230 protein-coding genes, 3 tRNA genes, 1 other RNA gene and 1 pseudogene (2 of these 235 only partly in view) are annotated in these 221,049 nt (G+C 63.1%); 114 read left to right on the top strand and 121 right to left on the bottom strand.

The features are described 5' to 3' along the window. Positions 1-849, bottom strand: the 5' portion of a protein-coding gene (locus BLU15_RS14775; protein WP_210187444.1) for a serine hydrolase. It extends 540 nt beyond the left edge of the window; 849 of the gene's 1,389 nt are visible here — the first part of the coding sequence; the start codon lies at positions 847-849; its stop codon lies beyond the left edge, outside the window. Between the two features lie 140 nt (positions 850-989). Further along, complete coding sequence (locus BLU15_RS14780) at positions 990-1,889, bottom strand: LysR family transcriptional regulator (protein ID WP_090296140.1); 900 nt, start codon at positions 1,887-1,889, stop codon at positions 990-992. A gap of 133 nt (positions 1,890-2,022) precedes the next feature. Between BLU15_RS14780 and BLU15_RS14785 the strand changes: the two genes are divergently transcribed. The 3 genes from BLU15_RS14785 to BLU15_RS14795 all read left to right on the top strand — a co-directional run bounded on the left by BLU15_RS14785 (position 2,023) and on the right by BLU15_RS14795 (position 4,511). Then, positions 2,023-2,772, top strand: a complete 750-nt coding sequence (locus BLU15_RS14785; protein ID WP_089043338.1) for an SDR family oxidoreductase — start codon at positions 2,023-2,025, stop codon at positions 2,770-2,772. Between the two features lie 204 nt (positions 2,773-2,976). Continuing rightward, positions 2,977-3,612: a DUF1326 domain-containing protein gene (locus BLU15_RS14790; RefSeq protein WP_034804927.1), complete on the top strand. Its 636-nt coding sequence runs from the start codon at positions 2,977-2,979 to the stop codon at positions 3,610-3,612. A gap of 5 nt (positions 3,613-3,617) precedes the next feature. Next, positions 3,618-4,511, top strand: a complete 894-nt coding sequence (locus BLU15_RS14795; RefSeq protein ID WP_090296142.1) for a DUF2182 domain-containing protein — start codon at positions 3,618-3,620, stop codon at positions 4,509-4,511. Positions 4,512-4,574: 63 nt separating this feature from the next. Here BLU15_RS14795 and dnaJ read toward each other — a convergent pair whose 3' ends face one another. The 4 genes from dnaJ to BLU15_RS14815 form a co-directional block, all read right to left on the bottom strand. Continuing rightward, positions 4,575-5,705 (bottom strand): molecular chaperone DnaJ, encoded by a 1,131-nt coding sequence (dnaJ, locus tag BLU15_RS14800; protein ID WP_034804924.1) that lies wholly within the window; start codon positions 5,703-5,705, stop codon positions 4,575-4,577. 251 nt (positions 5,706-5,956) lie between these two features. Then, positions 5,957-7,879: a molecular chaperone DnaK gene (dnaK, locus tag BLU15_RS14805; RefSeq protein WP_034804922.1), complete on the bottom strand. Its 1,923-nt coding sequence runs from the start codon at positions 7,877-7,879 to the stop codon at positions 5,957-5,959. A 261-nt stretch (positions 7,880-8,140) separates the two neighbouring features. Further along, a complete protein-coding gene (locus BLU15_RS14810) occupies positions 8,141-10,411 on the bottom strand; it encodes a transglycosylase domain-containing protein (protein ID WP_060580539.1) in 2,271 nt (756 codons plus the stop codon). A gap of 236 nt (positions 10,412-10,647) precedes the next feature. Then, the gene (locus tag BLU15_RS14815) at positions 10,648-10,998 is read right to left on the bottom strand and encodes a hypothetical protein (protein ID WP_090296145.1); all 351 of its coding nucleotides are present in this window, start codon (positions 10,996-10,998) and stop codon (positions 10,648-10,650) included. A gap of 570 nt (positions 10,999-11,568) precedes the next feature. Here BLU15_RS14815 and BLU15_RS14820 point away from each other — a divergent pair. Then, entirely contained in the window at positions 11,569-12,057 is a 489-nt protein-coding gene (locus BLU15_RS14820; protein ID WP_090296146.1) for a hypothetical protein, read from the top strand. Positions 12,058-12,084: 27 nt separating this feature from the next. Here the strand turns inward: BLU15_RS14820 and BLU15_RS14825 are convergent, their stop codons facing one another. The 3 genes from BLU15_RS14825 to BLU15_RS14835 all read right to left on the bottom strand — a co-directional run bounded on the left by BLU15_RS14825 (position 12,085) and on the right by BLU15_RS14835 (position 15,585). Then, on the bottom strand, positions 12,085-13,044 hold the full coding sequence (locus tag BLU15_RS14825) for a lysylphosphatidylglycerol synthase transmembrane domain-containing protein (protein ID WP_090296148.1): 960 nt from the start codon (positions 13,042-13,044) through the stop codon (positions 12,085-12,087). Between the two features lie 474 nt (positions 13,045-13,518). Next, positions 13,519-14,910 carry a M20/M25/M40 family metallo-hydrolase gene (locus BLU15_RS14830; RefSeq protein ID WP_090296151.1) on the bottom strand — a complete coding sequence of 464 codons (1,392 nt, stop codon included), beginning with the start codon at positions 14,908-14,910 and terminating at the stop codon, positions 13,519-13,521. 231 nt (positions 14,911-15,141) lie between these two features. Continuing rightward, positions 15,142-15,585, bottom strand: coding sequence for a MarR family winged helix-turn-helix transcriptional regulator (locus BLU15_RS14835; RefSeq protein ID WP_060519455.1), 444 nt, complete (start codon positions 15,583-15,585; stop codon positions 15,142-15,144). A gap of 511 nt (positions 15,586-16,096) precedes the next feature. Between BLU15_RS14835 and polA the strand changes: the two genes are divergently transcribed. Together polA and purU are read left to right on the top strand one after the other, a co-directional pair. After that, positions 16,097-19,105, top strand: a complete 3,009-nt coding sequence (gene polA / locus BLU15_RS14840; protein WP_034805279.1) for a DNA polymerase I — start codon at positions 16,097-16,099, stop codon at positions 19,103-19,105. A 236-nt stretch (positions 19,106-19,341) separates the two neighbouring features. Beyond that, positions 19,342-20,196 (top strand): formyltetrahydrofolate deformylase, encoded by an 855-nt coding sequence (purU, locus tag BLU15_RS14845; RefSeq protein ID WP_051659688.1) that lies wholly within the window; start codon positions 19,342-19,344, stop codon positions 20,194-20,196. Between the two features lie 57 nt (positions 20,197-20,253). Here the strand turns inward: purU and BLU15_RS14850 are convergent, their stop codons facing one another. From BLU15_RS14850 to BLU15_RS14890, 9 genes are all read right to left on the bottom strand, one after another. Next, positions 20,254-20,898, bottom strand: a complete 645-nt coding sequence (locus BLU15_RS14850; RefSeq protein WP_034804901.1) for a TetR family transcriptional regulator — start codon at positions 20,896-20,898, stop codon at positions 20,254-20,256. A 51-nt stretch (positions 20,899-20,949) separates the two neighbouring features. Beyond that, positions 20,950-24,090 carry an efflux RND transporter permease subunit gene (locus BLU15_RS14855; protein WP_034804897.1) on the bottom strand — a complete coding sequence of 1,047 codons (3,141 nt, stop codon included), beginning with the start codon at positions 24,088-24,090 and terminating at the stop codon, positions 20,950-20,952. A gap of 9 nt (positions 24,091-24,099) precedes the next feature. Then, complete coding sequence (locus BLU15_RS14860; RefSeq protein ID WP_034804880.1) at positions 24,100-25,323, bottom strand: efflux RND transporter periplasmic adaptor subunit; 1,224 nt, start codon at positions 25,321-25,323, stop codon at positions 24,100-24,102. A 256-nt stretch (positions 25,324-25,579) separates the two neighbouring features. Further along, complete coding sequence (locus tag BLU15_RS14865) at positions 25,580-26,581, bottom strand: ABC transporter ATP-binding protein (RefSeq protein WP_090296153.1); 1,002 nt, start codon at positions 26,579-26,581, stop codon at positions 25,580-25,582. Positions 26,582-26,594: 13 nt separating this feature from the next. Then, entirely contained in the window at positions 26,595-27,659 is a 1,065-nt protein-coding gene (locus BLU15_RS14870; protein WP_060519458.1) for a Gfo/Idh/MocA family protein, read from the bottom strand. Then, positions 27,656-28,495 (bottom strand): carbohydrate ABC transporter permease, encoded by an 840-nt coding sequence (locus BLU15_RS14875; RefSeq protein WP_060609508.1) that lies wholly within the window; start codon positions 28,493-28,495, stop codon positions 27,656-27,658. The genes BLU15_RS14870 and BLU15_RS14875 overlap by 4 nt, the downstream gene beginning before the upstream one ends. An 11-nt stretch (positions 28,496-28,506) precedes the next feature. Continuing rightward, positions 28,507-29,457: a carbohydrate ABC transporter permease gene (locus BLU15_RS14880; RefSeq protein WP_034804869.1), complete on the bottom strand. Its 951-nt coding sequence runs from the start codon at positions 29,455-29,457 to the stop codon at positions 28,507-28,509. A 342-nt stretch (positions 29,458-29,799) separates the two neighbouring features. Then, positions 29,800-31,059, bottom strand: coding sequence for an ABC transporter substrate-binding protein (locus BLU15_RS14885; RefSeq protein ID WP_034804866.1), 1,260 nt, complete (start codon positions 31,057-31,059; stop codon positions 29,800-29,802). Between the two features lie 57 nt (positions 31,060-31,116). Beyond that, positions 31,117-32,013 (bottom strand): N-acetylmuramic acid 6-phosphate etherase, encoded by an 897-nt coding sequence (locus tag BLU15_RS14890; protein WP_090296155.1) that lies wholly within the window; start codon positions 32,011-32,013, stop codon positions 31,117-31,119. 198 nt (positions 32,014-32,211) lie between these two features. On the opposite strand from BLU15_RS14890, the gene BLU15_RS14895 reads away from it, so the two are divergent. Genes BLU15_RS14895 through nagA form a run of 4 tightly spaced genes read left to right on the top strand, consistent with a single transcriptional unit; the run spans position 32,212 to position 36,070 of the window. Then, positions 32,212-33,096: a glucosamine kinase nucleotide-binding domain-containing protein gene (locus tag BLU15_RS14895; RefSeq protein WP_090296157.1), complete on the top strand. Its 885-nt coding sequence runs from the start codon at positions 32,212-32,214 to the stop codon at positions 33,094-33,096. Then, positions 33,093-33,857, top strand: coding sequence for a GntR family transcriptional regulator (locus BLU15_RS14900; RefSeq protein ID WP_034804855.1), 765 nt, complete (start codon positions 33,093-33,095; stop codon positions 33,855-33,857). The genes BLU15_RS14895 and BLU15_RS14900 overlap by 4 nt, the downstream gene beginning before the upstream one ends. Before the next feature lie 33 nt (positions 33,858-33,890). Beyond that, positions 33,891-34,913, top strand: coding sequence for an SIS domain-containing protein (locus tag BLU15_RS14905; RefSeq protein WP_034804852.1), 1,023 nt, complete (start codon positions 33,891-33,893; stop codon positions 34,911-34,913). Beyond that, positions 34,910-36,070 (top strand): N-acetylglucosamine-6-phosphate deacetylase, encoded by a 1,161-nt coding sequence (gene nagA, locus BLU15_RS14910; protein ID WP_090296160.1) that lies wholly within the window; start codon positions 34,910-34,912, stop codon positions 36,068-36,070. The genes BLU15_RS14905 and nagA overlap by 4 nt, the downstream gene beginning before the upstream one ends. A gap of 86 nt (positions 36,071-36,156) precedes the next feature. Here the strand turns inward: nagA and BLU15_RS14915 are convergent, their stop codons facing one another. The 3 genes from BLU15_RS14915 to BLU15_RS14925 are packed head-to-tail and all read right to left on the bottom strand — an operon-like array spanning position 36,157 to position 39,157. Next, complete coding sequence (locus BLU15_RS14915) at positions 36,157-36,891, bottom strand: copper homeostasis protein CutC (RefSeq protein WP_090296162.1); 735 nt, start codon at positions 36,889-36,891, stop codon at positions 36,157-36,159. Beyond that, positions 36,888-37,799: an ROK family protein gene (locus BLU15_RS14920; protein WP_090296165.1), complete on the bottom strand. Its 912-nt coding sequence runs from the start codon at positions 37,797-37,799 to the stop codon at positions 36,888-36,890. Before BLU15_RS14920 ends, BLU15_RS14915 begins: the two co-directional genes overlap by 4 nt. Next, entirely contained in the window at positions 37,796-39,157 is a 1,362-nt protein-coding gene (locus BLU15_RS14925) for an amidase (RefSeq protein WP_034804840.1), read from the bottom strand. The genes BLU15_RS14920 and BLU15_RS14925 overlap by 4 nt, the downstream gene beginning before the upstream one ends. Before the next feature lie 194 nt (positions 39,158-39,351). Here BLU15_RS14925 and BLU15_RS14930 point away from each other — a divergent pair, with 194 nt between their 5' ends. After that, positions 39,352-40,083 carry a sulfate transporter family protein gene (locus BLU15_RS14930; RefSeq protein WP_090296405.1) on the top strand — a complete coding sequence of 244 codons (732 nt, stop codon included), beginning with the start codon at positions 39,352-39,354 and terminating at the stop codon, positions 40,081-40,083. 75 nt (positions 40,084-40,158) lie between these two features. Then, positions 40,159-40,368 (top strand): SlyX family protein, encoded by a 210-nt coding sequence (locus BLU15_RS14935; protein ID WP_034804834.1) that lies wholly within the window; start codon positions 40,159-40,161, stop codon positions 40,366-40,368. An 84-nt stretch (positions 40,369-40,452) separates the two neighbouring features. On the opposite strand, the gene BLU15_RS14940 is transcribed toward BLU15_RS14935, so the two are convergent. The 3 genes from BLU15_RS14940 to BLU15_RS14950 form a co-directional block, all read right to left on the bottom strand. Next, the gene (locus BLU15_RS14940) at positions 40,453-41,445 is read right to left on the bottom strand and encodes a BMP family lipoprotein (protein ID WP_034804831.1); all 993 of its coding nucleotides are present in this window, start codon (positions 41,443-41,445) and stop codon (positions 40,453-40,455) included. Between the two features lie 305 nt (positions 41,446-41,750). Continuing rightward, entirely contained in the window at positions 41,751-42,404 is a 654-nt protein-coding gene (gene msrA, locus BLU15_RS14945; protein WP_090296166.1) for a peptide-methionine (S)-S-oxide reductase MsrA, read from the bottom strand. Between the two features lie 39 nt (positions 42,405-42,443). Next, on the bottom strand, positions 42,444-42,761 hold the full coding sequence (locus tag BLU15_RS14950; RefSeq protein WP_090296169.1) for a hypothetical protein: 318 nt from the start codon (positions 42,759-42,761) through the stop codon (positions 42,444-42,446). A gap of 382 nt (positions 42,762-43,143) precedes the next feature. Here BLU15_RS14950 and BLU15_RS14955 point away from each other — a divergent pair. From BLU15_RS14955 to BLU15_RS14985, 7 genes are all read left to right on the top strand, one after another. Then, positions 43,144-43,233: transfer RNA gene (locus BLU15_RS14955), tRNA-Ser, on the top strand. Positions 43,234-43,414: 181 nt separating this feature from the next. Continuing rightward, positions 43,415-43,729 carry an ArsR/SmtB family transcription factor gene (locus BLU15_RS14960; RefSeq protein ID WP_034804822.1) on the top strand — a complete coding sequence of 105 codons (315 nt, stop codon included), beginning with the start codon at positions 43,415-43,417 and terminating at the stop codon, positions 43,727-43,729. Continuing rightward, positions 43,726-44,082, top strand: coding sequence for an SRPBCC family protein (locus BLU15_RS14965; RefSeq protein ID WP_090296171.1), 357 nt, complete (start codon positions 43,726-43,728; stop codon positions 44,080-44,082). The genes BLU15_RS14960 and BLU15_RS14965 overlap by 4 nt, the downstream gene beginning before the upstream one ends. Positions 44,083-44,126: 44 nt before the next feature. Continuing rightward, positions 44,127-44,759, top strand: a complete 633-nt coding sequence (locus tag BLU15_RS14970; protein WP_034804815.1) for an ATP-dependent Clp protease proteolytic subunit — start codon at positions 44,127-44,129, stop codon at positions 44,757-44,759. Between the two features lie 190 nt (positions 44,760-44,949). Beyond that, positions 44,950-45,255, top strand: coding sequence for a putative quinol monooxygenase (locus tag BLU15_RS14975; RefSeq protein WP_060580552.1), 306 nt, complete (start codon positions 44,950-44,952; stop codon positions 45,253-45,255). Between the two features lie 103 nt (positions 45,256-45,358). Beyond that, positions 45,359-46,231: a sigma-70 family RNA polymerase sigma factor gene (locus BLU15_RS14980; RefSeq protein ID WP_090296174.1), complete on the top strand. Its 873-nt coding sequence runs from the start codon at positions 45,359-45,361 to the stop codon at positions 46,229-46,231. 182 nt (positions 46,232-46,413) lie between these two features. Beyond that, positions 46,414-47,052 carry a class I SAM-dependent methyltransferase gene (locus BLU15_RS14985; RefSeq protein ID WP_090296177.1) on the top strand — a complete coding sequence of 213 codons (639 nt, stop codon included), beginning with the start codon at positions 46,414-46,416 and terminating at the stop codon, positions 47,050-47,052. 102 nt (positions 47,053-47,154) lie between these two features. On the opposite strand, the gene BLU15_RS14990 is transcribed toward BLU15_RS14985, so the two are convergent. Then, entirely contained in the window at positions 47,155-47,553 is a 399-nt protein-coding gene (locus tag BLU15_RS14990; RefSeq protein ID WP_060519483.1) for a DoxX family protein, read from the bottom strand. 351 nt (positions 47,554-47,904) lie between these two features. On the opposite strand from BLU15_RS14990, the gene BLU15_RS15000 reads away from it, so the two are divergent. The 3 genes from BLU15_RS15000 to BLU15_RS15010 are packed head-to-tail and all read left to right on the top strand — an operon-like array spanning position 47,905 to position 49,352. Then, the gene (locus tag BLU15_RS15000; protein ID WP_090296182.1) at positions 47,905-48,237 is read left to right on the top strand and encodes an ArsR/SmtB family transcription factor; all 333 of its coding nucleotides are present in this window, start codon (positions 47,905-47,907) and stop codon (positions 48,235-48,237) included. A gap of 2 nt (positions 48,238-48,239) precedes the next feature. Further along, entirely contained in the window at positions 48,240-48,716 is a 477-nt protein-coding gene (locus BLU15_RS15005; RefSeq protein ID WP_090296408.1) for an SRPBCC family protein, read from the top strand. 12 nt (positions 48,717-48,728) lie between these two features. Next, positions 48,729-49,352: a dihydrofolate reductase family protein gene (locus BLU15_RS15010; protein WP_090296185.1), complete on the top strand. Its 624-nt coding sequence runs from the start codon at positions 48,729-48,731 to the stop codon at positions 49,350-49,352. A gap of 117 nt (positions 49,353-49,469) precedes the next feature. Here the strand turns inward: BLU15_RS15010 and BLU15_RS15020 are convergent, their stop codons facing one another. From BLU15_RS15020 to BLU15_RS15035, 4 genes are all read right to left on the bottom strand, one after another. Continuing rightward, the gene (locus tag BLU15_RS15020) at positions 49,470-50,399 is read right to left on the bottom strand and encodes a hypothetical protein (protein ID WP_060519497.1); all 930 of its coding nucleotides are present in this window, start codon (positions 50,397-50,399) and stop codon (positions 49,470-49,472) included. A gap of 39 nt (positions 50,400-50,438) precedes the next feature. Beyond that, positions 50,439-51,245, bottom strand: coding sequence for a MerR family transcriptional regulator (locus tag BLU15_RS15025; RefSeq protein WP_090296191.1), 807 nt, complete (start codon positions 51,243-51,245; stop codon positions 50,439-50,441). A 104-nt stretch (positions 51,246-51,349) separates the two neighbouring features. Continuing rightward, positions 51,350-52,546, bottom strand: a complete 1,197-nt coding sequence (cml, locus tag BLU15_RS15030) for a CmlA/FloR family chloramphenicol efflux MFS transporter (protein WP_090296193.1) — start codon at positions 52,544-52,546, stop codon at positions 51,350-51,352. A 242-nt stretch (positions 52,547-52,788) separates the two neighbouring features. Further along, positions 52,789-53,070 carry a BON domain-containing protein gene (locus BLU15_RS15035; RefSeq protein ID WP_029742346.1) on the bottom strand — a complete coding sequence of 94 codons (282 nt, stop codon included), beginning with the start codon at positions 53,068-53,070 and terminating at the stop codon, positions 52,789-52,791. 241 nt (positions 53,071-53,311) lie between these two features. On the opposite strand from BLU15_RS15035, the gene BLU15_RS15040 reads away from it, so the two are divergent. Continuing rightward, positions 53,312-54,256, top strand: coding sequence for an AEC family transporter (locus BLU15_RS15040; protein WP_060609576.1), 945 nt, complete (start codon positions 53,312-53,314; stop codon positions 54,254-54,256). Between the two features lie 146 nt (positions 54,257-54,402). Here the strand turns inward: BLU15_RS15040 and BLU15_RS15045 are convergent, their stop codons facing one another. Further along, positions 54,403-55,086, bottom strand: coding sequence for a c-type cytochrome (locus BLU15_RS15045; protein ID WP_029742348.1), 684 nt, complete (start codon positions 55,084-55,086; stop codon positions 54,403-54,405). A 156-nt stretch (positions 55,087-55,242) separates the two neighbouring features. Between BLU15_RS15045 and BLU15_RS15050 the strand changes: the two genes are divergently transcribed. From BLU15_RS15050 to BLU15_RS15060, 3 genes are all read left to right on the top strand, one after another. Further along, positions 55,243-55,998 (top strand): 3-deoxy-manno-octulosonate cytidylyltransferase, encoded by a 756-nt coding sequence (locus BLU15_RS15050; RefSeq protein ID WP_090296196.1) that lies wholly within the window; start codon positions 55,243-55,245, stop codon positions 55,996-55,998. 26 nt (positions 55,999-56,024) lie between these two features. Next, positions 56,025-56,879 (top strand): prephenate dehydratase, encoded by an 855-nt coding sequence (locus BLU15_RS15055; RefSeq protein WP_029742350.1) that lies wholly within the window; start codon positions 56,025-56,027, stop codon positions 56,877-56,879. A gap of 423 nt (positions 56,880-57,302) precedes the next feature. Next, positions 57,303-57,440, top strand: coding sequence for a DUF1127 domain-containing protein (locus BLU15_RS15060; protein WP_064817013.1), 138 nt, complete (start codon positions 57,303-57,305; stop codon positions 57,438-57,440). 64 nt (positions 57,441-57,504) lie between these two features. Here BLU15_RS15060 and BLU15_RS15065 read toward each other — a convergent pair whose 3' ends face one another. From BLU15_RS15065 to BLU15_RS15080, 4 genes are all read right to left on the bottom strand, one after another. Next, positions 57,505-57,873, bottom strand: a complete 369-nt coding sequence (locus tag BLU15_RS15065; protein WP_034804768.1) for a VOC family protein — start codon at positions 57,871-57,873, stop codon at positions 57,505-57,507. Between the two features lie 80 nt (positions 57,874-57,953). Next, the gene (locus tag BLU15_RS15070; RefSeq protein WP_090296198.1) at positions 57,954-58,661 is read right to left on the bottom strand and encodes a helix-turn-helix transcriptional regulator; all 708 of its coding nucleotides are present in this window, start codon (positions 58,659-58,661) and stop codon (positions 57,954-57,956) included. Between the two features lie 25 nt (positions 58,662-58,686). After that, positions 58,687-59,667 (bottom strand): NAD(+) diphosphatase, encoded by a 981-nt coding sequence (gene nudC / locus BLU15_RS15075; RefSeq protein WP_034804765.1) that lies wholly within the window; start codon positions 59,665-59,667, stop codon positions 58,687-58,689. A gap of 2 nt (positions 59,668-59,669) precedes the next feature. Beyond that, the gene (locus BLU15_RS15080; protein WP_162731791.1) at positions 59,670-60,122 is read right to left on the bottom strand and encodes an HIT domain-containing protein; all 453 of its coding nucleotides are present in this window, start codon (positions 60,120-60,122) and stop codon (positions 59,670-59,672) included. Positions 60,123-60,186: 64 nt separating this feature from the next. On the opposite strand from BLU15_RS15080, the gene ffs reads away from it, so the two are divergent. The 5 genes from ffs to BLU15_RS15105 all read left to right on the top strand — a co-directional run bounded on the left by ffs (position 60,187) and on the right by BLU15_RS15105 (position 64,610). Then, positions 60,187-60,284: signal recognition particle sRNA small type (gene ffs, locus BLU15_RS15085), an RNA gene on the top strand. A gap of 45 nt (positions 60,285-60,329) precedes the next feature. Beyond that, on the top strand, positions 60,330-62,198 hold the full coding sequence (locus tag BLU15_RS15090; protein WP_090296201.1) for a DNA polymerase III subunit gamma/tau: 1,869 nt from the start codon (positions 60,330-60,332) through the stop codon (positions 62,196-62,198). Positions 62,199-62,237: 39 nt separating this feature from the next. Next, the gene (locus BLU15_RS15095) at positions 62,238-62,561 is read left to right on the top strand and encodes a YbaB/EbfC family nucleoid-associated protein (protein WP_029742357.1); all 324 of its coding nucleotides are present in this window, start codon (positions 62,238-62,240) and stop codon (positions 62,559-62,561) included. A gap of 162 nt (positions 62,562-62,723) precedes the next feature. Continuing rightward, positions 62,724-63,329 (top strand): recombination mediator RecR, encoded by a 606-nt coding sequence (recR, locus tag BLU15_RS15100; protein WP_029742358.1) that lies wholly within the window; start codon positions 62,724-62,726, stop codon positions 63,327-63,329. A 42-nt stretch (positions 63,330-63,371) separates the two neighbouring features. After that, a complete protein-coding gene (locus BLU15_RS15105) occupies positions 63,372-64,610 on the top strand; it encodes a lytic murein transglycosylase (RefSeq protein WP_090296204.1) in 1,239 nt (412 codons plus the stop codon). A gap of 109 nt (positions 64,611-64,719) precedes the next feature. On the opposite strand, the gene BLU15_RS15110 is transcribed toward BLU15_RS15105, so the two are convergent. Next, on the bottom strand, positions 64,720-66,354 hold the full coding sequence (locus BLU15_RS15110; RefSeq protein WP_029742360.1) for an MFS transporter: 1,635 nt from the start codon (positions 66,352-66,354) through the stop codon (positions 64,720-64,722). A gap of 273 nt (positions 66,355-66,627) precedes the next feature. On the opposite strand from BLU15_RS15110, the gene rimP reads away from it, so the two are divergent. The 12 genes from rimP to BLU15_RS15170 all read left to right on the top strand — a co-directional run bounded on the left by rimP (position 66,628) and on the right by BLU15_RS15170 (position 80,747). After that, positions 66,628-67,248, top strand: coding sequence for a ribosome maturation factor RimP (gene rimP, locus BLU15_RS15115; protein WP_029742361.1), 621 nt, complete (start codon positions 66,628-66,630; stop codon positions 67,246-67,248). A gap of 46 nt (positions 67,249-67,294) precedes the next feature. Next, positions 67,295-68,914, top strand: coding sequence for a transcription termination factor NusA (gene nusA / locus BLU15_RS15120; protein WP_029742362.1), 1,620 nt, complete (start codon positions 67,295-67,297; stop codon positions 68,912-68,914). A gap of 5 nt (positions 68,915-68,919) precedes the next feature. Beyond that, a complete protein-coding gene (locus BLU15_RS15125; RefSeq protein ID WP_090296207.1) occupies positions 68,920-69,627 on the top strand; it encodes an RNA-binding protein in 708 nt (235 codons plus the stop codon). Between the two features lie 105 nt (positions 69,628-69,732). Beyond that, positions 69,733-72,444 (top strand): translation initiation factor IF-2, encoded by a 2,712-nt coding sequence (gene infB / locus BLU15_RS15130; RefSeq protein WP_034804758.1) that lies wholly within the window; start codon positions 69,733-69,735, stop codon positions 72,442-72,444. Next, on the top strand, positions 72,444-72,797 hold the full coding sequence (locus BLU15_RS15135; RefSeq protein WP_143034215.1) for a hypothetical protein: 354 nt from the start codon (positions 72,444-72,446) through the stop codon (positions 72,795-72,797). Before infB ends, BLU15_RS15135 begins: the two co-directional genes overlap by 1 nt. A 177-nt stretch (positions 72,798-72,974) precedes the next feature. Beyond that, positions 72,975-73,382, top strand: a complete 408-nt coding sequence (gene rbfA, locus BLU15_RS15140) for a 30S ribosome-binding factor RbfA (RefSeq protein WP_029742366.1) — start codon at positions 72,975-72,977, stop codon at positions 73,380-73,382. Positions 73,383-73,390: 8 nt separating this feature from the next. Then, the gene (gene truB / locus BLU15_RS15145) at positions 73,391-74,326 is read left to right on the top strand and encodes a tRNA pseudouridine(55) synthase TruB (RefSeq protein WP_090296212.1); all 936 of its coding nucleotides are present in this window, start codon (positions 73,391-73,393) and stop codon (positions 74,324-74,326) included. Between the two features lie 183 nt (positions 74,327-74,509). Continuing rightward, positions 74,510-76,222: a sensor histidine kinase gene (locus BLU15_RS15150; RefSeq protein ID WP_162731790.1), complete on the top strand. Its 1,713-nt coding sequence runs from the start codon at positions 74,510-74,512 to the stop codon at positions 76,220-76,222. Between the two features lie 270 nt (positions 76,223-76,492). After that, positions 76,493-76,762 carry a 30S ribosomal protein S15 gene (rpsO, locus tag BLU15_RS15155; RefSeq protein WP_029742369.1) on the top strand — a complete coding sequence of 90 codons (270 nt, stop codon included), beginning with the start codon at positions 76,493-76,495 and terminating at the stop codon, positions 76,760-76,762. A 354-nt stretch (positions 76,763-77,116) separates the two neighbouring features. After that, the gene (pnp, locus tag BLU15_RS15160; RefSeq protein ID WP_029742370.1) at positions 77,117-79,270 is read left to right on the top strand and encodes a polyribonucleotide nucleotidyltransferase; all 2,154 of its coding nucleotides are present in this window, start codon (positions 77,117-77,119) and stop codon (positions 79,268-79,270) included. Positions 79,271-79,351: 81 nt separating this feature from the next. Next, positions 79,352-80,368: a class I SAM-dependent methyltransferase gene (locus tag BLU15_RS15165; RefSeq protein ID WP_060580570.1), complete on the top strand. Its 1,017-nt coding sequence runs from the start codon at positions 79,352-79,354 to the stop codon at positions 80,366-80,368. A gap of 157 nt (positions 80,369-80,525) precedes the next feature. Then, positions 80,526-80,747 (top strand): hypothetical protein, encoded by a 222-nt coding sequence (locus BLU15_RS15170; RefSeq protein WP_029742372.1) that lies wholly within the window; start codon positions 80,526-80,528, stop codon positions 80,745-80,747. A gap of 36 nt (positions 80,748-80,783) precedes the next feature. On the opposite strand, the gene BLU15_RS15175 is transcribed toward BLU15_RS15170, so the two are convergent. Beyond that, positions 80,784-81,983 (bottom strand): MFS transporter, encoded by a 1,200-nt coding sequence (locus BLU15_RS15175; RefSeq protein ID WP_090296413.1) that lies wholly within the window; start codon positions 81,981-81,983, stop codon positions 80,784-80,786. A 13-nt stretch (positions 81,984-81,996) separates the two neighbouring features. Continuing rightward, on the bottom strand, positions 81,997-82,248 hold the full coding sequence (locus BLU15_RS39985; protein ID WP_060519868.1) for a DUF1127 domain-containing protein: 252 nt from the start codon (positions 82,246-82,248) through the stop codon (positions 81,997-81,999). 139 nt (positions 82,249-82,387) lie between these two features. Here BLU15_RS39985 and BLU15_RS15185 point away from each other — a divergent pair, with 139 nt between their 5' ends. Then, positions 82,388-83,893 (top strand): winged helix-turn-helix domain-containing tetratricopeptide repeat protein, encoded by a 1,506-nt coding sequence (locus BLU15_RS15185; protein WP_060519517.1) that lies wholly within the window; start codon positions 82,388-82,390, stop codon positions 83,891-83,893. Positions 83,894-84,006: 113 nt separating this feature from the next. Here the strand turns inward: BLU15_RS15185 and fabI are convergent, their stop codons facing one another. Genes fabI through fabA form a run of 3 tightly spaced genes read right to left on the bottom strand, consistent with a single transcriptional unit; the run spans position 84,007 to position 86,604 of the window. Next, entirely contained in the window at positions 84,007-84,813 is an 807-nt protein-coding gene (fabI, locus tag BLU15_RS15190) for an enoyl-ACP reductase FabI (protein WP_029742377.1), read from the bottom strand. 4 nt (positions 84,814-84,817) lie between these two features. Continuing rightward, positions 84,818-86,041, bottom strand: a complete 1,224-nt coding sequence (fabB, locus tag BLU15_RS15195) for a beta-ketoacyl-ACP synthase I (protein WP_029742378.1) — start codon at positions 86,039-86,041, stop codon at positions 84,818-84,820. A 47-nt stretch (positions 86,042-86,088) separates the two neighbouring features. Beyond that, positions 86,089-86,604 (bottom strand): 3-hydroxyacyl-[acyl-carrier-protein] dehydratase FabA, encoded by a 516-nt coding sequence (fabA, locus tag BLU15_RS15200; protein ID WP_029742379.1) that lies wholly within the window; start codon positions 86,602-86,604, stop codon positions 86,089-86,091. A 321-nt stretch (positions 86,605-86,925) separates the two neighbouring features. Here fabA and irrA point away from each other — a divergent pair, with 321 nt between their 5' ends. Further along, positions 86,926-87,348, top strand: a complete 423-nt coding sequence (gene irrA, locus BLU15_RS15205; protein WP_029742380.1) for an iron response transcriptional regulator IrrA — start codon at positions 86,926-86,928, stop codon at positions 87,346-87,348. Positions 87,349-87,393: 45 nt separating this feature from the next. On the opposite strand, the gene BLU15_RS15210 is transcribed toward irrA, so the two are convergent. The 3 genes from BLU15_RS15210 to BLU15_RS15220 all read right to left on the bottom strand — a co-directional run bounded on the left by BLU15_RS15210 (position 87,394) and on the right by BLU15_RS15220 (position 89,452). Next, the gene (locus BLU15_RS15210) at positions 87,394-87,819 is read right to left on the bottom strand and encodes a plastocyanin/azurin family copper-binding protein (RefSeq protein ID WP_034804743.1); all 426 of its coding nucleotides are present in this window, start codon (positions 87,817-87,819) and stop codon (positions 87,394-87,396) included. A gap of 104 nt (positions 87,820-87,923) precedes the next feature. Beyond that, on the bottom strand, positions 87,924-88,559 hold the full coding sequence (locus BLU15_RS15215; RefSeq protein ID WP_029742382.1) for a trimeric intracellular cation channel family protein: 636 nt from the start codon (positions 88,557-88,559) through the stop codon (positions 87,924-87,926). Positions 88,560-88,666: 107 nt separating this feature from the next. Next, complete coding sequence (locus BLU15_RS15220) at positions 88,667-89,452, bottom strand: YdcF family protein (protein ID WP_090296217.1); 786 nt, start codon at positions 89,450-89,452, stop codon at positions 88,667-88,669. On the opposite strand from BLU15_RS15220, the gene BLU15_RS38935 reads away from it, so the two are divergent. Next, entirely contained in the window at positions 89,421-89,951 is a 531-nt protein-coding gene (locus BLU15_RS38935) for a hypothetical protein (RefSeq protein WP_134885618.1), read from the top strand. The genes BLU15_RS15220 and BLU15_RS38935 overlap by 32 nt on opposite strands. A gap of 32 nt (positions 89,952-89,983) precedes the next feature. On the opposite strand, the gene BLU15_RS15230 is transcribed toward BLU15_RS38935, so the two are convergent. Together BLU15_RS15230 and BLU15_RS15235 are read right to left on the bottom strand one after the other, a co-directional pair. Next, positions 89,984-90,059, bottom strand: a tRNA-Ala gene (locus BLU15_RS15230). A 200-nt stretch (positions 90,060-90,259) separates the two neighbouring features. Next, complete coding sequence (locus BLU15_RS15235; RefSeq protein ID WP_029742385.1) at positions 90,260-90,652, bottom strand: TIGR02300 family protein; 393 nt, start codon at positions 90,650-90,652, stop codon at positions 90,260-90,262. Positions 90,653-90,949: 297 nt separating this feature from the next. Between BLU15_RS15235 and aroA the strand changes: the two genes are divergently transcribed. From aroA to rpsA, 4 genes are all read left to right on the top strand, one after another. Next, positions 90,950-92,296 (top strand): 3-phosphoshikimate 1-carboxyvinyltransferase, encoded by a 1,347-nt coding sequence (aroA, locus tag BLU15_RS15240; RefSeq protein WP_090296221.1) that lies wholly within the window; start codon positions 90,950-90,952, stop codon positions 92,294-92,296. Positions 92,297-92,319: 23 nt separating this feature from the next. Then, positions 92,320-93,126, top strand: a complete 807-nt coding sequence (locus BLU15_RS15245) for a hypothetical protein (protein WP_090296222.1) — start codon at positions 92,320-92,322, stop codon at positions 93,124-93,126. After that, positions 93,123-93,761: a (d)CMP kinase gene (gene cmk / locus BLU15_RS15250; protein ID WP_090296225.1), complete on the top strand. Its 639-nt coding sequence runs from the start codon at positions 93,123-93,125 to the stop codon at positions 93,759-93,761. Before BLU15_RS15245 ends, cmk begins: the two co-directional genes overlap by 4 nt. Positions 93,762-93,910: 149 nt before the next feature. Further along, positions 93,911-95,635 carry a 30S ribosomal protein S1 gene (gene rpsA / locus BLU15_RS15255; RefSeq protein ID WP_082005877.1) on the top strand — a complete coding sequence of 575 codons (1,725 nt, stop codon included), beginning with the start codon at positions 93,911-93,913 and terminating at the stop codon, positions 95,633-95,635. A 136-nt stretch (positions 95,636-95,771) separates the two neighbouring features. On the opposite strand, the gene BLU15_RS15260 is transcribed toward rpsA, so the two are convergent. Further along, a complete protein-coding gene (locus BLU15_RS15260; RefSeq protein WP_090296227.1) occupies positions 95,772-97,364 on the bottom strand; it encodes a hypothetical protein in 1,593 nt (530 codons plus the stop codon). Between the two features lie 339 nt (positions 97,365-97,703). Between BLU15_RS15260 and BLU15_RS15265 the strand changes: the two genes are divergently transcribed. Further along, positions 97,704-98,045: a DUF6665 family protein gene (locus BLU15_RS15265; RefSeq protein WP_029742391.1), complete on the top strand. Its 342-nt coding sequence runs from the start codon at positions 97,704-97,706 to the stop codon at positions 98,043-98,045. Here the strand turns inward: BLU15_RS15265 and BLU15_RS15270 are convergent. Together BLU15_RS15270 and BLU15_RS15275 are read right to left on the bottom strand one after the other, a co-directional pair. After that, positions 98,034-98,789, bottom strand: coding sequence for a hypothetical protein (locus BLU15_RS15270; protein ID WP_034804720.1), 756 nt, complete (start codon positions 98,787-98,789; stop codon positions 98,034-98,036). The two genes, BLU15_RS15265 and BLU15_RS15270, sit on opposite strands and share 12 nt — an antisense overlap. Before the next feature lie 233 nt (positions 98,790-99,022). Beyond that, positions 99,023-99,550 (bottom strand): BA14K family protein, encoded by a 528-nt coding sequence (locus BLU15_RS15275; protein WP_089043344.1) that lies wholly within the window; start codon positions 99,548-99,550, stop codon positions 99,023-99,025. A 223-nt stretch (positions 99,551-99,773) separates the two neighbouring features. Between BLU15_RS15275 and BLU15_RS15280 the strand changes: the two genes are divergently transcribed. From BLU15_RS15280 to BLU15_RS15290, 3 genes are all read left to right on the top strand, one after another. Then, complete coding sequence (locus BLU15_RS15280) at positions 99,774-101,201, top strand: phosphomannomutase (RefSeq protein ID WP_176960295.1); 1,428 nt, start codon at positions 99,774-99,776, stop codon at positions 101,199-101,201. Between the two features lie 77 nt (positions 101,202-101,278). Then, positions 101,279-101,365, top strand: a tRNA-Leu gene (locus BLU15_RS15285). A gap of 278 nt (positions 101,366-101,643) precedes the next feature. Next, the gene (locus BLU15_RS15290; RefSeq protein ID WP_029742396.1) at positions 101,644-102,591 is read left to right on the top strand and encodes an adenylate/guanylate cyclase domain-containing protein; all 948 of its coding nucleotides are present in this window, start codon (positions 101,644-101,646) and stop codon (positions 102,589-102,591) included. Positions 102,592-102,594: 3 nt separating this feature from the next. On the opposite strand, the gene BLU15_RS15295 is transcribed toward BLU15_RS15290, so the two are convergent. From BLU15_RS15295 to BLU15_RS15305, 3 genes are all read right to left on the bottom strand, one after another. After that, positions 102,595-104,601 carry an adenylate/guanylate cyclase domain-containing protein gene (locus tag BLU15_RS15295; RefSeq protein ID WP_090296231.1) on the bottom strand — a complete coding sequence of 669 codons (2,007 nt, stop codon included), beginning with the start codon at positions 104,599-104,601 and terminating at the stop codon, positions 102,595-102,597. 149 nt (positions 104,602-104,750) lie between these two features. After that, entirely contained in the window at positions 104,751-105,779 is a 1,029-nt protein-coding gene (locus tag BLU15_RS15300; RefSeq protein ID WP_090296233.1) for a hydroxyacid dehydrogenase, read from the bottom strand. A gap of 209 nt (positions 105,780-105,988) precedes the next feature. Next, positions 105,989-106,300 carry a hypothetical protein gene (locus BLU15_RS15305; RefSeq protein ID WP_090296236.1) on the bottom strand — a complete coding sequence of 104 codons (312 nt, stop codon included), beginning with the start codon at positions 106,298-106,300 and terminating at the stop codon, positions 105,989-105,991. 107 nt (positions 106,301-106,407) lie between these two features. On the opposite strand from BLU15_RS15305, the gene BLU15_RS15310 reads away from it, so the two are divergent. Next, complete coding sequence (locus tag BLU15_RS15310; protein ID WP_090296238.1) at positions 106,408-107,034, top strand: ribonuclease D; 627 nt, start codon at positions 106,408-106,410, stop codon at positions 107,032-107,034. Between the two features lie 14 nt (positions 107,035-107,048). Here the strand turns inward: BLU15_RS15310 and BLU15_RS15315 are convergent, their stop codons facing one another. Continuing rightward, positions 107,049-107,393 (bottom strand): YqaA family protein, encoded by a 345-nt coding sequence (locus BLU15_RS15315; protein WP_090296415.1) that lies wholly within the window; start codon positions 107,391-107,393, stop codon positions 107,049-107,051. A gap of 83 nt (positions 107,394-107,476) precedes the next feature. Further along, positions 107,477-107,758: an Rdx family protein gene (locus tag BLU15_RS15320; RefSeq protein WP_090296241.1), complete on the bottom strand. Its 282-nt coding sequence runs from the start codon at positions 107,756-107,758 to the stop codon at positions 107,477-107,479. Between the two features lie 214 nt (positions 107,759-107,972). Between BLU15_RS15320 and BLU15_RS15325 the strand changes: the two genes are divergently transcribed. Further along, complete coding sequence (locus tag BLU15_RS15325; protein ID WP_029742404.1) at positions 107,973-108,428, top strand: DoxX family protein; 456 nt, start codon at positions 107,973-107,975, stop codon at positions 108,426-108,428. 95 nt (positions 108,429-108,523) lie between these two features. On the opposite strand, the gene rnk is transcribed toward BLU15_RS15325, so the two are convergent. Continuing rightward, on the bottom strand, positions 108,524-108,928 hold the full coding sequence (gene rnk / locus BLU15_RS15330; RefSeq protein ID WP_090296243.1) for a nucleoside diphosphate kinase regulator: 405 nt from the start codon (positions 108,926-108,928) through the stop codon (positions 108,524-108,526). 354 nt (positions 108,929-109,282) lie between these two features. Between rnk and BLU15_RS15335 the strand changes: the two genes are divergently transcribed. The 4 genes from BLU15_RS15335 to BLU15_RS15350 are packed head-to-tail and all read left to right on the top strand — an operon-like array spanning position 109,283 to position 111,612. Continuing rightward, positions 109,283-110,038, top strand: a complete 756-nt coding sequence (locus BLU15_RS15335) for a type 1 glutamine amidotransferase (RefSeq protein WP_090296418.1) — start codon at positions 109,283-109,285, stop codon at positions 110,036-110,038. Continuing rightward, the gene (locus tag BLU15_RS15340; RefSeq protein WP_090296246.1) at positions 110,035-110,514 is read left to right on the top strand and encodes a GFA family protein; all 480 of its coding nucleotides are present in this window, start codon (positions 110,035-110,037) and stop codon (positions 110,512-110,514) included. Before BLU15_RS15335 ends, BLU15_RS15340 begins: the two co-directional genes overlap by 4 nt. After that, positions 110,511-111,074 (top strand): sugar O-acetyltransferase, encoded by a 564-nt coding sequence (locus tag BLU15_RS15345; protein WP_060580583.1) that lies wholly within the window; start codon positions 110,511-110,513, stop codon positions 111,072-111,074. The genes BLU15_RS15340 and BLU15_RS15345 overlap by 4 nt, the downstream gene beginning before the upstream one ends. Before the next feature lie 25 nt (positions 111,075-111,099). Further along, positions 111,100-111,612: a GNAT family N-acetyltransferase gene (locus BLU15_RS15350; RefSeq protein WP_234824394.1), complete on the top strand. Its 513-nt coding sequence runs from the start codon at positions 111,100-111,102 to the stop codon at positions 111,610-111,612. 191 nt (positions 111,613-111,803) lie between these two features. Here BLU15_RS15350 and BLU15_RS15355 read toward each other — a convergent pair whose 3' ends face one another. Next, a complete protein-coding gene (locus BLU15_RS15355) occupies positions 111,804-112,418 on the bottom strand; it encodes a TetR/AcrR family transcriptional regulator (RefSeq protein WP_060608511.1) in 615 nt (204 codons plus the stop codon). Positions 112,419-112,548: 130 nt separating this feature from the next. Between BLU15_RS15355 and BLU15_RS15360 the strand changes: the two genes are divergently transcribed. Continuing rightward, positions 112,549-114,015 (top strand): MFS transporter, encoded by a 1,467-nt coding sequence (locus tag BLU15_RS15360; RefSeq protein WP_090296248.1) that lies wholly within the window; start codon positions 112,549-112,551, stop codon positions 114,013-114,015. Between the two features lie 176 nt (positions 114,016-114,191). Here the strand turns inward: BLU15_RS15360 and lepA are convergent, their stop codons facing one another. Next, positions 114,192-116,018, bottom strand: coding sequence for a translation elongation factor 4 (gene lepA, locus BLU15_RS15365; RefSeq protein ID WP_370689543.1), 1,827 nt, complete (start codon positions 116,016-116,018; stop codon positions 114,192-114,194). 70 nt (positions 116,019-116,088) lie between these two features. Next, on the bottom strand, positions 116,089-117,330 hold the full coding sequence (locus tag BLU15_RS15370; protein WP_029742415.1) for an MFS transporter: 1,242 nt from the start codon (positions 117,328-117,330) through the stop codon (positions 116,089-116,091). A 218-nt stretch (positions 117,331-117,548) separates the two neighbouring features. Between BLU15_RS15370 and BLU15_RS15375 the strand changes: the two genes are divergently transcribed. The 4 genes from BLU15_RS15375 (at position 117,549) to BLU15_RS15390 (ending at position 120,393) form a co-directional block, all read left to right on the top strand. After that, positions 117,549-118,127 carry a helix-turn-helix domain-containing protein gene (locus BLU15_RS15375; RefSeq protein WP_162731789.1) on the top strand — a complete coding sequence of 193 codons (579 nt, stop codon included), beginning with the start codon at positions 117,549-117,551 and terminating at the stop codon, positions 118,125-118,127. Positions 118,128-118,129: 2 nt separating this feature from the next. Further along, positions 118,130-118,657: a GNAT family N-acetyltransferase gene (locus BLU15_RS15380; protein ID WP_090296253.1), complete on the top strand. Its 528-nt coding sequence runs from the start codon at positions 118,130-118,132 to the stop codon at positions 118,655-118,657. Positions 118,658-118,920: 263 nt separating this feature from the next. Further along, positions 118,921-119,946 (top strand): histone deacetylase family protein, encoded by a 1,026-nt coding sequence (locus BLU15_RS15385; protein WP_090296256.1) that lies wholly within the window; start codon positions 118,921-118,923, stop codon positions 119,944-119,946. Positions 119,947-120,045: 99 nt separating this feature from the next. Continuing rightward, entirely contained in the window at positions 120,046-120,393 is a 348-nt protein-coding gene (locus tag BLU15_RS15390) for a hypothetical protein (protein WP_029742419.1), read from the top strand. Between the two features lie 112 nt (positions 120,394-120,505). Here the strand turns inward: BLU15_RS15390 and BLU15_RS15395 are convergent, their stop codons facing one another. Next, a complete protein-coding gene (locus BLU15_RS15395; protein WP_060608499.1) occupies positions 120,506-121,144 on the bottom strand; it encodes an exopolysaccharide biosynthesis protein in 639 nt (212 codons plus the stop codon). 203 nt (positions 121,145-121,347) lie between these two features. Here BLU15_RS15395 and BLU15_RS15400 point away from each other — a divergent pair, with 203 nt between their 5' ends. Then, positions 121,348-122,010 carry a YiaD family glycine zipper/OmpA-like lipoprotein gene (locus BLU15_RS15400; protein ID WP_029742421.1) on the top strand — a complete coding sequence of 221 codons (663 nt, stop codon included), beginning with the start codon at positions 121,348-121,350 and terminating at the stop codon, positions 122,008-122,010. Positions 122,011-122,082: 72 nt separating this feature from the next. On the opposite strand, the gene BLU15_RS15405 is transcribed toward BLU15_RS15400, so the two are convergent. The 6 genes from BLU15_RS15405 to epmA all read right to left on the bottom strand — a co-directional run bounded on the left by BLU15_RS15405 (position 122,083) and on the right by epmA (position 128,099). Further along, complete coding sequence (locus BLU15_RS15405) at positions 122,083-122,898, bottom strand: class I SAM-dependent methyltransferase (RefSeq protein WP_089043119.1); 816 nt, start codon at positions 122,896-122,898, stop codon at positions 122,083-122,085. A gap of 85 nt (positions 122,899-122,983) precedes the next feature. Next, a complete protein-coding gene (locus tag BLU15_RS15410; protein ID WP_090296260.1) occupies positions 122,984-124,411 on the bottom strand; it encodes an MFS transporter in 1,428 nt (475 codons plus the stop codon). A 90-nt stretch (positions 124,412-124,501) separates the two neighbouring features. Further along, positions 124,502-125,395, bottom strand: a complete 894-nt coding sequence (gene sigJ / locus BLU15_RS15415; protein WP_090296262.1) for an RNA polymerase sigma factor SigJ — start codon at positions 125,393-125,395, stop codon at positions 124,502-124,504. A gap of 1 nt (position 125,396) precedes the next feature. Next, positions 125,397-125,828 (bottom strand): carboxymuconolactone decarboxylase family protein, encoded by a 432-nt coding sequence (locus BLU15_RS15420; RefSeq protein ID WP_034804671.1) that lies wholly within the window; start codon positions 125,826-125,828, stop codon positions 125,397-125,399. A 169-nt stretch (positions 125,829-125,997) separates the two neighbouring features. After that, on the bottom strand, positions 125,998-127,050 hold the full coding sequence (locus BLU15_RS15425; protein WP_090296265.1) for a lysine-2,3-aminomutase-like protein: 1,053 nt from the start codon (positions 127,048-127,050) through the stop codon (positions 125,998-126,000). Continuing rightward, on the bottom strand, positions 127,047-128,099 hold the full coding sequence (epmA, locus tag BLU15_RS15430; protein WP_090296268.1) for an EF-P lysine aminoacylase EpmA: 1,053 nt from the start codon (positions 128,097-128,099) through the stop codon (positions 127,047-127,049). The genes BLU15_RS15425 and epmA overlap by 4 nt, the downstream gene beginning before the upstream one ends. A gap of 160 nt (positions 128,100-128,259) precedes the next feature. Here epmA and efp point away from each other — a divergent pair, with 160 nt between their 5' ends. Then, a complete protein-coding gene (gene efp / locus BLU15_RS15435; RefSeq protein ID WP_029742428.1) occupies positions 128,260-128,829 on the top strand; it encodes an elongation factor P in 570 nt (189 codons plus the stop codon). Between the two features lie 160 nt (positions 128,830-128,989). Then, the gene (locus BLU15_RS15440; RefSeq protein ID WP_029742429.1) at positions 128,990-130,231 is read left to right on the top strand and encodes an SAM-dependent methyltransferase; all 1,242 of its coding nucleotides are present in this window, start codon (positions 128,990-128,992) and stop codon (positions 130,229-130,231) included. Here BLU15_RS15440 and BLU15_RS15445 read toward each other — a convergent pair. Beyond that, the gene (locus BLU15_RS15445; protein WP_060519573.1) at positions 130,221-131,051 is read right to left on the bottom strand and encodes a C40 family peptidase; all 831 of its coding nucleotides are present in this window, start codon (positions 131,049-131,051) and stop codon (positions 130,221-130,223) included. The two genes, BLU15_RS15440 and BLU15_RS15445, sit on opposite strands and share 11 nt — an antisense overlap. Before the next feature lie 165 nt (positions 131,052-131,216). Here BLU15_RS15445 and mbfA point away from each other — a divergent pair, with 165 nt between their 5' ends. After that, entirely contained in the window at positions 131,217-132,200 is a 984-nt protein-coding gene (gene mbfA, locus BLU15_RS15450; protein WP_029742431.1) for an iron exporter MbfA, read from the top strand. A gap of 73 nt (positions 132,201-132,273) precedes the next feature. On the opposite strand, the gene BLU15_RS15455 is transcribed toward mbfA, so the two are convergent. Both BLU15_RS15455 and BLU15_RS15460 read right to left on the bottom strand, forming a co-directional pair. Beyond that, positions 132,274-132,894, bottom strand: a complete 621-nt coding sequence (locus BLU15_RS15455; protein ID WP_029742432.1) for a transglutaminase-like cysteine peptidase — start codon at positions 132,892-132,894, stop codon at positions 132,274-132,276. Positions 132,895-133,183: 289 nt separating this feature from the next. Continuing rightward, positions 133,184-133,987, bottom strand: a complete 804-nt coding sequence (locus tag BLU15_RS15460; protein ID WP_090296269.1) for an alpha/beta hydrolase — start codon at positions 133,985-133,987, stop codon at positions 133,184-133,186. A 220-nt stretch (positions 133,988-134,207) separates the two neighbouring features. On the opposite strand from BLU15_RS15460, the gene infC reads away from it, so the two are divergent. Continuing rightward, on the top strand, positions 134,208-134,744 hold the full coding sequence (infC, locus tag BLU15_RS15465; RefSeq protein ID WP_034804663.1) for a translation initiation factor IF-3: 537 nt from the start codon (positions 134,208-134,210) through the stop codon (positions 134,742-134,744). Positions 134,745-134,918: 174 nt separating this feature from the next. Here the strand turns inward: infC and BLU15_RS15470 are convergent, their stop codons facing one another. Then, positions 134,919-135,239 carry a hypothetical protein gene (locus BLU15_RS15470; RefSeq protein WP_090296272.1) on the bottom strand — a complete coding sequence of 107 codons (321 nt, stop codon included), beginning with the start codon at positions 135,237-135,239 and terminating at the stop codon, positions 134,919-134,921. A gap of 15 nt (positions 135,240-135,254) precedes the next feature. Here BLU15_RS15470 and BLU15_RS15475 point away from each other — a divergent pair, with 15 nt between their 5' ends. The 9 genes from BLU15_RS15475 to pheT all read left to right on the top strand — a co-directional run bounded on the left by BLU15_RS15475 (position 135,255) and on the right by pheT (position 143,620). Further along, positions 135,255-135,443, top strand: a complete 189-nt coding sequence (locus BLU15_RS15475; protein ID WP_029742436.1) for a hypothetical protein — start codon at positions 135,255-135,257, stop codon at positions 135,441-135,443. 280 nt (positions 135,444-135,723) lie between these two features. Then, positions 135,724-136,197: a PepSY domain-containing protein gene (locus BLU15_RS15480; RefSeq protein WP_060580595.1), complete on the top strand. Its 474-nt coding sequence runs from the start codon at positions 135,724-135,726 to the stop codon at positions 136,195-136,197. A gap of 9 nt (positions 136,198-136,206) precedes the next feature. After that, positions 136,207-136,872 carry a response regulator transcription factor gene (locus BLU15_RS15485; RefSeq protein WP_029742438.1) on the top strand — a complete coding sequence of 222 codons (666 nt, stop codon included), beginning with the start codon at positions 136,207-136,209 and terminating at the stop codon, positions 136,870-136,872. Next, positions 136,869-138,236 (top strand): sensor histidine kinase, encoded by a 1,368-nt coding sequence (locus tag BLU15_RS15490; protein WP_060580596.1) that lies wholly within the window; start codon positions 136,869-136,871, stop codon positions 138,234-138,236. The genes BLU15_RS15485 and BLU15_RS15490 overlap by 4 nt, the downstream gene beginning before the upstream one ends. A 222-nt stretch (positions 138,237-138,458) precedes the next feature. Next, on the top strand, positions 138,459-138,662 hold the full coding sequence (gene rpmI, locus BLU15_RS15495) for a 50S ribosomal protein L35 (protein WP_025425550.1): 204 nt from the start codon (positions 138,459-138,461) through the stop codon (positions 138,660-138,662). Between the two features lie 39 nt (positions 138,663-138,701). Beyond that, positions 138,702-139,106 carry a 50S ribosomal protein L20 gene (gene rplT, locus BLU15_RS15500; protein ID WP_029742440.1) on the top strand — a complete coding sequence of 135 codons (405 nt, stop codon included), beginning with the start codon at positions 138,702-138,704 and terminating at the stop codon, positions 139,104-139,106. Between the two features lie 145 nt (positions 139,107-139,251). Continuing rightward, on the top strand, positions 139,252-140,025 hold the full coding sequence (locus tag BLU15_RS15505) for a BUD32 family EKC/KEOPS complex subunit (RefSeq protein WP_049810925.1): 774 nt from the start codon (positions 139,252-139,254) through the stop codon (positions 140,023-140,025). A gap of 52 nt (positions 140,026-140,077) precedes the next feature. Next, positions 140,078-141,160, top strand: coding sequence for a phenylalanine--tRNA ligase subunit alpha (pheS, locus tag BLU15_RS15510; RefSeq protein WP_029742442.1), 1,083 nt, complete (start codon positions 140,078-140,080; stop codon positions 141,158-141,160). Positions 141,161-141,193: 33 nt separating this feature from the next. Continuing rightward, complete coding sequence (gene pheT / locus BLU15_RS15515) at positions 141,194-143,620, top strand: phenylalanine--tRNA ligase subunit beta (protein WP_090296274.1); 2,427 nt, start codon at positions 141,194-141,196, stop codon at positions 143,618-143,620. 61 nt (positions 143,621-143,681) lie between these two features. Here pheT and BLU15_RS15520 read toward each other — a convergent pair whose 3' ends face one another. From BLU15_RS15520 to BLU15_RS15530, 3 genes are all read right to left on the bottom strand, one after another. After that, positions 143,682-144,080: a VOC family protein gene (locus BLU15_RS15520; RefSeq protein WP_089043130.1), complete on the bottom strand. Its 399-nt coding sequence runs from the start codon at positions 144,078-144,080 to the stop codon at positions 143,682-143,684. Beyond that, on the bottom strand, positions 144,077-144,439 hold the full coding sequence (locus BLU15_RS15525; RefSeq protein WP_034804642.1) for a nuclear transport factor 2 family protein: 363 nt from the start codon (positions 144,437-144,439) through the stop codon (positions 144,077-144,079). The genes BLU15_RS15520 and BLU15_RS15525 overlap by 4 nt, the downstream gene beginning before the upstream one ends. Positions 144,440-144,537: 98 nt before the next feature. Next, positions 144,538-145,533 carry an aldo/keto reductase gene (locus BLU15_RS15530; RefSeq protein WP_034804639.1) on the bottom strand — a complete coding sequence of 332 codons (996 nt, stop codon included), beginning with the start codon at positions 145,531-145,533 and terminating at the stop codon, positions 144,538-144,540. 249 nt (positions 145,534-145,782) lie between these two features. Here BLU15_RS15530 and BLU15_RS15535 point away from each other — a divergent pair, with 249 nt between their 5' ends. Beyond that, positions 145,783-146,673 carry a LysR family transcriptional regulator gene (locus tag BLU15_RS15535; RefSeq protein WP_034804636.1) on the top strand — a complete coding sequence of 297 codons (891 nt, stop codon included), beginning with the start codon at positions 145,783-145,785 and terminating at the stop codon, positions 146,671-146,673. A 78-nt stretch (positions 146,674-146,751) separates the two neighbouring features. Further along, the gene (locus BLU15_RS15540) at positions 146,752-147,387 is read left to right on the top strand and encodes a hypothetical protein (RefSeq protein ID WP_034804634.1); all 636 of its coding nucleotides are present in this window, start codon (positions 146,752-146,754) and stop codon (positions 147,385-147,387) included. On the opposite strand, the gene BLU15_RS15545 is transcribed toward BLU15_RS15540, so the two are convergent. Both BLU15_RS15545 and BLU15_RS15550 read right to left on the bottom strand, forming a co-directional pair. Then, positions 147,339-147,812 (bottom strand): GNAT family N-acetyltransferase, encoded by a 474-nt coding sequence (locus BLU15_RS15545; protein ID WP_090296277.1) that lies wholly within the window; start codon positions 147,810-147,812, stop codon positions 147,339-147,341. The genes BLU15_RS15540 and BLU15_RS15545 overlap by 49 nt on opposite strands. Before the next feature lie 19 nt (positions 147,813-147,831). After that, positions 147,832-148,782, bottom strand: a complete 951-nt coding sequence (locus BLU15_RS15550; RefSeq protein WP_029742451.1) for an aldo/keto reductase — start codon at positions 148,780-148,782, stop codon at positions 147,832-147,834. Between the two features lie 199 nt (positions 148,783-148,981). Here BLU15_RS15550 and BLU15_RS15555 point away from each other — a divergent pair, with 199 nt between their 5' ends. Beyond that, positions 148,982-149,968 (top strand): Gfo/Idh/MocA family protein, encoded by a 987-nt coding sequence (locus tag BLU15_RS15555; RefSeq protein ID WP_029742452.1) that lies wholly within the window; start codon positions 148,982-148,984, stop codon positions 149,966-149,968. A gap of 66 nt (positions 149,969-150,034) precedes the next feature. Here the strand turns inward: BLU15_RS15555 and BLU15_RS15560 are convergent, their stop codons facing one another. Further along, positions 150,035-150,490: a hypothetical protein gene (locus BLU15_RS15560; protein WP_051659679.1), complete on the bottom strand. Its 456-nt coding sequence runs from the start codon at positions 150,488-150,490 to the stop codon at positions 150,035-150,037. 77 nt (positions 150,491-150,567) lie between these two features. On the opposite strand from BLU15_RS15560, the gene BLU15_RS15565 reads away from it, so the two are divergent. Continuing rightward, positions 150,568-151,347: a helix-turn-helix domain-containing protein gene (locus tag BLU15_RS15565; protein ID WP_090296279.1), complete on the top strand. Its 780-nt coding sequence runs from the start codon at positions 150,568-150,570 to the stop codon at positions 151,345-151,347. A 4-nt stretch (positions 151,348-151,351) separates the two neighbouring features. Here BLU15_RS15565 and BLU15_RS15570 read toward each other — a convergent pair whose 3' ends face one another. Genes BLU15_RS15570 through BLU15_RS15585 form a run of 4 tightly spaced genes read right to left on the bottom strand, consistent with a single transcriptional unit; the run spans position 151,352 to position 153,716 of the window. Next, positions 151,352-151,561, bottom strand: a complete 210-nt coding sequence (locus BLU15_RS15570) for a hypothetical protein (protein WP_090296281.1) — start codon at positions 151,559-151,561, stop codon at positions 151,352-151,354. Between the two features lie 17 nt (positions 151,562-151,578). Next, complete coding sequence (locus tag BLU15_RS15575) at positions 151,579-151,947, bottom strand: DMT family transporter (RefSeq protein WP_244546751.1); 369 nt, start codon at positions 151,945-151,947, stop codon at positions 151,579-151,581. Positions 151,948-151,950: 3 nt separating this feature from the next. Next, a complete protein-coding gene (locus BLU15_RS15580; RefSeq protein ID WP_060580604.1) occupies positions 151,951-152,658 on the bottom strand; it encodes a class I SAM-dependent methyltransferase in 708 nt (235 codons plus the stop codon). Next, positions 152,655-153,716: a glycosyltransferase family 2 protein gene (locus BLU15_RS15585; protein WP_049811024.1), complete on the bottom strand. Its 1,062-nt coding sequence runs from the start codon at positions 153,714-153,716 to the stop codon at positions 152,655-152,657. Before BLU15_RS15585 ends, BLU15_RS15580 begins: the two co-directional genes overlap by 4 nt. A gap of 136 nt (positions 153,717-153,852) precedes the next feature. Between BLU15_RS15585 and BLU15_RS15590 the strand changes: the two genes are divergently transcribed. From BLU15_RS15590 to BLU15_RS15605, 4 genes are all read left to right on the top strand, one after another. Beyond that, complete coding sequence (locus tag BLU15_RS15590; RefSeq protein ID WP_090296284.1) at positions 153,853-155,673, top strand: hypothetical protein; 1,821 nt, start codon at positions 153,853-153,855, stop codon at positions 155,671-155,673. A gap of 73 nt (positions 155,674-155,746) precedes the next feature. After that, the gene (xseA, locus tag BLU15_RS15595) at positions 155,747-157,351 is read left to right on the top strand and encodes an exodeoxyribonuclease VII large subunit (protein ID WP_029742898.1); all 1,605 of its coding nucleotides are present in this window, start codon (positions 155,747-155,749) and stop codon (positions 157,349-157,351) included. Between the two features lie 66 nt (positions 157,352-157,417). Beyond that, a complete protein-coding gene (locus BLU15_RS15600) occupies positions 157,418-158,002 on the top strand; it encodes a chloramphenicol phosphotransferase CPT family protein (protein ID WP_090296286.1) in 585 nt (194 codons plus the stop codon). A 165-nt stretch (positions 158,003-158,167) separates the two neighbouring features. Beyond that, positions 158,168-158,758, top strand: coding sequence for an NAD(P)H-dependent oxidoreductase (locus BLU15_RS15605; protein ID WP_090296288.1), 591 nt, complete (start codon positions 158,168-158,170; stop codon positions 158,756-158,758). Positions 158,759-158,764: 6 nt separating this feature from the next. On the opposite strand, the gene BLU15_RS15610 is transcribed toward BLU15_RS15605, so the two are convergent. After that, the gene (locus tag BLU15_RS15610; protein ID WP_029742901.1) at positions 158,765-159,259 is read right to left on the bottom strand and encodes a MarR family winged helix-turn-helix transcriptional regulator; all 495 of its coding nucleotides are present in this window, start codon (positions 159,257-159,259) and stop codon (positions 158,765-158,767) included. Positions 159,260-159,348: 89 nt separating this feature from the next. Here BLU15_RS15610 and BLU15_RS15615 point away from each other — a divergent pair, with 89 nt between their 5' ends. The 3 genes from BLU15_RS15615 to BLU15_RS15625 all read left to right on the top strand — a co-directional run bounded on the left by BLU15_RS15615 (position 159,349) and on the right by BLU15_RS15625 (position 161,352). Further along, the gene (locus BLU15_RS15615; RefSeq protein ID WP_090296291.1) at positions 159,349-160,227 is read left to right on the top strand and encodes an EamA family transporter; all 879 of its coding nucleotides are present in this window, start codon (positions 159,349-159,351) and stop codon (positions 160,225-160,227) included. A gap of 75 nt (positions 160,228-160,302) precedes the next feature. Further along, positions 160,303-160,932, top strand: a complete 630-nt coding sequence (locus tag BLU15_RS15620; protein ID WP_090296431.1) for an RNA polymerase sigma factor — start codon at positions 160,303-160,305, stop codon at positions 160,930-160,932. 21 nt (positions 160,933-160,953) lie between these two features. Next, positions 160,954-161,352, top strand: coding sequence for a VOC family protein (locus tag BLU15_RS15625; protein WP_034804610.1), 399 nt, complete (start codon positions 160,954-160,956; stop codon positions 161,350-161,352). A 90-nt stretch (positions 161,353-161,442) separates the two neighbouring features. Here the strand turns inward: BLU15_RS15625 and BLU15_RS15630 are convergent, their stop codons facing one another. The 3 genes from BLU15_RS15630 to BLU15_RS15640 form a co-directional block, all read right to left on the bottom strand. Beyond that, positions 161,443-162,696 (bottom strand): aminopeptidase, encoded by a 1,254-nt coding sequence (locus tag BLU15_RS15630; protein WP_034804607.1) that lies wholly within the window; start codon positions 162,694-162,696, stop codon positions 161,443-161,445. 88 nt (positions 162,697-162,784) lie between these two features. After that, positions 162,785-163,663: an MBL fold metallo-hydrolase gene (locus tag BLU15_RS15635; protein WP_244546756.1), complete on the bottom strand. Its 879-nt coding sequence runs from the start codon at positions 163,661-163,663 to the stop codon at positions 162,785-162,787. A gap of 93 nt (positions 163,664-163,756) precedes the next feature. Then, positions 163,757-164,428: a glutathione S-transferase family protein gene (locus BLU15_RS15640; protein ID WP_244546752.1), complete on the bottom strand. Its 672-nt coding sequence runs from the start codon at positions 164,426-164,428 to the stop codon at positions 163,757-163,759. An 84-nt stretch (positions 164,429-164,512) separates the two neighbouring features. On the opposite strand from BLU15_RS15640, the gene BLU15_RS15645 reads away from it, so the two are divergent. Further along, on the top strand, positions 164,513-164,968 hold the full coding sequence (locus tag BLU15_RS15645; RefSeq protein ID WP_244546753.1) for a MarR family winged helix-turn-helix transcriptional regulator: 456 nt from the start codon (positions 164,513-164,515) through the stop codon (positions 164,966-164,968). A 264-nt stretch (positions 164,969-165,232) separates the two neighbouring features. On the opposite strand, the gene BLU15_RS15650 is transcribed toward BLU15_RS15645, so the two are convergent. The 5 genes from BLU15_RS15650 to tatA form a co-directional block, all read right to left on the bottom strand. Continuing rightward, complete coding sequence (locus tag BLU15_RS15650) at positions 165,233-165,820, bottom strand: dual specificity protein phosphatase family protein (protein ID WP_060519626.1); 588 nt, start codon at positions 165,818-165,820, stop codon at positions 165,233-165,235. 109 nt (positions 165,821-165,929) lie between these two features. Then, positions 165,930-166,403, bottom strand: coding sequence for a Cys-tRNA(Pro) deacylase (ybaK, locus tag BLU15_RS15655; RefSeq protein WP_090296298.1), 474 nt, complete (start codon positions 166,401-166,403; stop codon positions 165,930-165,932). A 21-nt stretch (positions 166,404-166,424) separates the two neighbouring features. Further along, positions 166,425-166,778 carry an ArsC family reductase gene (locus BLU15_RS15660; RefSeq protein WP_034804565.1) on the bottom strand — a complete coding sequence of 118 codons (354 nt, stop codon included), beginning with the start codon at positions 166,776-166,778 and terminating at the stop codon, positions 166,425-166,427. 121 nt (positions 166,779-166,899) lie between these two features. Next, entirely contained in the window at positions 166,900-167,532 is a 633-nt protein-coding gene (locus tag BLU15_RS15665; protein WP_089043143.1) for a YitT family protein, read from the bottom strand. A gap of 8 nt (positions 167,533-167,540) precedes the next feature. Beyond that, positions 167,541-168,710, bottom strand: coding sequence for a tyrosine aminotransferase (gene tatA / locus BLU15_RS15670; protein ID WP_090296300.1), 1,170 nt, complete (start codon positions 168,708-168,710; stop codon positions 167,541-167,543). Between the two features lie 15 nt (positions 168,711-168,725). Here tatA and BLU15_RS38940 point away from each other — a divergent pair, with 15 nt between their 5' ends. Beyond that, complete coding sequence (locus tag BLU15_RS38940) at positions 168,726-168,923, top strand: hypothetical protein (RefSeq protein ID WP_143034216.1); 198 nt, start codon at positions 168,726-168,728, stop codon at positions 168,921-168,923. A gap of 28 nt (positions 168,924-168,951) precedes the next feature. Next, positions 168,952-169,425, top strand: a complete 474-nt coding sequence (locus BLU15_RS15675; protein WP_089043352.1) for an Lrp/AsnC family transcriptional regulator — start codon at positions 168,952-168,954, stop codon at positions 169,423-169,425. 28 nt (positions 169,426-169,453) lie between these two features. Here BLU15_RS15675 and BLU15_RS15680 read toward each other — a convergent pair whose 3' ends face one another. Next, positions 169,454-170,512, bottom strand: a complete 1,059-nt coding sequence (locus tag BLU15_RS15680) for a M14 family metallopeptidase (RefSeq protein ID WP_060519636.1) — start codon at positions 170,510-170,512, stop codon at positions 169,454-169,456. 171 nt (positions 170,513-170,683) lie between these two features. Here BLU15_RS15680 and BLU15_RS15685 point away from each other — a divergent pair, with 171 nt between their 5' ends. Next, positions 170,684-171,310, top strand: coding sequence for a glutathione S-transferase family protein (locus BLU15_RS15685; RefSeq protein WP_090296303.1), 627 nt, complete (start codon positions 170,684-170,686; stop codon positions 171,308-171,310). Positions 171,311-171,377: 67 nt separating this feature from the next. Here the strand turns inward: BLU15_RS15685 and BLU15_RS15690 are convergent, their stop codons facing one another. From BLU15_RS15690 to BLU15_RS15715, 6 genes are all read right to left on the bottom strand, one after another. Next, positions 171,378-171,950, bottom strand: coding sequence for a 2'-5' RNA ligase family protein (locus BLU15_RS15690; RefSeq protein ID WP_090296304.1), 573 nt, complete (start codon positions 171,948-171,950; stop codon positions 171,378-171,380). A 132-nt stretch (positions 171,951-172,082) separates the two neighbouring features. Further along, entirely contained in the window at positions 172,083-172,496 is a 414-nt protein-coding gene (locus BLU15_RS15695; protein WP_090296307.1) for a GFA family protein, read from the bottom strand. Positions 172,497-172,615: 119 nt separating this feature from the next. Continuing rightward, the gene (locus BLU15_RS15700; protein WP_034804539.1) at positions 172,616-173,083 is read right to left on the bottom strand and encodes an SRPBCC family protein; all 468 of its coding nucleotides are present in this window, start codon (positions 173,081-173,083) and stop codon (positions 172,616-172,618) included. Then, positions 173,080-173,409 carry an ArsR/SmtB family transcription factor gene (locus BLU15_RS15705; protein ID WP_060519878.1) on the bottom strand — a complete coding sequence of 110 codons (330 nt, stop codon included), beginning with the start codon at positions 173,407-173,409 and terminating at the stop codon, positions 173,080-173,082. Before BLU15_RS15705 ends, BLU15_RS15700 begins: the two co-directional genes overlap by 4 nt. A 124-nt stretch (positions 173,410-173,533) precedes the next feature. Beyond that, positions 173,534-174,268, bottom strand: a complete 735-nt coding sequence (locus tag BLU15_RS15710; protein ID WP_060580615.1) for an SDR family oxidoreductase — start codon at positions 174,266-174,268, stop codon at positions 173,534-173,536. Between the two features lie 265 nt (positions 174,269-174,533). Next, on the bottom strand, positions 174,534-175,292 hold the full coding sequence (locus BLU15_RS15715) for an alpha/beta hydrolase (RefSeq protein ID WP_034804533.1): 759 nt from the start codon (positions 175,290-175,292) through the stop codon (positions 174,534-174,536). A 147-nt stretch (positions 175,293-175,439) separates the two neighbouring features. Here BLU15_RS15715 and BLU15_RS15720 point away from each other — a divergent pair, with 147 nt between their 5' ends. Beyond that, complete coding sequence (locus tag BLU15_RS15720; RefSeq protein WP_034804530.1) at positions 175,440-175,886, top strand: MarR family winged helix-turn-helix transcriptional regulator; 447 nt, start codon at positions 175,440-175,442, stop codon at positions 175,884-175,886. 101 nt (positions 175,887-175,987) lie between these two features. On the opposite strand, the gene guaA is transcribed toward BLU15_RS15720, so the two are convergent. The 4 genes from guaA to BLU15_RS15740 all read right to left on the bottom strand — a co-directional run bounded on the left by guaA (position 175,988) and on the right by BLU15_RS15740 (position 179,374). Next, positions 175,988-177,550 (bottom strand): glutamine-hydrolyzing GMP synthase, encoded by a 1,563-nt coding sequence (gene guaA / locus BLU15_RS15725; RefSeq protein WP_034804526.1) that lies wholly within the window; start codon positions 177,548-177,550, stop codon positions 175,988-175,990. 207 nt (positions 177,551-177,757) lie between these two features. Beyond that, complete coding sequence (locus BLU15_RS15730; protein ID WP_090296310.1) at positions 177,758-178,396, bottom strand: 5'-methylthioadenosine/S-adenosylhomocysteine nucleosidase; 639 nt, start codon at positions 178,394-178,396, stop codon at positions 177,758-177,760. Further along, entirely contained in the window at positions 178,393-178,845 is a 453-nt protein-coding gene (locus BLU15_RS15735; protein WP_034805179.1) for a PaaI family thioesterase, read from the bottom strand. Before BLU15_RS15735 ends, BLU15_RS15730 begins: the two co-directional genes overlap by 4 nt. Before the next feature lie 76 nt (positions 178,846-178,921). Next, on the bottom strand, positions 178,922-179,374 hold the full coding sequence (locus tag BLU15_RS15740) for a TspO/MBR family protein (protein ID WP_060580618.1): 453 nt from the start codon (positions 179,372-179,374) through the stop codon (positions 178,922-178,924). An 84-nt stretch (positions 179,375-179,458) separates the two neighbouring features. Here BLU15_RS15740 and BLU15_RS15745 point away from each other — a divergent pair, with 84 nt between their 5' ends. Then, the gene (locus tag BLU15_RS15745; protein WP_034804517.1) at positions 179,459-180,013 is read left to right on the top strand and encodes a GNAT family N-acetyltransferase; all 555 of its coding nucleotides are present in this window, start codon (positions 179,459-179,461) and stop codon (positions 180,011-180,013) included. 13 nt (positions 180,014-180,026) lie between these two features. On the opposite strand, the gene BLU15_RS15750 is transcribed toward BLU15_RS15745, so the two are convergent. The 10 genes from BLU15_RS15750 to BLU15_RS15795 all read right to left on the bottom strand — a co-directional run bounded on the left by BLU15_RS15750 (position 180,027) and on the right by BLU15_RS15795 (position 191,583). Further along, entirely contained in the window at positions 180,027-181,130 is a 1,104-nt protein-coding gene (locus BLU15_RS15750; protein ID WP_244546754.1) for a DUF1513 domain-containing protein, read from the bottom strand. A gap of 61 nt (positions 181,131-181,191) precedes the next feature. Next, a complete protein-coding gene (locus BLU15_RS15755) occupies positions 181,192-182,181 on the bottom strand; it encodes a magnesium transporter CorA family protein (RefSeq protein ID WP_060519881.1) in 990 nt (329 codons plus the stop codon). A gap of 241 nt (positions 182,182-182,422) precedes the next feature. Further along, the gene (locus tag BLU15_RS15760; protein ID WP_090296312.1) at positions 182,423-183,538 is read right to left on the bottom strand and encodes an imelysin family protein; all 1,116 of its coding nucleotides are present in this window, start codon (positions 183,536-183,538) and stop codon (positions 182,423-182,425) included. Continuing rightward, entirely contained in the window at positions 183,538-185,067 is a 1,530-nt protein-coding gene (locus tag BLU15_RS15765; RefSeq protein ID WP_060580620.1) for a di-heme oxidoreductase family protein, read from the bottom strand. The genes BLU15_RS15760 and BLU15_RS15765 overlap by 1 nt, the downstream gene beginning before the upstream one ends. A gap of 49 nt (positions 185,068-185,116) precedes the next feature. After that, positions 185,117-186,397, bottom strand: coding sequence for an imelysin family protein (locus BLU15_RS15770; protein ID WP_090296315.1), 1,281 nt, complete (start codon positions 186,395-186,397; stop codon positions 185,117-185,119). Positions 186,398-186,586: 189 nt separating this feature from the next. Then, entirely contained in the window at positions 186,587-187,873 is a 1,287-nt protein-coding gene (locus tag BLU15_RS15775; protein WP_034804507.1) for an RsmB/NOP family class I SAM-dependent RNA methyltransferase, read from the bottom strand. A 136-nt stretch (positions 187,874-188,009) separates the two neighbouring features. Beyond that, positions 188,010-188,384, bottom strand: a complete 375-nt coding sequence (locus BLU15_RS15780; RefSeq protein WP_060519659.1) for a septal ring lytic transglycosylase RlpA family protein — start codon at positions 188,382-188,384, stop codon at positions 188,010-188,012. 460 nt (positions 188,385-188,844) lie between these two features. Then, complete coding sequence (locus tag BLU15_RS15785; RefSeq protein WP_090296317.1) at positions 188,845-189,720, bottom strand: SDR family oxidoreductase; 876 nt, start codon at positions 189,718-189,720, stop codon at positions 188,845-188,847. Beyond that, on the bottom strand, positions 189,708-190,910 hold the full coding sequence (gene queG / locus BLU15_RS15790; protein WP_162731847.1) for a tRNA epoxyqueuosine(34) reductase QueG: 1,203 nt from the start codon (positions 190,908-190,910) through the stop codon (positions 189,708-189,710). Before queG ends, BLU15_RS15785 begins: the two co-directional genes overlap by 13 nt. Continuing rightward, the gene (locus BLU15_RS15795; protein ID WP_090296322.1) at positions 190,891-191,583 is read right to left on the bottom strand and encodes a glutathione S-transferase family protein; all 693 of its coding nucleotides are present in this window, start codon (positions 191,581-191,583) and stop codon (positions 190,891-190,893) included. The genes queG and BLU15_RS15795 overlap by 20 nt, the downstream gene beginning before the upstream one ends. Positions 191,584-191,744: 161 nt before the next feature. Between BLU15_RS15795 and BLU15_RS15800 the strand changes: the two genes are divergently transcribed. Next, positions 191,745-192,551 carry an undecaprenyl-diphosphate phosphatase gene (locus tag BLU15_RS15800; protein ID WP_034804497.1) on the top strand — a complete coding sequence of 269 codons (807 nt, stop codon included), beginning with the start codon at positions 191,745-191,747 and terminating at the stop codon, positions 192,549-192,551. 163 nt (positions 192,552-192,714) lie between these two features. On the opposite strand, the gene BLU15_RS15805 is transcribed toward BLU15_RS15800, so the two are convergent. The 7 genes from BLU15_RS15805 to dnaN form a co-directional block, all read right to left on the bottom strand. Further along, positions 192,715-192,876, bottom strand: a complete 162-nt coding sequence (locus BLU15_RS15805; protein ID WP_034804494.1) for a hypothetical protein — start codon at positions 192,874-192,876, stop codon at positions 192,715-192,717. A gap of 240 nt (positions 192,877-193,116) precedes the next feature. Next, on the bottom strand, positions 193,117-194,097 hold the full coding sequence (locus BLU15_RS15810; protein WP_060519663.1) for a complex I NDUFA9 subunit family protein: 981 nt from the start codon (positions 194,095-194,097) through the stop codon (positions 193,117-193,119). A gap of 120 nt (positions 194,098-194,217) precedes the next feature. Further along, positions 194,218-194,505, bottom strand: a complete 288-nt coding sequence (locus tag BLU15_RS15815; RefSeq protein WP_034804478.1) for a DUF1330 domain-containing protein — start codon at positions 194,503-194,505, stop codon at positions 194,218-194,220. Positions 194,506-194,620: 115 nt separating this feature from the next. Beyond that, the gene (pyrF, locus tag BLU15_RS15820; protein ID WP_034804475.1) at positions 194,621-195,325 is read right to left on the bottom strand and encodes an orotidine-5'-phosphate decarboxylase; all 705 of its coding nucleotides are present in this window, start codon (positions 195,323-195,325) and stop codon (positions 194,621-194,623) included. 3 nt (positions 195,326-195,328) lie between these two features. Then, positions 195,329-195,916 (bottom strand): histidine phosphatase family protein, encoded by a 588-nt coding sequence (locus tag BLU15_RS15825; protein ID WP_090296324.1) that lies wholly within the window; start codon positions 195,914-195,916, stop codon positions 195,329-195,331. 4 nt (positions 195,917-195,920) lie between these two features. Next, complete coding sequence (gene pmtA, locus BLU15_RS15830) at positions 195,921-196,523, bottom strand: phospholipid N-methyltransferase PmtA (protein ID WP_082005986.1); 603 nt, start codon at positions 196,521-196,523, stop codon at positions 195,921-195,923. A 238-nt stretch (positions 196,524-196,761) separates the two neighbouring features. Then, complete coding sequence (dnaN, locus tag BLU15_RS15835; RefSeq protein WP_034804468.1) at positions 196,762-197,880, bottom strand: DNA polymerase III subunit beta; 1,119 nt, start codon at positions 197,878-197,880, stop codon at positions 196,762-196,764. 252 nt (positions 197,881-198,132) lie between these two features. Here dnaN and rsmI point away from each other — a divergent pair, with 252 nt between their 5' ends. The 17 genes and pseudogenes from rsmI (at position 198,133) to BLU15_RS15930 (ending at position 213,493) form a co-directional block, all read left to right on the top strand. Continuing rightward, complete coding sequence (gene rsmI / locus BLU15_RS15840; protein ID WP_090296326.1) at positions 198,133-199,062, top strand: 16S rRNA (cytidine(1402)-2'-O)-methyltransferase; 930 nt, start codon at positions 198,133-198,135, stop codon at positions 199,060-199,062. Beyond that, entirely contained in the window at positions 199,052-199,420 is a 369-nt protein-coding gene (locus BLU15_RS15845; protein ID WP_090296329.1) for a YraN family protein, read from the top strand. Before rsmI ends, BLU15_RS15845 begins: the two co-directional genes overlap by 11 nt. Before the next feature lie 160 nt (positions 199,421-199,580). Continuing rightward, positions 199,581-200,879, top strand: coding sequence for an extracellular solute-binding protein (locus tag BLU15_RS15850; RefSeq protein WP_029742937.1), 1,299 nt, complete (start codon positions 199,581-199,583; stop codon positions 200,877-200,879). A gap of 5 nt (positions 200,880-200,884) precedes the next feature. Further along, a complete protein-coding gene (locus BLU15_RS15855; protein ID WP_244546755.1) occupies positions 200,885-201,889 on the top strand; it encodes an ABC transporter permease subunit in 1,005 nt (334 codons plus the stop codon). 10 nt (positions 201,890-201,899) lie between these two features. After that, positions 201,900-202,742, top strand: a complete 843-nt coding sequence (gene ugpE, locus BLU15_RS15860) for a sn-glycerol-3-phosphate ABC transporter permease UgpE (RefSeq protein ID WP_090296332.1) — start codon at positions 201,900-201,902, stop codon at positions 202,740-202,742. Between the two features lie 66 nt (positions 202,743-202,808). After that, positions 202,809-203,921: a sn-glycerol-3-phosphate import ATP-binding protein UgpC gene (locus BLU15_RS15865; RefSeq protein WP_060580627.1), complete on the top strand. Its 1,113-nt coding sequence runs from the start codon at positions 202,809-202,811 to the stop codon at positions 203,919-203,921. Next, entirely contained in the window at positions 203,918-204,907 is a 990-nt protein-coding gene (locus tag BLU15_RS15870) for an exonuclease/endonuclease/phosphatase family protein (protein WP_162731846.1), read from the top strand. The genes BLU15_RS15865 and BLU15_RS15870 overlap by 4 nt, the downstream gene beginning before the upstream one ends. A gap of 148 nt (positions 204,908-205,055) precedes the next feature. Then, complete coding sequence (gene gshB / locus BLU15_RS15875) at positions 205,056-206,018, top strand: glutathione synthase (RefSeq protein WP_090296334.1); 963 nt, start codon at positions 205,056-205,058, stop codon at positions 206,016-206,018. 200 nt (positions 206,019-206,218) lie between these two features. Beyond that, positions 206,219-206,866, top strand: a pseudogene (locus BLU15_RS15880) (magnesium chelatase domain-containing protein); the annotation flags it as partial. 94 nt (positions 206,867-206,960) lie between these two features. Continuing rightward, entirely contained in the window at positions 206,961-207,728 is a 768-nt protein-coding gene (locus tag BLU15_RS15885; RefSeq protein ID WP_090296335.1) for a TIGR04255 family protein, read from the top strand. Between the two features lie 498 nt (positions 207,729-208,226). Next, positions 208,227-208,901, top strand: coding sequence for a hypothetical protein (locus BLU15_RS15895; RefSeq protein WP_090296340.1), 675 nt, complete (start codon positions 208,227-208,229; stop codon positions 208,899-208,901). A gap of 222 nt (positions 208,902-209,123) precedes the next feature. Beyond that, positions 209,124-210,113 carry a DUF4062 domain-containing protein gene (locus BLU15_RS15900; RefSeq protein ID WP_090296343.1) on the top strand — a complete coding sequence of 330 codons (990 nt, stop codon included), beginning with the start codon at positions 209,124-209,126 and terminating at the stop codon, positions 210,111-210,113. An 82-nt stretch (positions 210,114-210,195) separates the two neighbouring features. Continuing rightward, positions 210,196-211,242, top strand: coding sequence for an HNH endonuclease (locus tag BLU15_RS38945; protein ID WP_143034217.1), 1,047 nt, complete (start codon positions 210,196-210,198; stop codon positions 211,240-211,242). A 65-nt stretch (positions 211,243-211,307) separates the two neighbouring features. Next, positions 211,308-212,231: an Ntn hydrolase family protein gene (locus tag BLU15_RS15915; RefSeq protein WP_090296351.1), complete on the top strand. Its 924-nt coding sequence runs from the start codon at positions 211,308-211,310 to the stop codon at positions 212,229-212,231. Positions 212,232-212,322: 91 nt separating this feature from the next. Beyond that, positions 212,323-212,514: a hypothetical protein gene (locus tag BLU15_RS15920; protein WP_090296354.1), complete on the top strand. Its 192-nt coding sequence runs from the start codon at positions 212,323-212,325 to the stop codon at positions 212,512-212,514. Between the two features lie 4 nt (positions 212,515-212,518). Further along, positions 212,519-213,139, top strand: a complete 621-nt coding sequence (locus tag BLU15_RS15925; protein ID WP_090296356.1) for a hypothetical protein — start codon at positions 212,519-212,521, stop codon at positions 213,137-213,139. Between the two features lie 21 nt (positions 213,140-213,160). Beyond that, the gene (locus BLU15_RS15930) at positions 213,161-213,493 is read left to right on the top strand and encodes a DUF2293 domain-containing protein (protein WP_090296359.1); all 333 of its coding nucleotides are present in this window, start codon (positions 213,161-213,163) and stop codon (positions 213,491-213,493) included. On the opposite strand, the gene BLU15_RS15935 is transcribed toward BLU15_RS15930, so the two are convergent. The 6 genes from BLU15_RS15935 to BLU15_RS15960 form a co-directional block, all read right to left on the bottom strand. Then, entirely contained in the window at positions 213,470-214,075 is a 606-nt protein-coding gene (locus tag BLU15_RS15935) for a hypothetical protein (RefSeq protein WP_143034218.1), read from the bottom strand. The two genes, BLU15_RS15930 and BLU15_RS15935, sit on opposite strands and share 24 nt — an antisense overlap. Before the next feature lie 150 nt (positions 214,076-214,225). Further along, a complete protein-coding gene (locus BLU15_RS15940) occupies positions 214,226-214,861 on the bottom strand; it encodes a recombinase family protein (RefSeq protein WP_090296364.1) in 636 nt (211 codons plus the stop codon). 134 nt (positions 214,862-214,995) lie between these two features. Continuing rightward, positions 214,996-215,367 (bottom strand): MarR family winged helix-turn-helix transcriptional regulator, encoded by a 372-nt coding sequence (locus BLU15_RS15945; RefSeq protein WP_090296366.1) that lies wholly within the window; start codon positions 215,365-215,367, stop codon positions 214,996-214,998. A gap of 256 nt (positions 215,368-215,623) precedes the next feature. Continuing rightward, positions 215,624-216,040, bottom strand: coding sequence for a hypothetical protein (locus BLU15_RS15950; RefSeq protein WP_090296369.1), 417 nt, complete (start codon positions 216,038-216,040; stop codon positions 215,624-215,626). Between the two features lie 80 nt (positions 216,041-216,120). Continuing rightward, the gene (locus BLU15_RS15955) at positions 216,121-219,963 is read right to left on the bottom strand and encodes a transglycosylase SLT domain-containing protein (protein ID WP_090296371.1); all 3,843 of its coding nucleotides are present in this window, start codon (positions 219,961-219,963) and stop codon (positions 216,121-216,123) included. 10 nt (positions 219,964-219,973) lie between these two features. Further along, a protein-coding gene (locus tag BLU15_RS15960) for a hypothetical protein (protein WP_143034219.1) crosses the window boundary here: on the bottom strand, positions 219,974-221,049 show its 3' portion. It continues 982 nt past the right edge of the window; 1,076 of the gene's 2,058 nt are visible here — the last part of the coding sequence; its start codon lies off the right edge, out of view; its stop codon occupies positions 219,974-219,976.

Consider the following 221,049-nt stretch of genomic DNA (forward strand, 5'->3'; position numbering starts at 1 on the left):
GCTGAAGGCGGGAGCGAGCGGCGATGCCGTCTTTCCCATGGCCGCCTCAAGGAAAAGCAGGAGATCGTCCACGGTCGAGCGCAGGGCGCCTGCACCCTGCAGCGCGTCGAGATCCCAATCGCTCACCGGCTCCATGGCCGCATCGTGGCCCGTTGCCCGGCGTTCGGCCCAGTCGGGCTGCTGCGTGATCGCCGTGTCCTTCATGCCGAGGGGAACGGCGATACGGCTGACGACGAGGTCTTCATAGGAGACCCCGGCCTTCAAGGCGATCGCGTGGCCGAGAAGCCCGGCGCCGAGATTGGAGTATTCATGCCCGACGCCGGGGCGGCGCTGCGGCTTGTGACTGGAGAGGAAAGCATAGAGCTTCGCCGCGTCGTAGCCGGCATAGGGATTGCTCATGTCGGCCGGCACCAGATTGCTGGGCAATCGCGGCAGGCCGGACATGTGCGTTGCGAGGTCGCCGAGCGTGATCGGCGTCTGCTTGTCCTCGGGCATGATCACGCTCTCGGGAAGAAGCGTGGCGACGGGTGTGCCAAGGCTGAGTGCGCCTTTCTCCATCGCGTCGGCCAGCAGCAGCGCGGTAAAGACCTTGGTGACCGAGCCGATCTCGAACACGGTCTGCCCGTCGACGGGGCGCGGGTCGCCTTTGGCCGGATGGCCGTGGGCGATGATGCGCCGGCCATTGGCATCGATGATACCGACGACGATGCCGATCGACTGCTGTTGCTTGTCGATCCGGTCGGCCAGGATCTCCCGAATTTCTGCGTCGGTGGGAGCGGGAAGCGGACTTGCGTGAGCGTTGGTGCCAAGCGCCATGAGGACGATCCAGTTCAGAAAGCGGTTCCGCATGAAGGATAGGAATCCAATTTTCGGTTGTCAGGGGATGCGCTGATGATGCCAGCCGGTTTCGGTCAAGCCTTGGTCAAGACTTGATCGGCGATCGGCGCGATACCGTCACCCGCAACGATTGTGCCGGGATTGCGGAGCCGTCACGGATCCCAATAGGGCGGATCGCCGAAGGCTTCCTTCAGGTGCTGGGCGATGGCTCTGAGCTTGGTGGAGGCGCGCCGGCCCTCCGGATGCGCCATGTAGATGAACTCCGGCTCCGGGCTGAGCCCAACGTCGATCTCGTTCAGTTGCCCCTCGCGCACGGCCGGACCGGCGATGAAGGCGGGCAACAGCGCGATGCCGAGCCCGGCGACGGCGGCATCGTGGAGCATGTCGCCATTGTTCATGCCAAGCGCCAGGCGCGCCCGTACGACTGTCGCACCGCCAGGACCTTCGAAACGCCAGTCGGCAGCACCCCGGTTGGTGTAGAAGATGCCGCGATGGCCCTCGAGTTCGGCGAGCGACGCGGGCGTGCCGTGCCGGTCGAGATAGTCGGGCGCGGCGACCAGCAGGCGCCGGCTTCTCGCAAGTTTCCACACGACCAGCCGTGAGTCGGCGATCGCGCCATGGCGCACGATCGCGTCGTAGCCCTCGGAGGCGGCATCGACCCGTCGGTCGTCGACGTCAAGCGTCAGCTCGATCTCCGGGTGTTGGGCCAAGAACGGATAGAGCGCCGGACCGAGATGCCTTCGGCCGAAGCTGACGGGGGCCGCGATCCGAAGCGGTCCCGTCAGCAGCCCGCGGCGTTCGGCAAGATCGCTGGCGGCCGCCTGCACTTCGCTGACAATCCGGATGGCGCGCTCGCGAAACGCGATGCCATCCTCGGTGAGCGTCAGCTTGCGTGTGGTGCGGTGGAGAAGCGTGGCGTTGAGCCCGCGCTCCAGTTCTGCCACTCTTTCGCTGACGACGGATTTCGACAGCCGTAGGCGACGTGCCGCCTCGCTGATCGAGCCGGCTTCGGCCACGGCGACAAAGGCAGCTATTCCTTCGATCTTCATCATCGTTCGGCTTTTCCGAATTCGAGTTCCACAATTGGGAGACTAATCCGAACGACAGTTTTCCGCCATATCTGTGGGCATCGAAGGACGGCCAATCGAACCGGCCTCCTTCTCAACCCAGCAAGAGGATTTCATCATGTCACGTTTGGAGAACAAGACGGCACTCATCACCGGCGGCACCAGCGGCATCGGTCTCGAAACCGCCCGCCAGTTCATTGCCGAAGGCGCACGCGTTGCCGTCACCGGCACCAATCCGAAGAACATCGCCGAAGCCCGATCCGTCCTTGGCGAGGCTGCGCTCATCATCGAGGCCGATGCCGGCAATGTCGCCGGCCAGGCGGCCGTTGCCGAAAAGATCCGTGCCGCCTTCGGCACGCTCGACATCCTGTTCATCAATGCCGGCATCGCCAAGCTGCAGCCGATCGAAGAGTGGGACGAGGCGAGCTTCGACCGGTCGATCGCCATCAACGTCAAGGGCCCGTACTTCCTGATCCAGGCACTGCTGCCCGTGTTCTCCAAGCGCGCCTCGGTCGTGCTCAACACCTCGATCAACGCCCATATCGGCATGCCGACCTCCAGCGTCTATGCGTTGACCAAGGCGGGCCTGCTGTCGCTGGCCCGCACGCTCTCCGGCGAACTCGTCGGCCGCGGCATCCGGGTCAATGCCGTCAGCCCCGGCCCAATCCGCACGCCGCTCCATGACGGCCACGCCCCGACGCCCGAACAAAACAAGCAAGTGGTTGATGCGATCGCCGCGCAGATCCCGCTTGGCCGTTTCGGCGATGCGAGCGAGATCGCCAAGGCCGTGGTCTTCCTCGCTTCGGACGAAGCCACTTTTACCGTCGGTGCCGAACTGATCGTCGATGGCGGCATGGCGACGCTCTAGGACGGACACCGATAAAGAGCTCGAAACCTGATCATCCAAGCGCCGCGGGTCCGACCGACCCGCGGCGCTGTCGTGTTCCCGCCTTTGCCCATCGCCTGCCGTTGGCATCGGCGGCGGAGAAGAGTATATTTTTCTATTCTAATAAAAGGCATCTGTTTGCGGGGAACCGCGAGACGAACACCGATCAGATCTCAGGAGGAGACGATGACGAGTGTCAGATGGATGATGAAGGGGCGTGAGTTCATTCATTGCAATTGCGCCTATGGCTGCCCCTGCCAGTTCAACGCTCTGCCGACCCAAGGCCATTGCAGCGCTGTCGGCGCCTTCGAGATCGAGGAAGGCTATCACGGCGACACGCGGCTCGATGGGCTTCGCGGCGGCCTGATCGCCGCCTGGCCGGGCGCGATCCATGAGGGCAGGGGGCAGGTGGTGCCGATCGTCGACAGCCGCGCATCGGACGAACAGCGCGGCGCGCTGCTGCGCATTATGAGTGGCGAGGATACCGAACCCGGCGCGACCTTCTTCCAGGTCTTCGCAACCACCTTCGAAACCATGCACGATCCGGTCTTTGCCGAGATCGATTTCGAGGTTGATGTTGGCGCCCGAACGGCGCGGCTGAACGTGCCGGGCTGGATCGCCGCACGCGGCGAGCCGATCCTCAATCCCGTGACCGGCGCCGCCCATCAGGCGCGCATCAATCTCCCCCATGGCTTCGAATACGACATTTGCGAAGTCGGGCGCGGATGGGCCGATACGAAAGGGCCGCTGACTTTGGCGCTTGCGGATTCGCATGCCCATTTCGCCCGGATGCATTTGACCGAAAGCGGCGTGATCCACTGACGCCGATGGGAGACACGGCGCTCGAAACCCTGCTTAGACGTGACCGCGTCATCGTCGTGGCGGCGCTGGTCACCCTGACGGCGATCAGCTGGCTCTACATCCTGTGGCTGGCGTCGGCCATGGACATGGCTGTTCCCCCGGCTCCTTCAGCCAGCATGGATATGGGCTCCGGCATGGACATGGATATGCCCATGGACATGCCGGCGGACAAGCCCATGACCATGGGGGCACAGCAGGGCGCCATGGCATCGATGGCGGGCGCGGTTGCCGCTCCCTGGTCCGCCACGACCTTCGCCTATGCCCTCGTCATGTGGGCCGTAATGATGGTCGGCATGATGGTGCCGTCGGCGACGCCGATGATCCTGCTCTATGCCCGTGTCGGCCGCAAGGCCGCCCAACAGGGCAAGCCCTTTGCCGCCACCGGTTTCTTTGCCGCCGGCTATCTGTCGGCCTGGATCCTGTTCGCGCTCGTCGCTGTTCTCGGGCAATGGCTGCTCGATCGCGCCCTGTTGCTCACGCCGGCGCTTGCAAGCGCCAGTGCGGTCCTCAGCGGCATCGTGCTGATTGCTGTCGGCCTGTTCCAGTTCACGCCGCTCAAGGATCGCTGTCTCAGTCAATGCCAGGCGCCGCTGCTTTTCATCCAGTCCCACGGCGGCTTTCGTCGGGAAGCGGGCGGCGCCTTCGGCCTCGGTGTGCGGCACGGGCTCTATTGCGTCGGCTGCTGCTGGGCGCTGATGGCGCTGCTGTTCGTCGGCGGGGTGATGAACGTGCTGTTGATCGCCGCGATCGCCATCTTCGTTCTGGCGGAGAAGGTCGTGCCCGGCGGCGGGATCCTGTCCCGCATCGCCGGGGTAGCGCTCGTTTTGGCCGGGCTGTGGCAGCTCATGGCCCTGCTCTGAAATAGAAGCGCCGCGCAACCGTTTCCGGCGCGCGGCGCTGTAGAAGTCGTCGGGCTTGAAGCCTTAGTCGCTCAGCGTATCGAAGAAATCCTTCATCCGGGCAAAGAATCCGGTCGATTCCGGATTGTTGTCCTTGGAGGAGATCTCCTCGAATTCCTGCAGCAGTTCGCGCTGGCGCTTGGTCAGCTTCTGCGGCGTTTCGATCTGGATCTGGATGTAGAGGTCGCCCGATTGCGCCGAGCGCAGCACCGGCATGCCCTTGCCCTTCAAGCGGAACTGCTTGCCGGCCTGGGTGCCCTCGGGAACCGTGACGCGCGACTTGGTGCCGTCGAGTGTCGTCACGTCGAATTTGCCGCCAAGGGCAGCCGTCGTCATCGAGATCGGCACGCTGCAATAGAGATCGGCGCCGTCGCGCTGGTAGAACTCATGCGGCCTGACCGAAAGGAAGATGTAGAGGTCGCCCGACGGTCCGCCGCGAAGGCCGGCTTCGCCTTCGCCCGAAAGGCGGATGCGCGTACCGTCCTCGATGCCGGCCGGAATGTTGACCGAGAGGGTGCGCTCTTCGGTGACCCGGCCCTGGCCGTGGCACTTGCCGCAGGGGTCGGTGATCGTCTGACCGCGCCCGCCGCAGGTGGGGCAGGTGCGTTCGATCGAGAAGAAGCCTTGAGCGGCGCGCACGCGGCCGGAGCCGTGGCAGGTGCCGCAGGTCTTGGGGCTGGTGCCCGGCTTGGCGCCGGAGCCGGTGCAGACGTCGCAGGTGATCGAGGTCGGAACGCGGATCTGCGCCGTTTTGCCGCCGAAGGCTTCCTCGAGCGAGATCTCCATGTTGTAGCGAAGATCGGCGCCGCGCTCGCGGCCGCCCGATGAGCGCCGCTGGCGCCCGCCGCCCATCATCTCGCCGAAGATGTCTTCGAAGATGTCGGAGAAACCGCCGGCACCACCGCCGCCGAAGCCGTTGCCCATGCCGCCCTGCTCGAAAGCCGCATGACCGTAGCGGTCATAGGCCGCCCGCTTCTGCGGGTCCTTGAGCATCTCGTAGGCTTCGTTGATTTCCTTGAAGGTCTTCTCCGCTGCCGCGTCGCCGGGGTTCTTGTCCGGATGATACTTCATCGCGAGCTTGCGGAAGGCGCTCTTCAGCTCCTTTTCGTCGGCGTTCTTGGCAACACCAAGCGTTTCGTAGAGATCACGTTTCATTCGTAGAAGATTATCCTGTTGGCAAGCCAGCGCGATGGCTCGGCGGCTGCCCGTTTACCTTGCCACCGATTTAGTAAACCTTGAAGCGCGATACCATAGCCCGAACGGCGGTAGATACGGTTTTTTGTCGGAAAAGGTACGTTTGCGGCAAGTCACAGTGCCGATCGCCGATATTGCAGGCCCTGACGGGCGAGACCGGCAACAAAAAAGCCCGGGCGAACCCGGGCTTTTCCGTCTGTTTGAAGGGCGACTTAGGCCGAACGCTTGCGATCGTCTTCGTCGTTGACTTCTTCGTAGTCGGCATCGACGACATCGCCGTCACGGGCAGCGTCGGCGGCGGCATCCGCATGAGCGGCTTCCGTCTGCTGCGCTTCGTAGATCGCCTGGCCGAGTTTCATGGAAACTTCCATGAGCGTGTTGGTCTTGGCCTTGATGTCTTCGGCGTCCGGCTCGGAGGCTTCGACGGCGGTCTTCAGCGCGGCAATCGCGTCGGAGATCGCCTTGCGGTCCGTTTCCGAAACCTTGTCGCCGTAATCCTTCAGCGACTTCTCGCTGGAGTGGATCAGGCTTTCGGCCTGGTTCTTGGCTTCCACGCCTTCGCGACGCTTCTTGTCGACTTCAGCGTTGGCTTCGGCGTCCTTGACCATCTTTTCGATGTCGGCGTCGGAGAGGCCGCCAGATGCCTGGATGCGGATCTGGTGTTCCTTGCCGGTGCCTTTGTCCTTGGCCGAAACCTGCACGATGCCGTTGGCATCGATGTCGAAGGTCACTTCGATCTGCGGCATGCCGCGCGGTGCCGGCGGAATGCCGACGAGGTCGAACTGGCCGAGCAGCTTGTTGTCTGCAGCCATTTCACGCTCGCCCTGGGAGACGCGGATCGTCACGGCCGACTGGTTGTCGTCGGCGGTCGAGAAGGTCTGCGACTTCTTGGTCGGGATCGTCGTGTTGCGTTCGATCAGGCGGGTGAAGACGCCACCGAGCGTTTCGATGCCGAGCGACAGCGGGGTGACGTCGAGCAGGAGAACGTCCTTGACGTCGCCCTGCAGAACGCCGGCCTGGATGGCGGCGCCCATGGCGACCACTTCATCCGGGTTCACGCCCTTGTGCGGCTCCTTGCCGAACAGCTGCTTGACGGTTTCCTGCACCTTCGGCATGCGGCTCATGCCACCGACGAGAACGACTTCGTCGATCTCGGCAGCCGAGACGCCGGCATCCTTGAGGGCTGCCTTGCACGGCGCGACGGTGCGCTGGATCAGGTCGTCGACAAGCGCTTCGAACTTGGCGCGGGTCAGCTTCATCGTCAGGTGCTTCGGACCGGAAGCGTCAGCCGTGATGAACGGCAGGTTGATTTCGGTCTGCTGCGACGAGGACAGCTCGATCTTGGCCTTTTCAGCGGCTTCCTTCAGGCGCTGAAGAGCGAGCTTGTCGTTCTTCAGGTCGATGCCCTGTTCCTTCTTGAACTCGCCGGCGAGGTACTGGACGAGACGCATGTCGAAGTCTTCGCCACCGAGGAAGGTGTCGCCGTTGGTCGACTTCACTTCGAAGACGCCGTCGCCGATTTCGAGAACCGAGATATCGAAGGTACCACCACCCAAGTCGTAAACGGCGATCGTCTTGCCGTCCTTCTTGTCGAGGCCGTAGGCGAGCGCTGCCGCGGTCGGCTCGTTGATGATGCGCAGAACTTCGAGACCGGCGATCTTGCCGGCATCCTTGGTTGCCTGGCGCTGGGCGTCGTTGAAGTAGGCCGGAACGGTGATGACGGCCTTCTCGACCTTTTCACCGAGGTAGGATTCGGCCGTTTCCTTCATCTTCTGAAGGATCATGGCGGAGATCTGCGACGGGGAGTAATCCGTGCCGTGCGCTTCGACCCAGGCGTCGCCATTGTCGGCCTTGGTAATCTTGTAAGGAACCATGTCCTTGTCTTTTTGCGTGGTCGGGTCCTGGAAGGTCCGGCCGATCAGGCGCTTGATCGCAAAAAGCGTGTTTTCCGGATTGGTGACAGCCTGGCGCTTGGCCGGCTGGCCAACGAGACGCTCGCCGTCTTCGCTGAATGCCACCATCGAGGGGGTCGTGCGCGCACCCTCGGCATTTTCGATCACCTTCGCGTCTTTACCGTCCATGACGGCGACGCAGGAGTTGGTCGTTCCCAGGTCAATACCAATAACTTTAGCCATGTCGTTCTCTCCTTGCAGCGGACTGTCGGAACCCGGTCAGGCATTCGTGAGACAGCCCCTAACGGGATGGTCTTTGGATTTCTTCGCAGCTTAGACTGCGCCGATGCGGCGTATATAAGGACCGGCGTTTCGGACTGCAAGGCATTCTGCGGGGCGTTTGGGGGCAAAAGCAAGCCCGGGATTTGTCTAGCCCGAAATGGGCCATCGGCCGCAGCCTGCCTACAGGCCGGATCCCCTGTCAAATCGAGGTTCACGGGCGGCTCAGCCGCCGGTCAGAATATCGAAAAGCGTGGTGCGGCGCGTGGCCCCGGTCGTCTGGCCGACATCGGCCGGCGGTACCATGCCGCCGTTGCCCTGATCCGCCGTCTGGCCGCCCCACGGGGCGCCGCCCTGGTCGACCGGACGCTGCCCGACCGCGACGCCGCCATCGACGCCGACGGGTGCTTCCGGGAAGGCTTCCGGGTCGCCGGACATCAGGTCGCCTGGGGGCGGCGCGGTGCCGTCGTCGAAGACCGGCTGCACGCCGGTCGTCCCGAACAGCGGCGAGGGCGAAAGCCCTTCGTGGGCCGCCATCATGAAATCGTGCCAGGCCTTGGCCGGCAGGCCGCCGCCGGTGACCTTCTTCATCGACTTGCCGTCGTCGTTGCCGAACCAGACGCCGGTCGTGAGATTCGAGGTGTAGCCGACGAACAGCGCGTCGCGGAAGGACTGCGTCGTGCCGGTCTTGCCGGCCGCTTCCCAGCCTTTCAGCTGCGCCTTCTTGCCAGTGCCCTTGGTCAGCACCCGCAGCAGCATCTGGTTCATCTCGCTGACGATCGCCGGATCGAGCACGCGCGGCGGGTTGTCGTAGGTGTTTTCGTAGAGCACCGTTCCGTCCGCCTTGGAAATGCGGCGGATCACGTGCGGCGTCGCCTTGAAGCCGCCATTCATGAAGGGGGCATAGGCCGAGGTCAGTTCGACGAGGCTCACTTCCGACGTCCCGAGCGCGATCGAGGCGTTTGCCTGCATCTCGGAATCGATACCGAGGCGGTGCGCGACCTTGACGACGTTGGAAGGGCCGACCTCCATGACCAGCTGGGCTGCGATCGTGTTCAGCGAGTTGGCGAGCGCATCGGCAAGCGTCACCTCGCCGCGATATTTCTGGTCGTAATTCTCCGGCGTCCAGTTGCCGATCCGAACCGGACCGTCATTGCGGATCGACATCGGCGTGCGGCCGATCTCCATGGCCGCGGCATAAACGAAGGGCTTGAAGGCCGAGCCCGGCTGGCGCTTGGCCTTGGAGGCGCGGTCGAACTGGCTCTCGGCATAGTCCTTGCCGCCGACGAGCGCCCGGATGGCGCCGGTGCCGTCGACCGAGACGAGGGCGGCCTGCGAGGCGTCGAGCTTCTTGCCATCGGCGTCCAGCGTCGCGGCAATCACTTCCTCGGCCTTCTTTTCGAGATTGAGGTCGATCGTCGTGTCGATGACCAGGTCTTCCTTGATCTCGCCGATCATGCCCGGAAGCTGGTCCATCACCATATCGGCGACATAATGCTCGGCGCCCGACCAGTAGCTCTTGGCCTTGGTCGGCGTCTGCGACATCGCCGTCTTGATCTCGCTGTCGGTGACGAAGCCTTCCTCGCGCATCGCGCCCAGCACGATCTGGGCGCGCTCTTCCGCCGCCTTCGGATCACGCGCCGGCGAGAGCCGCGAAGGGGCCTTGAGCAAGCCCGCGAGCAGGGCCGCCTCGCCGAGGTTCACGTCGCGTGCCGACTTGTTGAAGTAGCGCCGCGAGGCCGCTTCGACGCCATAGGCGTTGGAGCCGAAGAACACCCGGTTGAGATACATCGCCAGGATCTGGTCCTTGGAATACTTCTGCTCGAGCCAGAAGGCGAGCAAGACTTCCTGCACCTTGCGCTCCAGCGTGCGCTCCGGCGACAGGAACAGGTTCTTGGCGAGCTGCTGCGTCAGCGTCGAGCCGCCCTGGACCATGCGGCCCGTAGTGACGTTCGTCAGCATGGCGCGGGCCAGACCTAAGGGGTCGATGCCGAAATGGGAATAGAAGCGCCGGTCCTCGATGGCGATGACTGCCTGCGGGATATAGGGCGACATGTTTTCGAGCGAAAGCGCTTCGCCGCCCGTGGTGCCGCGGTTGGCGATGATGTCGCCGCTGACGGCAAGGATCTTCACGTTCGGCGGGCGATCGGGGATCGACCAGCTTTCGGCGCTCGGCATGCGCGCGCCGTAGTAGAGCACCAGGCCGCCGACGCCCATCGCGCCCCAGATGCCGAGCACGATGCACCAGTAGAACAGCGTGCGGACAAGGCCGACCAAGCCACCGCCACCGGAGCCGCGACGGCCGCCGCCGCGCTTGCCGGCTGGCTTCTTCTTGCCGCTGCTCCTGTTGGTCTGGCCGGAAGATTTGCCGCGTGGCGCCTTGCGGCTCGTGGTCACGCGGTCGCTGGCCTCTACGCGAAAATCGTCGTCGTCATCGTCCTCGTTTCCGCCGAACGAGGGCTCGATCCGCTGTCCTGACCTGCCGCTTGCTGCCATGCCGTTTGATCTATCCCTCACCGCCCAGCGGTGGCCCTTGGCGCTATCGTTGCGGCCAATCGATTTCAACGGCGGTAACGGCGTCCCACGCCCATCCGCCACGGCGACCGGGTGAACTTTAAATGCGGCAATTTAAGGGGTGGTTAAGAAAGTCGTTGTGAAAAAGCCTGATGGTTCAAAACCTTGACGCTTAGGCGCGCATGCGCCTCCAGGTCCGAGCCCGTGCTCGCCGGTTCTCACTGGATGGCGTTTCGAAGCGGAGTCTCTTCGACCGATGCCGTGGGGCTCACCGGATAGGGATCGGTGTAATCGTAGAGCCATTGGCTGAAAGGCATCCGCAGCAGCACCCGCTTGCCCAGATGGTTCATGGCCACCTCCTCGCAGTCGGCGGCCGGGTGGGCCCGACGGCCGCACATGCCGAGCGGGCTGTCGATCAGACGGAAGCCATGTCCCTGATAAACGAGGGCCGTCATCGCTTTGAGCTTGAGGGAGCCGGGCGGCAGCACCACGAGACGGAGGCTGGCAAGCCAGGTCGCAAGAATCAGGACAACGATGAGGGCGGTCGGAATCTGGAGCAGCAATTTCATTTGAGCGCCTGCAATTACTGAGTGAAAATTTATTCTTGGCTTACACGTAGATGTATGTCGAAAAAGCTGAACAAAAGGAACCTGCCATCAGTAGTTGTGGTTTCTATCAGGTTATCGGTCGCGGCGGTCCTCCGGATGCACCAACCGCGATCCGACGTCAGGGACGATGCCTTTGGCCCTGCCTTTCCTTCACGATTTTGTGCAGTGCAAAATGATGTCTTGAAATTGTTGCGGCGCATAATTATTATACGACTCATCGAAGCGCTGCACCTCCTCCCGCGGCGCCCGATGCGGATCGGCGGCACTCCTCCTCCCAGCTGCCGATCAAGTTCGAGAGCCCCGTGTACCTCCTCCCACACGGGGCTCTTTTCATTTTGCGCTTATGCCCGCGGCTTTCTGCTCATCGGCGTGACGCCGCCCACCGCCTCCCAAATTTGCTGAGGTCAAACGGATCGCCGGTGCCGCGCCGAACGGTGGCTGGCCTATGTCGTTATCGATCCACTCGCGAATCCTGCTATGGCTTCGCCTCATTGTTGTGTTCGGCTGCCCGCACGACAAAGGAGGACTGCCATGAAGCTTCGATCCACCGTCTTCGCCCTCGGCGCATTTGCAGCCCTGAATGGCGAAGCTCTGGCGCAGGACAGCGTCGCCTATGTCGATGACCGGTCCGATGGGGCCGCGCTCGTCCGCTCGCTCTACAACGCCGTCAACCGCAAGGAATATGCCCGCGCCTATGGTTATTTAGGCGAATCGAAACCCGTCGGCGGCTTCAAGGCGTTCACCCGCGGCTATGAGCGCACGGTGTCTGTCGAGATCAAGGTCGGCAAGGTGAAGACGGAGGCCGGGGCGGGCAGCATCTATTCCGCCGTTCCCGTCGCGGTGAAATCGATCGAGAAGCGGGGGCGGGTGCGGTTCTTCGCCGGCTGCTATGTCGCCCGCATCATCAATCCGTCGCTGCAGGTGCCGCCGTTTACACCCTACCAGATCGAAGCGGCGCGCCTGCACGAGGTGAAGGGGCCGCTCGAACAGGCGCTGCCCACTGTCTGCAACGCGCCCTGATATCCGTGATGGACGCGGTCTCTTCGCCTAGGGGAGGTCGCTTCCCTTCGGCGGCTGGCGCTCCGCCACGAAACGCGCCCGCTCGAACACCAGGATCACGATCAGCGCAAGCACGAACGGGATGACGAGGTAAAGCAGCCGGAAGATCGCAAGCGCCGCAAGCACGGCAGCCGGGTCCATTTCCGGCAAGGCGGCGATGAAAATCAGCTCGAGTACGCCAAGCCCGCCGGGCGCATGCGACAGAAGGGCTGCCGAAAAGGACGCAAGGAAGATCCCGAGAATGACGATATAGCCCGGATTTCCCGCTTCCGGCAGGGCGAAATAGATGATCCCGGCGGCGCCGATCAGCTCCACCGGAGCGATCACCAGCTGCCGGAAAACGATCTTCGGCTTCGGGTAGTGCAGCTGGAACCAGCGCGTGCGGAACGACGGCAGCCCGACGAGACTGCCGATGACATAGAGCCCGATGACGATGAGGATGAGCACGCCGGTTGTGAGCGACATTTCGACCGGCAGGAATTCGGCAAAACGCTCGATGATGTCGGGCCGTACCAGAAGCACGACGGCCGATAGAACCAAGGTCCCGAGAGTGAAGGTGAAGGAGCAGAAGGCGACGAGAACGCCGACTTCGCCCGGGGAAAGCCCCTTGGAACGGTAGGCGCGGTAGCGCACGACCGCGCCGGAGAACACCGAGGCGCCGAGATTGTGCGACAGCGCGTAGGTCGTGAACGAGCAGAGCGTGATGAACCAGAGCGAAATGCGGTGGCCGAGGTGGTCGAGCGCAAGTCGGTCGTAGGCCGCCAGAGCTGCATAGGCGAGGAGCGTCGAGCCGATCGCCAGAAGCCAGCTCCTCAGCGAAATAGCATTGAAGCTTGCGAGAAACTCGTCGAACGACAGGTCGCGCAACTCATGATAGAGCGCGTTCACCGAAAACAGGATCGCCAGAAGGCCGACAACGGGCCAGAAATAGGTCTGCAGCCGCTTCATGCCGGTGCCGCGATGGATGCGAGGGCGTGGCGGGGTTGTTTCAAGGACACTTCCGTTGCAGCGGCCGGAGGGTTTCTCCGAGCGGAGACGTTCAGTTTTCTGAGCCGCTTTGTCATAACGTCACGCCCGCAGCGCGACGCTTCGGTCCTTACCCTTGCCAACGATCCGATTTCCCTTTGTGATTTGTTTCACAAAAAGGAAGCACCTGAGACCCCGGAGGTCAAGGATTGACGGCCCGCCGACAACGGAGAAACCGCCGGGAAACAGTGAAGGGGAAACGGTAAAGCGTGGACATCCCGCCGATCGGGCAGCGATGCATGCGCGTCGATGGAGCGCTTGCGCGCGAGGGCTGCATCATCTCCAGCCACGCAACCAAAGCAAAGAAGCCGTGGCGAGAGCTCCGCCACGGCTTCCGGGGTCAAGTGGCTCGGGCGGGATGCGCGCACAAAATCGCGCCCCGTCCCGCACCGATCATCAGGCGGCGAGCGCGTCGAGGATACGGATCCATGAGCGGATGCCCTTGTGATAGGACTGCAGCTCGTACTTCTCGTTCGGCGAATGGATGCGGTCGTCGGAAAGACCGAAGCCGACGAGCAGCGATTCCATGCCGAGCATCTTCTGGAAGTCGCCGACGATCGGGATCGAGCCGCCCATGCCGATGATGACGGCCGGCTTCGGCCACTCGTCGGACAGGGCCACCTTCGCCGTGTTGAGCAGCGGCGATTCGTACGGAAGATGGATCGCTGGCGAACCGCCATGGGCATGGAACTCGACCGAGCAGTCGGCCGGAACCTTGGAGCGCACATAGGCGCGGAAGGCTTCGCGGATCTTTTCCGGGTTCTGGTTGCCGACCAGGCGGAAGGAAACCTTTGCCGAAGCCTCGGCCGCGATCACCGTCTTGAAGCCTTCGCCGGTATAGCCGCCGGTGATGCCGTTGACTTCCGCGGTCGGTCGCGCCCAGGTCAGTTCCAGCACCGAGCGGTTTTTTTCACCCGACGGGATCGAAAGGCCGATTTCGCCGAGGAACTTCTCTGCCGTCTGGCCGAGCGTTTCCCAGGCCGCCTTGATCTGGGCCGGGGTCTCTTCGACACCTTCGTAGAAGCCTGGCAGCGTCACGCGGCTGTTTTCGTCATGAAGGCCGGCGAGAATGGTGGTGAGGATGCGGATCGGGTTGGCGGCAGCACCACCGAAATAACCGGAATGCAGGTCGCGGTCGGCAGCCCGGACGATGACTTCTTCGCCGACGAGGCCGCGCAGGCCAGCGGAGATCGCCGGCGTATCGCGGTCCCACATGCTGGTGTCGCAGACCAGCGCATAGTCGGCCTTGAGTTCGGCGGCATTGGCTTCGAGGAAGGGCTTCAGCGACGGCGAGCCGGATTCCTCTTCGCCTTCGAACAGGATGGTGACGCGGCAGGGCAGGGCGCCATGCACGTCCTTGTAGGCGCGCACCGCCTCGACGAAGGTCAGGAGCTGGCCCTTGTCGTCAGCCGTGCCACGGCCGGTGATCACCTTGCGGCCGGGTTCGATTTCCTTGATGCCGGGCTCGAACGGATCCGTGTCCCAGAGGTTCAGCGGATCGACCGGCTGAACGTCATAGTGGCCATAGAACAGCACATGCGGCGCATCGGGCTTGGCGCCGTCATGGTGGGCGACGACCATCGGATGGCCGGGGGTGTCGCGCACCGATGCGGTGAAGCCGAGGCTGTTGAGTTCGGCCACCAGCCATTCGGCCGCCTTGCGGCATTCCGCCTTGAAGGCCGGGTCGGTCGAGATCGACTTGATCCGAACGAGGTCGAACAGCCGGTCGAGGCTCCTTGGCAGGTTGGCGTCTGCGCGTTCGAGAACGGGGGTGATGTCAGCCATCATGCATATCCTTGCTTCAAGTTTCGCCGGAACCTACTGCATGTGCCGCCAAAGCGAAATCGATTTGAGCGATTTTGGGCAGAGGTCTCAGGTGACGGTGAACGGAGAGCCCGGCGCGTCGGCAAGGTGAGCGCCGGGGCGCCCGGATCGACGCGTCTGCCCCCGCTTTAGAACGGGCGAACGCCCGCTTTAAGCCAATTTTTTTGATGGAATGATCATAAGGGGGTGGTGCGTTCAGGCGCGACTGTCGCTGCGTGCCACGCTCGCGAGCGCCATGCGCATATATTCGAGCATCAGTTCGCGTTCGAAATTCCTGAGGCCGGCAAGCAGCGACTGGTCGGCGGCAAGCGCTGCCTCCTTGGCGGCCGCCTCCATCTCCTTTGCCTTTTCGGTGAGGTAGATCTGCTGCGAGCGCTTGTCCTGCGGATGCTTGCGGCGGAGGATGAGCCCGTCGCGCTCCATGCGCGAGAGCGTGTTTGCCATCGTCGCCTGTTCGATGTCGAGGCGATCGAGCAGTTGTTTCTGCGTCAGGCCTTCCTCGGCCCAAAGCTCGAGCAGGATGGGAAACTGACCGGGCGCGAAACCAAGCTTCTGGCCGCGCTCGTGAAGCGCGCGCGAAAAGCTCTTAGCCAGCAGGCTGGCCAGGTAGGTCGCAGATTCCATACGATTGAAGGCCATGTCTATCGGTACGCCCGAACCGCCATGAAGACAAGTTACAATGCAGGCGATGGACCTTGAGACCGTCGGGTCTCACCGGGATTTGAGCGGAGGTGATCGGACGGCAGAAACAAAAAACCGTCACGGTGCGGAGGCGGCGCCGTGACGGTCTTTTGAAAACGGGACAAAGGCCCGGAGAGGGGGATAAGGCCTTTGTCCTCATCTGGTGCGGGCGGGGGACAGGCCAATCACCAGAAGACGGCATCACTCGGTGCCGTTGAGTAAGATTTGAGGATTCAAATGTGGCTTTTCAAGGATACCGGGGCTGAATCGGACATTACAAATATGTAACGTTTGCGTGAAGCCGAACGGGCGCTTGCGAAGCCTTTTGGCGCTCGATCCCAAGGCGAAATCAGTCCCTGTTTTCGCAATCCGCGGTGGCGATCGCGGCCACCGCGACCGGTGGAGAATGTAGTGTCTGGCGGGAAAACCGCAATGGACCTTTGGCTTGCCCCGCGCTATCCATTTGCCCATGAAAAACGGTGATCATCTCTTCCTCGTCGACGGCTCCGGATTCATCTTCCGGGCGTTCCACGCCATCCCGCCGCTCAACCGCAAATCCGATGGCCTTCCGGTCAACGCGGTATCGGGTTTCTGCAACATGTTGTGGAAGCTGCTCACCGATGCGCGCGACACCTCGGTCGGCGTCACGCCGACCCATTTCGCGGTCATCTTCGACTATTCGTCGAAGACCTTTCGCAACGCGCTCTACGATCAGTACAAGGCGAACCGCACGGCGCCGCCGGAAGATCTGATCCCGCAGTTCGGGCTGATCCGTCACGCGACCCGCGCCTTCAACCTGCCCTGCATCGAGAAGGAAGGCTATGAGGCCGACGACCTGATCGCCACCTACGCCCGGCTTGCAGAAGCCGCCGGCGCCGGCGTCACCATCGTATCGTCCGACAAGGACCTGATGCAGCTCGTGACTTCGAACGTGTCCATGTACGACAGCATGAAGGACAAGCAGATCTCGATCCCGGAAGTGATCGAGAAATGGGGCGTGCCGCCGGAAAAGATGATCGACCTGCAGGCGATGACCGGTGACTCCACCGACAATGTCCCGGGCATTCCCGGCATTGGCCCGAAGACGGCAGCACAGCTGCTCGAGGAGTACGGCGATCTCGAAACGCTGCTGGCCCGCGCCGGCGAGATCAAGCAGGCCAAGCGCCGCGAGAACATCATCGCCAATGCCGATCTCGCTCGTCTGTCGCGCCAGCTCGTCGAACTCAAGACCGACACGCCGCTCGACGTTCCGCTCGAAGAGCTGAGCCTCGAGCCGCAGAACGGTCCGAAGCTGATCGCCTTCCTGAAGGCGATGGAATTCACAACGCTGACGCGTCGCGTCGCCGCCGCGACCGGTACGGACGCCGATGCCGTTGAAGCAGCCTTGGTGCCGGTAGAATGGGGCGCCGAGGCGCGCGGCCCTGATCTCGACAAGGGAGATGGCGCGGAAAAGGTCAGCGAGGGCTCCTCCACCGCGGCTGCCGCCCGTGGCGAGGCCGCGCAAGCCGCCGCCGTCCTGTCGCGTGCCGGCGAAGCGAATGGCGCGGACGCGACGCCCGAGGCGCTCGCTGCGGCACGCGCTGAAATCTTCGCCAAGGCGCCGATGGATCAGAGCGCCTATGTGACGATCCGCGACATCGCCACTCTCGACCGGTGGATATCGGACGCGCGCGAAGCCGGTGTCGTCGGCTTCGACACGGAAACGACCTCGCTCGATGCAATGCAGGCCGACCTCGTCGGCTTCTCGCTGGCGATCGCCGACCACAAGGCCGACCCGACCGGCGCCTCGATCCGGGCGGCCTATGTGCCGCTGATCCACAAGACCGGCGTCGGCGACTTGCTCGGCGGCGGGCTCGCCGAAAACCAGATCCCGGTCGCAGAAGCCTTGAGCCGGCTGAAGCGCCTGCTGGAGGACCCTTCGGTCCTCAAGGTCGCCCAGAACCTGAAATACGATTACCTCGTGATGAAGCGGCACGGCATCACCGTCGAAAGCTTCGACGACACGATGCTGATGTCCTACGTCGTCGATGCCGGCAACGGCACCCATGGCATGGACTCGCTGTCTGAGCGCTGGCTGAACCACAAGCCGATCGCCTACAAGGACATCACCGGAACCGGCAAATCCTCGGTGACCTTCGACTTCGTCGATATCGACCGGGCAACCGCCTACGCGGCTGAGGATGCGGACGTCACGCTCAGGCTCTGGCATATCCTGAAGGCCCGATTGGCCGCCAAGGGGCTGATGCGCGTCTATGAGCGGCTGGAGCGGCCCCTGGTTGCCGTTCTGGCACGCATGGAAGACCGCGGCATCACCGTCGACCGCCAGATCCTCTCGCGGCTTTCGGGCGAGCTCGCCCAGGGCGCAGCCGGGCTCGAGGACGAGATCTACAAGCTCGCTGGCGAAACCTTCACCATCGGTTCGCCGAAGCAGCTCGGCGATATCCTCTTCGGCAAGATGGGCTTTGCCGGCGGCTCGAAGACCAAGACCGGGCAATGGTCGACCTCGGCACAGGTTCTGGAAGACCTGGCAGCCGAAGGCCACGAACTGCCGCGCAAGATCGTCGACTGGCGACAGCTGACCAAGCTCAAGTCCACCTATACCGATGCGCTTCCGGGCTTCGTCCATCCGGAGACGAAGCGCGTGCATACGTCCTACGCGCTTGCCGCCACGACCACCGGCCGCCTGTCGTCGTCCGATCCGAACCTGCAGAACATTCCGGTGCGCACCGCCGAAGGCCGCAAGATCCGCACCGCCTTCATCGCAACGCCCGGCCACAAGCTCGTCTCGGCCGACTACAGCCAGATCGAACTGCGCGTGCTTGCCCATGTTGCGGACATTCCGCAGCTTCGCCAGGCCTTTGCCGATGGCGTCGACATTCATGCGATGACCGCATCGGAAATGTTCGGCGTTCCGGTCGAGGGCATGCCGAGCGAAATCCGCCGGCGCGCCAAGGCGATTAACTTCGGTATCATCTACGGCATCTCGGCCTTCGGCCTTGCCAACCAGCTGTCGATCGAGCGCTCCGAAGCCAGCGACTACATCAAGCGCTATTTCGAGCGTTTCCCCGGCATCCGCGACTATATGGAAGGCACCAAGGTGTTTGCCCGCGAGCACGGCTACGTCGAGACGATCTTCGGCCGCCGCGCCCACTATCCGGACATCCGCTCGTCGATCCCATCGCATCGCGCTTTCAACGAGCGCGCCGCGATCAACGCGCCGATCCAGGGCTCGGCCGCCGACATCATCCGCCGCGCCATGGTGAAGATGGAGCCGGCGCTGGCCGAGGCGAAGCTTTCGGCCCGCATGCTGCTGCAGGTGCACGACGAACTGATCTTCGAGGTCGAGGACGCCGAGGTCGAAAACACCATTCCGGTCGTCGTCTCGGTGATGGAGAACGCCGCCATGCCGGCGCTCGACATGAAAGTGCCGCTGAAGGTCGATGCGCGCGCGGCAACCAACTGGGACGAGGCGCACTGATCTAGTCGGTGCACACCGGGTTTTTGATGGAAACCTCTCAGAAAACCTCAAAAGCCGAATGCGACGAATCTTGCAGCGCCCGGGGGCATTCCATGCTCCCGGGCGCCTTTCCATCAGGATGATAGAAAGCGTCAGCCGTCGCAGCCGGAACGATTGCCGGCGCGTTCAACTCCTCATAGGCAGCCTTTGGGAAGGGGCTCGAGCCTCATCCGAAACGGCTGCAATCGGAGGAGATCATGGCGCCGAAGACCTTCATTCTTGTCCTGTCCTGCGACGACAAACCCGGCATTGTCGCCGCCGTCACCACGGAGCTTGCCGCCCTTGGCGCAAACATCGCCGAGAGCAACCAGTTCTGGGATACCAAGACCAACAGCTTCTTCATGCGCATCGCCTTCCAGGTTGCAGCGAGCGTTCAGGCTGGTGATGTCGAGCGGGCGCTTCGCCCGGCCGTCGAGCGTTTCCAGATGCGGACCACGCTCACGGATGCTGCGGTCAAGCCGAAGATCCTGGTCCTCGTCTCCAAGTTCGACCATGCGCTCCTGCACCTGCTTTACCAGATCCGTGTCGGCTGGTTGAACGCGGAGGTCGTCGCCATCGTCTCCAACCACGAAGACAGCCGGCGTACGGCTGAAGCCGAAGGGCTCGCCTATCACTGTTGGTCGGTATCGAAGGACAACAAGGCCGAGCAGGAGGAAAGGCTTCTGCGACTGGTCCAGGAGACCGGCGCGGATCTCGTCATCCTTGCCCGCTACATGCAGGTGTTTTCCGACAATCTGTCGAAGCGCCTCTACGGCAAGGCGATCAACATCCACCATTCGTTCCTGCCGAGCTTCAAGGGCGCCAAGCCCTATCATCAGGCGCATGAGCGTGGCGTGAAGCTGATCGGGGCGACGGCGCACTACGTCACGCCGGACCTCGACGAAGGCCCGATCATCGAACAGGAAACCGAACGCGTCAGCCATGCCTTGACGGCGGAAGATTTCGTCGCCACCGGCCGCGACATCGAAAGCCGGGTGCTGGCGCGCGCCGTCAAGCTGCACCTGGAGCGGCGCGTCATGCTCAACGGTCACAAGACGGTCGTGTTCAGCTAGAGGGTTCCGGAAGGCGCTTCATGTAGCCGGTACTCACAGGGGTGCCGGCTACAGCTGTCACAGGCGGGCTACGACGGCGGTCGCGGTAACGGCCGGCGCGCGGAAGCTGGCAAAGAGCCGGCTCAGGCCCTCGCGTCCCTCGGCCGTCAGATCGAAGGTGCGGCCGAACAGCAGCCATTCCGTACAGAGGCCGAGCATCATCCAGTGCAGGGTCCGCGTCGCCGAGGCCGGGGTCCAGGTCTCGTGCATCTGCCCCTTGGCAAGCGCGCGGGAAAAAGCGAGTTCGAGCACGACATTGTGGTGCTCGTCGAGTTCCTTCTGGCGGGCGAGGACCTCGCCCAGGTCGCCGTCGTAATTGGTGCGCAGCATGATCGTCAGAATGCGCTGGCGCTGCTCGTCGGCGGCCAGAACATCCAGCCAGTCGCCCATGGCACCTTCGAGGATGGAGAGTGTATCGGCAGCTTCCGCTTCGATCTCGCGGGCGACCATGTCTTCCTGCGGCAAGGGCACAGCGTCGTGCAGCGCGAGGAACAGGTCGGTCTTGTTGGCAAAGTGCCAGTAGATGGCGCCACGGGTCACGCCGGCGGCCTTGGCTATTTCTTCGAGCGTCGTGTTCGAGACGCCCTTTTCGTAGAAGACGCGCTCGGCGGCGCTCAGGATCTTCTGTCTTGTTGCTTCTGCATCGGCCTTTGTTCGGCGCATTCATTCCTCCTCATGCGACGGCCCGCCAGAGGCGGGCCGTCCAGTCTTGTTTTATTCGGCGGGTGTCGGGTTTTCTGCGGCTGTCGGTGTGTTCTCCACCTTCTTTCGGCTGAAGAGCTTCGTGACGAACACGAAGAAGACAGGAACGAAGAAGATGGCGAGCACCGTTGCCGAGATCATCCCGCCCATGACGCCCGTGCCGATGGCGCGCTGGCTGCCGGAGCTGGCACCCGTGGCGATTGCCAGCGGCAGAACACCGAGCGTGAAGGCCAGCGACGTCATCAGGATCGGCCGGAAGCGAAGATGTGCCGCCTCCAGCGTCGCGTCGATCAGCGACTTGCCCTGCTCACGCAGTTCCTTGGCGAACTCGATGATCAGGATCGCGTTCTTGGCCGAGAGACCGATGATCGCGATCAGGCCAACCTTGAAGTAGACGTCATTCGGCATGTCGCGCATCATCACGGCGAGCACCGAACCGATGACGCCGAGCGGAACGACCATGATCACCGCCACCGGGATCGACCAGCTCTCATAGAGGGCTGCAAGGCACAGGAACACCAGAAGGCACGACAGCGCGATCAGGAGAGGCGCCTGGGTGCCGGACTGGATTTCCTGCAGCGACTGGCCGGTCCATTCGTAACCGAAGCCTGCAGGCAACTGGCCCGCCAGCCGTTGCATCTCGGCGATCGCGTCACCCGAGGAGTAGCCGTGGGCGGCTTCGCCGCTGATACGGACCGACGGGTAGCCGTTGTAGCCGATCGTCTGGGTCGACGCCTTGACCCACTCCACCGTCGCGAAGGCCGACAGGGGCACCATGCCGCCATTGGCGTTGCGGACGTTGAGGTTCAGGAGGTCGGCGGTCTGCATGCGCTGACCTTCGTCCGCCTGCACCGTTACGCGCTGCATGCGTCCGGCATTGGGGAAGTCGTTGACGTAGGACGAGCCGAGGTTGGTCGAGATCGTCGAGTTGATATCGGCGAAGGTCACACCGAAGGTGTTGGCCTTCTCGCGATCGATCGTGACGCTGACCTGAGCCGCATCGGGCATGCCCTCGAAGCGGACGCCGGAGAGCACCTTGCTCTCGGCGGCCATGCCGAGCAGCTGGTCGCGGGCCTGCGACAGCGCCGCCTGGCCGAGACCGCCACGGTCCTGCAGGCGGAACGAGAAGCCGCCGGTGGTGCCGAGGCCCTGGATCGCCGGCGGCGACAGCGCGAAGCTGATCGCATCCTTGATCTGGCTCATCGCCATCGTCGCCCGCATGGCGATCGACTGTGCGGCGTTGTCGGCGTCACGTTCCTTCCAGTCCTTCAGCGTCACGAAGGCGAGCGCTGCGTTCTGGCCGGTACCGAAGAAGGAGAAGCCGTTGATCGCGATGATGCGTTCGACTGCCGTTTCCTGGCCGAAGATCTTCTCGGCCTGCTCCACCACCTCGGTCGTGCGGTTGCCCGTTGCTTCCGACGGCAGCTGCATCATGACGATCACGAAGCCCTGGTCTTCGTCCGGAAGGAACGACGACGGCAGCTTCATGAACAGCCAGCCGAGACCGGCGAGCACCGCGACATAGACGATCATGTAGCGGCCGGTCCGGTGGACCAGGCGCTTCACGATGCCGCTATAGCCGTGCGACGTCTTGTCGAACGAGCGGTTGAACCAGCCGAAGAAGCCACGCTTGGCGTGATGATGACCCTTCGGAACCTGCTTCAGGAAGCTCGCGCAGAGCGCCGGTGTCAGCGACAAAGCGAGAAGTGCGGAGAACAGGATCGAGACGACCATCGTCAGCGAAAACTGGCGATAGATCACACCGACCGCGCCCGGGAAGAAGGCCATCGGAATGAACACCGAGGCGAGAACCAGCGTGATGCCGATGACGGCGCCGGTGATCTGCTTCATCGCCTTGCGGGTGGCTTCTTTCGGCGTTGCCCCTTCCTCGGACATGATGCGTTCGACGTTTTCGACGACGATGATCGCATCGTCGACGAGAATGCCGATCGCCAGCACCATGCCGAACATGGTCAGAACGTTGATCGAGAAGCCCATCGCCAGCATGACCGCGCAGGTGCCCAGGAGCGCCACCGGCACGACGAGCGTCGGGATAATGGTGTAGCGGATGTTCTGCAGGAACAGGAACATCACGATGAACACGAGCGCGACCGCTTCGACCAGCGTCGAAAGCACCTTCTCGATGGAAACGGCGACGAAGGGCGAAGTGTCGTAGGGAACCGAATATTCGAGGCCCTGCGGGAAGAACTTCGCCAGTTCGTCCATGCGTTCCTTGATGGCGGCCGAGGTCGACATGGCGTTGCCGCTCGGCGAAAGCTGGACGGCGATAGCCGCCGACGGCTTGCCGTTCAGGCGCGTCGAGAAGGCGTAGCTTTCGCCACCGATCTCGATGCGGGCAACGTCGCGCAGGCGGACGGAGGAGCCGTCCGGATTGGCGCGGAGCACGATCGCACCGAACTCTTCGGCGCTTTCGAGCTGACCCTTGACGACGACGGGCGCGCTGATCTGCTGGGTGATCGGGTTCGGCTGTGCGCCGATCGAGCCCGAAGCGATCTGGGCGTTCTGCGCCGTGATCGCATTGGTCACGTCCGCAGCCGTCAGGTTCAGACCCAGCATCTTGTCCGGATCGAGCCAGACGCGCATCGAGCGTTCCGTGGCAAACAGCTGCGCACGGCCGACCCCGGGCACGCGCTGAATTTCGCTAAGCACGTTGCGGCTTAGATAGTCGCCGAGACCGATCGCGTCCATCGAGCCGTCGGTCGAGGTGAGCGCCACGATCATCAGGAAGCCGGAGCCGGCTTCATCGACCTGGACACCCTGGCGCTTGACCGAATCGGGCAGGCGCGGCTCGACACGGCGAACGCGGTTCTGGATGTCGACGGCCGCCTGTCCCGGATCGGTGCCCGGTGCAAAGGTGGCGCTGATTTCGACCGAGCCGGAGGCGCTGGAGGTCGACTCGAAATAGAGCAGGCCTTCGACGCCGTTCAGCTCGTCTTCGATCAGTCGCGTGACGCTCTGATAGGTGTCTTGCGACGAGGCGCCGGGGTAGCTCGTGTTGATGGAGATCTGCGGCGGCGCGACGTCAGGATACTGCGATACCGGCAGAAGCGGAATCGCAATGACGCCGGCGACCATGATGAAGATCGCCACCACCCAGGCAAAAATAGGCCTGTCGATGAAAAAACTAGGCATCAATCAAACTCACTTTGTAGCTTCGGCAGGCTTTTCGTCGGCAGCGGCCGTCGTCTGCGCTGCTTCGGCAGTCGGCTTGGCGTCCGGGTTCCAGTCCGTCGGCTCGACAGGGGCACCGGGGCCGATCTTCTGGAAGCCTTCGACGATGACCTTTTCGCCGGCCTTGATGCCGGAGGTCACCTGCCAGCGGGTGCCGATCGTGCGGCCGAGGGTCACGTTGCGGAACTCGACCTTGTTGTCGGCGCCGACGACATAAACCTGCGACTGGCCGGCGTTGTTGCGCTGGACGGCCTGCTGCGGAACGGTGATCGCGTCCTTCTCGACGCCCTGCTGCACAAGTACGCGAACATACATGCCGGGAAGCAGGTCGTTGTCGGGGTTCGGGAATTCGCCGCGCAGGGTCACCTGGCCGGTCGTCGCGTCGACGGCGGCTTCCGAGAACAGGAGCTTGCCCTTGTGCTCATAGGTGGTGCCGTCGTCGAGCACGAGCTGGACTTCGGCTTCCTCGCCGTCGCCGTTCATCATCTGGCCGTCCTCGAGCGCCTTGCGCAGGCGGATGAGGTCGGTCGCCGACTGGGTGAAGTCGGCGTAGAGCGGGTCGAGCTGCTGGATCGTCGCGAGATTTTCCGAGCTGTTGGTGCTGACGAGCGCGCCTTCGGTGATCAGCGCACGGCCGATGCGGCCGCTGATCGGTGCCGTCACGTCGGCATATTGCAGGTCGAGCTTGGCCGCAGCGAGGCCGGCTTCGGCGATCGCGACATCGGCGTCGGCCGTCGCAAGCAGCGCAGCCGCATCTTCCAGCTGCTGCGCGGCGACGACGTTCGCCTTCTTCAGCTGCTCCTGGCGATCGGCCTTCTGCTGGGCCTGCTGGCGAATGGATTGGGCGCGCCGAAGCGTGGCCTCTGCCTTTTCGACCTGGACGCGGAAGGGGGCGGGATCGATGCGGTAGAGCACGTCACCGGCGTTGACCTTGGAGCCCTGCTGGAAGACGCGTTCGACGACAATGCCGGAAACGCGCGGACGAACCTCGGCGACACGGGTCGCGGCGATGCGGCCCGGAAGCTCGTTGGTGATCGGCAGGGTTTCGGTCTTGGTCGTGAAGACCGCGACGGCGGACGGTGGGAATGCGGCGGCGCCCTGTTGTGCTTCCTCTTTCTGGCAGCCGGAAAGAAGAATCACAGTTGCCAAGGCGGCGGCCAGTGTCGGTCGGTTCATGCGCATAGCGATGTCCATATTCGGTGACCGCAGGCGACAGGTGCATCTCGCAAGGTGCCCGTGCGGTCCGGAAGTGAAGGGGAGCGGAACCGGTATCGCTTGGGGAAAATACCGGAAAGCTAATATACAAACACAAATGTATGTTAAATCGCTTTGCAGCGCAACAGAGTCATTCAGCACGGCTATTCAAAAAATAATTCAGCCGCCACAAGGGGTTAGTCCCGTGGCGGCCGGTTTTCACGCAGCTGTGATGAGGCCTTAGCCTCAAAACGCATCAGGCGAGGACGCGGTCGTCGTCGCCGAAACGGTGCATGGCACCGACCGTCGGCGTCGCATAGACGATGTCGTCAGGCGCGTAGCGATGTTCGCCGAAGAGGCGGACGGTGATGGTGCCGACCTGCTCGGAATCGATATAGACGATGGTGTCGGCGCCGAGGTGCTCGACATGCACGACCTTGCCCTTCCAGTCGCCGCTCTCGCGTGAAAGCGCCATGTGCTCCGGGCGGATGCCGATCGTCTTGGCTTTGACATCGCCGAGCCGGGCGCCTTCGATGAAGTTCATCTGCGGCGAGCCGATGAAGCCAGCGACGAAGACGTTGGCCGGGCGATTGTAGAGATCCATCGGCGAGCCGATCTGCTCGATCTGGCCGGCGTTGAGGACGACGATCTTGTCGGCGAGCGTCATCGCCTCCACCTGGTCGTGGGTCACGTAGATCATCGTCGCCTTCAGGCTTCGATGCAGCCGGGCAATCTCAAGCCGGGTGTTGACGCGCAGCGCCGCGTCGAGGTTCGAAAGCGGCTCGTCGAACAGGAAGAGCTTCGGTTCGCGCACGATCGCGCGGCCGATCGCCACGCGCTGACGCTGGCCGCCCGAAAGCTCGGCCGGGCGACGGGCGAGGTAGGGATCGAGCGACAGCATGTTCGCAGCCTTGCCGACCTTGTCCTCGATCTCCGCCTTCGGAGCGCCGGCCTGTTTCAGGCCAAGGCCCATATTGTCCTTCACCGACAGGTGCGGATAGAGCGCGTAGGACTGGAACACCATGGCGATGCCGCGCTTGGCGGGCGGCACGTGGCCGACTTCCGTGCCGTCGATCTGCACGCTGCCGGAGGTCGCGTCCTCGAGGCCAGCGATGGTGCGCAGCAAGGTCGACTTGCCGCAGCCCGACGGGCCGACGAAGATGACGAACTCGCCGTCCTTCACCTCGAGGTCGATGCCCTTCAGCACCTCATGGCTACCGTAGGCCTTGCGGATGGATTTGAGTTGAAGCGATCCCACCTGGTTGCCCCCTTTAAAGTTTGACTGGTCTGCCGGTGCGCACGCTTTCGTCTGCGGCAAGGCAGATGCGTAGCGACTGCACGGCGTCGTTCATGTGACGGTCGAGGTCGATGTTTTCGCGAATGGCCTTCAGCACATAGGCCTGCTCGCGGTCGCAGAGTTCCTGGTGGCCGGGCTCGCCGTCCATCTTCAGGTCCTCGTCGGCTTTCAGGAAACGGCCATCGGGACCGGTTTCGGCATTGTGCAGCCGGATCACCGCGGTTTTGGTGTGCATGTCGATGTCGTCGGACTTGGCATTCTGGTCCATGACGATCGACACCGATCCCTTCGGCGACATCACGTCCTTCACGAAAAAGGCGGTTTCCGAGATCATCGGCCCCCAGCCGGCTTCGTACCAGCCGGCCGAACCATCCTCGAAGATCACCTGCAGGTGACCGTAATTGTACATGTCGGGCGCGATCTCGTCGGAGAGGCGGAGCCCCATGCCGCGCACTTCCACCGGCTTGGCGTCTGTGATCTGGCACATGACGTCGACATAGTGCACGCCGCAATCGACGATCGGCGACGTCGTCTTCATCAGCGACTTGTGCGTCTCCCAGGTCGGTCCGCTGGACTGCTGGTTCAGGTTCATGCGGAAGACATAGGGACCGCCGAGCTTGCGCGCTTCGGCGATCAGCCGGATCCACGAGGGGTGATGGCGCAGGATGTAGCCGATCACCAGCTTGCGGCCGTGCTTCTTCGCAGCCGCGACGACGCGCTCGGCGTCGGCGACGGTGGTTGCGAGCGGCTTTTCGACGAAGACGTCGGCGCCGGCCTCGAACGCCATGACCGCAAAGTCCGCATGGCTGTCCGAATAGGTGCAGATCGAGCAGAGCTCGGGCTTCAACTCGGCCAGGGCCGTCTTGAAGTCCGGATGGATTGTGTAGCCGCTCAGTTCCTCCGGCAGCGGCACCTTCGAGCGGTTGACGAGGCCGACGATCTCGAAGCCGGGATTGTTGTGATAGGCGAGCGCATGGCTGCGCCCCATGTTGCCGAGCCCCGCGACGAGGACCCGGACCGGTTTGCTGCTTGCACTCACTTGACTGCTCCTGCCGTGATGCCGCGGATCAGTTGCCGCGAGAAGATGACGTAGAGGACGAGAACCGGAAGGATGGCGAGCGACAGTGCCGCCAGAACCGCGTTCCAGTTGGTGACGAACTGGCCGATGAAGATCTGCGAGCCGAGCGTCACGGTCTTGGTGGTTTCCGCCGGCGCGAGGATCAGCGGGAACCAGAGGTCGTTCCAGATCGGGATCATCGTGAAGACCGCGACGGTTGCCATGGCCGGACGGACGAGCGGCAGAACCAGGCGGAAGAAGATCGAATACTCCGACAACCCGTCGATGCGCCCGGCGTTCTTCAAGTCATCCGAGACCGTGCGCATGAACTCCGAGAGAATGAAGATCGCGAGCGGCAGGCCTTGGGCCGTATAGACGAGGATCAGTGCCGTCAGCGTGTTGACGAGGTTGGCAGCGACCATGCCCTGCAGAATGGCGACGGTGCCGAGACGGATCGGGATCATGATGCCGATCGCGAGATAAAGGCCCATGAGCGTGTTGCCACGGAAGCGGTATTCCGACAGCGCGAAGGCGGCCATCGCCCCGAAGAGCAGCACCAGCGCGATCGAGACGATCGTGACGATGAAGCTGTTCTGGAAATAGGTGGCGAAGTCCCCCTGGCCAAGGACGGTCTGATAGCCGATCAGGCTGAAGGTCTGCGGCGTCGGGATCGTCAGCGGCGCCCGAAAGATCGCGTTGCGATCCTTGAACGAGTTGATGATCGTCAGGAACACCGGAAACAGCGAGATGAGCGTGTAGGCGATGAGCGCTGCATGCACGAAGCCGGTGCGGAGAAATGAATCGCGTGCTTTCGACATCTCCGGTCTCCTCAGAACTGGTAGCGGCGCATGCGGCGCTGAATGACGAAGAGGTAGAGCGAGACGCCGGCGAGGATGATGAGGAACATCACCGTGGCGATCGTCGCGCCCATCGAGCGGTCGCCGAGCTGCAGCTGGAAACCGAAGAAGGTGCGGTAGAGCAGTGTACCGAGAATGTCGGTCGAGCCGTCGGGACCGGCAAGCGCGCCCTGCACCGTGTAGACCAGGTCGAAGGCGTTGAAGTTGCCGACGAAGGTCAGGATCGAGATGATGCCGATGGCCGGCAGGATCAGCGGCAGCTTGATCTTCCAGAACTGGCTCCAGCCGGTGACGCCGTCGCATTCGGCAGCCTCGATCACCTCATCCGGAATGTTGAGCAGGGCGGCATAGATCAGCATCATCGGGATGCCGACATATTGCCAGACCGAGATCAGCGACACGGTGATGAGCGCCGAGCCCGGCTTGCCGAGCCAGGGGGCAAACAGTGACTTCAGGCCGACGAGGTCGAGCATGCCGGGTGCCACGCCCCAGATCGGCGACAGGATCAGCTTCCAGATGAAGCCGACGATCACGAAGGAGAGCAGCGTCGGCAGGAAGATCGCCGTGCGGTAAAAGGTGACGAAGCGCAGCTTCGGGATCGACAACATGGCGGCGAGCGCAACGCCGATCGGGTTCTGCACGCACATGTGGATGATGAAGAAGATGACGTTGTTCTTCAGCGCATTCCAGAAGTCGTGCGCCCAGCGCTCTTCGCCAAACAGCGTCTGGAAATTCGCAAGGCCGACAAAGGTCGACTGGCCGTCGACCGTGTTGAACAGCGAAAGCCTGAGCGTCTCGATCAACGGCAGGATCATCACCGCCGAATAGACCAGGAAGGCCGGCAGCAGGAAGACGAGGATGTGCCAGCGTTTCGGCCGCCTTGCGGTCGGCTGTCCCTCTTGCACTGAAAGAGCGTCACTCATGGATCCATCCGTTTCTAGAAGACCGGTCCCCAGACAATCATGATGCGCACCGGCGCCACGCGGCCGGTCGCGCCGCATGCCGTCTGCCCCTTTATCGAGGGCTCATGACGAAGGTTAAGTCTATCGCGTTCTTTTGCAAACGACTGCGTCGGTGGCCTCCCACTGTGGGAGGCCGGTGACGCTTCGGCTGGGGGAGTGCCGTGATTCGGCATGTCGCCCCGCCCGGTCCCTACGGCATCCTTAAATCCATCCGGCTAAAGGTGCTCTATGCACGTCCAGAACGTGCGGCGCTGTAGGGCCGACCCTCCCCAAGAAGGGGAGGGAACCTGTTGCGCTTACGTCTTACTTCGCCGGCTTGTACCAGGCGTCGAGGCCCTTCTGCAGCTTCTCGGCGGCAACCTCAGGCGTATCCGTGCCGTTGATCACGTTGGCCGATTCGACCCAGGTCTCATTTTCCAGGCTCGGGGTGCCGCGTGCCAGGATCTGGTAGGTCGAGCGGATCGTCGGCTTGCACTTTTCGCGCCAGGAGACGAATTCCTGGGCGAGCGGATCGGTCATCTTCACCGGGGTCGAGTTGAGGCTGAAGAAGCCCGGCAGTGCGTTGGCGTAGATGTCGGCGAACTCAGGCGAAGCAACCCAGGTCAGGAAGGTCTTGGCCTGCTCGGCATGTGCGCTCTTGGCATTGAGGCCGATACCGATGTCGTTGTGGTCCGAAATGTAGCAGGTGTCGCCAGCGTTTTTGACCGGCGGCGGGAAGGCGCCCATCTTGAACTGAGCCTGGGTGTTGAACAGGCCGATCTCCCACGAGCCGGCCGGATAGATGGCGGCACGGCCGAGGGTGAACAGGTTCTGGCTGTCCGGATAGGTCTGGGCTTCGAAGCCGTCGCCGAGATAATCCTTCCACTTGGCAAGAACGCGGTAGGGCTCGACCCACGGCTCATCGGTCAGCTTCTGCTCGCCCTTGATCAGCGCGGCGCGGCCTTCCTCACCCTTCCAGTAGTTCGGGCCGATGTTCTGGTAGCCCATGGTTGCGGCTTCCCAGAGATCCTTGGTGCCCATCGCCATCGGGATGTAGTTGCCGTCGGCCTTGATCTTGTCGAGGGCAGCGAAGAATTCCGCTTCCGTCGTCGGGATCTGGATGCCGAGCTGGTCGAAGGCGTCCTTGTTGTAGATGAAGCCGTGGATGACCGATGCCATAGGCACGCAGAAGGTGGCCTTGCCGTCATCGGTGGTCCAGGCGGACTTGGCGACCGGCGAGAAGTTTTCCATGCCCGGCAGGCTCGTCAGGTCGGCGAGGTGCTTCTTGTTGTAAAGTTCGAGCGAGACGTCGAACGGACGGCAGGTGACGAGGTCGCCTGCGGAGCCGGCGTCGAGCTTGGCGTTGAGCGCGGCATTGTATTCGGTCGGTGCCATCGGGGCGAACTTGACCTTGATGCCCGGGTTCTTGGCTTCGAAGGCCGGGATCAGCTTTTCCTGCCAGATCGCCAGGTCGTCGTTGCGCCAGCTTTCGATGGTCAGCGTCACGTCCTCGGCGTGCGCCAGCCCGGCCGTGCCGAGAATGCTCGACGCAAGCAGCAGGCCCTTGATAGTCGTACGGGTCATTCAGCTTCTCCCTCTTATGTTGCGCCGTTTTGGCGCGGTTTGAATCCCAGGCTTATGTCAGGCCGTGACGATATCGATCGCCCGGCGCAGGTTCTGTCTGGCCTCTTTCAGTGCCGCCTCCGCGACCGCAACGTCCTTCGCGCCAGAGGCGAGAAGGATTGCGACCTTGACCGAGCCGGAGGCCATGTTGATCAGCCGGCCGGCCTCGCCAGCGCCGATGCCGGTAATGTCGGTAACGATGCGGATTGCGCGGCCGTGCAGCTTGATATTGTCGGCGCGCAGGTTGACCATGTGGCCGTCGAGCACATGCCCGAGTTGAATGCCGACCAGCGTCGAGAACATGTTGAAGGCGATCTTCTGCGCGGTACCGGCGCCCATGCGCGTCGAACCGGAAACCACTTCCGGGGGCGTCTGCAGAAGGATCGAAACGTCGGCGTCCTTGAACAGCGCCGCACCAGGATTGTTGGCGACAGCGATCACCTTGGCGCCCAGCTTGCGGGCCTCGTCGGCCGCGGCGAGCGCGTAAGGGGTGGAGCCGCTGGCGGAAACGGAAACAAGGCAGTCGCCCGCGCCGATGCCGGCCTTGCGGACGTCGTTGCGGGCAAGGTCCATGTCGTCTTCATAGCCGCCCGCAAGGTCGCTCAGGCTGGCGGTGCCGCCGGCAAGCAGAACGACGATCTGGTCCTGGGGAATGCCGTAGGTGCCGGGCAGTTCGAGCGCATCGGCCATCGCCATCAGGCCGGAACTGCCAGCGCCCGCATAGGCGAGACGCCGGCCGGATGCGAGGGATTCGGCCGCGAGCGATGCGGCAGCCGCGATCGACTCGATCGCCGCGTCGACGGCCTTGGCGGCCGCCTGCTGGCCGGACGCGAGCAGCCGGAGCGCCAGCGCCGGATGCATAAGATCCAGGCCCTTGGCGTTGTCGTGGCGCTCTTCGGTCTTGGCTGACGGCATGGGTTGTATCTCCTCTTGGTCAAATTAATGCCAAAAAAATACCAATTGTCCAGCAGAATTTAAGTTTTGACGTCTTAAAAAACTAAACAGCTAAATTAGCCCTTGAATTTCAACGTATTGCAACGAAAACGAAACTGCAGACGGATTCAGGCTTGGTTATTGGTATTTTTTTGGTATCCTCAATGGGCGGAGGTGCTAATGACAAATTACCTGATCGGAATCGATGGCGGCGGAACGAGCTGTCGGGCTGCCGTGGCATCGGCGGATGGGCGCATTCTCGGGCGCGGCAAGGCGGGTGCGGCCAATATCCTGACAGACCCGGAAACCGCGCTTGCCAATATCGGTGAGGCCGCACGCGCCGCCTTTATAGAAGCGGGCCTTGATCCCCAGGGCATAACCGCTGCCAAGGCGATCGTCGGTGTCGCCGGGCACAATGTCGGCGACGCCGTGCATTATGTTAAGCGCCGCCTGCCGTTCGCCGCATCCGATATCGAATCCGATGGCTTGATTGCCCTTCAGGGCGCGCTCGGCAATCGTGACGGTGCGGTCGCCATTCTCGGTACCGGCAGCATCTATATCCTTCGCCAGGGCGAAACCGTCAGCTATGTCGGCGGCTGGGGCTTCACCATCGGCGACCATGGCAGCGGTGCACGCATCGGCCATGCGCTTCTGCAGGAAAGCCTGCTTGCCTTCGACAATATTCATGAAGCCTCGGCGGTCACCGACAGCGTCCTTGCCGAATTCAACAACGAGGCGCGCGACGTCGTCGATTTCGCCCGCCTCGCCAAGCCCGGGGAATTCGGCCGCTATGCGCCGCGTGTTTTCGAAGGCGCCGCCGCCGGCGACCCGGTTGCCGTGCGCATCCTGAAAGCCGCTGCCCTCACAGTGGACGAGGCGCTTGATGTCGTCGTTGCAAGAGGCTGCGAAAGATTGTGCCTTCTTGGCGGATTGGCGCCGCTCTATCGCCCCTGGCTTGCCGATCGGCATCAGGCCCTGCTCGTCGAGGCGGAAGCCGACGCGCTGACCGGATCGGTCGCCGTTGCCGCCCAGCGTTTCGGCACCCAGGCGAGGGCAGGCGCATGACGCATCAGCTCGCTTCCATTCTGCCGCTCGAGGGTCTGCAGTCCGGAGGGTCGGGGCCGCTCTATCTCAAGCTTCGGCAATCGCTCGAAGACGCGATCCAGTCGGGCAAGTTGAACCACGGCGACGCTCTGCCGCCCGAGCGTGATCTTGCCGACTACGCCAACATCAGCCGCGTCACCGTGCGCAAGGCGGTGGACGATCTCGTGCGCGACGGCCTGCTGGTTCGCCGCCACGGCTCCGGCACCTTCGTCGTCAAGCCGGTCTCCAAGGTGCAGCAGTCGCTCTCGCGGCTGACCTCGTTCACCGAAGACATGGCGCGCCGCGGCCTGAACACCCACGCCCGCTGGCTGGAGCGCGGCCTGTTTCACCCCTCTCCGGATGAGATGATGGCGCTCGGCCTTCCGGCCGACGCGCTGGTTGCTCGCCTCGGGCGCCTGCGCATCGCCGACGACATGCCGCTTGCCATCGAGCGCGCCAGCATTTCGGCGGAGTTCCTGCCGGACCCGCAGGCCGTCACCTCGTCGCTCTATACTGCGCTCGACAAGACCCGCTCGCGACCGGTTCGCGCCGTGCAGCGCATCTCCGCCTGCAACATCAAGGATCCGGATGCCTCGATGCTCGGCGTCGCCGTCGGTTCGGCCGGTCTTTCCATCGAACGTGTCTCCTATCTCGCATCGGGACGCGTCGTCGAATTCACCCGCTCGCTCTACCGGGGCGATGCCTATGACTTTGTCGCGGAACTGACGCTGTCGGAATCCTAAAAGCGACGGCTCCGCCAAGAAAGGGAATTGACCATGCAGACCAATATGCGCCGAGAAATCGACGAGATCCCCGAAGCCGCCCAGCGTCTGCTGGAACGCTCCGCCGACCAGCTGAAGGCCGCCGGCGCCGCACTGCGCGCCAAGGATCCGGCCTTCCTCGTCACTATCGCCCGCGGCTCCTCCGACCATGCGGCGCTGTTCCTCAAATATGCGATCGAGCTGCAAGCCGGCGTGCCCGTCGCTTCGCTCGGCCCGTCGCTCGCCTCGATCTACGGTGCCAAGCTGAAGCTCGGCGGTGCCGCGGCGATCGCGATTTCGCAGTCGGGCAAGAGCCCGGATATCGTCGCCATGGCAAAGGCTGCAACCGATGCCGGCGCGGTCTCGATCGCGCTCACCAACACGCTGCCGTCGCCGATTTCAGAGGCCTGCACCAACCCGCTCGACATCTTGGCCGGTCCGGAAATCGCCGTTGCCGCCACGAAGTCATACGTCAATTCGATCGTCGCTGGCCTTGCCGTGCTCGGCGAATGGACCGGCGACGCTGCACTTCAGCGCGCGGTCGCCGACCTGCCGAACCAGTTTGCCAAGGCCGTGAAGCTCGACTGGCAGGCCTTTGCCGACGATCTCGGCGAAGCCGAATCGCTCTATGTGCTCGGCCGCGGCCCGGCGCTCGCCATCGCCAGCGAAGCGGCGCTGAAGTTCAAGGAAACCTCCGGCATGCATGCGGAAGCCTATTCGGCGGCCGAAGTGCTGCACGGGCCGGTGGCGCTCGTCGGCGCCAAGTTCCCGGTGCTCACGCTTGCCGCACGTGATGCGGCCGAGACGTCGGTTGCCGGCATTGCCGACGGTATGGCGGAAAAGGGCGCGGTGGTTCATGCTACTTCGAACCTCGCCGTCAAGGCCAAGCGCCTGCCGTTCGTCGAGACCGGTCACCCGATCACCGACGCGCTGACGCTGATCCTGCCGTTCTACGGTTTCGTCGAGGCCTGGTCGCGTTCGCGCGGTCTCAATCCCGATGCGCCGGCAAGCCTCAAGAAGGTAACGGAGACGAGATGAGCGAGAGGAAGGCAATCACCGGCGCCCGCCTGTTCGACGGCGTCGAATGGCACGACGGCTGCGCCCTCGTCATCGAAGCTGGTCGCGTCAAGGCGATCGTGGCGTCGGCCGACATTCCCGCCGACGCCGAACGGATCGATGCCCACGGCATGCTGCTGGTGCCGGGTTTCATCGACCTGCAGGTCAACGGCGGCGGTGGTGCGCTTCTGAACGAGGAGCCGACCGTCGAAGGCATCCGGCAGATCTGCTCGGCCCATGCCAAGTTCGGCACCACGGCGCTTCTGCCGACGCTGATCACCGATACGCGCGAAATCCGAAGCGCCACCATCAAGGCCGGCCTTGAGGCAAAGGCGGCCGGTGTGCCCGGTTTCCTCGGGCTGCATCTCGAAGGCCCGCATCTTTCGGTCGCGCGCAAGGGTGCTCATGATCCGAAACTGATCCGGTCGATGGACGATGCCGATCTCGCCGAAATGCTCGATTGCGCCAAGGCGCTCGGTGTCCTGATGGTGACTGTGGCGCCGGAAAACGCCACCAGGGAGCAGGTAAAGGCGCTCGCCGATGCCGGTGCCGTCGTCAGCCTCGGCCACACGGATGTCGGCTATGAAACTGCGGTCGCCTACGCCAAGGCGGGTGCACGTACCGTCACTCACCTCTTCAATGCCATGAGCGGTCTCGGCCATCGCGAGCCGGGCGTGGTCGGTGCTGCGCTTGCCACCGGCACGCTGCATGCGGGCCTGATTGCCGACGGCTATCACGTCGAGCCGGCGTCGATGGGCGTGGCGCTGCGCGCCAAGGTGGGGCCGGGCCAGATCTTTCTCGTCACGGACGCGATGTCGCCGATCGGCACCGACATGAAGAGCTTCCAGCTCAATGGCCGCGAAATCCTGCGCGAAGGTGGCCGCTTGACGCTTGCCGACGGCACGCTTGCCGGCGCCGACATCGACATGCTGTCTTCGGTGCGCTTCGTGCACGAGAAGCTTGGCCTCCCGGTCGAGGAAGCCCTTCGCATGGCGTCCGCCTATCCGGCCGATGCCATGGGGCTTGCCACTCACAAGGGACGGCTGAAGCCCGGAGCGGACGCCGATTTCGTGTTGCTCACGCCTGAACTCGGCATGGGCTCCACCTGGATTGGCGGCGACCAGGCCTACGCAGCCTGATTGCCGCTTACGAGAAGATTTGACAAGAAGACCCGGAAAGCGCTCCGCTCTCCGGGTCTTTCCTATGAGGGAAGGAAAGGCGCCGATCAGCGCGGGCTGCGGGCCGCAAGCTTCACCTTCATCGCCCGCACCGTCTCCGGATCGGTGCGGCGCCGATCGGCGGAAACGAAGCCCATATCGACCAAGCGTGGATCCTGAGCCGGCTCACCAATCGAGCAGGAGGAGTGCACTTCGCTGACCGTGAGGTGATCGAGCAGAGCGTCGACCGTCTTCAGCGTGACGCCGGATCCCGGCATGATCGACAGCCTGGCCTTGGCAAGGCCGATGATTTCGCTAAGGCGGTCGATCGCCTGCGGCGCGCTCCTGGCCCCGCCTGAGGTGAGAATGCGCTCGAAGCCAAGGTCGACTGCGATTTCCATCGCCTCGGCGAAATCCGGGACGAGGTCGAAGGCCCGGTGCAGCGTCATGCCGAGTCCGGCTGCATGGCCGCTGAGCTTGGTGAGCATCGATGTGTCGAGCCGGCCATCGGCAAGCGAGGCGCCGAGCACGACGCCGGCCAGACCGGCATCCCGCACCGCGTCGATATCGCGGCGCATCGCGTCGAGGTCAGCGGGTGAGAAAATGAAGTCGCCGGGCCGCGGCCGGATCATCGCGTAGACGGGCACTCGTGGCGGGCCAGCCAGCGCCATAAGGCCGGGATTGGGCGTGAGGCCACCGACGGAAAGGGCGGCGCAAAGCTCGATCCGGTCGGCGCCACCTTCGATGGCCGCGTAAAGCCCGTCGGCATCGTCGACGCAGACTTCGAGTTTGATGTCGCTCATGCCTTGTCTCCTGAAAGCCCGAGCAGCGCCGCGCCAATGAGGCCGGGCTCGATCCGGCATTCGCCGCGTACAACCAACGGCCGGTCGAACCGCCGCAGAATCCGGCTACGCACCGCCTTGTCGATCTCGGCGAGCAGTTCCTCGGCATTGGAAAGGCCGCCGCCGACGGGCACGATCGTCGCACCCGTGATGTTGATGACGAGCGCCAGCGGTGAGCTGACGAGCTCGACGAGCAGGTCGACCGTGCGTTTCGCCTTGGCGTCGCCAACCTTCCAGGCCTCGATGATCTCTTGGCTCGAAAGCGTCTTGCCGTGAGCGGTCTGGTGCAGCCGTTCCAGCCCGCGGGCGCCGCCGACGGTATCGACGCAGCGCTTCTGGCCGCAGCCGCAGGCGTAGGCGGGAATCGCCATTGGTGGATCCCCGGCCTCCGACGCGATCGCCGGGCCATGGCCCCATTCGCCGGCGAATCCGCCATCGGCATTGATCAGCCGGCCGTCGATGACAAGGCCGCCGCCGACCCCGGTGCCGAGGATGGCACCAAAGACGATGCGATGACCGCGCCCTGCACCCGCTCCGGCCTCGGCCAGCGCAAAACAGTCGGCGTCATTGGCGATCTTCACCGGCAGATGCAGCGCCGCCTCGAGTTCAGCAACCAGTTCGAGCCCGTCGATGCAGGGAATGTTGGCGCATTTGATGCGCCGCGTCTCGGGATCGATCACGCCGGTGATCGAGATCGCCACGCAGTCCGGGTGTCCGCCCGCTTCGTCCAGAACCGATTCGAGCGCCTGCACGAACTGGCGGAAATTGGTAAGCGGCGTGGTTCGGCGCGGCAGCGGAAAGATCCGGTCGCGCGAATGCACGATCGCGCCTTTGATTGCAGAGCCGCCGATATCGAAACAGACGATCATGCCTCACCCCGGATGATCGCCTCGGCCGAAAGCGCCACCGAAAGCAGCCGGTCGTCCTGGTGATGCGGGGCCGCAAGCTGGAAGCCGACCGGCATTTCCGCCGCCCCGAGCCCGCAAGGAATGGAGATGCCGCAGAAATCCAGGAAGTTGCCGATCGAGGTGTTGCGCAGCGTCTTGCCGTTGATCTTGAAGAACAGCTCGTCGTCTTCGAGAAGCGGCGCGATCGGCGGGGCGACATGGGGCAGCGTCGGGTGGGCGATGAGTTCGTTCGGCTTCAGACTTTCGACCGTCTCGTGGATCAGCTGGTCGCGCGCGTCGAGGAGCGCGATGTAGTCGGGCATGGAGATCTTCTCGCCGAGCCGCGTGCGGGCGACGACGCGTGGATCCATCGCGTTGGCCTCGGGCCCGGCCAGACGCTCGCGGTGCAGCGCATAGGCCTCCGCCGTCACCAGGGCGCCGTGGCGGGCCATCAGCCCGAACACGGCCGAGAAGGATGGAAAAGCGCGGCGGCTGACGGCAACGCCCGCCTTCTCGAGCCGCTTGATCGCGTCCTCGAAGGCCTCGACGACTTCCGGCTCCGCATCGTCGAACACCACTGTTTCCGGGATCACCAGCGCGATGCTCGAGAGGTCGGCGCGGCGCACGGTCGGCGCCGTCAGCCCGTGCATGGCGGCGTCCACCCAGACGGCATCCTGTACCGTGTGGCAGAGTGGCCCGAGCGAATCGAGGCTTTCAGCCAGCGGAAAAATGCCCTTCATCGCATAGCGGCCGCGCGTCGCCTTGTAGCCGACGATGCCGGTGAAGGCTGCGGGAATGCGGACAGATCCGCCGGTGTCGGTACCGATGGCCGCCGGCACCAGTCCGGCCGCAACCGCGACCGCCGAGCCCGACGACGAGCCGCCGGGAATGCGCTCGACGTCGGTGGCCGCCGGGTTGCGCGGCGTGCCGTAGTGCGGGTTGAGGCCAAGGCCGGAGAAGGCGAATTCACTAAGGTTGGTGCGACCGACACTGACCATGCCGGCGGCGGAAACGGCGGCGACCACAGGCGCGTCGCTCGTTGCCGGCGCGTTCGTCCGAAGCACGGCCGAGCCGGCGGTCGTAACGTTGCCGGCGGTGTCGAACAGGTCCTTCCAGGCGACCGGCAGGCCGTCGAGCAGACCGAGCGAGCGCCCGGCCCTCAGACGCTTCGAGGCAGCCTCCGCATCCCGCGTCGCGCGCTCCGGCGTCAGCTCGACAAAGATGGCGTAATCGCCGTGTGCGTCGATCGCCGCATAGGTTTCCTTGGCGAGCTCCACCGGATCCAGCTTGCCGCTCTGCACCAGCACTGAAAGGCTGGCGAGTGTCTTTTGTTCTGTCATGTCATCCTCCGCGGAGCGCTGCTGCCGGCATCCCGTATGTCTACAATATCGCCGCTCCCGGCGTTTTCCATGCTTCCCTTAGACGAGGCGCATGAATCTTGCATAAAGACGGGTGCCTGCCGGGACTATCTTGTCGCCGGTAGCGCCTCTGCCTACATGCACCATCGAACCTTGGCCCATGCTGGAGAGCGATGATGATCCTGGACGCGGCGCGACTGTCGCTTGCCAATCTGTTTGCACCCGAGACCCGATCGGTCTTCTGGAAGGTGCTGGGCCTGACGATCCTTGCGCTTGTCGCCCTGTGGTTTGCGGTGCGCGAAGTGTTCATCTGGCTCGCCTTGCCCTGGATCGACACGCTGATGCCGGGCACACCCGTCTGGGCCGGCTGGCTGACCTTCGTGCTCGGCATCTTCGCAAGCCTTGGCCTGGCCCTGGCGCTCGCCCTGCTTCTTGCGCCCGTCACCGCACTGATCGCCGGCTTCTTCCTCGACGACGTCGCCGACGTCATCGAGAAGCGTGACTATCCGAACGAGCCCCCGGGACGGCCGCTGCCGCTCGGCGAGGCGGTTGCCGGCTCACTGAAGTTCCTGGGCGTCGTGATCCTCGGCAACCTCCTGGCGCTGGTGCTGCTGCTCGTTCCGGGCGTCAATCTCGTCGCCTTCTTCCTGGTCAACGGCTATCTGCTCGGCCGCGAATTCTTCGAGTTTGCGGCGATGCGCTATCGCGCGCCGGCGGAAGCGCGGCTCTTCCGGGAAAAGCACCGCTCGACCGTCTTTCTCGCCGGTCTGCTGCTCGCGGGCTTCCTGGCTGTGCCCTTCGTCAACCTTTTGACGCCGCTCTTTGCCGCCGGCCTGATGGTGCACCTGCACAAGCGTCTTTCGGCTAGGGGTCCCGGGTTCTCGCTGCGTGTGGCGGCGAAGGCATAAGGCCTTGCTTGACATAAGGCCGGCTGTGGCCAATCTGCCGGCAAACGGCGCCGCGCGCCCATGGAGTTTGCAAGAATGAGCAACACCGACGAACGGATCACCCGCCTCGAGGAGACCGTGGCCCATCAGGCCAAGACCATCGAGGAGCTTTCCGATCAGCTTGCCGAGCAATGGAAGGTGGTCGAGCAGGCGCGCGCCAAGCTCGACCGGCTGACCGAAAGGTTCCTGACGCTCGAAGAGCAGTCGCTCGACGCGCCGGCAATCACGAAGCCGCCGCATTACTGATCGCCGCGCTCACGTCAGGACAAGCAAAAAAATGGCCGCCGGTCCAATGAACCGGCGGCCTTTTTCATGACGCAAGCGCTGCTCTTAGTAAGGGCAGGACTCGTCGCTCATGTAGTCGTGGACCTGGACCTTGCCGGCAATGATTTCGGCCTTCACCTTTTCCACCGCGTCGAGCATCTCCGGCGTGATCAGCGCCTTGTTGTTGTCGTCGAGCGCGTAGCCGACGCCGTCTTCCTTGAGGCCGAGGTTGGAAATGCCGAATTCGAACTTGTCGTTCTTGGCTGCCGTGAAGGCTTCGTAGACGGCGACGTCGACGCGCTTCAGCATCGAGGTCAGGACCTTGCCCGGCTGCAGGGCGTTCTGGTTGCTATCGACGCCGATGCCGAGCTTGCCCGCATCTGCGGCTGCCTGCAGAACGCCGACACCGGTGCCGCCGGCTGCGTGGTAGACGACATCCGAGCCCTGGTCGATCTGGGACTTGGCGATTTCGCCGCCCTTGACCGGGTCGTTCCAGGCGTCCGGCGTCGTGCCGGTGTAGGCTTCCAGAACCTTGACGTCAGCGCCGGTCGACTTGGCGCCGCCAACGTAGCCACAGGCGAACTTGTGGATCAGCGGAACGTCCATGCCGCCGACGAAGCTGACGGTCTTCGACTTGGAAGCGAGACCGGCGAGAACGCCGACGAGGTAGGAGCCTTCCTGTTCCTTGAAGACGACCGACTTGACGTTCGGCTTCTCGACGACCATGTCGATGATCGCGAACTTGATATCCGGATATTCCGGCGCGATCTTCTCGAGCGAAGCCGCCCAGTTGAAGCCGGCCATGACGATCGGGCTGTTGCCGTCGCTGGCGAAGCGGCGCAGCGCCTGTTCACGCTGGGCATCGTTGGCGATTTCGAACTCGCGGTATTCGACGCCCGATTCCGTCTTGAACTTCTCGGCGCCGTTAAAGGCAGCCTCGTTGAAGGATTTGTCGAACTTGCCGCCGAGATCGTAGATGATCGCCGGCTTGATGTCGGCGGCCAGTGCCGTGGCGGACATCATCGAAAAGGCAAAAAGACCGAGAATTGTTTTTTTCATCGTGCAGCCCTGTTGTCGCTATTGATCTTATTGGGTCCTCCCGCCGGCTCCCTGACGGAAGCCTGTCTGCGGAACCCACCCCCTTCTCCTTGGGGCTAGGGTGGCGCATCCTTGCACGGTCACGGCAAAAAAACACTCAAAATTTTTCAGATGGTAAAAATTGAAGCCACGGATACCGGCACTCGTAAGGCACCGGTTCTGTTGCATTTTTTGAGATCACGATAAGGTGTCCCGGTCGGTCCGGTGCGGCCTCAGGGTTGTGGGTATCGCGACCGCGCGCGGGATGCCACCCGTGGGGTATGCGTCTAGTGGCCGATCGGGCAGCTGACGCCGGTGCCGCGCAGGCCGCAATAGCCGCTGGGGTTCTTCGCCAGATATTGCTGGTGGTAGTCCTCGGCGAAATAGAACGGTCCCGCCATGCCGATCTCGGTCGTCACCCTGCCGCCGTGATTGGCGTGCTTCAGCGCCGTCTGGAAAGTGGTGCGCGCGGCCTTGGCGTGCGCCAACTGCTCGTCGTCATAGGCATAGATCGCCGAGCGGTAGGTGGTGCCGATATCGTTGCCCTGGCGCATGCCCTGCGTCGGGTCGTGTTCCTCGAAGAAGGTCCTGAGCAGGCTCGCGAGCTTCACCTTTTCCCGATCATAGACGACCAGGACCACTTCGGCATGGCCGGTAAGCCCTGTCGTCGTTTCCTGGTAGGTCGGGTTCGGCGTCAGCCCGCCGGCATAGCCGACCGCGGTCACGTAGACGCCGGGGATGTTCCACAGCAATCGTTCGGCGCCCCAGAAGCAGCCCATGCCCAGAAGGATGCTCTTGGTGCCGTCGGGGTAGGGGCTTTTCAACGGCCGGCCGGAAACGAAATGTGTCTCGGCCGTCGGGATCGCGGCGTCACGGCCCGGCAGCGCCGTCTGCGCGTCCGGCATGATCGTTTTCTTGTTGAACATGTCGATCAGGAACATCAGCACACTCCTTTCGATGCGAAGGCCGCCTGCAATGCGTCAGGCGGCGAATCGTCCGGCCGCCGGCCGCTTCTTGTATCCGACCATCCATAGCACGAGGGCGATCAGCGCCAGCACCGCAAAGGCCGGCTGCTGCAGCAGCCAATGCAGCATCCCGTGCCAGATCGTCGGTGCGGTATCGGAACGTTGCGCAAACTGGACCCAGCTTGCCGTGTCGGCGCCAAGCGCTTCCAGGTCGTCGCCGAGCGACGTCATGACCAGTTCCGATGCTGCGACCGACTGGATCGCGTCGACGGCACCGGCAAGCACGGCGGCAAACAACGCGACGGCGCTCGCCAGCCTCAATAGAAATCGCATCGGACGGCATTCCCTTCAATTCGCTGGCTGGCGCCGGTCATCGGCTCGGCGCGTCGCCCTGCCGCATCTTCTCCGATCGCCCGTGCCTCGGACAAGGCCCGACAATGAAAATATGCGGCAATCTGGCATGCCGGAGGATGTGGCCGAGACGGGCCGGACGCATCGGACACGCCCTGACGCAAGAGATAAGCCCCTTGCCCGGAGTGCACAATGGGAACCGGGAACCCGCCCGCGTCACAAGATGTCAATAATCTGTCAGAAAGCAGTTGATCCCGGGCAAATCATCGGTATATAGACGCGCGTCCGCCGGTTATCAGCCGGCTGACGCCGAAGGGCCCCGCCCTTCCCATCCAGCCGGATTGACCATCGGCTGCTGACGGATGGACAGGTGGCCGAGTGGTTGAAGGCGCACGCCTGGAACGCGTGTATACGTGAAAGCGTATCGAGGGTTCGAATCCCTCTCTGTCCGCCATTTCCCCCTTGTTCTACTTCCATTACCAATGCGCATTAAGCGCTACCCTTGTCCTGTCTACTGGCGGGTATTGATCTGAAGCGCCGTGACAAAGTCGTTTGGTGCGCAAAGTCGCGTCCCTTCCTCCTCCTGCTGAACAGCGCACTTGTTATTGAGATAAGTCCGTGCTTATGTGTTTGGCATGATCGAGAACGAGATATTCCGAGCCCTGGCTGACCCCACGCGCCGCGCCATCTTCGAGAAGCTTGCTGATGGAAGCATGAATGCCAGCGCTTTGCGGGAAGGTATGGACATAAGCCAGCCGGCCATGTCCCAGCACATTTCGGTGTTGCGGAGTGCCGGGTTGGTGAAGGAGCAGCGGCAAGGTCGGTTCGTAAACTACGAAGTCGACCCGGACGGGCTGGCCCAAATTGCGCAGTGGCTCGCGAAATACCGTGCCTACTGGCCGGCACGCATCGAAGCTCTGAAGATCTTGCTGAAGGATATGGACCAATGAACCGCGAAATCAGCGCCCCGGACGATAACAGCCTTGAGCTGGAATACGAACTCGACGAGGCGCCGCAGAAGGTCTGGCGCGCAATCAGCATCCCGGCGTTTCGCGAGAACTGGCTACCGAAAGAGGCATTGGCCGACCCCGATGGCGCCGTCGTCGTGCCTGGAGAAGAGGTCTGCTACAGGCTGCGCGAAACCGAAGCTCCGTTTCTCGAAAGTACGGTCACATTCCGGATCGCCCCGATTGGTTCGGGCGGCACCCGGCTGCGGATCGTCCACGAACTGCCGAATGTTCGCGGCGGTCGCGTGACCAGGACGGCCGCGAACAGCAACGATACTCTCATGCTCGCCGCCTAGACCGGCGAGCTTCCCCTCAATCTCTGGATAAATGGAGTTCGCCGATGCGCGAAGCGATGCAACTCGTCCCTATGGTCGTCGAGCAGTCGAACGGTGGAGAGCGGTCGTTCGACATCTATTCCCGCCTGCTGCGCGAGCGAATCATCTTTCTCAACGGTGAGGTGAACGACACGGTCTCTGCGCTGGTCTGCGCCCAGATGCTTCTTCTCGAAGCGGAAAACCCGAAGAAGCCCATCCATCTCTATATCAATTCGCCGGGTGGCGTGGTGACCAGCGGTTTCGCCATGTACGACACCATGCGCTACATCCGGGCACCGGTGCATACACTGTGCATGGGGACCGCACGGTCGATGGGTTCGTTTCTGCTGATGGCCGGCACGCCGGGCCAACGGGCCGCCTTGCCCAATGCCAGCATCCTCGTGCACCAGCCATCGGGCGGTTTTCAGGGCCAGGCGTCCGACATGCAGATCCATGCCGAGGAGATCCTTCGCACCAAGCAGCGCATGACGCGCCTCTATGCGGAACATTGCGGACGGACCTACGAGGAGTTCGAACGCGCTATGGACCGGGACCGTTTCATGACCGCAGAAGAAGCATTGGAATGGGGCCTGATCGACACCATCCTGAAGGTTCGCGACGACGGCGAGCCGGCGGCCTCCAGCGGCTTTGCCCTCTAACGGTCTGTCACTGTTCGGCGGGCTACCGGCCGATAACGGATGGTCCGCTGCCGAGCCCCTCGAAGGCGCCCCCCTGCCAAGGGAGTATCCCCGACGTCCGAATCGCCTGGCGCTAAAAAATCGTCGCCCGCGCGATCCGTTTCGCCTCTCCGCTTCGTCTTTGGTGCATCCGCAACGAAGGAGAAGCACCATGACCACTGCACCCGTCACTCTCGTCAACGTTCTGAAGGTCGAACCCGGCAAGCAGGAGCAGTTGATCGCGCTGTTGAAGCGCAACATCGACACCGTCATCCGCACGCTCGGCGGCTGGCGGACGAGCCGGCTGATTGCTGCCAGGGATGGCACCAGCGTCATCATCTATTCGGAATGGGAGACGCCCGCGGCCGTCGAGGCGATGCGCGCCGATGTCAGGATGAAGGCCTATTTCCCACAGATCCTCGAACTGGCGAGCCTCGAATCGGTCATCGGTGAGGTGGTCCTCAGCGATCACAGCTGATGTCGAACGGCCGTCCGTTGCCGGAGCCGGTTTCGATCGGTCAGGCAGCGGACATTTTCTTCAGTCCACGCTATCGTCCGAACCGGCCCCTGGAGATATCCCCATGGAACTCGATATCATGAATACGGAAGACTTCGAGGATCGCTTGAGGGAACTCCGGCCGCGGCTGCACCGCTATTGCGCGCGCATGACCGGCTCGGCCGTGGATGGTGAGGACGTGCTGCAGGACACGCTGATCAAGGCCGTGCAGGCGCGGGCGGATGGCGTGGTGGTGGACAATCTCGAAGGCTGGCTGCTGCGCATCGCCCACAACACCAGTCTGGATTTTGTGCGCCGGCGGTCCAGGCACAAGATCGTCCCGCTGCTCGATGACATGGAAGATGCGCCGCTGCCCGAGGCGGACATCGTCGCGATCGGCTTTCAAACTTTCCTGCAACTGCCGGAACTTCAGCGCTGTGCGGTGATCCTGAAGGATGTGCTCGGCCATTCGATCGAGGAAATCGCCGCTATCGCCGAGTGTACGCCGGCGGCGGCCAAATCGGCGCTGCAGCGCGCCAGGGTGGCGCTCAGGCTCCTGACCGAACGCCCGGAGGATATGCGTCTGCCGCTGATGTCCGACGCGAACCGGCACAAACTGGCAAGTTTCGTGCGCTTCTTTCAGGGCGGCGACTTCGATGCCATCCGCGCCATGCTGGCCGACGATGTAAAACTTGAGCTGGTCAACAGGCTGAAGCTGGAGGGTCGCGAGGGCATCAGCCGCTATTTCACCCGCTATGCGCAGGAGACAAAGTGGCGTTTCGCGCTCGGCGCAATCGAAGGGCGGCCGGCCATGCTGGTTTTCGACAGTGCCGGCCCCATGGAAAAACCGGCGCATTTCGTCGTTCTCGATTGGCGTGGGGACGAGATCGCCGCGATCCGCGATTTTCTCTTCGCCCCCTATGTGCTTGAAACCGTTGATTGGGTTCGCCTGGCTTGAACTGCGAGAGAGCGGCTCTTTGCCAATTGAGGGTCCGTTCTCCGTCAAATGTTGACGGTTCTGCGCTATTCTTGGACTTTCGCTGGTATCGGCAGCCGTTGGGTTTCGGCAGGTTTCCCTGGCCGGTGTGGCACCGGCTCCGAGCATCGCGGGGGACCGGTTGCGTTCTGGGGAGAGGCAGCATGAGTTTGGCGAGCGACGCGCGCTTCTGGGACCGGACGTCGCGGCGATACGCCAAGGGAACGATCGCGGACCCGGCCGCCTATGAACACACGCTCGACCGCACCCGCGCCTTGCTTCTGCCCGATGACCGCGTGCTCGAACTCGGTTGCGGCACGGGAACGACGGCGTTTCGGCTGGCGGGCGATGTGCGCGACTACCTTGCAACCGATTTTTCGACCGAGATGATCGCCATTGCCCGGGAGAGGTACGCCGTCGACCTGGTTCCGAACCTCGCCTTTCGCAGCGCGACGGCCGAAACGCTTGCGGCCGAACGTGGGCAGTTCGATGCGGTGCTGGGCTTCAACTACCTGCATCTCGTGCGCGATCTGCCCGCCACGCTCGACAACATCCATACCCTGCTTGCCTCCAGGGGAGTGTTCATCTCCAAGACGCCCTGCGTCGGCGACATGAACCCGCTCGTCCGGCTCCTGCTGTTGCCGGCGATGCGGGCCGTCGGACTGGCGCCCTATGCGGCAACTTTCAGCGCAGCAGAGCTCAGCCGGGACATCGTCGCCGCCGGCTTCGAGCTTCTGTCGGCGGAAAATCACGCATCGGCGAGCAACGACAACCGCCCCTACATCGTCGCCCGGAAGCGCTGAGGTGTTAGACCAGAGCAGCCGCGCTGCCCTGGTCTCGATGCGTTCCAGACACGCGCTGCCGCGAGGGCTGAGTGGTCCTGCCGAGCCGCCGGTTGTCGACGTTCAACGCCTGCGCGACAGGATCGATACCAGCGCCAGGCCGCCGATCACCGAGACGTGCTCCAGCGCCACGGTCATGTCGCGGAAGGCCTCTTCGCCTTCCTTCAGCCAGAAAGGATGGGCGATCGGGATCGTCAGCACCGTGAAGACGGCGAGCGCCCCGGCGGCAAGCCAGACCCAACGGTTGAGGATGATCAGCAGAGAGGCGCCGATCTGCAGGATTAACGTCATCGAATTGAACAGCCATCCCGGCGTCAGGCCGAAGCCTTCCATGATCGCGACGTTGGCGTTGAAGTCGAAGAGCTTGGCAAGGCCGCTCGACCAGAAGACGAGCGTTAGCAGCACGCGGGCGAGAATGCCGAAGGCGCGCGAATCGAGAATGCTTGCGATAGGGCCTGACATGGATCATCCCTGCCTTGCGGTGAGAAAGGCGACCCTGCGCGCGCTCGCGATCGCCGTTGTCTGTGCGATGGCGGCCAGGCCAGCGAGCCAGCAGGCGGCGCTCGATGCTGCGCCGCCGCCGGGCTCGGCGATGCCCGCAGATGCCGTTCCAGTCCCGGGATTGTCAGTCCTTATCTGGTTTTCCAATGCCACGTCGGCCCCCATTTCCGATTGAACCGACGGGGTTTGTAGAAGCTCAACCAGGCTTGAGGTCAAGAAAACGGCCATGTGACAAATTGGCTGGCGCTGGCGGCGGTCGGGCGACGAATAGTTAGCTCTTGCACTAAGTATTGACGTGTGATACTTAGCCTTATGGAACAGTATTCAGACCGATTGGACGTGATCTTTCAGGCGCTCGCCGATCCCACCCGCCGTGCGGTGCTTGCGCGGCTCGGCGGCGGTCCGGCGAGCATCAGCGATCTCGCCAGACCCTTCGACATGGCCCTGCCGTCCTTCATGAAGCACATCCACTACCTTGAAGGCAGCGGGCTCATCCGCACGCACAAGGAGGGCAGGGTCCGCACCTGCGCCATCGAGAAGGCGCAGTTCGCCGCGGTAGAGAGCTGGCTTTCGGCGCAGCGCGCGCTCTGGGAAGGCCGCGCCGACCGGCTGGAAAAATTCGTCACTGAACACGAGGAGGAATGACCATGATCCGCTCTCCCGATCCTGAACTCGACCTGACGATGGCGCGCATCATCAAGGCGCCGCGCGCGACGGTCTGGCGCGCCTGGAGCGATCCCTCTCGGCTTGAGCAATGGTGGGTTCCTGAGCCGGCAAGATGCAAGGTGATCGACATGGATCTCAGGCCCGGCGGCAGTTTCGTGACGCGGATCAGCGAAGGCGGCGGCGCATTCCTGCCGCATATCGACGCCTGTTTCCTCGCGGTCGACGAACTCTCGCGCATCGTCTTCACCGACACGCTCGTTGCCGGTTGGCGGCCGGCGGAAAACGCCTTCATGACGGCGATCATCACCCTCAGCGACCATCCAGCCGGCACCGAATACGCTGCCCATGTAATGCATCGGAGCGGCGCGGGCCGGAAGATGCACGAGGAGATGGGTTTTCACGACGGCTGGGGAACGGTTGCCGGGCAACTGGCCCGGTTCGTCGAGCAAACTCACTGAGGAGACGATCCCATGCGCAATATCGTGCTGCAGATGATGACGACACTGAATGGCCGCCTCGACGATCCGCTTGCCTGGATGGGGACGGTGGTCGACGAACAATACCGGGCGATCGACCGTCTCTACGCCGGCTACGACACGGTTCTGGTCGGCCGCACCACCTATGAGGAGATGGTCGGCTACTGGCCGGGCGCGCTGAAGGACGAGGCGGGCGGCGAGACCAATCGGGTGATGGCAGGGCGTATGCACGACTATCGCAAGATCGTGTTCTCCCGCACCGAAGATCAGGCGATCAGCCGCTGGCACAATGCCGAGCGGGCGGTGGTTCCTGATGATGCGGCGCTCTCGCGCTACCTGACCGACCTGAAGGCTGAGCCCGGCCGGGATATCCATCTGTCCGGCGGCGCGAGCCTGGCGCAGACGGTGATCGGCCTCGGCCTCGTCGATCGCTACCACTTCTTCGTCTACCCGGTCGTATCGCCGGGCGAACCATGGTTCGCCCGGCTTCGCGACAAGAACGAGCTGCAGCTGATCGGCAGCGAGCACTACGACAACGGCGTCGTTGGGCTCCACTACGCGACGGTACGCGACGCAAAGTCGGCGCGACCGAAAAGCTTCTCGGAGCTCATTGCCTAAGAGCAATTCCAGGAAAAGTGCGAAGCGGTTTTCCGTCCGGAATTGCGCCAGCCAAGCGAGGGATTCCCAGGAAAAGTGCGAAGCGGTTTTCCGTCCGGAATTGCGCGGCTTTTGGGATCACTCCCCGGCTTGCAGGGTGGTGAACAGCCGGTCGTAGGTCGGCGCCAGAAGGCGTAGGCTTGCGGCCGCCTCGGCATCCCTGCGCAGGACCAGCGGATACTGCAGCGCGCCGATCAGCCGTGCCTGTTCGCCGGCGATGGCGGCGGATTTGGCAAGGCCTGCCCGCGCCAGGCAGGACGCCGCATCGCCGGCGCGGCGGGCACCGACACGAACGGCGAAGTGCACGAGGTGAGCCCGCAGGTTCTTGTCGCAATGGTCTTCGATCAGAGCGGCGAGCGCTTCGGCTGCGTCGGCATTGCCAAGGCTGCCCGTCGGCACCAGCCGGTCCGTGGTCATCGAGAGCCAGTGGATCGCGGCCGGCACCGAGGCGCGGATTGCCTCGACCTCGCTCACGTCGGCGACACGAGAGAATCCCCATCGCATGGTGTAGGGGTCGCCGTAGCTCAGCGTCTCGGCGCCCCAGGCCGTCATGAAATCGTGGAGCGGCAGGGAGGCGTAGGGATATCCTTGCGGGTCGTGCATCAGCACGCGCGTCTCGTCGATCGCGAGGACCACGACGTAGTGATCGGCCTCGATCGGTCCCGTCATGCCGGGCTGGTGCCTCAGATGCCCCATCTCCACCGGGCCGACCCAGACGGGACCATCCTTCAGTGCCGAGCGCAGGCGGGAAAGCGCGTCCTCGGGCTCGCCGCCGCTGCTGACCTGCGACGTCCAGCCGAGCGCCTTCAGCGCGCCGTCGAACCCGGCCTCCGGATCCCAGCCGTAGGGGTCGAAGAACGGCAGGGTACCGCCGACGATCTGCATGCCGAAGGGGCTACCGGTGGCAAGCTCAATGGTCGAGGTCGAGGGCGCGGCTTCGCCGAACATCATTGCAAATGAGTTGGCGTAGCAATAGGGGCCGGAGCCCACATAGGAAAAGTGCTGCATCGGTTGGTCCTTGAGTGATTGGAGCGTGCGGGGATTGGGTTAGCGCACGATGGGGTAGGCGACATCGAAGCGGGTACCGCCGCTGCCGGGATAGATTTCGTAAGGGCTGCCGAAGCAGCTGAGATCGTCGCTTTGCTCGAACCAGGCTTCGATCGCGTCATAGACGCGGAGCACGGCCGGAAAGGTTTCGAACGGTTCGGCCACGGCCAGGAACGCTTCGCGTCCCGCCGGCTGAAGGCGGATGCGCAGATCACCAGTGGGTTCGAGGCTGCCGTCATAGCCGATCGCCACCTCGACGAGACCCTTGCCGTCGTGATTGACCGGCTCGTGGAAATGCAGCGTCATCTGCCCATCGTCGCTCTTGCCCGATTGCGCAAGATAGCCGCGGATCTCCGCTTCGGCGCTTTCGGTGAAGGCCTCGAGCGCATCCACCGTCACATGGTGCTGGCGATAGACGATTTTCGAAGGCGCGACGTCGCGCACGGCAACGGCCCTGACCAGCGGATCGTCGCCGCCGCTCGATTGCCGGATGATTGCCTCCACCAGCTCGCGCTGATCCTCGAGTCGTTTGCTCTGCACCTCCAGCCAGGCGCGCAGCTCCGTGAGGCGAACGTCGGGCTGAAGATCTATCAGCCGTGCGATCCGGGCGATCGGCAGGCCCAGCTGCCGCAGCCGGGCAATCAGCCTGGCGCGGCTTGCCTGCGTGGCGGCGTAATAGCGGTAACCGGTCGCGGGATCGACACGGGCAGGCACCAGCAGGCCCTGCTCGGCATAGAGCCTGAGTGCTTTCGGCGACAATCGTGTGGCGGCGCCGAAGCGGCCTGCGAGGAAGTAGGAATCGGTCATGAAGGTAGTCTGGGGCCAGCCCCAGGGGCGAGGTCAAGGGGCATGCTGCCGCCTTTCCTGTCGAAGACCTCCCGGAGCAGGCGACCGCTCCGGGAGGGGCAAGGCTATCGATTTTCGCGCCGGTTGAGAGACGCCAGCGCCAGCAGCGTGATCGTCGCCATGCCGAGGCAATAGCCGACGAGCGGCCAGGCCGTATCACCGCCAAGCAGGAGAACGGCGCCGGTGCCAATAAGGCTGACGATCAGGCTCTGGATCGAGAAGTAGAGCGCGACCGCCGTCCCGGCGATGGCATCGAAGGCCTTGAGCGCTCCGTTGGCGGTGACCGAGGCGCTCATGACGATGCCGAAGGCGATCACCCACATTGGCAGCACGAAGCTCTGGAACGACGGCACCGCCGAGGCTTCGCCCGCGCCAAGCAGCAGCCCGCCGAGGATGATCAAGGCCATGCCGCGGGCCAGGCAACCGGAGGTCCCGTAGCGGGTGACGAAGCCCCTGGCGAAGCGCGTGGCGATGATCATCACGACGGCGGCGGTGGCGAATGCCAGGCTGAAGCCCAGCTGCGAATAGCCGGCGCGATCGATAAGCAGGCGTGGCGCCGTGGAGAAGAACACGAAAAACGCGCCCATCGCTGTGCTGAAGCCAAGCGTATAGGTCCAGAAGGCGCTACTTGCGAGCATGGGTCTGAAGCTCGGCTTTGACGGTGCTGCGGCGTCGGGCCGGGTTTCCGACCACTGCGGCAAGGCCTGGCCGAGTGCTGCAAGGCCAAGCATGGCAAGCGTCAGGAAGATCGCCCGCCATCCGAAAGCGCCTGATATCAGCGCGCCGGCGATCGGCCCGAGCGCCGGCACGAAGGAGAGCATGGCGCTGAAGAGGCCATAGATGGTCACACCCTCCGGACGTGCGCCATAAACGTCGCGCACGGTCGCGAAGGTCGCGACCAGTGCGGCCGAGGCGCCGGCCGCCTGGACAAGCCGCAAGGCGACGAAGACCGGTGCCGAGGTGGTTGCGGCCAGTCCCAGCGAGGCCAGCGCAAACAGCGTCGCGCCACCGAGAAGAACGGGACGGCGGCCGACGCGGTCGGACAGCGGGCCGAACAGCAGCTGACCCAGCCCCAAAAGCAGCATGTAGAGGCTGAGCGTGAGCTGGACGACTGCGGGCGACGTGCCGAGGATCGCCGGCATGTCGGGCACGACGGGCAGGTAAATGTCCATGGCGAGCGACGCCAGGATATCGAAGGGCGCCATCAGCAAAAGGGCTGCCGGCAGCGAATAGGACCAGGTGAGGGAATTACGATCGGGCATGATGAAACATCCGCGCAAATGAAAACCATTCGGCGGCGATCTGCCACTTCATCAAATCTTCTGAATGTGAGCCGACAGACGCCGCAACAACTTATTCAACCGTTGTTGCGGCTTACCTGGTTGCTGACGGGTCGGTCCTCATCTGCGGCTCCTATGGCGGCTCTCCAGCGATACCGCCAAGCCAGCCGAAATCTCATGCCGGCATGTCCTATCATCGGGATTTCCGGACGGCAACTCCTGGCTCAGCTATCAGCCTCGGCCGCGCCCGGCATCACCGCCAGCCGGTTCTCGACGCTGGTGACGCCGATCACCGATGCTGCGGCATCGCCGGCGCAGGCGATATCGGATGCCTGCGCCACATGACCGGAAAGCACCACGATCCCGCCGAGCGCCATCACCGAGATCTCGCGCGTATCGATCATCGCCGCATACTGGATGTAGCGCAGCACCTTGTCGGCGAGCGCATCGTCGATGAGATGCGGATCGTCGTCTTTGTGCGCGTAAATGGACTTCTCTGTCGGCATGGCTCGTTCCTCATGCTGTTTCGGAACGCCTGCGGCCGGGGAATGTTCCCCTCCCTGTGCCCGCTGCTCGCGCGCTTGCGGCGCGGGTGCGAACAACGTTATTGCTGGCAGGACCATTCCAGGAGCGGAAAGAGGAAAGCATCTGCGGTCTTCCGCCCGTCTCCCGCTCTACCTCATGAGAACAGACCCCGAAGAACTTGGATCGATCCGCTCCAAGGTCATCGCGATCCAGGGCCCGCGCATGTCCGACATCTTCCAGAACGTCCTGCCCATCTTCATCCTGATCCTTGCCGGCTGGTTGCTGGTGCGCCTGGGTTACCTGAAACCGGCCGTCGGCGAAGCCTTGGGCGATTTTGTCTTTCGCGTCGCCGTGCCCATCCTGCTGTTTCGCACGATTGCGGAAGCGGATTTCAAGGACGGTTCGCCCTGGCCGCTCTGGGTCGCCTATTTCTCGGGCGTCGCGGTGACCTGGACGTTGGGACACGTGGCGGCGACGCTCGTCTTCGGGCGGGATGCGCGCATGGGCGTTCTCGCTGGCGTCTCCTCCGCCTTCGCCAACACGGTCTTCATCGGCCTGCCGCTGGTGTCGCGAATCGTCGGCGAGGAGGGCATCGTTGCGATCTCGATCCTGCTTTCGGTGCATCTGCCAGTCATGATGATAGCGGGCACGCTCTTGATGGAGCGTGCGGAGCGGCGCGCCGGCGGCAAGCCGGGGCAAAGCCCGCTGCAGCTCTTGGCCGGTGTCGCCCGCAATCTGGTGCGCAACCCGCTGGTGATCGGCCTTGCCTGCGGCGCCGCCTTCCACCTTATCGGCCAGCCGCTTGGCGGTCCGGTCAAGACCGTCGTCGATCAACTGGCGTCGATGGCGGCACCCGCAGCGCTGATCTCGATCGGCATGGCGCTGGATAAATACGGCCTTGCCGGCAATCTCGGGCTCGCTTCGATGACGAGCGTCTTGAAGCTCGCCGTCATGCCCGCGGTCGTCTATGCGAGCTGCCACTTGCTCGGCCTCAACGACAACTGGACGACGGCGCTGGTGCTGACGTCGGCCGTGCCGACGGGTGTCAATGCCTGGCTGATCGCCAACCATTTCAATGTCGGCCATGGGCTGGCGTCCTCGACGATCACGCTGACGACCGCGCTCGGCGTCATCAGCGTTTCGGTCTGGGCCTATCTGCTGATGTGATTACCACTCTCTCCGGCAAACTGTTTCGCCGCAGAGGCTTGGATCCGCCTGAACGTTCCGTGCGCAACATCTCCGCCTATCCCCGAATACGAAAAGGCCCGGCGCGAGCCGGGCCTTTTGCATGGGATCGTTTCCGACCGCTGAACTTATTGAGCCGGTGCCGGCTGACCTTCGGCAGGCTTGGCTTCGGTTGCCGGCGCTTCGGCCGGCTTTGCACCTTCGGCGCCAGCAGCCGGTGCCGCTTCGCCGGCAGCCGGTGCGGCTTCGGCAGAACCGGCAGATGCGTCCGGCAGTGCTGCCGGAGCGTCGGCCTGCTCTCGCAGCCAGGCGATCAGGTTGGCGCGCTCGTCGGGCTTCTTGACGCCGGCAAAGCCCATGGCGGTGCCCGGAACGTGCTTCTTCGGTGCTTCGATGAAGTAGCTGAGGTGGTCGTAGTCCCAGACGACCTTGCCGCCTTCGGCAAACGTCTTCATGCCGGCCGAGTAGCTGAAGCCCTCATGCGAAGCGATCGGACGGTTGACGAGGCCCCAGAGGTTCGGACCGACTTTGTTTGCGCCGCCCTTGTCGGCGGTGTGACAGCTTGCGCATTTCTTGAACACGGCTTCACCGGCAGAAGCGTCGGCCTTGAGCAGCAGCGGCTTGATGTCGACTTCGACTTCCGCGGCACCACCGGCACCTGCTTCAGACGTGCCTTCTTCCGCAACGATCGTAAAGCCTTCCTTCTCGGGAGCTTCGGAATGGAAAATGCCTTCCGATGCAATGGACACGGACATCAGAACGAAGACCGTTCCCAGAAAGGCGCCCACGCCCATGTTCACATATGAATTCATCTGCAAACGCTCCCTTTGCCACCGGCGCAAACAAAAACCCGGCCTATCTTGAAATCGCGCGGAACCTATGTCTTTTGGCTCTGCGTTGCAACAGTGATTATCGGCCCCTAACTGAGACTTATTGACACTTTCGGCGGGGTTTTTGAAGGCCAGATCATGAATCGCGAAAATTCAGTTAAAGTCATCGTGCTCATTCCGGCGCGCATGGCCTCGACACGCCTACCCGGAAAGCCGCTCGCCGATATTTGCGGCCTGCCGATGATTGTTCAGGTCGCGACCCGAGCGCAGGAAGCGGACGTCGGCCGCGTCGTCGTTGCCGTTGACGACCAGCAGGTCTTTGACGTCGTGCGCGAGGCCGGCTTCGAAGCGATAATGACCCGCATCGACCACCAGTCCGGCTCCGACCGGATCTACGAAGCGCTGCAGAAGGCCGATCCGAACGGCGAAGCCGAGATCGTCATCAACGTCCAGGGTGACCTTCCGACGGTCGAACCGGCATCGATCCGCGCGGCGCTGAACCCGCTCGAAAATGCTGCCACCGATATCGCCACGCTGACGGTGGCGATCACCGAGGAGAGCGAGAAGACCAACCCGAACATCGTCAAGGTCGTCGGTTCGCCGCTTTCCGACACGCGCCTGCGTGCGCTCTATTTTACCCGCGCGACCGCGCCTCATGGCGAAGGCCCGCTCTATCATCACATCGGGCTCTATGCCTATCGACGGCAGGCGCTGGAACGCTTCGTCTCGCTTCAGCCCTCCGTGCTCGAACGCCGCGAATCGCTGGAGCAGCTGCGTGCGCTCGAAGCCGGCATGCGCATTGATGTCGAGATCGTCGATTCGGTCCCGCTTGGTGTGGACACGCCGGTGGAGCTGGAAAAGGCCCGCCGCATCCTGTCTGCCCGTACCCGCTGATATCAGAACCTGAGAAGGACGCTACCGTGACCGCCAAGACCAACAGGATTTCCTTCCAGGGCGACTATGGCGCCAATTCCGACATGGCCTGCCGCGACATGTTCCCATCGATGGAGCCGCTGCCCTGCCAGACCTTCGAGGATGCCTTCGTCGCGGTCGAGAACGGCGACGCCGATCTGGCGATGATCCCGATCGAGAACACGATCGCCGGCCGGGTCGCCGACATCCATCACCTCCTGCCGGAATCGCGGCTGCACATCGTCGGCGAATATTTCATGCCGATCCGTTTTCAGCTGATGGTGCTTCCGGGTGTCACGCGTGACGAGATCCGCACCGTGCACAGCCACATCCATGCGCTCGGCCAGTGCCGCAAGATCGTGCGCTCCAACGGCTGGAAGCCGGTCGTCGCCGGCGATACGGCGGGCGCGGCAAAGCTCGTCTCCGAAAAGGGCGACCGCTCGATGGCAGCGCTCGCGCCGCGGCTTGCCGCCGATCTCTATGGCCTCGAAATCATCGCCGAGAACGTCGAGGATACCGAGAGCAACGTCACCCGTTTCGTCGTGCTGTCCAGGGAAGAGCAGCGCATCGCCCGCACCAGCGACGAAGAGCTGATCATCACCACCTTCGTCTTCAATGTCCGCAACATCCCGGCAGCGCTCTACAAGGCCATGGGCGGTTTCGCCACCAACGGCATCAACATGACCAAGCTCGAGAGCTACCAGCTTGGCGGCCGGTTCGTGGCGACGCAGTTCTATGCGGATATCGAAGGCCACCCGGATGATGTCGGCGTGCGCCATGCCATGGACGAGCTTCGCTTCTTCTCCGAAAAGGTCCGCATCCTCGGAACCTATAACGCGCACCCGATGCGCGGCGTTCTCTGAACAGGCCGCTCCGGCGCCAAGCTGTTGAGAAAGGCCTGCGCAGGCGGGCCTCGACCGCCTCCCAAAGTGGTGAGGCGGTCGCTATCGTTAGCACGCTGCTTGGCCCCTCAGCTCCGCCTGAAGGCCGCGAATGCGCCTGATTTCTGACCAAAATGAAGCCTGCGGTTGTGGTCTTCTCGCGCCGCACATATCTGATCCTGCCATCTGGCTAAGGTTTTCAGAGCATCACGTTTAAGTCCTGAGCGTACCGTTCGCGGTGATTTTCCGAGAGAATCATTGGTTTCGCCACGCCCTACGGGGGTGAAAGTGGCAAAAATTCGTTAACCGGCTACGCGTCTGGCGCATGCCTAGTTTGCAATCGTGGCGCTACACAAATTTTAGGCAAATGCCTATTTGACGCTCGTCAAGTAAGGAGTGTTAAAGATGAAGATCCGTCAGAAGATCATGGAATATGCGAAGACCCGCCGTGCGATCCGCGAGCTGAATGCTCTCGACGATCACGCACTGAGCGACATCGGTCTGTCCCGTTCGCAGATCCAGGCCGCCGTTTACGGCCGCTAATTCCGTACCATTCGCGCATCCCGCCGCTTCAGGCTGGCGGGATGCGCGCAGCATACCCTCTCGCTCAAGAATCGTAGAGGCAGACGCGCAGCCGGTGACCATCCGGATCGAGCGCGACGAAAGTCGGACCGAAATCCATTTCGGTCAATTCCTGCGCAATCGGCAGGCCTTTCCCCTTCCAATCCTCGTAACGTGCGCGCACCGCGCTCTCGTCTTCCACCATGAAGGCCAGTTCCGACCGGCTGCCCGATGCCGCCGGCTCTGGCGCGACCGTATGTTCGGCCCAGAGCCCGAGCGTGAAGCCGCCGGGCAGCTCGAAGGACGAGAAGGTCTGGTAGGTGACGCTTGGTTCCTGCGCGAGAAGCGCGCGGTAGAAGGTCACGCTTGCGAGCGGGTCCTTGACGTAGAGAACGATGAGATTTGCCTTGGCCATGCTGTTCCTCCTTGTTGCGGAAGGTGCAGGCTAGGGCTGGCCGCTGCCAGTTTCTGTCAGCATCGGCGCACCAACACCCGTCAGGAGCCGACCGTCTCTCGCTTCGATGCCGCCATGTTCTGGCTCGCGCGCCAATCCTTCATCAGCACCTGCCGGCGGCGGGGATAGCGCGCCTCCGTCACCGTCATCTTCTGCATGCGGTCGGCGCGAAAGTGCCGGAAGTCCAGGCGCAGCTCGCACCAGGCCATGACCATGCGCACGTTCTCAAAGAAGCCGAGGGCAAAGGGCCAGACGGTGCGCTGCGTCGCGCTGCCGTCATTGTCGACGTAGTCGAGCTCCACCTTGCGCTCGTTGCGGATTGCGCGCCTAAGCGCGGCGATGTCGATGCCGTTGGTGGCCGGCGGGCTCGGGCCGACGAGCAGGGTCGAACTGTCGAGCTCGTCGCGAAGTTCGGCGGGCAGCACCGCGGCAATCTTGGCGAGCGCATTGGCGGCAGCGCCGGCGAGATCATCGTCAGTACGCTTGGAGACCCAGCGCGAGCCGAGCACCAAGGCTTCGATCTCCTCGGCGGAAAACATCATCGGTGGCAGCATGAAGCCGGGCTTGAGCACATAGCCGAGCCCCGGCTCGCCCTCGATATCAGCGCCCTGCGCCTGGAGGCTGGCGATATCGCGGTAGAGCGTTCTGAGGCTGACGCCGGATTCTTCCGCCAGTCGCTGGCCGCTCACCGGCTGGCGGTAGCGCCGGAGCACCTGCAGAAGGTCGAGCAGCCGTTCGGAGCGGGACACGGTCGATCTCCCTGTATCCGTCGCCTTATGTCCGCTCGCCCCAGGCGAGCCAGTCACGCATCAGCTGGTGCGCGATCGCGCCCTTCGGCGGCGGAATATGCGCGTCGCCGGTGTCGGCGACCCCGGTCGACCTTTCGAGCATCGCGATCGTTTCATCGCGCGTGAACCAGCGCACGTCTTCCAGCTCGTGCTCGTCGCGCTTGATGACGGTTGATTTCGCCTCCGCATAGCAGCCGATCATCAGCGTGTGCGGCATCGGCCAGGGCTGCGAGGCATGGTAGCGTACCCGGCCGATATGGATGCCGGACTCCTCGAGCGTTTCCCGCCGCACGGCGTTTTCGATCGTCTCTCCCGGCTCGACGAAGCCGGCAAGGCAAGAATACATGCCCGGCGCGAAATGCGGGCTGCGGCCGAGCAGGCAAAGATCGCGCTCAAGGTCGATCGTCATCATGATGACGACAGGGTCGGTGCGCGGGAAGACCATATGGCCGCAGGCGGTGCAGACCCGGCGATAGCCGCCGGCCTTGCCTTCCATCGGGCCTGCGCAGCGACCGCAGAAGCGGTTGTTGGCATTCCAGGTAATCAAGCTCGAGCCTTGCGCGAACTGGCCGAGCAGTTCCTCCGGCAGCATCTGCTGGCGATAGAGGGTGCGGCCGTCGGCGATCTTGAAGGGCTCGGTGATCGTCTCGTCCGTCAGGCCCGTCGGCACGGCCAGCCGGGGCTCGCCGTTGGCGAGGTAGCCGAGCAGGATCGTCTCGTCGAGAACGGGTTCGAGACCTTCAAGCTCATAAGGCGCAAACAGTGGGTCGATGATCTTCTCGTCATGCTTGACGATCAGCTTCGGTCCGGAGAAGGCCAGGAAATGCGCACCCGGGTGCTTCAGTGCCACCTGGACGCAATCGTCGGCCCGGTGCTCCGACTGGCGATCCAGATGATTCTCTGAGAAGGCGACGAGGGTGCTTGGCTCTGGATGCGGGCTGCGAAGGTCAAAGATCGATTTCGTCATGTTCAGAGGTTTTCCAGAATGCGGGCTGCGAAGGCCTGATGTTCTTTTTCGTCCCACGGCTCCGCCTTGCCGAAGCCCCAGACCGGCCCCGGCCAGTTCGGGTCGCCGTCGCTGCGGGCGATGATATGCACGTGAAGCTGCCGGACGATGTTACCCAATGCGCCGATATTGATTTTCTCGGCGCCCGTGACCTTCTTCAGCGCCGTCGCTGCCATGGTCGTCTCGAAGGTCAGCATCGTCTGGTCGAGCGGGGTGAGGTCGAAGATCTCAGAAATGCCTTCACGCTGAGGAATGAGCACGAGCCAGGGCCAGCGGCGGTCGTTCATCAGCCGCATCTGGCAAAGCCCGATCGAGGCGATCGGAATGCCGTCGCGCTCGAGCCGCTCGTCGAGGGTGAAGGTCGTCAACTGGGTCTCCTCGGCTATTGAGAATGACGGATTCGCCTTGTTTTGCATATCGATATCAGTTTTTTGACGGCTTGGCTTGCATTTGCTTTCGATATTGCCGATATGGAAGCCGGGAGGTTGGTGGTGGACGAGCCACTCGCCAACCGGGTCAGGTCCGGAAGGAAGCAGCCCCAACGAGCTCCGGCACGGGTCATCGTGCCAGCCTCCCACCTTCTCCGTCCTGTCGGGACAAGAGTTCGAACAGCGGCAGGGTCGATGAGCGACGATACGTCCATTTCATCCGTTGAGAAACCAGCCGCCTACCGTGTTCTGGCGCGCAAGTATCGCCCCAAGGATTTCTCCGACCTGATGGTCGGCCAGGAACCGATGGTGCGCACGCTCACCAACGCGTTCGAAACCGGCCGCATCGCCCAAGCCTACATGCTGACCGGGGTGCGCGGGGTCGGCAAGACCACCACCGCCCGCATTCTCGCCCGCGCGCTGAACTATAAGACACCGGATATCGATCGGCCGACCATCGACCTGCGCGTTCCCGGCGAACATTGCCAGGCGATCATGGATGGGCGTCACGTCGACGTCATCGAAATGGACGCGGCGTCACACACCGGCATCGACGATATCCGCGAGATCATCGAACAGGTGCGCTACCGCCCGGTTTCGGCCCGCTACAAAGTCTACATCATCGACGAAGTGCACATGCTCTCGACCCAGGCCTTCAACGGCCTGCTGAAGACGCTCGAAGAGCCGCCAGAGCATGTGAAATTCATCTTCGCGACCACCGAAATCCGCAAAGTGCCGATCACGGTTCTGTCGCGCTGCCAGCGCTTCGACCTGCGCCGCATCAGCGCGTCCGATCTCGTCGGCCTGTTTTCGACGATCCTCGGCAAGGAAGGCGTATCCTTCGATCCGGAAGCGCTTGCGATGGTGGCCCGCGCTGCCGAAGGCTCGGCGCGCGACGGTCTGTCGCTGCTCGACCAGGCGATTGCCCATGGCGGCGGCGCTGTGGAAGTCGAAACCGTGCGTTCGATGCTCGGCCTTGCCGACCGAGCCCGCATCGTCGACCTCTTCGAGCACGTCGTCAAAGGCGATGTCGCCGCGGCCCTCAAGGAATTCACCGCACAATACGAGGCCGGCGCCAATCCGACGGTCGTATTGACCGACCTTGCCGATTTCACCCATCTCGTCACCCGGATGAAATACGTACCGGAGGCGGTCAACGACCAGTCCTTGAGCGAGATCGAGCGCACCCGCGGCGCCGTCTTTGCCGAGAGCGTCGCGGTTACGGCGCTCTCGCGCATCTGGCAGATGCTCCTGAAGGGCATTCCGGAAGCCGAAAGCTCGTCGCGCCCGGCGGGTGCCGCCGAAATGGTGCTGATCCGCCTGGCGCATGCGGCACATCTGCCGGCGCCTGAAGAGGCCGCGCGGCGCTTGCTGGAACTTTCCGGCAATGAAGGCGGCGGCGCTCGCCCTGGCCCTTCAGGTGGCAACGGCGGCGGCGCACAGGCCCAGGCTTCCGTGTCCGTGTCGGCGCAGGCATCGCAGCCGATGCCGGTGCAGCGCCCGACGAGCAATGGTGCGACCATGCTGCGCGCCGTCCCGGACGTGGCGCCCCAGGCGGTTGCCGTTGGCCGCATCGAAGAACGCCCGGTGGCGGCGCCTGCGGCCAAGCCGCAGCCGTCGGTGCCGGTCAATTCGATCGCCGACATCGCCGATCTCTGCGCCAAGAACCGCGACATCAAGCTGAAGACGCTGGTGCGCGGCTTTCTGCGGCTCGTGCGGATCGAGCCCGGACGTCTCGACGTCAACGTCTCGGATGACGCGCCGAAGACGCTGCTTGGCGAAGTGGCCGTCAAGCTCAAGGAATGGACCGGCATCCACTGGATCGTCAGCTACAGCCGCGAGGCCGGTGAGCCGACGCTGATCGAGGCGGAACAGCGGGCGCAGGAGCAGCGCGTCAACGACGCGCGCCAGGACCCCGATGTCGCCGCCATTCTCGCCCGGTTCCCGGGCGCCAAGATCACCGACGTGCGCATTCGCGCCGTTGAAGAAGAGGCCGAGAGCCAGGCTCCGGCCACAGCCGAATCCGCCGACGGCGATATCGTCCCTGGCGACGACATCGAATAGTCCCGTCTGCGAGCAGAAACAGAAAGACAGGAGACGACGATGCGCGACATCATGGGGATGATGGGCAAGGTCAAGGAAATGCAGGCCAAGATGGAAAAGATGCAGGCGGAAATCGCCGCGCTCGAAGTCGACGGCACCTCCGGCGGTGGCCTCGTCACCGTTCGCCTCGACGGCAAGGGCACCCTCAAGAGCCTGAAGATCGATCCCTCGCTGTTCAAGGAAGACGACGTCGAGATCCTCGAAGACCTGATCGTCGCCGCCCACAAGGACGCCAAGGACAAGGCCGAAGCTGTGCAGGCGGAAAAGACCCGCGAACTGACTGCCGGCCTGCCGATCCCGCCCGGCATGAAGCTGCCCTTCTGATCGTCTCCGGGCAGTAGGTTCGGGAAGCAGGGCGGTCTGCCGCCCGCAGCATTTGCGCGCCGGCGGTGGTAGCCGCCGGGTACCGCGTCGACACCCGCCGCTTCGCGTGCGGGCGTTTCGAAGGCGATTCCGTTTCGGCGCGATATGGGCTAAAAGCGCCGCATGGCAAAACGAGTCACCGGCCCTGAAATCGAAAAACTCATCCAGCTCCTGGCGAAAGTGCCGGGGCTCGGACCGCGTTCGGCGCGCCGCGCCGCCCTGCATCTCGTCAAGAAGAAGGACCAGTTGCTGGGTCCGCTCGCCGACGCGATGGGCGAAGCGCACCGCAAGGTCCGCATCTGTTCCTGCTGCGGCAATGTCGATACGATCGATCCCTGCACCGTTTGTTCGGACGAGCGTCGCGACCACTCCGTGCTCATCGTTGTCGAGGACGTGTCCGATCTCTGGGCACTGGAACGCGCCGGCGCTATGAACGCCGCCTATCATGTGCTCGGCGGCACGCTCTCGCCGCTCGACGGCGTCGGCCCCGACGATCTCAACATCAAGGGTCTCGTCCAGCGCGTCGCCAATGGCGGCGTCCGCGAGCTGATCATCGCCGTCAATGCCACCGTCGAGGGCCAGACGACGGCGCACTACATCACCGACCAGCTCGAAGGCATGGAGGTGAAGATCACCCGGCTTGCCCATGGCGTGCCGGTCGGCGGCGAGCTCGACTACCTCGACGAAGGCACCTTGGCGGCTGCCCTTCGCGCCCGCACGTCGATCTGAGCGTCATTTCGGACGCTGCAATCCAACCGATGGGGAAGCCTTATGCTGAGACTTCTTTCACTGACGACCTTGCTGCTCTGTGGCTGGCTGGGGCTCGCGCAAGCCTCGACCAAAGCCGACGTCGAGGCGCAGTTTCGTACCTGGCTGCAGAATGATCTCTGGCCGGAGGCGAAGAAGGCCGGCATTTCCGCCGGATCCTTCAAGGCGGCCTTTTCCGACGTGAAGCTCAACTGGGACCTGCCGGATCTGGCGCCGCCCGGCTTCCCGAAGCCGAAGGAACAGAAGCAGAGCCAGGCGGAGTTTTCCTCGCCCGGAAACTACTTCTCGGAAAAGCGTCTGCAGGGGCTCGCCGCCACCGGCCGCAGCCTGGCTTCCACCCATGCGTCGACCCTGAAGAAGATCGAGCGCACCTATGGCGTGCCGGGCTCGGTGATCGTTGCCATCTGGGGCCGCGAATCCGGCTTCGGCCGCGCCAAGATCCCCTATCCGGTGGTCGATGTGCTCGCGACCAAGGCGTTTATGTCGACGCGGCCAGACCTGTTTCGCCGCGAGCTGATCGCGGCACTGCACATTCTCGACAGCGGCGATGTCGACGAGGCGGCGATGCGCGGCTCCTGGGCCGGCGCTATGGGTCAGCCGCAGTTCATGCCGTCGAGCTTCCTGCAATATGCCGTCGATTTCGATGGCGACGGCCGCCGCGACATCTGGAATTCGGTGCCAGACAGCCTGGCGTCGATCGCCAATTATCTGGTCAAGAAGGGCTGGCAGCGCGAGCGTGACTGGGGCTTCGAAGTATCGATTCCCGAAGCCGTCTCCTGTGCGCAGGAAGGGCCGGACCTCGCCCAGCCCCTGTCGAGTTGGGCGAACAAGGGGATCGTCAGGATTTCCGGCAACGCCTTTCCGTCGCACGAATTGTCCGCATCTTCGATGATGCTGGTGCCCGCTGGTCGCCATGGGCCGGAGTTTATCGTCACGCCGAATTTCTACGTGCTCAAGGAATACAACAACTCCGACCTCTACGCGCTCTTCATCGGCAACCTCGCCGACCGCATTGCGACAGGCGGCGGCGCGTTCCGCGGCACGTGGGGCGACGTCGGCAACATGCTGCGCTCGGACGTTCTGAAGATGCAGAAGGCGCTGGTTGCCAAGGGCTACGACGTCGGCAAGGTCGATGGTCTCCCCGGCTACAAGACGCGCCGTTCGCTCGGCGACTGGCAGGCAAAGAGCGGCCTTGCCGCCACCTGCTTCCCCGATGCTTCGCTGAAGGCGAAGCTGCGGTAGAGCCAATTGCAGCCGGAGGCGCTGGTGCGCCGACTGCCGAAAAGAAAAGGCCCCGTCACCGGGGCCTTTTTCGTTGCATGGTCGAGATCGGCGCGAGGGCCGGCACAAGCTAGTGCATGTCCACATTCACCTGGCGCTTGTAGCGCTCGTAATGGGTCGGCACGATCGTCTGGCGCTCGATCATCCGGTGCACGCGCGGTGGTGCTTTGCCGCTATGCAGCGCCGTCAGCCTGTCGCCGACGGCCGCGTCCGCCTGGGTGCGCCGCTGGTTGTGACGCACATATTCGACCCAGGTCGGCACGTGGTAGGTCTCCGTCCAGGTGGTCGGGTTTTCAAGGTCGCGCATCAGCGCCCAGTGTCCGGCGCCGTCACGGATGCGGATACGCCGCCGTTCCGCCATGGTGGTCAGGAACTCCGGGATGTCGTCGTCGGCGATTTCGTAGTCGATCATGATGACGATCGGGCCGCTGCGCGGTTTCAGGTCCAGTTCGAGCGGCGGCTCGTTGAAGCGGTTCAGCGGATCGAGGTTGAGCGAGGTGAATTCCGGCAAGGGCAGGCGGAAGCCGACCACGACGCCGGCGAACATCAGCAGACAGGAGCCCATCAACGCGTTGGCCGCGCCATATTGCTCGGCGGCCGTACCCCAGAGCCAGCTGCCGCCGGCAATGCCGCCGAAGGTCATGGTCTGGTAGAGCGAAAGGGCCCGGCCAACCACCCAGCGCGGCGTCGACAGCTGCACCGTGGTGTTGAACAGCGACAGCGCCAGCACCCAACAGGCGCCGGAGATGAGCAGCACGAGACAGCTCAGCCAGGCATAGGTGCTCCAGGCCGTGATCGCGGCGCTGGCGGCAAATCCGGTGAAGGCGATGCGCACGATCGCTTCGCTCGAAAGCTTCTCGCGCAGGCGGGCGGAGAGCAGCGCCCCGCCGATCGCGCCAAGGCCGAAGGCGCCGAGCATCAGACCGTAGGTGAGCGGCCCACCCTGAACGAGGTCGCGGGCGACGAGCGGCAGAAGAGCGAGGATGGCGCTTGCCGAAAGGCCGAAGAGGAAGCCGCGCAAGAGAACCTTGCCGATGTTCGGCGACATTGCGACGTAGCGCAGGCCAGCCGAAATGGCGCGCCCCAGCGTCTCGCGCGGCAACGTGCTCGTCGGCACCTCGCGACGCCAGCGCACCAGCGCAAAAAGGATGGCGAAATAGCTGAGCGTATTGGCGAAGAAGGCAGCCGCCGCACCGAGTGCCGCGACGATGGCGCCGCCGATCGCCGGGCCGACGCTTCGGGTGATGTTGAAGCCCATGCTGTTGAGCGCGACCGCTGCCGGCAGGTCTTCGCGCGGAACCATGTCGCCGACCGACGCCTGCCAGGATGGGTTGTTGAGCGCCGTGCCGCAGCCGATGAGGAAGGTGAAGAGCAGGAGCAGCCAGGGCGTGATCAGCCCGACATAGGCACAGATCGTCAAGAGCGCCGAGACGAAGAGCATGAAACACTGCGCCACCAGCATGATCCGCCGCCGGTCGAAATTGTCGGCAAGCGCGCCAGAGACAAGCGAGAAAAGCATGATCGGCAGCGAGGTCGAAGCCTGCACCAGCGCCACCATGTTCGCCGACGAGGAAATGGAGGTCATCAGCCAGGCGGCCCCGACCGATTGAATAAGGCCGCCGAAATTGGAGGCGAGGCTCGCGATCCATATCGTGCGGAAGATGTCGTGCTTGAAGGGGGCAAGCGGCGAAATACGGGTTGGCACCTCGTCTTCTCTCTTCGTTTCTTGATTGTCGTCTCGAAGCGGTTCGTCTCCTGTTATAGGCCCGACAACGCGAAGTGCCACCCGCTGAAACTGACCTTGTTGGCGAAGATGCTCGCCGGCGGTTCGTCCGGCCATTTGCGTCGGACGGCCCAATGCCTTGCAATTTGTGGCGATGGGGCGTATATGAGCCTCAAATTCTTGATCGGTAGATGAAGAGTGGGCCCGTCAGGACCCGCTCTTTTTTATTAGCCGGTCCGATGAGGAGATGATCGTTTGTCCGATACGACAACGGCTGAAAATGCAAATGAACCCCGCCTGATCACCGAAACCGGTCTCGACCAACGCGTCGCCGACATCATCGAGCCGGTGATCGTGCCGATGGGCTACCAGCTCGTGCGCGTGCGCATGTCGGGCCAGAACGGCATGACGCTGCAGATCATGGCAGAGCGCACCGACGGCACCATGACCGTCGAGGACTGCGAAGAGATCTCCAAGGCCATTTCGCCGGTGCTCGATGTGGAAGATCCGATCGACAAGGCGTATCATCTCGAAGTGTCGTCGCCGGGCATCGACCGCCCGATGGTGCGCAAGTCCGACTTCTTCCGCTGGCAGGGTCACCTGCTGAAATGCGAGACGTCGGTTCTGGTCGATGGCCGCAAGCGGTTCCGCGGCAAGATCGTTTCTGTCGATGACGACGGTTTCCGGCTTGAGCGCGACCAGGTGGCCTATGGCGAGGAGCCCGTCGTCGTGATCCCGTTCACCACGCTTTCCGAAGCGCGGCTGATCCTGACCGACGATCTGATCCGCGATGCGCTGACGGCCGACAAGAAGGCCAAGGCTGCGCGTGCCGCGAACGAGAATTTCGAAGACGAAGATTCACCTATTGAGGAATAAGTCGGGCGGAGCTTGAAAGCCCCCTGCAACCCAACGGAGACAAGACATGGCAGTCAGTGCTAACCGGCTCGAGCTTCTGCAGATCGCGGATGCTGTCGCGCGTGAAAAGGTGATCGACCGCGAGATCGTTCTGGCCGCGATGGCCGACGCGATCCAGAAGGCCGCCCGCTCGCGCTATGGGTCGGAATCGAACATCCGCGCCGACATCAACTCCAAGACTGGCGAAATCCGCCTGCAGCGTCTTCTGGAAGTGGTCGAGAAGGCTGACGACTACTCCACGCAGATCCCGCTCGAGCTTGCTCGCGATCGCAATCCGGACGCCAAGCTCGGTGACTTCATCGCCGACCCGCTGCCGCCGATGGATTTTGGCCGCATCGCCGCCCAGTCGGCCAAGCAGGTCATCGTGCAGAAGGTGCGTGAGGCCGAGCGCGACCGTCAGTTCGACGAGTTCAAGGATCGCGTCGGCGAAATCGTCAACGGCACGGTCAAGCGCGTCGAATACGGCAACGTCATCGTCGACCTCGGCCGTGGCGAAGGCATCATCCGTCGCGACGAGATGATCCCGCGCGAAAACATGCGCTACGGTGATCGCGTCCGCTCCTTCGTCTACGACGTTCGCCGCGAACAGCGCGGCCCGCAGATCTTCCTGTCGCGTACCCATCCGCAGTTCATGGTGAAGCTCTTCACCATGGAAGTGCCTGAAATTTACGACGGCATCATCCAGATCAAGTCGGTTGCCCGCGACCCGGGTTCGCGCGCCAAGATCGCGGTCGTCTCCAACGATAGCTCGATCGATCCGGTCGGCGCCTGCGTCGGTATGCGCGGTTCGCGCGTTCAGGCCGTCGTCGGCGAGTTGCAGGGCGAAAAGATCGACATCATTCCGTGGTCGCAGGATCCGGCGTCGTTCATCGTCAACGCGCTGCAGCCGGCGGAAGTCGCCAAGGTCGTTCTCGACGAAGACGCCGAGCGCATCGAAGTGGTCGTTCCCGACGAGCAGCTGTCGCTCGCCATCGGCCGACGCGGCCAGAACGTTCGCCTCGCTTCGCAGCTGACCGGCTGGGATATCGACATCCTGACCGAGCAGGAAGAGAGCGAGCGCCGCCAGAAGGAATTCACCGAGCGCACCAACCTCTTCATGGATGCGCTCGACGTCGACGAAATGGTCGGTCAGGTGCTGGCTTCGGAAGGCTTTGCCGCCGTTGAGGAGCTTGCCTATGTCGATCTCGACGAAATTGCGTCGATCGACGGTTTCGACGACGAGACCGCCAACGAAATCCAGACCCGCGCTCGCGAGTACCTGGACCGGATCGAGGCGGAAATGGATGCCAAGCGCCGCGAACTCGGCGTTGCCGACGAACTGCGCTCAATCGACGGCCTGACGAGCCAGATGCTCGTTGCGCTGGGCGAAGAAGGCATCAAGACGGTCGAGGACTTTGCTGGTTGCGCCGCTGACGATCTCGTCGGCTGGAGCGAACGCAAGGACGGCGAGACCAAGCGTTTCGAAGGCACCTTCTCGAAGTTCGACGTCTCGCGCGCCGAAGCCGAAGCCATGATCGTTCAGGCCCGCCTCGCAGCCGGCTGGATCACGCAAGAGGACCTGGCAAGCGAAGAGGTCGAAGGTGAAGAGCCGATCGACGTTGCCGAAGGCGCCGAGCAGGACGCTTAAGGACGATGATCGCCTCTGATCATGCCGACAGCCTGCCTTCGGACGCCCTGCCCACGGATGGGGGGCCGAAGGATCGCAGCGGCGGCACGCGGACCTGCATCGTCACTCGTGAAAGCGGTTCGCCAGACGAGTTGATCCGCTTCGTGGCTGGGCCAGACGGTCGCGTCGTTCCCGATCTGAAGCGTCAGCTTCCGGGGCGCGGCTGCTGGGTCAAGGCCGAGCGGGCGCTGATTGAGAAGGCGGTGGCGAAGAAGTTCTTCGCCCGCGCCCTGAAGGCGGACGTCAAGGCCGACGCGACGCTCGCCGACGATGTCGACCGGCTGCTCGCCGAGCAACTGGCCGGAATGATGAACATGGCGCGCAAGGCGGCCCAGTTCATCTCCGGCGCAACGAAGACGGAGCAGGCCGTCAGGGGACTGGCGGCACTCGCCGTGTTTCATGCGTCCGACGCTGCGGCCGACGGCGTGCGCAAGATAGACCAGGCCCGCAAGGCGATGAGCTTTGTGGCCGACGATGAAATGGAAATACCTTCGTTCCGTCCCTTCACCGGGGCGGAAATGGAGGGCCTTTTAGGAAGTAATGCTTTTATCCATGCCGCAGCGCTTGCAGGGCAGGCGGGTGAAGGTGTAGTGAAGCGCGCAATCATGCTCGAAAAGTACCGAGGATCCGTCCCGGTCCGGGCCGACGGCGGCGCTGGCAAGCCACAGCAATGACCCGCGTCACCGGCACAGTCTGGCATCGCGTACATTGTTTGAGACAATTTGGAAGACAGGGTCAGGTGATACGCATCCGGCCCTGATCGCTAGGAACGGAACGGAATGACCGACAACAACGACGACAAGACAGGCAGCGCAGCGGGCAAGAAGACGCTGACCCTGAAGCCCCACGGGGTTTCGCAGGGGACCGTGCGTCAGGACATGGGCCGTGGCCGCACCAAGGCGGTCGTGGTCGAAACCAAGAAACGCCCCTTCCACCGCCCCAAGGACGAGCGTCCGATCACACCGGTTGCTGCAGCTCCCGCTGCGCGCCCGGCCGATCAGCGCCCGGCTCAGCCGCAGCCTTCGGGTCGCCCGGCACCGCAGCCGCAGCAGCATTCGACGCGTCAGGAAGCCAACCAGGCCAATCGTCCGCGCGTCGGTGTCGTTCTGAATCAGCTATCCGCCGGTGAGATCGATGCGCGCCGCCGTGCTCTGGCCGAAGCCCAGATCCGGGACGCCGAAGAAGCGGTCATCCGCGCTGAGAACGAAGCACGCCGCAAGCGTGAGGAAGAAGCCCGTCTCCAGCAGGAGAAGGAAGAAGCCGCACGCCGCGCTGCCGAGGAAGCAGCCCGCGCGGCGGCCGAGCCCGAAGCCAAAGCCGAAGTTAAGGCCGCAGAGGTTGTTGAAGAGCGCCCCGTGGCTGCTCGCGCACCGGCTTCCACCGAGCGTCGCGTTGACAGCCGCCCGCAGGCCGGACGGCCCGCCGACCAGGCAGGTGGACTTCCGACCCCGGCTCCGGCCGGCGCACTGCGCGGCCGTAAGGTCGACAACGAAAAGGATGACGATCGTGGTCCGCGTCCCGGCGCAGGTCCGGCGCGCGGCAAGGTCGTGCGTCCCGAGCCTGCCAAGGTTCCGGCCCGCCCGAAGGGCGACGACGGTCGCCGCCAGGGCAAGCTGACACTGACCACCGCTGCCGACGAGGATAGCGGCCAGCGCGCCCGTTCGCTGTCGGCCATGCGTCGCCGCCAGGAGAAGTTCAAGCGCAGCCAGATGCAGGAAACCCGCGAGAAGATTTCGCGCGAAGTCATCCTGCCCGAGACCATCACCATTCAGGAGCTGTCGCAGCGCATGTCTGAGCGCGCCGTTGACGTCATCAAGTTCCTGATGAAGGAAGGTCAGATGATGAAGCCCGGCGATCTGATCGATGCCGACCTGGCCGAACTCATCGCCGGCGAATTCGGCCACACGGTCAAGCGCGTTTCGGAATCCGACGTCGAAGAGGGCATCTTCAACGTTTCGGACACGGACGAAGAAATGGAACCGCGTCCGCCGATCGTCACGATCATGGGGCACGTCGACCACGGCAAGACCTCGCTGCTCGATGCGATCCGCCACGCCAACGTGGTGGCCGGCGAAGCCGGTGGCATCACCCAGCACATCGGCGCCTACCAGGTCGAGCAGAACGGCAACAAGATCACCTTCATCGACACCCCCGGCCACGCGGCGTTCACCGCCATGCGTGCTCGCGGTGCCCAGGCGACCGACATCGCGATCCTGGTGGTTGCGGCTGACGACAGCGTGATGCCGCAGACGATCGAATCGATCAACCACGCCAAGGCGGCCGGTGTTCCGATCATCGTGGCGATCAACAAGGTCGACAAGCCGTCGGCAAATCCGCAGAAGGTTCGCACCGAGCTGCTGCAGCACGAAGTCTTCGTCGAATCCATGGGCGGTGAAGTCCTCGACGTGGAAGTGTCCGCCAAGAACGGCACCAACCTCGACAAGCTGCTCGAAGCGATCCTGCTTCAGGCAGAAATCCTCGACCTGCGCGCCAATCCGAATCGGACGGCCGAAGGTACGGTCGTGGAAGCCGAGCTTGACCGCGGTCGCGGTGCGGTTGCCACCGTCCTCGTACAGAAGGGCACGTTGCGTCCGGGCCAGATCATCGTCGCCGGTGATCAGTGGGGCCGTGTGCGCGCGCTCGTCAACGACAAGGGCGAACACGTCAAGGAAGCCGGTCCGTCCATGCCGGTCGAGGTTCTCGGCCTGTCCGGTACGCCGGCAGCCGGCGACAAGTTCGCCGTCGTCGAGAACGAAAGCCGTGCTCGCGAGATCTCCGAGTACCGCCAGCGTCTCGCCCGCGAGAAGCAGGTTGCCCGTCAGTCCGGCTCGCGCGGTTCGCTCGAGCAGATGATGACCCAGCTCCAGACCTCCGGCCTCAAGGAGTTCCCGCTGGTCATCAAGGGCGACGTGCAGGGTTCGATCGAAGCGATCGCCGGTGCTCTCGACAAGCTCGGAACCGACGAAGTGCGTGCGCGCATCGTGCATTCGGGTGCCGGCGGTATCACCGAGTCCGATATCTCGCTCGCCGAGGCATCGAACGCCGCGATCATCGGCTTCAACGTCCGCGCCAACTCGCAGGCCCGTTCGGCCGCCGAGCGTGCCGGCATCGAAATCCGCTACTACAACATCATCTACGATCTGGTAGATGACGTGAAGGCGGCGATGTCGGGCCTGCTCTCGCCGGAGCGTCGCGAAACCTTCCTCGGCAACGCCGAGATCCTGGAGGTGTTCAACATCACCAAGGTCGGCAAGGTCGCGGGTTGCCGCGTCACCGAAGGCAAGGTCGAGCGTGGCGTCGGTGTCCGTCTGGTTCGCGACAACGTCGTTATCCACGAAGGCAAGCTCAAGACCCTCAAGCGCTTCAAGGACGAAGTCTCGGAAGTCAATGTCGGTCAGGAATGCGGCATGGCCTTCGAGAACTACGAAGACATCCGCGCCGGCGATACGATCGAGTGCTTCCGCGTCGAGCATATCACCCGGACGCTCTAATGGGCCTGAAAGCCCGGCAAATCTGCACAACGGCGGCCCTGGCCGCTGTTGTGTCGTTTTGGTGGACGCCGGCCTTCGCGGAAGTCTGCGACAAGATCTATCCCGAATGGGATGGTCAGAAATTCTCGGTTCTCAACGAGGTGGCCGCTTTTCTGACCATTGGGTCGGCCTGGCGGCGCTTTTCTGTCTCGTTACCGGTTCAGCGGTTTTGCGCCTTCGGGCGCTGCTTTGGGTCGGGAGCCTTCTCGGCAGCCTCCTCCTCCTGGTGGCCATCACGTCCTGGGGAGATGCCGAGCACCAGTTATGGCAGTCGGCCATCAATGAGGGTTGCGCACATCCGCAGTTCGAACTGATCCAACTGCTGTCCGCGCTCGTGTTGACGGCTACGGGTGTCTTTCTGGGACTGCGTCGAAGAAAGCGGGCGCAGGCAATCAGAGCTACCCGTGCCTGAGGCACGGAAGGTATATTACGCTGAAGAGTAAAACGGTTTGCCGCCCCGAGCGGGCGCAATACCTTGGAAAGCAACGACCATGAGCAAAGCCACATCCTCTGCCCCCTCCCAGCGCATGCTGCGCGTCGGCGAACAGGTGCGCGCTGCCATCACCCAGGTTCTGCAACGCGGCGAGGTCCGCGATCCGGTGATCGAGAAGACCGTCATCGCGATTTCGGAGGTGCGCATGTCACCAGATCTGAAGATCGCCACGGCCTATGTCACGCCGCTTGGCGTGCCCAACCATGCCGAGGTCATCGACGCGCTCAACCGCAATGCCAAGTACATTCGCGGCCGCCTCGGTCCGCAGCTCCGGCAGATGAAATACATGCCCGACGTTCGTTTCCGCGACGATACGAGCTTCGACAATTACAAGAAGATCGACGAGCTCTTGCGTTCGCCGGAAGTCAGCCGCGATCTCGACCAGACCAGCGAAGACGAAGAATAGTAGATTTCATGTCCAAACCGCGTAAGCCCAAGGGCCGCCCGATCTCGGGCTGGCTGATCCTCGACAAGCCGCTCGACTTCGGCTCCACCGAAGCCGTCTCGAAGATCAAGTGGCTGTTCAAGGCCCAGAAGGCCGGCCATGCCGGCACGCTCGATCCGCTGGCCTCCGGCATGTTGCCGATCGCGCTTGGCGATGCGACGAAGACCGTTCCTTACGTCATGGACGGCCGCAAGATCTACGAATTCACCGTCGCCTGGGGCGAGGAACGCTCCACCGACGATCTCGAAGGCGAAGCAACCCATTCCTCGGCCGAACGGCCGAACGAAGAGGCAATCCGCGCGCTTCTGCCGAAATACACCGGCGTCATCAGCCAGGTGCCGCCGCAGTTCTCGGCGATCAAGATCGATGGCGAGCGCGCCTATGATCTCGCCCGCGACGGCGAGACGGTCGAAATCCCGGCCCGCGAGGTCGAGGTCCACCGGCTGACTCTGCTGGGTGCCGCACCCAACCTGGCCCACTTCGAAATCGAATGCGGCAAGGGCACTTATGTGCGCTCGCTCGCCCGCGACATGGGCCGCGACCTCGGCTGTTTCGGCCACATCGCGTCGCTGCGACGCACCTTCGTCGCGCCCTTCGGCGAAGAGGACATGGTGCCGCTTTCTGACCTGGTGGCGTTGGAAAAGATCGAGGACGACCAGGAACGTCTGGCGGCACTCGACGCCTATCTGATCGAGACCGGCGAGGCGCTTTCCAGCCTGCCGCACGTGCCTGTCAATGACGACCAGGCGCACCGTCTCAGGATGGGCAATCCCATTATCCTGCGCGGCCGCGACGCACCGCTGGCGACGCCCGAGGCCTATGCCACGGCGCGCGGCAAGCTGGTCGCGATCGGTGAGATCGCCGAGGGCGAATTCCGCCCCAAGCGCGTCTTCGCCGGAAGCTAAGCACCCGGAACCATTTGCCTTTGCTTTATCCTTGACGCATGATCCCGGCATGGGTTCCCAGTCCATCCGAGGTGATTCCGTTTCCGTATCGCGTTTCGTTGCCGTTTGGCGGTTGCGCCGCTTGCGGCGGCGTGCGCCGAAGGCGTTGATGCCACCGGCAGGGAACCGCAAGGGATGTTGCAGGTGACCGGTGTGACGGAGGAAGGAAAGCGCAGGGCAAGCGATGGCCTGGCGGCGATGGTTGATCGCGCCCGTCATCGGCTGACCCGCCCGTTCAGTTTCTATCTGACGTCGCTGCTGCTGGTCGCCATCGTTCCGGCCTTCATCTTTTCGCTGGTCGTGCTGAAGCGCAGCGTCGACGCGCAGGAACAGGTCATCACCTCGCTGCTGCAGGCCTCGACCGGATCGGTGACGCGCATCGTCGAGCGCGATATCGAGGGCATGTTGACGACGCTGAAGGTGCTGTCGACCTCGCGGGCGATCGAGGACGACAATTTGCAAGCCTTCTACGAGAGAGCCTCGACGGCGCTCGCGCAGACGGATTCCTACCTGATCGTCATCGATCGCAAGCACGAGCAGCGGCTTAACACCCGCGTCCCCTTCGGCACTCAGCTTGGCAAGGGGTCGGATGCGGACTCCATCGAGCGCGCCTTCACCAATAGCGGCGCGCCGCTCGTCTCCAACGTCTTCTTCGGCAAGACCGCCGGAAAATGGGTGTTCAACGTTTATCTGCCGGCAAAACTCTCGACCGGTGAGGAGTATCTGCTGGCGTTGACGCAAAACGCTGAGAACATGGCCAAGGCCGTCAACCGCGATACGCTGTCGCCTGGTTGGAACGCGGCCCTCGTCGACGGCGCGGGAAAGGTCATCATCTCCTCGGACGCGGCGGTCAAGGCCGGGGAGCCGTTCTTCCTCGACAAGGTTCCGGCGATCAGCATCGGCGTTCGCAACATCAAGGAGAACGGCACGGAGTACCGGGTGGCGACCGAATTCTCGGTGATCACCGGCTGGCGGATCATCGCCTGGGCGCCGCGGGCGATCGTCGATGCGCCGGCCGTCTGGTCGTTCCTGTGGCTTTCGCTCGGCGGCATCATCTTTGCCGGCATCGCGATCGCCGGTTCGCTGGCAATCGCGCGGCTGTTGTCGCAGGGCGTCAAGCTCGTGGCGCAGGATGCCCGCCGCCTTGGCGCCGGCGAGCGGATCGAGCCGCGCCCGCATATGATCGCCGAGGTCGAACAGGTCTCGGCAGCTCTGGCCCGTGCGGCGGCCGCGCGCACCAAGGCGGAGAGCGAAATCCGTTTCTTGATGCGCGAGGTGGCGCACCGCTCGAAGAACCAGCTGACGGTGATCCAGTCCATGCTGAACCAGTCGGTCTATTCGGCCGAGAGTGCCGCTGATTTCGCCGACAGTTTCCGCAAGCGCATCGCCGGGCTCGCCCGCTCCACCGACCTTATGATCGCCAACGCCGCCCAAGGGGTCGATTTCCGGGAACTGGCCCAGAACCAGCTGCAGCCATTCACGCCTGACGATCCGAGGCGGGTGATCCTGTCCGGCCCGCCCTTGCGGCTCGAGACCCAGATCGCCCAGACGCTCGGCATGGCGCTGCACGAGCTCGCGACCAATGCGACCAAATATGGCGCGCTCGCCAACACCTCAGGCGTCGTCAAGCTGAGCTGGTCGCTGGAGGATGAGGGCATTGCCATACGCTGGCGGGAGGAGGGGGCCGATCTCGCGGGCAAGCCCTCTGATCCGATCCGCAAGGGGTTTGGCACGCTCGTGCTCGAACGCATGCTCGGCATGGCCCTGAATGCGGGGCTCGAGCGGATGATGCATGCCGACGGCATCGAGTGGCGGATCACCGTGCCGCGACCGGCCGAAGGGGATGACGCGCCATGACCTGCCGCCGTCACTTTTTGTCCCTCGATCGGGGCCGAACTCCTCCCGATCGCGGCCGAATGAAATCGCCGCCGATGCACCCGTTCCCGACCGGCAATTGAGGCCTTCCGCCGGCCCTCCCGGGCGCCGGTCCATGACCCTTTCCTTTTTCATCCAATTCGTTTATAGGCACGCCAGCAAAAGGCGCATGCCCGTTGCATTCACGGCCGCAGCTGGACGACATCCCGGCTGACGGCGTCCCGAAATCCTCGAAATCGAAAGGATCATCCGATGTCGATTGCTGCAGAGCGTAAGGCTCAGCTCATCAAGGAATTTGCAACCGTTGAAGGCGACACCGGTTCTCCGGAAGTCCAGGTTGCTATCCTGACGGAACGGATCAACAACCTGACCGAACACTTCAAGGGCCACAAGAAGGATAACCATTCCCGCCGTGGTCTGCTCGCGATGGTTTCCAGCCGTCGTTCGCTCCTCGACTATCTGAAGAAGAAAGACGAAGCGCGCTACACCAAGCTGATCGGTGCCCTGGGCATCCGTCGCTAAGCGACTTATCCGGCGGGTCTTTGCGGCCCGCCGGCTTTTTTATGGAGCGTTGAACGCTCGACGATTAAACTCTCCAGCCGCATAGGAACGTGGCTAAACGAGAGAATCCAGCGAGCCGGATGGGCCGGTATCGCGGATCAACCGATGGCCCGTCATGGGGCAGGATTGCAGGATGCTTCGGCCCCTGCTTGCCGGAAACGCCGCTGAAAGCGGATGGTCGGGCAAAGCGGAAAACAGCCGATTAAAGCGTGAAGCCTCCCGTTGTCTTGCCCGTGATGCGCCATTTCATGCGGCCCTTCGACCGCCCGCGCTGTAACAGCCGCGGAGAGGTCCGCCGCACACGAAGGACAGAACATGTTCGATACCCACAAGGTTGAAATCGAATGGGCTGGGCGTCCGCTCAAGCTCGAAACCGGCAAGATCGCCCGTCAGGCTGACGGCGCCGTTCTCGCCACCTACGGCGAAACCGTCGTTCTCGCCACCGTCGTTTCGGCCAAGTCGCCGAAGCCGGGCCAGGACTTCTTCCCGCTGACCGTCAACTACCAGGAAAAGACCTACGCCGCCGGCAAGATCCCGGGTGGCTACTTCAAGCGCGAAGGTCGTCCGAGCGAAAACGAAACGCTCGTCTCGCGCCTGATCGACCGTCCGATCCGTCCGCTGTTCCCCGATGGCTACAAGAACGACACCCAGGTCATCGTCACGGTCATGCAGCATGACCTCGAAAACAACCCCGACGTCCTGTCGATGGTCGCCGCTTCTGCAGCGCTGACGCTGTCGGGCATCCCCTTCATGGGCCCGATCGGTGGCGCGCGCGTCGGCTACATCAACGGCCAGTACGTTCTGAACCCGCATCTCGACGAGATGGACGAATCGACCCTCGACCTCGTCGTCGCCGGCACCCAGGAAGCGGTGCTGATGGTCGAATCCGAAGCCAAGGAACTGCCGGAAGACGTTATGCTCGGCGCCGTCGTCTTCGGTCAGAAGGGCTTCCAGCCGGTCATCGACGCCATCATCAAGCTCGCTGAAGTCGCTGCCAAGGAGCCGCGCGAATTCGAAGCCGAAGATCATTCCGCTCTCGAAAACGCCATGCTCTCGCTTGCCGAAGACGAGCTGCGCAACGCCTACAAGATCACCGAGAAGGCTGCCCGTTACGCTGCCGTCGACGCCGTCAAGGCCAAGGTGAAGGCACACTTCCTGCCCGAGGGCATCGAGAACCCGGCCCATTCGGCCGAAGAAATCGGCGCCGTCTTCAAGCACCTGCAGGCCAAGATCGTTCGCTGGAACATCCTCGACACCAAGAGCCGCATCGACGGCCGCGATCTGGAAACCGTTCGCCCGATCGTGTCGGAAGTCGGCGTTCTGCCGCGCACCCACGGTTCGGCGCTGTTCACCCGCGGCGAAACGCAGGCGATCGTCGTTGCCACGCTCGGCACCGGCGAAGACGAACAGTACGTCGACAGCCTGACCGGCATGTACAAAGAACGCTTCATGCTGCACTACAACTTCCCGCCCTTCTCGGTCGGCGAAACCGGCCGCATGGGCTCCCCGGGCCGCCGCGAAATCGGTCACGGCAAGCTCGCCTGGCGCGCTATCCGCCCGATGCTCCCGGAAGCCGAGCAGTTCCCCTACACGCTGCGCGTCGTTTCCGAGATCACCGAGTCCAACGGCTCGTCCTCGATGGCCACCGTCTGCGGCACCTCGCTCGCTCTCATGGACGCCGGCGTTCCGCTCGCAAAGCCGGTTGCCGGTATCGCCATGGGCCTGATCAAGGAAGATGAGCGCTTCGCCGTTCTCTCCGACATTCTCGGCGACGAAGACCACCTCGGCGACATGGACTTCAAGGTTGCCGGTACCGACGCCGGCATCACCTCGCTCCAGATGGACATCAAGATCGAGGGCATCACCGAAGAGATCATGGGCATCGCGCTCAACCAGGCCAAGGGCGGCCGTCTCCACATCCTCGGCGAAATGGCCAAGGCCATTTCCGAAAGCCGTGGCCAGCTCGGCGAGTTCGCCCCGCGCATCGAAGTCATGAACATTCCGGTCGACAAGATCCGCGAAGTCATCGGTTCGGGCGGCAAGGTCATCCGCGAAATCGTCGAAAAGACCGGCGCCAAGATCAACATCGAAGACGACGGCACCGTGAAGATCGCCTCCTCGTCCGGCAAGGAAATCGAAGCGGCCCGCAAGTGGATCCACTCGATCGTTGCCGAACCGGAAGTCGGCCAGGTCTACGAAGGTACCGTTGTGAAGACCGCCGACTTCGGCGCCTTCGTCAACTTCTTCGGCGCCCGTGACGGTCTCGTCCACATCTCGCAGCTCGCCTCCGAGCGCGTCGCCAAGACGACCGACGTCGTCAAGGAAGGCGACAAGGTTTGGGTCAAGCTCATGGGCTTCGACGAGCGCGGCAAGGTTCGCCTGTCGATGAAGGTCGTTGACCAGGCCACCGGCAAGGAAATCGTTGCCGAAAAGTCTGAAAAGAAGGGCGACGGCGAAGCCGCTGAATAAGCGCGCTTCACCCGAATGCATTCGGGGCGCGGGGCGGATCGCTCCGCGCCCCTTTCTTGTAGGAAGATGACGGATAGACCGATGAGCCGAGATTCGTTGAAGACCCTGTTTTACCCGTTCGACAGCGGCGTGATCGACCCGCCGGGCGAGGGCGAGCGCGTGCTGTTCCTCGGCGCCGAGGCGGGCTACAGGCTGCCGCAGGGCTTCGAGGCGTCGATCTCGGCGGTGCAGCCGCTGCGGCCGCTCTATCGCGCCCTGGAAGCCGCCCGCGCCGACGTGGCGCCTGAAATCACCGGCGAGGACTACGACGTCACGCTGATCCTCTGCGGCAAGCACAAGGGCGAGAACGAAGACCGGATCGCCGAGGCGCTGAAGCGCACGCGCGAGGGCGGTCTGATCGTCGTTGCCGGCGGCAAGGAAGACGGCATCCAGTCGCTGAAGAAGCGCATCGCCAAGTTCGAATGGGACGGCGACCATCTGCCGAAGTATCACGGCGTCGCCTTCTGGTTCACTCGCCCGGAAGATGTCACCGACGCAGTACAAAAGCTTGCCAAGGTGCCGGTACGCGTCGACGGTCTGTTCGAGGCCTCGCCCGGCATGTTCTCGCACGACCGCATCGATGCGGGCTCCGAGCTGCTGGCGTCGCGTCTTCCGAACGATTTCCATGGCCACGCCGCCGATTTCGGCGCTGGCTGGGGCTATCTCGCAGCCAAGCTTGCTGAAGCTTCACCGGGTACCAAGGGGGTCGATCTCTTCGAGGCCGATCACGAGGCGCTCGAGGCGGCCCGCGTCAACATGATGGCGAACGCGCCGCGCATGCCGGCCCGTTTCTACTGGTTCGACCTGACGAGCGAAGAGCCGCGCGACAAGTACGACCTCATCGTCATGAACCCGCCCTTCCATGAAGGCCACGCGGCTGAGCCGTCGCTCGGCGTCGCCATCATCAAGACGGCGCTGAAGGCGCTGAAGCAGGGTGGCAAGCTGATGATGGTCGCCAATCGTGGCCTTCCCTACGAGCAGGTGCTGGCGGAAAATTCCAAGGAATACGGCGAGACCTGCCGCAACGCCCGATTCAAGGTGCTCTGGGCCAAGCGCTGAGACGCCGCAGGACGCATTTTGCGCCATCCGAGAATGGAAAAAGCCGGGCAGATGACCCGGCTTTTTTGCATCTGGCTGCAAGTCAGACTTAGCCCGTTGCCTTCGTCGCAGATCCGGCTCACCATGTGCCCGGTTTTACTGCCGGAGGATGAGTTCCATGACGTCGGGAGTGAACAGGCCGCCCTTGAGCGAGGATGCGGCCGAAGCTATTGCCAAGGACATCAAGCAGGGCGAGGGACATGGCGCGACCTCCGAGGTGCCCATGTCGTTCTTGCAGAGCCTCTATCGCTCGCCGCTTGACCCGGCACGCCGGACCCATACGGGCTTCGTCGTGCTGGCGGTCATCGTGGCTCTGCTCGTGCTGTTCGTCCTGATTTGAGCTTGCCGGCAAAAGGCAGGCGGACCGGCGCGCGCCTCAGCCGCGCCTTCTCGCGACGACCAATAGCCCCGCAAGGACGGCGCAGAGCAGGCCGAGTGACAACGGCAACCCGTGGTGTCCCGTCACTTGCATGACAAGTCCCGTTGCTGGCGAGCCAACCATGCCGCCAAGGCCCCAGGCGAAGGCAAAGGCGGCGTTGCCAGCGATCAGGGTCAGGCCGCTGAACCGCTCGCCGAGCTGGATCAGCGACAGAGTATAGATCCCGAACGTCACCCCGCCCCAGACGAAAACAAGCGGCCAGATGAGCCAGCTTTCGAACAGCCATGGCAGCAGCAGGCAGCCGGCCAGGGAGGAAAGCACGCAGAACAGCATCGTCTGCGTCGATCCCCTGCGTTCGGAGAGGCGCCCGAGCAGGATCTGCAACGACGCGTTGCCGGCAATGAAGCAGGTCATGAGCGGCGCGACGCGCTCCTCATTGCTGCCAAGCGCTGCGCCATAGACCGCAAGCAGCGAAAGCAGGGTCTGCTCGAAGGCCGCAGCCGTTGCGACCGCAAACAGCAGCAAAGGCGCCAGCGCGAAAAACCCGGCGACGGACGTTGCTTCCCCATCCTGCGGCACCGCCGGCAGGCGCGACACGAGGGCAAGCAAGATCAGGCCGCAGGCGACAAAGGCCACGATGCCGATCAGGAACGGCGACCAGCCCGCCGTTCCGACCATCCCGAGCGACAGCGGCCCTATGGCGAAACCGGCTGAAACGACCGAGGAATAGAGACCCATGATGCGGCCCCGGCGGGACGCGGGCGCAATGGCCACCAGCCAGGTCTCGCTGATCACGGATAGCGGATTGGCGAAGACGCCCAGCAGAAAGCGAAGCGGCATCCAGGCCCAGACGTCCTCAGTCCACGCAATGGCGGCAAGCGTGCTGGCGGCCAGCACCGAACAGAGGATCGCGAGCCGGGCACCGCCCAGCCGCCGCGAAAGCATCGGGATCAGAGGCGCCGACAGGATGAACCCCAGCGGCGTCATGGCCGCTGACAGGCCGATCAGGGCGGGTGCCGTCCGCTGCCGCTCCAGGATGAAGCTGAGCAGCGGATAGGTGAGCCCCTGCGCCACGGCAAAGACGGTAACGGTGGCGATGATACCCGCCATCGCCGCCCAGGGGGCCTGATCCTCGCGGAACGTCGTGATCACCTCGCCAAGGGTCGGCGCCGGTGGCGGTCGCTGGTCCGATGTCATTGCGCGGCTCATCTCAAAGCACTTGCCAGAAGGGCCTGGCGAGCTCCTCCTCGACTTGACGTCGCGTCAGGCCGATATCGTCGATCAGATGCGGATCGCCCTTGAGCTTTCGATCGAGCTCTAGGTGAAATTGGTTCCGTTCACGCCAGGCGGCGACCATCCGTTTCAGCGTCTCGACAGGGGAATGCGAACGCGTCGGGCTCCTCGGCGTCTCAGGCGCCGCGGCCTGAGGCGATGCAATGGGAGAAAAGGGGGCGTTGTTCATGACAACCTCGCTATCGGCTTTGAGGGTCGGGGGGACCCTCGATCTGAAGGAGGTTGGATTCTGCGGAATAGGATCGGCGCCGTACTTAAGCCCTTCCAAAAAGTTCTCAAAAACTTCCAAACGGGCTATAGATCGCCGCATGCAGGATACACGGTTTGCCTTTGGTCCGTTCGTGCTTGATCCGGGTGCGGGAACGCTCCTGCGGAACGATGATCCGGTTGCGGTCGGGCATCGCGGCGTGAAGCTGCTTGCGGCGCTCGTGGAAAGGCCGGGCGAAATCCTCGCCAAGACCGAGCTGATGGACGCGGCCTGGCCGGGTACGGCCGTCGAGGAAGGCAATCTCACCGTACAGATCGCACAGCTCAGGAAGCTGCTCGGCCGGGCTGCCGACGGCGGCGAGTGGATTTCAACGGTTCCGCGCATCGGCTACCGTTTCATGGGCAGTATCGAGCGGCTGGCAGGCGGGCGAAAGCCGCTGCCGTTGCCGGGCCGGCCTTCGATCGCGGTGCTGCCCTTCGTCAATCTCAGCAACGATCCCGATCAGGATTCCTTCGCGGACGGGCTGACGGAGGATCTGATCACCGATCTCTCCCGGAGCGGTGGTCTGTTCGTCATCGCCCGCAATTCCACCTTTGCCTACAAGGGCAGGGCGATGGATGTACGCGCGATCGCCGAAGACCTCGGCGTGCGCTACCTTCTGGAAGGAAGCGCAAGGCGCGCCTCCGGACGCGTGCGCATCAACGCCCAGCTGGTCGATGCGCTGAGCGGAGAGCACCTCTGGGCCGAACGCTTCGACCGCAACCTGGAAGACATCTTTGCCGTTCAGGACGAGGTGACGGCCAAGATCGTCGAGGCGTTGCTCGGTCGGCTGCGTACCCCGCCGTCACGCAATCGCCCCAGGAGCCTCGAGGCCTATGATCTCTGCGTGCGGGCGCGCAAGCTGATCGACGATTCGCCGCAGACCGCCCGGGAAGCGCATCTGATGCTCACTCGCGCCGTTTCGCTCGACCCTGATTATGCCGAGGCCTATCGCTGGCTCGCCATGAACCACTGGATGGGGTGGGTGCACTGGGGCGAGCCAATCGTACCGACCCGCGGCATCGCCCTGGAATTGGCGCGCAAAGCCGTCGCGATCGATCCCAACGACGCAGGTTGCCGCTGGGTGCTGGCCAATCTGCTTGCCTATGAGCGCAACTTCGCCGAGGCCGACGCGGAATTTGCCAGGGCCATCGAGCTTGACCCGAACGAAGCCGACACCTGGGCGACATTGTCCGACATCACGATCCTGGCAGGCCGGGTCGAGGAAGGGCTGGAGCACATTCGCAAGGCGTTCCGGCTGAACCCCTATCCGGCAAGCTGGTACTATCTGACACTCGGCCAGGCGCAGTATGCGGCCGGAGACTACGAAGCCGCGGTCGAGACGCTGCGCAAGGACGAGACCTACCGCACCAGCTCGCGTCGCTTCCTGGCGGCGAGCCTCGCGCAATTGGGGCGGTTCGACGAGGCACGCGCCGAGGTCGACCTGTTCCTCGTCGCCAACCCGCATTTCACGACCGGTTTCTGGGCGACGACCGAGCCGTTTCGTGACGCAGCGACGCTCGCGCACTTCGTGGACGGATTCCACAAGGCCGGCCTTCCGGACTGATGTTGTCTCAGGCCGTCGGGCCTTGCCGACCTCAAAAAAGAAACCCCGGCGAGGTGTCTCGCCGGGGTTTTCTAGAGAAGCTGGGTCGTCAGTCAGCGGCTTTGCCGCTGCCGTCACTCTGCGTCGGCGGTCCTGAGCGCATCGAGTGCCGGCATCGACGTAATGTTGTAGCCGGAATCGACGTAGTGGATTTCGCCGGTCACGCCGCGCGAAAGGTCCGAAAGAAGGTAGAGGGCCGAGCTGCCGACATCGTCGATCGTGACAGTGCGGCGCAGCGGCGAGTTCTTCTGCTGCCAGGAAAGCATCGCCCGGGCGTCGGAAATGCCGGCGCCGGCAAGCGTGCGGATCGGGCCCGCCGAGATCGCGTTGACGCGAATGCCGCGAACGCCATAGTCGGCGGCGAGATAGCGCACCGACGCCTCGAGCGCTGCCTTGGCGACACCCATGACGTTGTAGTTCGGCATGACGCGCATCGAGCCGCCATAGGTGAGCGTCAGCATCGAGCCGCCCTCATCCATCAGTTCGGCAGCCCGCTTGGCGATCTCGGTGAAGGAGAAGCAGGAGATCACCATCGTGCGGCTGAAGTTGTCGCGCGAGGTGTCGGCGTAGAGGCCCTTCAGCTCGTTCTTGTCCGAAAAGCCGATGGCATGAACGATGAAGTCGAGCTTGCCCCAGCGTTCCTTGATCGCATCGATGACCGCATCGACAGACGCAATGTCTTCGACATCGCAAGGAAGCAGGAAGTCGGAACCGAGCTCGGCCGCCAGCGGCTTGACGCGCTTACCCAGCGCCTCGCCCTGAAAGGTGAAGGCCAGTTCCGCGCCTTGCGCTGCAAGCGCCTTGGAGATGCCCCAGGCAATAGAATGGTTGTTGGCCACACCCATGATGAGGCCACGCTTTCCAGTCATCAGTCCCGTCATGGTGTTATCCGTTGTAGCGCTGGAAGACGAGCGTTGCGTTGGTGCCGCCGAAGCCGAAGGAGTTCGAAAGAACCGTATCGATCTTGGCATTGTCGATGCGCTTACGAACGATCGGAACGCCATCGAATTCCGGGTCGAGTTCGCTGATATGCGCGCTTTCGCCGATGAAGCCCGCCTGCATCATCAACAGGCCGTAGATCGATTCCTGCACGCCGGCCGCACCGAGCGAGTGACCCGTGAGCGACTTGGTCGACTGGATGTGCGGCATCTTGCTGCCGAACACTTCGCGGATCGCGCCGATTTCCTTGCTGTCGCCAACCGGGGTGGAGGTGCCGTGGGTGTTGATGTAGTCGACCTCGCCCTTCACGGTCGAGAGCGCCTGACGCATGCAGCGGATCGCGCCTTCGCCCGACGGAGCCACCATGTCGTAGCCGTCGGAGGTGGCGCCGTAGCCGACGATTTCGGCGTAGATCTTCGCGCCGCGGGCCTTGGCGTGCTCCAGCTCTTCGAGAACGAGAACGCCTGCGCCACCGGCAATGACGAAGCCGTCGCGGTTGGCGTCATAGGCGCGCGAAGCCGTCGCCGGCGTTTCGTTGTACTTCGACGACATGGCGCCCATGGCGTCGAACAGGTTGGACATTGTCCAGTCGAGGTCTTCGTGACCCCCGGCAAACATCACGTCCTGTTTGCCCCACTGGATCATCTCGGCGGCGTTGCCGATGCAATGGGCCGAGGTCGAGCAGGCCGACGAGATCGAATAGTTGACGCCGTGGATCTGGAACCAGGTGGCAAGCGTCGCCGACGCCGTCGAAGACATCGCCTTCGGAACGGCGAACGGGCCGATGCGCTTCGGGCTGACGTTCTTGCGGGTGATGTCGGCCGCTTCAACGATGGTGCGGGTGGACGGTCCGCCCGAGCCCATGATGATGCCGGTACGCTCGTTGCGGGCGATGACGGCTTCTTCCAGACCGGAGTCGGCGATCGCCTGCTTCATCGCCACGTGGTTCCAGGCGCCGCCCTGAGACAGGAAGCGCATGGCACGGCGATCGACGAGTTCGGTCGGATCGAGCGACGGCGCGCCCCAGACCTGGCACTTGAAGCCATTCTCGGCGAAATCGGGAGAAAACGTGATGCCCGACTTGGCATCGCGCAACGACGCCGTAACTTCGTCTGCATTGTTCCCGATCGAGGAAACGATGCCGAGGCCCGTGACAACAACCCGTCTCATGGTACTGACCTTTTCTTTATTTCGTTGGCTGCGGAAAGGCCTGGATTTTACTCGGCCTTATCCTTCGACAGGCCGACGCGGAGGTCGGTTGCCTGATAGATAGTCTCGCCATCGGCTTTCAACCAGCCGTCGGCCGTGCCGAGCACGAGCCGGCCGCGCATGACGCGCTTGAAGTCGATGCCGTACTCGAGAAGCTTGGTATGGGGACGCACCATGCCCTTGAACTTCACTTCGCCGGTGGAAAGCGCCATGCCGCGGCCGGGCTCGCCAAGCCAGCCGAGGTAAAAGCCGGTCAGCTGCCACATACCGTCGAGGCCGAGGCAGCCGGGCATGATCGGGTTGCCCTGGAAGTGGCAGGGAAAATACCAGTCGTCCGGCCGCACGTCGTATTCGGCGCGCAGGTAACCCTTGTCGAAGGCGCCGCCGGTCTCGGAGATTTCGGTGATGCGGTGGACCATCAGCATCGGCGGCAGCGGCAGCTGGGCATTGCCGGGGCCAAACAACTCACCACGGCCGCAGGCCAGGATTTCCTCATAGCTGAAGCTGGATTGTCTGGTCGTCATGAATAGATGTTTCCCCGCGTAACAAATTGTGTTGTCCGACCTGCTTTAGAGCAAGTTCGGCTTGAAATGAAGCGTGGCGACCCGGATCTTGCGGTTTTCCGTCCGGTCTCCATCGCTTCTGATGGCGATTTCACTCCGCCGTCGCTTACAGGATCAATGTGGGCGCGACCAGAGTTAATTGCCAGCATTCCCCGAGTTTGACCGGTTTTTCGGGCTTTGCAACGCCTGTCAGGGCTGGAATCTATTGAAAGGCGAGGACGTAAAAGTTATATCGCGGAGGAAGTATTGTGAATTTCGCCGGGATACATGGAACGACCCTTGATGACGAAAGCAACAGAAGTGAGTTCGGAAGAAAGGCTACGCCACTCAGGCCTGCGTCCGACCCGTCAACGCGTTGCCCTCGCCGATCTGATCTTTGCCAAGGGTGATCGCCACCTGACCGTCGAAGAACTGCACGAAGAGGCCGTCATGGCCGGCGTGCCGGTGTCGCTGGCGACCGTCTACAACACGCTGCACCAGTTTACCGAAGCCGGCATGATCCGCGTGCTGGCGGTGGAAAGCGCCAAGACCTATTTCGACACCAACGTGTCGGACCATCATCACTTCTTCGTCGAGGGCCAGAACGAGGTTCTCGATATTCCGGTCAGCAACATCCACATCGACAACCTGCCGGAACCGCCCGAGGGCATGGAGATCGCCCATGTCGACGTGGTCATTCGTCTGCGCCGTAAAAACGACCGCTGATCCGGCGGCCACCGTCATGGTGGCCGCGATGGCGATCGATCGCCGCTATTCCGTCACCGTCAGATTGGCGCGCATGCCGGCCTCGTAGTGTCCTTTGATGTTGCAAAGGAGCACGTAGCTGCCCGGCGCGAGCTTGGCTTTCAGCTGGCCGTCGGCTCCGGGCTTCAGCTCGGAAACCTCGCCGAGGCTCTTGAGCTGCTTTTCGTCGACCCGATGCTTGGCCGCGATGAGATTGATCTTCTGGTCGGCTGATTTCAGCTTCACCAGCACCATCTCGTGCTCTTCCGTCATGGCGTCGTTGTGCACCAGGAAGACAGTCTCTCCGGCCTTTATCGTCGACTGGTCGAGTGTCAGTGTCATCGGGCCGCCCGCTTCACCACCTTCGACGACCTTGACGGTCGTGGCGGCAAATGCCGGCGAGGCCATGCAAAGAAGGGCGAGTGCGGCAAGCTTGTTGCTGAAGAAACGCATGCTGTATCCCTTTCGCTGAAGCCGCCCGGGTGGCGGCCGACACCGCATCAACTACGATACCGGCGCTGTCCGCCGCCTGTCATAGGCACGCACGTGCGAAAGGCTCACATCACGTCGTCCGGATCGCGGCCCGGCAGCGCCTTGCCGGTCGGCAGCGTCCATCCGAACTTGAGCGCACCGGCACGCACGGCAAAGGCCGAGGCCACGCCGAGCGTTGAGGCGGCCACAAGTGGTAGTCCTACCATCGTCGCCAGCACGTAGGCACTGGCACCGATCAGCGCTGCCGTCACATAGACTTCCGGCCGCAGCAGCACCGAGGGTTCTCCGGCCAGCAGATCGCGAAGCACGCCGCCGAACGTCGCCGTCAGCATGCCGGTAACGAGCGCGACGCTCGGCGACCCCGTCGCTGCATAGCCTTTCGCCGCACCCATCACGCAATAGGCCGACAGCCCGATCGCATCGAGCCAGACGAGGACCCGGTAGCGGGAATCGAAGAGATGGGCGGTGAAGAACAGGAGAACGGCGACCGTCGCGCAGACCAGAAGATAGGTCGGATTGGTGACCCAGAAGACGGGCGTTGCGCCGAGCACGACGTCACGCATCGTGCCGCCGCCGATGCCGGTGACCGAGGCCAGGAACAGATAGCCGATGATGTCGAGTTGCTTGCGCGAGGCCGACAGCGCCCCGGTTGCGGCAAACACGGCCACACCGGCATAGTCGAGGATTTCGAGGATCGGCATGGGCGCTCCGTTTCAGCCCGATTGGCTCCCGCAGATCATTAGCGCACCGTCGGGATGAAGTCAGGAGGCGCGCTGCCGTTTGCTGCACTGGGGCGTGTCATGGTCGTCTAGCGCGGCAGCACCGTCTGAGTGCGGCCGAGCAGGTAATAGGCGACGAGCCCGGTCCATTCCTTGGCGGCCGTCGTCGTCAGCTGCGCGTTCAGTGAGGGCTGGGTGAAATCGAAGCCAAGCCACACCTTGCCGCTGGTGCGGTAGTCGGTCGGCCAGGGCAGGACGTCGATGTCGTTGGCGCGGAACAGCCCGACGGAGCGCGGCATGTGATACGCCGAGGTGACGAGCGCACATTGCGTCAGCCCGTTTGCGGCCAGAAGATCCTTGGTGTAGCGCGCGTTCTCGAAGGTGGTGCGCGAATCTTCCTCGCGGATCACCCGATCGGCCGCAATGCCGAAGATGTCGAAGAACGCCTTCGAGGCCAGCGCATCGCCCTCGTAGGCGCCGCTGATCGAGCCATCGCCGCCGGAGACGAGGATTCGTGCTTCGGGATAGCGCTTGGCGAGGCTCGCTGTCTCGATGAAGCGGTCTGCTGCCTGGTTGAGCTCCGTGCCGCCGCGGCTTGCCATGACTTCGTTTTCGAAGGCCCCGCCGAGCACAATGATGCAGGAAAGCGCTGTCGGCGGCGTCGGGCGCACAAATCGATCCTCAAGCGCTTGCAGGGCATAGGGGCCAACGGTGGTGAACAGGCTGACGAAAAGAACCAGCGCGCCCAGGCTGCCGAGAACGGCGCCGATGCGTCGCCAGCCGATGGCCGTCGCAAGCAGCCCGGCGATGACGGCGAGCAGCGAGAACGACAGCGGCTGCACAATGAGCCAGAAGATTTTCGAGATCAGAAACATGGCACCAGCTTCTGCGTTCCGCTGCTTAACAAATCATGAATGCATGGCGCGCGGCCGGATGTTGCGCGCGAAACGGCTGTTCGCGTTCGCGCAAGGTAACGCATGCATCATGTTCATCCGAACGTTGCGTGGGCGGCCCCGGCCACCACTTTCATTTGAAGCCGAAAGGAGTATCATCCGCGAGATGACCACGATAGCCGGCTTCCGATCGCAGCTGTTTCGTGCCGCCAACGAGGTCCATGACCTCACCCCGGTGCAGGCACAGCGTTTGCTTGAAGGCGCAGTGGCGCTGATCCGCTGCATGCGCGAGCAGACGGGCATGGAACCGAACACCGAAGCGCCGGACGTGACCAACATCCTTCTGGATATTGCCGGTTCCATACCCAAACGGTCCGAGCGCGAAATCCGCAATGCTCTGCTCGAATCCGCCGACATCATCCGGTTGCTGACGATGATCCTGGATTCGCTGGACGAAATGGCCGCGAACGAAGGTCCCTGAGGACTGGGTACTGATCAATCGAAGGAAGGTTTTGGTGGAGCTAAGCGGGATCGAACCGCTGACCTCTTGCATGCCATGCAAGCGCTCTCCCAGCTGAGCTATAGCCCCATATCGGGTTCCGGCGAGGCCGGTCCGGGAAGCTCGTCGAGCTGTTGTGCTCGGCGAGTGGCGGCTTATTACTTCCCCTTTTTGAGGATGGCAAGCCGAAAAATGCGTGGCCCGTGGATTTATTTATTGTCCGGGCCGTTTTTCTCCCGTCCGGGCCACTTTGGCCGAGGACGGGAGCATTTCTTTGTCATTTGAAGCGCTTAGACGTCTTCTTCGTCGTCCGACACGCCGATGAGGTCGCTCATGTCGTCGTCATCGTCTTCGTCGTCGGTCTGCAGGAAGGTGTCGTCATCGTCGTCGCCGTCGATTTCGACGTCGTCGTCGCCGAGATCCGGCAGGTCGTCGCCGCCCGCTGCCTCATCATCGGCATCCTCGAGCGAAACGAGTTCGACTTCGGTGTTCTCTGCGTCGACTTCCGTTACCTCTTCTTCTTCTTCCTTCTCGAGCACCTTGGCGACCGAGGTTTCTTCGAAGAAGGACAGCGGATAGGACTTGCCGGTGTAAGGCGAAACGATCGGATCACTGTTCAGATCGTAGAATTTGCGCCCCGTTTCCGGGTCGATGCGCTTTGTTCCAAGTTCCGGTTTTGCCACAGTCAAAGCCTCTTGAATGGCCGGCCGAGCCGGCGCTTGCCGGAAAGCCGGCGGGTGGAAAGGGTATCAAGCTTATGATGATTAGCCGGTCCCCATAATCGTCTTGGCCGCATCTGTCAAAGACAAATCGCCAAAGCCCCGGCGTTGCTGGCTTTCCGGCTCTTGCCCGCCCCTTGTGGCGCTCCTCGAGCGGCCGCAATTTATGGAAACACGCAGCGAGGGTGTGATAGGAGTGCCGCGGTGCGGGCGCGGTTGTGCCCTTCGGTGAGAACGCCCTTTCGGGCCAGAGGATGCCGCATGTCTCATGGATCGGGCCCGAGACCCGCCACTGCCCGAAAGTCCGCCGATCTGCGCGGCTCGATCCGCATCCCCGGCGACAAGTCGATCTCGCACCGGGCGCTGATGCTGGGCGGGCTTGCTAGCGGCGAGACGCGCATTACCGGCCTGCTACAAGGCGCGGACGTGCTGGCCACCGGCCGCGCGATGCAGGCGATGGGGGCCCGCATTCGTAAGGAGGCCGATACCTTTATCGTCGATGGTGTCGGCAACGGTGCACTGCTTGCGCCGGAAGCGCCGCTCGATTTCGGCAATGCTGGCACAGGCTGCCGTCTGGCGATGGGGTTGGCGGGCGTCTACGACTTCGAAACGACATTCCTTGGCGATGCTTCGCTCAGCCGCCGGCCGATGGCGCGGGTTCTCGAGCCCTTGCGTGAAATGGGCACGCAGGTGAGGGCCGCCGCAGGCGATCGCCTGCCGGTGACCCTACGCGGACCGAAGACGCCTGCCCCGATCACCTATCGCGTGCCCGTCGCCTCCGCACAGGTGAAGTCGGCGGTCCTGCTTGCCGGTCTCAACGCGCCCGGCATCACCACTGTCATCGAACCGGTCATGACGCGCGATCATACGGAACGGATGCTGGAGGCATTTGGCGCCGCGCTCTCTGTCGAGACCGACGTCAGCGGCGTCCGTACGATCCGCCTTGACGGTCGCGGCAAGCTTACCGGCCAGGAGATCGACGTGCCCGGCGATCCCTCGTCCGCGGCTTTCCCGCTGGTCGCAGCCCTGATCGTCCCAGGCTCGGACATCACGATCACCAACGTGCTGATGAACCCGACGCGCACGGGCCTGATCCTGACGCTTAAGGAGATGGGAGGGGATATCGAGGTGATCGGCAGCAGACAGGTTGGCGGGGAGGACGTGGCGGATCTGCGCGTACGGCACTCGGAACTCAGCGGTGTCACCGTTCCCGAAGAGCGCGCCGCCTCGCTGATCGACGAGTACCCGGCTCTCGCCATCGCCGCCGCCTTCGCCGAAGGGAATACCGTCATGGCCGGGCTCGACGAACTGCGTGTGAAGGAGTCCGATCGCCTCGCCGCCATCGCCGCGGGCCTGAAGCGCAATGGCGTCGATTGCGAGGAGGGCGCCTCGTCGCTGGTCGTGCGCGGCCGTCGCGACGGTAAGGGGCTCGGAAGCGCTGCCGGCGCGACCGTAAACACCCATCTCGATCACCGCATCGCCATGAGCTTCCTTATTTTCGGGCTTGCATCCGAACATCCGGTCACCGTCGACGACGTGTCGATGGTCGCGACAAGCTTTCCTGAATTCATGCACCTCATGACCAGCCTCGGCGCGAGGATCGCGTGAGACCCACGATTCCGGCGGTAACAATGAGATGGCTGCTGACACTCGCGGTCGTGGTTCTTCTGACGTTGCTGACGCAGGTCGGCGGCGCCGTCTGGATCGTCACTCTTGGGCTCCTGCGTCGAAGGAGAGCCGGCGTTGCCGTATTTCTGGCGCTCTTTCTCGGCCTCTATGCGGCAGGGACCGCGCTCAGCTATGCCATTGCGCCGATCTTCGGCCGCGTTCCTCTGCCCTGTTTCGACGACGGCACGTCGCGGCTGAAAATGCAGTCGCCGCTCTTCTGTGTCCTGAACCGCCAATATGTCGTTCCGGAACTGAAGGAAGCGGCCGCTGCCCTGTCACGCCATGTGGATCAGGTATTCCCCGGAACGACCACCTTGGCGCTCGACGCCAACTTTCCGTTCTTCGACGGTTTTCCGCTCTTCCCGCATTTGTCCCATTCGGACGGTCGGAAGCTCGATGTCGCGTTCTTCTATCAGGATGCCGAGGCCGATTATAAGGATAAGGCGACCCGCTCGCCGATCGGCTATTTTGCCTTCGAGCAGCCGCGACCGGACAGCATTCTCCCATGCCGGGATCGCGAAGACCTCTTGACCTTGCGCTGGGACTTGGACTTCTTGCAATCGCTGTGGCGGCCCTTGCCGCTGGAAGAAGGCCGGACCGCAGAGGCGCTCCGCTGGCTCTCGGCCGAGGGGAGCGGTTTCGGCATCGAGAAGATTTTCGTGGAGCCGCATCTGGCGCAGAGACTTGGCGTCGAAGCGGGGTCCATTCGGTTTCAGGGTTGCCGGGCCGCCAGGCACGACGACCACATACATATGCAGGTTGGAAAATGACGTTCACCATCGCTATCGACGGACCGGCCGCAGCCGGCAAGGGCACGCTCTCGCGCCGCATCGCCGAGGAATACGGCTTCCATCATCTCGATACCGGCCTCACCTACCGCGCCACCGCCAAGGCGCTGCTCGATGGCGGCTTGCCGCTCGACGACGAGGCGGTCGCCGAGAAGGTGGCGCGCGAGGTTGAACTGGCCGGGCTCGATCGCTCGGTGCTTTCCGCCCACGCGATCGGCGAGGCAGCCTCGAAGATTGCGGTCATGCCGGCCGTGCGCCGGGCGCTGGTCGAGGCGCAGCGGGCTTTTTCGCTGCGCGAGCCCGGCACGGTGCTCGACGGCCGCGACATCGGCACGGTCGTCTGCCCGGATGCGCCGGTGAAACTCTACGTCACGGCGTCACCGGAAGTCCGGGCGAAACGTCGCTATGACGAGATCATCGGCAACGGCCAGCCGGCCGATTTGGGGGCCATTTTCGAAGATGTGAAGAAGCGCGACGAGCGTGATATGGGCCGCGCCGACAGTCCTTTGCGCCCGGCCGACGACGCGCACTTGCTTGATACGTCTGAAATGAGTATAGAGGCGGCGTTTCAGGCCGCGAAGTCTTTGATCGATGCGGCCCTGATCAAGAAGATCTGAAGAAGAGCCCATCCCCGACACTGTCAGGATCGCTCTTCTTGCATAAGCCTGAAATTCCGTCCACGCGCCGGATTGTCCCTTCGATGGGGCGGACTGGGTTCAGGCCTGTTCAACACCAGCCCCCGGCGCATATGCGTCTCCCCCGTGAGATGCATGCAGGAGATTCCATGTCTGCTACCAACCCAACCCGTGACGATTTCGCAGCGCTTCTCGAAGAATCCTTCGCGAAGACCGATCTCGCCGAAGGCTATGTTGCCAAGGGCATTGTCACGGCCATCGAAAAGGACGTCGCCGTTGTCGACGTCGGTCTGAAGGTCGAAGGCCGCATCGCTCTGAAGGAATTCGGCGCGAAGGCGAAGGACGGCTCGCTCAAGGTCGGCGACGAAGTCGAAGTCTACGTTGAGCGCATCGAAAACGCGCTCGGCGAAGCTGTTCTGTCGCGCGAAAAGGCTCGCCGCGAAGAAAGCTGGATGCGCCTGGAAGTGAAGTTCGAAGCCGGCGAACGCGTCGAAGGCATCATCTTCAACCAGGTCAAGGGTGGCTTCACCGTCGATCTCGACGGCGCCGTTGCCTTCCTTCCGCGCTCGCAGGTCGACATCCGTCCGATCCGCGACGTCACCCCGCTGATGCACAACCCGCAGCCCTTCGAAATCCTCAAGATGGACAAGCGCCGCGGCAACATCGTCGTATCGCGTCGTACGGTTCTCGAAGAGTCCCGCGCCGAGCAGCGTTCTGAAATCGTTCAGAACCTTGAAGAAGGCCAGGTTGTCGAAGGCGTCGTCAAGAACATCACCGACTACGGTGCGTTCGTCGACCTCGGCGGCATCGACGGTCTGCTCCATGTCACCGACATGGCATGGCGCCGCGTGAACCATCCGTCGGAGATCCTGAACATCGGCCAGCAGGTCAAGGTTCAGATCATCCGCATCAACCAGGAAACCCACCGCATCTCGCTCGGCATGAAGCAGCTCGAGTCGGATCCGTGGGATGGCATCGGTGCGAAGTACCCGGTCGGCAAGAAGATCTCCGGTACCGTCACGAACATCACCGACTACGGTGCGTTCGTCGAGCTGGAGCCGGGCATCGAAGGCCTGATCCACATCTCCGAAATGTCCTGGACCAAGAAGAACGTACACCCCGGCAAGATCCTGTCCACGAGCCAGGAAGTCGACGTTGTCGTTCTCGAAGTCGATCCGACCAAGCGTCGTATCTCGCTCGGCCTCAAGCAGACGCTCGAGAACCCGTGGCAGGCATTCGCGCATAGCCATCCGGCTGGCACCGAAGTCGAAGGCGAAGTCAAGAACAAGACCGAATTCGGCCTGTTCATCGGCCTCGACGGCGACGTTGACGGCATGGTTCACCTTTCCGACCTCGACTGGAACCGTCCGGGCGAGCAGGTCATCGAAGAGTTCAACAAGGGCGACGTCGTTCGCGCTGTTGTTCTCGACGTCGACGTCGAGAAGGAGCGCATCTCGCTCGGCATCAAGCAGCTCGGCAAGGATGCAGTCGGCGACGCCGCTGCTTCGGGCGAACTGCGCAAGAACGCCGTTGTTTCGGCCGAGATCATCGCGATCAACGATGGCGGCATCGAAGTGAAGCTCGTCAACCACGAAGACATCACCTCGTTCATCCGCCGCGCTGACCTGTCGCGTGATCGTGACGAACAGCGTCCGGAGCGTTTCTCGGTTGGTCAGGTTGTCGACGCTCGCGTCACCAACTTCTCCAAGAAGGACCGCAAGATCCAGCTGTCGATCAAGGCTCTGGAAATCGCTGAAGAGAAGGAAGCCGTTGCTCAGTTCGGTTCGTCCGACTCGGGCGCTTCGCTCGGCGACATCCTCGGCGCTGCTCTGAAGAACCGCCAGAACAACGAGTAATCGTTGCCTGACGTTTGAATTGGAAAACCCGCGGAGAGCGATCTCCGCGGGTTTTTCTTTCCAACCAAGTCCGAATTGTGAAATCGGCCCCCAGCCCTGGATGGGGCTAGCCCGAGCTTAAGGCTGAACCGGCGTCTTAGCCGAGACCGCCGAGCCTGCGGTAAAGATCGTAGGCGTCGGGCGTTTCCGGTGCCTCGCCCTCCGGCATGGCTTCGCCGGTCGGCTCTCCATCGTCCGGATTTCCGTCGCCTCCCTCTTGTGCCGTTTCTTCCTCACCCGCTGCATCTTCGCCCGCGCCTCCGGGCATGCCGCGCGAATGGTCTTCGCCTTCCACCTCGCCGGCGGTCACTGGATAGGGGATCATCGCGAAGGGGATGGCCTCGCGTGGCAGGCCGTTTTCCACCAGCCTGGCGATCATCTGCTGCACCGTCTGCTCGTCCGTGGCGCGTTGCGGGCGAATGTCCGTGGGTCCGCGCGGTGGTGCAGCGGTCTCATCGGAGCGATCGTCGAGCAGCGACGGCAAGGTCGTGCCGGCGTCCGTTACGGCGCGCTGGCGGGCGGCGGCATCAGCGACGCGCATTCCAGCTTCCTTGGCGGTGGGCTGGGGCTGCGTAGCCGGCTCGTCCGTCTGCTGCGCCGCCGATCCCGGATCGCCATCGGCCGCGCCGGCAGGCAAGGCCACGCTGTCGCGGATGAGCGTCTTGATGGCCTCGGAGAGCACCCGTGCCGAGCGCACCTCCGGATCGTTGCGACCGGCAGCGGTGGTCCTATGGCCGTCTTCTTCGTCGGCATCGGGCAGCGGGCCGTAGGTGCCGTCGGGATCCTCGCCTTCGATCGTGTCGGCAGCCTCCATTTCATCGGCGCCATGCGCTTCAAGCGGTGTTGCGGCACTGTCTTCGGCGGGCGCTTCCGTCTCGCCGTGTCCGACTTCGCCGGATTGCAGGGCCTGCTCGGCCTCGGCGATGGGGCCGGCAAGCGATGCCGCTTCCGCGACCTCGCCTTCGCCCGCAAGCAGAGAGGCAGCGCTTCCGATCGGCCTGTCGCCCAATGGAGCGCTCTTCGCGGCGTTCGCGCGCGCGTCGCCCCGCTCCGTGGGCTTTTCGCTTCGGCTCTTTGATGGTGCTTCGGTTCCGACCTGTTCCAGATCCTCGCCCTGCGGCTCGGTCACATCGTTGCCGACGCTAAAGGTCTTGCGCAGCACAGCCTGTAGAAGTGCAACTTCACCACCGAGCGGCGTTCGTGCCGCGGCCTGGCTGAACGGCAGCGCCGGCTGGAGCGAGGGGTTGCGCAGGATGATGTCGCGCGCCTGCGCCGGCATGGGTGTCGCTGTGCCGTCCGGCGCGCTCGTGCCGTTGCGGATCGCCGGCAGGTCCGCTAGCAGGCCGACGCGGATTGCGAGATTGCGCCCGCCAAGCTGACGCTCCAGAAGCAGCCGGTCGGACGTCGGCATCGATTCGAGGAAGGCCACCAACCGCCGGACGAAATCGCGCCCCCCCTCCTGCGGGAGTGGCGGGAACTTCAGGATGCGCGCGAGATCCTCCATCAGCCGCACCAGCGCGTCCTTCGAAAGGATCTCACGACCGGAAAGATGCCGCGTCAGCGCATCGAGGATCTTCTGTATGGCTTCGCCACGCTGGCTGGCGGTCAATGGTGCTGCAGGCTGCAGCGTCCTTGCGCTCGTCTCTTCCGTGGCGGCCGCGGTTCGAGCCGCCTGGATGGGTATCAGCATTCTGGTCTCCATCTCGCTTGACCTCGGTTTGACCATTCGTCGTGGAACGACGAAACGCGCTCGGGCGCGGTCCGATTTTTCGGCTTGCGCGCGACTTTCTGTTCATGACTTGCGGGTTGGCGCCTCATGCGCGTCGTGGCGAATGGCCAGACAGCCGCGGCTCGGCCGCGGATAGGAGAATCGGCATGATGGTTTGAGGTTAGGGCAAAGAGGTTTATGAATTCTTAACCATGTTTCGGCGCCCGGCATGTCGCAGCCCGGCTTGCGGACGGGTCTGCAAGGCCTATCTTTAAGGGAGCCGCTCTGCAGGCTCGAATGGTGTCTGTGCAGGAGTTTCGGATGACAGTCCGTCCCCCAAAAGCCCTAGGCCCGAACTTCTCGACGGCCGGCGCCTTCAACGTGCTCGAATACGAATTGATGTCCGAGCGCGCCGATGCGCTTGGCCGGCATGGCCTCAAGGTCGAAAAGGCGCTTGCAGCGCTTGCGGCATTGAAGGGAGATGTGGCGAGGGATCTACGCGAGCGGGTGCTCGACGAGGCGGCCGATGCCGTATGGGCCTTCCTCATTCAGCGGGAGATTTGCGGCCTGCGTGACAGCCGCGATGTGGTTCGCCGCTATGGCATACCCAAGGAGGTCATGGCGCGGCTCGGCATCGTGCGCCGAACGCCGTCAGAGGCTTAGCGCAGCGAGCCTATAGAGGCCGTTGTCGTCGAAGCGCAAAAAGGGGTCGGCTGCCGTGCGTTGGTCGGCAATATCTTCCATCTCGTCCTTGAGGTGGAGCGCCCGCAGATGCTGCTCCTCTTCGTCGAGCGACAGCTTGTCGGTTCTGCGCGTCGGGTCACCGCGCAGGCTGTTGAGCTGGGCTTCCTCGGTCGACGCAGGCTCCGTCGCGCTCTTCAGGCGGTCGACGGCATTTGCGGCTTGTGCAGCGCTTTGAGGTCCCTTGTCACTCGTCTCGCCGAGCGCAACCTTCAGTGCGTCGTTTTCCGGGCCGCCGGGGTTTTTGAGCGCCTCGACCAGCTCCGTAAGCGACAGTCCGAGCTTGTCGAGCCCCAGTTCTTCCTCGATTTTCGCAATGGCGGGCGATTCCAGCTGCTTCAGCTGGTTCTCGATTTCCCTTGCAAAGGCGGAATCGGACTTGAACGTTTCGCGCTCGATGTCGAAAAATTTTCCGACCTCACGGATGAGCACGGCGCGGTTGTTGTTGGCGTCGTTGCGAGCATGATCGAAGAAATAGCCGTTGATCTTCTCGTTGGCGGCCTTTTGAGCGCCATCGGGCTCGACCTGCGCCCTCAGGAGCCGGTCGTCCTTTGTGCTCTTGGCCTTTTCTTCTTCCTCCGTCTGCCGCTTTTCGATGTCCTTGAGGATCGAGCCGACCAGATTGGTCGTCGCGGTGGCGGCAGATTGCTGGGTCGGAAGCAGCATGATTCATCCTGGCAGCACAGTGGATCGTTTTGAAACGGTAGGCTCTTGCAGTTAATGCCGGTTTAACTGGCGCTGCCGAGATGTTGGGGCACGCAAGCGCCGGTGATGGCGCGCAAAACTTCTAACTCCCGCTAATGCGGGGCGGAGAGAAGGTGCGCAGGCGGTATGGCCAGGCCGCGCCCCAATTAGGGCGCTAGAGCGTTTCTCGTGCGTTCATGCGGACGCGCCGCGCTCTAGCGATAGGGCGAATAGCAGACCTTGTAAGCGCCGCCGTAGCTCAAGAACCGGTTGGTTGCCGGATTGTAGGAACGGTAGCGCGACAGGCACCAGCTGACATGGGCGTTGCCGCCACCGACATACCGATCGCGATAGTAGTAGTTGCCGCCGTAGTAACGGCGGGGATAATAGCCGCGATTGTAGCCGTAGCGGGGATAGTAGCCGTAGCGGGGGTAGTATCCGCCGCCATAGTAACCGCCGCCGTAGTATCCGCCCGAGCCGAAGTAGAGGGTCAGGCCGGAGCCGCCATAGTAGGGGCTACCCCATCCGCGTCTGTAATAGGGGCCTCCCCAACCGCCGCGCCAGCCATATCCGCCATATCCGCCGTAACGGCGGTGGTAATACTGCGCATTCTGGACGTCGCCTTGTGCCTTGATCTGAAGGTCGGGCGCCTGAAGCGGCATCGCCTGCGCAGGTCCGACGGGGGTGATCAGGGAGGCGGCGGCCAAGCTGCAGCCGATAACGAAATTGCGAAATCCCGTCATTTTGTCCTCGCTTTCGGAAAGCACTGCCTTCCGGTTGTGTCCCTGTCTGTATTACGTTTGCATTTCTTGGTTTATTCATGGCAATGGGCAGGGAGCGTGCAGAAGGGAGCCTCGGAGCTCCGGCCTTTGGCCAACTTGCCCGGAAAGCGCTTGTCCCGCGTGCGCGCCGTTTTGTTTCTGTCCCTTTTTCGCCCGGCAGCGGGCAGCGGAGAATGCGATGCAGTTGAAGTTTGGTACCAGCGGCCTGCGTGGCCTTTCAGAGGAACTGAGGGGTGAGCCTTCGGCCCGCTACGCGACCGCGTTTGCGCGCTATCTTCTGACGTCCGGGCGCAGCCAGCCGGGTGACCCGATCGTGATCGCCCGCGACTTTCGCGATTCGAGCCCGGAAATCGCGGCAGTCTGTGCCTCGGCACTCGCGCGCGAAGGACTGCGCGTCTTCGATTGCGGCACGGTGCCGACGCCGGCGCTTGCGCTTTATGGCCGCGAATGCGGAGCGGCCGGTCTGATGATCACCGGCTCCCATATCCCGGCCGATCGGAACGGCATCAAGTTTTATCGGCCGGATGGCGAAATCGACAAGGAAGATGAAGTCGCCATCAGCCGGATTGCCGATGAAATCGCCGGGCAGATCGTGCCGGTCGCCAATCAGGGGATTGGTGAGGACCATGCGTCCCGCGCATCCTCGCTCTTCATCCAGCGAAACCGGCAGTTGTTGCCCGCCGGCGCGCTCGCCGGCCTCAAGGTCGGCGTCTACCAGCACAGCACCGTCGCGCGGGATCTTCTCGCCGATCTGATCGCCTTCTTTGGCGCCGAGGTCGTCGCCCTTGGACGTTCGGAACACTTTATCCCCGTCGATACCGAAGCGGTGTCCACCGACACGATCGAACGCCTTCAGGAATGGGCCCGCGAACACCGGCTCGATGCGATTGTCTCGGCGGACGGCGACGGCGACCGGCCGCTGGTCGCGGACGAGAACGGCTTGCCGCTGCGCGGCGATCTCCTCGGGCTGATTGCCTGCGGCTTCCTCGGTGCGACGCTTGTCGTCACGCCGGTCACCTCGAATTCGGGCCTGGAGCGCAGGGAAGGGCTCTCCGTGCTGCGTACCCGCGTCGGGTCGCCCTTCGTGATCGCCGGAATGCAGGAGGCCCTGGACGAGGGGTCGACCAAGGTCGCCGGCTTCGAGGCCAATGGCGGCACGTTGACGGCCAGCCCCTTCGTCGTCAACGGCGCAACCCTCCAGCCGCTGCCCACTCGCGACTGCGTCCTGCCGATCGTCGCCGCACTGGCTGCGGCGGCAGAGGCCAAACTCTCGCTGTCGGTGCTGGCCGCCTCCTATCGGCTTCCCGTGGCGCTCAGCGACCGGCTCGAAAACTTCCCGGTCGAAACCAGCGCCCGCCTGATGGCCTATTTGCGCGGCGGCGACGAAAATCTCGCGGCATTCCTGGCGCCGATCGGCCGGCCGGTCGCCGTCAGCGATATCGACGGGCTGCGGGTGACGCTTGACGACGGTCGCATCGTTCACTTCCGCCCCTCCGGAAATGCACCGGAGATGCGTTGCTATGTCGAGGCGGACACGGCCGAGGCGGCCGAGGGACTGCTGTCGAGCGGTCTATCCACAATCCGGCATTGGGCAAAAACCGCCTCGAACTGAGTTTTTTGTCCTCCGACACGAAAACTTCAAAAAGCCTGTTGACACTTCGACTCGAGCCTTTTACACACCCGCTCGTCGCCCAGATGGCGGAATTGGTAGACGCGCCAGCTTCAGGTGCTGGTACTCGAAAGGGTGTGGAGGTTCGAGTCCTCTTCTGGGCACCAAATTCCCAAACCAAATCTTTGATTTGGTTTTGAAAAACCCCGGTTCGCCGGGGTTTTTTCGTTTCTGGTGTTTGTCCGGATTCCGTGGCGATTTCCTGCCTTCCGAGCCTCGCTCTTCGACCAGGATGGTTGCATGCTCAGGATATTTTCGCGTGGTGCGCCTTGAAGCTTGGGCCGGCAGCATTGATATTCTATCGGCTATGAAGGGCAGGCTTTCCGCGTGAGGGCGGTCCCATGTTATCGTCCGCCGGGGCGGCGGCTTTGAGAAGGACGAAGCGATGTCTGAGACACGTCGCAAGCTGACGACCATATTCTCCGCGGACGTCCAGGACTACACGCGGCTGATGCGCGCCGACGAGGAGGGCACGCTCGCCACGTTGAAGCGCCATCGCGATGCCATGGGAAGGCTCATCGAGGCGCATGAGGGCCGTGTCGTCAACACCTGGGGTGATGGACTGATCGCCGAGTTTCCGAGCGTCGTGGAAGCGCTGCGAACCGCGATCGACGTGCAGAACGAACTCGCCGGCTGCAACGAGAAATGCGCGGCCGACGAGCAGATGCTGTTTCGCATCGGCATCAATCTCGGCGACGTGATCGCCGAGGGCGACGATCTCTACGGCGACGGCGTCAATGTTGCAGCCAGGCTGCAGGCGTCCGCGCCGGCTGGCGGCATCGTCATCTCCAACACCGTGTACGACCAGGTGCGCAACAAGGTCGCCGTCGGTTTCGATTTTCTGGGGCCTCTTGAGGTCAAGAACATCGATGGCGGTGTGCCGAGCTATGCTGTGCGCATCGGCGCGGACGATCCCCGTCCGACCTTTGCCGCCGAGACCTTCGGCCGCCGTGCTGAAGCAGCCGCTGCCGAGGCGGCCAAGCCGCGTCCGGAGCCGGTGGGCGTGATTGCGGCAATCAGGAGCGGATCGCTCCCGGTTCTCTACATCGTTGCCGCTGGCTTGGTCGCTCTCAACCTGTTGACCTGGAACGGAACCTTCTGGTCCGTCTGGCCGCTGCTTGGCCTCGCCATCCTTGCCGGCCTTGCCTGGATCAAGACCAACCCGTGGGTGGACCGCAGCATCGGCATACTGGTGCTCTCGGGATTGGTGCTTCTCACCATCAATCTCTTGACCTGGCGCGGCGTCTTCTGGGCCGTCTGGCCACTGCTCGCCTTCGCCGTGGTCGGCGGCATTCGCTGGGTCACCCGGCAGAACCGCCGCCTCGGCTCCTGACGTCTATTCGCGGCTTTCGGAGCCGGCCGACAAGTTGTCGTGTGTCTTCGGGCCGTCATCGAGGGCTTCCGGCTCTTTCGGCTCCGCGTCCAGCACTTCGTAAATCTCCAGGGCCGAGGCCCGGCCCTTGGCCTGCGCTGTGCCGAGCGGCCGGAAGTGGATCGTGCCACCCGTATGGGCAACGACCGCGCCGCTCGCCATGATCATCGTGCCGTAGTTCTTGTTCATGCCCTCGAGGCGCGAGGCGACGTTCACCGTGTCGCCCATGGCGGTATATTGCAGCCGCTCCTTGGCGCCGACATTGCCGACGACGGCGGTGCCGGTGTGAATGCCGAAGCGTGTGCGGAACTCCGGCAGTCCTTTCTTGCGCTGTGCTTCGTTGAAGATGCTGAGGCGCTGCTGGACCGCGAGCGCGCACCGACAGGCATTCTCGGCGTGTTTGTCGTCCGGTGCCGGGGCGTTCCACATGGCAAAGACCGAATCGCCGAGGAACTGGATGATCGTGCCGTCGTGCTCGCCGACCGTCTCGCTGAAGATATCGAAATACTCCGACAGCATCGCCACCACCTCCTCGGGCGAATGCCGTTCGCTGAGCGTGGTGAAATCGTAGATGTCGGTGAAGAGCGCGGTGACTTCCTGACGCCAGGCGGAGCGGCCGCTGAAATGGCCGGATTCGATGCCCTTGCGCACCAGTTCCTTCGGCACATAGAGCGCAAAGGTGAAGATTGCATCGCGGGCCCGGTTCATGGCGCCGCCGAGGGTCGAGATTTCGCTGACATGCGAGGAAACATCGATCGGGGTGGTGAAGTCGAGGTCCTGCAGCCGGTTGGCGCTGGCGGTCAGCTGGTTGAGCCCCTTGGTAATCAGATGCGCCAGTACCAGCGAGGCGAGTACCGCCAAGGCTACCACGGCCCCGGAAATCGCCAGCCCCTGAACGAGCGTCTTGTTGGCGTCCGCCATCAATTCGTCGAGCGGTGCGGCCACCACGGCGCGGTTGCCGGAGAGAAGCAGCGCGGATTCGAGCGGCGTTACCATGACGAGGTAGGTGCGGTCCCCGACTTGGACGAAGTCGGCCTTGCCGGGCGCTGGTGGATGTTGGCGGATGCTCTGGATCAGCGGGTCGCTGTCGGCCTGCACGATCGGGGCGTCCTTATCCTTGGCAGCCATGATGCGTCGCATCATCACCCGGTCGGAATGGATGATCGGCCGGCCGACGGCATCGAGGATGAAGGACACCGAACCAGCAGTCAGCCGTTCGCGGGCGAGGAAGTCGGTGATCGTATCGAGCACGACATCGGCGCCGATGACGATCTGCGGATTGCCGCGATGCGCCTGCGAGATGGTCATGCCCAGTGTTTCGGTGGTGGCGCTTTCATAGGGTCCAGTCGAGACCGCGGCCTTGCCGTTGACGGCCGCGCGATACCAGGGTCGCGTGCGCGGGTCGAAGCTCGATGGCGGTAGCCGCCGTTCGGAGAATTGCGTGCCGTCCTTGTCGACGAAGAGAACGCGCTGGAGCGGCTTGCCGTTTGAGTCCCTTTCCATCGAGCGCACCGCAATGGCGGCGCCACGGGGCGCGTCGAGCGCCATGCGCCAGGCAACCTGCTTGAGGTCGACGACCTGAAAGAAGGCGCCGTTGGGGTAGCCGACATAGACCCCATCGATGTGCGGCGAGCGGGTGATGCCTTCACGAAGCACCGCCACCTTGTCGTTCATGCGCTCAGGCGGGGGCACGAGGAAGGAATTGGCGACGGAGGAGACGAGATTGACGAGGGCGGAAGTGTCGCCCGAGAGCACGCCCAGCCGGTCGACAAGGCGGTTCATGAAGCCGCGCATGTTGGCCTCGGCATCAGCGATCGCGGCGTTGCGCGAGCGATGGTAGTCGAGCCCGACAAGCGTCGCGGAAACCACGATCAGCATGGCGACCATGACGAGGCTGAACAGCGATCGCAGCGAACTGTTCCAGCCATCGCGTGCTTTGCCTTGTCGAGCGCCGGGCGCCGTGTCTACCATCGCGTTTCTCTGATTCCGTAACGATGCCTCGGCGACGACCTTAACGTGCAAGGTTGATCGCATGTGCAAGAAAAGTTAAATGCGAATCCCATAAAACACGTTAATCGGCGGGATGCACGATCCCGCCGAGATCCGCAGCGAAAAATGTCTCAGTTCACCGTTACCGGCTTCGAGCGCATGCGCGCGACGGTTTCGCGCTCGGCACGCTTGCAGCGCATCGGTGGCAGGCCGCGATCCATCAGGTCCATGTCTTCGAGCACCATGTCGCCCATCTTCTTGAAGGCGCTGTCGAGCGCGCCGGCGCGGTGCGCCGAACGCAGGAAGCCCGGCATGCGGCGAACGGGATGGTCGAGCGGCAGGGGCTCCTCCGGAAAGACGTCGCTCGCCGCCACGATATGGCCGCTTGCGACCGCGGCCATCAGCGCCTCGAAATCGACGACGCCGGCGCGACTGAGGAGAATGAAGGCGGCACCCGGACGCATGCGGGCAAACGCCTTCTCGCCAAGGAAGCCTTCGTTCTCGCTGGTAACGGAAGCAACGACGAAGACGAAGTCGCTTTCGCCCAGCACGGTCTCGAGCGAAGCCGGTTCAACGCCATTGTCCCGCAGGATCGAGGCCGGCATCCAGGGGTCGAAGACGCGGATTTTCGCCCGGAAGCCGGAGAGCAAGCGGTTCAGGGCCTTGCCGAGATCGCCGAAGCCGATGATGCCGATCTCGGAGCCGGAAAGCAGGCGCGCCGAACGGTTGCCATCGCCACCCCAGAGTTCGCGGCCTTCACGGAAGGAAAGGTCGGCGTCGACGACGCCGCGGGCGATGTTGAGCGCCATGGCGAGGCCGAGTTCCGCCACCGGCTCGGCAAAGACCTGCCCGGTGGTCACCACATGGATGCCGCGCTCGAACAGCACCTCATAGGGCATGTTGTTGATCAGGTTGCTTTCGACGTTGAGGATCGCTTTCAGCTGGCTCATGCGCCTGAGGGTGGCGTGGTCGAGCGGGGGCTGGCCGATGATGTAGTGGGCGTTGCCGAGCACGTCGTCGCCAAGGCCGGCGATATCCTCCGGGTCCGCTTCGACGATGCGGTAGCGGCGATGCAGGTCCTTGAGGGTTTCCGGTGTGAAGATGAGATCGAGCGTGCGTGGTGCGGGTGCACTGATGGCAAGCGGCCGGTTGTCGGGCATGGTTCCTCCCACTGCAGGTTTCCTTTGATCGGGTCGATCGAAGGATAAAAACATGCAGCACCTCAAAGCGCTACCGTGACCTTTGCGCGGCGCTGAGACGGAGGACGCCCATGCTCTGGCCGTGAGGCTAGGAACCGTTCCGCCGCTTGCCAAGCGGCGTGGCGGTCCCGATGCTGTCTTCGCACGAGGATTGCTTGTCGTGTTTTTGCTTAGTAGCCGAGACCACGCTTCTGCCGATAGAGCGAAGGCGGCAGGTCGCTGCCCTGGAAGACCGGCCCGTCGCCACGGCGGCAGTTGTAGATCGTGTCGTAGATGGGGCCGCCGCGGGCCGACGATTCGAACGGATAGTTTCGGTCGACAAAGGTCTGCTCGCATACGGTTTGGTCGCCACCACCATTCAACGGATCCATCTGGCGCACGCCCGGCAGGTCCCGATAGGTCTGCGCCGGTGCCGGCATGGCCGTCAGCCCGATCGCCAGCGCGAGCGTGGAGAGAGCGAGGGCGGGTTGAAAAGGCGTCATCGTCAGGACTTTCAAAGGGCAGCCGGCGGGCGGAACGTGACTACGGTATCGCCGACGCCAAACTTGCGCTATAGGCCACACCACTTCGTTTGATCTGGGGATTTTCGATGGCGAATGCAATACGGTTCCATGAAGGCGATATCTCCGCAACCGACGCCGACCGTTATCGAGGCGCAATCGCGATCGACACGGAAACGCTCGGCCTCATCCCCCGCCGTGATCGCCTTTGCGTGGTGCAGCTGTCTCCGGGCGACGGTACGGCCGACGTGATCCGCATCGCAGCCGGCCAGAAGCAAGCGCCGAACCTCGTCGCCATGCTTGCCGATCCGGCCCGCCAGAAGATCTTCCATTTCGGCCGCTTCGATATCGCCGTCCTCTTCCATACCTTCGGGGTGACGACGACGCCGGTCTTCTGCACCAAGATCGCCTCGCGGCTGACCCGCACTTACACCGATCGCCACGGCCTCAAGGACAACCTCAAGGAAATGCTCGACGTCGACATTTCCAAGCAGCAGCAGTCGTCCGACTGGGCAGCAGAGACCCTGTCGCAGGCGCAGCTCGAATATGCCGCCTCCGACGTGCTGCACCTGCATGCGCTGCGCGACAAGCTGACGGCGCGCCTCATCCGCGATGGTCGCATCGAGCATGCCGAAGCCTGCTTCGCCTTCCTGCCGACGCGCTCCAAGCTTGACCTGCTTGGCTGGGACGAGACGGATATCTTCGCGCACAGCTGAGTTGTGCGGGGCTGTTATGGCGTCAGGTAAAGGACGACCGCATAACGTGCGGCCTTGCCGATGGTGACGAACAGCAGGAACAGCAGCAGCTTCATGCGCAGCAATCCGGCGACCAGCGTCAGTGGGTCGCCGATGACCGGCAGCCAGGAAAGAAGCAGCACCGGCTGGCCGTAGCGGGCAAAGAGCGCCTCTGCCTTTTGCCGATTGGTGGGCGAAACTGGAAACCACCGGCGCCCCTCGAAGCGGATCAGAAAACGCCCGAGCGCAAAATTGACGACGGCGCCGAGCACGTTGCCTGATGTCGCGGCGATGAAGAGGGCAGGGCGGCTCGTTTCGCCGTGCAGGGCGGCGGCCACGATCGCAGCTTCCGACATGCCGAAAAGCAACGTCGCCGACAGGAAGGCCGCGGAAAAGACGCCGGCAAGAATTCCGAAATCCAGGATCAGCTCCTGTCCGTATGACCGAGATCGCGCTCCGGCTCGATGATGTCGCGGATGCGCTGCTTCAGTTCCTTCGGCCCGGGGAAACCGCCGTCCCGCTTGCGCTCCCAGATGAGCGCGTCATCGACGCGGATCTCGAAATTGCCGCCGGTGCCGGGAATGAGCGCCACTTCGCCGAGCGACTGCCCGAACGTCTGCAGCAGTTCCTGCGCCATCCAGCCGGCGCGAAGCAGCCAGCTGCACTGGGTGCAGTAAAGGATGGTGATGCGCGGCTTCTGGTCCATCGGGTGTCTCGGATGTGCTTCGGGCGGCGACCATAGCGGTCGCCTCAGTTGGAAACAACTGCGTTCCGGGGCTCATGCTCACGCTGCGCTCACACGATTGTCAACCAATTTAGTCATGTTTTTATCGGCGGATAGCTTGCTTTGCGCTGTCGTCGCGGCGAGACAATGCGGCATTGCACAAATTGTCGCACCCAACCGCCGGAGAGGCCCCTTAATGACCGACGTCACCGTTTCCAGTTCCCGCCCGCGCGCCATCCTGCCGGCGCTGGAAAAGATCTATCTGCCGCTCAATACATCCGCCGAAACGCTGTTGCGTGTGCTCGCCGGCGCTCTGCTTGCGGTTCACGGTTTTGGCAAGATCACCAATCCCTTCGGCGCGATCGGCATGGTCGAGGGCCTCGGCTTCTATCCCGGCGTCTTCTGGTCGCCGCTGCTCGCCGCGACCGAATTCTTCGGCGGCATTTTGATCGCGATCGGTTTGTTGACGCGCCCGGCTGCCTTTGCCGGCATGATCGTTCTGCTCGTCACCGTCTACTTCCATGGCATCGTGCAGGGTGAGGGCCTCTTCGGCGCGGAGAAGTCGATCCTCTGGGCAGCGATCCTGTTCTTCTTCGCCATCCGCGGCGCCAACAGCCAGTCTGTCGACGCCAAGCTCGGCAAGCAGTTCTGATCGAATGAACGACGCTTAGAAAAACGGGGAGGCGGTGAAAACCGGCCTCCCCGTTTTCGTCTTGCAGCTGGTGAGGCTTTCGCCGTCGCGACCTCTCAGGCGCTTTCCTTCGCCGTCACGCTGCGAATGGTCATCCGGTGGACCTTGCCCGACCGGTCCTGCCAGTCGATCGACTGGCCGACGGAGAGCCCGATCAGCGCCGCGCCGACAGGGGTCAGCACAGAGATGCGGCCGGCCTCGATATCGGCCTCGCCGGGATAGACGAGCGTCACCTGCTTGGCAAAACCATTGTCGGCCTCGAAGGCGACGGTGGAGCCCATCTGCACGCTGTTGGCGGGCAGCGCGTCGGGCGCGCCGACCCGGGCGCGGTCGAGTTCAAAGAGCAGTGCCTCGGCCACATCAGGCACGCGCTCGAGCGCGGAGGAGGCGAGCGCCGTCAGCCGCTTGTGGTCTTCGGCATTGATGATGATCGGGGGAAGTTTCTTGCGGGTTGCCGCCATGATGGGACCTGACACGTTCAATCGAAGCGCACGACAGGGCGCAATCGAATAGGTTTTCTGGAGATTAGGCGCTCGTTCAGCCGCGCTCGGAAATTTCTTCTGCCGACGCGAAAGGCTCCCCTGACCCGGAGAGCGCAAGCGTCCGGGCTGGGGTCAGGTTCCTGCGATCGGGCACACCCGGAAGCAGCAATGAGAAGAAATCGTCGGCATCATCATGCCCCAAGGGTCGGAAAGTTCGCTCACGAAGTCAAGGCCCGCATGAACCCGTCCGCATCATCGCATCGCTATGTGACCTCTTGAACAGTGGCCGCGCTCGTGGTCAATCTCCACGGTCGATGCGAAGGGAATGCGATGATGCGGGTGCTGGTGGTTGAAAACATGGCGAAGACCGAGCTCGGCCAGGTCGGCACGGCGCTTCGCGAGGCAAAGGCCGAGATCGAGATCCGCCGCGCCTATCTCGGCGAGGCCGTTCCTGAAACACCGGAAGGATACGACGCACTGGTGGTGCTTGGCGGCGAGCAGAGCGCGCTCGACGATGCCGCCTATCCCTATCTGCCTGATCTTGTCGCGCTGATGCGCCGCTTCGGTGACAGCGGCCGTTCCGTGCTCGGCATCTGCCTCGGCAGCCAGCTTCTCGCCCGCGCCTATGGGGGCCGGAACCTGCTGGGCGAGGCCAAGGAGTTCGGTTGGTGCGAGGTGCAGGTGCGCGGCGAAGGCGCCGAGGACCCGGTCCTTTCCAGCGTCGGTGAGAGCTTCCCGATCTTCCAGTGGCACGGAGACACTTTCACGCTGCCTGAGGGGGCTGTCCATCTCGCCGAAAACGCCGTCACCCGACATCAGGCCTTCCGCGTCGGCCGCGCCGCCTACGGCACCCAATTCCACTTCGAGGCCGACACACACCTGGTCGAAGACTGGAACCGCGCTTTCCCGGACACCATCAAGCGGCTCGATCCCACTTGGCTTGCGCGCTATCGCGAACACGCCGCGCGCCACGGCCGCCAGGCGGATGCCGCGGGCCTGTCTCTTGCTCGCGCCTGGGTCGCGACGATCGTTCGCCATCAGGGCGGCGCGGTGAATGAGGAACCGGCGTTGGAGGAGGTTACCGGATGAGCGAGGCATTAAACGGCGGCTGCTTCTGCGGCAGGATCCGCTATCGGCTGAAGGCGGCGCCGATGTTCGTCAACTGCTGCCATTGCAGCGATTGCCAGCGCCAGGTCGGTAGCGCCTTCGTCGTCAACGGCGTGATCGAGCGCGACAATATCGAACTCATTGAGGGCGAGCCGGTCGTCGTGACGCTTCCGACGGACAGCGGCCGTTCGCATGATGTCTACCGCTGTGCCGAATGCCAGACGGCCCTCTGGAGCGACTACGGCCGGCGCGGCTGGCTTTCCTTCGTCCGGATCGCAAGCCTTGACCGCCCTTCGGACTTCCCGCCGGATGCGCATATCTTCACCCGCTCCAAGGTTGCTTGGCTGTCGCTCGAGGGCGGCGCACCGGCTTTCGAGATTTATTACGACATGAAGACGATGTGGCCGCCGGAAAGCCTGGCACGGCGCGAAGCCGCGGAAGCGAAAGCAAAAGCGTGACAGCCAGCGAACGCGACAAGATGGCAGCCGGAGAATGGTACTCCTGCCTCGTCGACGAACTCGAGGCACTTCGGATGACGGCACGCGTTGCTGTCCATCAGCACAACACCATGGCGCCGATCGAGCGTGGAAACATGGCGTCGGCGCTGCGGGTGCTGTTCGGTGCGGTCGCTGACGACGTCTTCATCGAGGCGCCGTTCCATTGCTCCTACGGCATCAACATCCACCTTGGCGCCCGCGTCTATCTCAATGCCAGCTGCACGATCCTCGACAGCGGCCGCGTGGCGATCGGGGCGGGGACGATGCTGGGGCCGAACGTGCAGATCTATTGCGCCGAGCACCACAGGGATGCCGTGCTTCGCGGCCAAGGCCTCGAAGTCGCCAAGCCGGTGACGATTGGTGCCGATGTCTGGATCGGCGGCGGCGCGATCATTCTCGGCGGTGTCACGATCGGGGATGGCGCGATCGTCGGTGCGGGCTCGGTGGTGACGAAGGACGTGGCGGCCGGCGCCGTGGTCGCCGGCAACCCGGCGCGGCCGCTCCGCCGCGCGTCGACGTAAGACGATTGGAGAAGGACGATTTTTGATGACGATTGAGATGAAGACGATCCACGTGCGCCCGGCGCGGCCAGAAGATGCACCTGCGTTGTGCGCTTTCCTCAACGAGATCATCGCGATCGGTGGCACCACGGCCCATCAGACGCCGTTCACGCCTGAGAGCTTCGTGGCGCACTATCTCGCCGGCCCGGGCTTCGTCAGCTGCTTCGTCGCCGAGGACGATGCGGGTGAGCCTTGCGCCTTCCAGGCGCTCGACCAGTGGGACGGCATACCGCAGGATTGGGCCGACATCGGCACGTTCTCGCGCCCCGACAACAAGGTGCCCGGCGCCGGCACGGCGCTCTTTAATGCCACTTGCGACTTCGCCCGCTCGATCGGCCTGAAAGCCCTCAACGCCACCATCCGTGCGGACAATGTCAGCGGGCTCAGCTATTACGGCAAGATGGGTTTCGTCGACTACAAGGTCGACAAGGCGGTGCCGCTGAAGGACGGGCAGTTGGTGGATCGCATTTCGAAGCGGTACGTGCTTGAGGACGGATGAGGCGAGCACTGCCGCTCTGGCAGCGCCACCCTCCCGGTCTTCATCCCCGGGCCCGAAGTTCAGTCCCGGGAGGCAGCTGACACCATAGGCTGGATCGGTCTTGCGGAGATCGGCCCCACGCCTTGGCGAGAGGCGTCGGCGATAAAAGAGCGCCGACGCTCGCAAAGGGCATCTCTTGAAAGCGTGCCGCTCTAACGGCCGCTTCTGTTCACCATGGCAATGATCGTCTCGTAAAGCTCGTCCTGAGCCTCGTCGGCGGTGATTTCGCCCGTCGCTGCAGCGTGGGACAAGCCATCGGCTGCGCCGAGCATTGCCCAGAAACCGGCCTGTGCGATGCCCCTCTGCCCGATGAACGGGCCCAGCACCTTTCGGCACTTTTCGATATAGACCAGCTGATAGTCCCGTTTGACGGCCGCAAGCTCGGGCGAGCCGGCGAGAGCCGCCAGCACGCCGGGCATCTCGCGACCCTGCGTGAGCACGCAGTCGACATAGGAGGCGGCAATCGTCCTGACTGTCGCTTCCAGCGTTGGGTCGCTCGCGGCGATGGCAGCGTCCATCACCACCGTCTGGCGCACATCAAAATCCTGGTAGAGCGCGGCGAGCAGTCCGTTGCGTGTTCCGAAATGATCATAGACGACCGGCTTGGCGACGGCCGCTTCCTCGGCCAGGCGCGGCAGCGTCAGCACATCGGTCCCTTCCTCGCGAACGAGCCTCCATGCGACGTCCAGCAGCTGGCGTAGCCGCTGCTCGCGGGTGAGGCGAACGCGTTTTGCGGTGACCGTGTCTCTTTCCATGGTGCTTGACATCACTATATACCAAAAGTAACTTACCTTAAGTATATAGAAGATATCACCCAACCGCAACCACCCGCCTGCCTGACGGCCGGCGGCCGAAGCGGCATGCCGACGCATGCCGTTTGCAAAGGATCCGTGCCCAATGACTGACGTCTCACTCCCTCACTCCCAAGGCCGAAGCGCATGGCTCGGCCTCATCGCCGTGCTGCCACTGGTCCTCATCGTGGCCATGGATGGCTCCATCCTCTATCTCGCCATGCCGCGCGTGACCTCGGCTCTCTTGCCCACCGCCGACCAGGCGCTCTGGATCCTCGATATCTACGGTTTCGTCGTCGGTTCGCTGCTGATTGCCTTCGGCAATATCGGCGATCGCTACGGGCGGTTGAAGCTGATCATGATCGGCGCGGTGATCTTCGGTGCAGGATCGCTCGGTGCGGCCTATGCGCAGTCGCCCATGGCGTTGATTGCTTCCCGGGCGCTGATGGGGCTCGGCGGCGCGACATTGCTGCCCTCGGGGCTGGCAATCGTCAGCGCGCTGTTTCCGGATCCACGACTGCGGGCGCAGGCGATCGGCATCTTCGCCGCCACCTTTGCAGCCGGTTTCGCCATCGGTCCGGTTATCGGCGGCATCCTGTTGCAGCGGCTCGAGTGGGGCGTGGTGTTCCTGATCAACGTTCCCGTCGTGCTTGGCTTCCTGGTCGCTGCACCCATTCTGCTTCGCGAGGTGCGCTCCACGACCTATGGCCGCATTGACCTGCCAAGCCTTGTCCTGTCCTTGGCCGGTATCCTGCTCACCACCTATTCGCTGAAGACCGCGGCCGCCTACGGCTTCACGCCGCTGCAGACGCTCTCCGGGATCGTCGGCGTCCTCGCCATCGCGTTGTTTCTTCGCAGGCAAACGCGGATCGCCTATCCGCTGCTCGACCTCGGCCTGTTCCGGGACCGCATCTTTTCCATCGCCATTCTCACCGGCCTCCTGCCGCTGGTCGTCTGGTCCGCCGTCGGTTACCTCTCGGGCATCTATCTGCAATCGGTCCTCGGCTTCGATGTTTTTACCGCAGCACTTTTGACCTTGCCCGGCGCCGTCGTGCTGATGGCGACTTGTGTCGGGACAGCGCGCATCGTCGATGTGGTCGGCCGCAAGACGGCGCTTGTTGCGACGCATTTCCTGATCGCAGCCGGCCTCTTTCTGCTGCTCCTCACGAGCACCGAGGCGGGCGTGGCAGCGCTCATCGCCTCGACTGTGGTTGCGGGCATCGGCTACGGCCTCTCCTTCAGCCTCGTCGCCGAGATCGCCGTGTCGGCGGTGCCTGCCGAACGCGCCGGTGCCGCGGGCTCGATCGCCGAGACCAGCAACGAACTCGGAAATGCGCTCGGTATCACGCTTCTGGGTTCACTGGCGGCACTCAGCTTCCGGCTGCTCGGCCCCGGCGTGGCCGGCACGCTGAACGAAACCCTCGATCAGCCGGGCCTTGCTTCTGAAACGGTGCTGCAGGCCAAGGACGCCTTCCTCACCGGTCTTCACATCGCGGCCGGCGTCGGCGCACTGTCGCTGCTCGCATTGGGTATCATGGCCTGGCTCTGGCTGCCGAAGAAGCTGCCGGAGTAACCGTCGTGAGAGGTCACTGTGAGACGCCGTGGCCCAGAATAACGGAGTAGCTAGTCCGGGAAACCACGCCTGCGTGCGACCAATCTTGCTGCTCCAGCATCGCCTCACCTTCACAAACCAAAAAGGGCGACCCGAGGGCCGCCCTTTACAAACGTTGAAACATGCGGCGCTGCCGCTTACTCGTCGCCCATCTTGAGGGCGGCGATGAAGGCTTCCTGCGGGATCTCCACCTTGCCGAACTGGCGCATGCGCTTCTTGCCGGCCTTCTGCTTTTCGAGCAGCTTGCGCTTGCGGGTGGCGTCGCCGCCGTAGCACTTGGCGGTCACGTCCTTGCGCAGCGCCGAGATGGTTTCGCGGGCAATCACGTTGCCGCCGATGGCCGCCTGGATCGGGATCTTGAACATGTGCTTCGGGATCAGCTCCTTGAGCTTTTCGCACATTTCGCGGCCGCGCTTTTCGGCTGCCATCCGGTGCACCATCATCGACAGCGCATCGACCGGCTCGCCGTTGACGAGGATCGACATCTTCACAAGGTTGCCTTCCTTGTGCTCGGTGATCTGGTAGTCGAACGAGGCATAACCCTTGGAGATCGACTTCAGGCGGTCGTAGAAATCGAACACGACTTCGTTGAGCGGCAGGTCGTAGGTCAGCATCGCGCGGGTGCCGACATAGGTCAGCTCGATCTGGATGCCGCGGCGGTCCTGGCAGAGTTTGAGGATGCCGCCGAGATAGTCGTCGGGCGTCAGGATCGTCGCGCGGATCCACGGCTCGTGGATTTCTGCGATCTTGACGACGTCGGGCATGTCGGCCGGGTTGTGCAACTCGCGTTCCGAGCCGTCCGTCATGAACAGCTTGTAGACGACCGACGGGGCCGTCGCGATCAGGTCGAGGTCGAACTCGCGCTCGAGACGCTCCTGGATGATTTCGAGGTGCAGCAGACCGAGGAAGCCGCAACGGAAGCCGAAGCCGAGTGCTGCCGAGGATTCCATTTCGAACGAGAACGAGGCGTCGTTGAGGCGCAGCTTGCCCATCGCCGAGCGCAGGTCCTCGAAGTCGGCAGCATCGACCGGGAACAGGCCGCAGAAGACCACCGGCTGTGCCGGCTTGAAGCCCGGCAGCGCGGTTGCGGTCGGGCGCTTGTCCTCGGTGATGGTATCGCCGACGCGGGTGTCGGCCACTTCCTTGATCGAGGCGGTGATGAAACCGATCTCGCCGGGGCCGAGCGCATCCATCGCCACCATCTTCGGGGTCAGCACGCCGACACGTTCGATCGTGTACTTGGCGTCGGTGCCCATCATGCGGATGGTCATGCCCTTCTTGAGCGTGCCGTCGATGATGCGCACGAGAACCATGACGCCGAGATAGGTGTCGTACCAGCTGTCGACGAGCAGGGCCTTCAAGGGCGCCGCATCGCCGCCGTCGCTCTTCGGCGCCGGCAGCTTGGTGACGATCGCTTCGAGGACATCAGGGATGCCGAGGCCGGTCTTCGCCGAGATCAGCACGGCGTCGGACGCGTCGATGCCGATCACTTCCTCGATCTGCTCCTTGATGCGGTCCGGTTCGGCCGCCGGCAGGTCGATCTTGTTGAGCACGGTGACGAGTTCGTGGTTGTTGTCGATCGCCTGGTAGACGTTGGCGAGCGTCTGGGCTTCCACGCCCTGCGACGCGTCGACGACAAGCAGCGAGCCTTCGCAGGCCGAAAGCGAGCGCGAGACTTCGTAGGCGAAGTCGACGTGGCCGGGGGTGTCGATCAGGTTCAGCACATAGGTTTCGCCATCATTGGCCTTGTAGTGCAGGCGCACCGTCTGGGCCTTGATGGTGATGCCGCGCTCACGCTCGATATCCATGCTGTCGAGCACCTGCTCGGACATCTCGCGCTCGGCGAGGCCACCGGTGGACTGGATCAGCCGGTCAGCAAGCGTCGACTTGCCGTGGTCGATGTGGGCCACGATCGAGAAGTTGCGGATATGCGAAAGGGGCGTCTTCGAAGATGTTGTGCTCATGGGCCGCATATAGCAGTGCCTTCAACCGCCGCAAAGCGGGAAATGAAGGCTTCGTTCACTATAAATCGGCCTATTCGGCCCCCGCTTCCGCATCGACGAGCGCGCCGGCATTGGGCACCTGCGCGCTCCTGATCTCGAAGCTCTCGCGCTCGGCCGCCGGCACCTCATCACGTTTGCGCAACCTGAGCAGCACGAAGAAGGCATAAAGCGCGGCAACGGCCATCGCCGCATAGATGAACGTGCGCTGCCCGAACACCGGTGTCAGCAGCGTCACCAGCATCGGCACGACGGTCGCAGCAATCGACCAGGCGACCAGCATGGTGCTGGCAAGCGGTACGAAATCGGCGGGATCCGTGCGGTCGTTGGCATGCGCATTGGCGATCGAATAGACGGTCTCGACAGCACCTGCAAAGAGCGCGAAGACCAGCATCAGAAGGAGCAGATTGCTGAACGACGCCGAAAGCGCGAAGAAGCCGGCAGCAAGGATCAACAGGCACGTGCCGATCAACACCAGGCGCCGGTCGATCCGGTCCGACAATGTTCCCATCGGATACTGGATGGCGATGAGGCCGAATTGCATGACGAACATCAGATTGGCGACGTCGCTTTGACTGACATTGTTGGCGGCCGCATAGATCGGCGTGAAGCCCTGCACCACCATCGAAAGGCCGCCGGCGGCAAGCACGCCGATGAAGGCGACGGGGGAATTGCGCCAGACCATCGGGATGTCGATGCTCACTTTGGCCGGCGGCGGTGGCGTCGGCAGCCGCGTCAGCCCGATCGGCAAGAGCGCGAGCGCTGTGAAGAAGATGGTGACGAGCGGCGGCAGGTTGCCGTCGGCCGGGATCTGTCCGAACAGCCAGGCGCCGGTGCCGAGCCCGATGACATAGGCCATGTAGAACAGCGCCATCGCCTTGCCGCGCCAGTGGTTTTCGCTCGCATGGTTGAGCCAGCTTTGGGCGATGATGAAATTGGTGTTGCCGGATGCGCCATAAAGCCCGCGGGCCAGTACCCACAAGAGCGGATGCATGCCGAGCGCGATCGTCAGCGCCGAGAGGATGACGAGCGCCATCGAGCAGGAGAAGGCGCGCGCATGGCCGACACGACGGATCATCGGTCCGGCGATGACGCAGCCGATCAGCCCGCCGAAGGCGATCATCGTGACCGCAGCCCCTGGCACCCAGTCCGGCGCGTCCGAGCGCGTCAGCGCGAAGGGCACATAGGCGAGCATCATGCCGTTGCCGATCGCCACCGCCGTCATCGAGGCGACGATACTGGCGATCGAGGTCAGCGAGGAGGGCTGCTTTGTCATGTCCAACCTGTCGATGAGGCCGCCCGTGCGGGTGCGCTGGCGTGATGGATGAGGGCTGTCTAAAGTATTGAAGTGAAAGCTTTTCTCGTTTCTGTGTCCGAAGCTGCCACCTTAGCCGAAATACCCTTGTTGCGCTGTCGCCAAAGCGGCATCGCATGCCTGTATTTTCGGTCTTTCGCAGTCTTGACTCCACTATATGAGAAATGCAATCTCAAATAATGGAAAACGTCACCGATCCCCTCGAACATGCCATCGGCGAGCGCATTCGCACGCTGCGGACGCAACAGAACCTGACGCTCGACGAGCTTGCTGCAAGTTCCGGTGTCAGCCGGGCGATGATTTCGCGCATCGAGCGCGGCGAGGCGAGCCCGACCGCCCAGCTTCTTGCCAAGCTCTGCAGCGCGCTCTCAACCACGCTTTCAGCACTCTTTGCCTTTGATGCCGAGGAGGCGTCACCGCTTGCCAGGCGCGCCGACCAGCGGCTCTGGCGCGATCCGGAATCCGGCTATCTGCGCCGCTCCGTCTCGCCGGATGGTCTTGGCTCGCCGATCGATATCGTCGAGGTCGAGTTTCCGCCCGGTGCCCGTGTCGTCTTCGAGAGGCAACCCTCCGATCGCGGCATTACACAGCACCTCTGGCTCTTTTCCGGGCGGCTCGAAATGACGACCGAATCCGGCTTCCATTCGCTCGAGCCAGGCGATTGCCTGTTCATGGGGCTGGAGGCGGGACACATCTTTTACAACCCCCACGATGAGCCGGCTCACTACGCCGTCATCCTCTGCCGCACCAAGGTTTGACCATGTCCGATATTCAGATCCGCCTGCTGTCTGCGAATGAAGCGCTGGCCGCCGTCCCTGCGCTCGCCGAGGTGCTGTCCGATTGCGTCGAGGGTGGCGCCTCGGTCGGCTTCATGCAGCCCTATCCGCCCGAGAGCGCGCTTGCCTACTGGCGCGGCGTCGCCGAGGCGGTTGCGGGCGGCGAGACGTTGCTGATGGTGGCCGAGGTTGCAGGCCGCATCCTCGGCACCGTGCAGGTCGGTGTCGCGCAGATGCCGAACCAGCCGCACCGCGGCGATCTGAAGAAGCTGCTGGTGCATCGCGACGCCCGCGGCAAAGGGCTGGCACGCCGGCTGATGGACGCGGTCGAGCGCGAGGCGGCAGCCCGCGGCAAGACGCTGCTGGTGCTCGACACCGCGACCGGCAGCGAGGCCGAGGCGATCTATCCGCGCCTGGGCTGGGAGCGCGTCGGCGTCATCCCCGACTATGCGATGTGGCCGGAAGGCGGCCTCTGCGCCACGACATTCTTCTACAAGCGGATTGCGGCCTAGCGAATGGTCTTCGATCGGCGCAATCGCCCCTCACCCTAACCCTCTCCCCGCAGGCGCGGAGAGGGGCGTGCCCTTAGCGACGCTGCCGAGCGGAGCTTTGGCCCTTCAGAGGTGCTGTTGTCGAGGCGAGCGGGTGCCGCGCGTCTCCGTCGCCCCGCTTGCGGGGAGAAGGTGGCCGGCAGGCCGGATGAGGGGCAACTTGCCAAGCCTGAAACCGCGGGTAGGGTACCGGCACCCATCTGTTGCCCCTTCAGGATACCCCCATGCGCATCTACTACTCCGAAGACCACAAGCTCCGCGACGCCAAGACCGAACTTTTCGGCGGCGAACTCGTGCCGCCTTTCGAGGCGCCGTTCCGCGCCGAATGGATCCTGGCGGCGGTGAAGGAAGCGGGTTTCCTTGATGTCGTAGCACCCGAGCGTCACGGTCTCGATGTCGCTCTCAAGCTGCACGCGCCCGATTACCTCGACTTCCTCGAAACCGCCTGGTCGCGCTGGGTCGCCGATGGCTACAGGGGGGAGGCGATCCCGGCCTGCTTCCCGGCGCGGCGCATGCGCCAGCATCCGCCGAGGGATATCGACGGCGCGCTCGGTTACTATTCCTTCGCGGCGGAAACGGCGATCACTGAGGGTACCTACGCCGCCGCCCGCGCGGCGATGGATTGCGCCATCTCGGCGGCCGACCACATCCACGCCGGGAGCCGTGCCGCCTTCGCGCTCTGCCGCCCGCCCGGCCATCATGCGGCGATCGATCTCTATGGCGGCTATTCCTTCATCAACAATGCTGCGTGCGCCGCCCAGCGCCTAAGGGACTATGGTGCCCAGAAGGTCGCCGTGCTCGATGTCGATTTCCACCATGGCAACGGCACTCAGGATATTTTCTACGAACGCGGCGACGTTTACTTCGCCTCGCTGCATGGCGACCCGGTCGAGGCCTTCCCGCATTTCCTCGGCTTTGCCGACGAGGAGGGTGCCGGTGCCGGGCTCGGCACGACGAAAAACTATCCGCTGCCGCGGGGCACCCTGTTTGATGCCTGGTCGGGCGCCATGGCCGACGCGCTCTCGCGCATCGAGGCCTTCGGTGCCGAAGCCCTGGTCGTCTCGCTCGGCGTCGATACCTTCGAGCGCGACCCGATCTCGTTCTTCGAGCTGAAGTCCGAAGACTATCTGCGCATGGGCGAGGCGTTGCGGCGCACCGGCCTGCCGGTCGTCGTCTGCATGGAGGGGGGCTACGGCGTGCCGGAAATCGGCCTCAACGTCGCCAACGTGCTGAGAGGTATTTCCGGCTAGGATTCCGTCATCGGAAAAGCGTTTTGCCACTATTGACCTCAACTATACTTGAGGTCGTACGACTGCTCTCGTTCAAAAAGAGATGAGAGGAAAAGAGCTATGAGCAGTCAATCAAATAGCGTGGCGCCGCTTTACCGCATCAACAAATACACCGTGCCGGCGGAAGCGCGGCCGCAGTTCGTCGAGCTGGTCGACAAGACGCTGGCCGTCATCCGCAAGCAGGATGGATATGTGAAGGACCTGTTCCTGGAGCAGCACGCCGGTCCTGGCCAGTTTGACTTCATCACCATGATCGAATTCGCCAATGCTGACGTCGCGCCGAAGGTCGCAGCCGCGCTTGTCGAGTTCGACCGCCAGCTCGGCCTCGATCGCGAGGCGCTGATGAAGATGCTCGGCATCCGCACCGACTTTGCCAGCTACCGGGCTTTCGGCGGTCTGGCTGCCTAGAGCAATTCCAGGAAACGTGTACAGCGGTTTCGGTCCGGAATTGCGTGCCACAGATGGTCAGAACGAAAAGGCCCGGCAGTTGGCCGGGCCGATCCACACGCCTGATGAGGTGTCAGGAGACGAAGAACGACGACAGGCCCTGACCGGCGGCAAAGGCCATATAGGCAAGCACGGTGAAGTAGACCGTGGTCGCGATCAGGAAGAGATAGCCCCCGGCCACCATCAGTCCGTCGCGCTGGATGATACCGAGCGAGAGTAAGAGGATCGCGATCCCCGGCAGCGTGTTCGACAGCGGGATCAGGCCGAGCGGGAACATCAGGAGAATGCCGCCGGCCATGATCATCAGGCCGTTGAAGCGGTTCATCAGCGCGCCCTTCGTCAGGAAGCCGAGACGCGGACGGACGTAACGATCCAGCTTGGAAACGAGATCCGCGCCTTTCTGCAGCGTCGGCACCAGCTTCTCGGTTTCGATCCGGCGATCGAGAATGCGCTGCGGCATCCACGGCAGGCGATTGAGCGTGACCGATACGGAAATCAGGATGATCGCTGCGCCGAAGACGGTGCTGACGCCCGGGATCGATACCGGCAGCAGAAACGGCAGTGTCAGCAGGGCGCACAGCAGCAGGAAGCCCTGTTCGCCGATTTCCGTCATCAGCTCGCGTAGCGTGATCGTCTCGCCGCGGATCGAGGCAATCATGCCGTTGAGCGTGTCGCTGAGACTGCGTTGCGTGTCGCCGAACTCGATTGCCATTGGAGCTTGCCTCTCTTTTCTTTGGTGCCCGTCCTATCAAGAGCGTGTGAAGGATCGGTTATTGTGTGCCCTGATGGCCACGCCAGCCGCTGGCGAAGCTGGATTTGCCGGTAAACCTTGGCGTGAATGGGACGCCTCTTCATCTTCCTGCCGCAATCGCTAGTATGAAGCAACTTCGAGCACCAATGGGGACAACTGATTCCATGATCAAGAAATGCGCCATTCTGGCTGTCGCGGCCATCTATCTTTCGGGATGCACCACCACCGATCCCTATACGGGCGAGCAGAAGATGTCGAACACGGCCGGTGGCGCGCTGATCGGCGCAGGCCTCGGCGCGGCGACCGGTCTGCTGGTTGGCGGCAGTGCCGCAGGACGGCGTGACTCCGCACTCGTCGGCGCCGCAATCGGCGGTCTCGGCGGCGGCCTGATCGGCAACTACATGGACAACCAGGAAGCCGAACTGCGCGCCCAGCTGCAGGGCACCGGCGTATCGGTCACGCGCGCCGGCGACCGCATCATCCTCAACATGCCGTCCAACATCACGTTCGCGACCGACCGCGACCAGGTGATCCCGGCCTTCTACGACACGCTGAACTCGGTGGCGATCGTGCTGCGCAAGTTCAACAAGACGATGATCGACGTCGATGGCCACACGGACGCGACCGGCAGCGCCTCCTACAACCAGGGCCTCTCCGAGCGCCGCGCCGCTTCGGTCGCCAACTACCTGGCGGGCCAGGGCGTCGACCAGCGCCGTATGTCGGCCATGGGCTACGGCAAGGAGCGTCCGATCGCCTCCAACGGAAGCGAAGCCGGCCGCGCGCAGAACCGCCGCGTCGAAATCTCGATCGCGCCGATCAAGGCCTGATCGGCCGAAAGCGACCGCTTGCAATCGAAGGGGCTGCGCCGCAAGGCGCGGCCCTTTTCATGCCTTGCCGGGCTAGAAACGGTAGCGCAACAGGCGGCCCATCCGGCGCAGCATCGGCAGGGCGCTGACGACATGCGCCGCTATCCGCGCCATCGGCGACAGGCGTGCGACCTGGCCTGAATCATACTCGCTGATCTCGTCGAGCAACGTCAGCCCGGGCACGTCGCGTTCCAGCGTTTGCGCGTTTTCCAGCCCCCAGCGAAGCTCCGCCCCCGTTGCCCGCAGCGATGGGCTCAGCCGCAAAAGCTCGATACCGAGATGGCTGTAGGCGTCGAAGACGATTTCCCCGCCGGCAAGACAGGAGGTCAGCCGTCGCAAGACGTCGCGGACCTCGTGTTCTGAGAGATAGGGAAACACGCCCTCGGCGACGACGATCGCCGGGCGGTCCGCCGGAACGAGGTCGATCCACTCACGCTCCGTTATCGAGGAGGCGATCGTCGTGCAGCCGACGCGCGCCGGGAAAAGCTGTCGCCGCAAGGCGATCACATCGGGAAAGTCGACATCGAACCAGCCGATGGACGCGGGCGGATCGAGCCGCAATATACGTGTGTCGAGACCGCAGCCGAGGTTGAGCACGATTGCGTCCGGGTGGCGCCCGATAAAGGCGCGCGCCCAGCGGTCGAGCATATGGGCGCGCACGGCAATGCCGATGGTCATGTCGTGGCCGGCATCGGGCGGTTTCGGCCTGCCGGCGAGCCGCCGCATGAGATCGGCGGCAAAGTGATCGTTGAGCAGGGAATCCGGGAACGCGCTCTCTGCGGCTTTGGCCTGGAGCGTGACCAGCAAGGTCTCCCGTACGCCGTGAAGGCCGATCTCCTCGGCTTCCATCCTCTCCTCCCAAGGGCGTGATGCACCCCGCCGCACAGCTTGCATTTTGCAGGCCCTCCACCCCGGGGAAGGTCCGCAAAGGCGCCTATTTCGCCGTTCGGCGCGCCCGCCAGACACGTCCGGCTGTCAGAACGGCCAGCGCCGGCATCAGCGCAAACAGCCAGAAGAGCCAGCGTGTCGCCATCGCCACGCCTTCCGTCGACGGCGTTTCGATGCCGGCGAGATTGGCGGTAAGCCCGGCCAGCGCCGCGCCGAGTGCTGCGGCGAAGAGCTGGACCGTGGTAATCGAGCTCGACGCCTTCTCCGCTTCGCCTTCCGGCGCAAATTCATAGACGGCCGTCACGATGTGCGGCCAGGCAAAGCCCATGCCGAAGCCGACCGCCATGATGCCGACGCTGAGCGGCGCGGCGATCACCATGAATTCCGATCCTGCCATCGGCATGAACAGCGCAATCAGTGCCAGGCCGACAAAGCCGAAGGCCGGGCCGGCAAAGATCGTCTGCTTTGCCCTTTCCCCATGCCAGTGGGCGCTTGTCATCGACCCGGCGGTCCAGCCGATCGACATCAGCGCCGCAATGTAGCCGGCTACCAGCGGCGACAATCCGTGCAGCTCCTGCAGGAGGTACGGCACATAGATTTCCGGCTGCAGGCCGACCATCAGCAGGGTGATCGTAGCATAAAGGGCTGCCAGCGGGGAGGTCGGGGTGAAACTGCCGGAGGGGAGCAGCTTGCCTGTCGCCCGTTTCTCGACGACGAGCAGTGCCAGGAACATGAGGATCGCCGCGCCGACGCAGCCTACCTGCTCCACCGCCGTGGTCAGCGTGCTGGCGATGGAAAGCGCAAGCACGATGGCGACGAGCAGCGCCAGTTGCACCAAGGGAAGCGGCGTGCGTGCGCCTTCGCCGGCAGCCTTGCGCGGCAAGGTCGAGAAGGCGAGGGTCGCCAGCAGCGCCGTCAGCGGCAAGAGCGACCAGAAGGCGACGCGCCAGGTGGAAAACTCCGCGAACATACCGCCGATCGCCGGGCCGACCAGCGTCGCCGTACCCCAGGTGGCCGAAATCAGGCCGATGGCGCGGGTCCAGAGCTCTGGCCGGAAGACCTCACGGATCACGCCATAGGCAAGCGCATAGAGCAGCCCGCCGCCAAAACCCTGGATCGCGCGGCCGGCGAGCAGCATCGCCATCGAGGGGGCCGCAGCGCAGAGGAGTGTGCCCAGCCCGAAGACCAGCGCACCGATCGCATAAGCGCCGCCGGCGCCGACGGCACCAAGCAGCCGGGCCGACAGGGCCGCGCCGAGGATCGAGGCGGCGACGAAGACGGTCGTGCTCCAGGCGTAATATTCGAGCCCGCCGATCTCGCGCACGATCGAAGGCATGATCGTCGTTACGACGTAGATGTTGAGCGCGTGCAGCGCGACGCCGCCGCTGAGCACCAGCGAATGCACGGCGTTTCCGCCGGTCAAAAGCGCGCGCCAGCCGGTTTCCTGGTGGGCTGCGGATGTTTTTTCGAGCATGTCAGTACCTCATGCAGCGGTATTGCCGAAAACGTGCGGCCGGCCCGGCCGGTGGGGAGGATCACGTTTGCAAGGGCGATGCCGCCATTATCAGTGGAGCGCAGCCTCGCCGAAATGCGTGAGCTTGTCCGGGTTGCGCATGATGAAGATGTCGTTGACGTTTCCGTCGCCGTCATAGCCGAAGGCGACGGTTGCCGCGATCTCGTTTTTCGCTTCGTCTCGAAGCAGGATGCCGCGGCCGCCGTTGATGTCGCCGATTTCCCAGACGTAATGCGACCAGTATTCGGTAAGCCGATCGATGATAAAGGCGAGCACCGTCTCCTTGCCCGAGAGCACTCCGAGCACGGTCGCCACCTTGCCGCCGCCGTCGGCTGTCAGCTTCACATCGGCCGAAAGCAGGGCCGAGAGGCTAGCGACATTGCCGCCGTGGATTGCCTGGTGGAAGGCCGAAAGCAGTTCGTCCTGTCGCTCACGCGGCGTCTGGTGCCGGGCTTTTTCGAGCCCGATATTGGTCTTGGCGCGCGACACCAGCTTGCGGGCGGCGGTTTCCTGCATGTCGAGCGTTTCGGCCACTTCCTCATAGGGCTGGCCGAAGATCTCGTGCAGCAGATAGGCGGCGCGCTCCTTCGGTGTGAGCCGTTCGAGCATCAGCAGGAAGGCCGTCGTCAGTGAGGATGTCAGCGCAAGCTTCTCCTCGGCATTGTCATCGCTCGCCGTATGGATCGGCTCCGGTAGCCATGCGCCGACATAATCGATGCGCTTGCGGTGCGCCGCCTTCAGGAGGTCGAGGCAGCGCCGCGTGCAGGCGGTCGTCAGCCACGCCGCCGGCGTTTCGATCGTTGTCCGGTCGACCTCCTGCCATTTCAGGAACGTATCCTGCACCGCATCTTCCGCATCGGCACGCGAGCCGAGGATGCGGTAGGCAAGGCCGAGAAGGCGCGGGCGCGCCTCCTCGAAGATCTGCATGTGCTGCCGGTCGTTCATGTCAGTGCCTCGAGATCTGGATGCGGTTCCAAAGGTTGATCATCGCCACCGTCGCGGTGATGACGCTGATCTCCTTTTCGCTGAAATGCTGGCGCAGCTCGGCGCGAAGCGGCGCAAAGTCGGTGCGCGGCTCGAGTTCGGTCAGAGCTTCGGTCCAGGCAAGCGCTGCCTTCTCGCGCGGCGTGAAATCATTGACCTGGTCCCAGACGATGATGCGGTCGAGCCGCTCGTTGCTCTCGCCCTCGGTGCGGGATTCCTTGGTGTGCATCTTCACGCAGAAGCCGCAGCGGTTGATCTGCGAGGCGCGCAGCTGCACGAGATTGTGGATCGTGCGGTCGAGCCCGTGCAGGTCCATGGTCTTGTGCACGTCGGCGAGCGCGCCGAGCACGTCGGAGATTTCCTGTTCGTAGCGGACGGCCTTGGTATCGGTCATGGTCTCAACTCCATCGTTGTCGTGTTGCTTATGACCAATTGACGATCGACGCCGGACAGCTGTGACGCGGGCTCGATGATTTTTCTCGCAGGACGCGAAGAAAAATGCATGAGCTGATTATTTTGAAGAAGTTTCAATAATTTGGAGAGTCGCGATTTCTCGCCGTGCATCAGGCTTTCGGTGGATAGCTGTGCTCGCTGCCGCGAAAATCCGTGACGGTGTAGCAGCCGCCGCCCTCGTCCGCGATCGAGGCAGCGCTGATCACCGCCTTGCCGTGCCCGCCAGGAATGTCGAGGATATAGGTCGGCTGGCAGAGGCCGGAGACGCGGCCGCGCAGGGCGGCAACCAGCGCCTGGCCTTCCTCGATCGTCAGGCGAAAATGGCTGGTGCCGGGGGCGAGATCCGGGTGGTGCAGGTAGTAGGGCTTGATCCGCGTTTCGACGAAGGCGCGCATCAGGCTGGCAAGCACCTCGGCATCGTCGTTGACGCCCCTCAAGAGCACCGATTGGCTGATCATGACGATGCCGGCATCGATCAGGCGGGCAGAGGCGGCACGTGCCTCGTCCGTCAGCTCGCGCGGGTGGTTGGCATGCAGCGCCACATAGGTCGCCTTGCCGCTGGCTTTGAGTGCCGCGATCAGGTCGGCGTCGATGCGTGCCGGCTCGACCACGGGCACGCGGGTGTGGAGGCGGACGATCTTCACATGGGGGATCGGCTTCAGCCGTTCCATGAGTTCGGCGAGCCGCCGCGGGGACAGTACCAGCGGATCGCCGCCGGTGAGGATCACCTCCCAGATTTCCTTGTGTTCGGCGATGTAGGCGATCGCCGCATCGAGTTCGGCTGGTGTCAGCGTGCCGAGCCCCTGGGGTCCGACCATTTCGCGGCGGAAGCAGAAGCGGCAATAGACCGGGCAGACATGCACGGCCTTCAGGAGCACTCGGTCGGGATAACGGTGGACGATGCCGGTCACGGGACTGTGCGGCTTGTCGCCGATCGGGTCCTCGCGCTCTTCGGGCAGCAGGGTCAACTCGGCGGCATCCGGCACGAACTGCCGTGCAATCGGGTCATTGGGGTCGTTGGGATCGATGAGACCGGCGATGGCGGGGCTGATCGCAACGGCATAACGCTCGGCAACGGCGGCAACCGCCGCCTCCTTGGCGCTGTCGATGAGGCCAGTTTCGACCAGCTCGCGTGCGGTCTTGATCGGGCGGTGGACGTTCATGCCCGTGTCTCCGCCACCGGCGCCCAGAGCACCTGGTCGATGCGTGAGGCTCCGGTTGCGAGCATCACCAGCCGGTCGAAGCCGAGCGCGATGCCGCTTGCCTCGGGCATGATCGCGAGCGCTGCAAGAAAATCCTCGTCGAGTGGATAGGTCTCGCCGTAGACGCGGGCCTTCTCCGCCATCTCCATCTCGAAGCGACGCCGTTGTTCCGGCGCATCCGTCAGCTCGCCGAAGGCATTGGCAAGCTCAACGCCGCAGGCATAGAGCTCGAAGCGTTCGGCAACGCGAGGGTCGCGTGCGGCAGGACGCGCCAGTGCCGCCTCGGCCGTCGGATATTCGTCGAGGATCGTCGCGCGGCCGAAGCCGAGGTGCGGCTCGACCTTTTCGACGAGCACCCGGCTGAAAAGATCGGCCCAGGTGTCGTCATGGGCGACCCGAAGGCCGGCTGCGGCCATCGTGGCAGCCAGATGGTCGCGGTCGGTTTCGCCGTTGGCGGCGATCGATGCCAGCAGGTCGATGCCGGCAAAGCGCTCGAAGGCGTCCGCCACGCTGAGGCGCTCCGGAGCGGCGAAGGGATCGCAGGCCTGCCCCTGGAAAATAAACTGCTTGGTGCCGGTGGTTTCCGCTGCAAGCGCCAGGATCTCGGCGCAGTCGCGCATCAGCGCCTCGTAGCTTTCGCCGGCGCGGTACCATTCGAGCATGGTGAACTCGGGGTGATGAAGCGGCCCGCGCTCGCGATTGCGGTAGACATGGGCAAAGCAGGCGATGCGCTCTTCGCCGGCGGCCAGCAGCTTCTTGCAGGCAAATTCCGGCGAGGTGTGCAGATAGAGCGGATGGCCGGTTCCGTCGTGGTTGAGCGCCTCGGTCGCGAAGGCATGCAGGTGCGCCTCGTTGCCGGGCGAGACCTGCAGGGTCGCGGTGTCGACCTCGATGAAGTCGCGTGTCTCGAAGAACCGGCGCAATACCGATTGGATCCGGTTGCGGCCGAGAAGAAACGGGCGCCGGTCGGCATGGACATCGGGTGTCCACCAGGGTGAGGCATGCGACATGATCGGTTCAGTCCAGGCTTTCTTCGTGCAGATACCGGCTCAGGCTGGCTATTTGCGCGAAATTAGGGTAGTGGCGGCGCGAAATCCTTCTTTCCGCGTCCTTCAGGGCCCGTGTTTCCGGCCCGCGGTGTCGCGCATACCTCTGTTACAAGGAAGACTAATGGTCAAGGTCATCGCTTCATCTGTCCGTAAGGGCAACGTTCTCGACGTCGACGGCAAGCTCTATGTCGTGCTTACCGCCCAGAACTTCCACCCGGGCAAGGGCACGCCGGTCACCCAGGTCGACATGCGCCGCATTTCCGACGGCGTGAAGGTCTCCGAACGCTACCGCACGACCGAACAGGTCGAGCGCGCCTTCGTCGAAGACCGCGAGCACACCTTCCTCTATGAAGATGCCGAAGGCTTCCACTTCATGAACCCGGAAAGCTATGACCAGCTGGTCATGACCACCGAGGACATCGGCGATCTCAAGGCCTACCTGCAGGAAGGCATGGCCGTCATTCTTTCGATCCACGAAGGCCTGGCGATCGCCATCGACCTGCCGCGCCACGTGACGCTCGAAATCACCGAGACCGAGCCGGTCGTCAAGGGCCAGACGGCTTCGTCGTCCTACAAGCCGGCCATTCTGTCGAACGGCGTCCGCACGCTGGTTCCGCCGCATATCCAGGCCGGCACCCGCGTCATCATCGCGACGGAAGACGGCTCCTACGTCGAGCGCGCCAAGGACTGAGGCATCGACCAGGTCAATTTGGACGGGGACGGCAGCGAAGGTTGCCGTCCCCGTTTTCGTTTCGGGCAGGCCGCATGAGCAACCAGAAATTTAAGGGGCGCATTTCGAAAAACGGGTGCTAGGATGCGGCGCCGATACGACGTGTCACGAGAGGGCCTGCATGTTCCCATTGTCGCATATGATGAAGTCGTTCATTCGCAAGGGTCGCCTGACGGTGATCGATGCCGATGGCAAGAGGCACGTTTATTCCGGGACGCCAGGACCGGAAGTGACGATGCGTCTCACCGACAAGAAGCTTTATCGCAGCCTCGTCTTCAATGCCGAACTGGCCGCCGGCGAAGCCTATATGGACGGCACCATGCGCTTCGAGGAGGGCTCCACCCTCCGCGATTTCCTGACGCTGTTTTCGATCAACCGCCTGTCGCTCGGCTCCTACCCGATCCAGAAGTTGCTGCGCGCGGTAAAAATGCGCTTCCGCAAGCGTCAGCAGGCCAACCCCAAGGGCAAGGCCCAGCAGAACGTCGCGCATCACTACGATCTCGGCAACGAGTTCTACAAGCTGTTCCTCGACGAGAACATGCTCTACTCCTGCGCCTACTTCCGCGAGCCCAACGAGACGCTCGAGACGGCGCAGCGCAACAAGCTGAGGTTGCTTGCCTCCAAGCTTTGCCTGGAGCCCGGCATGAAGGTGCTGGATATTGGCTGCGGCTGGGGCGATCTCGCGATGTACTTGGCGCAGCTGGCGGATGTTCAGGTGCTCGGCGTCACGCTTTCCAAGGAGCAGCAGGCGCTTGCCACCGAACGGGCGCGCAAGGCGGGCCTGTCGGACCGGGTGCGCTTCGAGCTCAAGGACTATCGCGATGTGCAGGGGCCGTTCGACCGCATCGTCTCGGTCGGGATGTTCGAACATGTCGGCGTCCATCACTATGACGAGTTCTTCAAGAAGCTGAACGCGCTGATGCCGGACGACGGCCTGGCGGTGCTGCATTCGATCGGCCACATGAGCCCGCCCGGCATGGCGAGCTCGTGGCTTCGCAAGTACATCTTCCCGGGCGCCTATTCGCCGGCACTGTCGGAGGTCTTCGAGGTCGTCGAGCGCAACAGCCTCTGGGTCAGCGATCTCGAATTCCTGCGGGTGCACTACGCGACGACGCTCGCCCATTGGGGCGCGCGCTTCGACGCGAACCGCGACAAGGTGATCGCCCTGTACGACGAGCGCTTTGCCCGCATGTGGGAGTTCTATCTGATCAGTGCCGAGATGATGTTCCGCACCGGCAGCCAGCTTGTCTTCCACATGCAGCTGTCGCGCTCGCGTGATGCGGCGCCGATCGTTCGCGATTACATCACCGACCGCCAGCGCGATTACATGGCCCGCGAACAGGCGCTCGCTCTCAACCTTTGAACGGGTGTTCTCCGTCACCTTGCCAGCGTAATCGCTTGTAGTCGAAGCCGAACTCCAGCGTCGGCTTGACGATCGCGAAGAACGGCGAGAGGTCGAAATCCCTGGGCGTGTAGAGCGAATGATGGCGGATATGCAGGATCTCCTCGCGTGAATAGGTCGAGGTCGCGGACGCCCGTCCGGGCGCGCGGGTAACCTCGGGCAGGATCGGATAGCGGATCTGCTCGAAGGCGGCCGCAATCAGCGTCGAGCAGATCGCGCGCGTCGGGTCGCCGGAACCGAAGGCAAGCAGGCGCCGCCGCCAGCGCACCGGAACCGGCGGCGTCGGCATGAAATAGCGCAGCATGTCCAAAATGTTCTTCAGGTCGTATTTCATCCCGAGCCTCGAGATCATGAAGCCGACGAGTGCTGTGCGATCATCCGGCGTCAGCGCGATAGGCCGGCAGATGCGGGTGTTGAACGAGGCGTATTTCTTCAACGGCACGGCAACGCAGCCCTCGCCGATGTTTACCTCGATCAGTTGCGGCCGCTCGATGACGGGTAGTGTCGCCTGATCGAGCGTCAGCGGCATCTGGTCACCGGCAAAGAAGGCGGCATGCGACCAGGTCGATTGCGTCAGATACTTGATCGCTGCCGAAACCTTCTGGTTGCCTTCGATCAGGAGAATGTCGCCCGGGCGCAGCGTGCGCGCCAGCGTTTCCTGATCGGATGGCGTGTAGGGCTCGTAGCCCGACGTCTGCGCCTGCAGGCGGGCGGCGAGCCTGGCGCCGACACGATCGAGCAGCGTGTCCTTGCTTTCGGAAAGTGGATAGATGGTCCTCATCGAGGCGATCGCTCCGGGGAGGGGATAGGGATTCGAAACTGGCGGGCATGGTGGCCGAGCCGCGACACTCTGTCGAGCGATTGTTACATGATTGCATAGCTTTGGGCTTGACGGTGCGATCCTGCATTTCTATTTTAGAATTATTCTAAAGAAGGTTTCCTCCCAATGTTTTCCCGTCTCTTCTCCCGTTCCAAACGCCCGTTTTTGTCTCTCAGCGAACAGGAAATCCTGGCGCTCGCCATCTCCTCCGAGGAGGACGACGGGCGCATCTATCTCGCATATGCGGATGCGCTTCGGGCGCAGTACCCCCACTCGGCAAAAGTGTTCGAGGAGATGGCGGAGGAGGAAAGCCACCACAGGCAATGGTTGATCGATCTGCACGTCCAGCGCTTCGGCAACCGCATCCCGCTGATCCGGCGCGAACATGTGCGCGACTTCCCCGAGCGCAAGCCTGACTGGCTGATTGCCGAAATGCCGATCGAAAAGGCACGCGAGGAGGCCGAAGCGATGGAGGAGGCGGCGCACCGCTTCTATGTCGAGGCCGCCACCAGAACCCAGGATGCCGCCACCCGCAAACTGCTCGGCGATCTCGCGATCGCCGAAAAGTCGCATGAATCGCTCGCCCGTCGGCTTGGCGAAGAGCATACGCCTGAGGACGTGCGCGCCGAGGAGGACCAGACCGCGCGCCGCCAGTTCATCCTCACTTACGTTCAGCCCGGTCTCGCCGGCCTGATGGACGGCTCGGTCTCGACGCTGGCCCCGATCTTCGCCGCTGCGTTTGCCACCCAGGATACCTGGCAGACCTTCCTTGTCGGTCTCTCGGCCTCCGTCGGCGCCGGCATCTCCATGGGCTTCACCGAAGCCGCCCATGATGACGGCAAGCTTTCCGGTCGCGGCTCACCGATCAAGCGCGGCCTTGCCTCCGGCATCATGACCGCGCTCGGCGGTCTCGGCCATGCGCTGCCCTATCTGATCCCGCATTTCTGGACGGCGACCGCGACTGCAGCGGTAATCGTCTTCGTCGAGCTTTGGGCGATCGCCTTCATCCAGAACCGCTACATGGAAACGCCGTTCCTCAGGGCCGCATTCCAGGTGGTGCTCGGCGGCGGTCTGGTGCTCGCGGCCGGCATCCTGATCGGCAACGCCTGACGGGCGAGCGGGAGATACGAAAAAGGGCCGGTTCGACCGGCCCTTTTTTGAAACTCTTCGTGTTGTCTTGAGGTCAGTTGCCGACCGAGCCAACGAGGACTTCCGCGCCGTTCTGGATGGTGACCCAGCGGCCGCTGTGGTTCGACGCCTGGCGCTTCAGGTAGCGGTAGGGCGTGTTGGTCCAGAGCTTGACGCCGTTTTCGAGGTTATCGAGGATGAAGTCGCCCTGCGAGGTGCGAACGGTCAGAACCGCATGGCCTTCGCCGTCAGGCTTGCGCACCACGGTGATCAACAGGTCGCTTGCCGAGAAGCCCCTGCTCATCAGGCGCTTGCGCTTTTCGAGCACGAAGTCTTCGCAGTCGCCGGCGCCGTCCGGATAGGACCAGACTTCGTCCCGGCCGTGCAGTTCCAGGTCGGTCATCGGCGTGATCTCGCGGTTGACCGCTGCGTTCACCTGCCGGATCGTTGCCCAGCCTCGTTCGGTCACACGCGCAGCGACGGTTCCCTTGGAGCGTACGTTGCACTCGCTCTTGTACTTCTGGCAGAATTCGTAGTGGCCGATCGGCTGCGAGGTCGCGGAGCCGGTCTGCATCCAGGGAGGCGATCCCGCCTGTGCGGGGATTGCCGTGTTTGCTGAAATGAAAAGTGCGCAGAACGCCGCGATACTTCCCTTAACCCCAGTCCAAGACGCCATACAAGTCCCCTGCGGCGCGGTATGCCGGACGCTCTTTGTCCGGACGCATTCGCGCAATCCTGAGTTGAAGGCAGCTTGTTTAGGTTCGTCCCCGGCGCTGCTCTAATCGTTAATAAAGAGTTAATAACGTCGGGGCTGCGGAGTCAATCTCCGGAATCGGGGCATCGGACTTTATGGTTAAAACCGGAGCGGGGTGCACGCGAACCGTTGCGCCGCAGGGGATCTGCGGCACGGGACGGGTTTTGTCCTTGAGGTTCGGTCGAAAAGGAAGGGCTATTGCGGCATGGGCTCAGGCGAGCATCGTGCCGATCGCCTGTTTCATTTTAGCAATGTCTTCTTCACGCGAGAGGCGATGGTCGCCGTCGCGAATGAGCGTCATGACGACGTCGTCGGCGGGTAGGTGCTCCATCAGCCGCAGGGCGTGGGAGTAGGGGACATCGGGGTCGCGCATGCCCTGCAGGATGTGCACCGGGCAGCCGGTGGAGATCGTGCTGTCGAGCACCCGGTTGGCCCGGCCGTCCTCGATGAGCGCGCGGGTAAAGATGTTCGGCTCGGGGCTGTATTCGGAAGGCTCCTCGAAATAGCCGCTTTCTAAAAGCGAGGCCCGCTCGGCATCCGTCAGGTTGGGCTCGATCAGTTCGGCGGTAAAGTCGGGTGCCGGCGCGATCAGGACGAGACCGGCGAGCCGGTTTCCGTCGCCCCGGCGCCTGAGCTCCTGGATGACCCGCAAGGCAATCCAGCCGCCCATCGACGAACCGATCAGCACCACGCGCCCCGGTGCCGCCTGATCGATGACGGCGAGGCTTTCTTCCAACCAGCGCGAGATCGTGCCGTCGGTGAAGGCGCCGCCGGAGGAGCCATGGCCGGAATAATCGAAGCGCACGCAGCTAGCCCCCCGTTCCATGGCATAGCGCTCGACTTCGACCGCCTTGGTGCCGGTCATGTCCGAGCGGTAGCCGCCGAGCCAGACCAGCGTCGGCTGCGCATCCGCCGGTTTGTCGGCGTGCCGCACGCGCATCGCGATCTTGCGCGCGGCCTCCGCTGCGCCGACCTCGATGAAGCTGATTTCCGTCTCGGCTGGCGTATCCTGCATGCAAATTCTCTCCAAGGGCCCGTTTCGCTGGCGATTTTCTTTCTAAAACAGATTCGTCTTGCTATCGACAGGTGGTGATTTTCCTTGCAAGCCGTGCTATTGACTCTCCCGTCGCAATTCACACATTGCCGTCGGTGACAGATTCAGGCGCTTCGTTTGGGATCGCGCCGGCGAACGAATTAAACAACATTTTTCGAAATAGCTCGAGGAGAGTACGACCATTCGCAGACCGTTCAAAGCGGACGCCCCCGTCAAGGAGGGGCCGCGCTCAAACAAGGAAATCCGGGTGCCCCGGGTTCAGCTTATCGACGCCGAAGGCCAGAACATCGGCGCCGTCCCGATCGACCAGGCGCTCCGTATGGCGGAGGAAGCCGGTCTTGATCTGGTGGAAATCGCGCCGAACTCCGAACCGCCGGTGTGCAAGATCCTCGATCTTGGCAAGCTGAAGTTCGCCAACCAGAAGAAGGCGGCCGAAGCGCGCAAGAAGCAGAAGATCGTCGAAATCAAAGAAATCAAGATGCGTCCCAACATCGACACGCACGATTATGACGTGAAGATGCGGGCGATGAACCGGTTCTTCGAGGACGGCGACAAGGTCAAGGTCACGCTGAAGTTCCGCGGTCGCGAAATGGCCCACCAGGAACTCGGCATGAAGCTTCTGCTGCAGGTCAAGGACGACACCCAGGCGATTGCCAAGGTGGAAGCCGAGCCGAAGCTCGAAGGCCGCCAGATGATGATGGTTCTCGCGCCGCGCTAAGCGCGTGCCGCCCATCCGTCGAGATGACGAAAGCCGCCTCCGGGCGGCTTTTTTCGTTTGCGGGATCCTTCGGGCTTTGCTGACAGAATGCTGACAATCGCCCTCAGCGAGCTGTCAGGCGTCCCGTGCCATTCTCTCCGCATCGCATCGGGAGAAGGAGCCGAGATCATGACTTCAGTACTGCGCAAGGCCTTGCTCGTTTCTACGGTCGCCGTCTGCGGCCTCGTTTCGGCGCCGATTGGCGCTTCCCTCGTTGCCACCGGAGCGTCGAATCCCTTCTCGACCACGGCGCTCGCCGACGATGACGATGACGGCGACGATAACGGCGGTCGTGGTGGCGGCAATGACGACCGCGACGACGATCGGGACGACGGTCGTCACAACGATCGAGACGATGACGATGATCGTGGCCCCGGTCATCGCGACGACGATGATGATGATGATGACCGCTTCGACGACATCGACGACGACTTCGATGATGCCCGAGATGATCATGAGATTGAACTGCGGGTGACCGACGAAAATCTCCGGGGCCTGCGCAATGGTTCGCTGGTTGCCGTCGACAATCTCGGCCGTGTGCTCGAGGTCGAGGTGGAATACGAACATGGCGTTCGCGTCGTGACGGTCGAGCCGCACGACAGCGATATCCGCCGCAATCCGGGACCGGTCGGCAGCGTCTCCATCCGGCCGGCATTCTGATCAGGTCACAATTTGCCCGGCGCATTCGCCCCACACCATGCGCCGGAGCGATGGTCGGCCGTCACCAGCCCGCCCGGCGGCCCGACCCGGCAAGCGCATGCCCCCTGTGCCCGAAACGGCGCCGGGGGCATGCGCGTCGCTGGCGTTCTCGCCAAGGCTGGCATAGGCTCGCCCCGAACGATGCCCGCGGCGTCGCCGCAGACGAAGCACCTGGCGGATGCTTGCGCAAGCGCATTTGGAAGGACCCGACGCTGAGGAGCAGTTGCGACAGGATGAAGCCATGGCGATGACACGACGAGACCTGATCGCGCTCTTCTGCTGCTCGCTCCTGCTTTCGCTCGCGCCGCAGCCCGGCGGCATGGCGGCTCTCGCCAAGGATGACGACGACGATGATGACGGTGGCTCGCATGGCGGCGGCGGGCACGGCAACGACGATGACGACGATGATGACGAAGACGAAGACGATGATGATGATGATGACGACGAAGACCTAGGGCCGGATGGTGCCGGCGGTATCCGTCGAAGCGATCAGGAGCGGGCGCGCGACGGCGTCGAAAAGGGCGACATCCTGCCGCTGAAGGAGGTTCTCCGGCTGGTCGACGAAGACAGATACGGCCAGGTCATTGCGGTCGATCTCAAGCGATCGGGTGGCAGCGAGATTTACCGGCTCCGCACCCGCGACGAGCAGGGCACGATCCGCAACCTGCGCATCAATGCTCGAACCGGCAAGTTCGTGAACATTTTCGGGTTCTAGAGGAACGACATGCGGATTCTTCTGGCGGAGGACGATCCCAACATCGCGGCCCATGTGGCAAGCCGGCTGGAGGCGGAAGGCTACGGCGTCGATACGCTCACCCATGGCCCGGATGTCTGGGAGCAAGGGGAGAGCGGTAACTACGCCCTGGTCATCCTCGATCTCGGCCTGCCGGGCATGGACGGGCTGTCGATCCTGAAGCGTTGGCGGCAGGCGGGGCTGGAGACGCCGGTTCTGGTTCTGACGGCGCGCGGCTCCTGGATGGAGCGCGTCGACGGTTTCGATGCCGGGGCGGACGACTATCTGCCGAAACCCTTTCGGGCCGAGGAGCTTCTGGCGCGGCTGCGCGCCCTTCTGCGGCGCGCCGGTCCGCGTGTTGGGTCGGTGCGTGCTGCCGGACGCTTCACCCTCGACGAGGCGGGGCGCCGGGTGACCTTCGACGGGCTGCCGCTCGACCTCAGCCCGCTCGAATACCGCATGCTTGCACTGTTCGTGGAGCGCAAGGGGCAGGTTGTCACGCCGCTCGAGCTGGCAAGCCACGTTCAGGGCCGCGACGACGATGCCGCCAAGAATGCGGTGGAAGCGATGATTGCCCGTCTGCGCAAAAAGACGGAGAGCGGTGCGATCGAAACGCGGCGCGGATTTGGCTATGTCCTGCCGGACGGTGGCGCATGATCCGCTCGTTGCGGCTGAGGCTGGCAATCGGCGCATCGGTCGCCATCTGCCTGGTTCTGCTGGTGGTCTGGCTCTCCTTGAGTCGGCTTTTTACCGACTACGTTGCCGGGCGCTACCGCGCCGAAATGGCAACGCTCGTCGATACGGTTGCCGCCCAGGTGCGGGTGCGCAACGGTGAATTGGTGCTGCCGCGCGCGCCGGCCGATCCGCGCCTGAGCCTGCCGGCCGGCGGCCGCTACTGGCAGCTCGACCGCGACGGCGGCACTCCTCTGCGTTCGCGCTCCCTGTGGGACACGGTAATCGATGCCGATCGCCCGTCGGCGCCGCACCACCTGGGCTTCCTCGAAGCGGAGGGGCCGGATGGCGCGCCGATCCTTGTCTACCGCCAGGCCCTGACGCTTGGCGAAGGCGCGGATGCCAGGCAGTTCGCGGTTACTGCCGGCTTTGCGCGCAGCGAACTCGATGACGCTCTTTCCGCCTTTCACGGCCGTATCCGGCTGATGCTGCTGGCGACGGCCGTCGTGCTTGCCGGCGCCGCATTCCTGCAGGGTGCCCTCGGCCTTCTGCCACTGGTGCGGCTGCGGGAGCGAGCCGCCCGCGTCCGGTCCGGCGAGGAGAAGGATTTTGGCCTGGCCGGGCCAAGTGAGGTGCAGCCGCTCGTCAGCGAAATCAATCTTCTGCTTGCGGAGCGCGCGACGGCGCTGGCGCAGGCCCGGGCGCGCGCCAGCGACCTCGCCCACGGGCTGAAGACGCCGCTGACGGTGCTGGCGCAACTCGCCGAAGGCCTGCCGAAACACCAGCGCGACATCGCGCTCGAACAGGTCGACCTCGTACGCCAGCGCGCCGACCGCCAGCTTCAGGCGGCCCGCATGGGCGTCGAGCGCATGGCAACGACCTTACTCGCCGATCTCGGCAACAAGCTGGTCAGCGTCCTGCGTCCCGTGACCGCGGAGCGCGACGTCGTCTGGGAGGTCGACATCGATCCGTCGATTTCACTCGACGTCGACCCGGCCGACCTTGCCGAATGTCTCGGCAATCTGCTCGACAATGCCGCCAAATGGGCGCGGGCGCGGATCCGGCTATCGGCCGAGGTGGTCGACGGGCGCGTGCGGATCACGGTCGGTGACGATGGGCCGGGGGTTGCCGAGGGCGACCGCGAGCAGGCGATGCGCCGCGGGGGGCATAGTGCCAATGCAGCGCCGGGCCACGCCTCCGGCAATGGCCTGGGGCTGGCGATCAGCGCCGATATAGCGGAGGCCTATGGCGCGACCATGTCGCTCGGGCAGTCGGCCCTGGGCGGTCTCGAGGTCGCGCTGATCTTCGACGTCGGCGGCGGCAGCCGGCGTCCGCGCGATCCGACCTGAGGCGCAATGCGTCGTCGCAAAAAAAAGGCGGCATGCGCAGGCGGCGAAGGCACTGGATCGCCGCTTGCAGCCCGCTCTTTCGATTCCCCAGTTGCGCTTTTCGGGATGTGCGGTTATAAGCCCCCGTCCGAACGGTCCGGCAGGGCATGCCGTGGCCGTTCTTAACGCTGGAAATGGACCTCGTCTGTCCGTTTCGATTCTTAAGAACAATGGAGTAGCAAAATGCCCAAGATGAAGACGAAATCGTCTGCCAAGAAGCGGTTCAAGATCACCGCGACCGGCAAGGTTCGTGCAGCAGCTGCTGGCAAGCGCCACGGCATGATCAAGCGTTCCAACAAGTTCATCCGCGACGCACGTGGAACCATGGTTCTCGCGGAGCCTGATGGCAAGAAGGTCATCAAGAACTACCTGCCCAACGGTCTCTAAGACTTTCAGGCATATTGGACACGTTAAGGAGATCATGACATGGCACGTGTAAAACGCGGCGTAACCGCTCACGCCAAGCACAAGAAGACGCTCAAGGCAGCCAAGGGCTTCTATGGCCGTCGCAAGAACACCATCCGCGCCGCCAAGGCAGCGGTTGACCGTTCGAAGCAGTTCGCTTACCGCGACCGCAAGGTCAACAAGCGCAACTTCCGCGCTCTCTGGATCCAGCGTATCAACGCTGCCGTCCGCGAATTCGGCCTGACCTACGGCCGCTTCATCGACGGCCTGAACAAGGCTGGCATCGAAGTTGACCGCAAGGTTCTGTCCGACATGGCTATCCATGAGCCGGCAGCATTCGGCGCCCTCGTCGAAGCTTCCAAGAAGGCGCTCGCCTATCTCAAGGAAGCCGGCACGGCAAACGAGTTTGAAAGCGCTGTTCGTTAAGCCAGCGTTTTCCCAAAATCGTTTTTGAAATTAGTTGGGAAACCCGCGCTGGCAGGGCTGGCGCGGGTTTTTCTTGTTTTACGGGACGAAAGTGTACCACGATCGAAGGGGACCATGCGCGGTCCCGGAGCTTGATGACGACGATATGACGTCTCTGCTGGCAGCGCTTGCAGCCGGCCGGGAGCGCGTTGAGCGCTGCGAGCTCAAGGATCGTATGGTCTGGATCAAGCGCTATCGTCGTCAGGGCCCTCGTCTTTGGCTGCGCACGCAAGCCTTCGTCGCGCGGGTCTGTGGCCTTCCGGTGCTGTTGCCGTCCCCGCTTCTCGACGTCGAGGGCATGATCGAGCGCGAAGTTCGCCAGATCGCGACCTTCTCCGCGGCCGGTTTCATGACGCCCGAGGTCGTCTACCGTGGGCCCAAGGTGCTGGTTCTCTCCCATCTTGGTCTGCCGGTCAGCAAGCATATGGGGCCGCTGCGCAACAGCGACGCCGCCGCGCACGATCAGCTGCTGGTGCGCTGCGCTGCGGAACTCGGGCGCCTGCACCGCGCAGGTCTCTGCCACGGACGTCCGCATCCGCGCGATTTCATCATCGACAACGGCGAATTCGGCTTCCTCGATTTCGAGGAGGTGCCTGCGAGCGTCATGCCGCTGGCGACCGCCCAGGCGCGCGACCTTTGGCTCCTGTTCCTGCAGGTGGCGAGCCGGGCCGTGCAGCCGGAAACCCCGGCCGCGGCCTTTGCCGCCTGGAGGCGCGCAGCGCCGGCGGAAGCCAGCCGGGCGCTCACCGAAATCATGCCGCTCTTCATCCGCTTCCTGCCGCTGGCGCGCTTCGTCCTGCGCTTCCGCAAGGGCAACGATATCATCCGTTTCATCGCTGCGACGGACTATCTGGCGGGTGCAACGCGATCACATTCCTGAAGACAAGAACCGATATAGAACCGAACCCATTCCCGCATCGAGGCAGGACAGAATGAGCGAACTGGAAACACTGGAACGGACACTCCTGGCGGACATCGACGCCGCCGGCGACGAAGGATCGATCGAGGCGGTGCGCGTCAACGCGCTCGGCAAGAAGGGCTCGATCTCCGAGCTCCTGAAGACGCTCGGCACCATGACGCCGGAAGAGCGCCAGACCCGCGGCGCGCAGATCAACGCGCTGAAGAACACGGTCGCCGAAGCGATTGCCGCCCGCAAGTCGGCGCTGAAGGACCAGGCGATTGCCGAGCGCCTGGCGCGCGAGACCGTCGATATCAGCCTGCCGGTCCGCTCCTCGCCGGCCGAGCGCGGCCGCATCCACCCGATCAGCCAGATCGTCGACGAGATCACCGCGATCTTTGGCGACATGGGCTTCTCGATCGCCGAAGGTCCCGATATCGAGACCGACTACTACAACTTCACGGCGCTGAACTTCCCCGAAGGTCATCCGGCCCGCGAGATGCACGACACGTTCTTCTTCAACCCGGATGAGAACGGCGATCGCAAGGTGCTGCGCACGCACACCTCGCCGGTGCAGATCCGCACGATGGAAGCGCAGAAGCCGCCGATCCGCATCATCATTCCCGGCAAGACCTACCGCCAGGATTCGGACGCGACCCACTCGCCGATGTTCCATCAGGTCGAAGGCCTGGTCATCGACAAGGCGGCCAACGTCGCCAATATGCGCTGGGTGCTGGAAGAATTCTGCAAGGCCTTCTTCGAGGTGGACCAGGTGACGATGCGCTTCCGCCCGTCCTTCTTCCCCTTCACCGAGCCGTCCTTCGAGGTCGACATCCAGTGCGACCGCTCCGGCCCGATCGTGAAGTTCGGCGAAGGCACCGACTGGATGGAGATCCTCGGCTGCGGCATGGTGCACCCGAACGTGCTGCGCTCCGGAGGGCTTGATCCGGACGAGTACCAGGGCTTTGCCTGGGGCATGGGCCTCGATCGCATCGCCATGCTGAAATACGGCATGCCGGACCTGCGCGACTTCTTCAACGCCGACGTTCGCTGGATGACCCATTACGGCTTCCGCCCGCTGGACATGCCGACGCTGTTCGGCGGTCTCTCGGCCTGATCGCGCGTAGATATTTAGGACACAGGTGAAATCATGAAATTCACGCTTTCCTGGCTCAAGGACCACCTTGAAACCGACGCTTCGCTGGAAGACATCTGCGCGCGCCTGACGATGATCGGGCTCGAAGTGGAAGACGTCGACGACAAGGCCGCCTTCAAGCCCTTCGTCATCGCCAAGGTCGTTTCGGCCGAGCAGCATCCGAACGCCGACAAGCTGCGGGTACTGATGGTCGACACCGGCGCCGGCGCTCCGATCCAGGTCGTCTGCGGCGCACCGAATGCGCGCGCCGGCTTGGTCGGCGCCTTTGCAGCCCCCGGTACCTATGTTCCCGGCATCGACGTGACGCTCGCCGTCGGCACCATCCGTGGCGTCGAAAGCCGCGGCATGATGTGCTCGGAAAAGGAACTGCAGATCTCCGAGGACCACAACGGCATCATCGACCTTCCGGCCGACGCACCCGTTGGCACGAGCTATGCGACCTATGCCGGCCTCGACGATCCGATGATCGAGATCAACCTCACGCCGAACCGGCCGGATTGCACCAGCGTCTACGGCATTGCCCGTGACCTCGCCGCTTCCGGCCTCGGCACCTTGAAGGCGCGCAAGGCGCCGGCCTTCAAGGTGGAAGGCGACACGCCCACCAAGCTGACGCTCGATCTCGGCGAAGATAGGCATCTCTGCCCGGGCTTCTCGCTGCGCCTGGTGCGCGGCGTCAAGAACGGCCCGTCGCCGAAGTGGATGCAGCAGCGCCTGCTGGCAATTGGCCTCCGCCCGATCAATGCGCTGGTCGACATCACCAACTACATGACCTTCGACCAGGGCCGGCCGATGCACGTCTTCGACGCCGCCAAGGTCAAGGGCAACCTGACGGTCCGCCGCGCCAAGGACGGCGAGACGGTGCTGGCGCTCGACCAGCGCGAATATAAGCTCGGTCCCAACAACGTGGTCATCGCCGACGAAAAGGCGATCGAGTCGATCGGCGGCGTCATGGGCGGCGAACATTCCGGCTGCGACGAGAACACCACCGACGTCCTGATCGAATCGGCTCTCTGGGACCCGATGAACATCGCCAAGACCGGCCGCACGCTCGGCATCATCACCGATGCGCGCTACCGCTTCGAGCGTGGCGTCGACCCGGAATATATGGTGCCCGGTCTCGAGCGCACCACAGAACTGGTGCTCGCGCTTTGCGGTGGCACCGCCGCCAAGGCGGAAGTGGTCGGTTATGCCGGCCATGAGCCGAAGATCGTCGACTTCCCGGTTTCCGAAGTGAAGCGCCTGACGGGCCTTGAGGTTTCCTCCGAGGAAAGCGTCTCGATCCTGAAAAAGCTCGGCTTCGGCGTCGAAGGTTCTGGCGACCGCTTCAAGGTGTCGGTTCCTTCCTGGCGTCCCGATGTCGACGGCAAGGCCGATCTCGTCGAAGAGGTCATGCGCATCCACGGCGTCGACAACATCGTTGCAGCCCCCTTGCCGAGCCATGGTACCGTCAACGGCAAGATCCTGACGACGCTGCAGATCCGCACGCGCCTTGCCAAGCGCGCGCTTGCCAGCCGCGGCATGCTCGAAGCCGTTACCTGGTCGTTCATCTCCGAAGAGCAGGCAAAGCTCTTTGGCGGCGGCGCACCGGCACTGAAGCTTGCGAACCCGATTGCCTCCGACATGTCGGACATGCGCCCGTCGCTGCTGCCGGGCCTTTTGACGGCTGCCCAGCGCAATGCCGACAAGGGTTTCGGCGACGTCGCGATCTTCGAAGTCTCCGGCACCTATGAAGGCGATACGGCGGACGCGCAGCGCCGCGTAGCCGGCGGCATTCGTCGCGGCACGGCTTCCTTGAACGGTGCAGGTCGTCTCTGGTCGAACGCCGCCAAGGGCGGCGGCAAGCCGGTCGACGTGTTCGACGCCAAGGCCGACGCGATTGCCGTGCTCGAAGCCTGCGGCGTGCCGATGGGCAACGTCCAGTTCGAACCGGGCGGTCCCGCTTGGTATCATCCGGGCCGCTCCGGCACGATCAAGCTCGGCCCGAAGATCGTTCTCGGCACCTTCGGCGAGTTCCATCCGAAGACGCTGGAAGCGCTCGACGTCTCCGGCGCACTCTGCGGCTTCGAGATCTATGTCGATGCCATGCCGGAGCCGAAGAAGAAGGCGACCCGCACCAAGCCGGCGCTCGATCTCTCGCCGTTCCAGGCGGTCAAGCGCGACTTCGCCTTCGTTGTCGACAAGGCCGTGGAAGCCGGCGCAATCCTGCGCGCCGCTTCGGGTGCCGACCGCAAGCTGGTGACCGGCGTCAGCGTCTTCGACGTCTTCGAGGGTGCATCGCTCGGCGAAGGCAAGAAGTCGATCGCCATCGAGGTGACCATCCAGCCGGTCGAGCGTACGCTCACCGACGAGGATTTCGAGGCGCTCACCGCCAAGATCGTCGCCAATGTGACGAAGACGACCGGCGGCGTACTGCGCGCCTGATCCGATCGACAAAACCGATACCGAAGGGCCGCTGCACCGCAGCGGCCCTTTTCGTTGCGGCCTATTGCGCGCGCTGCATCAGCTCGATGCGGTTGCCGAACGGGTCGTTGACATAACATCTGCGGTAGCCGGCAAGCGGCTCGTCCTCGGCGATCGTCACGCCGCCGGCTTCGAGCCTGAGGATCATCCGCTCGAGATCGTCGACCAAAAAGGCCGGATGGGCCTTGCGCGCCGGCACGAAATCCTGGTCGATGCCGAGGTGCAGGCGGATGCTGCCCCGCTCGAACCAGCAGCCGCCACGGCCAAGCAGATTGGCGGGCTTGACGACCTCCGTCAGTCCGAGCAACCCGCCATAGAAGCCGCGCGCCAAGTCTTCGCCGCCTTCCGGTATCGCAAGCTGCACATGGTCGATGGCGAGCAGCCGGCCGGTCGATGTGGACTCGGGTCCGCCGTCCGTCATTGCGCGTGCAGGTGATAGATCTTGTTGACGATCAGCCAACGGCCGTCGATCTTCACCAGCGACAGGTAATCGGAGAAGCGCTCTCCGGCGAAGCTGTCGATGACCTTCACCGTGGCGGCGTCGCCGGTGATGTCGATCATCTGCACGTCCATTTCCGGCTGTGTTCCGGGTGGTGCCGCACCGGTATCGAGGATCGCCTTGATGAAGCCGTCACGCGTCATCCATTCGAGCGCGCCCTGGTAGTTGCCGATGATCGCCGCATCGGGATGGAACGCCTTGCGCAGCGCCCCTTCGTTGGCAAATGCCATGCCGTCCACATAGAGGTGCACCACTGCACTGATCGCCTGCTCGTCGGACATCCCGCTCCTCCCCAGTTGCTTGTTGCTCAGAGGTAGTGCGTTCAGCGGGAATTTCGATGGGCATTCTCTCCGCTGGGAGAGCGGAGAGAAATTTTGGCTCAACGATTGGTGAGTGCCAGCGAGGCGTCGGTGTAGCGTTTTCCTGCGACCAGGGTCGGCGAGAGTGCGTCGGACAGCCGGGTGGTTTCTTCGACCGTGAGCCGGATTTCCGCAGCGGCGGCGTTCTGCTCCAGATGGTCGAGCTTGCGGGCACCCGGGATCGGCACGATGAAATCGCCTTGGTTGATGACCCAGGCGAGCGCCAGCTGGGCGGCGGTCACGCCCTTCTCCTCGGCCAGCGCCTGCAGCGTCTCGACCAGTCGGACGTTGGCGTCGAAGTTCTCCGCCTGGAACCGCGGCAGCGAGCGGCGAAAATCGTCGGCTTCCAGATCCTCGGCTTTGCGGATCGCGCCGGTCAGCATGCCGCGTCCAAGCGGGCTGTATGGCACGAAACCGATGCCGAGTTCGCGGCAAGTGGCAAGCACGTCTTCTTCCGGATCGCGCGTCCACAGCGAATACTCGCTCTGCACCGCGGCGATCGGATGAACCTTGTGGGCGCGGCGGATGGTGGCGGCACTCGCTTCCGAAAGGCCGAGCGCGCGCACCTTGCCCTCGCGCACCAGCTCGGCCATGGCGCCGACGGTGTCCTCGATCGGTACGTCAGGGTCGACGCGGTGCTGGTAGTAGAGATCGATGACATCTGTGCCGAGCCGCTTGAGCGAGGCTTCCGCTACCGCCTTCGCATGCTCCGGCCGGCCGTCGACGCCCCTGATCGCCTGGACGCTCGGCACGCCGGTCTCGATGCGGAAGCCGAACTTGGTGGCGATGACCACCTTGTCACGCACCGGGCCGAGCGCCTTGCCGACGAGCTTTTCGTTCTCGAAGGGACCATAGACTTCGGCCGTGTCGAAGAAGGTGACGCCGAGATCGACGGCGCGCTGCAGCGTGCGGATCGATTCCGCTTCGTCCGCAGCGCCATAGGCGAAACTCATGCCCATGCATCCAAGGCCGATGGTGGAGACGGTAAGCTCACTTCCGAGTTTGCGGGTCTTCATGTCGTGTCCTTTATGGCTGCCATGCGTCGGAGCTAGCGCGTTGGGAGCGCACGTCTATCGTCCGAGGCATGAAATGGTGGGTGGCACCGCCGCCCACGCCCTTTTGTGGCGGCGCGACGGGTTCCTCTGCCTCATCGCCAGACGAGCTCCTCGCTTCGTCCTGACGCTGGCGACATGTGAAGAATAGGGCTCGATGGGGCGGCTGAAAATCACTGTCAATTCTCACGGGCTGTTCTATTATTTCGATCAATGAACAGAACACAGCTCTCCCAACTCGCGGTATTGGCCGCCGTCGCCGCCCACGGCAGCTTTCGTGGTGCCGCGCGCGAACTGGGCGTCGCACCTTCGGCCGTCAGCCACGCCGTCGGCAGCCTCGAGGCGAGCCTCGGCATTCGTCTGCTTGCCCGCACCACCCGCAGCGTCGCCCCGACGGAGGAGGGGCGCCGGCTGCTCGAACGGTTGGCGCCGGCGCTCGACGAGATCGCCCATGCACTGGAGGCAGCCGCCGACGCCCGCGAGCGCCCGGCCGGCAATCTGCGCATCACCGCACCGCGGTTCGCTGCCGATCTGATCCTGGCGCCGCGCCTGGGCGCCTTCCTGGATCGGTATCCCGAGATCGTGCTCGAAATCGCCAACGAGGACGGCTTCACCGATATCGTCGAAGAAGGTTTCGACGCCGGCATCCGGCTCGGCGAGAGCCTGGAGGCCGACATGATCGCGGTGAAGGTCGGCCCGGAGCTGGAAAGCGCCGTCGTCGCGTCTCCCGAATATTTCCAACGCTATGGCCGGCCGCAGCATCCGCGCGACCTCGCGCAGCATCGCTGCATCCGCCGGCGCTTCTCCAACGGCACGCTCTATCGCTGGGAATTCGAGAAGCATGGCGAGGAATTGACGGTATCGGTCGAGGGACCGCTGATCCTTGGCGAGGACCGGCCGATCATCAAGGCGACAATGGGCGGCGCCGGTCTCGCCTATCTCTTCCTCTCACGGGTCGAGACCGCGATTGCCGAAGGGAAGCTGGTGCGCGTCATGGAGGACTGGTGCGCGCCCTATGCCGGCCCCTATCTCTACTATCCGAGCCGCCGGCAGATGCGGCCGGCACTGCGCGCTTTCATCGACTTCTTCCGGCACAGCGGATAGCAGCCGGCGCAAAATCGGGTGGCGCGACGGGCCCGGATGGAATGCCATTGGTTTCGTGTCTTGATGAGAGGAAGGCCTATGAAAAAGCCCGGTTCGATGAAGGGTCTTGAAGATCTCGGCCGGGTGCGGCTTTCTCGAAACTTCTTCTTTCGCGATTTCCTGCATTCGGAAATCGCCGACTTCTACCGTATCCCGAACATTCCCGATGATCCGGATCTGGCGATCGAGGCCGGGCGCCGTCTCTGCGAGGAACTGCTGGAACCGCTGGAAGCGACCTTCGGCCGCCTCGTCATCCGCTCGGGCTACCGCAACCGCGCCGTCAACGGCTTCGGCAATGCCAATGGGCTCAACTGCTCGACCAATGCGGCCTCTGCCGCCGACCACATCTGGGACATGCGCGATGCCGACGGGTGCATCGGCGCCACCGCCTGCATCGTCATTCCCTGGGTCTGGGATCGACGCGGCGAGATCGGCGGCTGGCAGTCGATCGCCTGGTGGATCCACGACCATCTGCCCTACGCCTCGCTCTGCTTTTTCCCGAAGCTATGGGCTTTCAACATCCAGTGGCACGAGCGGCCGGCGCGCCGGATCATGAGCTTCGTTGAGCCGCGCGGTGTCCTGACCAAGGCCGGCATGGAGAACCAGGCCGGCCGCCACGCCGAGGCCTATGCCGGGTTTCCGGATTTGAGGGCCGCGCCGATATTCACCTTGTAGCGCACGTGCTCGTCGGTGCCGGAGTAGCGGTCATAGAGCCGCCGCGCCGTCGCATTGTCGGCCTCGGTGTACCAGTAGAGCCGGTCCCAGCCCTTCTCCTGGCAATGCGCAATGAGATCGTCGATCATCGCCCGCGCCACGCCCTGGCCGCGCGCTGCAGGATCGACATAGAGATCCTCGATGTAGCATATCGACTGGCGAAAGAAGGTGGCGAGCTGCTCCTGGCAGATCGCAAAGCCGACCACCTGCCCGTCGAGCATCGCCAGCCGCGCAAAGAGCGGTGCGGCGGGATCCATAAGCCTCTTCCAGGTGAGGTCGATGATGTCTTCGGCGAGATCGGTGCCGGAAAAGGCGACATAGCCAGCCCAGAGGCGGCGCCAGTCCGCCTCGTCGCCGCCAGTCGCGGCGCGTATCGTCAATGCCATTGTGTGGTTTTTGCTCCCGTCACTCACCGACGTCGTTGAGTTTTTGCACCGCCTCGTCCGACAACTTGAGTTCCGCGGAGCGAATGAGGCTTTGCAATTGCTCAAGGCTGGTGGCGCTGGCGATCGGCGCTGTGACGCCCTTGCGTGTCCGGATCCAGGCGAGCGCGATTTCCGCCTGGGTCGCGCCCGTGTCGGCCGCGATGTCGTCGAGAACGCCAAGGATGCGCATGCCGCGTCCGTCGAGATATTTCTCGACGCCGCTGCCGCGCACGGAGCCTTCGAGGTCCTTGTGGGTGCGGTATTTCCCCGAAAGGAAGCCCCGCGCCAGCCCGAAATAGCTGATGACGCCGATCTCCTCGGCGATGCAGAGGTCGCGCAGCGGTCCTTCGAATGCGTCGCGGTCGTAGAGATTATATTCCGGCTGCAGCACCTGATAGCGGGGCAGGCCCTGGTTGGCGGACACGTCGAGCGCCTCGCGCAGTTGCAGCGAGTTCAGGTTGGAGGCGCCGATCGCCCGCACCTTGCCTTCGGACAGAAGCTGGTCATAGGCCGCAAGCGTCTCCTCGTAAGGCGTGTCGGGGTCTGGCCAGTGCGAGAGATAAAGATCGATATGGTCGGTCTGGAGCCGCTTCAGCGAATCTTCGACCGCCTGCAGGATCCAGCGGCGCGAAAGCCCCTTGCGGTCGGGGCCGAGCTCCGAGCCGACCTTGGTGACGATGACGGCCTTGTCGCGCGACCGGCCCGACTGTTTCAGCCACTTGCCGATGATCGTTTCGGACTCGCCGCCCTGATTGCCGGGCGCCCAGGAGGAATAGACATCGGCGGTGTCGATGGCATTGAAGCCGGCATCGAAAAAGGCGTCGAGCAGCGCGAAAGAGGTCTTCTCGTCGGCGGTCCAGCCGAAGACATTGCCGCCGAAGACGAGGGGCGCAATTGTCAGGTCGGTGCGGCCAAGTCTCAGTTTTTCCATGGTTTCGCTCCATTGGACTGGATGAGGGCATGTTGCGATCGGGAGGATTGCGAAGGAAAGATAGGGCAGAAAAGCTGACATTGTCACCCGCCTTTCGGCAACTTTCTGCACGTCGTACTTCTTCGCCAAACCGCTCACTGCCGCTTGCTAGGTACGTACCTCGGCGCTAGTCTCTGCCACCAAATCAGGGAGCCTTGTCATGTTACGTTTCGGAATTCTGTCCACGGCCAGGATCGGCCGCGACCTCGTCGTGCCGGCCATTCAGGATGCGGAAAATGCCGTCGTCTCGGCTGTCGCCAGCCGCGACTTCGCCAAGGCCCGGGCAATGGCCGATCGCTTCTCCGCGCCGCACGCCTTCGGTTCCTACGAAGAGATGCTCGCTTCCGATGTCATCGATGCGGTCTACATTCCGCTGCCGACGGCGCAACATGTGGAATGGTCGGTCAAGGCCGCCAATGCCGGCAAGCATGTGCTTTGCGAAAAGCCGATTGCCCTGCGCGCCTCTGAGATCGACCAGCTCATCGCCGCACGTGACCGCAACGGCGTCGTAATCGCCGAAGCCTTCATGGTCACCTATAGCCCGGTCTGGCGAAAGGTCCGCTCCCTAATCGCCGAAGGCGCGATCGGCCGGCTGCGCCACGTCCAGGGCGCCTTCACCTATTTCAACCGCGACCCCAACAACATGCGCAACATCCCGGCGCTCGGTGGCGGCGGCCTGCCGGATATCGGCGTATACCCGACGATCACCACCCGCTTCGTCACGGCCAAGGAGCCGGTGCGCGTTCAGGCAAACACCGATCGCGATCCGGAATTCGGCACGGATATCTATTCGAGCGTGCGCGCCGATTTCGGCGACTTCGAGCTGAGCTTCTACATCTCCACCCAGTTGGCGGCCCGCCAGGTCATGGTCTTCCATGGCGACAAGGGCTTCATCGAGGTGAAGTCGCCCTTCAACGCTGACCGCTATGGCCGCGAGGAAGTGGAGTTGACGAACCAGAACCACGCCCAATCCCAGCTTTTCCGCTTCCAGGACGCGCGCCAGTACAAGCTCCAGGCGGAGGCTTTCGCCCGCGCGGCCAAGGGCGAGGACGAGGAAGTGGTGACGCTGGAAAACTCCCGCCTCAATCAGAAATTCATCGACGCGATCTACCGCGCCAGCGCCAAGGACGGTTGGGAGACCATCTGATCAACGGAAAGGGCCCGCTGGTTTTGCCGGCAGGCCCGTTCCTCTTCATCTCCAGCGATCATCCCGTCAGGCAATCGCTGCCTGTTCCCGCGCAAGGCCGCGCAGCTTGAAGATCAGAAAGTCGGCGACCGTGATCAGGCCGATGACGATGAAGCCGATACCCGCGACTGTGAGGAACGGGTAAGCCGCGACCAGCAGTGCTACGCTTGCCACCTGCCAAAGGATGTCGCCAGCGATGCTGACGCGTGCCGCTGCTGCGACCGGCCCGCCGTTGCGCGCCGCGGCAAGGTGGAAGATCCCCCAAAATACCAACCCGACGCCGAGGATCTTCATCATCGGCGCTGTCGCGGCGGGGCTGAAGAGCGAAGCAAGCGGGGCGGCAAAAAGGATCAGCACGGCGCCGACGGCAAGAGAGTAGACGCCGTCGGCAAGGAAGGTCTTGTTGAGCAGGCTGCGGTTCGAGAGGTTCATCGTCGGCTCCATCGGTTTGTCGATGACCGGAGATTGCCGGTTCGGTGTCATCAAACCAATTACCTCTGAGGTAATGGATTTTACGACCGGCGCGCGCCACTCTCCGGCAGAACGGAGAATCACGATCCATGCAGTTTGGTGAACATCTGAAGGAATGGCGCGGGCATCGCCGCATGAGCCAGCTTGATCTTGCGGTTGCCGCCGGCATCTCGGCGCGCCACCTGTCCTTTCTCGAAACCGGCCGCTCGAAACCGTCGGAGGGCATGATCCTGCGGCTGGCCTCGGTGCTGGAAGTCCCCGCCCGCGACCAGGGCACGCTGTTTTCGGCAGCCGGCTATCGACCGCGGATGGCGACGCGGCCCGCCTCCGGGCTGGACGCCATGCCGCCGGTCGTTGCCAATGCCATCAGGCTGATCCTGGCGCGCCACGATCCCTATCCGGGGCTGGTGCTCGATCACGAGTATACACTGCTGGTCGTCAATCCGGCGCTGGCGAGCCTCGCGGTTGCCGCCGACATTCCGTTCCAGCCCGGCGAGAACTTTCTCGACACCTTTCTCGGCAACGACAATGTGCGCAAGCTGGTCGTCAACTGGGAGGCCGCGGCCGCCGATCTGGTGCAGCGGGTCAGAACCGAAGCCTGGCTGCAGGGTCCCCGCAGCCGCCTCGGCAAGCGGCTGGAAAAAGCGGCGTCCAATCCGGCCGTGACGCGTGCGACCGAAAACCATCCGGACACTGACCGGTTGCCGGTGCTGCCGATCGAGCTCGACGTCGGCGGCTTGCGCTTAAGCTTCATCACCACGCTTCAGACCTTCGGCTCGACCCAGGATGCGCTGGTCGAGGGGGTGCTGATCGAATCTTTCTTTCCGGCCGACGAGGAGACCAGGACGTTTTTCGAACGCAAGGGATGATCGGCTATCGGTCGCGCTCCAGGCCGATGGCAATCGCGCCGCAAATCATCAGCGCGACGCCCATGTTGTAAGCGCCGATCGCTGCCGCCGCCTGGATCCAGTCGCCGTTTGCGCCGGCAAGCGCCAGCAGCCCCGTGCCGGCAAACAGGCAGGCGCGGGCGGATTTGAGGCCGCATATGGCAATGCCGAGGACGAAGGATGCGGTGACGATCATGAGGCCCGCTTATCCCCTTAGGAGTTGATGATGATCATGCCGCTGATGATCAGCGCGGCGCCGAAGGCGTAGCGCAGCGTCACCGCCTCGCCGAGAAAGACGGCGGCAAGCAGCGGCACGATGCAGAAGGTAAGACCCATGAAGGAATAGGCGATCGTCAGTGGCACCGACTTGATCGTGAAGATCCAGATGATCGTGCCGATGCCATAGACGGCGAGCGCAATCAGCAGGGTAGGGCTGAGGGCCAGAGCCAGGAGCCCCTGGGCACTGGCATTCCCGGTCTTCGCGCTTGTCAGCTTGAAGAGGATCTGCCCGGCCGAGATCAGCACCGGCGTGAAGAACAGCCCGAACCAGACGGTGGGCGTGAGATTGAGGTTCATCGCCATGCCTCACTCCGCCGCGGCAGTTCTGTCTTCGCAATAGAAGATATCGCGGCCGATATCGACGCATGTGTGCTCGGCCGGAACGGGATGCATCGCCCGCAGGAAGGAGTGGGTATAGGGAAAGAAATTGAAGTGCGGATTGAAGGTGTAGCGGTACTCGCGCTCGCGCGGCACGACGATGATCAGGCGCCGGCGAGTGACCCGGCGAAGCTCGGCGATCGCCTTGCGGTAGTCGAGAATGTGCTCGATCACATGCGTGCAGACGACCGTGTCGAATTCGCCGTCCGCAAAGGGCAGGTCCTCGATCATCGCGGCGTGATATTCGATGCCTTCGATCCGGGCCGCATCGTCGATGGCGAAGTCGACACCGGCGAGGCGTTTAAGGTCGGGCTTGGCTTCCCGGATACGCTTCAACAGAACGCCGGTGCCGCAACCGACGTCGCAGACGCTGTCGCCGACGACGCTTGCCGCGATCTTGCGCACGCAGGCTTCGGAATTGTCCGTTCCCTCGTGCACTCTTGGGTGCTGCCGGTAGAGGTCCTCGTACTCGTTCGCCGACAGGAACGGCGCCCGTGCGCGAAAGTCGGCGAGATGGGCGATGTGCTTGCCCCAGGCGAGGCTCGCCATACCCTTGAACAGGCGCGAATCCCTGAGGATCGGCGGCATGACGTCTTCGATCAGGAAGCGTATGCGGTTGGTCGTTTCCCGGTTCATCCGCGGCGCTCCCGCACAATGCGTGGTGCCGACTGCAAGCCGGCTTCCTGGTCCTCGCCCCGGGGCAGAGCGACGCCGCTATCGACCTTCTCCAGCGGCGCAGCCCGTACCGGTGTCGCGATGTAGTGCAGCCGGAGCTGCTCGGTGCGGGCGCGCGAGACCGAATCGAGGATCAGGCCTGCGGTGAACATGATGATCGACATCATCAGCATGGCCAGCGCGAGGACCCAGGTCGGCATGCGCGGCACGAGGCCTGTGGCGAAATATTCGAGCAAGACAGGCATCATGAAGCCGATGCTCGTCGCAAAGAACGCCATGGCGATCACGCCGAAGAACGTGAAGGGCCGCGTTTCTTTCATGAGCATGGCGAAGGTCCAGAGGATCTTGGCGCCATCCTTGTACGTCGACAGCTTGGAATGGGAACCTTCCGGGCGCCGGCCATAGTCCAGTTCAAGCTCCGCGACCGGCAGTTTGAGACGCGAGGCATGGACGGACATCTCCGTTTCGATTTCAAAGCCGTTGGAAATCGCCGGGAAGCTCTTGGCGAAGCGGCGCGAGAGCACGCGGTAACCGGAGAAGATGTCGTTGAAATCGGTACCGAAAATTTCCCGGTACAGAATGTTGAAAAGCCTGTTGCCGAAGGCGTGACCCTGCCTGCCGGCATCGTCGTGAACGCCGCGCCGCGTGCCGACGACCATGTCGGCGCGCTCGGTGATCAAGGTGCGGATCAGGTCTTCCGCATCGGTCGGGCAATAGGTGCTGTCGCCGTCGGCCATGACATAGATGTCGGCGTCGATATCGGCGAGCATGCGGCGCACCACGTGCCCCTTGCCCTGCCGGCGTTCACGTACGACGGTCGCGCCGGCAAGCATCGCCTTCAACGCCGTGCCGTCGGTCGAGTTGTTGTCGTAGACGTAAATTCGCGCCGTCGGTAGTGCCGTCTGGAAACCCTCGACCACCTGTCCGATGGTCGATGCTTCGTTGTAGCAAGGCAGGAGAACGGCGATGTTGAAGCGGTCGAACATCAAGGTGGCTCGGTTGCTGTTGGATCGCGCCATCATAGGATCAGGGTGTTAACAAGACGCCAAGGTGCGCCGCGCGGGCCGGTCGAAGCGACCGGCCTCGCCGCCGCGCGCTTTACGCTTTCTTGATCGCAGGGACGTAAGATCCACGCGATCTAGAGGGCGGGAACCTATGTCGAGCGGAATGGCGGCACTACCGGAAATGGCGGCTACGCCCAGGCAGCGGCGGCTCTCGTCGAGCCTCCTTGGGATGGTGCTCGCCTATGGCGTGCCCACGGTTCTTTTCCTCGTCACCCAGTTCATGCGGGCGCCGGATTATCTCGGCCGCGACAATGACGATGCCATGCGCCTGGTCGAGGTGCGCGACCTCCTCGCCGGACAGAGCTGGTTCGACCTCACCCAGCCCCGCCTGGGGCTCGAGGGCGGAACGCTGATGCACTGGTCGCGCCTGATCGATCTGCCGATCGCCGGGCTCATGTTGATTTTTCGGCCTTTTGTCGGCGTGGAGCAGGCGGAAGTCCTGGCGCTTGCGATCTGGCCGATGGCGCTCGCGGTCGGGCTGCTTGCGGCGATGGGGCTCGCCGGACGCCGTGCCGGCGGCACGGTCGCCATGCATTTCTGCCTGGGGCTGACCGCGATCTTCATCGCCACCTCGAACCGTTTCCTCGGGGGGGCCATCGATCACCACAATGTGCAACTGGTGCTGGCCGCGGTCATGGCGGCGATGCTCGTCGATCGACGGTATCGTGCCCTAAACTATGCGCTTGCGGGAGCGGCGGCCGCACTCGCGATCGCCGTAGGTGCCGAAACCACGCCACTCGTGGCGGTCGTCTGCGCAATCGTTGCCTGCCAGTGGCTCTGGGCCGGCCAGACGGCCGCGCGTTCGACCGTCGCCTTCGGCCTCTCGCTGGCAGCCGGCCTCAGCGTCATCTTCTTTTCGACCGTCCCGCCGCGCCTCTATTTCGTCGCGACCTGCGACAATCTCTCGATCGCCTTCTATTCGCTGGCGCTGACGGGAGGCGTCCTCCTCGCGCTCGCCGCCGCCACTGTCAGCCACCGCGCGCCAGCGCTGCGCTTCGGCGCGCTCGCTCTCTGCGGTCTCGTCGTTGCCGCGGTCGCCCTGTCGGTGGCGCCGCAATGCCTCGGTAATCCACTGGCCGGTCTCGATCCGCTGCTCATCGAGCTCTGGCTCGACCATATCTCCGAAGCCCGTTCCGTCACGCTGATCGCTGCGCAGGAGCCGACCAATATCGGCGCCTACTATTTCACCGGCGCCTTTGCCTCGGCCATCTGCCTCTGGCGCATCTTGCATCGCGACCGGATCGATCTCCATCTGGTGCTCCTTGCCTTGGTGCTTTCGAGCCTGGCGATCGCCCTCGTCCAGGTTCGCGGTATGGCATTTTCCAACCTGCTCGCCATCGTGCCGATGGCCCTGCTGCTTGCCGACCTGCGTGCGCGGTCGAGCGGCGGAACGGCTGGCGCCCGCGCCTCCCTTCTCTATGTCGGAGCGCTGCTCGTTTCCGTTCCGGCGATGTGGGCCGTTGCCGGAACGCTTGCGGAAAAGGGGATCAGCGGGTTTGCTGCCGCGGAAGCAGCGGTCACGAACGGCGAGGCGTGCCTGACCGACGCCGCCCTTGCCGATATTGGGCGGCTGGCGCCGTCGCTGGTCGTCGGACCGTCGGATATCGGCGCGACGCTGCTTCGCCGCACCGAACACCGCGTGCTCAGCGCGCCCTATCATCGCAATGCCGGCGGCATGCTCCGCGAGCTGAAGATCGGCCTGGCCGAGCCCGAAGCCGCCGCCGTCCTGTTGCACCAGCTGGGGCAGCCGGTGCTCGCCTTCTGCGCCGTTGACGCTCAAACGCAGGTCATAGCTGCCCGCGCTCCGCGTGGTCTCTATGCGGATCTCGCCGCCGGGCGCGTGCCGGCATTCCTGTCGCCCCTGCCGGTTTCGGAAGGCTCGCCCATCCGGCTCTATACGCTGGCGCCTTGAGCGCCACGCCCCTGGCGCGTGGAAAGCGTGAGGGATGTGCTGGCCTTCGGCGAAGGGTGCGGTAAAAGAGGCAATGGCCTCTTTCTTCGACAGCGATTCTCCGAGCAACCTCACCGAATATTCGGTGTCCGAGCTTTCGGGCTCGATCAAGCGAACGGTCGAACAGGCCTTCGACCAGGTGCGCGTGCGCGGCGAAATCTCCGGCTATCGCGGCCCTCATTCGTCGGGCCACGCCTATTTCGCGCTCAAGGACGATCGGGCGCGCATCGATGCAGTCATCTGGAAGGGCACCTTCTCGCGCCTGCGCTTCCGTCCGGAAGAGGGCATGGAGGTGATCGCGACCGGCAAGGTCACGACCTTCCCGGGTTCGTCGAAGTATCAGATCGTTATCGAGACGATGGAACCGGCCGGCGCCGGCGCGCTGATGGCGCTGCTCGAAGAGCGCAAGCGCAAGCTGGCCGCCGAAGGGCTGTTCGACGCCAATCGCAAGCGGCAGCTGCCCTATATGCCCAAGGTGATCGGCGTCGTGACGTCGCCGACCGGTGCCGTCATCCGCGACATCCTGCACCGCATCGCCGACCGCTTTCCCGTCCATGTCGTCGTCTGGCCGGTTCGCGTGCAGGGCGATGGCTCGGGTGACGAGGTGGCAGCGGCGATCCGCGGCTTCAACGCGATCGAGCCCGGCGGGCCGATTGCGCGGCCGGATGTCCTGATCGTCGCGCGTGGCGGCGGCAGCCTCGAAGACCTCTGGGGCTTCAACGACGAGGCCGTCGTGCGCGCCGCCGCCGCCTCCGGGATCCCGCTGATTTCGGCCGTCGGCCACGAGACCGACTGGACGCTGATCGACTATGCCGCCGACCAGCGCGCGCCGACGCCGACGGGTGCTGCGGAAATGGCGGTGCCGGTCAGGGCCGATCTCGAAGCCGGTCTCTCCGGCCTGTCGGCACGCCTCAAGTCGGCTGTCGGGCGCCAGATGGACAATCGCCGCCAGGCGGTGCGGTCTCTGGCGCGGGCGCTGCCGTCGCTCGACCAGTTGCTGGCGCTGCCGCGCCGCCGTTTCGACGAGGCTGCACTCGGGCTCGGGCGCGGGCTCACGATGAACACGGCCAACAAGCGTCGTCAGTTCGAACGCGTGTCTGCCGAGCTGCGTGCCGATCTTCTCAAGGGCAAGCTTTCCGAGCGTCGCCAGCGCCTGGTCGACGCCATGAACAAGGCCGACCGCATCGTCGAGCGGCAAGTCCATCGCGGCGAGGCGCGGGTTTCTGCGGCCGACGCTGCGCTGCGCGCCTTGCCCTCGCGCCTCATCGGCCAGATCCATCGGGCATCCGATCGCGTCGCCGGGCTTGCTGCCCGGTCCGATGCGGCCGTGCGCGCCGACGTGCGACGCCTGCGCAGCGTCATCGTCGCCCAGGATCGCATCCTGCAGTCGCTTTCCTATCGTAACGTCCTGCAGCGCGGTTTTGCGCTGGTGCGCGATGCCGAAGGCGGGCCGGTGCGCCAGGCTGCGTCCGTCTCGGTCGGGATGACGCTAAGCCTGGAATTTGCCGACGGTCGCGTGTCGGCGATTGCCGGCGACGGGGAGGGCGAGCCAGGTTCTCCGCCGACGGCGCCCCGCAAGAAGCAGCCGAAGCCCGCAGACCCGGCGGGAGACCCGCCGAAACAGGGCAACCTGTTCTAGCGCGTCATCACGCTGTCATGCCGACGACATAACGCCAGCGTTCGCAAGAAAGTGACGGAGCCCGGCATGGTCGAGCGAGCCAAGATTATCTTCATCCACGGCGCTTCCAGCAGCGGGAAATCGACGCTGGCGCGGGCGGTCCAGGCGCAGATCGGCGCGCCGTTCTGGCATGTTTCGATCGACCATCTTCGCGCTTCGGGGACGGTGCCAATGGAAAGGTTCCGCCGCGGCGATTTTCGTTGGAAGGAACACCGGGCGCGTTTCTTCGACGGTTTTCACCGCTCGCTGGTCGCCTATGCGTCAGCCGGCAACAATCTCCTGCTGGAGCACATTCTCGAAGAGCCCGGCTGGGCGTCTGAGCTCGCGGTGATGCTTCAGCCGTTCGATGTGTTTTTTGTCGCGCTTCATTGTGAACGCGACGAACTCATCCGGCGCGAACGGCTTCGCGCCGACCGGCCGATCGGCAGCGCCGCAGATGATTTTCACCGCATTCACGTCGGACAGTGTTACGATCTGGAGCTTGGTCCGGGACAGGCCGCCGATGACGCCGCCGCGCAATTGATTTCCGCCTGGTCAGTGCGCCGCTCGCCCTCCGTCTTCGACACACTGGCGCTGGAAGCCCGGGCAGGATCGGGCAAATCCCCGTTCTGAAGAAGGCGGCTGCTGGCGGTCTAGGGAGCGAGCGTGTCGGCTCGCATGACTGCCTCCTCGGCGCGGCCTGACGGTCGCGAAAAACGGCATTGTATTCGGTTGATTTTTAAGCTCATTTTCCCGGCGACGGATCTTGATTCCAGATCGATATGTTAGGAACACCGCATGCGCATTCTGCTCGTGCTTGCCCACCCGCTCGAAGACAGTTTTGCCGCGAACGTGGCGCGTGAAGCGCGCGCCGCCTTGGAGGCGAGGGGACATTCGGTCGACTTACTCGATCTCTATCGCGAGGATTTCGATCCGCGCCTCAGCGTCGCCGAGCGCGGCAGTTACTTCACCGACACCTATGATCGGTCAGGCGCGGCAGATTGGATCGGCCGGCTGCAGGCGGCCGATGGGCTGGTGCTCGTCTTCCCGCAATGGTGGTTCAATTTTCCGGCGATCCTGAAGGGCTTCTTCGATCGCGTCTTTGCGCCGGGCATCGCCTTCGACAACGACCCGGCCGGCGGCCGCATCATCCCGCGGCTCCACAATATCAAGCTCTTCTGGGCGCTGACGACGACCGGCTCGCCCTGGTGGGTGGTGCATCTCTACATGGGTAATCCGGTGAAGCGGCTTTTGAAGCGCGGCATCGCCGCCTTCTGCGCCAAGGGACTGAACTTCCGCATGCTCGCGCTGCACGACATGGACCGGGCGACCGACGCCAAGCGCAAGGCGCATCTGGAGCGTGTCCGTCGGCTTGCCTCCAGTTTGTGATCGCGGCTACTCGAAGGTCGCGAGATATTTGCGCAGCAGTGCGTTGAGCACTACGCGTTCCTCGGGCGACAGCGCGGAAACGACGCGATGCTGGTTTGCCACATGCGCGGTCGCGGCCTCGTCGACACGGCGCAAGCCCTCGTCCGTCAAGGCGATGATCACCCCCCGCCTGTCCTCGGGATTGGCGATCCGTTCGACGAGCCCGGCCTTTTCAAGCTGGTCGATGCGGTTGGTCATGGTGCCGGAGCTGACCATGGTCGTATCCAGAAGTTCTCCGGGCGAAAGCCGATAGGGCGGTCCGGACCGACGAAGCGTCGCGAGCACGTCGAAGCTCGACGCATTCAATCCGCGCTCGGAGAACGACTTCTCGATTTCCCGGGCGATATGTGTCGAAACCCGTGAGAGCCGGCCAAGCAGGCCCATGGCCGAAACATCGAGGTCCGGCCGCTCCCGGTGCCATTGGGCCAAAATCCTGTCGACGCGATCCATCAAAACCTCCATGCATTTATCTCAGCATAGAGTATCTTGACTTAGAGATAAACCGCGTTATCGTCATTTTATCTTGATATAGAGATTCTTGAGGTAAAGATATGACTTCGAACCGCACCGTCGACCTTGCCTTGACCGCGCTGGCACCGGCCATCTGGGGCAGCACCTATCTCGTCACCACAGAGTTCCTGCCGTATGGCTATCCGTTGACGGTTGCCATGCTGCGGGCCCTGCCGGCGGGGTTGCTCCTGCTCCTGATTGTGCGGCGCCTGCCGGACGGTATCTGGTGGCCGCGGACCTTCGTGCTCGGCGCGCTCAACTTCTCCTTCTTCTGGGCCATGCTGTTCGTTTCCGCTTACAGGCTGCCAGGCGGCGTCGCCGCAACCGTCGGTGCCGTTCAGCCGCTGATCGTCATCCTGTTGTCGCGCGTCTTCCTGGGCTCGCCGATCCGCCTGCTCAGCGTGGTTGCCGGCCTTGCGGGCATTGCCGGCGTCGCCCTGCTGGTGTTGACGCCGGGCGCCGCGCTCGATCCGCTCGGGGTGCTCGCTGGTCTCGCCGGAGCCGTCTCCATGGCCTTCGGCACGGTGCTGAGCCGCCACTGGGCGCCGCCGGTTCCGCCGCTCACCTTCACTGCCTGGCAATTGGCGGCCGGTGGCCTCATGCTCGTGCCGGTGGCGCTGTTCTTCGAGCCGTCGCTGCCGTCGCTGACCACCGCCAACGTCTTCGGTCTCGCCTATCTCGGCCTGATCGGCGCCGCCTTCACCTATCTGCTCTGGTTCCGCGGCCTGTCGCGCCTCGAACCTTCTGCCGTCTCGCCGCTCGGTTTCCTGAGCCCGGTCGTTGCCATCCTGCTCGGCTGGGGCGTGCTCGGCGAGCAACTGACGCCGGTGCAGGCGCTCGGCATCCTCGTCGTCTTCGCCAGCGTCTGGCTCAGCCAGCGCGCGCAACTCGCCCCGAAGGTGCGACCGGCGCGCGCCTGAAAGCAGGGCTTGCAACCACAGCGCATGCGCTTCACATTGCCGGCAACGTCAATCCTCAAAGAAGCGCACGCCCTGATGACCGAGCATCTGACGCCAGCGCTCTATTCCGATCTCCTCCGTTTCGCGAGGCGGCAAAGCCGCCGTGCGGCCGAAGCGGAGGATTTGCTGCATGAGGCGCTGATCGTCGCGCTCAAGGCAGGGCGTTTTCCAACCGGCGGCGATCGCGCCTGGTTCTGCGGTGTTCTCCGCAAGCTCGCAGCGATGCAGGCGCGCACCGCTGCTCGCCGTTTGCGCCGGGAGCTCCAAGCGGACGTTCCCGAAGTGGAAGAGCGGCGCTCTGGCGATCCGCTGGCCTTCGCCGTCACGCTTTCCCCGAGCCTCAGGATCGTGATGCTGCTGGCGATCGGCGGCCACAATCGCCTCGAAATCCGTCATCTCCTCGGCATTTCCGATGAAGCGCTGCGCCAGCGCATCCTGATGCTGCGCCGGGCCTGGCGCGATGCCGGCCATGTCGAGACCAATCTGGAGCTGACCGGACTTCGCTATCCGCTCGAAAGCGGCCGTATTCGTCAGGCCCTGCTGCCGGTCACCCGCGGCGGCCGCGCCGCCTTTGCCAGCCACGATCCGGACGGCCATCTCTTCGCGATCAATTTTTCGCCGCGCGTGTCTCACGAAACGGCAACCGGCGGCAACAAGCCGGCGTAACAAACACAAGGGAAGCAACCAATGTTGTCGAAACCACGTATCGGGGCCATCTGCTACTTCGTCTCGGATCTCACCCGCACGGAAGCCTTCTACCGTGATGTTCTGGGTCTCAACGTCCAGCGCATGGAGGACGACGAAGCCGGTTCCTGGCTGATGGCGAAGATAGAAGACGAGGTCGAGTTGATCTTCTTCGTCGTGGAGAGCAAGCCGGGCAACACACCGATCGTCGTGTTCGATCTCGCCGAGGGCGGCATCGACGATGTGGTCGCGGGCCTCGCTGAAAAGGGAACCACCATCGTCACGCCGGTGAGCCATGCGCCCGGCGGCTGGTCGGCAGAATTCGCCGATCCCGATGGCCACGTGCTGTCCCTCTACCAATCGGCGGAGATGCCGCGTCTGAAGCGGGCTGCCAACGGCTGAAGGGGCAGTTTCCCCAATAGAAAAGGCCGCCGCATGTGTTGTGGCGGCCACAAGCCTTTCAGGTCGGACGAGACCGGGGAGGGGCCGTGATCAGGCCCATTCACCCTTTCGCATGACCGGAACGCGGCTACCATCGGCGCGCACGCCGTCGATGTCGACCTGGCCCGAACCGATCATCCAGTCGATGTGGATCAGGCTGGAATTGCCGCCCTGGGCGCGGATCTGTTCCGGCGTCAGCTTGGTGTCGTCGACGAAACAGCCGGAATAGCACTGGCCGAGCGCGATGTGGCACGAGGCGTTTTCATCAAACAGCGTGTTGTAGAACAGGATGCCGCTTGCCGAGATCGGCGAGGAATGCGGCACCAGAGCCACTTCGCCGAGCCGGCGCGCGCCCTCGTCGGTGTCTAGCACCTTGTTCAGTACTTCCTCGCCGCGCGATGCCTTGGCTTCGACGATCCGGCCGCCCTCGAAACGCACCTGGATGTTGTCGATCAGCGTGCCCTGGTGCGACAGCGGCTTGGTCGAGGAGACATGGCCTTCGACGCGCAGCGCATGCGGCGTCGTGAACACTTCCTCGGTCGGGATGTTCGGGTTGCAGGTGACGCCGTTCTTGGCCTCCGATGCGCCGCCGCACCAGAGATGGCCATCGGCAAGCCCGACGGTCAGATCGGTGCCCGGGCCGGTAAAGTGCAACGCGGCAAAGCGCTCGCCGTTCAGCCAGGCCGAGCGCCGGGCGAGGTTGGCGTTGTGCTCCTTCCAGGCGGCCACCGGATCGGCGACATCGACGCGCGAGGCGGCGAAGATGGCGTTGGCGAGCTTCTCGACGGCAACCTCTTCCGGGTCGTTCGGGAAGACGAGCTTCGCCCAGGACGGGTTCGGGTAGGAAACGATGTTCCAGTTGATGTCGAAGTTCGAGATCTTTTCGAGCGCCGGCTTATAGGCAATGGAATTTGCCTTGTTGGCCCGCGCCACCTTGGCCGGATCCTGCGCCGAAAGCATCATCGGGTTGTCGCCGGAGATCGCAAGCCGCGCTGCACCACCGGCGAAAGCTTCGGCCATGCCCTTGAACAGCCAGTCGCTTGCCCGGTCGAAGCTCTCGTCCGGTGCATAGGCATAACGCGAAAGCGTCGTGTCCTCGTCCGAATAGAGCGTCGTCACGAGGCCGGCACCGGCCTTGTAGGCGTGCTTGGTGATCAGGCGAACAAGCGGCATCGCCGCGACCGGCGCAGTCATGACAAGGTCCTGACCGCGCTGAAGCTGCAGGCCGACCTGGATCGCGACTTCCGCGAGCTTGTCGAGTTTCACCGGGTCGATCGGATCGGGCGTATTGGCGGGAAAGGTCATGATCTACCTGTCTTTCTGAAATCGGAAGAAGAAGACTTAGAGCGCTTTGCGGCGAAAATGAAGGCTGAGCCCGGGAGGTTTCGTGCAATCAGCGCGCGCCGAGGGCCGCACGCACCCGCTCGACATTGCTCCTGTGCACAGCCTCATAAGGCGCGAAATAGAGGATCGCGCCGGAGGCGATATCCTCGGCGGCGAATTCCTTGAGTGTGCCGATGGCAGAACCGGTCGCGATCGCGCGGGTCAGCCGCTCGAGATAGCCGCGATTGGCATCGATCAGTTTCGGTCCGTAGCCGCCGCTGGCGATGCGTTCGCGGTCGCCATGGGCGGGTAGAATCCGAGCAATCTGCCATTGCCGCAGGCGCTTGAGTTCCGCGATGTGCGTCGCCGTCTGCTCAGCCTCGCTGATGAAGGTCGTCGTATCCTCAAGCGTATCGCCCGCCAGCAGCAACTTCTCCTCGGTCAGCCAGATCACGTTGCCATCGGCGCTATGGATGGCGAAGTGATGCAGTTCGACCCGGCGTGCGCCGACGGTCAGTGCAAGCGTCTCGTCGAACAGGCGGTTCGGCATCACGAGGGGCTGGATCGGCGGCGTCGCCGTTTCGATCTTCTCGCGGTTTTCTTCAAGTTTCGCTGCCGTCAGCTTGAGGGCGATGATCTCGCAATCGGCAAAGACCGCATTTCCGGCCACATGGTCCTTATGCCAATGGCTGAGCACGACGCGGATCGCGGTGACGCCAAGGCTTTCGAGATGGTTGCGGATCGCCCGGGCGTGATCGAGCGAGATATGCGTGTCGTAGACCAGCGCTTGCGCGCCGTCGACGATGGCATAGGAGGCGACGCCGAGTTCGTAGGCGCCGTCATCGAGCCAGTTCGCCGCCTGCGAATAGAGCCGCACTCCGGCAACACGCCCGTCATAGTAGGCATAGACGCCGGGATAGGGCTCAAGAACCGTAAGGGTCGAGATCATGTCGGTCACAAGGCGCTCCTCCAGCATGGCTTGCGCCCTGTCATAGAGCAGGCGCGCGCCAAACTGAAGGACGGCGTGATCACGCGCTCTTCGCTATGCCTGTCCGGCGCGCAGCAGATAGGCGTCGTGCTCCCTGAGGAAGGTCATCAGCCGCTCACCGTAATCCGGCGTCACGGCCGCCTTGACGCTCGGCCGCTCGGCGAGCGCCTTGCGCCAGGCGCCGACACGATCGAGTCCGTCGAAAATGCCGTGATCTGCAAGCGTGTCGAAGAGATCGAAGTAACGGAAGATCGGTGCGAAGACCGCATCGACGAGCGAAAATTGTGTACCGGCAAAGTAGGGACCTTCGCCAAGTGCCGCTTCCATGGTCGCAAGTTTGCCGGCCACCGCCTGGCGTTTCTGTTCGTAGGTTTCCCGGTCCTGAGCAGTCTCGAAGCCCCAGAGATCCGAAAGGATCGACGAGCCGAATTCCATCCAGCCGCGATGACGGGCGCGCTCCAGCGCATCTTCGGGGTGAAGCTTCGGGCCGGCTTGGCTTTCCTCGACATATTCGGCGATGACGGAGCTTTCAAACAGTACCGTTTCGCCGCTCTGCTGCGGCACCTGCAACAGCGGCACCTTGCCGAGCGGGGAGATTTTCAGGAACCAGTCGGGCTTGGCCTTGAGGTCGATATAGGTCAGCTCGAAGCGAACGCCTTTTTCGTCGAGCGCGATCGAGGCACGCTGCACATAGGGGCAGAGATGGTGGCTGACGAGGGTAAGCATGGCAATCTCCCGGTTGAGGTAAAGTAGATGCATATGCATGTATGTGGGCTTGCTTCGACTTTCAAGATGGATGTAATTGCATCTATGAGCAAAGAGACGAAAATCGACGAGAAGGGCCCTGGCCCCGAAACGACCGCGGCCTGGATCGGGCTGATGCGCGCACGGGAATGCGTGCTTGCTCGGATCGAGGCCGATTTCAAGGGGGCCAGCCTGCCACCGCTTGGCTGGTACGACGTGTTGTGGGAACTGGTTCAGGCCGAAGACGGCCGGCTGCGGCCCTTCGAGATCGAGGCGCGCACCTTGCTCGCGCAGTATAACTTGTCCCGCCTGATCGATCGCCTGGTCAAAGAGGGGTTGGTCCGTCGCGAAGCCTTCGACGCCGACGGTCGCGGCCAATGGGTTGTCGTCACCGAGGCCGGAAGGGCGCTGCGCGCGCGCATGTGGCAGACTTATGGGCCTTCGATAGAGGCCCATGTCGGCGCCCGGCTGACAGAAGCGGAGGCGCGGCAGCTCACGGGGCTGCTGGCGAAGCTCAGGTAGAGCACGTCAGTTCTCAAACAGGGTACCGGCGAACGATCGGGTAGCGCCTTCCAGGCAAGTTACCCCGCAGGTGGGGAGAGGGGGCGTGCTGGCGTGCTGTTCGTAGCGCCGCCGACCGGAGCCGTCACAGGAGAGGGAGGTCGTCGTTGCTGAGACGAACGGGTGCCATGCGTCTCCTTCGCCCCGCTTGTGGGGAGAAGGTGGCCGGCAGGCCGGATGAGGGGCCCCGCCGGAACGAGCGTCAATCTGGGACGCCGTCGTCGCCTAGCTGCTCAGCCCGAACGACTTCTCCAGCGCTTCCCAGGTCTCGTCCATGGCGAAGGTGCCGGAGAGATAGGGAATGGCCACGTGTCCATAGAGCGGCGAAAGCTGCCACTCGGCCGTTTCCTCGTCGACCCCTGCGATCTGCTGCAGGTAGATCGTCGAGACGAGGCCGGTGCGGTCGGCGCCGGCCTTGCAGTGGATCAGAAGCGGCTTTGGCGCGTCCCTGAGGATCGCCATCAGCGCGTCGGTTTCCTTGCGGTCGATCTCGGCCGAAGCGGACATGGGGAAGTTGATGAGCCGGATACCGTTGCGCTCGGCGGCGGCAACCTCTTCGCGATACCAGCGCTCGTCCGGCTTTTCGCCGCGCAGGTTGAGAATGGTGCGGATGCCGTAGGCCTTGGAATAGGCGGCGATCGCCTCCGGCGTCGGCTGTGCCGAACGGTAGACCTCACCGGCCACGAGCGTATGGAAATTGCCGGTCCACTGAAGACCGACGAGGTAGATGACTAGGGCCGCGACGAGCGCAGCCGTGCCGACGGCGAGGCGCTTCAGAAGACGCTTCGCGCTGGGAAATCTTGCAAATGCCATGTGAGAGACCCGACGCCGTTCCAAGGCGGGCGTGCATGCAAAAATTGCACATTTCGTCCCCGCATCAGCGGCTCGTATAAGGCATCTGTGATATTTTGATGGCAGTGCCTCAGGCGATGAGCGGTGCCGCGATCGCCTTTAGCGCGGTTTGGGCGTCGCGGGGTGCAAGCCGCACCTGCAGACCGCGCTGTCCGCCATTGATGTAGACCTGCACTTCGGCAAGTGCGGCCTCCTCGATTGCCGTCGGCACATGTTTTTTCTGGCCGAACGGGCTGATGCCGCCGACATGGTAACCGGTCAGCCGCTCGGCATCCGCCGGCTTCATCATCGCCGCCGACTTGCCGCCGAAGGCGGCGGCGAGCTTCTTCATGCTGACCTCACGATCCGAGGGAACGACGCAGCAGACCGGCTTGCCGTCGACTTCAGCCATCAGCGTCTTCAGCACCCGGCTCGGATCCTCGCCGAGCGCCTCGGCTGCCTGCAGGCCGACGCGCTCCGCATTGGGATCATAGTCATAGGCATGCACGCTGAAGGTGACACCGGCCTTCGAAAGCATCTGCGTGGCGCGCGTGGTCTTCGACATCGTCGTCGCTCCAAATGGGGGTCAGGCTTTGGCGAGTACGGCCTCGTAGAGGTCCGGCTTGAAGCCGATCAGCAGATTGCCGTCCGCTTCGAGCACCGGACGCTTGATCATCGAGGGTTGGGCGAGCATCAGCGCAATCGCCTTCTGTTCGTCGAGGCCCTGCCTGTCGGCCTCGTCGAGCTTGCGGAAAGTCGTGCCGGCGCGGTTCAGCACCGTTTCCCATCCGGCCTCCTTGCACCAGCGCTCGAGATGCGGGCGGTCGATGGCCTCGGCCTTATAGTCGTGGAAGCGATAGGCGATGCCCCGGCCGTCGAGCCAGGTGCGGGCCTTCTTCATCGTGTCGCAGTTCTTGATGCCGTAAATCGTAACCGTCATTCCCATGCTCCAGCCGCAGCGAGCAATTCCGAACGGCCGCGCCGCTGGGAATCGCGCAATTTCAAAGCGTGGCAGGAGTGATAGCCGCCCGATGCGCGGGAGGGAAGACCGAGACCTTGCGTCAGGTCACGCCGGCGTAGCGTCCCGGCTTGTGATTGATCGCCAGCGTCATGTTGACGACAGCGGCCCCGATCACCGAGAGCACCAGGTTCGATGGCGGCAACACGAAGAAGGCGGCAGCCAGAATGGTGAGATCGACCGCCAGCTGGAAATAGCCGGCACGGATGCCGAACCTTTCCTGGAGATAGATCGCGACGATGTTGATGCCGCCAAGCCCGGTGCGATGGCGAAAGAGGATCAACAGGCCCATGCCCATCAGCCCGCCGCCGACAACCGCCGCGTAGATCGGGTCAAGCCGGGCGATCTCCACCCAGCCGGCCGTCAGCCGAGAAAACAGCGAGACGAGGCTGACGGCGATGAAGGTGCGCAGCGCAAACATCCAGCCGAGCCGTTTGACCGCCAGGACGTAGAAGGGCAGGTTGACGAGCGAAAAGACCAGCCAGAACTCGGCGCCGGTCGCATATTGCAGAAGCAGTGCCAGGCCCGACGTGCTGCCCGTGAGCAGCATCGCCTTGCTGTAGATGATGATGCCGAGCGACATGATCAGCGTGCCCGTCAGGATCGCCAGCGCATCCTCGTAGAGGCGATGGCGTTCAGTCGGGGTTTCTGTCGCGTCGATGCTGTGCTCGGCCATCATGGTCCTCAGAGGTTCTTGAAGTTGGCGATGACGCCGTCGACTTCCGCCGTCTTCAGGCCGGCAATGTTGATGCGGCCGGAACCGGGCATGTAGATGCCGTGCTCGTTCCGAAGCCGCATGACGTCGGCCTCGGCAAGCGGAAGCAGCGAGAACATGCCTTCCTGGCTGGCGACGGCGCCGAGCGCCTGCCAGCGATCGCGCAAGCCTTCGGCGAGCGCGCGGCGGATGTTGGTGATGCGCAGCCGCATGGTTTCGAGTTCTGCTTGCCAGTCACGCTTGAGCTCGGCGTCGGAAAGGATTATCCGCACGATTGCAGCACCGTGATCCGGCGGCATCGAGTAGCTGGTGCGGGCAAGGCCGGCGAGGTTGGAGCGGACCGTATCGGCCGAAGACGAGGAGGCCGTCACCGCGAAGATCGCGCCGGCGCGCTCGCGATAGAGCCCGAAGGACTTGGAGCAGGAAACGGCAACCAGCGCTTCCGGAACGACGCCGATCAGGTGGCGGAGACCGGCGACATCCTCGTCGAGACCGCGGCCGAAACCCTGGTAGGCAAGGTCGACGAGCGGCAGCAGGCCGCGCTCGGCGATGACGGCGGCAAGCTCCATCCACTGCGTTTGCGTGATGACGCCGCCCGTCGGGTTGTGGCAGCTCGCATGCAGCAGCACGGCGTCGCCGGCAGCAGCGCTCTGGAGCGCCGTTATCATGTTGTCGAAGAGCACGCTCTGCGTCGGCACGTCGAAGAACGGGTAACCGGCGGGCTCAAGGCCAGCGGTCTTGAAGATGCTGGCATGGTTTGGCCAGCTCGGCAGCCCGATCCAGATGCGCTTGCCGCCCATCTGGTGGATGAGGTCGGCCGCGAGCCGGAGAGCGCCGGAACCGCCCGGCGTCTGCACGCCGGCGATATGGCTGCGATCGATGGTATCGCCACCGACCAGCGTCCAGAGATGATCGATGAAGACGAGATCGCCCTCGGGGCCGACATAGGACTTGCTGTCCTGCGTTTCGAGCAGGCGCTTCTCCGCTGCCTTGACGGCGCGAAAGATCGGGGTGTGGCCGGTTTCGTCGCGGTAGACGCCGACGCCGAGATCGACCTTTCCGGGGCGCTCGTCCTTGCGGTAAAGCCCGATCAGGGCCAGCAACGGATCATCGGGTTGGCGGATCAGAGCGTCGAACATGCCGGAAATTCCCCCTTGAGTGGCAGCGATGCGTTATCGGTCGAGAAAGCCTGCCGGCCGCCGTTCCTCCGGCTGCCCTGCGGCTTTCTTCTTAAGTCAGCGCAAGCGCAAAATCGATGCGATATTTGCCACGGAGACAATATCGACAGCGTGCTATTTGCGCAAAATTCTGCAATTCATTTGCTGATTTGCGTGCTGCGGCATATTCCCTGAAGCCGAAATCGAAGCGTTGGGGGCGATGATGGTTGAGAAGATGGCGGTGGAACTGGATCAGATCGACCGGCGGATTATCCGTCTTCTGGTGGAGGATGCATCGCTCAGCAACAACGCGCTTGCGGCGAGAGTCGGGCTCTCGCCGGCGCCGCTGTCGCGCCGCCTTGCCCGGCTCTATGCGGCCGGCGTCATCCGCCAGACGGTGGTCGTCGATCCGAAGGCAGCCGGCATCGGCTTCCAGGCCTTCGTCGAGGTGACGCTGGAGCGCACCGCAAGCAAGGTCGGCCAGCGCTTCATCGAGCTGGTGTCGCGCATGCCGGAGGTGGTGGAATGCCACACGGTCGCCGGCGATTTCGATTTTCTTCTGAAGATCGCGGTGCGCGACGTCGCGGATTACAAACGCCTGCTCTGGAGTGAATTCGAGCAGATCGCCGAGATCAAGACGTTGCGCTCGACCATTCTGCTCGACAGCCCAAAGATGACGGCCGCCACGGGGGCGTGACGGCCGCTTGAACATTCAATCCCAGGCCCTAGGCTTCAAGCGACCCGGGTTTGCGCCCGGCGCTCGACGGCGCAGCGCAGGCGATCTTCATCAAGTCCGAGCGCCGGCGTGCAAGGCGGGTCGAGACGCGGGTGACGATCAGCCCGTCCTGCGGCGCGCGCACCTCGAGGGCGCCGTCCGCCTGGCCGGGGCGCGTAAGGATCGTTGCGAGCAGATCGCCTGCCTTCACGCTCTCGCCGATATCCCGGTGGAACAGGATGGCGCCGGCCTCAGGGGCCCTGATCATCTCGATGTTGTCGAGCGGTGCGATGATGCCAGCGAAGGGTGCAATCGTTTCTTCGTCACCGGTAATGACGCCGCGGGCGACGAGGAAGCGGAAGACCCCTTCGGCATCCTTGCGAGCAAGCTCCGGATAAACGTCGCGCGTGCCGCGAAGCTCGACCGTCACCGAGAGGCGTCCCGGCAGGCGTGTCTTCTTCTGCCCGGTTTCGTATTTCCAGGCATAGGCGACAGCCTCCTCGAAGGCGGAGCTTTCGCCGTCCGAAAGGAAGACCGCCTCCATATCGAGCGCCGAGGCGAGGTCGCCCGCTTCCGGCCAGAAGGCGTCGTCGATATAGGCGTATTGCAGCGCCTCGTCGTCGCAATGAAGATCGAGCATCAGGTCGGCGCCGAGCGCCATATGCAGCAGCTGCCGTTTCAGCCGATCCGTCGCCGAGTAGCGGTCGAGATCGTCGATCAGCCGGTCACGGTCGCCAAGCGTGATCAGCGGAAAATCACGGTTGAAGTTCGTGCGTGAGCCGAGGTCGAAGCGGCCCTGCAACTCGCCGAAATGCGACTGCGCGGTGCCGATCGGATTTGCCTGGGGCACGACGGTGATGTCGCCGAGGATGGCGCCGTCTTTCTCCGCCTGCTGCAGCCGCTGCAGCAGGAAATGGGCAAGTGCGGTGCCCGGCAGTTCGTTGGCGTGCAGCGCCGCCTGGATGTAGGTCTTCGGTGCAGCGGCCGTTCTGCCCTTGAAACGGAAAACCGGTAGGCGCCATTCGATACCGGGCGTATCGCCGGCGATGATGATTTCGGAAACGTCCATGGGCTCCTCCCGTATCGTTCGTTGGTCGCGCTTATCGGCATTCCCAAGGCGCTCCGCAAGTCGCTAAGAACTAGGGTGCGGTTTCGGGTTGCGCCGACGTCGCTCTGGCTTTGACATGATCGGCAGGCCTATTGTTCCGTGAAGCATCCAGCACAGGTGGGAGACAGCAAGATGATCCTGATCGGCCAATATGACTCCCCCTTCGTGCGACGCGTGGGCATCGCGCTCAGCCTTTACGACATCCCGTTCGAACATCGTCCCTGGTCGTCCTTCGGCAATGCCGACGAGCTTCGGGCCTACAATCCGCTGACGCGCGTGCCGACGCTGGTTCTGGACGATGGGACGGTGCTTACCGACAGCCATATCATTCTCGATTATCTCGACAGTCTCGTTTCCGACGAACGGGTCCTGTTCCCGCGAACGGAACCGGCGCGCCACCGGGCGCTGAGAATCGCGACGCTCGCCACGGGCCTCGGCGACAAGGCCGTCAGCCTGTTCTACGAGAAGCGGTTGCACGGGGCGGTCTCGGCACTCTGGGTCGACCGCTGCCGCCGCCAGATCGAAGAGACGCTTCAAGTGCTCGAAACGAGCCGCGCGCAAAGCACGGGCGCCTACTGGTTCGGCGAGCGCATCGGCCATGTGGATATCGCCGTTGCGGCTGTGTTGCGCTTCCTCAAGGAGGTGCATCGCGATCTGGTCGCGATGGGACGCTATCCGCGTCTGCAGGCGCATGCGGACATGCTTGAAGCGCTTCCGGTGTTCCAGACGATCAGCCAACCCTTCATTCCGCCCGCGTAAGGGCGGGGTCACCGTCGGAGCCGGACTGGCACATCACCAAGGTGTGCGGCTACCTTCCGCCTGGACTTCAGCGCGACGGCAATAGCGGCCAGCGGGCGAGGATCTTCGTAGAGCCCGCCCCCTTGCGGGCATGGATCAGAACGAGTTCGCGCGCCACCCAGGAGACCGGTTCGGAAACGCGGAGATCCGGCGCGACCCGATCGTTCCGGTAGAGCGTCATATGGGGGATTGCCATGAGCGGGCGTTTGAGCGCCTCGATCTGCCGGACCAGCGCGCTGAAGCCCGGCGCGGCGTCGCGCGTCGTCAGGGCGCGCGGCCGGTCGCGGCCATTGCCGTTGCTGACCAACCTGTCGAGGCGGATCTCGACCGCTGGCACGTCGACGCGGTCACCCTGCCGCAGCGCATCCGCAACCGCGAAGTCGGGCAAGCCGCGGCCCTGCCAGCGCTTGTCGACAGAGACGTGCAGGCGATCGGGCCGATAGATGAAGCCATCCGCCATCTGGTCGGCGAAATCCCTTTCGGCAATCGCCAGTGCCTTCGTGGCAGCCGGCTCGTCCGGAAGCAGCGCGAAGTAGAGGATGTCGATTGCCGGCGCTGGCTGGGGACAGCCGAGATCGAATGCGAATTGGTTCGACGACATGGTGCCCTCCGCCGCCCGGGTCGCGCGCCACGACATGTGGTCTCGACCGGAGAAGGGGATGCCGGCTGACAATGCCAAGGACATCCGGCGGGGAATGGAAGACTTCACCCGTTGGCTGAGGCTGTTGCTTCGCTACTCCGTCGGCATCCGGCCAAATTTCTGCAAATTCGGATCGAGACGGTCCCAGGCAAGGCCGCGCACGGCGTAGGTCACCGCTTGCGGTCTGTAACGGCTGGGATCGTCGAGGCTTGCAGCGCGAACGCTGAAGAACTCCGGCATGGCTGAGAAGGTCATGTAGACCGGAGAGCCGCAGCTGGGGCAGAAGCCGCGCGTCTTCAAATGGCCGCTGTCGGCGACCATGTCCCAATGCGAGGCCTGACCTTCGAGCTTCACGCCCTCGCGGCGGAACGTCATATGCGATCCGTGCCCGGTCCCGCTTTCGTGCTGGCAATCACGGCACTGGCAGTCGTTGGAGAAGACCGGTTCTCCTGAGATCTCGTAGCGGATCGCACCGCAGGCGCATCCGCCGATATAGGACTTGCTCATACATTCGCTCCAGTCTCGGGCACGGCAAAGCCTTGCGCGTGGCTGCGAGGGCGACGCCGCCCAATCACTTTGCCTGTTTCGGGGGGGGGGCGGATCGCTATGGCGACCCGGCCTGGGCTTCAATGCTGTTCGTCGGTAATGGTGCCGAGTCGCGACAGGACCTTCGGCCAGCCATTGCTCATGTTGGCATAGGCGCTGTCGTTCTTCGGCGTGACGAAGCCGGAATGAACGAGCCGGAGGCGGGTGCCGTTGTCGACCTTCGTCAGCGTCCAGGTGACGACCGTATCGAGACGCGAGCCATAGCCGCTGTTGCCTTCGTCGCCACCTTTCCAGGAGTAGACGAAACGCTCATGCGGGCGCACCTCCAGCACCTGGCAACGGATGGTCCCGTCCCATGCGCCGGCGGGCGTCGTCCGGAAGGTGAAATGGGTGCCTTCCACCGGTTGGAAGCCGGTCGGCGGCATGATCCATCGGCCCATCAATTCGCCGTTGGTCAGCGTCCTCCAGATCGTCTCGGGCGTATGCGGAAAGACCTCGTCGACGACGATATCCTGGGTCTCGAGTTTCAAGGCTGCTGCGTCGGTCATGGATCGATCTCCTTGAGAAGGGTGCGCAGATTGGCGAAGCGGTCACGCCAGAAGGTACCGTAGTGGCTCATCCAGTCGACGAGCGGCGCCAGGCCCTCGGGCTCGGCGCGGTAATAGACGTTGCGGCCCTCCGGACGCTCGGCGACGAGACCCGCCTGTTTCAGCGACTTGAGGTGCTGCGAAATCGCGCCCTGCGTCACGCCGCTGCCGCGCGTCAGTTCAACGACGGTGATCTCGTCGGCATTGGCGATGCGCTCGAACACGGCGCGCCTGGTCGGATCGGCAAGGGCGCGCATGACGGCGGTGATGGGAGCGGTTTCGATCATCATGGATAAATAAATAGCGAATACTAATTGATTAGTCAACGCTATTGATTTGAATGCTGCTGCAGAACGAAAAGGCACGCTCGAGGCGTGCCTTCAGTCGCTTTGATCCCCGGAGCACATGGCCTCAATGCGGGCTCGCCGTCGGGCGCACGATGATCTCGCTGACGTCGACATCGTCGGGCTGTCCGATGGCGTAGGCGATCGACGACGCGATGGCGTCAGGACTGATGCAGACGGCCCGCCATTCCTTCATGGTTTCTCGTGCGGTCAAATCGCTGATCGTATCGGCGAGTTCGGAGGTCGTCGTTCCGGGCGAGATGACGGTAACGCGGATGCGGTCGGTCTCCTGCCTCAGGCCGTCCGAGATCGCCCGGACGGCGAACTTGGTGGCGCAATAGACGGCGGCCGTCGGCGACACGGAATGGCCGCCGATCGAGGAGATGTTGATGATCTGCCCGTCCCCTTGCGCGCTCATGATCGGCAGGGCCGCGGCGATACCATAGAGCACACCCTTGATGTTCACGTCGACCATGCGGTCCCACTCGTCGACCTTGAGCGCTGCCAGCGGCGACAGCGGCATCACGCCGGCATTGTTGACGATGACATCGAGGCGGCCGAATTCGGCCTGGGCAAAGCGGGCGAAGGCGGCGACGTCGCCGCGGTCGGTAACGTCGAGCACGCGAAAGCGGACCTCGCCGCCGGCGCCGGCGATTTCGCCGGCGATGCGTTCCAGCCGGTCGGACCGGCGTGCGCCAATCACGACCTTGGCTCCGGCAGCCGCCAGCAGCTTCGCAGCGGCTTCGCCGATGCCGCTGCTTGCGCCGGTCACGGCCACGACTTTTCCGTGAACATTTTCCATGGATATGCCCTTTCGAAAGGTGCGTTTCTGTTTGAGTCCGGCTCGGGCGTTGGGCCTGAGCGCCGGTGAGACAGAAGATAGAAAGGGCGATCCGTTCGATCGAGGTGCCGATCGAGCATGGGGCGGTCAGAAATTCTAACCAAAGATCTGGCGGCAACAGGGCCGGCAATGGCGTCCACCAGGATCTTCCGGATTGTCTTCGGGACAAGCAAAAGGGCGACGCGTCGCGCTTCGCCCTTTTGCCTTCGTTGCCGGTTGATATCGCTTATTCGCTCGCCTGCGCTGCCTGCTCGATCAGCTTGGCGACCGCTTCCGGCTTCGAGACGTAGATGGCGTGGCTGCCGGATGTTTCGACCACGGTGGAGCCAGCGCGTTTTGCCATCTGGCGCTGGGCGGCCGGCGGGATCATGTGGTCGTCGGTCGCGACCAGATAGAAGCTCGGCTTCTCCTTCCAGGCCGGAGCGGTGACGGCGCCGGCTGCCGCTTCGACGCCCCACGGGACCTGGGAGTCGGCCATGAAGGCGGCAATCTCAGGATCGACATCGGCCGCGAAGGCGGCGGCGAACTTTTCCTTGTCGAGCGAGAGGAAACCATCGACCGGCGGCAGGATCGGCGGAACGGGCGCGCCGGCCGGCGGGTTGGCGATGAGCGAGGAAACGGACTCGCCCTTATCCGGCGCGAAGGCGGCGATGTAGACGACAGACTTCACCTTCTCATCGGTGCCGGCTTCCGAAACGACCACACCGCCATAGGAGTGGCCGACGAGCACGATCGGGCCGTCCTGAGCGGCGATCGCACGCTTGGTGGCCGCGACATCGCCGGCAAGCGTCAGGGTCGGGTTCTGCACGATGGTGACGTTATAGCCGTCCTTCTTCAGGATGTTGTAGACGCCCTGCCAGCCGGAGCCGTCGGCAAAGGCGCCGTGAACGAGCACGACATTCTTGGTGGCGGGGGCGGCCTGGGCCGGCGTCAGCGCGCTTGCGGAGAGGGCGAAAGCGGCGGCGGTGATGAGGGACTTGAGCATTTCGGGTCTCCTTCGTTGAGTTGTTTTCGCGACATTCATTATCGCGATAACCATCGTATACGGCGACTCCGGTTTCTTGTAAAGATATTAATTATCGCGATATCTATTTTCGCGGAAGAAGCCGCAAAGCGCCACAAGGAGGTTGGAATGCCTGACGAACCGACAACGCTGCCGCTCGACAGCCAGCTCTGTTTTTCGATCTACTCGGCGTCGATCGCCATCAACCGCGTCTACAAGCCGATGCTCGATGCGCTCGGTGTGACCTACACGCAGTATCTCGTCCTGAGCACGCTTTGGGAGAGGGATGGGTTGACGATCTCGGCGATTGCCGATCGGCTGGGTCTGGAATCGAGCACGATCACGCCGGCTGTGAAGCGGCTCGAAGCTGCCGGCTTCCTGGGGCGGCATCGCAGCGTCACCGACGAGCGGCAGGTCGAGGTCCACCTCACCGCGAAAGGGCGCGGCCTCCACGTGAAGACCGGCTGCCTGACCGATGCGCTTCTGGAAAACTCCGGCTTCACGGTGCCGGAAATGATCGATTTGAACGAGCGGGTGCGGAAACTCCGCGATGGCATGCGCGACGCGGTGAAGTAGCGCTGCACCCGGGCCGCGACTGTGCCGGGAAGCAAAAAGGGCGCGCCGAAGCACGCCCTTTAACATTTTTTATCACCGACGCAGCAGATGCGTCCGCGCGTTTATTCCCACTCGATCGTGCCCGGCGGCTTCGAGGTGACGTCGTAGACGACGCGGTTGATGCCGCGGACCTCGTTGATGATACGCGTCGCCGCGCGGCCGAGGAATTCCATGTCGTAGTGGTAGAAGTCCGCCGTCATGCCGTCGACCGAGGTGACGGCGCGAAGTGCACAGACGAACTCGTAGGTGCGGCCATCGCCCATGACGCCGACGGTCTGCACCGGCAGAAGCACAGCGAAAGCCTGCCAGATGGCGTCATAGAGGCCGGCCTTGCGGATTTCGTCGAGATAGATCGCATCCGCTTCGCGCAGGATCTCGAGCTTCTCGCGGGTGATGCCGCCCGGGCAACGGATGGCAAGGCCCGGACCCGGGAAGGGGTGGCGGCCGATGAAGCTGTCGGGCAAGCCGAGTTCGCGGCCGAGCACGCGCACTTCGTCCTTGAAGAGTTCGCGCAGCGGCTCGACGAGCTGCATGTTCATGCGCTCCGGCAGGCCGCCGACATTGTGGTGCGACTTGATGGTCACCGACGGGCCGCCGGTAAACGAGACGCTTTCGATCACGTCGGGATAGAGCGTCCCTTGGGCGAGGAAGTCCGCACCGCCGAGCTTCTTTGCCTCTTCCTCGAACACCTCGATGAACAGGCGGCCGATGATCTTGCGCTTGGTTTCCGGATCGCTCTGGCCTTCCAGCTCGCCGATGAACCGGTCGGAAGCGTCGACGTGCAGGAGGTGCAGGTTGTAGTGCTCCTCGAACATCGCAACGACGTTCTTTGCCTCGTCCTTGCGCATGAGGCCGTGGTCGACGAGGATGCAGGTGAGCTGGTCGCCAACGGCTTCGTGGATCAGCAGTGCCGCAACCGAGCTGTCGACGCCGCCCGAGAGCGCGCAGATCACCTTCTTGTCACCGACTTGGCGGCGGATCGCCTCGACCGCCTTGGCGCGATAAGCCGACATCGACCAGTCGCCCTTGATGCCGGCGATCTTGTGCACGAAGTTGGAAATCAGCTTGGCGCCATCGGGCGTGTGCACGACTTCCGGATGGAACTGCACGGCGTAGTACTTGCGCTTCTCGTCGGCGATGAAGGCGAAGGGGGCGTTGGCGGAGGTCGCGACGACCTCGAAGCCTTCGGGGATCGCGGTGACGCGGTCACCGTGCGACATCCAGACCTGGTGGCGCGAGCCGAGGGACCAGAGACCGTCGAACAGAGCGCATTCCTTTTCGACTTCCAGGAAGGCGCGGCCGAATTCACGGTGATGGCCGCTCTCGACCTTGCCGCCGAGCTGGGCGCAAATGGTTTGCTGGCCATAGCAGATGCCGAACACCGGCAGGCCGGAATCGAAGATCACCGAGGGCGCACGCGGCGAGCCGATATCGAGCGTCGAGGCAGGGCTGCCGGAAAGGATGACGGCCTTCGGCTTCAGCCGCTGAAAACCTTCTTCGGCCGACTGGAACGGCACGATTTCGCAATAGACACCGGATTCGCGCACGCGCCGGGCGATGAGCTGCGTCACCTGGCTGCCGAAGTCGACGATGAGAACGGTGTCGGGATGGGCTGTCTGGGTCATTGGGTGCCTTCAAACAAGCTTGATCATGGCGAGCCTTTAATGAAAGCCCGCCATCGACGCAACGATTCTATTGCACCCGGACAATTCCGGGGTTTTGGAGCGGGATGAGGAAAAGTGCGTGCGGTTTTCCGCCCGCATCCCGTTCTGACCTGTGAGCATCGATCACGTTTATGGCCTTGGGTCGACCAGACCCGAAGCCATCGGGGTCTAGAGCGGGATCACGCCGCTCGAAACCGCATTCTCCAACCGGTCGATCACGCTTGCAAGCTTCTCGTCGATGACGTGAAGATACTCCGTCCAGTCGTTGACGTGCTTCAGTTCGGCCTTGCCGTCGGAAATGCCGCGAAGCGCAATCAAAGGAATGCCGAAGGACTGGCAGGCGCGCAGCACCGCGAAGGTCTCCATCTCGACCATGTCGGCGTCGATCGTCTCGTAGGCAGCGCCCGAGACGATGTTGGCGCCGGTCGAAAGCCGCGCTTCCGGAACGCCGGGGATGCGCAGCGGCAGCGGCACCACGGCCGGAAGGTCGAGAAACGGCGTTGCGCCCTTCTCGAAGCCGAGCGGCGAGGCATCCATGTCGCGGTAGCCGACGGAAACCGCCTGGTAAACTTCGGTCTGTTCGAGCGTGGCGGCACCCGCCGAGCCGAGCGAAACGACGAGATCGGGCAGGGCCCGCTCGGCGGCGAGTTCGGCAAGCGTGCGCGTCAACACGACGGCCGCCTCGACCGGCCCGACGCCGGTCATCAGCGGCTTGATCCGGCCTTTCAGGTGCGGACCGTACTCGGCATCCACGGCCATGACGTAGAGCACCTTGTGTCCGGCAACGTCCTTGACGGCAAAACTCATCCTTCGATCCCTTCGCGTCCGCGCACAACCATCATCGTTCCGGTCATCGAGGCGATCAGCTTTGCCGGTCCGTCGGAGCGGATCGCATAGCCGCGACCGTCGGAAACGATGATCGTCGATCCGGGCTTTGTCACCTCGCCGCGGAAGAGGAAGCGTTCGCCGCGCCCGGGCGAAAGCAGGTTGACCTTGAACTCGATCGTCAGGATCGAGGCATCCGGGTCGATCACCGAATAGGCCGCATAGGTGCCGGCTGAATCCAGCGCCGCGGAGATCACGCCGGCATGCAGGAAGCCGTGCTGCTGCGTCAGCTTGTCGTCGAAGGGCAGCTCGATTTCGACCGTGCCTTGCTCGACAAGTGTCAGTTCGGCGCCGATCGTGCGCATCGCCGCCTGCCGCGCGAAGCTCTCGCGAATGCGCTTTCGGAAATCGGGGGGATCACGGTCGTCCATCAGTCCATGGGCCTTTGTGTCGGGCGGCATCATTATGACCGCGGGACAGTGGCACGGTCGTGAAGGTCGGACAAGTTCAATTCATGAGCAAAATCGCGCTGTTGAGCGCCGTCGCAAACGCAACCCAGGCGAGATAGGGAAGGAACAGCAGGGCCGAAATGCGATCCCGTTGCCAACTTGCGACGACGAAGCCGGCAACCGCGATCACGAGCGCGATGATCACGATCAGCGCCGACGCTATATCCTGCATGCCAAAGAACAGTGGCGACCAGAGGAAGTTGAGGATCATCTGCGCCAGCCACAGGCGCATGGCGGCGCTGCGCCGATGATCGAGAAACATGCGGGCGCCGACAACGCCGATCATCACGTAGAGGATCGACCAGACCGGCGCGAAGATCCAGTCCGGTGGATTGAAGGCTGGCTTTGCCAGCGACCGGTACCATTCGCCGGGGATGTTGTTGGTGCCGATGAGAAGGCCGAGGCCGAGAACGGCGGCGATGAAGACTACGTATACGATGGTTCTGTTCATGATCTCGCCAGATAGAACAGACTTTCCGTCTTTCCAGCGGGGCCGCCGTTTTGAAGCCATCATGCACCACCTATATGAGCTGCCATGAAGACCTTCCGACGTATCGACATCCGGCCGGCCGGCCCGGATGACATCATGATGATCGCCTCCGTTATCGTCGAAACCTGGCGATCGACCTTCCGCGGGCTGATTTCCGATGCCTTTCTCGACGCCATGAGCATCGAGGAACAGGCGTTGCGCCACGCAAGACGCATGCGCATCGCCGACGTCTTCCATCTGGTTGCGGTTGACGTGAGCACGAACAAGGTGATCGGCTTTGCCAATTACGGCAAGGCGCGCTCGATGCCGCCGCGGTTCGACCGCGAGCTCTATGCGCTTTACATCCTGAAAGAGTTCCAGGGCGCGGGCATCGGCTCGGCACTGGTGCGCAGCGTCGCCGGTCACTGCCGGGAGCTTGGCGGCAAGTCGCTCTTTGCCTGGGTGCTTTCCAGCAACCCGAATCGGGGCTTCTATGAGCATCTCGGCGCCATTGCCGTTGGCCAGGGCCAGGTGAGCCTCGGCGGCGAAAACCACGACCAGACCGCCTATCGTTGGAACGATCTGGCAAAACTCTCCGGCGACGGCCGTTTTTCGGCCTGAGATCGTCTTAGGCCTAAGCCAACCGCACGATGTGCTGGTCCCAGGCCACTCGGCTCTTGTTAGCCTTGAAGTGGCCGTCATAGGAGGAAACGGCAAAGCCGTGGTCGGCTCTGGCGACCCCCGCCGCATCGGCGACGCGCTCTTCCTTCAGCACGGTACCGGTTCGTGCATCGAGCATCACCGCCACGCCGCCCTTCGGCGAAGTCAGTCCGATCAGCCCCTCGTTCCGGTTGACGGCGATGGCGCCGACATAGTTCGCCAGCGCTTCCGTCGTGCGCTCGGGCAGAGACAGGAACTTCAGGTCTTCGCCCTGGGAAAACGAGCCGACGAGCGGCGGCAGGTCGCTGCGCGCACCCTCATACTGGCAGGCGAACCAGATCTCGCCCTTCGGACCGATATCGACATGCCGGGTCGACAGGCGGCTGAGATCATCCGGCAGACCGTGCTTCTGTACGAGCGCGCCGGTTCGCGTATCGACCAGCGTCAGGCTCGGCTCCATATGGTCGAGATTGAGCTTGGTGCGGCCAAAATCCGGATGGGTCTCGATGCCGCCATTTGCAATCGCCAGCAGTTTCCCGTCGGCGCTCAGCGTCATGTCGTGTGGGCCGATGCCATAGGTCGGGAATTCGCCGATGCGGGTGAAGTTGTCGCTGCCGTCATAGATGCCGACCATGCCGCGATTGGCGGCAAAGTCGTTCTCGGTGGCGTAGAGCAGCTTGCCGTCTGCCGAGAAGCAGCCATGCCCGTAGAAATGCCGGCCGTCGGCAGCGGTGATCACGATCGGCTCGGCCGTGCCGTCGGTTGCAAGGATCATCGCATAGGTGCCGGGCCTGCGGGCAAAGGCGACGGTGCGGCGGCTGACGGGCGAATAGGCCATGCCGTGTGCACGGGCCGGCAGCGCCGTGCGGTCGATGATCTCGCCCGCTTCCGTGAGCGTCGCGACGCCATAGCTGCCGTCCGGCGCCATGAAGGCCGAGGCAAAGACGGCGTCGGCCCTGGTCAGGGCGAAGGCTCGCTCAGGCGCGAGGCTCGCCACCCAGGCCGCGCCCGCCATCCTCAGGAAACTGCGCCGGTCGATCAGGCCCGTGGCGGCTGTCATGCCATCCTCGCTCGTCATGGAAATCTGCAAGCCCTGGGCGGAGTGCCCGCTCAGGGCTGCGATGCAGCAGGTTGCGCGCTCAGAGCCAGCCCCGGCGCTTGAAGTAGAAATAGGGCACGATCGCCGAGATCACCATCAGCATCAGTGCCGCAGGGTAGCCGAATTCCCACTGCAGTTCCGGCATCACCCCGAAGTTCATGCCGTAGATCGAGGCGACCAGCGTCGGCGGCAGGAAGACGACGGCGGCAACCGAGAAGATCTTGATGATTTGGTTCTGCTCGAGGTTGATGAGGCCAAGCGTCGCGTCGAGCAGGAAATTGATCTTGTTCGACAGGAACAGCGCGTGATCACCAAGCGACGTCGCGTCCCGCTGGATCAGCTTGATCCGCTGCCGGCTTTCCTTGCCTGCCTTGCGCGGCCCCATGCCTTCGAGCGCCACATGATAGGCGACGAGCCGGCCGATGCTGACCAGGCTTTCGCGGATGACCGTCAAAAGGTCGCCCTTCTGGCCGATCTGCTCGATCAGCGACTGCAGGTCGCGCGTCTTCTTGGTGGCGCTGGCATTGGTCTTGCGGAACACATCCCGCGAAATTCCGTCGACCTCGCTGCCGGCGCGCTCCAGGGCATCCGCCGTACGGTCGATGATCGCCTCAAGCAGCCCGAGCATCACCAGTTCGCCGCTTTCGCAGATCTGGCCGTTTGCCTTCTGGATGCGATTGGAAAAATTCTGGAACGGCTTCGGGTCCGCGTGGCGCACGGTAACCAGCGTCGTGCCCTTGAGAATGAAGGTCACCGGCACCTTGACCGGATAATCGCTGTCGAGCTTGGCGGCGGCCGTCATCGTCATGAATTCGGCGCCGGCCTCCTGGTAGAGGCGGTCGGAAAGCTCGATCTCCTGCATCTCGTCGCGGGTCGGGATCTCGATGCCGAGCTGGCCTTCGACGAGCCGCGTTTCCTCGGCCGATGGATTGTAGAGGTCGTACCAGATTGCCGGCGTCGGCAGGGCGATGCCGTCGATCATGTCGACAAGCACGAGGTGGCTGTTCTGGCTTTTGTAGATGCGCAGCATATTGGGCTCCATAGGGCGAGTCATCCGACCGCCTGAAGCCCTGATCAATCAGGACCGGACGGCCGTGAGCGTGAAGGCTCGACTTCGACTGTCGGGGTTCATTGGGAGTTGGTCCTTGTGGTGAAACGTGCCCGCGAGAGCGGACACGGGAAGCGCTTTGCGCCCAAAAACCTTGATTGTCAACACTCGGCGCTTGAGCGGGATGCGGGCGGAAACCGCGCACACGTTTCCTCATCCCGCTCTAGTCGCCGTCGGCAAAGGAGAAGCCCGCGCCAAGCCCGATCGCACCGCCGAAATCCTTGTTCAGTCGATCGAGAAGGTCATTGGTATTGAGCGACAGGAAGGCGAGCTTGGCCCGTTTGTCCTTGTCCTCGAGCGCCTGATCGATCGGTCCGTCGATGTTGCCGGCCATGCCGATCACCGACTTCAAGACGAAGTCGGCGGAACCCGCGACCGAGCGGCTGTCTTCCGGCAAAAGGCTCTGCATGTCGGCAACGTCGAACAGTGTCTTCAGGCCCCGCACGTTGGCGGCGATCGACGGCATGGTGTTGCCGGAGCGCCAGTAGATCGCGAGCTTCGGATGTCCCTTGTCGTCCTTGCTCTCGTAGAACGGCTTCAGCCGCTGGTCCTTCACCGTCTCGACGCCATGGACGAGAATGCCGAGCAGTTCTGTTGCCGCTTCGCGGTTGTCGCGGAACTCGGGATTGTCAGGGCCCGGATGTTTCCAGGCAGCCTGAATGCCATCGGGCTTCTGCCATGCGGCCAGGAACTCGTTGGCGATCGTGTCGAGGTTCTTGGTGATCGCTAGGCCGTAGCGGCAGCGGAAATCGCCATCCTTGTTCAGAAGTGACTCGGCGCCCGTGCCATAGAGCACGTATTCGAGCGCGCCGAGCCCTTGTGCGGCGACGCTCTTGCCCTTGAGTTTGGCTTCGTCCGTTGCGCTTTCATCGTGCTTCGAAACGATCGCCTGCACCTGCTTCAGGCCCGTGCTCTTGCGGTCGGGGTAGAACAGGAACCGCTCGAAGCGGTTCTGCTCAAGTGCCGGACCAAGCCTCACCACCTCGATCGCCGACCAGGCGCCGACCATCTCGGAAAAGGCAACGCGAGCGCCATCGACCGTCGCCTGCGACGGCGCCGCGCAGAGCTTGGCCGTGGCCTGCGTGGCGGCAGCGGTCTTTTCCGTGAGGTTGCGATAGCCGGGGATGATGAAGCCGTCGACGGCTTTGGCCATGACCGCGGGCACGGCCGCCTCGTTGACGACGCGCGGCGAGAGCGCGCTTCCTTCCTGGGCCACCGCCGGGAAAACGGCGGTCAAGGTCAGGGCAAAAGCGAGAGTAAGCGTATGCGTGCGGGGCATTAGAGTGACTCCAGGAAGGCAAGGAGATCGCGGCGATCGCTTGCGGCAAGGGCGGCAAAGGCGTCACGGGCCTTCTGCCCTTCGCCGCCGTGCCAGAGGATCGCTTCGGTGAAATTGCGGGCGCGTCCGTCGTGGAGCAGGAAAGTGTGCCCACTGACGGTCTTCGTCAAGCCGATGCCCCAAAGCGGCGGCGTGCGCCACTCGCGGCCGGTGGCCACACCCACCTGCTGTCCGTCGGCAAGACCCTCGCCCATGTCGTGCAGCAGGAAATCGGAATAGGGCCAGATCAGCTGGAACGACTGCGCCTTGTTGGCCGCGTCCCGGCGGGTGACGAATTTCGGTGTGTGGCAACTGGTGCAGCCGAGTTCGTAGAAGACCTTCTTGCCACGCAGTGTCTCCGCAAAGCTCGCCTTGCGCCGCGCCGGCACGGCCAGGTTCTCCGAATAGAAGGTCACGAGGTTGAGCACCGGGTCGGGCGCTTCTGTGGGGCCAAGGCGTGCCTGCTCGCCGGTCGGCATGGTCAGGCATTTTGCCTGGGCCGCGGTGCAGTCGCCATGCGGGCGGTCGGCGTCGGGTGAAGAGATGCCGATGTCGGTGGCGAAGGCATCGGCGCTCTGTTGCCGCACGGTGGCGTTCTGCGCCTTCCAGCCGAAGCGCCCGAGCATGAGCTTGCCGGTCCTGGCGTCGCGCGTCAGCGCCGGCCGTCCGCTGATGCCGTCGCCATCCCTATCGTCGGGGTCGGCAAGGGCGAGGATGTCCGCCTCGTGGATCGCCTCGATCAGGCCAAGGCCGATCATCGGCTGCGCCACACGCGGCGAGAGCGTGGTTTCCGGATCGAGCGGGCCATAGGCGAGATCGGCCACCGAATAGCCTGGTCGGCGCAGAGAGGCCGTTTCGCCGTCGGGGAAAGTGAAGGGCTCCTCGGTGTAGCTGATCTTCAGATGGCCTTCGGCGGCAAGGCCGGGCACGGCGCTATCCTGAAGCTGGGCGCCATAAACAGCGTCGCCGAAGTTCACCACCTCGTGCGCCGCAATCATCCGGCGCTCCTCGTCGTCGCGGGGCGGCCGCGCCAGGCGGAAGAACATCGAGGTTGTATCGACGGCACCTTCCGGTGGCCGGCCGCGCCCGTCCTTCAGGTGACAGCTCTGGCAGGCTCGGGCGTTGTAGAGTGGTCCGAGCCCGTCGGAGGCCTGTGTGGAGGAGGGGGAGGAAACCCAAAGCTTGCGAAAGAGCGCGTTGCCGAGCTTGAAGCCCTCTTCCTCTTGGAAGGTGAGATTGGCCGAGAATTGCGAAAAACTGTCGGCATTGACGGGCGCGATCGAGGTGGCCGCACCGCCGGACATGGCTTCGAAGGTTTCCGCCTTGGAGAAATCGGTCGCAGGCCGCGTCACCGCCTGGACCCGCTGGCGGTCCTTGTCGTTGAGGTCGGAGCGTTCGGTCAAAAGGCCGTCGCCGGCGAAGGCGGGCAGGGCCGTGAAAAGCGCTTGAACGAGAACAAGCGCGCAAAGGCGGAAAGCGCCAGATTTCATCTCAGGAGGATCGGGCCGCGTCTTTGTCGACGCGGCCCGCCTTTTCAGCTTATTGGAAGACGGCGTTAGGATTATCCAGGCTGTCGGAACCTTCAAGCTCGACGGTGCCGAGATCCAGCGACGCAATGACGCGCTGTACGGTCTTTGCCTGGGCGATCAGGCCGTCGATCGCCGCCTGAACGGTGGCGTTGCCCTCGGCATTGCCTTCGCCGATCATCTGGTCGTAGGCCTCGGTCGTTTCCGCGCGCTTGGCCATCGCCTGCATCTTCTCGACCGTGGTCGAAAGGTTGCCGGCCATTTCCTTGTCGAGCGCTGCATCCTTGGCGGCGACGAGTTCGGACAGCGACGGGCCGGTCATCTTCGTGCCGTCGACGCGGGTATATTCGCCGGTATAGGCCGACTGGATGCCGATCGCGTCGTGCAGGTGCGAGTTGTGCGTGTTGTCGGAGAAGCAGTCATGCTCTTCTTCCGGATCGTGCAGCAGCAGGCCGAGCTTCATCCGCTCGCCCGCCAGTTCGCCATAGGAGAGCGAGCCCATGCCGGTGAGGATGGCGACGAGACCAGCCTTCGGGTCGGCCTCGACCGCCTTGGTCGCGGCACCATCCGGCGTCCAGTTGGCAACCATCTCCTTGAGGTCGGAAACGAGCAGCTCGGTCGCAGCCTTGAGGTAGGCGGCGCGGCGGTCGCAATTTCCGCCGGTGCAGGCCTTGGTGTCGTAGTCGGTGAAGGGGCGGTTGCCGGCGCCGGCCTTGGTCCCGTTCAGGTCCTGGCCCCAGAGCAGGAACTCGATCGCGTGGTAGCCGGTCGCGACGTTTGCTTCGATGCCGCCGGCTTCCTGTAGCGTGCCCGCCAGGAATTCCGGCGTGATGTTGGAAGCGTCGACGTCCTTGCCGTCGATCTTGATCGTCTTGTTGGCGATGACATTGGCGGTGAACAGCGCGTTCTCGTCGCTCTCGGTGCCATAGCTCGGATCGACATAGTCGATCAGGCCCTCGTCGAGCGGCCAGGCGTTGACCTTACCTTCCCACTCGTCAACGATCGCATTGCCGAAACGGTAGACTTCGGTTTCCTGGTAGGGGTTGCGGGCCTTCTTCCAGGCGTCGCGCGCGGCCTTCAGCGTTTCTTCGCTCGGCGTCGCGATCAGCGCGTCAACGGCCTTGTCGAGCGCTTCTGCGGTCGTCAGCGCGTCTTCGAACTTGGCGTGGGCGACGGCGGTGTAGTGCTTCACCACGGCGGCGGCATCGGTTGCGGCATGGGCCGGCTGCAGGGCCATCGCCGAGGTCGCCGTCATCAGCGCCAGCGCGGCGCCCCGGAAAAATTTCTTGGTCATGACCCTCTCCTGTTGCGTCCCCCGGCGCCGTCGAACGAGCCGCAAAACATGGCGTCGTTCAGCCGTCGAGCCATCAGAAAAGGCCCCGCCGAGCCCGCTTCTCATGAACCAAAAGCAAACTTGTGTCAAAGTGTATAGTTTAGAACGCTTTCAATCTGATGCGCGTCTTTTGCCGATCGTCAAACGGCGTTAACCCTTGCGTTGCATCAGGCAGAAGAAGAAGCCGTCCGTGCCGGTGGAAGCGGGTGTCAGCGTCACCGTCTTCATGTCTGCCGACCAGGGCTGCGGCTTGTCGGTGCCGAACAGCGTCGCCCAGATATCGGCGGCCGACAGGATCTCGAATTCCGGATTGTCTTCGCAGAAGCCGTAGACCTGCGCCTCGTTTTCCTCAGGCAGTACCGAGCAGGTGACGTAGATCAGATGGCCGCCGGGACGGACGAACTGGGCAGCGCTTGCCAGCGCTTCTTCCTGCTGGGAGATGCGCTCTTCGAGGTTCTTCTGGTTCAGCCGCCACTTGGTGTCGGGGCGACGGCGCCAGGTACCGGTGCCGGTGCAGGGCGCATCGACCAGCACGCGGTCGAAACGGCCGGCAAGCGGCGCGAGGCTGTCGGTGGATTCATGCACCTGGACATTGCGGGTGCCGGCGCGCTTCAGCCGCTCGATGATCGGGGCTAGCCGCTTGCGGTCGGTGTCGTAGGCGTGCACCTGGCCCTTGTTGTTCATCGCCGCCGACATGGCGAGCGTCTTGCCGCCGCCGCCGGCGCAATAGTCGAGCACCTGTTCGCCTTCCTGCGGATAGGCGAGATCGGCGACGATCTGCGAGCCCTCGTCCTGAACCTCGAACCAGCCCTTCTGGAAGGAAAGCTCGGCCGTGACGTTCGGCAGGCGCGAGGCGCCTTCGCCGGCGGGAATGCGGATACCATTACGGGCGATCGTTGCGGCCTCGGCACCGCTACGCTCCAGTGCCTTCAGGACCTTGGCGCGCGACGCCTTCAGCGTGTTTGCGCGCAGGTCCAGCGTCGGCCGGCCGGCGAGCGCCTTGGCTTCTTCCAGCCAGTCGTCGGAAAAGTTCTCTTCAAAGGAGGCCTGGACCCATTCGGGGATGTCGCCCTGCACATGGGCCGGGGCGTCCTCGATCCGGCGCGACCTGAAGGCTTGAAGCTGTTCGGCCGGTGCCTCCGGCGCGAACTTGTCGCCATCGAGCTCGGCGGCCAGCGCCTCGGGCGAAAAGCCCCACTGGCGGTACATCACCGCGTGGCCGAGGGCCGAGGCGCTGTCGCTATCCATCAGGTAGGCGTGGGAGAGCTTCATGCGAAGGGCGTCGTAGACGATGTTGCCGATCGCCGAGCGATCGCCGGATCCGGCGAAACGGTGGCCAAGGCCCCAATCCTTGAGCGCGTCGGCGACCGGGCGCTTCCGCTTTTCGATATCCTCAAGAACCTCAATGGCTCCAGCGAGCCTGCCGCCCAAACGCATCTTCGATCAACTCCTTTTTCGCCGTGGTAACGGCGATGGCATCGAAGAGCAAGACGGCGGAGAAGATTAACCGCCGAGAACGGTCTTTAGCGAAGTAGATCCACCCGCCCGCAGGCCGGGTAGCAGTATTTCAAGATCAGGAATTGACGACGCGATAGCAGACGCTGGCAGTGCCGGAGCGGACCATGCCGATCTGCGATGCTGCAGCCTTGGAAAGATCCATGACGCGACCGCGGATAAACGGGCCACGATCGTTGATGCGAACGATAACGCTCTTGCCGTTGCGCTTGTTGGTGACCTGCACCTTGGTGCCGAATTTCAGGCTGCGATGGGCGGCCGTCAGGTGAGCGGCATTCATGCGCTCGCCGGAGGCGGTCTTGGAGCTCAGCGCATACCAGGATGCGCCGCCGCAGCCGGCGCCGGCTGCATGGCTATCGGAAACGGAGACGAGACCGATAGTGGCCGTGAATAGCGCTGCAGCGGCAGCCGTCTTGATCTTCGCTGGCGTCAAACTGGCGATCCCCTCGGTCAAAACACTTGGTTAAAAACTTCTGAGAACCGCTAATTGGGGCGAAAAATGGCAAAAACGTGCTTCAACCATTTACGCTCTATTAGGATTTATTAAAAAATGACGAAATTTCAAAAACGAAGATTGTTTGAAATAGTTTAAACGCAGACAGGAGTTCTTTGGAATCAGGGGTTGAGCGTTCGCCAGCCTCCGCACGTGAGCCGAACCCGCCCGTAAACGAAAAATTTCATTAAAAATTTCGAATTGGACCAATTTTCCGGAATCCGGATGGTCGAAAATTCGTTACTAGCGCGCAGGTTGTATGAAATTAGCCAAGTATCGAACGAATATCCAAAGAATGTCACAATTGCGATGGCCGAGCCCTGGCCATTACTGACGGACTGACTATCGACGTTCTATAAGCATTACGGGTTATGCTATCTGGCGGGTGCCGTATTGCATTTCACTGTCCGCGCCACGCGCCCGACTGCCAAAGCTGTGCAAGCGAGACGCGATAATCCGGAAAGGCAAATTCAAAACCGGTCGCACGCATGCGGGCATTCGAAACCCGCTTGTTTTCTCCATAGAAAGTGCGGGCCATCGGTGACAGTTCGGCTTGCTCGAAAGGCGTTTCCGGCGGCGGCTCGACGCCCATCAGCCGGGCGGCTTCCGCGACCACGTCCTGCGGCGGCGCCGGCTCGTTGTCGGTGATGTTGAAGACGCCGCTGGTGCCATTGTTGGCGAGGAACAGCGCTGCGGCGCCGATATCCTCGACGCGGATTCGATTGAACACCTGGCCGGGCTTGACCAGCCGCCGTGCCGTGCCGTTTTCGAGATTGCAGAAGGCGTTGCGTCCGGGTCCGTAGATGCCGGAGAGCCTGAGCACCGCGACCGGAATATCCTGGTTCTTGCCGAAGGCGATCCAGGCGTCCTCCGCTTCCACGCGCTCGACAGAGCGGGCCGAGACCGGCTTGCGCAGCATGTCCTCGGTGACCCATTCGCCGCCATGGTCGCCATAGACCCCGACCGTTGAGAGATAGCCGATCCATTCGAGGTTCGGCGCGATCTGCGTGAGGTCCGGGCTCGTGGTGCGGAACATGGGATCGCCATCGCGACCGGGCGCGATCGACTGGATCAGATGAGTTGCCTTGCCGAGGGCGGCGGCAAGGTCGTCGGAGATCGTCTCGCCGTCGAAGAGCACCGGGCGGATGCCGGCCCTTTCGAGTTTTGCCGCCTTCTCCTCGCTCCTGGTGGTGCCGATAACGCTTGTGGCCGTTGGGGCCATCGCTTTTGCGATTGCCGTACCGGAGTAACCGGCGCCAAGGATCAGGACATGCATCGGCTCACTCCCGCGATCTGCCATTCGTTGAGGACGTCTTCGTCCGTCTCTGGCTCGCATTGTTCGGCAAATTCCGCAAGCGCCGCAGGCGCGACCAATCGTGACAGCGCCCAGACCGCCATCGCCCGCACCACGGCTGAGGTGTCGTTGACGCGGGCCTTGACTGCGGGCACCAGCGCCTGGCTGCCTGAATTGCCGGCGGCGATCAGCACGTTCCGCACGAACCGGTCGCGACCGATGCGCTTGACCGGTGAGCCTGAGAACAGGCTGCGAAAGCTCGGATCATCCAGGTCAAGCAGGGTTTCGAGCGACGGCGCCTTCAGATCGTCGCGTGCTCTGAGCTTCATTTCCGAGGCTGCCTGCGCGAACTTGTTCCAGGGGCAGGCGGCAAGACAGTCGTCGCAGCCATAGATGCGGTTGCCGATCAGCGGCCGGAATTCGGGATCGATCGGCCCCTTGTGCTCGATCGTGAGGTAAGAGATGCAACGTCGCGCGTCGATCCGGTAGGGCGCCGGGAAAGCGTCTGTCGGACAGGCATCGAGGCAGGCGCGGCAGGAGCCGCAATGGTCGCGCTCGGCTTCGTCGAAGGCGAGGTCCGCCGTCGTGAACAGGCTGCCGAGAAAAAGCCAGGAGCCGAATTCGCGGCTGACCAGATTGGTGTGCTTGCCCTGCCAGCCGAGGCCGGACTGCTCCGCCAGCGGCTTTTCCATCACCGGGGCGGTATCGACGAAGACCTTGACGTACTCGCCAGCGCGCGCGGCAAAGCGGGTCGCGACTTCCTTGAGCTTGCCCTTGATGATGTCGTGGTAGTCGCGGTTCTGGGCATAGACCGAGATCGCACCGCGATCGGTCCGCTCAAGAATGCCACGCGGATCGTGTTCCGGGCCGTAGTTCATCGCGAACATGACGACGGAGCGCACCTCGCTCCAGAGCGTGCGCGGATCGGAACGGCGCTCGGCTGTCTCTTCGAGCCAGTCCATCGTGCCGTGAAAGCTCTCGTCGAGAAAGTCTCGAAGCCGGGCCGGTGCTTGCGGAATGGCATCCGGCCGGGTGATGCGACAGAGATCGAAGCCCTTGTCTGCCGCCTCTGCCTTCAGGAACGCCGTCAGCTTCAGCCGGCGCCGTTCCTCACTGTCTGCCTTGGCATCGATGCCGGGCACGGTATTCGCCTCAGAAGTCGAGATCCGCATAGTGCGGAACGGGGGTGACGCCGCGCACGCGCTCGGCAAGCAGCGGCCGGAAGGAGGGGCGGGACTTCAGCCGCTGGTACCACTCCTTGGCGCTCGGGGCGTCCGACCAGTCGATTTCGCCGAGATAATCGAGCACGGACACCGTCGCGGCGGCGGCAAGATCGGCATAGGAGATCCGGTCGCCGGCAAGCCAGGTCCGCGAGCCGGCAAGCCAGGAGAGATACTTCATATGCTGGCGGATGTTGGCGCGCGAGGTCCGCAGGACCTTGCTGTCGGGTGCGCCGCCGCCCTGGTCCGGCGTCATCTGCAGCTTGAAGATCCGCTCGCGCACCAGCGGCCGCGTCACATCGGCTTCCATCTTCTGCAGGAACCATTCGACCAGCCGGCGGATTTCCGCGCGCTGGAACGGATCCTCGGCCAGAAGGCGGCGATCCCGCTTCATGATGCCATTCGTCTCGTCGAGATATTCCGAGATGATCGTCGCCCCACAGAGCGCCCTCATACTGTCGTCAACATAGACCGGTAGCGTTCCGGCCGGGTTCAAAGCCAGGAAGTCGCGCCGGTTCTCCCAGGGCTGCTCGTCCGTCAATTCCGTCTGGTAGCCGTATTCCGAAAGGATCAGGCGAACGAAGCGTGAAGCGGCGGACATGGGGTGGTGATACAGTGTCGGCATCGATGATCTGGCTTCTCAGGGCTTTGGCTTGGGGGCGTCAGCGTGGCGGCGCAAGCGTCTGGCCACGGCTCATGTGTTAGAGCTATAGAAATTTGTGGTGGCAAACACAAGCGAATCAGCCTTTTCCTCCCACTCCAAAACTTGTCAGGAAATTCTCATATATGGCGGATCAATCGATCATCAGTGCGCTTGTCCTCGGTCTGATCGAGGGCCTGACGGAGTTCATCCCCGTCTCGTCAACGGCGCACGTCCTTCTCGCCGGCCACTTCCTCGGCTTCAAGTCGCCGGGCAACACCTTCGCCGTCCTCATCCAGCTCGGCGCCATTCTGGCGATCCTGCTCGTCTATTTCCAGAAGCTTCTGTCGATCGCGCTGGCGTTGCCGACAAGCATCAAGGCGCGCCGCTTCGTCGTGTCAGTGCTGCTCGCCTTCCTGCCGGCGGCGGTCATCGGTGCCATTGCCCATGATTTTATCAAGACGGTGCTGTTCGAGACGCCTGTCCTGATCTGCGTCGTACTGATCGTCGGCGGCGTCATCCTTTATGCGATAGACCATCTGCCGCTGAAGCCGCGCTATACCGACGTGATGGACTACCCGCCGTCGCTGGCGCTGAAGATCGGCCTGTTCCAGTGCCTGGCTATGATCCCCGGAACGTCCCGTTCCGGCGCGACGATCGCCGGCGCCCTGCTGATGGGCACCGACAAGCGTTCGGCCGCCGAGTTCTCGTTCTTCCTGGCGATGCCGACCATGGTCGGCGCCTTTACGCTGGACCTCTACAAGAACCGCGATGCGCTCTCCTTTGACGATTTTACCCTGATTGCAGTCGGTTTCATTGCGGCCTTCGTCGCCGGCATCTTCGTCGTGCGCTCATTGCTCGACTTCGTCTCGCGGCGCGGTTTCACGCCTTTCGCCATCTGGCGCATCATCGTCGGGATCGCCGGCCTGATCGGTCTGTGGCTGCTTGGCTGAGCAGAACCGACGATCTCAATGACAAAAGGCGCGTCCCCGACGCGCCTTTTTCCTTGACCTGTTGTCAGGCCCTAAAAACAAAGCCGCGTGCGTCTCATGGTGAAACGCACGCGGCTACTGGCCCCCGCCAATAACTTTTGATGCCTCGTCGAGGCGCCGGCCCTTAGTGGCCGGAAAGGTCGATCGATGCCGTGGTGCACGGATCGACGCCATAGGCCGGTGCGCAATCCTTGCCGCTGCTGGCGACCGTGTTCGGCGCCATGAACGATCCAGCCAGAATGATCAGTGCCGCACACGCAAAAAAGATTGCGATCGACTTGCCCATGGACGCTATGCCTTTCGAGATTGATGCCGCCGCCCGCCGTCATGCCTTGGGATCGGGGGCGCGAGGCGGTGTTTAGTTGGTGGATATGACATGATCAATATCAGGACATGTTGAATTTGCGGTAAATGCCAATCGCTTTTCCGACTGCGGCAGAACTGCAACGCTGTTACCGCAATACAACAGAAAACGGCCGCCGGTGGTTCCGGCGGCCGTTCAAAAAAATCGTTGGGTTGCTGCCGATCAGGCGGCGCGGCCGCTACGGGTGTACTGGCCCTGCGGGCGGTAGCGCACCAGATAGGTCGGCAGGATCGATTCCAGCATCGTCGGGTCGATGCCGATGCCGGAAAGTGTGCGGCCTTCCGATACGGCCTTTGCGGAGACGACATTGTCGGATTTCAGCAACACCACCTGGTCGGCGGTAAGCGGCGGCGTGACGAAGGGGATCAGCGACGAAACGCTGCCGATCAGAGACGCGACGCCGAAGGGCAGCGAGACGAGCGTGCGCTTGCGGTCGATCGTGTTGAGCATGATCTCGAGACAGTCGCGGAAGCTCAAGACGTCAGGGCCGCCGAGTTCGTAGATCTTGCCCTTGGCGATCTTGCCGTCGACGGCGCGGGCCACGGCTTCGGCGACGTCGGTCACGTAGACGGGCTGGAATTTCGTCTCGCCGCCGCCGATCAGCGGCAGGACCGGCGAGAAGCGGGCCATGTTGGCGAATTTGTTGAAGAAGCCGTCCTCTGGACCGAAGACGACCGACGGACGCAGGATGATCGCGTCAGGCTTGGTCTCAAGGATAGCGGCCTCGGCGCGGCCCTTGCTGCGGGCGTAGTTCGATGCAGAGGAGGCGTCGGCGCCGATGGCGGAGATATGGGTCAGCGTCGCGCCGACGCCGCGGGCCGCTTCAGCCACGGCACGGGCGCCGAAATCCTGGACCGCATCGAAGGTGTTGCGGCCGCTCTCGAACAGTACGCCGACGCAGTTGATGACGTGATCGGAGCCTTCAACGGCGCGGTCGACCGATTTACGGTAGCGCAGGTTCGCCTGAACGAAGGAGATCTGGCCGACATTGCCGAGCGGCTGGAGATGACCGGCAAGGTCCGGCCGGCGAACGGCGACGCGGATGCGATAGCCGCGTTTGGCGAGCGCGCGCACCACATGACGGCCGACGAACCCGGATCCGCCGAAAATCGTCACCAGCGGCGGAAGGTTGGACAAGGTCATGGGATGTGCACTCCTGATCGGATCGGAAAGAATTGATTGCTACATAACCCAACAGCCGCGAGAGGTGAAGGCCAATCGACGCCTGCGTGCAGAGCCTGCTAAAGGTTGGGGGCGGTGGGATCAGACGCCTTCGACGACCACCATCTCGGCGTCGGCGACTTCCTGGCGGATCGCGGCGGCAATCTGGTACTCGGGAGAGTTATAACAGTCGATCGCCGCCTGCAGCGATGGAAATTCGATGACGACGTTGCGGGCGCGAACGCCACCCTCCAACCGATGATGCAGCCCGCCGCGTGCCAGAAAATTGGCGCCGTATTTCTCGAAGGCGGGCTTTGCGGCCGCTACATAGTCCTTGTAGCGCTCGGGGTCGCGGACATCGACCCGTGCGATCCAGTATCCCTTGGCCATATTGAGCTCCTCGTCTTGCAGCACGAAAGGCTGACGGGAGTGTTACTTCCGGCAAATTTGGGCCGAGGTCAAGCGGATCGACCGGGCGCGCTGGTCCGACGGGTGTCGCCCGGCATCAGCGGGCGAGCGCACCGTTCATTTCGGCAAGGATGGCGCGGGCAGCCGCAAGCGGCTCGGCGGCTGCGACGATTGGGCGCGCGACGACGAGATGGCTGGATCCGGCCTTGAGCGCCTCGGAGGGCGTCATCACCCGCTTCTGGTCGCCCTTGTCCGCGCCGGCCGGGCGAATGCCCGGGGTGACGAGTGCCATGTCCGGCCCGATGATCTTGCGCACTGCCGCCGATTCTTCCGCTGAGCAGACGATGCCGCCCATGCCGGCGGCGCGCGCCTGTTCGGCCCGGCGCAGCACCAGCGTGTGCGGATCGTATTCATAGCCGGCATCGATCACGTCCTGCTCGTCCATCGAGGTGAGCACGGTGACGCCGAGCAGGCAGAGGTCGGAGCCTTTTGCAGCCTCGACAGCCGCCTTCATCGCCTTCGGATAGGCGTGCAGGGTCAGCATCGACATGCCCATCTTGGCGATGTTCTCGACGCCCTTGGCCACCGTGTTGTCGATGTCGAGCAGCTTCATGTCGAGGAAGACGTTCTTGCCGCTTTTGGCCAGGTCGCGCGCGAATTCCAGGCCGCCGGCAAAGACCAACTGGTAGCCGATCTTGTAGAAGGAGACATCGTTGCCGAGCGTCGACACGATCTTCTCGGCATCCGCAATCGTCGGAAGGTCGAGGCCTACGATCAGTCTGTCGCGCGCGGTTTCGGTCATCGTCTAAATCCCCTGCCAGTGTTCCATCGGGGTCCAGTCGCATGCAACAGTCCGATCCGCAAGGCGGAAAGCGAAGACATTGCCGCCGCCACCACCCTTCTGGTCGGCTGCGCGCGAGATTGGCGCGCCGGTAAGGCGGCATTTCAGAAGTGTGCCGACGCCGCCATGGCCGACGAAGGCAATCGGGATTTTCGGATCGTGATCGCCGAGGATCCGAAAGACCGCGTTCGAGATGCGGCTCTGGGCATCGATCGCGCGCTCCCAGCCCTTGAAGCTTTCGGTGGGATTGGCGAAGAACCAGTCGGCCGCCTTCTCGAATTCCGGCGGCGGCAGGAAGCCGGTGGCCGATCGATCGTTCTCGCCCATGTCGTGGTGGACCTCGACCGTCACGCCGGCCGCATCGGCCAAAAGTTGTGCCGTCTCGATCGCCTTGGTTTCGTCGCTCGAAACGATCCGTCCGAGCGAACGCACCCAGGGCAATCGGGCGGTGATGACCGCGCGTTCGCGGCCAACAGTGGAAAGTCCCCATTGCGGGACGGGCACGTCCGGATCGATCTGGACCTGCGGATGGGTGACGTAGACGCCGAACATCCCGTCAGTGCGCCCGGCGATAGACCCAGAGCTGCGCCGGCGGAATGTTGCGCACGACGAAGTCGAGATGCTGGATGCTGTAGCGGTCCGGCATGGCAACGACGGGCGACAAAGGCCCATAGGAAATCTGCACGACCGGCCGGCCGACCGGAATGCGCGACAGCAGATCGTCGATCAGTTCGACGCGGCGATGCATCGGGAAGTTCAGAAGCGGCACGGCAGAGACGACGCTGTCGAAGGTCTGGCCGTTGAGTTCGCCGAGCGTGTGTTCCAGATCGAAGGCGTCGCCGTTGATGAAGTTGACGCCGTTGAAGTTGGTCTTGAGCTGATTGTAGAAATCGGTCGAATACTCGATCGACACGAGATTGGACGGCTCAAGGCCACGTTCCAGGATCGCCTTGGTGATGACGCCGGTGCCGGGGCCGAGCTCAAGAACCGGAAGGCCTGAGGCCGGATTGATGACGCTCGCCATTCGGCGCGCTGTGACGGAGGAGGTCGGCAGGATCGCGCCGACGGCCTTGGCATTGCTCATCCATCCTTTGAAAAAGCGAATCTCTTCGTCGAACTTCCGTCCGAGCCGTTCCTTCACCTTCACGCGCAAATTCATTGAACCCCTCAAAACCGCTGTCCTCTCCTCGCACAGGCCGTCCGCGCAAAATTCCTCGCCCGGTGATTCGGGCCGGCCGCGGCGGCGGTGATCATAATGTGTCCCCATCTGCGGCAAAAACAAGTCTGTCTGCGCCTGAAAGCGTTCGCTTATCAACAGTCCGCAGATGCCGCGGCCAACAAAAAACCCGTCACGCGCGGGCGTGACGGGTTGGCATTTCGCGCCGCGTCAGGCCCGGCTACACGCGCATCGGCATGAGCACATAGAGCGCATCTTCAGCGGCCAGATCACGGACGAGCGTCGGCGAGCCCGGGTCTGCCAGCATGAAGATCGCATCGGTGCCTGTCAGCTGCGAAGTAATGTCGAGCAGGTACTTCGCGTTGAAGCCGATTTCGAGCGGATCGTGGTCGTAGCCGACGGGCAGTTCTTCCGTAGCACTGCCGGAATCGGGATTGTTGACCGTCAGCGTCATCTGGCCTTCGTTCAGCGCCAACTTGACGGCGCGGCCGCGCTCCGACGAGATCGTCGATACGCGATCGACCGCCTGAGCGAAGGACTGGCAATCGACGCGCAGTTCCTTGTCGTTGTTGGCCGGGATGACGCGCTGGTAGTCGGGGAAAGTGCCGTCGATCAGCTTCGAGGTCATGACGATCGAGCCGATCGTCAGGCGGATCTTGGCGTCCGAGACTTCGACAGTGACGACGAGTTCCGGGTTGTCGAGCAGCTTCTGCAATTCGCTGACGGTCTTGCGCGGGATGATGATGCCCGGCATGCCTTCGGAGCCGGATGGCGCCTCGACGTCGGCGCGCGCCAGGCGATGGCCGTCGGTTGCGACGGCGCGCAGTTTCAGCTCACCCTTGCTTTCGACCGTGTGTACGAAGATGCCGTTGAGGTAGTAGCGGGTTTCCTCAGTCGAGATCGCGAACTGGGTGCGATCGATCAACATCTTGAGGTCAGTCGCCTTGAGGCGGAACGAATGCGAGAAGCTGCCGGCGGTCAGATCCGGGAAGTCGGATTGCGGCAGGCACTGCAGCGAGAACTTGGAACGGCCCGAGGCGACGGTCATCGCCGTGCCCTCGGCGTTGGTGGCGAGCAGCACTTCCGAACCGTCGGGCAGCTTGCGCACGATGTCGTAGAGCAGGTGCGCTGGCACGGTGGTCGCGCCCGCCTGCTCCACCTGCGCCGGGGTCGCCTCGGTGATTTCGAGGTCGAGGTCGGTCGCCTTCATTTCGAGGCTGGCGCCGTCGGAACGCAGGAGCACGTTCGAGAGGATCGGGATCGTGTTTCGCCGCTCCACCACGCGGTGCACGTGGTTCAGCGATTTCAGGAGGTTGGATCGCTCGAGAGTAATGCGCATGGGATGCCGCTTTCAACCATTGCCCGGCGGGCGAAACGTCCGCCTGAGCGTCAACTGCGAGTGCCCCGGCCGACCGACCGGATAGATGTGGACCGGCAAAATGGCAGAAAGAGCGCCCGGAAAGCAAGGGGTTTGAGGGCTTCTGTCCCCAGATGCGGCACGTGGGCCCGTCGTCTTGCCCTTGCTCTGCCATGGTGGCTCACTCATAAAGACCGGACAGACACATCGGTAAGCACGATCAGGACGTTACAGGTGGAAAAGCAAAGGACAGCGGAACCGGCCGGCGGACAGAGGGAGCGCAGCTACCGGCTGCACAATGTGAGCGTTCCGGCCCGCCCCCTTGATGCCGCGCTCTATCTGGTGGCAACCCCGATCGGCAATCTCGGCGATATCACGCTGCGCGCGCTGGAAACATTGGCCGGCGCCGATGTGCTTGCCTGTGAGGACACGCGGGTCACCCGTGTTCTGCTTGATCGCTACGGCATCACCAATCGGCCCTACGCCTACCACGAGCACAATGCCGACGAGGCCGGTCCGCGGCTGCTGGCAGCGCTCGCCGAAGGGCGTTCGGTGGCACTAGTCTCTGATGCCGGCACGCCACTGGTCTCCGACCCCGGCTACCGCCTGGGGCAGCTTGCGATCGAGGCCGGACATCGCGTCGTGCCGATTCCCGGCGCCTCGGCGCCGCTTGCAGCCCTCGTCGGGTCCGGCCTGCCGAACGATGCTTTCCTCTTTGCCGGTTTCCTGCCGACCAAGGACAAGGCCAAACGCGATCGCCTCAGGGAACTCGCCACCGTGCCGGCAACCATCCTGTTCTTCGAATCGCCGCACCGGATCGCTGCGACGGTTGCGGCGGCGGCCGACGTTTTGGGGGAGGGCAGGCGGGCGTCCGTCTGCCGCGAATTGACCAAGACCTTCGAGGAATTTCGCCGCGGCACGCTCGGCGAGCTTGCAGCTCATTATGAACAGGCGGGGCCGGTCAAGGGCGAGATCGTGCTCGTCATAGGCCCTCCCGATGCCGCGCCCGAACCGGAAGCGGCCGACGTCGACGCGCTGCTGCAAAGCCTGGTCGCCGACATGCCGACCGGCAAGGCGGCAACCGAAGCCGCCCGCCAGACGGGCCTGCCGCGCAAGGAACTCTATGACCGGCTGCTGCAGTTGAAGGAGCGCCATGACGACTGATGGTGGCGACAAGCGGAAGCTGAAGGCGCTGAGGCGAGGGCATCTCGCCGAATACCGTGCCGCGCTTTGCCTTCTGCTCAAGGGCTACCGCATCGTCGCCATGCGCCATCGCACCAAGCTTGGCGAGATCGACATCATCGCAAGGCGCGGCGATCTCATCGCCTGCGTCGAGGTCAAGGCCCGTCGCTCGGCCGAAGACGGCGTCTTCGCCGTGACGGCGACAGCGCAGAGGCGTATCCGTGCCGCGAGCGATCTCTGGCTGGCGAAACAGCCGGATTTCAGCAGGCTTTCCGTGCGCTACGACATCGTCACCGTGACCCCTTGGGGCTGGCCGCGGCACCTGCCGGATGCGTTCTGAATCGGCGCATAATGAAGGAAAATGATTGCGTTGTTCCGCGGGTGCTCCTCGTTGGAACATATTCTCGAATTTGTAATCGTTCCGACATAAAAGCGTTACGGGCCTGTCATTGAAGGTCACTAGTCCACTGCCATCCGCAACCCGGTGGAGAGGATTAGTCATGTTCAAGAAGTTTACGCTCGCAGCCCTTACCCTTGCATTTTCCGCGACCTCGTCGCTTGCCGCGACCAACATTACCTGGTGGCACGGCATGGCCGGCCGCAATGGCGAAGTCATCAATGAAGTTTCCAAGAAGTTCAATGAAGCCCAGAGCGCCTGCGCGCTGACCCCGGTTTCCAAGGGCACCTACGAGGAAGCGCTCGCTTCCGGTATCGCCGCTTTCCGCTCGGGTGAACAGCCGAACATCCTGCAGGTCTTCGACGCCGGTGCCGCCACGATCATCAACGCCAAGGGCGCGGTCATCCCGGCCGAAGACCTGATCATCAAGGCTGGTCACAACTTCGACCGCAACGCCTTCATCGATGGCGTGCGCTACTTCTACGCCGACAGCGAAGGCAAGTTCGTCGGCATGCCGTTCAATTCCTCCGCGCCGATCATGTACATCAACGACGAGGCCCTGAAGAAGGCCGGCGTCGAAGCGCCGAAGACCTGGGAAGAGTTCGAGGCCGTCGCCCCGAAGCTGAAGGAAGCCGGTTACATCCCGCTCGTCCAGTCGCAGCTCACCTGGCAGTTCACGGAGAACTTCTTCTCCCGCAACAACATCCAGTTCGCCACCAACAACAACGGTTACGACGCCGTCGTCGACACTGAGCTGAAGGTCACCGACCCGAACCTCGTCATGATGTTCGACAAGCTGAAGGCCTGGAAGGATGAAGGCTACTTCGCCTTCTACGGCGCCGGTTGGAACGACAACCAGAAGGTCTTCGAAGAAGGCAAGGCTGCGTTCTGGATCGGTTCGTCGGGTTCGTTCGGCGGCCTGCAGAAGACGGCGCAGATGCCGTTCTCGGCAACCTTCCTGCCCTATTGGGGCTCGATCAAGGGCGCCGGCACCAACTCCTTCATCGGCGGCGCGGCACTCTTTGCCATGTCCGGCAAGACGGATGAAGAAAACAAGTGCGTTGCCGACTTCTTCCAGTTCCTGACCTCGCCTGAGATCCAGTACTTCTACCACAAGGCCACCGGCTATGTGGCCATCACCAAGGCAGCCTACGAGCTTGCCCAGAAGGATGGTTACTACAAGGAAAAGCCGGTTGCCGAAGTCGGCATCAAGCAGCTGATGCTGCCGGCCGGCGACTGGTCGAAGGGCTACCGCCTCGGCTTCTACCCGCAGATCCGTGAAATCATGGAACGCGAATACGGCCGCATCTTCTCGGGCGAAACAACCGTCAAGGACGCGTTCGACACGATCGAGAAGGAAGGCAACGAGCTGCTCGCCCGTTTCGCCAAGACGGCCGGCTGAGCTCGATGTCGACCGCGACAGATCTCCTCCCCGCAGCGCGGGGAGGGACCGGAACAAAGACCGGGGGGCGTCGCTTCGGCGCCTTCCGGATTTTCGGTGGCCAGTCGAATAGCGGAGGCGAAAGCGCTGCAAAGCGCGTGCAGTTCTCCTCGCCGTTCCTGCCATACCTCTTCCTCGCGCCGCAGCTCGCGATCATCTTCATCTTCTTCTACTGGCCGTCGGTTCAGGCGATCCAGTCGTCGTTCTATCTTGAAGACCCCTTCGGTTTCGGCTCGACCTTCGTCGGGATGACCAATTATGCCGACGTGCTGAAATCAGGCGAATATCTCGGCATTGCCCGTTTCACCGCCGTTTTCACGGCGCTGGTCACCTTCTTTGCGCTGTCGATCGGGCTGCTGCTCGCCGTCAAGGCCGATGGCGTCATCCGCGGCAACGCCGCCTATAAGACGCTGCTGATCTGGGTCTATGCCATTGCCCCGCCGGTCGCAGGCCTCATCGGCATGATGTTCTTCGACCAGCATATCGGCCCGATCGTCGAGCTTGCGCGCTGGTTCGGCTGGGACATCAAGGTTGGTCTGAACTACTTCGACACCGCCTTTTCCATGGTGGTCGTCTCGGTCTGGAAACAGATCCCCTACAATTTCATCTTCTTCCTCTCAGGGCTCCAGGGCATTCCGGTCTCGGTGCGGGAAGCTGCGGCGATCGACTGCCGCTCCGGCTTCCGCCGTTTCTGGACGGTGATCCTGCCGCTGCTCGCGCCGACCGCCTTCTTCCTTCTGATCATTAACGTCACCTATGCGCTGTTCGACACTTTCGGCGTCATCGACGTGATGGTGAAGGACAAGGCTGCCAACAACCCGATCACCCTTGTCTACAAGGTCTACATGGACGGTTTCCGCGGCAACGATCTCGGCGGCTCCTCGGCCCAGTCAGTGATCCTGATGCTGATCGTCTTCGTGCTCACCATCTTCCAGTTCCGCTTCATCGAGCGGCGCGTGCATTACAACTGAGGTGGGGCCGATGTATCGCACCAAGATTTTCGACCACATCGTCCTGCTCTTCGGCGTCTTCATCATGGTGGCGCCCGTCGTCGTCGCCTTCATGACCTCGACGCACGAGGCGGCCGACATTCACCGCAACGGTCTCAGCCTCAGCTGGGGCGGCCATTTCGTCGAGACCTACCAGACGGTACTGACGCGCGAGGGCGGCTTCACCGGCAAGATCACCGGCTTCAACATGATGCTGAACTCGATGATCCTCGGCCTGGGTTTCGCCGTCGGCAAGATCGTGCTGTCGATGCTGGCGGCCTATGCGCTCGTCTATTTCCGCTTTCCGCTCGCGACCTTCTTCTTCTGGGTGATCTTCACCACCCTGCTTCTGCCACTCGAAGTGCGCATCCTTCCTTCCTATGAAGTGATGAACACGCTGAAGCTGACCAACACCTATACCGGCCTGATCGTGCCGCTTCTCGCCTCGGCGACGGGCACCTTCTACTTCCGGCAGTTCTTCAAGTCGGTGCCGGACGAGTTGCTGGAGGCCGCGCGCATCGACGGCGCCGGCCCCTTCAAGTTCTTCATCGACGTACTGGTGCCGCTCTCGCGCACGATGATGGCGGCGATCTTCATCATCATGTTCGTCTACGGTTGGAACCAGTATCTCTGGCCCACCCTGATGACCACCGACGAAGGCTTCTTCACCCTGGTGCGCGGCATCAAGCAGATCCTGCTCGTCTGGGTCGGCTCGAACATCCCCGACTATAACGAGGCCTTTGCGCTGGCGATTCTCGCCATGCTGCCGCCGGTCATGATCGTCGTGATCTTCCAGCGCTGGTTCATCAAGGGCCTGACGGAAAGCGACAAGTAAACGGGGTCGTGGCGGGACAAAAGTCCCGCCCGCTCCTGAAACGACATCAATCTTACGGAGGCAGCCATGGCGGCCATTACCATCGCCGAGGTCTCGAAGATCTATCACGGCAATGTCGAGGCGGTGAAATCCGTCTCGATCGATATCGAGGACGGCGAATTTATCGTGCTGGTCGGCCCGTCCGGCTGCGGCAAGTCCACGCTTCTGCGCATGGTCGCGGGGCTGGAGACGATTTCGAAGGGCACGGTGACGATCGGCTCACGCGTGATCAACGAGGTCGATCCGGCCGAGCGCGACATCGCCATGGTCTTCCAGAACTACGCGCTCTATCCGCACATGACCGTCTACGAAAACCTCGCTTACGGCCTGAAGAACCGCAAGACGCCGAAGGCCGAGATCGACGCCCGCGTCGCCGAAGCCGCTCGCATGCTGGAGATCGAGCCCTATCTTACCCGCAAGCCCCGTGCGCTCTCGGGCGGCCAGCGCCAGCGCGTCGCCATGGGCCGCGCCATCGTGCGCAAGCCGGCGGCCTTCCTCTTCGACGAGCCGCTCTCCAATCTCGACGCCAAGCTGCGCGTCTCCATGCGCGGCGAGATCAAACGCCTGCAGAAGCGCCTCGGTACGACCTCGCTCTACGTCACCCACGACCAGCTCGAGGCGATGACCCTTGCCGACCGTCTGGTGGTGCTGAATGGCGGTCGCATCGAACAGATCGGCCGTCCGCTCGACGTCTATCACCGCCCGGCCTCAACCTTCGTCGCCAGCTTCATCGGCTCGCCGGCGATGAACCTGATCAAGGGTGAGATCGAAGGCGGCAACCTGCAGATCGGTCTCTACAGGATCGCGCTTGGCGACCGTGCGCCGGTCGAAGGCCCGGTCACGGTTGGGCTTCGCGCCGAAGATCTCAAGCTCGCCGGCGTCGGCGAGGACGCCATGCTGTTCCAGGTCGACTATGTCGAGGAACTGGGCGCGCAGCGGCTCGTGCACGGCACCATCGAGAGCCAGGCGCTCACCATCGCGCTGTCTCCGGAGACGCCACTTTCGGGTGATCTTGCAGTGACGATCGCCGTCGACCGTCTGCACTTCTTCTCGACCGAGACCGGCAAGCGGCTGGAGCGCGGCACGTCGTTTGCCAATGAAGCGCCGGTTGCAGCGCCACGCCTGGAGACCGCATCGTGATCTCCAAGACCGTCGAGCAGCTTGCCGTTCCTTCGCTTGAAACCCGCGCCAGCTTTGCCGAGATCGTGCGCACCATTGCCGCCCATGACGCAGCCATGGCCGCACGGCCGGAGATGAACAGCGTGGAGGTCGGCGGCACACCGGCCTCCGATACGCCGCTCGCCTTCCCGTTCACCGTTGCTGCCTGGAACCTGGAGCGCTGCCTGTTTCCGGCCGAAAGCGCCGCCCATCTCGCCGCGACAAACGCGCCGGTCGTCCTTCTTTCAGAGATGGACAACGGCATGGCCCGCACCGGCCAGCGTCACCCGACCGCCGAAGTCGCCGAAACACTCGGCATGCACTATGCGTATGGCATCGAGTTCATCGAGATGGGGCTCGGCTCCGATACGGAGCGCGAATTCTGCGAGGACGAATTCAACGCCAAGGGGTTCCATGGCAATGCGGTGATGGCTGCGGTGCCGTTCTCCCGGCCCTTCATGTTGCGCCTATGGGGCGAACGCCTCTGGTTCACCGATGGCGAGCAGCCGCGCCTTGGCGAGCGCTGTGCGATCGGCGCCGTCATCGAGACGGAAGCCGGACCCTTCGTCGCCGTCTCCACCCATCTCGAGAGTGCGACGACTGCCGTCTACCGAGAGCGCCAGGTCAAGGAATTGATCGATGCACTCGACGAGACTTTCCCCGGCCTGCCGGTGATGATCGGTGGCGATCTCAACACCGGCAACCATGCCGGCGGCGATTTCGAGGCCGAAGGGCTGTTTGCCATGAGCGCCATCAGGGGCTTTACCCGCCATGGTGGGCCGCTCGACGTGATGACCACGCGGCCGAGCCTGATCACCCGCTGGCCAGAGCGGGCGATGAAGCTCGACTGGTTCCTGTCGCGCGGGCTGAAGATCGGCGAGACCACGATCATTCCTTCGCTTGACGAAACCGGCCGGCCGCTTTCGGATCACGATCTCATCACCTGCGTGATCGAAGGCTTCGAATAGGCTCGCCTCTCCTTGCCTAAGGCCCGCCCGCATTCTACATGTCGAGGGCTTTGCCAGTGCGGCAGAGGGCAGCGGTTTTCCCGTCCTCATTCGCTCCGGCGGTTTGAAATCGATCACGGCTATCCGTGATCCATGAGGGAATGGGTAGATGGCGAAAATCGTCAATGTCGGGGTCCAGATGGACCATGTGTCGGGCATCAACATTGCGGGTGACTCCACCTTCGCCATGAGCCTCGAGGCACAGTCGCGCGGCTATCGCCTCTTCCACTATACGCCGGAAAAGCTGTCGCTGCGCGACGGCAAGGTCTATGCGAGCGTGCAGCCGATGACGCTGCGCGACGTCAAGGGCGACCACTTCACGCTTGGCGAAGCCGAGCGCGTGGATCTTTCGACCATGGACGTCATCCTGCTGCGCCAGGATCCGCCCTTCGACATGGCCTACATTACCTCGACGCACCTTTTGGAACGCCTGCATCCGAAGACGCTCGTCGTCAATGATCCCGCCTGGGTGCGCAATTCGCCGGAGAAGATCTTCGTCACCGAATTCGCCGACCTGATGCCGAAGACGCTGATCACCCGCGACCCCGCTGAGATCGCCAGCTTCCGCCAGGAAATGGGCGACATCATCCTGAAGCCGCTCTACGGCAACGGCGGCGCCGGCGTGTTCCACTCGACCCGCGATGACCGCAACATGTCCTCTCTGCTCGAAATGTTCGGCCAGATGTTCCGCGAGCCCTTCATCGCCCAGGAATACCTGCCGGCGGTGCGCAAGGGCGACAAGCGCATCCTGCTCGTCGACGGCGAGCCGGTCGGCGCCATCAACCGCGTTCCGGCAGACCACGACGCCCGCTCCAACATGCATGCTGGCGGCCGGCCTGAGCCGACCGAACTGACGGCGCGTGAGAAGGAAATCTGCACCCGCATCGCGCCGGCGCTGAAGGAGCGCGGCTTCCTCTTCGTCGGCATCGACGTTATCGGCGACTACATGACCGAGATCAACGTGACATCGCCGACCGGCATCCGCGAAGTGAAGAAGTTCGGCGGCGCCGATGTCGCGAGCCTGCTCTGGGATGCGATCGAGCGCAAGCGCCTGATCAAGATCTCGGCCTAGGATCCATCTCGGGTCGATGGCGCTTGCCGCGGGCCTCCGCCTGCGGCCGTTTGCCGAAACGTCCCAGGTACAGGCCCGCGTCTCCTCAAATGTTCCGTTATTGTTCTTGTTTTTTGTGCGCGATCCGTGCAAGGCTTCTGCCTGCAACCCTGGGCGGTTGTGGCGCCCGATAACTGGGCTGCCTGGGCGAGGGGGCAAGCATGGTCGCGCGCGTCAGCACGGTCGCATTTCAGGGTATCGAGGGTCTGCCTGTCGATGTGCAGGTGATGGTCGCGCCGGGCAAGGTCGGCATGCAGATCGTCGGCCTGCCGGACAAGGCCGTCGCCGAAAGCCGCGAGCGGGTGCAGGCCGCCCTTCATGCTTCAGGTCTGGCGCTGCCGGCCAAGCGCGTGACCGTCAATCTTGCGCCCGCTGACCTTCCCAAGGAAGGCAGCCACTTCGACCTGGCGATCGCACTCGGCCTGATGGCAGCCCTCGGCGCCATTCCCGGCGATGCGTTGGCGCCTTATGTGGTGATCGGTGAGCTCAATCTCGATGGCACCATTGCTGCCGTTGCCGGCGCGCTTCCCGCCGCGATCGGTGCCAATGCGCTCGGCAAGGGGCTGATCTGCCCGGCCGAAAGCGGACCCGAGGCGGCCTGGGCCGGGGCCGAGATCGACATTCTGGCGCCCCGCAGCCTGATCGCAATCGCCAACCATTTCCGCGGTACGCAGGTGCTTTCGCGACCCGAGGCCGCGATCCGCTCAGGCGCATCTAACCTGCCCGATCTCGCCGATATCAAGGGTCAGGAAAGCGCCAAGCGGGCGCTCGAAGTGGCGGCCGCCGGCAACCACAATCTGCTCATGGTATGAGCGTAAGACCTTCATTCTGATTTACGAAATGCTAGACGTTGACTCGCATTATCGAGTAGGGTGATTCGAGGATGAGAGCTCGCGGAACGTGATGAAATTTCCAGTTACACCGCGTGTAGAATACGCACAGAACCCTCTGGCAGAGGTGATCTGCCAACTTCGTTTCCCGCGTCAGTTCGCGATCGAGGGCGAGCTTCCCGTCGCTTTGCAAAAGCGTGTGGCGAATGAGTTCCCACTCATAGAGAAGCGTTTCAACTTCGAAGTGGCTCTCTCGGACAACGAGGAACTCTCTCGCCCGAGGCGGAGAACCACGTACGACTTCTCGTCCCGGAAACGCGATCTAACCATTTCGTTAGGCGCTGAGTTTGTCGCTATCACATCCCGTGAGTACCGAAACTGGGCCGCATTTTCGCAGACCATTCATTCTGCGTGGGAGGCCGTGCGATCTATTTACGGCGTGAGCCTAATCACACGTGTTGGTCTTCGGTACAGAAACATAATCGATCGAGAGCCGCTTCAGTTGGCGGATGTTCCATGGAGTGAACTCGTTAGGTCGGAACTCCTAGGCTTTCTCGCATCAGACTTGGACGGTGCCACGCTTGCGACCGAAGCCAGCACGTCCCACTTGTTTAGGGTTGATAGAGGCTATCTGGCGCTAAACAGTAGTCTCGTTCATTCGGATGACAAGAGCAAATCGGCCCTACTTATCGACAGTGATTTTTATCGGGAAGATACAATAGACGGCGATCAAAATGTCTACATGGATATCCTCAACGAGTACAACATCGAGGCCGGACGACTATTCCGTTGGGCTATCAAAGACCGACTCAGGGATCGACTCTTGGCACCCACAAACTAGACTCATTGATCGGGGGGAGAGGTGCGTTCACTACCGGCTCGATCAGGATGAGGATAGTGGGTATTGGGTTGTCCGTGCTGTCCCTAATCGTCACACATTCATTTTCGATTGGTTCGAAGACGGCGGTGAAGCGACGCACAATCGTTCCGTGGCTCGAATCGACATGGAGGACGTTTTTCGGGCAACAGCGCCGGCAGATATCACTTGGGCGACCAAGGCCCTTGAGCTTCAGGAGAAGCCGACCCACTCAGAATTGGTGGGTGTGGTGAGTGGCATTTCAAAGCTAATCGCTGAGCGTAATATTGCCATCCTGGGCGCGACGTTGGACGACTTGGTCAGAGACCCCAGACTTAGGCTGGACGTGATGGTTGCCGCTCTTCGGGGAAGTTTCCCTGCTCGATCTCAGATCGTACAATGGAAGGAGCTAGTCAATTTGGCCCGCCAGCGCGTCGTCAAGCTTGGTAGAAACCCGGATAGTTTGCTTCGCGGACTTGGTTGATGGCGCTGAACGCAGGGCAATTTGAGAACGTGAATGGGGTCGGGCTTGCCATCGGGCGTACTGGTCCGGCTCAAAATCATGTAGGTATTCTTTATCACACCGATACCGAGCCACGGTTACTTCATCTCAGGTGGCATTATCTTCTTTCAGACGACAGCCCCTATGATCAGCCTTGGAAGGAATTCTTGTGGGCCGATCTGAATCTCGAAGATGAGGAAAATCGCGCGGTGTTGTCCGCATTCATCGCGACGGTATGGATGAACCACAACGGTGACATCCCATACGGCTTTTCCTTTGACGGCTCTGCCTTCAATGCGGATGGCACATTCGTCTCCCCACCGGTAGGGCAAGGGCTAACCTGCGCTACCTTTATTGTCCATGTGCTATCCGCTGCCGGCTTTAGCCTACTCGACATCACGACCTGGCAAGATCGCGAAGGGGACGAGGAATGGCGGGCTAAAATCATCGGCTGGTTGGAGCAAGGTGACAAGGTGCCCAAGGCGCATCTCGACGCCCTTCGCCAAGATGACAGTGCTATCAGAATAAGACCCGAAGATGTTATGGCGGCTGGAATCGCAAGTCCTTGGCCGGTGAGTTTTGGTGACGCGAGTGCTATCGCCGGAGAGCTGTTAGCTGAGTTGTATGAAAAGGTACCGTTCGTGGAAGCCCATTAAGCCAGCCGCATGCTTGCCTGCCTCATTCCAGCGCTTCGAACGCTTGTTCGGCGTCTCTGCCGCGCGGCGGCCTTTCTACTGCCCCCAGATTTGTATCGAGCAGAAAACAACTGCCGTCTGTCACTGAAGTGAACGCGCCGGTGAAACATTCTATTGCCATCGGCCCACTTCCTGCTTCAGTCGTAGAAGTTGTAGAGAATCAGTATCTGGGGAGAGTCCCAAATGGAAAAGCGATACCAAGTCTTTGTGAGTTCGACCTTCGTTGACCTTCAGGAGGCTAGGGGAAAGGTCATCCAAACACTTATGGAAATGGACTGCATTCCGGCTGGTATGGAGCTGTTCCCCGCCATGGATGAAGAGCAGATGCAGTTCATCAAACGCATCATCGATGACTGCGATTACTATCTGCTAATCCTTGGTGGGCGGTACGGTTCTGTCTCAGCAGAGGGTATCAGCTACACTGAGATGGAATATGAGTACGCAATCGCGAAAGGGCTGAAGGTCCTGGCGTTTGTTCACGAGAAGCCTGAGGAGATACCCGCCAAGTTCACCGATAGCGACCCGGCGCTGAAGGCGAAACTTGACGCGTTTCGCGAAAAAGTTCGGACAGGTCGCTTAGTCCGTAGTTGGAATGACCTCAAGGAACTCCCCGGCCTAGTCTCGCTAAGTCTGAACAAGACGATCAAAACCTACCCGGCGATTGGTTGGGTGCGCGCCAATCAGGTCAACTCTGAAGCGGTGCGGGAGCAAAATGAGTTGCTCAAGGAACTAGAGGCTCTTCGGAAGGAGCTTCAACAGTATACACCTACCGCGATCCCGAAGGTGGACAACCTGGCTGGTCTCGAAGAGCAGTATCCAGTCCGCTTAACGGACTATGGTGCAATGGGCGAAGAGACCTACCGGCAAGCACTAACGTGGCGTCAGATTTTCGTACAGATTGCGCCTGACCTTCAGGTGCCGCAGCATGACGCATCAATGAGGCACATGATGGGACAAGCGTTGTTATCCTCTATAGGCGTCGATGCTTACAATGGGGCTGTCGAGAATGAGGACTACAAGACGATCAGAACCCAGTTCGCCGCTCTGGGTCTCATTCGATTGGTGGTAAATGGTGAAGGGAATGACCGAACTTTATTCTGGGAACTGACGCCGGAGGGCGCGGCCCTGATGCTACGAGAAAGGACCGTAAAGTCCTCAGGAGCTGCTGATTGAGGGAGTGCCTGCAACGATATTAGCGGCGCCCGTGCGGAACCCAAAGCTCTCATTATCAAATTCGCCAACCAAATTAAGTCCCATGCTCACAACGATATTCGATGCTGACGGCAACTCGCTCGACGCCAAGGTCGAGGTCGAAGACTTCGCTATCACAGTCCATAGTCGCGGTGGTGCATTCGGCAAGCCCAACCTTCGAAACCCTGACTACAGACGTGCAGTGCGGACGATTCTTGAGCGCCTTGCAGCTGGCCGGGCGAAACTTTCCGGAGTTTGGCTCGACAGCGCTGTTGCTAAGCACTGGCCGGAACTCGATCGACAACTGCTGGATGAGGCGGAACTCACGCTTCCGGTTGACGAACTCGTTACCCTGATCGGCCAGCGCGGAGCGGCGAAAGGTCGTCCGATTGGGAAGAACGGACATGGCAACAGCACCAAGCGCGTTCGAATTGGTGTATCCGGGGCATTGTCAGGAGAGTTGTTGAGGCTGCTCAATCCCGGTGTTCGTACTCGTCAAGCACGCCTCCCTGCGGAGACATTAAGGCGGGTCGAGCCTTGGATGATCGACGAGGCGATTGAGGCATTCAAGGCGGGCAGGCGACACGGCTTTCAAGATTCAACCGACTACGACGTCCTTTTGCCGACGGGAGAGCGCCTCCCACCAAAGGCAGTTTTCGGCATCGCTCTAATGGAGGTGATCGGTCGCCCCGCTGTGCCGGGCGATTTTTCGGGGGGAGTAGGCACGCCGTGCTTCGAGAGCATCGAAGATGCGGGTTACCCAATCATCCCCAAGGAAGAAGAAGTATCATCGCCACAATCCGAATTTGATGATGAGCGGACTTGGGCAGAGGGTACTTTGGTCCGCGTCCAGCACCTCCGTCGTGAGCGTGCGCCGGGGCTTGCAGGAATGAAGAAGCGACGCTTCATGGAGCAGCACGGACACCTGTTCTGCGAGCGCTGCGGCTTAATTCCCTCGAAAAGCCTTGGGCCTTTTGGTGACGCTTGTATCGAAGTTCACCACAACACGGTTGCAGTGTCCAAGATGGAAGGCAAGACGCGCACCCGCCTCGCCGACTTGAAGTGCCTTTGTGCGAACTGCCATCGCATCGTCCATCGCGAGATTATGTAAGTTTCCGTTCGGGCCCTTCCCGAAAGCACCTTACGGGCGGCCACCAACCATTCGAAGGAAGTACCTTGACGCTAGTGCTTTCTGTGCAGACTAAAGGCTCAATTTGGATGGTGGCGGACCGGCGTCTGACCATCAACAATAAAGTTATGAAGGAAGACGCGCGGAAGATAGTCAAGCTTAGGACGACTGATGGGGTAGCTATGATTGGCTATGCTGGGCTTGGTGCAACGCGATCAGGCACTGAGCCATCTACATGGATTGCGAATGTGCTCCGAGGACGAAATCTTTTGCTCCAGCCCGCCCTCAATATTCTTGCAGACGCGCTGAAACGGGAGTTCCCGCCCCAATTGCGAGGCATCGAAGACTTTGCGCACGTGATGGTGGTGCCGGCAATAGTCGAAGGACGGCAGCGCCTGTACTCGATTGACTTGGTCAAGCAAACGGGACGGACATTCTATCGCTACTCCCGGCACATCACCCGTGAGCCCATGACCTCCAGGTCCCCCACTTATGCCATCTTTATCGCCGGAAGCGGCGCCCACCTATTGATGCGAAAAGAAAGCTGGAAGCGACCGCTGCTTCGGCTCGTCAAGGCGTACAACAAGGGTCGTGTGTGTCCAAAAGTAATCGCTGATCACTTGGCTGCAATCTGTTATGGGGTACACAAGGGAATGATGCAGAAAGGGGATCGTACGGTCGGCCCTAAAAGCATCGTTGCGTGGAGTGACGCTTCGCTCGGTGGCGGTCAACTCACGTATAATGGGGAGCAGGAGGAGGCGAGCGCGAGTACCGTTCCTGTCATCGATAAGGGAATGGATGTTCAGGCCGTTGGCACCGCCCTTATGCAGCCTTTGATGGAACATGCTATGGGCATGATGAGGGCCCTAGAACAGGGGGTGCCCATTGAGCAAATTCAGCCCCCGTCGGAGGCCGCACTGAAAGGTGCGTTGGATAAGCTCCCCTCTGAGCCGGATGAAAAGCTACGCTGACGGGCAGTCACGTACGTTCAGACCGGCGCGCACCCACTTGCGAATCGCGACGAGTTGCCGTGTTCTCGTTCTGTATTTAATGGGAGCTGACATGATCGAGCGTCATCTGCAAGCGATTGCCCGCAACGAAGAAGATATACGGGACATGGAATCGGATGCGCTGCGCCATTACGGCACTGGGCCTGATGGAAGAGTCACGCAAGACAGGACAGCGCACATGCTCAACGTGGCGCGGGAATCGACGCAAATGCACGGGCGGTGCTTGGCGCTAGGGCGGGAGTAGTCTCTTGGACCCCTACAGCAAACTCGATGACGAGACCTTGTGTTTCACCCTCATCGGGCAGTTCATGTATCACTGGTCGATCCTCGAAAACGCTGTCGATCAGGCGCTGGGCAACGCCCTGAACCTCAGTTACATGCAGATGACGGTCTTGTCGGACCACATCAAGTTCGTGGAGAAACTTAGAATCCTGACGGGTGCAATTACTCTTGCGACGTTCGACGTTGCCCAGAGGAAGAGTTTTCATGCGACCATCGACAGCCTCCTCCCTCTTTACCGCGACCGCAACATAGTGGCCCATCATCAGTTCGGCCCGCTTCCAGGCAAACGAGGCGTGACCTTTTTCACGCGGCAGACCAAGAAGACTATCAAACTAAATGAGGAGTTCTGGTCAGAAGGGGAGTGTATCGCCCGCTTCGAAACGCTCAATAAGGCAGCGGAAGCTATCCATGACCTCTCGAAGAACTTGGAGAAAGAGAAGGCAAGTTTGGCTAGCCTCTTCGTTCTGAACCATTCCTATGGTGCTAAGCGCGAACTGAACGAGGAACGAGGCTCGTGGCTAAACATGCTTCGGGGGCATGGCTGGCCGGAGGAAGGAGACGAACACTCCAACGACACGGAACGCTGATTTTGACGGGAGCAGTACTGTATGCCACGCACGCCCCGTAAGGAACGTATCTCGCGTTATTCCCATGCGGTCGTCTGCCAGCACGTCCGCAAGAAGCACCCCGGCTGCCCTGATTTCGCAGTCGAGCGTATTGCTGCTGAGATTGCAGGCAGAGAGTGGAAAGGGGCCACGCTCGGCAGGGCCGTGGGGATTGTCATGCAAAGCACCCTTCGGCACCTCATGACCGAGTATGAGACCCTCCTTTTGCATGGTATCGACAGAGAAGACGCCAGACGGCGCGTCCAACCGAAGATCGAGGCCATGCTTGCGGTCTGGAAGAGACCACCGGTCTCAGCCGGCGTTGTCAGCAGGTGAGGGCTGATGCGGATTTATGGACTGGCTAGAAAGGCCCAGTCCTCTAGCCTTCGCGGTCGCCTCAAGTGCGTTAGCGTAGGCGATCACGTCTTGGTATCGCTGATAGCCAAAATACCATCGGAAAGCGCCCAGCGTGAGAAACAGGAACCCTAGCGCCGCTAGACAGAGGAAGCTCGTGTGCCTCCCTTCCATCGCTTCTTCGGACAACTTCAATTCAACGCCAAGCATCAACACCTCCTCGTTCAGGTCGCGAAGTTGTGCTGCCTGAGGATGCTCCACAGGCAAAGACCTTATGAGATCGCGATACTCTTCGTATCGCAGATAAGGACTTTCATTGATGCGATCTGGAAGCGGCTTTGGCTTCAGGCCAGTGTCCTCTAAGCGGCTTTGCAATTGAACCTGCCGCGCATACGCGTAAGGGCCAGTATCGCGGAAATCCCGGTTCACCCCGCTGTAGAGGATATAGAATGCGGCAAGCATTAACGCCATGCCGGCAAATGTCATGAGCTTGTATAAATTGTCGGTCGGTAGTGTTGGAAGGTTCCACATTCCCTTTGATACGCCGATTCTGGAGGCTTCCAAAGGGCCTGTCTTGGGAAGTGTGAACCTACACATCCTCCTTGCTATCGCTGTCCCCAGGCAATTTTAGCGGGCAGCGTCGATGTGTGCCGAAAATAACATAATCAAGGTAAGACAAACGGACGCCCCAAAATCCTTGAAGGTCAGCCGGCCCTATAGTGACCAGACAGCCAGTGCCTTCTCTGCCGCTGCGGGGTCTTCCTTGATCCTGTAGACCGTTTGGCGGGTGAGGCCCGATGCCTGGGCGATCTCTGACACGCTGCCGTTCTTGGTGAGAAGATCGGCCACAGTGACGTACTGCTCTCGGGTGTAGCTCGGCTTACGACCCTTATAGCTATCGTCGCCCTTGTCTCTCGCGTTGGCGATGCCGGCCTTCTGCGCGTCTTTCGTGGCCTCTGCTTGGGCCTGCGCGGTGCCAGCCATGAAGGCAATCATCGCGTCTCTGACGGCCATCTGGATGGGGTCAGTCGTCGCCCCGTCGAACGTCATGGAGTTGATCACGGTCGTGATCACGACGCCCCGGCGCATGAACTCTCGGATGGTGTCGGTCACGTCAGCGTAGTTTCTGCCCAGTCGATCGACCCAGCGGACCACGAGAGTGTCACCGGCTCGCAGCATATCGAAGAGGCGCTTGCCCTCCGGGCGGTCCTTCATCAGGACAGACACGCCCGATACGCCACGGTCAGCAATGACGTGATCGAAGGTAAAGCCGGCCTTCTCAGCCTGAGACTGCTGATGGTCGAGGGTCTGTTCCGAGGTCGAGACGCGAGCGTAAAGGAAGGTTGCCATGGTTTACTCCACATGTCCGTTGGGCTTCTGTCCGAATGGATATGTGTACGAAATAACGATGTCAACCCTAACGGACATATTTTATGACCATGTCAGAGCGTCCGCTGAGGTATACCCTTGCGGACAGTGGGCGGTCACGCCGCACGTGCGATTATCGACAGCACGCGGTTGACCATTTCCTGGCCTGCCGGGGTCAGGTGGAGGGTGAACTGCCGCGCGTCCAAGGGGTCACGCCTTTGCTCGATGAGGCCAAGCCCTGGTTCTCCGTGACGGTTCGTCTCCCCAAGGGCCATGACGTTGCGGGAGATTGACGGCTGGCTGAGGTCCAAGAGGGTCAGCAATTCGCGCTGATATAGCCCCGGCCTCATCGCAATAACGAAGAACACGGAGACCGTCTGCATTGGCATGTCGTGTTGTAGCTCGCGGAATGTTTCGAAGAGTTGGAGGGCACTGAAGATGCCGCGCCTTGCCGTCTCTGCACTGGCGAGTGAGGTTGTCATGGCCATCGTCGTGAGCTTCCTAGCGATGCAAAGCGGTATAGATTGAGGCGGTCAACGGCATGGCCGAATGACGGCTACCCATTGATTTGGCAATGGAATCGTAGCTAGCGCGGGACTCGGTTGCAAGGCGGGACCGAATCAACCGCCTCAACCGCGCTCACGCTCAGGTCACCTGAGAGCCACATTGCAGGGGGAGAGGGGGGATTGCGGGAAGCCTTATATTTGATCTGGGGTCTCAGGATTTTGCGCTGGAAATTTCGACCTATATTCCCGCGTATCTGCCCATGTAGGTGCTGTCCACGCTACCCGCTCTAACAGCAAGGCTCGTGTAGCTGTCGGTCCCGGCCAGAAAGAGAAGCCATTGAGCATATTCCTCCCGCTGATGCTCATGGAGGAGTTCGAACACTCGTTTGATCTGGGCGCTACGATCACCGACTAGTGCCTTGATCGTTGGGTAATTGGCCCTGTTACGCGCCTTGGTGGGTGCGGGATCGGCAGCGTAACGGGCACATCCCGCCGCAATGGTTCTCGCCCGAAAATCCTCATCGGTACGGTATCGCTGACGGGCGCGCGCTCTCGCCTTGTCTTTGTACTTATGGCTGTTCAGCCGATTGTATTCGCGCATGTACCGCCGTCTGGCCTCGGCGGCTTCCTCAGCGCTGGCATATTTGTAGCCCATTTTGGTCTCTACGGATTGAGTTCGATCGTGATGAGGCGGCAAACCCCTAAGCATGCCGCCCCTGATTTTGAGTGCCTTGGTCAGTCGCTAGGGAACTCCCTTTGCGGGAGGCCCGAGGTCAGCCAGTTGAAGAACCACTGAGCGCCGATGACGCGCTGGGCCGGTAGGGTTTGGAACAGCTTCCGGGCATCCTGCTGTGAGTAGTCGTCACCGAGGGCAGCGGTCGCTAAACCTTGAACGCCCTGATACGCGGTGGTTGCGAGGTCACCTGTAGGGTTTCCGAAGAGGCTCATGATGTCGGACTTCAGGCCGCTCGAACGGAAGTCGAAGAGCGTATCGCCCGTCAACATTGACGAGACGACGTCCACCGGGATCGGCAGCAACGACGATTCAGAAGACCGCTGGAAGCCAGCCAGGGCGAGGTTCTCAAGCGACAGCCTGTCCTTCAGCTTCTCTTCCCGCCTTGCGTCGCCGAGTAGATTGAGATGCGTCTGGCCCACATAGACCAGAGAGCCGAGGAAGGTTGCTGCCATGAAGCCTAGTCCCGCTTCGACATCGCGCATGTTCATGCCCTGCATCAGCGCTCTCGTCCAAGCGCCCACGGCGAACGACCGGAACTGCAGAACAGTATTCCCGAAAGGATGGCTCATCCACTTCGCGAACTGGCCGATATCGTTCTCAAGGATCATCGACCGAGACGCACGATACATGGCGGTCTCGAAGGCTGCCACGACCCTACCGTCCCAGCTCTTGGTTCCCAGCGCTTCCAGCTTCGAACCGCTCTGCACACCGCCCTTGAAGGTGGCGTGCTTGCGGATGTTATCGAAGATGAGATCGACATCGGCCTGATCGAGCCCGAGGAGCTTCATGCGGTCCATGCTGACCTTGTCACCGAACTTCGCCATGTTGACGAACTTCACGGCGAACGCACGGGAGGCCCAGCGCTGGAACACAGCGTTGACCGGGGCCATGCCCGAGGCAAGCGTGATGCCGCGATTGAGCTTGTGTAGCTTCGGCTCGGCAGCTTCCATCATGCTGGACAGCTTCGTGGCCGACGAGAGCGTCATCGGGGTGCCGTAGTCGTCGGTGTGAACGTGGAACCGAGAGGTCACGTAGTCGGTACCGAAGGCCCCGATAGCGTCCAGCTCATCAGCCAGGGCGTCATCCATGTTGCCCGAGCGGGCGGCTTGAAGCATCTGACGGAAGGATGGCATGCCGGCATAGAACGCCTTGATGCCGCTCTGAGAGGCAACACGACCGATTTCAGGGACCTGCGAGAAGCCTACCTGACCCATCAGGCGCGCGAAGTTGAAGTCCCGCGTCATCCGCAGGAACCGCGCCCAATCGCTGGTCTGGTTATAGTTCGGGATACCGGAGATGGCGTTGTAGGCGAACGTCATGTTCTCGACATCGGTGGCGTTGCTGACCACCGCGCCGGCCTTTCCTTCCTCGTTACCTACGCCCTTCATCTTCTCGATAAGGGTGTTGAAGTCGCTCTGATTGCGGATGCCATCGACGAGCCACTCATTCGGGTTCTCGGGGTGCGGAACCTTGACGCGGGCAAGCGCCACCTGACCGGACATTGACCGGTTATACATGTGCATCAGGAGGTTCGCGTCGTTGACGTAGAAGTCCTTGATCGACACCTCCTGAGCGAGGCCGTCGCGGTCGCGGAGAACCATCGAATAGTTCTCATCGAGCATGACACGGTGCTTCAGCCGAGCCGAGCCGCCCGCTTCAGCATCCTTCTTGCCAGACTTGGTGAGGACACCGATGGCCTCTTCGATCTCCTCTTCGGAGAACATCGAGCTGTCGGAGAGGAAGCGCCTGAAGTCGTCCATGTCTTCGCCAGCGAGGGCACGGGCAGCGCCGACTTCCTGACCGACCGAGAGCTTGTTCATTCGGTCGATCATCGCGTAGCCCATCTTGCGGGCCAGCTTGTCGTCGATGTCGGGCTGAGCCTGCTTGATCGAGTTGGTGAAGAGAACCGTCAGGCCGTCTCGGGTGTCGTTCCCGGTGCGGTCATAGCTGAACCGATGGACGTTCTCACGGGCACGCTCAAGGTGCGGTACGCGGGGCACGTAGCCGTCCACGCCCATTTCACTGCGGGTGATGCCTTCTTCGCTGGCCTTCTTCCACCAGTCGCGCATGATCGTGTTGAACTCGGCACCGGCTGCCTTGACCTCAGGGTCGAAGCCGTCCTTGTCGATGCCCTTGGCGCGCTGCCATGCGGTGACCTGCTCGGAGAACTTTCGCTGCTCCTCCGATGCCTGCCAGAGGCTGATGCCCTTACGCTTGCGGTATGCATCCCACTGCTGGCCGAAGGTGCGGGACCACTTGTAGGTAGCGACCTTCTGAAGGCGGCGCTGGGTCTCGGAAGCCGAGATCACGGTCACCTTGCCCTTGCGGTTGCCGGCAGCGTTCTCGACGAGGTAGTTGCCGAGAGACCGGACCATCGGGTTCCCAGACTTCATGAACTGAGCTGAGAGGTCGAAGCGGGCGCGGCCAAAGACCAGCTCGAAGTTCCTATCGACCTTCTTCCAGAAGCGGTGATTGTCCACGTCATCGGTTCGATAGGTCGCCTCACGGGCCACCGCAGCGGCACCGCCAGCACCCACGTTCGGGGCCACAGCGTCCACCGCTTGGGTCTGCATCTGACGACCGATCACGTCCATCTGGTGGTTCTCTTTCGCCAGCATCGGGCTCGCCCTTTGAAACGAAGAGAAGGCACCACCCATGACGATGCCCGTGCCGATGGAGTACATCAGGTCGGACTTATCCATCAGCGGGTTCGTGGCCATGAGGGGAAAGTCAACGGCGAGGTTACCCGCTACGCCCTCAGCAGCGCCAAGAGCGATGCGCCCTGCCCGACCGAAGCGGGCCGCTACGGCAGCCGGAAGGCCGAGGCCACCAGTCGCCGCAGTGACGGCAGCGGTCGCAGCCCAAGCGCCGGGATCGAGCAGCGAAGCGCCCACCCGAAGGGCCACGCCCGTGCCGCCCATAGATGCCAGCTTCTGGTCAACATCGATCTGCCTCAGGATGCGGTCGCGGATGGCCTCAGCGTGTTCCATCGAAACAGCGCCGACGAACTCATCGAGCTGTTCGTTCGGGACTTCGGCAGCGATCTCCTTGAGAACCTCAGGGGTGACCCTGAAGTCTGGGTCAGGGGTCTGACGGCCGAGCGCGCGGAAGGGAGCCATGACGGACCACTGGTTTTGGATCGCGAGCTTGGCACCTTTAAGGATGCCTACCTCGGTCTCTTCAGCCTTCTTCTCGGCTTCCCTCTCGTTGGCCCGTTCCTGATGGTCGGTGAGGAACTGGTTGGTTGCGATCTCGCCTTGCGTCACCGGAGCGACTGAGGGATTGAGAGTATCGCTCACCGTGAATGAGCTGTCGGTTGAGAGGGAGTTCGAAGGAACGCCTCCCGAGACTAGTGCTGGACCCTTCACGCCATTCATCTTGGCATCCCAAAGCTGGGCGAACTCACCTGCAGTAATGCTGCCGGCCAGACCGCGCTGAGCCCGAGGAAGGTTCAACGACACGGCCTTAGCACCGACAGCATCGACGGCCCTACGGTTCGGGTCTTTGAGGATGTTGATGGCACCGCCAAGACCCTGTTGATGGGCCATGTAAAGCTCACCACGGCTGGGCGCGCGACCAAGAGCCTGTGTCAGTCCGTTCCTGTTGTCTCGAATGAGGCGAGCGCCAGCGTCAGCGTTGGCGTAGGCATCGAACTTGTTCTTTCCGTTGCCGTAGCCTGCCCACGTGCCGTCGATGAACTGGAACAGGCCACCCGCCGATGAACTCGGGTTTTTCGCCTGGGGGTTCAGACGGCTCTCGATGGTCGCGATTGCAATGGCGTCCTCAGGATCAACGCCGTAGCGCCGAGCTGCGTCTGAAATGATCGTCCTTGCATCGACCATTCAAATCTCCTTAGCCGCCCCTTCGGAAGAGGTGACGGCCCGTTGGTTTCTGTTTCTGTTCAGCGTCCTTCTTGGACACTTCGGCTTCCGCCCGGGTGCGCTCAGCCTGTTTGGCTGCGGCCATGGAGCGGTACGTGATGACGCCATCGGGGAAGTCTCGCCCCGAGTAGGTCTTGTTGGTGGAAGGGTTCCAGATGATCCATGAACCGGTCGAGGTGCCGTCTGGCAGAAGGGAGAGGTCTCCCGCATCCGCCCCGTCGAGCTTGTCGCCATGTTTAAGGACGAACTCGTTGATCGCGGTATCGGCAAAGCCCTCGAAGTTCGGGGGCATTCGACTATCACGCTTGATGAGCGTTCCGTTGAAGTTGAAGTAGTTCTTGTCGAGGCGCTGGGCAGCACGCTCGATAGCTTCATCTTCACCGAGCCCGAGCTTCACGTAGAGCTGGGCGTAGCGGTTCAGCTCGGTCTTCACCGTGCCCTCGTTGATCGGGGCAGTGCCACCGAAGCCGAGGAAGCCGCCGACCTTCTTGTCAGCCACGAGGTCAGAAACGCGGATGTTCAGCTTCTGGAACTGGACACGCTGGGTGGCCTCATCCTTGGAAGCGCCCGGGGCATTCGCCCTCATGGCGACCGACATGGCCAGCCGCTGGTCCCAGCCAAGCTCTTCGCCCACGCGAACCATCTCGTAGAAATCCGCGGCCTTCGCATTCAAGTGCTGTTCGACGTAGACCGGGGCTTTGCCGTAGAGCGTCTTGTACTTGTCGTAGCCCTGAATGAGGACATCGGGCGGGCTGTCGAGGCTGACGTTGGGGACCGTTGCGGCTGAAGCACCGGCATCCATTACGCGGAACCACTCGGGGTGCTTCACGGCGTTTCCGGTAAACTCGGCCAGCTCGCGGGTTTCCGTCTGTTCCTTGGTCTCACCACGCTCGGCAGCGACGACCTGGCTGCGGGCCAAAGCACGCTTGACGGCCATCTCTTCAGCCTTCTCAGGCTTGATCTCTTGGGCCTCGCCACGCTCATTCGGGATGGTGACGGTACTGACGAAGCGGACTTCACCTCGCTCCCAAGAACCATCGAGTGCCT

Source organism: Ensifer sp. YR511 (assembly GCF_900103045.1).
GTDB classification, from domain to species: Bacteria; Pseudomonadota; Alphaproteobacteria; order Rhizobiales; family Rhizobiaceae; genus Ensifer; species Ensifer adhaerens.

Bases quoted from the DNA above. Each gene is read 5' to 3' on its own strand.
- BLU15_RS14855 (WP_034804897.1), bottom strand. From the start codon at position 24,090: ATGCCTAGTTTTTTCATCGACAGGCCTATTTTTGCCTGGGTGGTGGCG.
- BLU15_RS15950 (WP_090296369.1), bottom strand. From the start codon at position 216,040: ATGGGCTACAAATATGCCAGCGCTGAGGAAGCCGCCGAGGCCAGACGG.
- BLU15_RS14895 (WP_090296157.1), top strand. From the start codon at position 32,212: ATGACAAATTACCTGATCGGAATCGATGGCGGCGGAACGAGCTGTCGG.
- BLU15_RS15300 (WP_090296233.1), bottom strand. From the start codon at position 105,779: ATGCCCGACAACCGGCCGCTTGCCATCAGTGCACCCGCACCACGCACG.
- BLU15_RS15310 (WP_090296238.1), top strand. From the start codon at position 106,408: ATGGCGAATGCAATACGGTTCCATGAAGGCGATATCTCCGCAACCGAC.
- BLU15_RS15210 (WP_034804743.1), bottom strand. From the start codon at position 87,819: ATGCGTTTCTTCAGCAACAAGCTTGCCGCACTCGCCCTTCTTTGCATG.
- BLU15_RS15540 (WP_034804634.1), top strand. From the start codon at position 146,752: ATGAAAAAGCCCGGTTCGATGAAGGGTCTTGAAGATCTCGGCCGGGTG.
- BLU15_RS14975 (WP_060580552.1), top strand. From the start codon at position 44,950: ATGACCACTGCACCCGTCACTCTCGTCAACGTTCTGAAGGTCGAACCC.
- BLU15_RS15375 (WP_162731789.1), top strand. From the start codon at position 117,549: ATGGAAAACGTCACCGATCCCCTCGAACATGCCATCGGCGAGCGCATT.
- BLU15_RS15325 (WP_029742404.1), top strand. From the start codon at position 107,973: ATGACCGACGTCACCGTTTCCAGTTCCCGCCCGCGCGCCATCCTGCCG.
- rplT (WP_029742440.1), top strand. From the start codon at position 138,702: ATGGCACGTGTAAAACGCGGCGTAACCGCTCACGCCAAGCACAAGAAG.
- BLU15_RS15020 (WP_060519497.1), bottom strand. From the start codon at position 50,399: ATGCAGCACTTTTCCTATGTGGGCTCCGGCCCCTATTGCTACGCCAAC.
- rpsO (WP_029742369.1), top strand. From the start codon at position 76,493: ATGTCGATTGCTGCAGAGCGTAAGGCTCAGCTCATCAAGGAATTTGCA.
- BLU15_RS14890 (WP_090296155.1), bottom strand. From the start codon at position 32,013: ATGCCGTCAGCCAAGACCGAAGAGCGCCACGACAACGCCAAGGGCCTG.
- BLU15_RS15470 (WP_090296272.1), bottom strand. From the start codon at position 135,239: ATGATCATCTCGGGCATCATCGAAGTCGTCGTCGATGTCGTCGAAGCG.
- BLU15_RS14875 (WP_060609508.1), bottom strand. From the start codon at position 28,495: ATGTCGAAAGCACGCGATTCATTTCTCCGCACCGGCTTCGTGCATGCA.
- BLU15_RS15045 (WP_029742348.1), bottom strand. From the start codon at position 55,086: ATGAATTCATATGTGAACATGGGCGTGGGCGCCTTTCTGGGAACGGTC.
- BLU15_RS15170 (WP_029742372.1), top strand. From the start codon at position 80,526: ATGACGTCGGGAGTGAACAGGCCGCCCTTGAGCGAGGATGCGGCCGAA.
- BLU15_RS15680 (WP_060519636.1), bottom strand. From the start codon at position 170,512: ATGGACGTTTCCGAAATCATCATCGCCGGCGATACGCCCGGTATCGAA.
- BLU15_RS15570 (WP_090296281.1), bottom strand. From the start codon at position 151,561: ATGATCGTCACCGCATCCTTCGTCCTCGGCATTGCCATATGCGGCCTC.
- mbfA (WP_029742431.1), top strand. From the start codon at position 131,217: ATGTTTTCCCGTCTCTTCTCCCGTTCCAAACGCCCGTTTTTGTCTCTC.
- BLU15_RS14935 (WP_034804834.1), top strand. From the start codon at position 40,159: ATGAGCAACACCGACGAACGGATCACCCGCCTCGAGGAGACCGTGGCC.
- BLU15_RS15865 (WP_060580627.1), top strand. From the start codon at position 202,809: ATGGCGGCCATTACCATCGCCGAGGTCTCGAAGATCTATCACGGCAAT.
- BLU15_RS15355 (WP_060608511.1), bottom strand. From the start codon at position 112,418: ATGTCAAGCACCATGGAAAGAGACACGGTCACCGCAAAACGCGTTCGC.
- BLU15_RS15695 (WP_090296307.1), bottom strand. From the start codon at position 172,496: ATGAGCAAGTCCTATATCGGCGGATGCGCCTGCGGTGCGATCCGCTAC.
- BLU15_RS15535 (WP_034804636.1), top strand. From the start codon at position 145,783: ATGAACAGAACACAGCTCTCCCAACTCGCGGTATTGGCCGCCGTCGCC.
- fabB (WP_029742378.1), bottom strand. From the start codon at position 86,041: ATGAGACGGGTTGTTGTCACGGGCCTCGGCATCGTTTCCTCGATCGGG.
- BLU15_RS15395 (WP_060608499.1), bottom strand. From the start codon at position 121,144: ATGGCAATCGAGTTCGGCGACACGCAACGCAGTCTCAGCGACACGCTC.
- BLU15_RS15420 (WP_034804671.1), bottom strand. From the start codon at position 125,828: ATGACCGATACCAAGGCCGTCCGCTACGAACAGGAAATCTCCGACGTG.
- BLU15_RS15400 (WP_029742421.1), top strand. From the start codon at position 121,348: ATGATCAAGAAATGCGCCATTCTGGCTGTCGCGGCCATCTATCTTTCG.
- BLU15_RS15785 (WP_090296317.1), bottom strand. From the start codon at position 189,720: ATGCATGTCCTGATCCTTGGCGCCGGTTACTCCGGTACGGCAATCGCA.
- irrA (WP_029742380.1), top strand. From the start codon at position 86,926: ATGACGAAAGCAACAGAAGTGAGTTCGGAAGAAAGGCTACGCCACTCA.
- BLU15_RS38945 (WP_143034217.1), top strand. From the start codon at position 210,196: ATGCTCACAACGATATTCGATGCTGACGGCAACTCGCTCGACGCCAAG.
- efp (WP_029742428.1), top strand. From the start codon at position 128,260: ATGGTCAAGGTCATCGCTTCATCTGTCCGTAAGGGCAACGTTCTCGAC.
- BLU15_RS15440 (WP_029742429.1), top strand. From the start codon at position 128,990: ATGTTCCCATTGTCGCATATGATGAAGTCGTTCATTCGCAAGGGTCGC.
- pnp (WP_029742370.1), top strand. From the start codon at position 77,117: ATGTTCGATACCCACAAGGTTGAAATCGAATGGGCTGGGCGTCCGCTC.
- truB (WP_090296212.1), top strand. From the start codon at position 73,391: ATGTCCAAACCGCGTAAGCCCAAGGGCCGCCCGATCTCGGGCTGGCTG.
- BLU15_RS15650 (WP_060519626.1), bottom strand. From the start codon at position 165,820: ATGGCATTTGCAAGATTTCCCAGCGCGAAGCGTCTTCTGAAGCGCCTC.
- BLU15_RS14810 (WP_060580539.1), bottom strand. From the start codon at position 10,411: ATGGCAGCAAGCGGCAGGTCAGGACAGCGGATCGAGCCCTCGTTCGGC.
- BLU15_RS15610 (WP_029742901.1), bottom strand. From the start codon at position 159,259: ATGGAGGTTTTGATGGATCGCGTCGACAGGATTTTGGCCCAATGGCAC.
- BLU15_RS15445 (WP_060519573.1), bottom strand. From the start codon at position 131,051: ATGAGGACCATCTATCCACTTTCCGAAAGCAAGGACACGCTGCTCGAT.
- BLU15_RS14835 (WP_060519455.1), bottom strand. From the start codon at position 15,585: ATGGCCTTCAATCGTATGGAATCTGCGACCTACCTGGCCAGCCTGCTG.
- BLU15_RS15555 (WP_029742452.1), top strand. From the start codon at position 148,982: ATGTTACGTTTCGGAATTCTGTCCACGGCCAGGATCGGCCGCGACCTC.
- polA (WP_034805279.1), top strand. From the start codon at position 16,097: ATGAAAAACGGTGATCATCTCTTCCTCGTCGACGGCTCCGGATTCATC.
- BLU15_RS14885 (WP_034804866.1), bottom strand. From the start codon at position 31,059: ATGACCCGTACGACTATCAAGGGCCTGCTGCTTGCGTCGAGCATTCTC.
- BLU15_RS15065 (WP_034804768.1), bottom strand. From the start codon at position 57,873: ATGGCCAAGGCAAATCTCATCGTTCTCTACGTCAAGGACCCGCTCGCA.
- xseA (WP_029742898.1), top strand. From the start codon at position 155,747: ATGGCCTCTTTCTTCGACAGCGATTCTCCGAGCAACCTCACCGAATAT.
- BLU15_RS14880 (WP_034804869.1), bottom strand. From the start codon at position 29,457: ATGAGTGACGCTCTTTCAGTGCAAGAGGGACAGCCGACCGCAAGGCGG.
- BLU15_RS15665 (WP_089043143.1), bottom strand. From the start codon at position 167,532: ATGGCCGAGCACAGCATCGACGCGACAGAAACCCCGACTGAACGCCAT.
- BLU15_RS15080 (WP_162731791.1), bottom strand. From the start codon at position 60,122: ATGCAAAACAAGGCGAATCCGTCATTCTCAATAGCCGAGGAGACCCAG.
- pheS (WP_029742442.1), top strand. From the start codon at position 140,078: ATGAGCGAACTGGAAACACTGGAACGGACACTCCTGGCGGACATCGAC.
- BLU15_RS15175 (WP_090296413.1), bottom strand. From the start codon at position 81,983: ATGACATCGGACCAGCGACCGCCACCGGCGCCGACCCTTGGCGAGGTG.
- BLU15_RS14900 (WP_034804855.1), top strand. From the start codon at position 33,093: ATGACGCATCAGCTCGCTTCCATTCTGCCGCTCGAGGGTCTGCAGTCC.
- sigJ (WP_090296262.1), bottom strand. From the start codon at position 125,395: ATGAACGACCGGCAGCACATGCAGATCTTCGAGGAGGCGCGCCCGCGC.
- BLU15_RS15050 (WP_090296196.1), top strand. From the start codon at position 55,243: ATGAATCGCGAAAATTCAGTTAAAGTCATCGTGCTCATTCCGGCGCGC.
- BLU15_RS14970 (WP_034804815.1), top strand. From the start codon at position 44,127: ATGCGCGAAGCGATGCAACTCGTCCCTATGGTCGTCGAGCAGTCGAAC.
- BLU15_RS15895 (WP_090296340.1), top strand. From the start codon at position 208,227: ATGGCGCTGAACGCAGGGCAATTTGAGAACGTGAATGGGGTCGGGCTT.
- BLU15_RS15295 (WP_090296231.1), bottom strand. From the start codon at position 104,601: ATGGTAGACACGGCGCCCGGCGCTCGACAAGGCAAAGCACGCGATGGC.
- BLU15_RS15095 (WP_029742357.1), top strand. From the start codon at position 62,238: ATGCGCGACATCATGGGGATGATGGGCAAGGTCAAGGAAATGCAGGCC.
- dnaJ (WP_034804924.1), bottom strand. From the start codon at position 5,705: ATGAAACGTGATCTCTACGAAACGCTTGGTGTTGCCAAGAACGCCGAC.
- BLU15_RS15490 (WP_060580596.1), top strand. From the start codon at position 136,869: ATGATCCGCTCGTTGCGGCTGAGGCTGGCAATCGGCGCATCGGTCGCC.
- BLU15_RS14790 (WP_034804927.1), top strand. From the start codon at position 2,977: ATGACGAGTGTCAGATGGATGATGAAGGGGCGTGAGTTCATTCATTGC.
- BLU15_RS15025 (WP_090296191.1), bottom strand. From the start codon at position 51,245: ATGACCGATTCCTACTTCCTCGCAGGCCGCTTCGGCGCCGCCACACGA.
- BLU15_RS15040 (WP_060609576.1), top strand. From the start codon at position 53,312: ATGTCCGACATCTTCCAGAACGTCCTGCCCATCTTCATCCTGATCCTT.
- ybaK (WP_090296298.1), bottom strand. From the start codon at position 166,403: ATGTCGAAGACCACGCGCGCCACGCAGATGCTTTCGAAGGCCGGTGTC.
- BLU15_RS14795 (WP_090296142.1), top strand. From the start codon at position 3,618: ATGGGAGACACGGCGCTCGAAACCCTGCTTAGACGTGACCGCGTCATC.
- BLU15_RS15755 (WP_060519881.1), bottom strand. From the start codon at position 182,181: ATGCTGCGCATCTACAAAAGCCAGAACAGCCACCTCGTGCTTGTCGAC.
- rnk (WP_090296243.1), bottom strand. From the start codon at position 108,928: ATGGCGGCAACCCGCAAGAAACTTCCCCCGATCATCATCAATGCCGAA.
- BLU15_RS15545 (WP_090296277.1), bottom strand. From the start codon at position 147,812: ATGGCATTGACGATACGCGCCGCGACTGGCGGCGACGAGGCGGACTGG.
- BLU15_RS15850 (WP_029742937.1), top strand. From the start codon at position 199,581: ATGTTCAAGAAGTTTACGCTCGCAGCCCTTACCCTTGCATTTTCCGCG.
- BLU15_RS15615 (WP_090296291.1), top strand. From the start codon at position 159,349: ATGACTTCGAACCGCACCGTCGACCTTGCCTTGACCGCGCTGGCACCG.
- BLU15_RS15685 (WP_090296303.1), top strand. From the start codon at position 170,684: ATGATCCTGATCGGCCAATATGACTCCCCCTTCGTGCGACGCGTGGGC.
- fabA (WP_029742379.1), bottom strand. From the start codon at position 86,604: ATGACGACCAGACAATCCAGCTTCAGCTATGAGGAAATCCTGGCCTGC.
- BLU15_RS15590 (WP_090296284.1), top strand. From the start codon at position 153,853: ATGTCGAGCGGAATGGCGGCACTACCGGAAATGGCGGCTACGCCCAGG.
- infB (WP_034804758.1), top strand. From the start codon at position 69,733: ATGACCGACAACAACGACGACAAGACAGGCAGCGCAGCGGGCAAGAAG.
- nudC (WP_034804765.1), bottom strand. From the start codon at position 59,667: ATGACGAAATCGATCTTTGACCTTCGCAGCCCGCATCCAGAGCCAAGC.
- BLU15_RS15380 (WP_090296253.1), top strand. From the start codon at position 118,130: ATGTCCGATATTCAGATCCGCCTGCTGTCTGCGAATGAAGCGCTGGCC.
- BLU15_RS39985 (WP_060519868.1), bottom strand. From the start codon at position 82,248: ATGAACAACGCCCCCTTTTCTCCCATTGCATCGCCTCAGGCCGCGGCG.
- BLU15_RS15600 (WP_090296286.1), top strand. From the start codon at position 157,418: ATGGTCGAGCGAGCCAAGATTATCTTCATCCACGGCGCTTCCAGCAGC.
- BLU15_RS15105 (WP_090296204.1), top strand. From the start codon at position 63,372: ATGCTGAGACTTCTTTCACTGACGACCTTGCTGCTCTGTGGCTGGCTG.
- BLU15_RS15350 (WP_234824394.1), top strand. From the start codon at position 111,100: ATGACGATTGAGATGAAGACGATCCACGTGCGCCCGGCGCGGCCAGAA.
- BLU15_RS15700 (WP_034804539.1), bottom strand. From the start codon at position 173,083: ATGACCGACGCAGCAGCCTTGAAACTCGAGACCCAGGATATCGTCGTC.
- BLU15_RS15215 (WP_029742382.1), bottom strand. From the start codon at position 88,559: ATGCCGATCCTCGAAATCCTCGACTATGCCGGTGTGGCCGTGTTTGCC.
- BLU15_RS14985 (WP_090296177.1), top strand. From the start codon at position 46,414: ATGAGTTTGGCGAGCGACGCGCGCTTCTGGGACCGGACGTCGCGGCGA.
- gshB (WP_090296334.1), top strand. From the start codon at position 205,056: ATGGCGAAAATCGTCAATGTCGGGGTCCAGATGGACCATGTGTCGGGC.
- BLU15_RS15460 (WP_090296269.1), bottom strand. From the start codon at position 133,987: ATGCAGGATACGCCAGCCGAGACGGAAATCAGCTTCATCGAGGTCGGC.
- recR (WP_029742358.1), top strand. From the start codon at position 62,724: ATGGCAAAACGAGTCACCGGCCCTGAAATCGAAAAACTCATCCAGCTC.
- BLU15_RS15165 (WP_060580570.1), top strand. From the start codon at position 79,352: ATGAGCCGAGATTCGTTGAAGACCCTGTTTTACCCGTTCGACAGCGGC.
- BLU15_RS14960 (WP_034804822.1), top strand. From the start codon at position 43,415: ATGATCGAGAACGAGATATTCCGAGCCCTGGCTGACCCCACGCGCCGC.
- nagA (WP_090296160.1), top strand. From the start codon at position 34,910: ATGAGCGAGAGGAAGGCAATCACCGGCGCCCGCCTGTTCGACGGCGTC.
- cml (WP_090296193.1), bottom strand. From the start codon at position 52,546: ATGCCCGATCGTAATTCCCTCACCTGGTCCTATTCGCTGCCGGCAGCC.
- BLU15_RS15930 (WP_090296359.1), top strand. From the start codon at position 213,161: ATGCCACGCACGCCCCGTAAGGAACGTATCTCGCGTTATTCCCATGCG.
- BLU15_RS15945 (WP_090296366.1), bottom strand. From the start codon at position 215,367: ATGGCCATGACAACCTCACTCGCCAGTGCAGAGACGGCAAGGCGCGGC.
- msrA (WP_090296166.1), bottom strand. From the start codon at position 42,404: ATGTTCCTGATCGACATGTTCAACAAGAAAACGATCATGCCGGACGCG.
- BLU15_RS15485 (WP_029742438.1), top strand. From the start codon at position 136,207: ATGCGGATTCTTCTGGCGGAGGACGATCCCAACATCGCGGCCCATGTG.
- BLU15_RS14815 (WP_090296145.1), bottom strand. From the start codon at position 10,998: ATGAAATTGCTGCTCCAGATTCCGACCGCCCTCATCGTTGTCCTGATT.
- BLU15_RS15795 (WP_090296322.1), bottom strand. From the start codon at position 191,583: ATGCCGACACTGTATCACCACCCCATGTCCGCCGCTTCACGCTTCGTT.
- BLU15_RS15390 (WP_029742419.1), top strand. From the start codon at position 120,046: ATGAGCAGTCAATCAAATAGCGTGGCGCCGCTTTACCGCATCAACAAA.
- BLU15_RS15560 (WP_051659679.1), bottom strand. From the start codon at position 150,490: ATGACACCGAACCGGCAATCTCCGGTCATCGACAAACCGATGGAGCCG.
- purU (WP_051659688.1), top strand. From the start codon at position 19,342: ATGGCGCCGAAGACCTTCATTCTTGTCCTGTCCTGCGACGACAAACCC.
- lepA (WP_370689543.1), bottom strand. From the start codon at position 116,018: ATGAGCACAACATCTTCGAAGACGCCCCTTTCGCATATCCGCAACTTC.
- BLU15_RS15775 (WP_034804507.1), bottom strand. From the start codon at position 187,873: ATGCGTTTGGGCGGCAGGCTCGCTGGAGCCATTGAGGTTCTTGAGGAT.
- fabI (WP_029742377.1), bottom strand. From the start codon at position 84,813: ATGACGGGACTGATGACTGGAAAGCGTGGCCTCATCATGGGTGTGGCC.
- BLU15_RS15575 (WP_244546751.1), bottom strand. From the start codon at position 151,947: ATGGCGATGAACCTCAATCTCACGCCCACCGTCTGGTTCGGGCTGTTC.
- BLU15_RS15385 (WP_090296256.1), top strand. From the start codon at position 118,921: ATGCGCATCTACTACTCCGAAGACCACAAGCTCCGCGACGCCAAGACC.
- dnaK (WP_034804922.1), bottom strand. From the start codon at position 7,879: ATGGCTAAAGTTATTGGTATTGACCTGGGAACGACCAACTCCTGCGTC.
- rpmI (WP_025425550.1), top strand. From the start codon at position 138,459: ATGCCCAAGATGAAGACGAAATCGTCTGCCAAGAAGCGGTTCAAGATC.
- BLU15_RS15000 (WP_090296182.1), top strand. From the start codon at position 47,905: ATGGAACAGTATTCAGACCGATTGGACGTGATCTTTCAGGCGCTCGCC.
- BLU15_RS15360 (WP_090296248.1), top strand. From the start codon at position 112,549: ATGACTGACGTCTCACTCCCTCACTCCCAAGGCCGAAGCGCATGGCTC.
- BLU15_RS14860 (WP_034804880.1), bottom strand. From the start codon at position 25,323: ATGGACATCGCTATGCGCATGAACCGACCGACACTGGCCGCCGCCTTG.
- BLU15_RS15705 (WP_060519878.1), bottom strand. From the start codon at position 173,409: ATGATCGAAACCGCTCCCATCACCGCCGTCATGCGCGCCCTTGCCGAT.
- BLU15_RS14925 (WP_034804840.1), bottom strand. From the start codon at position 39,157: ATGACAGAACAAAAGACACTCGCCAGCCTTTCAGTGCTGGTGCAGAGC.
- pmtA (WP_082005986.1), bottom strand. From the start codon at position 196,523: ATGAATTTGCGCGTGAAGGTGAAGGAACGGCTCGGACGGAAGTTCGAC.
- BLU15_RS15060 (WP_064817013.1), top strand. From the start codon at position 57,303: ATGAAGATCCGTCAGAAGATCATGGAATATGCGAAGACCCGCCGTGCG.
- BLU15_RS14780 (WP_090296140.1), bottom strand. From the start codon at position 1,889: ATGATGAAGATCGAAGGAATAGCTGCCTTTGTCGCCGTGGCCGAAGCC.
- BLU15_RS15620 (WP_090296431.1), top strand. From the start codon at position 160,303: ATGACCGAGCATCTGACGCCAGCGCTCTATTCCGATCTCCTCCGTTTC.
- BLU15_RS15520 (WP_089043130.1), bottom strand. From the start codon at position 144,080: ATGACGGACGGCGGACCCGAGTCCACATCGACCGGCCGGCTGCTCGCC.
- BLU15_RS15710 (WP_060580615.1), bottom strand. From the start codon at position 174,268: ATGGAAAATGTTCACGGAAAAGTCGTGGCCGTGACCGGCGCAAGCAGC.
- pyrF (WP_034804475.1), bottom strand. From the start codon at position 195,325: ATGACCGAAACCGCGCGCGACAGACTGATCGTAGGCCTCGACCTTCCG.
- rpsA (WP_082005877.1), top strand. From the start codon at position 93,911: ATGCATGCAGGAGATTCCATGTCTGCTACCAACCCAACCCGTGACGAT.
- nusA (WP_029742362.1), top strand. From the start codon at position 67,295: ATGGCAGTCAGTGCTAACCGGCTCGAGCTTCTGCAGATCGCGGATGCT.
- BLU15_RS15260 (WP_090296227.1), bottom strand. From the start codon at position 97,364: ATGCTGATACCCATCCAGGCGGCTCGAACCGCGGCCGCCACGGAAGAG.
- BLU15_RS15525 (WP_034804642.1), bottom strand. From the start codon at position 144,439: ATGTCCGACGAGCAGGCGATCAGTGCAGTGGTGCACCTCTATGTGGAC.
- BLU15_RS15245 (WP_090296222.1), top strand. From the start codon at position 92,320: ATGAGATGGCTGCTGACACTCGCGGTCGTGGTTCTTCTGACGTTGCTG.
- BLU15_RS15605 (WP_090296288.1), top strand. From the start codon at position 158,168: ATGCGCATTCTGCTCGTGCTTGCCCACCCGCTCGAAGACAGTTTTGCC.
- BLU15_RS15900 (WP_090296343.1), top strand. From the start codon at position 209,124: ATGGAAAAGCGATACCAAGTCTTTGTGAGTTCGACCTTCGTTGACCTT.
- BLU15_RS14830 (WP_090296151.1), bottom strand. From the start codon at position 14,910: ATGATGGCTGACATCACCCCCGTTCTCGAACGCGCAGACGCCAACCTG.
- BLU15_RS15220 (WP_090296217.1), bottom strand. From the start codon at position 89,452: ATGTTTCTGATCTCGAAAATCTTCTGGCTCATTGTGCAGCCGCTGTCG.
- BLU15_RS15715 (WP_034804533.1), bottom strand. From the start codon at position 175,292: ATGCTCAAGTCCCTCATCACCGCCGCCGCTTTCGCCCTCTCCGCAAGC.
- BLU15_RS15305 (WP_090296236.1), bottom strand. From the start codon at position 106,300: ATGACGCCTTTTCAACCCGCCCTCGCTCTCTCCACGCTCGCGCTGGCG.
- aroA (WP_090296221.1), top strand. From the start codon at position 90,950: ATGTCTCATGGATCGGGCCCGAGACCCGCCACTGCCCGAAAGTCCGCC.
- BLU15_RS15770 (WP_090296315.1), bottom strand. From the start codon at position 186,397: ATGACCAAGAAATTTTTCCGGGGCGCCGCGCTGGCGCTGATGACGGCG.
- BLU15_RS15825 (WP_090296324.1), bottom strand. From the start codon at position 195,916: ATGTTCGGCGTCTACGTCACCCATCCGCAGGTCCAGATCGATCCGGAC.
- BLU15_RS15735 (WP_034805179.1), bottom strand. From the start codon at position 178,845: ATGGACGACCGTGATCCCCCCGATTTCCGAAAGCGCATTCGCGAGAGC.
- BLU15_RS15740 (WP_060580618.1), bottom strand. From the start codon at position 179,374: ATGAACAGAACCATCGTATACGTAGTCTTCATCGCCGCCGTTCTCGGC.
- BLU15_RS15720 (WP_034804530.1), top strand. From the start codon at position 175,440: ATGCCTGACGAACCGACAACGCTGCCGCTCGACAGCCAGCTCTGTTTT.
- BLU15_RS15810 (WP_060519663.1), bottom strand. From the start codon at position 194,097: ATGACCTTGTCCAACCTTCCGCCGCTGGTGACGATTTTCGGCGGATCC.
- BLU15_RS15530 (WP_034804639.1), bottom strand. From the start codon at position 145,533: ATGAAGACCCGCAAACTCGGAAGTGAGCTTACCGTCTCCACCATCGGC.
- BLU15_RS15565 (WP_090296279.1), top strand. From the start codon at position 150,568: ATGCAGTTTGGTGAACATCTGAAGGAATGGCGCGGGCATCGCCGCATG.
- BLU15_RS15320 (WP_090296241.1), bottom strand. From the start codon at position 107,758: ATGGACCAGAAGCCGCGCATCACCATCCTTTACTGCACCCAGTGCAGC.
- BLU15_RS15125 (WP_090296207.1), top strand. From the start codon at position 68,920: ATGATCGCCTCTGATCATGCCGACAGCCTGCCTTCGGACGCCCTGCCC.
- BLU15_RS15640 (WP_244546752.1), bottom strand. From the start codon at position 164,428: ATGCTTACCCTCGTCAGCCACCATCTCTGCCCCTATGTGCAGCGTGCC.
- BLU15_RS14940 (WP_034804831.1), bottom strand. From the start codon at position 41,445: ATGAAAAAAACAATTCTCGGTCTTTTTGCCTTTTCGATGATGTCCGCC.
- BLU15_RS15580 (WP_060580604.1), bottom strand. From the start codon at position 152,658: ATGAACCGGGAAACGACCAACCGCATACGCTTCCTGATCGAAGACGTC.
- BLU15_RS15010 (WP_090296185.1), top strand. From the start codon at position 48,729: ATGCGCAATATCGTGCTGCAGATGATGACGACACTGAATGGCCGCCTC.
- cmk (WP_090296225.1), top strand. From the start codon at position 93,123: ATGACGTTCACCATCGCTATCGACGGACCGGCCGCAGCCGGCAAGGGC.
- BLU15_RS15885 (WP_090296335.1), top strand. From the start codon at position 206,961: ATGAAATTTCCAGTTACACCGCGTGTAGAATACGCACAGAACCCTCTG.
- BLU15_RS15135 (WP_143034215.1), top strand. From the start codon at position 72,444: ATGGGCCTGAAAGCCCGGCAAATCTGCACAACGGCGGCCCTGGCCGCT.
- rbfA (WP_029742366.1), top strand. From the start codon at position 72,975: ATGAGCAAAGCCACATCCTCTGCCCCCTCCCAGCGCATGCTGCGCGTC.
- tatA (WP_090296300.1), bottom strand. From the start codon at position 168,710: ATGTTCGACGCTCTGATCCGCCAACCCGATGATCCGTTGCTGGCCCTG.
- BLU15_RS14850 (WP_034804901.1), bottom strand. From the start codon at position 20,898: ATGCGCCGAACAAAGGCCGATGCAGAAGCAACAAGACAGAAGATCCTG.
- BLU15_RS15370 (WP_029742415.1), bottom strand. From the start codon at position 117,330: ATGACAAAGCAGCCCTCCTCGCTGACCTCGATCGCCAGTATCGTCGCC.
- BLU15_RS14965 (WP_090296171.1), top strand. From the start codon at position 43,726: ATGAACCGCGAAATCAGCGCCCCGGACGATAACAGCCTTGAGCTGGAA.
- BLU15_RS15335 (WP_090296418.1), top strand. From the start codon at position 109,283: ATGCGGGTGCTGGTGGTTGAAAACATGGCGAAGACCGAGCTCGGCCAG.
- BLU15_RS15765 (WP_060580620.1), bottom strand. From the start codon at position 185,067: ATGAAATCTGGCGCTTTCCGCCTTTGCGCGCTTGTTCTCGTTCAAGCG.
- BLU15_RS15855 (WP_244546755.1), top strand. From the start codon at position 200,885: ATGTCGACCGCGACAGATCTCCTCCCCGCAGCGCGGGGAGGGACCGGA.
- BLU15_RS15675 (WP_089043352.1), top strand. From the start codon at position 168,952: ATGGTTGAGAAGATGGCGGTGGAACTGGATCAGATCGACCGGCGGATT.
- BLU15_RS15340 (WP_090296246.1), top strand. From the start codon at position 110,035: ATGAGCGAGGCATTAAACGGCGGCTGCTTCTGCGGCAGGATCCGCTAT.
- BLU15_RS15750 (WP_244546754.1), bottom strand. From the start codon at position 181,130: ATGACGAGCGAGGATGGCATGACAGCCGCCACGGGCCTGATCGACCGG.
- BLU15_RS15815 (WP_034804478.1), bottom strand. From the start codon at position 194,505: ATGGCCAAGGGATACTGGATCGCACGGGTCGATGTCCGCGACCCCGAG.
- BLU15_RS15405 (WP_089043119.1), bottom strand. From the start codon at position 122,898: ATGGAAGCCGAGGAGATCGGCCTTCACGGCGTACGGGAGACCTTGCTG.
- BLU15_RS38935 (WP_134885618.1), top strand. From the start codon at position 89,421: ATGAGCCAGAAGATTTTCGAGATCAGAAACATGGCACCAGCTTCTGCG.
- BLU15_RS15920 (WP_090296354.1), top strand. From the start codon at position 212,323: ATGATCGAGCGTCATCTGCAAGCGATTGCCCGCAACGAAGAAGATATA.
- pheT (WP_090296274.1), top strand. From the start codon at position 141,194: ATGAAATTCACGCTTTCCTGGCTCAAGGACCACCTTGAAACCGACGCT.
- BLU15_RS14990 (WP_060519483.1), bottom strand. From the start codon at position 47,553: ATGTCAGGCCCTATCGCAAGCATTCTCGATTCGCGCGCCTTCGGCATT.
- BLU15_RS14980 (WP_090296174.1), top strand. From the start codon at position 45,359: ATGGAACTCGATATCATGAATACGGAAGACTTCGAGGATCGCTTGAGG.
- BLU15_RS15265 (WP_029742391.1), top strand. From the start codon at position 97,704: ATGACAGTCCGTCCCCCAAAAGCCCTAGGCCCGAACTTCTCGACGGCC.
- BLU15_RS14825 (WP_090296148.1), bottom strand. From the start codon at position 13,044: ATGAAGCGGCTGCAGACCTATTTCTGGCCCGTTGTCGGCCTTCTGGCG.
- BLU15_RS15410 (WP_090296260.1), bottom strand. From the start codon at position 124,411: ATGCTCGAAAAAACATCCGCAGCCCACCAGGAAACCGGCTGGCGCGCG.
- BLU15_RS15425 (WP_090296265.1), bottom strand. From the start codon at position 127,050: ATGAACGTCCACCGCCCGATCAAGACCGCACGCGAGCTGGTCGAAACT.
- BLU15_RS15455 (WP_029742432.1), bottom strand. From the start codon at position 132,894: ATGGCGTCTTGGACTGGGGTTAAGGGAAGTATCGCGGCGTTCTGCGCA.
- BLU15_RS15940 (WP_090296364.1), bottom strand. From the start codon at position 214,861: ATGGCAACCTTCCTTTACGCTCGCGTCTCGACCTCGGAACAGACCCTC.
- epmA (WP_090296268.1), bottom strand. From the start codon at position 128,099: ATGTCGCATGCCTCACCCTGGTGGACACCCGATGTCCATGCCGACCGG.
- BLU15_RS15480 (WP_060580595.1), top strand. From the start codon at position 135,724: ATGGCGATGACACGACGAGACCTGATCGCGCTCTTCTGCTGCTCGCTC.
- queG (WP_162731847.1), bottom strand. From the start codon at position 190,910: ATGCGGATCTCGACTTCTGAGGCGAATACCGTGCCCGGCATCGATGCC.
- dnaN (WP_034804468.1), bottom strand. From the start codon at position 197,880: ATGCGCATTACTCTCGAGCGATCCAACCTCCTGAAATCGCTGAACCAC.
- BLU15_RS14905 (WP_034804852.1), top strand. From the start codon at position 33,891: ATGCAGACCAATATGCGCCGAGAAATCGACGAGATCCCCGAAGCCGCC.
- ugpE (WP_090296332.1), top strand. From the start codon at position 201,900: ATGTATCGCACCAAGATTTTCGACCACATCGTCCTGCTCTTCGGCGTC.
- BLU15_RS14820 (WP_090296146.1), top strand. From the start codon at position 11,569: ATGAAGCTTCGATCCACCGTCTTCGCCCTCGGCGCATTTGCAGCCCTG.
- BLU15_RS15035 (WP_029742346.1), bottom strand. From the start codon at position 53,070: ATGCCGACAGAGAAGTCCATTTACGCGCACAAAGACGACGATCCGCAT.
- BLU15_RS15005 (WP_090296408.1), top strand. From the start codon at position 48,240: ATGATCCGCTCTCCCGATCCTGAACTCGACCTGACGATGGCGCGCATC.
- BLU15_RS15660 (WP_034804565.1), bottom strand. From the start codon at position 166,778: ATGACGGTTACGATTTACGGCATCAAGAACTGCGACACGATGAAGAAG.
- BLU15_RS15845 (WP_090296329.1), top strand. From the start codon at position 199,052: ATGACGACTGATGGTGGCGACAAGCGGAAGCTGAAGGCGCTGAGGCGA.
- BLU15_RS15550 (WP_029742451.1), bottom strand. From the start codon at position 148,782: ATGGAAAAACTGAGACTTGGCCGCACCGACCTGACAATTGCGCCCCTC.
- BLU15_RS15745 (WP_034804517.1), top strand. From the start codon at position 179,459: ATGAAGACCTTCCGACGTATCGACATCCGGCCGGCCGGCCCGGATGAC.
- BLU15_RS14950 (WP_090296169.1), bottom strand. From the start codon at position 42,761: ATGCGATTTCTATTGAGGCTGGCGAGCGCCGTCGCGTTGTTTGCCGCC.
- guaA (WP_034804526.1), bottom strand. From the start codon at position 177,550: ATGACCCAGACAGCCCATCCCGACACCGTTCTCATCGTCGACTTCGGC.
- BLU15_RS15690 (WP_090296304.1), bottom strand. From the start codon at position 171,950: ATGTCGTCGAACCAATTCGCATTCGATCTCGGCTGTCCCCAGCCAGCG.
- BLU15_RS15805 (WP_034804494.1), bottom strand. From the start codon at position 192,876: ATGGGCAAGTCGATCGCAATCTTTTTTGCGTGTGCGGCACTGATCATT.
- BLU15_RS15185 (WP_060519517.1), top strand. From the start codon at position 82,388: ATGCAGGATACACGGTTTGCCTTTGGTCCGTTCGTGCTTGATCCGGGT.
- BLU15_RS15290 (WP_029742396.1), top strand. From the start codon at position 101,644: ATGTCTGAGACACGTCGCAAGCTGACGACCATATTCTCCGCGGACGTC.
- BLU15_RS14930 (WP_090296405.1), top strand. From the start codon at position 39,352: ATGATCCTGGACGCGGCGCGACTGTCGCTTGCCAATCTGTTTGCACCC.
- BLU15_RS15645 (WP_244546753.1), top strand. From the start codon at position 164,513: ATGAGCAAAGAGACGAAAATCGACGAGAAGGGCCCTGGCCCCGAAACG.
- BLU15_RS15090 (WP_090296201.1), top strand. From the start codon at position 60,330: ATGAGCGACGATACGTCCATTTCATCCGTTGAGAAACCAGCCGCCTAC.
- BLU15_RS15585 (WP_049811024.1), bottom strand. From the start codon at position 153,716: ATGGCGCGATCCAACAGCAACCGAGCCACCTTGATGTTCGACCGCTTC.
- BLU15_RS15630 (WP_034804607.1), bottom strand. From the start codon at position 162,696: ATGACCTTTCCCGCCAATACGCCCGATCCGATCGACCCGGTGAAACTC.
- BLU15_RS15760 (WP_090296312.1), bottom strand. From the start codon at position 183,538: ATGCCCCGCACGCATACGCTTACTCTCGCTTTTGCCCTGACCTTGACC.
- BLU15_RS15800 (WP_034804497.1), top strand. From the start codon at position 191,745: ATGGCGGATCAATCGATCATCAGTGCGCTTGTCCTCGGTCTGATCGAG.
- BLU15_RS14915 (WP_090296162.1), bottom strand. From the start codon at position 36,891: ATGAGCGACATCAAACTCGAAGTCTGCGTCGACGATGCCGACGGGCTT.
- BLU15_RS15275 (WP_089043344.1), bottom strand. From the start codon at position 99,550: ATGACGGGATTTCGCAATTTCGTTATCGGCTGCAGCTTGGCCGCCGCC.
- BLU15_RS14785 (WP_089043338.1), top strand. From the start codon at position 2,023: ATGTCACGTTTGGAGAACAAGACGGCACTCATCACCGGCGGCACCAGC.
- BLU15_RS15730 (WP_090296310.1), bottom strand. From the start codon at position 178,396: ATGAGTTTTGCCGTCAAGGACGTTGCCGGACACAAGGTGCTCTACGTC.
- BLU15_RS15505 (WP_049810925.1), top strand. From the start codon at position 139,252: ATGACGTCTCTGCTGGCAGCGCTTGCAGCCGGCCGGGAGCGCGTTGAG.
- BLU15_RS15270 (WP_034804720.1), bottom strand. From the start codon at position 98,789: ATGCTGCTTCCGACCCAGCAATCTGCCGCCACCGCGACGACCAATCTG.
- BLU15_RS15625 (WP_034804610.1), top strand. From the start codon at position 160,954: ATGTTGTCGAAACCACGTATCGGGGCCATCTGCTACTTCGTCTCGGAT.
- BLU15_RS15635 (WP_244546756.1), bottom strand. From the start codon at position 163,663: ATGATCTCGACCCTTACGGTTCTTGAGCCCTATCCCGGCGTCTATGCC.
- BLU15_RS14920 (WP_090296165.1), bottom strand. From the start codon at position 37,799: ATGATCGTCTGTTTCGATATCGGCGGCTCTGCAATCAAAGGCGCGATC.
- BLU15_RS15955 (WP_090296371.1), bottom strand. From the start codon at position 219,963: ATGGTCGATGCAAGGACGATCATTTCAGACGCAGCTCGGCGCTACGGC.